This window comes from Planktothricoides raciborskii GIHE-MW2, assembly GCF_040564635.1.
Classification (GTDB): domain Bacteria; phylum Cyanobacteriota; class Cyanobacteriia; order Cyanobacteriales; family Laspinemataceae; genus Planktothricoides; species Planktothricoides raciborskii.
The window spans coordinates 57,672-288,357 of sequence record NZ_CP159837.1; the positions used below are offsets into that span (position 1 = coordinate 57,672).

The following is a 230,686-nucleotide window of genomic DNA, read 5'->3' on the forward strand; positions in this document are numbered from 1 at the left end:
CCTTCTATGGCCAAATATTGATGCCAATCCCAAAAATTATCCGCGCAATTAATAAATTAGCTTGAAGCATTTGCGGCCAAATACAGCGGTTATTGTCCTAATTACAGAGGTTTTATGGATTCCCGCCGGAGTTTACCCCCGCGAAGGCGTGGGGCGGGAATGACAGTTGTTTTGTAATTCATAAATATGACAATTGCTATATTGATGCCAATCCCAAAAATTATCCGCGCAATTAATAAATTAGGGCGAAGCATTTGCGGCTAAATATTGATGCCAATCCCAAAAATTATCCGCGCAAATGCTTCGCCCCTACGGATAATCTCATTTATGTTTCTGCCAAACCCACCCCCTGTTGTTGCAAATAATACGCCACTCTTTCCCGCAATTGATCCACGGTTAAATTTTTTGTCCAATATTCCACTAAACCATGACCAAATGCCCAAGCATTCCGGTCAGGAGAGGCAGGATTTTCTAATAACAATGGCCAAATTGCCAGTAATTCAAAATTGACCTGATTATTGTCGTTACTTAATAACGTAAACAAGTCATAAGCCATTTGTAATTTACCAATTACCATCGGCAACTGTTCAATGGGAATTTTTTCTGCTAATAAATAGGCTAAGGTGGGATTTCCGGTAGTTAATGTCGAAATAAATTGCAATACCGGACTTTTTAATAAAGCGGTTAGCCCTTGGGTGGTGGACATTTGAAATGTGTAGCGATCGATGATTTTGGCGGCGGCAATGGTACGAGTTTCTAAGTCTCGGAAAAACCGGGCTAACCGTAATTGTTTGACCGGCGCGATCGCCTCTATCAAACTTAAAGATAGGCTGTCAATATTCCACCCTTGCCGATCGCTTTTCGGGTCAAAACTGACCACCGGCAACACCCGATCGCAGAATTCTCCTAACATTTCCGTGCGATATTCTGTGGCTTCTCGGATCGATTTTTCCTTCGGGCGATCGCCCCAAACCCAATCATAAGGGGGTTGCCATTCGCGAATTGGACGCAGGCGATCGACCTGAGTGACAATTGCGATCGCGGGTAAATCTTGCACCTCTTTTTTAATATCCTTAAGAAAATCCACATCCATTTGCAAAGCGGGATCTAATGCCGGAGTCACCAGTAATAATAAATCCGCATTATTAGCATATTCTAATACTTGGTCACGCAAGTCGGATTTATTCACTTGTTCATAACCGGGACTATCCCAAAGAGTCAGAGTTTCTCCGGTGTCCGTTTGCCAATGGTAACTTTGAATGCGATCGGTACTCGGCAACACATCCACTGCGGCTAATTCTGCCTGAAATATGGTATTAATTAGACTACTTTTCCCCGCCCCAGTTCTGCCTACTAATAAAATATTCACCGGCTTTTGCTCCACTTTTTCCGGGGGATCTGCTGCCGCCAAAATTTCTTGTAAAGTCTGCGTTTTTGCTTTCGGCAAACTAGGAGTAGATACCGCCAAATTTTCCCCTGGAAGTTGGTTGCCTCCGTAGAGTGCGATCGCCTGCCGACACAGGTTTCGCAGGGCTGCTTCCCGCACCATAAAACTCAAGTTTGCCAATAATTGCTGATTAGCTTGTTCGCTATATTTCTTACTAGCTACTCGCGCTGCCGCTGCTGCTGGGTTCACCAACCATTGTACCCACCCCCACGCTTGCATTAATTTGCGTGCCGAAGGTTCTAATTTGCGATAAATTTCATAAGCTTGATAAGCTTGCCCCACAGTGACTTGATTCAGTACCGGGGATAATTGCTGCATCCACCGATCCATATCATCCACCGTCCCCCGAATTAAACCATAAGCTTGAGGCACATAAATATTCAGCAACGGGTATTTTACTGTTGGGTGATAAATATGGGCAACTGCTATCACCATGTCTTGACATTCTTGCCAAAAATTTTGCCAATCATCCCATATCGGGCGATCGCTTTGAGACTCTTTTAATATTTTTTGTAATGCCACTTCTGCTTTTTTGGCAGCATCATCCGCCCCTAGTTTTTGTTTAGTTTCCTCATTGATTATTTCTATTTTTTCATTCATAGAAGCGATCGCTGCTTCTACCTCGTCAATTTGCGATCGCGTCCAGCGAACTATAAGCGATCGCCACCCCACTAAAACCAGAGTGACAACCCCCCAAATCCAATTAATCCCCCATTCGCTAATTTGGGTTCCTGCTGCTACTAGGAGAAACGTAATAATGAGGGCGATCGGGAGGGCTAAAACCACCCACTGCCAAAGTTTTAAACGTACCATTGTTTAATAAACCGGGTTTGTGTAATAACTTTGCCATTATAACGAATTACGGTTTTTGATTTAGGGGCAATATTGTATGATATACTGGATACAAAAGCTACCATATCTGAAGAATACATGATCATTTCGCGTTCGGGTGGAAGATGAATAAATTGGAAAATATATCAGTAAAGGGTTTTCGCCGTCTTCACAATATTGACCTTGAGATGAGAAATCTCACCGTGATGATTGGCGCGAATGGATCCGGAAAAACTTCTTTTTTAGATGTTTTTTCCATCCTAGCTGCTTCCGCCAGTGGAAATTTACATCAACAATTACAACTAAAAGGCGGATTTCATGAAATTTTGACCAGAGGGAAAGCGCGAGAATTAGAAATTTCCCTGGCAATGAACGTACCAGACAGAGAACCTTTAAAGTATCGTTTAGCCTTATCTCCGAAAGGTTTATCCTATGAAATTAGAGAAGAAACTCTAACCCAACAGAGCGACATCTACGCCCCTGAACCTTTTAAATATATTCAATCCGATGGTTTAGACATTAAATATTTTAGTCAGGAAGATTCCCGAATCTTAAGACCAACTTGGGAACACAATCCCCTGGAAACTTCTCTTTCTCAAGTTCCAAAAATGTATCGCGAACCGGAAAATTTGCGAAAGAGTCTTGCTTCTTGTACCTATTATGGCGCACTGGATGTTTCCGAAAAAAGTCCGATTCGTTTACCTCAAGCAATGCGCCCTGCAAAATTGCCTGGTGCCAAAGGTGAAGACTTGGTTTCCTGTCTTTATGACCTGCGAGAAAGCGATCGCGATCGCTTCGAGTTTCTGGAAAATATTCTATCTGCTGCCTTTCCCGATTTTGAGCGATTAAACTTTCCTCCGGTTGCCGCTGGAACTATTTCTATGACTTGGACAGATAGAAATTTTTCTCAACCAATTTATCTCCATGAATTATCAGAAGGAACCTTACGTTTTTTGTGGTTGGCAACGCTTATACAAAGTCAAAATTTAACTACAATCACCTTAATCGATGAACCAGAGGTGAGTTTGCATCCCGACCTTTTAAGACATTTAGTCTATTTAATGAGAGAAGCGGCAAAACACACACAACTAATCGTAGCTACCCACTCCGATCGACTGATTGGATTTCTAGAACCCCACGAAGTTTTGATTTGCGATCTCGAAGAAGGAGAAGCAAAAATGAACTGGGCTGATACACTTAATTTAAGTAAATGGTTAGAAGATTACAGCCTTGACCAAGTTTGGGCAATGAATATCATGGGAGGTCGTCCATGAAAATTGCTATAAAAATTGCTATTTTGGTTGAAGGAGATACTGAAGTTGCATTTCGGGAAAAATTTCGGGATTTTCTGACAAGTCATTTAGGGCAAAATATGCCCAAGCTGAAATTTATTCCCCAGCATGGTCGTATTCCCAAGGAAGGGAAAGCGTATGGTAGAAAATCTTTTAGACAATGATGACTATGATGCTGTCATTGCCCTGACAGATGTTTACACAGGAACAAATGATTTTCAAAATGCGGCTGATGCTAAAGCTAAAATTACTAATTGGGTGGGAAACAACCCAAGATTTTATCCCCATACAGCATTACATGATTTTGAAGCATGGCTAATTCCTTACTGGGATACGATCCAAAAATTGGCCAAACATAATCTTTCTGCTCCCAGTGGTTCCCCTGAAAGGGTGAATCACAATAACCCTCCTGCTGAGAGAATTAAAGATATTTTTAGAAGGGGAAAATGTAGCAGACACTATAATAAACCCATTGATGGCAAAGCGATTTTAAAGAACAACGATTTAATGGATGCGATTCAAGCTTGTCCAGAGCTAAAAGCTTTTGTGAATCGAATTATTTTTCTGTGCGATGAAACTAAAGTAATTCCTTGAAGAAATCAATAAACCGGGTTTCTGAGATAATTGTTGGATTGTCACCAAAATCTTTCAGAACAAACCCGGTCTCTGATTGTATGAAGTACAGTCTAATTCTCAAAACGCCCGCATCCCTCCCTTCCCTGTTCCCCGTTCCCCGTTCCCAGGACGCGAAGCGAAGCGCTGTAAATTAATCCAGAAATTAATCCAGCAATTAATCCAGGAATTAATCCAAAGGCCCAAAATACTCCGAGGTAAAATTGCCGTGCAATCCGTAAGGAATATGATAATTCAAATGCAAGCGGGCTACAGGTTCTTTATGCAAATTCCGCGCATCCAAAATCACTAAATCGGAACGATGATGGGCGGCATCATAGACTAATACTAACAGCCAGCCATCATCTTCTTTACTGCTGCCAGGACGGGGGACAAATACAGGTTCACCGACAAACCCACGGGGGGCAGCACTCCAAACTTGCTGTTCTCCGGTTTTTTGGTCAAGTTTCAGAATTGCTTGAAATGGGGCATTGCCACTATGATTGTGAGTGGTGCCAATATACAGATACCGATAGGAACGTCCCACATTATTAGGATTAATTTGCGGAAATTCACAGGCGCGAGTGGTTAAGATTTGATGCTCTACTTGATGCTCTACTTGGCTAGTTTCTAAGTTGGCTTGGAAACGCCATAACTGTCCTGGAGGATATTGCTCAAAATCCACTTCCCGAAAATCAATATCCGGGTCTAAGGATGGGTAAGAGTCATAACAAATCGAGTCAATAAATAGCCGCTCGCCTTCTTCCCAAGCATTGCCATGATGGAAGACAAAACAAGGCTCGGTTTCCAGTATTTTCACTTCTCCTTGGCCATTGCGGGGAATTAAAATCACTTTGGTTTTGGCTTCCCGGTTAAATTGAATACATTCCCCTGCACTCGACCAGCCTAAGATAAATTTTAGGGGATTGAAGCTAACTGGATTTTGGAAAAAGATACAGTAATTTTCCGTAATCGCCATATCATGCAAAAAGGCAAATCCAGGCAGAGAATGAGCTTGACGGCGGAGTAATTTTCCGTTCGGATTAAATTCATAAATGGTAATCGTGGTGGATGGCCCTGCTTTGACGGAGAAATTCACCAAACAAGGGGCGCCGCCATCCATTGCACAACTGGGGTCAAACCGAGGATGGGCGGCAAAAGGTTCCCCTGGTTGTAAAATTCCCCCTAGGTCATCAATGCCCAAGGTTTCTAACGTATTTGGATCGAGGCGATGGGGTCCTTCTGCTTCCCATAAGGCTAACAGTTTGTTGCCCCAATAAATAATATTGGTGTTGGCAATATTTTTCAGTTTTAAGTCAAATAAATTCGCCAGCCAGCCCCCTGGTTTTTGGGTGCCAAATACGCCGCGATAGAGAATTTTTCCGGCGGCTTGTTCTTTGACAAATCCTTCAGTGCGAACAAAGCGATTGCTAAAATAGGCTCGCCCATTTTTAAAGGCAATTTTGACAATCATGCCATCCCCATCAAAGGGGTGGGCAATAGGCTGACCGTTGACATCACTTAATCCTGGGCCATTTCTAAATAATGTGCCGTTGAGTTCTGGGGGAATTTGTCCCTCAATATTTTCAATCCAATAGTCGGTTTCTTGGGTTTGGGATTCGTAGCCTCTTTTCCAGTCTTGGCGATTATAGGGTTTAATTTCTGTTTTGATGTTTTGGCTGGTGGTTAAACGGTCTTGAGTTTGCATGGTTGTGAGTTATGTTGTGTAAAAATAATCAAGGTGTAACGGTTTTTCCTCGTTCCCATAATTAAGCTAGGAACGAGGAGTTGGGGATTAGGTAGAGACAGGAATTTTTGCTTCGATCGCTGATTCATCGATCGCCGATTCAGAGGAATTTTCTCCAGGTTTACCGATTGGTAGATCGATACTTTGACTGTGAGTTTCTGGTAGCCAATTGATCAAAGGTAAGGGTAAAAGAGTGCTGAGGTTGGTGACGATGACTAATAACCAGAGGCGATCGAAGTTGCTTTCGGTGACGCCAAACCAATGGGTGAGTAAGGCGCCGAATTGATAAGACAACATTCCGGCTAAGTTGTTGACGGACATGAGTAAGGCAAATAAGGTGGCTTCGACTCCTGGGGGGCAAAGTCGGGCGGCGAGAATGAGTACGGGCATATAGGCAATTTGTCCCATGACCGTGAGGATTAAGCTGTCCCCCAGGCTGAACCACTGGTCATCAATGCCGATCGCCCGGTTGGCATGAGTCACCAGTAGCAAGGTGGTCAGACCGAGGGCGGTGGAAAGAATGGTAGACCAGATAAAAATTTTCCGAAAGGGAATGGTGCGGAAAAAGCGCTGAAATAACCAAATTCCCGCGAGAGAGGCAAGGCTGGTGACTAGGCGAACTCTACCCAAGAATTCTGGTTGAAATCCCAGTTCGTTGGTGGTGAAAAAGAAAAAGGCGGAGTCACTGGAAGGGGTGGCTTGCCATAGGAAGATGAAAGCAGTGGGCATCCAGATGGCTTTTTGCCCGATCGCACTTTTGAGTTGGCTGACTTGTTGCTGAATATTTTGCAGTCCAGAACCGCTGGTAACTTTTTCTTCGGCAATTAACCAAGCCACCGCTGAAACCAATAAAGGAAAAGAGGCGGTGATGAAAAATACGGTTTGGACGCTGAAGTGTTCTAACAAAGACCCGCTAAAATACGCGGTGATTAAACCGCCCAGGGCAGAAATTCCCCAGGATAATGATTGCAAAGAACCGGCATTTTGTGCGGTTTCCTGGCGCGATCGCTCGACCACCAGAGAGTCCACAATCACGTCACTAACCGCCACAGACAAGGAACTGAGTAACATTACCGCCGTCGCAGCCCAAGGGGTATGTACCACCGTAGCCAGTGTGACCCAGGCAGCGCTTCCCATCAATCCCGACAAAATGATGTAGGGTCGGCGCCGATAGCCGAATATCGGTAAGCCGTCGGACATAAACCCAAATAAGGGCTTGATCACCCAAGGTAAGGCGGCAATGCCGGTTAAGGCCGAAACCTCCGCTGGACCCAAGCCCAGTTCATCTTTGAGGAAGAAGCTGACCGCCAAACGCGCTAGACCCAGGATGCCTTGGACGAAATACACCAACAAGATGGCGATGACTTCCGGGCTGGGTTCGTTGCCAAACAAGAGTTTTTGCTTAACTGATTGTTTTACGGATTGTTTCAACTTGTCTATATAACTCGGTGCGATGAACATCGTTAATATTTCTTAACATTTTTACATAACTTATATCATATCGTAACGAACTGTATTGTGATAGGATAGTAAAAACCGTGTAATTATTGCTACATAAGCGTTTTAGCCCGTAACTTATGGCAATTTTTGCCAATAAGTACCTTCGGTGATCGCCCACTCACGAGGGGAAAAAAGCCCGTAGGCAGCGATCGCTGCCTGAATTTTTTGGGTAAATTAAAAGCTGAAATCCACTAAACGCAAGACTTTTCGCGAATTAATCCTGCCTCGGAGTTGAGCTTGCAGGGGAGGAAATGTGGCGATCGCGATAGTGCTTGACAGACCAAGTAGCTTTTGCTACATTAGTGATTAATAAGAATCAAATCTTTCAACTGCAACATTTTTATTAATAGACACACTGTAGCATCCGTTATTTGATTTTATCTTTTGTTAATACCAGTTTACTGAGAGTGAATCTAGAACTTCAATGCTTCAGTGAACCGCAGATTTACTTCTGCGGTTTTTTTATTGCTTAAACCAGAAATTAGCCCTATTTTAATATCGCCATGTCGTCCCTTCTTGTTAGGGCAAAATTTTCTCATCCGCAGGGTTCAACTAATCGAGTGGACTGTTCGGTGATGGCGAATCAAAGTCTGTAAAACTTGGCGATCGCCTGAATTAAAAAAACGCCATATTCTCTTGTGTAAAAATTGACTTTTCCATCAAATTCACCTCGATGGACATCATATAGTCGATTTTAGAATAGTCAAAAATCGACTATTTCCCCGGATAAAATTAACTAAGAGAAAAACTTATTGTGACTGAGATGACCAACTGCCAATCTGTTCGCACAGTTGTTACCGATCGGCATCAGAAGCGATCGCACAGTAGTTTCCCCTCTCCAGGGGAAGTGCCGACAATAGCGATCGGTTTAATCCAAATTGAGATGGCTGACGCGATCGCCCGCTATGCATTATGGCCTTCCCCCACAGTAATTATTTCTGATGGGGCTTATGGATTAGGTCTTTTTCCTGGAGATCCACCCACAGCCACCCATCTGGCAGACTGGTATGCCCCTCATATTGAGGCTTGGTCGCGCTATGCTTTACCAGAAACAACCTTATGGTTTTGGTGTAGCGAAATTGGCTGGGCAACAGTACATCCAATTTTGGCCAAAAACGGATGGGAATATCGTTCTGTGAATGTTTGGGATAAAGGAGTTGCCCATATTGCCGGAAATGTTAATAGTAAAACGATTCGTCGTTTTCCAATTGTCACAGAAATCTGCGTGCAATATATCCGCAATGTGACATTAGCCAATGGGGATGGTCAATGCTTACCGATGCAACAATGGCTACGTTATGAATGGCAAAGAACTGGATTACCTTTTTCTAAAACTAATGAAGCTTGTGGGGTGAAAAACGCCGCAACTCGCAAATATTTTACCAAAGATCATCTGTGGGATTTTCCCCCACCAGAAATGATGGAACGTATTGCAATTTATGCAAATGAACATGGTCAGCCAACAAAATGGCCGTATTTTTCTTTAGATGGTAATTCATTTGTCACCGCCCAAGAATGGTCACGAATGCGAGCAAAATGGAACCACATCCACGGGGTGACAAATGTTTGGTCAGTTCCCGCAGTTCGGGGAACAGAACGTCTTAAGAATACCCAAGCCAAGTGTGTCCATGCTAACCAGAAGCCACTGAGTTTAATTGAGCAAATTATTGTGGCTTCTAGCGATCCGATGGATGTAGTCTGGGAACCTTTTGGGGGTTTATGTTCTGCGGCGATCGCTTCTCAGAAAAAGAACCGTCGCTGCTATTGCTATAGTGCAGAAATTAACCCAGATTATTATGAACTGGCAAAAATGCGGATTCAACAAGAGTACGATTTACGCGCATCAGCTTTATTTCCTGAGTTTTTCTAAGCACTTTTGACCGCGATCGCATCTATCTTAATTGTGCCATCATCCCATCATCATCCCAGTATGCGGATAGCTTTAGCTTTTGAATTTTACCGTCCTGGTTAAATTCAAAAATACTAATGCCTTCCGCTTGGGCAGTTTTGCCATTTTTTGCTAATACCTGTCCATTTTACTGCTGCCTGATTTGCCGCGATCGCCACATAATCTTGAGTAATTGTCATCTGGGCAAAAAAGTTAGACAATAACCCGAAAAACTTCTCATAAGTTTCATGCACTGGGTTTCCAGGTTTACCCACTGGATCTTAAGTAATGGCATCTGCGGCTTTTCTAACCAAGCTGGGGGATTGGGGGATTCATGGCTGCTAAGTTGGTAAAATAAGAAGCGATCGCGGCGGCAATGGCGGTTTTAGACATTATGATTAACCTCTATTTATCTAACTCTAGATTCTCACAAAAATAAAAAAAATTAAAAATAATTAAACTAATTAAAAGCAATATATTGTTAGATATATTTCAGATATTTTTATGAAAAATTTTTTTTATATGCAATAATCTGTATAGTCATAGACGAAATGCGATAGATAATTTATGCTTAAATATTTTTATTTTGACCGTATTTTCTGGTCTAAGCTAGATTTTACCTAGAGGTAGACCTATCCTACTCGTCAGGCTAAAATTACCTTCTAAACTGCTTTTATGGTAAAAATTAACCACAGAGGTCAGAGAGAGAAAAATCCTTATCATAATCACAAATACGCAATAACTAACTAAAACTAACAACCAATACCAATGCTCCAACAAATTAAAGACTTAGCCAAAAAACTCGCACCAAGATTAATCGAGATTCGCCGACATTTTCACAGTCATCCAGAGTTAAGTGGCCAAGAGTATGAAACGGCGGCCTATATTGCCGGGGTGCTGTCTTCTTGCGGGTTGTCTGTGCAGGAGGGGGTGGGGAAAACCGGAGTGGTCGGAGAACTGATCGGCACTGGTGCGGACGATCGCATCCTAGCCATCAGAACCGATATGGACGCGCTGCCCATTAACGAACGCACGGGGTTAGAATATGCTTCTGTAAAACCTGGGGTGATGCACGCTTGTGGCCATGATTTGCATTCCACTTTGGGACTGGGGACGGCGATGATTTTGTCCCAACTGGAAAAACCGTTGCCAGGAACGGTGCGGTTTTTGTTTCAACCTGCCGAAGAAATTGCTCAAGGAGCAGGATGGATGGTCAAAGATGGGGCGATCGCCAATGTGAGTGGGATTTTGGGGGTTCATGTTTTCCCCAGTATTCAGGCGGGTAAAATTGGCATTCGGCATGGGGCATTAACCGCTGCTGCGGATGACTTGGAAATTGTGATTACCGGAGAGTCGGGACATGGCGCCCGTCCCCATGAGGCGATCGATGCGATTTGGATTGCCGCCCAGGTGATTACCACCCTACAACAAGCCATTAGCCGAACTCACAACCCCCTGCGTCCGGTAGTGCTGACCATTGGACAAATTGGCGGTGGACGGGCACCGAACGTGATCGCCGATCGGGTGCAGTTGCTGGGAACGGTGCGATCGCTGCATCCAGAAACCCATGCGGAACTGCCTAACTGGATTGAAAATATTGTGGCCAATGTTTGCCAAACCTACGGGGCCAAATATCAAGTCAACTACAAACGGCTAGTGCCATCAGTATTTAATGACCCAAATTTGACCCAGTTAGTACAAAGTGCCACCGAAGAAGCGTGGGGCAATTCTTGCATTGAGATATTACCAGAAGCATCTTTAGGAGCAGAAGATTTTTCCGTATATCTGCAACATACACCGGGAATGATGTTCCGCTTGGGAGTAGGTCATCCAGAGCGATCCAATCATCCCCTACATCACCCCCAATTTAATCTCGATCCTATTGATGAATCCGCGATCGTCACGGGAATTGTCACCCTAGCTTATGCCGCGTATAAATATTGGCATTGGGCGCAAAAATAATCATCCTCATAAAATTATATGAAATCGTAATATGGGATAAAAAAAAGCCGACTGCTGATAAAAAACAATCGGCTTTTTTCTTAACAATGGTGATTTTTAATTTAGACTAGAAACCGCTGAACGCTTAACAGATTAAGTCGCCCAAAGTTTCTCGGACAAACATTAAGCCTTTTTCGGCTCCATTCACCAAGAATGTGATATATTTAGAGGCTTGATTCAGCTTCTTGGCATCAATAAACAGTTCTTGAGCGGGATATTTTTCAATCACCTCCAACAAAGAAACTTGGCGATCGTCTAGAACCGATAAACCAATGGAAGAACGCAACGCCTCAATTACATTTTTCCGAGAAGGTGTATGAATCACCTGGCCAATTTCAAAAAGAAACAACTCTCCCACAATGAAGTCCATTGCTTGATTCAAAAACATAGGACTGGGAGCGGTCACTTTCTGAGTCAGTGCCGTTCTAAACATCTCTGTATCATCACTAACAAAGCCAGAGATAAATCGAATCACCTTCGAGGCTTCGCCAGTTTCAGCAAAAGTCTCTAACTCAGACATGGGGATGGTCAATTTTTGTGGTCCATAAGTCAAAGTTACTTGTTGCACCACAGTTTGAGCAACAGTCTGGGGACTTTGAATAAACACCAAAGAAGTTGTAACTAAACAGACTGCCATTCCGAGAGCAACGAATTTATAGAGTCTTTGCGGTAAATTTCTCAACTTGTTCGCCACCCTTTTAAGAAAACTAAAAGGAAACTTCATGAATAGACTCCTGATACTAAATTCAGCGAAGTTTTCACTGATTTAAAAGTCGGGAGTTTGGGTTCTCCCATATCCCGACTTTTGAGATTTCAAATGCCTGACTTATTTGAGCCAACTAAACTTATCAGCACGAGAGCCAGCGAGAATATCGGGGATTTGAGTATCAGGTTGATAGCCAAACAAGTCATCGGTACATACGATGTCGTACATATAACCTCTGACCACTTCCGCCAGGGGAATCACTGTATCGGCAATCAAACGAACTCGGTTAACCGCATCGCTCACAAGCTCTCCTTGAACGGAAATCTGGCTGGCGGGATAAAACTCAAAAAGTTCTAACAAATTGATTTGGTCATTTCCGGCAGCATTCAAGAAACCGTCGGCCAAGTTTTCTACACTGTTCATCGTGCCGTCACCAATCACGGGATCGATGCGAGAAAGGATAAATTGTCCGATAGAACTGCTGAGAAATTTTTCAACAAATTTCTTCGGCAGAGGAATTTCTTGGCCTAAAGCTTCACGGAGAATGCTAATCTCATCACCACTGAGTTTTAAGCGATTTAAGGCATCAGGAAGTGAACCTCTGCGGACGAAATTTTCGAGGTCTTGTAATGTGATAACTTCACGGACTCCTCGATAAATCAGATTGATTTCGTTAGCCGCAAGAGCGTTTTGAGTATTAAAGGAAAAAGTGGCAACGATCGCAACCACAAAAGCCAGAAACAAAGATAAACATCTTTTTCCGACTGTTTGAAAAAATTGGGTATTGGGACGAAGCTTTTGCATGAAGTCGCTCCGATATTTTATGTTCATGGGTAGACTCCTGAGAGTTTATTGCAAATTGTTTGCCAGTTTTACTTGCCAGTTTTACCGAGAGTTTATGCAAATTTTCCGTTGACCACAAAATTAGGTTAATATCTCGTGTGATACGGATTAAGGTCACTCATCTCAGTTCTGGCTCAGGTTGTCTGTGAATCCAAATAGTAGGACAATAAATTTCCTCTATCCCAGCTATACAGTTTATCTTGCTATTGTGCCACGAAACATTCTAGAGTCAACTTTTTTTCATAAAATTTCAAAAAATTTCAAAAAAAGTTGCTGGACACAGATAATTTTTTTGTGCGGTTCTAGAATAGCGTTCTAGAATCCCAATTTTCTGATGGGAAAACTCTTACACAAAATGCTGCAATTCGCCATAAATCTTTAGATAACGATAAATCAAGACGCCTAGGTCTATCTAGTTGTTCCCTGCATTAGTTTGACTACATCAAATTCAGGGGGTTAATTTTTAGGGAAGGGTTAAGGAAAGCGGCGACGCGGAGACAATACCATGAAAATATCGGATTGGGTACTGATATTTGTTGAAGAAGTGCTTAAGGTAATACTTCTAATATTTGCTAAAATGCTTGTGCCTAAATTAAGCAGCATATCGTTATTAATTTGTTGCGAATCTAAAAAATTGTTAACTAATGACAATAAAGAGCCAATATTTAGATATAAATAACCATGATTCGGACGAGGCAGTGGGCTGGTAGCGGTGGTAAAGTTAAAGGCTCGATCCAGACTTAAATATGGTTGGGGATGTAGTTCTTTTAAAGGGGTTAATCCCGTGGCGACCAGCAATGTTTGTTGATTTAACCAAGTATAGGAGAATAAGCTCTCCATTGCTTGTCTTTGGGGGTTAAAAACTTGCCATTCTGTAACCGTCTGACCATTGATAATTTCCTGTTTGAGGGTAATATTTTGCTCAGACGATCGCACCACCAATTGATCTAATCTTTGTAACGCTGTTTGGGCAGCGGCTGGATCTTTTGTTTCTAAAATTATCCCCAGGGCAAGCTGAAGTCGGGGATCAAAGGCGGGAAATAATCCTCCGGTTGAGGGAAATAAAAAGATCGCATATTCCCCATCTAACCAAGGAATCATATTTCCTTCCATATTTGTGGCCATCGAGTCACTTGTATTTCTCAGGGTTGACCAAACTTCAGCGATCGCTGGTTGATTTAATAAGCCACGAAAGAACCTTAAAAAGAGTTGGTTTAAGTTATTTCCCGATAAAGAAAAATAGGTTGCTGCGGGGATTTGACCATAAATATCATCGCCGACGGAATTCATCTCACTGGTGGCAATGGGGTTTTGATAATAAACCCGATATTGAGCCCGAAATCCTTCCGGTTGGAACCAAGCCAGAACTTCAGCACTACTATAAGTTTCTTCGAGTAATCCTAGGGTATTTTGTAAGTCTTGGATATTGGGGATTGCTACAGGAAAAGGTAAGCCGGTGGGGTCAAAGGTTTGATCCCAAAAACTTTTTGCTAATCCAGAGATTTCCCCATAACCAACAAAGAGCGATCGGTTAAAATCAGGATTTTCTAAAGTTCTTTGGAAATTGGGACTTTCCGCTAATTTCATTCCCCGATCGCGACTGTCCAACCACTGTTTAATCGCCTCTGGACTTGCCGCTGCTGCCAAATATCCAGGCACCACGGCGATCGCCAAGCCCGGAGTCACTTGTGGTGGAATCGCTTCTGGCAGGCTATTTTCCTGATTAGCCATCCAGGGGGCGATCGGCAGACTCTTGCTCCCGGTTTGCGGGGCTAAACCCTGACCAAGAATTGACTGAGACTGAGATTTGAGCAATTTTTCCCAAGACGGCCATTGAGAGAACATGGGGTGAGACAAAATGGGGCCAACTTTATTCATCTTTGGCCCTAAACTCCGAGAAAAAATCTGACCCGCAGAGTGACCCGGAGAGTTCGATTCATTCGATTCAGAAGATGCTGAGGATTCTGAGGGCAACGGCCACCTAGTTTGCTGGGCAGGAATCACTGTTTCTGGCCAGACCAAAATCTTCACCCCCTGGTATTCTTGCTCGATTGGGGGTGCCGATCGCTGCTGCTTGACTTGCTCGATAAATTGCGGCAAGGGGCTCGCATCAGTCACCGGCGCCAAGGTCAAAGTGCGATGACTGGCTGGACTGTCAGCCCGACTATCGGCGCCACTCTGGGAGGCGCTACTCTGGGAATTGGGCATCAAAACCTGAGCCGTCCAATCTCCTAACCAGGGCTTAATCTGTGTCGTAAAGTTAATTTCCGGCGGGAGATGCGGGACAAAGCCAGGAGGGGCAAAGTCTGCGGGGAGGGGTAAAAACCGACTCACATTTTCCCAGGCTTGGGGCTGGTTATTGAACAGCATCACCCCAGTAACGTTCGCGGGCAAAACTTGAGTCACCGACGGCGGGACTGGCACTGCCCCTGGTGCCTCAGTGGGTTGGGCTTGGGCGATCGCATATCCCGATTGTATTCCTAAAATACAAACCAATGGCATTGCTACACGATTGATCACCCGATGACTCTCCCTTGTAATTCAAATTGTCAGACTAGCATATTTGTCAGACTAGCATCCGTTTTCCGGTTTCGCAATCAATTCCTGAAAACCCAGGCTCTTATGTAATCATTTCTTAATATAAACGGTGATTTTCTGCGAGAATCGTCCCCTGGAAGCCATATGTTAATTTAAAGGATTCATTAACCGACCGATAAATAAAATACTGTCCGATTCATTATCTTGAATTAAAAAAATAAATGGATGGTCAGCACGAAAAGTGGTTGTCGGAGCCGTGCTCCGACTAGCGGCAATCACCCCTGATGCACCTCCTGCTTCTGTCCCCACTTCATTAACATTTAGGAAAGCTTTGTGAACAACTGTAGACAAATAAAGGTCGCCAGGGTTGCCATTCATCCCAGCAAAATTCGCTGCTTCTGGGTTAAAAGCAGTTGCCATTCCCATTTGGAAAAGAGTTTGTTTCAGATCAAATTCAGCAGTCATTTTGAACTTGGGTAGCCATAACTCTACCATGTACTCTTGATCCGCACAGTTAATAAACGGCTGTAACGTTTCTACACTGAGATTTTGTTCTAATTGCCCCAATCTTTCTAGGCTATTTGGTAACAAAATCAACATTGATAATCCATAGTCTACATAAAACAATCGTAAAACTTCTACTCCATCATAACTCCCATACCAAAAGCGATTTTTTTGATACATCATCGGCACAATAACCTGTTGACCAGATTCGGTTGTAAATAAATTTTCTTCAGTGTATTGGCTCTGAAAAGGTGACAGCCAATTGCCCTCAAAATAGATAGCATTGGTTAACACTAAGCGAGTAGAATTATTCAAGACCCCTTCCGGGATTAAATCTTTAATATTTTCTTCAGTTTTTTGAGCAATCCACTCATTAATCGTATCGCGAGCCAGGTCTGGCTGATGTTGAAAATCTACTTCAGCAAAAGGTGATCCATAATATTCTTGGGTCAAGTTCATAAAACTTGCTAAAAAACCATAATTTTGTTGCCCCCAAAGTCGATTAGCAATTTGCAGTTTATATCCGGCTGATTTGTCCAAAGCAATCAGGTTTGCCAATTGACTGAAAGCAGAATGAATCGCCGGTGATGGCAAACGAAAATGTAGCAAATCTGCCATTTCTTCGGCGGTTTGTCCGGCAGCGCCTGCGTAAGTCATGGCCAAAGCTGTAGACAAACTATAAGGGGAAAAAAATAAGTTTCCTTGGGTTTGAGATAAGTGCTGATAGAGGTCAAGAGCAAAGCGATTATTGCCATCAGCAATTGTAGTCACATCAGGATCGATCATTTTGATTTCTGAAGCAATTTCTTCACTACTGGTTACAGAAAAACTCAGAAAACTATCCCTTGAACCGGGTTGATAAGTCAAGGTGAGTAAACCAGCGACAATTGTCGCTAACCTAGTGATTAAATATTTCATAGTGCTGAATATTTGCTGAATATTTGCTGAATATTTGCTGAATATTTGCTGAATATTTGCTGAATATTTTGTTTGGGATTTGTTAAAGGAAAGTGTCCGGGCAATCTCCGCTTGTCCTTGATTCAATTTACACCCTGTTTTTGAGGCAAATGTCAGCGGTCTTTCCCGGCTGAAAAGTCTGAGCTTAAAACCGGGGGCGATGACGATGAAAAGTTTGAGCATCAGCGAGAGTGCCGAAAGGCTAATCTGCCGATCGCAACGGAGCGATCGCCGTCAAAATCAGCCACTTCATCTATATTGTCCATTGATCAGAAGCGACTTTCCCCCAACTAAACACCCTATCCGATTCTAACCAACTGGCTGCTTGCAACGGCTCAACAGAATCAACTGTAGCATTTTCCAACTGATAACGCTAAAGGAAAAGGAATTGTTTCCAAGTCTATGGGACTCCTCAACTCTCTATCAGTCATGGGGCAGACTTCTTGCCCTCAATCCAGCAAACCGGATCAACGATCGATTCTCAAACCAATCTCAGACTAATCTCAGACCAATCTCAGACCAATCTCAGACCAATCTCAGACCAATCTCAGACTAATCTCAGACTGAATATTGCCAAACATTGCCAAACAATCTAACGGAGAGTTTTTCACAATATATATCAAATATAAAAAGCAGCTTTTTTGTGATAATTTACCATTAATTAAATGTATAGTTAAACTCCAAATATATTTTTTTATATCTAAAAAATCAATAGCCATAATAGCCATATTTTTAAATCTAGTTATTTTTTATATAATTATTTTTATCCTGTTATATGGGTAAATAATTACCTCAAAAAAACTTGCTTCATATTTAAAACAAAGCCAGATAAAATATTATCGCCAGATAAAAAATCCGGCATTTGCTTTCTTTGAATTGAGTTACCCTGGGCATAAATTTCAATATTTTTCAGCATTGGATCGATTAACCAGCCTAACTTAACCCCCTGATTTTGGTACTCCTGCATTTTTAGCTGAAGTCTAGCCCAATTAGCATCAGAGTCCAGTAACTCTAAGACAAAATCAGGACATAATTGAATCAGCTTTTCCCGGTTTGTTCTAGGGAACTGAGAAAATCTTTCGGCGCTGATCCACGCTAAATTAGGACTACGAATCGAGCCATTTGGCAATTTAAAAGCCGTCACTTCGTCGAAAATGACGCCGTACTGAGTTTGTTGATTCCAAGTCCAAATTTGACTGGCGATCGCCCAACTCCACTGTTGAGTTTGATGGTCTGGTTGATTAAAAATCAATAAGCTTCCTTCAACGGTGCGCTCAAATTTATAATTTGGGTTCGTTCGGCAAATCTCCAGAAATTCCCTATCGTTTAAATCAATCAGATTTGTTAAGTTTAATTGCATGAATCTCATATCATGGATGAAAATTTGAGGACTGTTAGGCAATCTATTTAGATTAATTTAGTTTATCTAAAAATTTACGGTTTTGCATCTACCAGTCCCCAAAGATACCAGATTCTGGTGCAAAACCGAAGAATGTCATGTTGCGGGGTCAGACCCACAATCAAGGCGAATACATCTGATCTGGTTTCGGATCCCAGGTTTTCCGGGGGGCGATCGCGGTTGGTAAAGGCTGAAACTATTAACCGGATAGGATTTTAGGCGATTGAAAAAAAATTAAAAAATTTTTGGCAAAACTCTAGACATTTAGAAAAAATGTGCTAGTATAGTTAAGGTTCTAAAAAACAAGGCTCAGTAGCTCAGTGGTAGAGCAGGGGACTCATAAGCCCTTGGTCGCGTGTTCAAATCACGCCTGAGCCATTATGAAACCAGGGGATTTGGGCGATTCCCTGGTTTATTATTTGAATCGCAAATGAGTACAAACAGATACAAATAAGTACAAATTTAGGCAATCATTTAGGTAACGTAAATTTTTGCGGCCAATGGCTAAATTAACCATCGAATCAATCAACGCCCAGCTTAAGGCAGCCAACATTAGAGTCAAGATTAATACGCTGCCCGGTAAAAATACTTTGTTCCTTCGCGCTACTCTACCGCCCAAGCCTGGGTGTAATCGAGATAGTCCCTATCAGCAGCGCATAGCTCTAGGGGTGTACAACAATGACGTGGGACTGCGCTATGCCAAAGGAGAAGCAATCAAATTGGCAGGGCTTCTGGATACTTATCAATTTAGTTGGGAAACCTATAAGCCGGAACTGTCTAAGCAGCCAAGTCAAAAGACTTGCAAAGACTGGATTCAAGAATTTGAGGACGATTTCTGGGCAAGAGGCGATCGCACTGCTACAACCTGGAAAGATTACCGTAAAGTTTTCAAAAAACTTCCTGGCGATAAACCTCTAACTTTTGAATTGGGGAAAGAAATTATTTTGGCTACCGAGGCCAACACTAAAAACAGAGAACGAACGACTGACAAGATTGCCAGCTTGTGTGAATTTGCCAAAATTGAGAATGCTAAGGATTTGAGGAAATATCGAGGCATCTATTCTCAGAAGGGGAAAGACACACCGTTGATTATTCCTTCTGATGAAGAAATTTTTAATTGTTTGTCTGGTTTCCATACCGAACAGTGGCGAAATGCTTTTTGTTTACAGGCCGCGTTTGGATTACGAAACCATGAAATCTATCATGTCAGGCTCGAAAAGATTGATAAGGGACTGTTAGAGGTGGGCGATCGCACTAAAACCGGCTACCGCGTTGTGCCCACCTGTCATCCAGACTGGATAGATATGTGGAATATTAAAGAAATTCTGCCGCAAGACCTACCCCAAAGCACTGCCACTGAAAATGAGGAGTTAGGGCGATTAGTCTGGAAAGCCTATGACCGAGCCGGTGTTCCATTTCCCCCATATTCGTTAAGACATCGTTTTGCTTGCGATTGCGCTTGCCAAGGTAAACCACTTGCTCTTGCTGCTAAGGTCATGGGTCATAGTGTAGACGTTCATACAAAAATTTATCACGCATTTTTAGGGGAGAAAGACCTCTTAAATGCGTGGTATAGGAAAGATGTTAATTTTTAGGTTTTCGTTTAGCTATTGGGGTATTTAAATATGCCTCAATAGCTTCCAGCTTGAATTCTAACCAGCCTCCAGGAGTAACGCGATAGTGGATTCCCTCAATCCATTTTTTGCACCGCCATCTGTGGATTGTTCGAGGATGTTTCTTCAAATGATTGGCTAGTTCTTTTGTGGTCAAATACATAATTCACCTTTTTATTTATTGGAAGGGTTTGGGAAACTATTTGCTCTTGTTTTAGTTGAAATCCACGAAGTCTTATCTGGAGACACTTTCAAGCATTATCGGGATTCCGATAACGGGATTAGTTTCCCGAAAAAACAATCTATTCCAGAGCCCACTCCTGTGGTTGAAATTTGGCACCCGTGCGAAGCCAATACGTTAAGAAGTCGATGAAATCCTGAAGTTGGCCGATATTCATCTGACTCCGAACTTTTACCCCATAGCGAGCCTGAAACAGATTTCGGAAGCGATCGCGATACTCATCTTTGGTCATAAATGGATAGCAAAGTCGCTGCAATTCTTTAACCAAGTCACTGCTTTTTTGTACAAGGGTTTTTTTGGCTTCTTTTTCGGAATCGTCAGCAATGTCAGCAGTTGGCTGAATCTCTTGTGTAGTAAAGCTTCTAGCTGCTGATAATTTGTCAGCATTTTCGTCAGCGCTGACGAAAATGCTGACAGAAGCAGAACTGAAGGTTGCGCCCCTCACCCTGTATTTCCCCCAACCCCATATCAGCCAGCGTCACGAAATGCTGGCGAACTTGGTCTGCACTCGGTCGTTGTTTTTTGGTAAAAGTTGGCTGGACATCCCGTGCTTTAATCCACTCTCCTTTTGACTCTGCTAAGTTCAGAATTTTCATCAAGTGCGGTGCCAATGAATCGTCATCGAACTGGCCATAGAGGGATTTAATCTGCTGAATCGCAAAGTTGGCCAATTTGATAGCAGGCAACAACGAATCCATCCCAATTTCATGGCTGATGGGTTGAGTGCGATCGCCCATTGCCCACCGGATGACGTGCAGATTCAGCGCTATTTTTCCAATCCGACCAGCGGTTTTGCCATAGACAGCCCGCAAACTCTGGTTGGGTTCTTTAACTCGAAGTTGTTCCACCCGGTCATAAGCTTGCTTGAACCGAAGCTGGGCTGCGGAGTCAAACTGATATTCTATTGCTGGCAACGCACTGATAGAGCGATAAAGTCCTGCCAACATTTCAGTCAGGTTCAATCCGCCGCTGATAGGCAAAGTAGATGCCGTATTTGGTTGATGGACAAAAAAGAAGCGTGCCCATTTCCCGTTTCCGTCATCTTTACCACCTATCAATTTTTCCAAAATTTCTGGTTGAATCGCGCCTAAAATTCCCAGGCAAGTTTTGTCCGTATCGTCGCGCAGACCTTCCGCTCGAAGAGTTTTAGCTCCCGACCCGTCATAAAGTTCTAATAAGTCTTCTTCATCAGAGCCGCGTCCGCCACGGTAGGAATTGAGACTGCCAAATAACGCTTTCAATTCATCAGACAAATAGAGCATCCCATGCTGTTGGCGACCGGCTTGCCGTAAGAGCGCTTCACCAGTAGTTCGTTGCAACCAATGAACTCGTTTCTGTGGTTCTGGGGGCATTTCGGCGTATTTATCTTCTGACTGGATTCGCTTGCAAGCTTCTTTCCATGTCGCCATTTCTTGTTCGTAGCGATCGCATTCATCGCGATGTAATAGACCGAGTGGCTTGGTAGCGATCGCTTTAAGAATCGGAGATTTCTTCTGGGAGCTTTCAGCCACCAAACCAATGAACAGATTAGGAGAAAGCCGATAGTCAGTGGCCGTAGCAGCCAACAATTCAGTATCAGTCCGATGCAGGCTTGACACCGTTCCCAACAAAGACACTAAGCAGACTTCAGGTTGCAAATTCATCCATTTGGCTAACTGAGTTAAAGGCCGCGCAAGATTTTCGGGCAAAACTTCACTCAAGTTAATTGACGACTGATTAGCTTGGAGAATCTGTTCAATTTTCGCTTTTGTAGTCTGTTGACTATCGCGTTCGTCTAACTCAGCAACGATGTCTGCATAAATACTGTTGAGTTGACTGACAGGCCATCGCGATTCTTGTGCTAATTGAGAAATGGTCAGCTTGCGATCACTCTCTGAAAAATTCTGGTGAGCAATTTTTTCTAACTCTTCGCGGATTACCGATGCAGTCCATTTCTGACTTTCTGAGTTGGTTTTCCCTTCTGAACACAAGAATGCATCATAAGCCCGGTCAAATCCCTTGCCAAATATCTGATATGCTTTTTCGATTTCCGCTCGGAGTTGGGTTTTCTCAAGTAAATCTGCTTCATGGTGATAGAGCAGTAACTCCAGTCGGAGCTTGTGAGTTTCGGTCATGCCGGGAACATTCAGAGCGCTTAGTCGGCCTTTCCAGCGGAGTTCACGAATAGCCATTACCAAAATTTCAGTAGCGAGCGGAAATTCTCGGTTAAGTTCTATAGAGCCTAAGTATTGCCCAACCACCTGAACATACATCTGGATTTCGGCTTCAAACTGCTCCTTAGACCGTTGGGCTTCGCAAGCTTCAGATATTTGACGGGCTAGTAAATTACTTTCAATATTTTTTTGAGCCGTTGCACTATTTTGCTGAGTTTGTGCTATATTATTAGTAGTCATGTGTTCACTCCTGTAAGTGGATACTCCCCCTGGGTGCTCTAACACCGCGAGGGGGTTTTTCATTTATCCCAAATGCTGATGTAATTGAAATTTGGGTCAGCTTGCCTAATATTATCACTAAAAATTAGCCAATAATCAACATTTTTTGTCCCAAATACTGAAACTATTGCTGTATTAGGGTTTCCAGGGTTTCCGTCATTTAAACATACGGTATTTTTCATCATTTTTTTAAGTTTCATTAAAACACGAATATCCAGTAATGAGTAATGAGTAAAACTGAAATTACTACTACAATAATAATTTTCTAAATTTTACTACAGTAATAATTTTCTGAATTTAACTTCTGATTCCAGTAACCGTGATTCCGGGTAGTGACACAGTTTAATTTGTATAGGTAAAGTGACATAAGAATGACATAAGAATGACATAACTAAGATTTCAGCGTTCGTACAATGATGGCTGGGTACAAGCAATAAGCAATGATTGTCTCGACTAGACGACGATGAAAAGGATATCATTTTAAATGATACCCCTGGCGGAAAACAAGACTTTGTACCCATCAATCCCTAGCAATAACTAACTCTCCTGAATTGACTTAAATTCTTCTACAGCTTTGTAATATTTTGGATTGCCGCCTTTACTGATGCCCCAAAGTAAGGCAATAATTTGAGCCTGATTTTGCCTCTCATTTTTGAGATTCTGAATCATCGGTGCAAGTTGGTGCAGAGGTAGCAATGCTGCCGGAAAACCTTCTTTTGCGACTTCTGAGATGCCGGTGCGCCCCTTGGATTCAGATGGCTGTGATTCAGACACATCAATGGGTGCGTCGTTTGCACCGGGCGGTGCATCGGGTGATGAATCTTGCACTGGGTCAGATGTGCGGTCGTTCGGCTCATATCCCGGCAACTGATAGATATCTTCTAAGTATTTGGCAATGGCAGAATGATTATCTTTGGTGGAGTTACTAACAGCTTCTAAACTTTTCATTGGGGACAAAGGTACTGGGAGAAATGCTGGCATCTTGTCCACCAGAATAGGATAGTCTTGAGATGTTACCCAAATCTTTAAATTTTCATCTTTGAGGCCACTGGCATAAGATGCAGCAAATTCACCAAGACGAGCCCATCTAAGCGATTTTCTCGCGGCACCTTGACCCTCCCATTTAAAATCTTTTAATAGGTCAGACTGAACAATTAAGATTAGCCTCAAGCCAACTTTTCTGGCTTCACGAATTAGACTCAAGACCTCACTACCAGAACATTTTGGATGCACACCAGCAAACGTGGTGTACTCGTCCAAAATAAATGTGTAGCGATCGCCCACCGGCGCACCCTTTTTTAATAGCTTGTAACGTCTGTCCATCTCTTGATGAATAGTTGCGATCGCCTCGGTATAACTGCAATCTTCTTTGCCACTTACCAAATTATCAAAAGGAATTGGTGCCGCTGGATATTCTCCATAATTTCTGCCTTTAGCCACAGTGGGCAGACCTGGATAATTCCCAGGCTTCCAGTGCGGGTCAATTGCTATTGACTTCTCATCCAGGAATTGCAGCAATGATTCAGTAAGAGTTGTCTTTCCATCGCCAGTGCCACCAACAATAGCGAGGTGAGCGTATTTGTCTGGGTTGGTTTGAATCAAGTCCCAATTAAACACAATAGGCTCTTGTGCCGGTGGCAATGCCTGAACTTCCACAGCCGCTTCATAAGCTTGGTGGCACCGACGGTCTAACAGTTGCTCAAACAAGTCTAGCCGCGCCGCCTGAATCATTCGCAGCATCTGGTCGGGTTCTTCTGATTTTTTCTCAGCCCACGCCGATATCAGTGCCAGTGCCGTGCCCCCAAATAGGGATGCAAATTGAGCATCGTCTTTCCCCTGGAAGTTGAAGCCGATGGCGGCGGCTCCGAGAATGGTGGCGATCGCAAAAGTAGACCATTGCAGAACCTTCATCTCACACCCCCATCGCGATTGCGATCGCTAATCCAACAATGGCACCCAAACTTAAAGGATGCTGGTTAGAACGATGGCACCAAACAATAATCGCCACCGCCTCTATCACCAAAGCAGCCAGAACAGCAGGCTGAAACAATGGCAAAAGTTTGGCGATCGCAACCACCAAACTGTGAACAAAAATTACTGCTAAAATTAAGCTGAATTTCATACTATCCTTCCTAAGCTAAAAACCCCTAAGATGCAATCCTAGGGGCTTCGTTTTTAACTACCTTTAATCAATCGGCCCCGCATTGAGCGATATCCCTGTCGTCGTTGTTGTACCTGTTCTAGGACTTTGATACCCTCAGTGTTCGCCGCAAGCTTGGCGGATTCAATGTCACCTAAGCCTTGGTAAATCTCACCAGCTAACTTACCTCGGACTTGGGCTTCTTTGGCCATAGTTACCACCTCCTTATGTTCGGCCTGTACTTGTTCCAGTGGCGCTGAAAAGTAGCGCTCTGTTTGCGATTCAATCCAGTCGATGTTTCGCAATATTTTGTGTTGTCGGTAGGGTTTGAAAAGCCAGTCAAACATCGTTTTAATTCCCCAAATCAGGTTGCTTGTATCCGCATTCCTGGTTCTGCAAACTTGTAATCTACAGAATCTAAAAACTCGCAAATATCACGCCACGAACGCATTTGAGAGTAGGTGGGAAAAATCATTAGAAAATATCCTCAACTGTCAAGAGGGAGTCTCGAAGCCATAAGCGATGGTCTTGATATTCAATCCAGTTAGGGTTATTTAACCGAAATTTAATCTCTAGGATTGGGGTACTGCACCAAAATTCAAAAACAATCCAAGGACAGTAGGGTTGCCAACTAAAGCCAATATTGCTGTTTTTCATAGTTCTAAGGGTGGTAAATCTGTGTCAATTAATAATGGTTTTGCCGGTTCTAGCGTAGGTGATAATGTTGGCTGTGTTGCTTGCTGCATAAGCAATCCGTGCTCTGCAATAGTTCCCACAGGGGTAGCCATAAAGGTTTCAAAAGCAGATAAGTAACGAGACAAAATCAAGTTCACCACTTCTGCTTTCGGTATGCCTAGCTTCTCAGCCAAAGCTTCTATTCTCTGGTCAAATTTAGCATTGGTACTTAACCGCATAGCAAGCCTTCGCAGTTAGCCATTTGGCCTGACTCAACCACTTTAATTCGGTCGGATTTCCAACTGTTTAGAAGGCAGGCAGAACCACCGATAATGGCGATTTCGCCAATAGTCGGCAAATAATTTGTCCAGGCGGTTGAAAGTTGCTTTTTCAGTTGGGTAGAAAAATCGGGCAGACAATCATCAATTGCCCTGGAAATATTGCGAACAACTCCGTAACTTCCATCCCCTGCGATCGCATCCAAAATTAGGTCTAACCGGGGGGACAATCCCTTAGCTTCTATTCCGATTAAGTCGCGGTGTTGGGCAACCATCTTGGCTAATTCAATCGTGCCTAGCCCAGTAAACTGACTCTCCCAGATTGGTTGCCCGTTAGGAGTCAGAATGATGCCCGTGGCATTGCCACCGCCAATGTCCAAAACACCATTATTACGAGCGTATTTGAAGACTCCAGAACTGAGTAAGTAAGGGAACGCTGCTGCCCCTTCGGACAGAACTTCCACAGAACCAATTCGATAGGTATTGTCATTGATAGTATGAACGCCTTTTAGGGCGGTGATTAACTGCTTTTTAGCCTCGCCAAAGACATCGGGCAAACATAGCCGTAAATTGGCAATATTGACGGTTCCTGTGAGGTTGAGTTGTGGCAAAACTCCCAGCACCATCAACGGCATAATTTCAGCTTTCTCGGAGTAAAAAGTCGCGGCACCCTCCCGATACTTGGCATCGTCTCCGATTAGCCAGCGTTCCCCAGTCAAATCTTTGCGATCGCCCGCTTGATATTCCACAGCTTCGGAATCTCGAAAGTTGGCTTTAGAGTAGTAAGCTGGTAACACTTTGCGGAAACCCGGTGCTGCAATTTTGATAAAACGGTTCCCGGCATCGATTGCCAGACGTGGCATTTGATGGCAGGAAATGGCAGATATTTTTGTTTGGTACATGGTAAAAATCTCAAAAAGTATGGTTACAACTGGTAATAAATGGCACTAAATGTCAGACGTGGCATTTATTGGCATCTAACGGGAATCTTTGACACCTTCTTGGTAGCCCCGATATTCGAGTTGGGTTTGTTCCAGTTCGCGGCTGATTTGCAAGTATTGAGTCAAGCTAAAGGTGGCGATACAGGCAAGGGCGATCGCACACAAAACACCGATGATTCCTTCTGTATTTCCGCTCATGTTTTGGCTTCCTAAATTCACAAATGAAAATGTCCCCCATAACCCGAAAGCTATGGGGAATATGAGGTTTAGTCGTTGTTGTTGGTAATCAACGCCTGCCAAACTTCATGGATATCCGCTTTGTCGTAAGGCGTCCGCTGATACTCTGGGAAAAATTCCTCAATGGTGATTGCCTCAGCCGCGTTGCGGGCGGCGCTTGGATTTGCCCCCGCTTTTATGAATTCTTGGTAGCGGGCTTGGGCAATCAAGCGTTGTTCCTGGGTGAGCTTGTAACCAAACATTACGCCACCTCCATTTCTGCAAAGGTGGACGCCATAGCTTCAACTAAATCTGAGTCAGCATCTGGGTTGTTCTTCTCCCAGTTCTGTACTCGGATGTTTGCGTTGTGCAGGATTTGGGCAGCTTGAAATAGACGATCGCAACAAGAGTGCAATTCTTCTGGAAGTGCTTCGAGCGCTTGTTGAATGGCAGATTCAGCATCCGCCAGTCCGCAGATAAACTCACGGCGGTCAGCCGAGTCGTCAAACCCGGACAAAATTTCTGATATATTCATGGAGAATCTCCAATTTGGAAGGTTCAGAGATGCCCGTGTCAGTGTGTGTCGCCAAACTCAGCACTGATGCGGGTCTTAAAGTTTTTATGGCTTACATCAACGCGACCATCAGGGTCAGCCTCTACCCATTCGCGGGTGGGCTTGTTTTTGCTTGCCTGGGTTTATTATAACATCAATAGTTGTATTAGTCAATTTTTAGTTTGTATTTATCCATACATTGTGTTATCTAATTAGGCTATTATATATGTGACGTTTTAAGAGTTACACTGATGATGTACATTAATAAACTGCCAAGTGTGATTGACTGGAGACTAAATGAACTGATGGCAAAATATGACATCAAAGGGGTCGATTTAGCCGCCAAGCTTCAAATTTCTACTAATGCTGTATCTAGAATGCGGAGAGCAAAAGATATGCCTGGGTTCTCAGGGAAAAGACTAGGGCAACTCTGTGATGCTCTAAATGATTTGATAAAAGAGTCTGGTCAAAATGCCATCATTACCCCGGCTGAACTGCTTAATTACACTTACAGCGATGCGGCGTAACCCCCCCAAATTCAAGAGATGCGATCGCTTTCGCGGCGCGGATGCGCTATCCCCCCTAAGTCAGGGGGTTTTTTGTTGAGGTATGTTAACAGTGATAACAGCGTTATGTTAACAGTGATAACAGCGTTATGTTAACAGTGATAACAGTCAGTAGCTACCGGGATTCCGGTACTAGATTTGGTTCAGGCAAAAATGGGAAATACAACAACAGATATACCAACACAACAATGTTAACAGCGTTACCAGGTATGTTAACAGCGTTACCAGTTATGTCAACAGTGATAACAGCGTTATGTCAACAGTGATAACAGTGAAAACAGGTATGTTAGGATAACACTGTCAACACTGTCAACATTGTTAATGGCTAATCCTATTTTTGCTTGCCGGATTCCTGACGATGACTTGCAAGCTTTCCGCGAGATATGCAAACGGTACAACTTAGACCCGGGTGAAGTGGTCAAGCGGTTTATATCGGATTCTGTCCGTGAGGGGGTTTTACCAGACAGAATCCTAGATACATCAAGTGAATCTCTGACACTGCATGAGCGAGTAGCACGGCTTGAGGCGCGGATTGACGCCCTAGAAACTGAAAAAAAGCAATTCCCCCCGCTTGCGGCATAAGCCCCCCGGCTTGTCTCTCTGACCAAGATTTTCGCATCCGTTACCCCGGCTATCCGCCAAAAGGGTGGGGCGATCGCATGAATCCCTTGACCACCCCCGACGGTTGCCAGTGGGAATCTCGTACCCAAGGCCGGATAAGAGAGTGGCATCAACTATAAAATCTTTGCCCCCTACTTTGGGGGTTTTTTGTTGGGAGCCGAGGCCGGTGGCTTGATATAGCTGTGTTACGGTAACTTCCACCAAACGGTGGTAGTGAGGTAGTTCCATTATTGGAATTCCAATAATGCCTGAAAGTGGACAACTTCAAATTCCCTGAGACGGCGGCGTTTCGGGTGCGAAATACGTTTCAGGATTATCTGAAATAAAGTTCACACTGGATTAATACGGGGATTCCCGTATTGAGGGTGTGCTTAGTCAGCACACCCCTGGTGGAACTCCGAAGTGAGAATCTACATTAAATCCATTGCCGGGATTTGTAAACGATTTGCTGACGATTTGCTGACGATTTGCTGACGATTATTGTCAGCAGCTAAAAAGCTTACTACGCAAGGAATCTAGAGAATTACTAGGGTGTTGCTGACATTGCTGACGATTTTCACTGTTTTGTCCGCCGAAAGCACGGTTGGATAAATCAGATAGGCAACATTTAGGCTCCGCTTAACTTTAAGCTTTAAAACCCTTATATATCAAGAGTTTAGCAACGTCCCAAGCTTCTTATAAGCCCTTGGTCGCGTGTTCAAATCACGCCTGAGCCATATACACCGCAAGGGTTTCAGCCCTTGCGGTATTTTTTTGTCCCGCACCATGCTACGATTTTGTTACGGTTTTTATACTTTTAAAAAGTGAAACTCCCTATCTGCAAGGCTTAGGGAGATTTTGTTACGATTTTGCTACAATTTTGCTATATTTTGGCTCTAAACGCAGCAAGCACATCGTCGAATGGCAATAGACTGGCGGCTTATTTTCTTTGATTGGTCATCAGTTTATGGGCAAGGTGCTGAGAGAAAAGTGGATGAATGAAGCGATAAGCAAAATGGTTATAACTCCGCTGACGACCGCTGGGGATTCCTTTAATTTGTTGGAGAAATAAACAGGTTTTGCCATCGTTGAGCAATTGCCGATATTGCCAAGGAATGCGCCGGTTAAACCAAAGAATTAGATGTAGGGAAAATTGGTGAATTTCTGCGATTCCCCCAAAGGCGATCGCTAATAAAATACCGATGACCATACCACCAATGCACAGTTGCCACCCTTGAAAGTTTTTCCCTTGTAATATCCATAGAATCCATAACCAAAATATGCCCATTGGCAGAGTAATTGTGCCGTATGGCAGTAAATTTTTTAGCCATTGTTTTGCGGGGCGATCGCCGCCTCTAATTTGGTAAAGTAGCTGTGATTCGGTTGATGAAAATCCTCCGGTAAACAAGCTTACAAGGGCAAAAATTAACCCACCATTGACGGCAAATAGCAATCCATAAATTAGTCCCGAATCTTTGCCTAAAATTTGCCCAAATATATTCCCGGAAATTACGCCACAAATTACCGCAGATACCAGGGTTCCTACTGCGGCTATGATGCAGTTTTGTTGAGTAAAAGAAAAAGCCGGTTTTGGGGGAATTAAATATTGCCTAAAAATCCCGGCAATGACTCCCATGATGCCTCCCAGACTTGCCCCAAAGACAAATCCAAAGGTGCGATCGAAGATTACCCAAAAAATTACCCCGGCAATTCCCCCAGCAATTAACGCCATAATTAAGATACTGAGAATTTTTTCTAACGGGTTTTCTAGCCAGCTATCTTCTAAATGATAAAATTCCGGTTGCTTTTGGTTAAGAGATTTTTGCGCTAACCAAGAAAGCGATCGAAATATATCTTTTTTTGATAACTTTTCCTCGGTGTGATTATCACTTTTATGCATAATTTTTAGACCTGTTCTTACATAAGCATCCCAAAGATAGCTAAGTCTTTCTGACTGATTTTTACCCGCTTGCCATTCTGGGAGATTAATTTCTCTAGCGGCGATAATGATTAAATTTAAAAATAGTGGTATTTCGGCAATTTGAGTTAAATTAGGATTTGGGTGAATGCCATTCCATAAATATTCACAGTCACTTTGGACTAAATAATGATAAACCGAGTTTAGGGTGAGGGGCTGTAAGTCGATGCAACGATCAATATTAACAATAGATAGCTGAGTTTGCTGCGGGTTTAGTCCCGCACAAATCACTAAGCTTCCTGACCAATGATGGCATAAAAAGTGATTTATTTGTTGGATAAATTTATCCGCTGCATGGTCGTCTAGTTCATCTAATCCATCAAATAAAATAATCACTTGATCCGGTTTAAGTAAATTTTTGGCCGTTTGCCGATTTAGGTGATATTTTAGTTTGAGCATAGACAGAATCCAAGAGGCGATCGCCGGTTGGTTATTTTGCCAAGAGGAAATATCCAGTAAAATTGGCAATGGTACACCTGAATTGTTCATTGCCCGGTTGAGCAATTCCTTGGCTAACTGTAAAAGTAACGTAGTTTTACCCGAACCCTGCACCCCCCGAATCAAAATTTTTTCGGGAATTGACGAATCAACCAAAATTTCGGCAATATTGGCTGATTTTAACAGCGGTGCTTCTGATTTATTTCCCCGATATCGGTAAATTTTTCCAGGAATATCTAGAGGACAAGGTTTGGTTTTTGGGTCGATATTTCTTTGATAAATTCGCTGATGTAAAGCTTGGTGAAGTCGCGATTCAACTTCTAGATGAATGGCTTTTAGCAGAATTTCTAGCAGGCGATCGCTGCTCATAATTATTTCTCCAATATAATTTGATTAATTTACCTTCATTTTAAAATAACTTGAGCGATCAGGGCAACCTCAAGGGTCAGAAATTGCCCGATTTTTCCAGGGAATAGCAAATTGGGATATCTAATGGATATAAATAATATAAATAATATAAATATACATATAAATATACCCGTCCTGGCGAAGCATTCGCGGATATACCTCTACGACAAATACAACGGTTTTATGCTGTATATAAATATACCCGTCCTGGCGAAGCATTCGCGGATATACCTCTACGACAAATACAATCGTTTTCGTTCCGGTAAGCTTTCGCCATGCCAAAGGCTATATGCTTTGCCTCTACATATACGCAAATACAACGGTTTTATGCTGTATATAAATATAGTCCGAAGGGCGAAGCATTCGCGGATATATTTCTACGAAAAATACAATGGTTTTCGGCGCGAATGCTTTGCCCCTACTACATCTAGGCAAATACAACGATTTTAACGGCAATTGGTTAAATTGCTCGATCAAACGCTATAATAAATTATACCAATTTCCTGTAATCCAGAAACAAATCTCTAAGCTTATCAAGCGATCGGGAGGTTTGGGGAGATATAAAAACGAATCCTATGTCTAATTCTGAACCACTTTCTGATAGTGCAATTAATGGCCAAACAAATCCAGAAGACCGGGAACTGGAAGAAGCCATTTTAACTTTTGCGGATATTCAAGCCGACCTGAACTATAAACAAGCGAAAGACTCCCTAAGAGAATTAGTCATTCATCTTGATTTAACCCCCAAAGAACGGGAGGGGTTAGAGTCAGAAATTAGCGGCTTAGAAACCATGCTGGATAAATTAGAACGCACCGTAGTTCAGATTGCAGTATTTGGCATGGTGGGACGGGGAAAATCTTCTTTACTGAATGCTTTAGTCGGGGAAAATATCTTTGAAACAGGGCCAATTCATGGGGTGACACGCACTATTCAAGGAGTGAATTGGCGACTAGATCGATTTTCTGGCGATCGCGGCAATATTACTCAATTAACCCTTTCTGGCGTGGGGAATTCTCAAATAGAATTGATTGATACTCCGGGAATTGATGAAGTAGACGGAGAAACTCGCGAAACTTTAGCACGGAACTTAGCCGCGAAAGCAGATTTAATTTTATTTGCTTGTGCGGGGGATATTACCAAAGTCGAATATCGCGCCCTTTCCCAACTCAGAGATGCGGGAAAACCGATGTTATTAGTCTTTAATAAAATCGACCAATACCCGGAAGCTGACCGATTAGCGATTTATGAAACTATTCGCGATCGCCGAGTCCGCGAAATCTTATCTCCCGATGAAATTGTCATGGCTGCCGCCGCACCTTTAGTCGCCACGGCGGTTAAAAGACCCGATGGCACTTTTGGGGTAAAAATGGAACGGGGACAGCCACAAATTGAGGAATTAAAGTTAAAAATATTAGAAATATTAGACCGAGAAGGTAAATCTTTGGTCGCCTTAAATACCATGCTGTATGCGGGAGAAGTGAATGAGCAATTAGTCGAAAGAAAAATGAAAATTCGGGAAACCGCCGCCAACCGAGTTATCTGGAATGCCGCGATCGCCAAAGCCCTAGCCGTAGCCCTCAACCCCGTCACCATCATCGATCTTCTCAGTGGGGCGGCGATCGATGTCACCACCATCCTCACCTTATCCCGACTTTACGGCATTCCCATGACCCAACAGGGCGCCATCAACCTGCTGCAAAAAATCGCCCTCAGCATGGGTGGCATCACCGCCAGCGAACTCCTAGCCAACCTGGGACTATCCTCCCTCAAAGGCTTATTGGGCATTGCTGCCCCCGCCACAGGTGGCGCCTCCTTAGCCCCCTATCTTTCCGTGGCCATCACCCAAGCCGGAGTAGCTGGGGTGTCCTCCTACGGTATCGGTCAAGTCACAAAAGCCTATCTCGCGAATGGGGCATCCTGGGGGCCTGATGGACCAAAAGCGGTGGTGAGTCGGATTATTGAATCCCTCGATGAAACCTCAATTATGGGTCGAATCAAAGCCGAATTACAAGATAAATTATTTGGGCAGAAATTAGAGCTAGATTAAAGTAAATCAGAAACCAGAAATTCAGAAACCGGGTTTCTTTAATAAACCTTGGCTAACCAGCAAAAATTATCGCAAAAACCCGGTTTATTCCTAAACTCCTTTGTGTCCTCTGTGTCTTTGTGGTGAATTATTCATTAATGCCAATGGGCAAATTTATCCAGATGATGTAAGAATCTTTATATTTTAGTCGCAGGGAATCTGCCTTAATTATGTCTCTCAAACCCGATCGCATCCTAGTCATTGACATTGAAGCAACTTGTTGGTCAGGAAAAATTCCCCCAGGACAAGAAAGTGAAATCATAGAAATTGGCATTGCCACCCTAGAAATTACTTCCGGTCAACCTTTAGAAAAAGATAGCATCTTAGTCCAACCCACTCGCTCAACGGTCAGTGAATTTTGCACCCAATTAACCACCATAACTCCAGCCCAAGTCAACCAAGGAATCCCCTTTGCGGAAGCTTGCCAAATTCTCCAGAAAAAATATCATGCCCCTGACCGGATTTGGGCTAGTTACGGCGAATACGATCGCACCCAATTCACCAAACAATGTCAAGCCTTTGGGGTTAAATATCCCTTTAACCCGCGACATATCAATGTCAAAAACTTATTCGCCATTATTTATGATTTGCCCAAAGAGGTAGGCATGAGTCAAGCCCTAGAAATGCTCAATATCCCCTTAGAAGGAACCCACCACCGAGGCATTGATGATGCTTGGAATATTGCCAAAATCTTATCTCATTTAATTCTCAAAGCCAGAAATCAAAACTTTCATTAAATGTAGGTGTAATTGTACAGCGGTTTTCAGATTACTAAACCACGATCAGGCCTGCGCCCAAGCGTAGGGGCGAATGGCCATTCGCCCCTACAGTTAATATTCTAAGTCATAATTTGTCTGCCGGAATGCTTCGCCCCTACAGGTGTTTGTGGTTTATTCAATAGAAAAGCGCTGTAAACCCGACACCTCTTACCCTGAGCCTGCCGAAGGGCGACACCTCTTACCCTGAGCCTGCCGAAGGGCGACACCCTACACAAATACCTCAAAATAAATATCTAAAAAAAATCTCGCAGAGGCGATCGCTGATGAATGTACCATAAACTCATAAATCAGCCAGCCCCAGAAACAACTATGGCAAAAAAGAAACAACCAACCATGAAAGCTGTGGTAATGACCGAAGCGGGGGGGCCAGAAGTGCTGCAACTGCAAGAAGTGCCCCGCCCCACAATAGAAAAAGACACCGACCTATTAGTGCGCCTCTATGCCGCCGGAATCAACCCCATTGACACCAAACTCCGCAAACGCGGCACCTTTTACCCCGACCAAACCCCAACTATTCTAGGCTGTGACGGGGCCGGAGTCGTCGAAGCCGTTGGGGAAGCGGTGGAACGGTTCCAAGTCGGGGACGAAATCTACTTCTGCCAAGGTGGACTCGGTGGGTCAAAAGGTAACTATGCCGAATATGCCGTAGTCGATGAACGGTTTGTCGCCAAAAAACCGACCACCGTCAGCTTTGCCCAAGCTGCCGCTGCGCCCTTAGTCCTAATCACCGCCTGGGAATCCCTCTACGATCGCGCCCGAATCGATGCCGGTCAAAAAGTCTTAATTCATGCCGGGGCAGGGGGCGTCGGTCACGTTGCCATCCAACTCGCCAAACTCAAAGGGGCTGAAGTCTGCACCACCGTTTCCTCCGAGGAAAAAGCCGCCTTTGTCCGCAACATGGGGGCAGACCTAGCCATCAACTACAAACAGAAAGATTTTGTCGAAGCGGTCTTAGAATGGACCCACGGCGAAGGAGTAGATATCGCCTTTGACACCGTAGGTGGTGAACTATTTGAAAAAACCTTTCCCGCTGTCAAAATTTATGGCGATATCGTAACAATTTTGTCCCCGGATCCGAGCACCAACTGGACTGTTGCCAGAAATCGCAATCTGCGGATGAGCATAGAACTGATGCTGACCCCCATGTTGGAAAATAATGTTCACTACCAGCAAGATCAGGCGACCATGTTACGAGATTGTGCCCGCATGATCGACAAAGGATCGTTAAAAATTCAGTTAACCAAGACTTTCCCCTTAGCAGAAGCAGCACAGGCACATACTTTGTTAGAGCAAGGTTCCATAACGGGTAAATTGGTTTTGGTTATGGACAGTTAAACCTTTTTCGTAATTGATTATTAGTTATTGGTTATTGGTGATGCTTGATTAAATAAAAAGTAACCAATAACTAATAATCAACAACCAATCAGATAGCCACAAATATAAAGATTTTCTGAGATAACTTGCCTAAATTCTCCGTAGGATATATATCTATAGCTATAGAGTGATAAAAATTTCATTGAAAAAATCAGATTTCCGCATCCACAGAGCCTGTCAAGAGTAATTTGTGCCAAGTTGCCTCAAGATGGCAGAGCCGTTGAGCAATTCATAACTGCAAGTTATCCTGATTTTTGGGAAAATAATTGAAAATCCTAGAAATCTCAAAGAAATGCTTTTGCTGTACTTTATTTAAACTGAAAAATTAATTTGGATCTAAAAAATACACCTTGGAGTATAGATAATATGAAAAAAAATTTAGATGATTACCAGGGTTCAATTTCTCAAAGGACAAAAAAGCATCGGCGATCGCTCAACCAATAGCATCGGTTTCTCTCTCTGAAAGAAGCTTATTTATCAAATTGCGGCGTTATCATCATAATTTATTTGACAAAATAGTTGATCTTGATAAATTTGATGAATCTGCTCCAACCAAAGAATTAAAAAATGATTATAATTTACCCGAAAAAAGCATCAATTTGACATCAATTTGCTTTTTTATCAGAGGAGTATAAACAACAAATAGAGATCCAGGAAGCTTTACTAGCCAATCAGAAATAGTTAGCCGAAAGATATGAAAATTTATTTAATAAATATAACCAAAAACTGAGGGAGCCAAATCTGACCGATCGCCAGCGCAACCGATATCAGAAATTATGGACTCACCTCCCAACCCCCCCTTCAAAGGGGGGGCAATAACTAACAACCCGATGGCGGTCAAAGGGGGGCAACAACCAAAGAATCCCTGCCCAATAACTAACAACAAATAACCAAATTTACCAACCCATTGTGCCTTTGCTGCCTTTAAATGGGCCAACAATATTGCTGGTAATCCAGCCACCATAGAAATCACCGGGTTGGGGCTGAACTCGCTCACCATCCACATAACAAGCATCCATTAAACTGGCATAAAAGGCATAGCATTCTTGAATGGGTAAAAAATTAGCCGTGGGTTTAACATAGCGCCATGCGGCAGAGGGCGATCGCCGATCGCCCACCTGCACATCGCAATACACACACAAGCCTTTCCACTCACACCAACTTTGGCGATCGGTTTCCGCTAAATGCTCGATTTTAATATCTTCACGGGGGATATAATAGACCGGCGGATGACTGGTTTCCAAGACTCTTTTGGCGCGGTGGCTGTCCGCAATAACCACATCATTAAAAATCACTTGAATATGCTTATCAAAGTCTTCCCAACGAGCGGGACGCGGGTAATCCCAAACTGATTCTTGTCCGGGTCCTGGGGGAATGGGTACTGGTCGCATAAATATTAACCTCCTGATTGATTTATATTAGTTATTAGCTAATAACTAATAGCTATTAATTATTAATTAATAGCTATTAGTTATTTGGCGGTTCGCCCACCGAGCATCAATAACCAATAACTAATAGCCAATTCTTATTTTAACTGCTTTGAGTGAACATTTCGTGATCGAGAATGATTTCAAAGTCAGGGTCTTGCTGGACGATTTTGCGAATTTTGGGGTTAATATTAATGGCTCGTTGTAAGTTATCAATGACTAAATCAATGTCTTTTTTGATGGCATAACAACGAGCTTTTTCATACCAGGGTTCGGGATGCTCCGAATTGAGTTGGAGGGCTTTATTATAACAACCGATCGCGGTTTCATATTGTTTTAGTCTAGTGAAAGCAATGCCTCTTCCTAACCAAGCTTCATAGAAATCGGGATTGGTTTGCAAGGTCTTGTCATACATCTCAATTGCTTCTTCATATTCACCTTGCTGCAATAGTTCAGTAGCTTGCTTGAAATAAATGCCAAAAATTTCTTGAATTGGCTGATTAATCCGATCGTGTAATTTCCGGGATTCTTCTAAAGCGCTGCGAGTTTCTTGCAAAAGATTGTTGGTAGCAACGGCCATGGAAATGAGTTCATTAATTTGCGTGCTATTATCTATAGCTTTGGCGGGCGGTTGGGCGATCGCCAAGGCAGAACTATTCCTTTGTTGTGCCAAGTTTTCCACAAATTCTGCGGAAATTTCCGCTTTAATTTGCTCGCCAATTTCGGCCTTCAACTGGCCACTAATTTTTTGCTGGAGTTCACCAATCACAATTTTGGTTAAATTCTGACGTAATAGCCACAGAAAAAGCCAAGTGCCGCCAATCATAATCAGGATCGCCCCAAACAAAGCATAAAAAAAGCTGTTACGGCGGTCTAATGCCTGATTCACTTCCGTTCTAATTAAACTTTCTAGTTGCTGTTGTTCTGTGGTTGGGGTTGGTGCTGTTTCTGCCGCAGCCGTTTCTGGAGAAAGGGTTTGAGTGGGAACGGCTTCTGGTCCTGGTTGCGGTGAAGCCTCAGCCGCAGCAGTAGCCGAGGCAGGGTTTGCCTGGGTTGAGTGCGCCGCATTGGGAGTGACGGGGGAGGTAGAATTAGAGTTAATGAAGGGTTCAGTCATTGAACCCTTCGGGGTAGCCGGCGGCGAAGTGCTTGTACTGTTGCTGTTAAGCGGTTTTGGTGGGGGGGGTGGGGTGACCGACTCTGGGTTGGCATTGACACTGACGGTGGCAATCGAAAGGATCCCAGTGACCAACCCAAGGCTGGCGGGATACAAGAGCATTTTCACCAGATAATTTTTATGAGTCTTATGGGTCATGTTGATTTTACCTATTGAGAAATCACAGGACTTATATGGTTGTTTGTTATTGGTTGTTGGTTATTTGCTAGTTGCCTAACACGAATAACGAATAACGAATAACGAATAACGAATAACGAATAACGAACAACCAATCTATTGCAGGAAAGATGATTGCTCATTGTGTTGTATTATCCGCTGAAAACGCGGGTCTTGGCGAATGGGGTCAAAATCTGCGTCAGCTTTGGCGAGGTCTAAGTAGGTTGCTTGATGGCGGCAAATGGCCTGTTGCAGGTTTTCGATCGCCCGATCCACATCTCCTTGAATACCATAACAACAGGCTTTGTTATACCAAATAGCCGGTTGATCCGGTTCCAGGGCGATCGCCCGATCGCAAGCGGCGATCGCCTCGGAATAACGCTGTAGTTTCATCAACATAGCCGCCCGATTATTTTGTACTATTGACTGCACCATTGGCCAATTGGGTTTTAATGTCAAAGCTTGATTATATGCGGCTAAGGCTTCGGGGTAGTTTCCCAGGTTGCCCAGGGCAATGCCGAGATAATTCCAAACCATCGCATCATCGGGACTTAGTTTGAGGGCGCGATCGTAGGCGGCGACGGCCTCGGAGTGCCGTTGCATCGCCGCGAGGACACAGCCAAATTGCACCCAAGCCGGGGTATAGTCGGGCTGGAGGTGAATCGCTTGTTCATAAGCGGCGATCGCCTCTGGATATTCACCGAGTTTGCTAAACGCCTGACCTAGGTGAACCCGAAATTCTGGGGAATTGGGTTTTAACTGAATCCCCAGCTTAAAACAAGTTAACGCCTCGGAGTAGCGTTGCAAACTCATTAATATCAAACCTCGGTCATGCCACGCGGCTAAATAGTTGGGATTTATTTGAGTAGCCCGTTCATAGCTGGCGATCGCCTCAGTGTATTGCTGTAATTGCACCAACGCCCCAGCCCGGTTATACCAAGCATCGGGGCAGTCTCCCCCTTGATGCAAAGCTTGGTCATAAGAAGCGATCGCCATCTCATATTCTTTCAGATAAAATAGCGCACAGCCTCGGTTCAACCACGCTTGACCCGACCCAGGATTCAGGGTAATACTTTGTTCAATTTTGGCGATCGCCTGGGCATAAAGACCTTTTACCAGCAGCGCATTGGCTTGTTCCAACAACTCCCCAGCCCGCATAGAATTAGAAATCGACTGACTTTCGGAGTTGATCAGCGAGTCTTCTGTTTGATTTTGAGTCAATAAACTGGGGCTTGTATCCGGTTCAAAAACCTGTGAATCTCGGATACTGCGGGAAAAACTACTCCAACCTGTTTCCGTGAGCCTGCCGGAGGCATAAGACTCACGACTTTGACTGGCTTTGTTCGTCTCATTTTCCAAATAGTCTTGTAGCCAGAATAAGCTATTTTGAGTTTCCACCAACAAATTTTTTAATTCGGTTAACGTTTCCAAAGTCAGTGGATCGATCGCTATTCTTTGATGGTTTTTCAGTCGGCTTAATCTAGCTAATATTAACAATATTCCCAGATTCACACAAGTAAATAATATAATCATATAAACTATAAACAAATATAAATTATTCTGATTATTACTTAACCATCTAATAATTCTATCCCCTGGACTTGCATCAATTGAATCCTCGATATCCGCTGAAGCCTCGCTGAAATCAGATTCTGATTCTGATTCGGATATTGATTCTGATATTGATAACGATGGTTCCAGGGATTCCGGTGCGGACGCCAATGCTGCTTGGGAAAAATTGACAGAATTACTTTGTAACCATAATATAACGTTTCCCTGGTTGGCATACACTGAATTAATCTGGGGATGTTTTTTCATAATTAAGCCCCCAAAATAAATTAACCCTATCACTATGCCTGAACCAGTGGTACTCTGGATTTTTTGAAGATTTATCCGATGCCGATTCCAATGTTTATTTTTCATAAATAACCTCCTTAAACAGCTAATTTTTTTTCTTTCATATTGAGCAATTGAGCAATTGTGAGCAATTAAATAGCAACGGGCTGGTGGCATCGGTTAGCACCGATGGAAGCAGAAATAGAGCCTGGAGAATATCGGATTTAAGCAACCATCCTCCCGAAATGGTGTATGCCCTAGTCTCCAGGGATAATACTGGAACCCCCCTATGGGAATCAGAGGAAACAATTATGGTTTTACTAGAGTTTTATTTAAGTTTGACTAGAGTTTGACTAGACTTTTACTAGAGTTTTATAAGGATCTTACGAGGGTTTTACGAGGGTTGTCCTAGGCTTGTCCTAGGTTTTGACCCAGAGGAGACGCTGGCGATGCTTCTCCTGATTAGGGTTCAGTAGCTTGGTACTGTAAGTTTTAGAGAGCGGTCGTGTACCTCAAAAGAAAATCTAGACTCTAAAATATTATTAATATGGCAACAGAAAAGAACAATCACCCAATTGTGAATAACAAGAAAAATAAGATATCTGTATTAATTGGACTAGGAGTTGGCGCTCTATTACTGGGCGCAGCGATGCCTACGGTTAAATGGACAGGATTTGGGCAGCATAAAGTTGAGAGTTTGAAAATCCATGATGCAGACTCGGCGGTGCTGAAACTAGCCCTGTGGTCGCCCCAAGACAGATCGCCAGAACTCGCCAGCATCGCGGCTAATGGCCACTCACTCGATCGCAGTCGGGCTAGGTATTTACTTGCCGTTGACCAGATCCAACTGGGTCAAGGAGAAGCGGCACTCAAATATCTGGATGAACTAGAAAAAAGTTACCAAATTTTAGCCCCCTATATTTTGAAGCAACGAGCCATTGCTTATGAAATGATCGGCAACAGTCAGTCAGCCCAGAAAACTTGGCAAACCCTAGTCAAAGATTATCCTAATTCGCCGGTTGTGGCCGAAGCCTTGTATAAACTAGGTCAGACTAATCCCGAATATTGGCAACAAGCGATCGCCGAGTTTCCCAGTCACCCGCGCACCGTAGAAATGGCGGTTCAGTTATTAAAACAGCCATCCTTATCCCCGGAACTGGATAAAAGCTTACGACTTTTGATTGCTCAATATGGTCTGCACTTGCCGGATATTGTCAATTATCTGGATCAATTAACCAGCAAATATGCCTCCAGGCTCACCCCCGAAGAGTGGGAAGTGATTGGATTTGCCTATTGGGAAAAACAAGAATATGGCAAAGGTGGCGCCGCCTATCGCCAAGCCACGCGCACCCCGCAAAATGCTTACCGGGCAGCGCGGGGACTGTGGCTGGGAAATAAAGAAAAAGAGGCGATCGCCGAATATAAAAAATTAAACGCCGAATTCCCCGACAGTGAAGACAACGCCCTAGGGCTATTGCGACTGGCTAGACTCCTGGAGCCCAAAGAAGCCATTCCTTATTTAGATCAAGTCATTGCTAAATTTCCCCAACGGGCAGCGGAAGCCTTGTTAGACCGAGCCAACCGACTAGAGCAACTGGGCAGCAGTCAATCGGCGGAACAAGCGCGAGAATCGGTGTTAACCCAATATAGCAACTCCAACCAAGCGGCAGAATTGCGTTGGCAAAAAGCCCAAAACCTGGCCAAAGCCGGTGACTATGCCGGTGCTTGGAAATGGGGTGTGGCTTTGGGCAAAGAAAACCCAAACAGCGAACTCGCGCCCAAAGCGAGCTTCTGGGTGGGAAAATGGGCGCAGCGCCTGGGCAAAGCCCAAGAAGCGAAAACCGCTTTTGAATATGTCTTAGCCAAATATCCAGATTCTTACTATGCCTGGAGATCGGCGGTGAATTTGGGTTGGGATGTGGGAGATTTTACCAATGTGCGATCGCACAACCCCGAAGTGGTCAAACCCCATCAGCGATCGATTTTACCTGCGGGGTCTAAAGTCTTACATGAACTCTATCAACTCGGTCTGGATCAAGACGCCTGGACTTTGTGGCAAAAAGAATTTAAGAACCGCATCAACCCCACTGTTCCCGAACAATTTACCGATGGCGTAATCCGGATCGGCATCGGCGACAACTTAGATGGGATGTTCATGCTTTCTAGTTTATCGCAGCGAACTAAACCGGAAGAAATTGCCCAATATCAGGAACTCAGAAAAACCACCCTCTATGGAGAAGCCCTTTATCCATTTCCCTATCAGGATATAATTCTCAACTGGTCAAACCAGCGACAACTCAACCCCCTACTGGTGACAGCCTTAATCCGCCAAGAATCTCGATTTATGCCCAAAATTAAATCCTGGGTTGGGGCGACCGGACTAATGCAAGTGATGCCCGAAACTGGGGAATGGATTGCCAGCAAAATCAACGTTAAAGAATATAACCTAGAAAAACCAGAAGACAACATTAAATTCGGGACTTGGTACTTAGACTATACCCATCGAGAATATCAAAATAACTCTATGTTGGCAGTCGCCAGTTACAATGCTGGTCCCGGTAGTGTTGCCGACTGGTTAAAGCGATTTGGCTGGAACGATCCCGATGAATTTCACGAAAAAATCCCTTTTCCAGAAACTAAAGGGTATGTCGAGCACGTCTTTGGCAATTACTGGAATTATCTGAGACTTTATAATCCAGAAGTAGCTAAACGCTTAAATCCTTAATTGTTCTGCGATCGCCCAAAAAATCTCCTCATCTTTTCCGCAGCGAGGGGCGCTTGGACGTAGCGCCCCTACATAATCTGTTGATTTGCTTCTTTGGGCGCAATGCTTGCGCTCCTAGATAAGTTATATTAATCTAAAAAATATTACCAATTTCAAAATAATCCAGAGTCGGTTTTAACCGACTTGCGCTATTAGCCGGGGGTTTTAACCCCTGGGGATTTATCTACCCCCGCAATTAACCGACGATTGCGGGGATTAAAATCCCCGTAGGGGTCAACGGCCGTTGACCCCTACAGTCGGTTAAAGGGGTTTTAACCCCCGGGGATTTATGTACCCCCGCAATTAACCGACGATTGCGGGGATTAAAATCCCCGTAGGGGTCAACGGCCGTTGACCCCTACAGTCGGTTAAAGGGGTTTTAACCCCCGGGGATTTATCTACCCCCTTTACCGATCTTCATTCTCTGCTATTCTGCTTCACCAATTAAAGTAAACGCCGCCCAAAAAGAAGGATTGGGATATTGATTTTTCATCGTTAACATCGCCTGTCGTAACGCTTGGGCTTTGTTCGGTGTCGTCTGTAAGTTCTGATAAAATTGTACCATCAATTGAGAGGTTGTTCGATCATCTACAGCCCATAACGACATCACTAAACTCGGAACTCCTGCATTCAAAAACGAACGAGATAACCCAATCATCCCATCCCCGGTTAACTGTCCAAGTCCAGTGTCACAGGCACTTAAAACCACTAATTCTGCATTTAATTTTAAGTCAAAAATTTCATCCGCCGTTAATAATCCATCCTCCGAACCCCCAGGAGTTAACGCTACGCCACTATTTAAAGGTTGAATATTATCAACAAATCCGTGAGTAGCAAAATGAATAATTCGAGCAGTTTTCAAGCGTTCAACTACCGTTGATTCTGTTGCATTGGCTCCAATTAAAGCCGAAGTATTGAACATTTTAGCAATCTCAATCGCTTCTTTTTCAGCATAGTGAAGGGGGGCTAACGGTTTAGGTTCTTCCCCTGGACTCGGTGCAAGTTTCGGCATTTGCGGATTACCCACAATCACAATATCTTGGGCAGAAGAAGATAAATTTTGCCGTTGTTTGTGAGTCGTTTCTAACACAGTAATGGCAGGAGACATTACAATTGTATGTTTTTCAATTAAGAATTTTCCTTCTTCATCTACCAAAGCAGCAAAAGGTAGATAAAATAAAGCATCTGTGGGAACAAAAATCACTCGTTCATCTGGGTTAGTCGGTAATAAATCTTCAATGGGTTTAATTAACAGTTTATGGAGTTCTTTTAACTCTCGATATTGATGCGGATTAATATCGATATTCTGTGCTTCTCTTAGAGCATCAGCTTGGGAATTAAATAGAGGACTGCTTGTCAAATTAGAACGAGTTACATTAGAACTAGCTGAAGCGTTAATAAAATCACTTTTACAGGCATCATTACCAAAGCAACGCGCTGCGAAAATGAGATGACCTAGAGAGGTGTTTTGTTCTTGCCAAAGAAGTTTAAGATCGGCTTGTCTAAACTCAACTTCTCCAGTGGGCTTAATTACCCAAATATATAATTCTGATTCTCGGTTTTGTTGTTTACGTGAAAATTCATCGCCAATCCTAGAATATTGAGCAATTGTTGCATTTTGTTGTCGAGCAATGGCTTGGATTTGGGCTAAAGAAACAACCGGAGAAAAGGGTTCTGAATTGGGGTTGAATCGTTGAGTTAATAACTCGACTAACGCTCTCCCCCGACCTCGTTCAGAAACTTCTAAAGCTGGCTCAGTTTTATTTTGAGCAATTAAAACTTGTTGAAGCAGATTATAGGAATTGCGTTGAGTGTCGGAAAGAGATACTTTATCGAGGTCGTCTTGAATTCCTTGTCGCAGAGATTCCTTAACTTCGAGACTAGAAAACAGATATTTTTCATGTTCAGGAAAATTCTTCAATTTAAACAAAGCAAGACCCAAATTATTGAGAGCACTTCCTTCTATATTGCGATCGCCGATTTCACGGGCAATAGTTAAAGACGGTTGATAAAACTCAATTGCTTTTTGATATTGTCCTAAGTTATCGTAAGCATTACCCAAATTACCGAGAGAATTTCCTTCTCCATTGCGATCGCCGATTTCACGGGCAATAGTTAAAGACTGTTGATAAAACTCAATTGCTTTTTGATATTGTCCTAAGCTATTGTAAGCATTACCCAAACCTATGAGAGCTTTTCCTTCTCCATTGCGATCGCCGATTTCACGGGCAAGAGTTAAAGACTGTTGATAAAACTCTTCTGCTGCTTTTTGATATTGTTCTAAGCTATAGTAAGCATTACCCAAATTACCGAGAGAATTTCCTTCTCCATTGCGATCGCCGATTTCACGGGCAAGAGTTAAAGACTGTTGATAAAACTCAATTGCTTTTTGATATTGTTCTAAGCTATAGTAAGCATTACCCAAATTACCGAGAGAATTTCCTTCGCCATTGCGATCGCCGATTTCACGGGCAATAGTTAAAGACTGTTGATAAAACTCAATTGCTTTTTGATATTGTCCTAAGCTATCGTAAACATTACCCAAATTATTGAGAGCAGTTCCTTCTATATTGCGATCGCCGATTTCACGATAAATGTTTAATGCAGTTTCTAAAGACTGAATTGCGGCTTGGTATTGGCTAGTTGTATATTGTTGTCTTCCCTGCTCTAATAATCGGTCTGCTTCGGCTTTTCGTTCTGTAACTGTTTGGGCGAATACTCCATTACCCATCTCAAATTTTTTCCCCAATAGGAGTGGGGAGGGAATTGTTAGGGTTAAACTTGCTAATAAAGTGAATAAAGTTGTTAATCCTAGACGCGGGTTAATGGTACTGGGGTAGATACTTCAGGTATTAGTATCAATTTAACCTCGTTTTTGGCGAGCGGCAAGATTATTAAAAAATTGTTATTAAAGTTATTAAAATTTTACATTTTTTTTACCTATCTGCCAGGGAGGGCGGGTTGCTACCTCTTCGCACTTGCGCCCTGCCTTCCCTGAAACTTTTGTGAATTGGGCATGGCATCTTATTAATGTATGGCGGTAGTCTCGTGGTATAGGACACTTACCAAGCCAAAAGAACTAATACCAATTTCAAAAATTATTGCTACAATTTCGGGGTTAATTGGGGCGCTTGCGCTCCTGCCCATTGCGCGGTGGGCGCTTGGACGTAGCCCCCTACCCACTACCAATAACTACAGCGATCGCTTATTTGATTGTCCCGGATGTGGTGGGTTACGGCGGAGGAAGCTAAATATTGAAATGTTTTCCGCCAAATTTTCACCGCCTAACCCACCCTATTAATAACTGCTATAGCAAAATAAAGATGTCGATCCCCCCAACCCCCTCCCCCCTGCCCGTTCGCGAAGCGTGCCGGAGGCATTTGGCGGTCAAACGGGGGTGAGGGGCTTTGCACGAATTTTGCAAGAAGTCTAATATCTTTTGCAGAAGAAGATAAATTTTGCCGTTGTTTGTGAGTTGTTTCTAACACAGTAATGGCAGGAGACATTAAAATTGTATGTTTTTCAATTAAAAATTGTCCTTCTTCATCTACCAAGGCAGCAAAAGGTAGATAAAATAAAGAATCTGTGGAAACAAAAATCACTCGTTCATCCGGGTTAGTGGGTAATAAATTTTCAACTGGTTTAATTAACAGTTGATTTCTTGTAATTCTCGATATTGAGGCGGATTAATATGGACATATCGACATTTTGTCTGGCTTGTTCCCGCTCATCAGCCCTGGAATTAAATAAATAACTGCCTTCCAAATTAGAGGAGAGAGGAGAGAGGAGAGAGGAGAGAGAATATCTTTCCTATTTACTCTTTCCTATGCCTCCTCTTTCCTCTTTCCTATAATGAAGTCTGTAGTGAATTTATTTATATCGGTTTATAAGATCGTCTTCAAACTTTCCGCTTGTTTATTCAAAGTTTCTACTCCCTGCTTAGTATAACTGATAGCTTTCACACTTTCCGCCGATTTTTGGTTCAGATCGACCATAATATGCACCAGTTCTTCCATAGAAACTGCTTGTTTTTTCGCATTAAAAGACATTTGTTGATTACTAATAAACACCTCATTGGCTGCCTGCCGCACGCCACTAAAAGCTTGAGCCGCTTGTTCCGCAATAGTCATCCCAGTTTCCAGGGTTTTTGCCCCCGCTTGGGTGGCTTGAACCGTAGCCGCGATCGCCCCTTGAAGTTCTGGCACGATCGCATTAATATTTTCTGCTGCCTTCCGACTTTCATCGGAAAGTTTGCGAATTTCGGCGGCCACCACCCCAAAACCCTGCCCATGTTCACCAGCGCGGACTGCTTCCACCGAAGCATTCAAAGCTAACATATTCGTTTGCTTGGCCAAATCGCTCACCACGCGAGCTAAATTGGTAATATTACCAATCTGAGAGGTTTGACTTCCTAATCGTTGCGCTTGCTGAGAAATAACTGCCACTTTTTCTTGCACCGAAAGCAGCCCCTTCAGAGTTTCTTTTACCAAGCTATCTCCCCGATCTGCTAAAGTTAATGACTGCTGGGCATTTTTCGCCACGTTTTCCGCTTCTTGGGCGGTTTGTTGGGCAAATTTTCCCAAATCCTCCAGAGTATTGCTAGTATCATTAACCGTTGAAGACTGATGGTATAAAAGGATCTCTTGTTGATTTAACGTTGTCAAAACTTCCAAAGAAAAATTTGAAATATTATTAATTAAAATTTTTAAGCGATTAATTAATTTACGAATTTGTATAACCGAAAATGGTAAAACAATCGCCAAAGTAATCAAGACAATAGAAACATTAAACTTCTTCAAGTCGTCAACTGGTTTAGTAATTTGTTTTCGGTCAGTTTTGAAAATTAATTTTAAATAAGAGTTTTCGTCTTTATTTAAAGGAATACCATAAGAGTTAAAAAAAGTATTGTTAAGCGTCAAACCATCAACATCCTGGTTGATGGAGATTAATTTACTGGCTAAATCTGATTGATAATCTTTAAAGATTGTTTCATTATGATTTAAATCAAAGCCCCATTGCTTTTCCGGATCTTTATGATATAAATAATATCCATCTTGATTTACTAATATCACTTCAGATGTTTGATTAAGGTGGAAATTTTTAATCATATCAAATACAGGTTCAGCGGACACCTTACTCATCAGCATTCCTTTTCTTTGACCCATGACATCAAAAATTGGCATCCCATAATAAATCACTGGCTGATAAGGAGTAGCGATCGCGCCCCGCTCCTTATTTAATTGTAAGGATGAAGTATAAATTTCGCGAGAATTTAATTTGCTCGTTTCCTGAAAAAATACTCCATCCGACTTATTTTCTAGCTGATTGGGCGGAGTCGCGGTGATCTTTGTCCCATCTGAATCCACTCTGACCATTTCGTCTCCTTTTTCATTTAAATAGCGAAGCTCCATATAAGCAGAATTATTTTTCATCGTCGCTTCAAAAATCCCATTCAGTCGTTTTACCCAAATCTCATAAGAAGAGTTTTGTTGGCGATCGATGCCGCCCGCTTCTCTAGCGCGGATAATTCCTTGAACCGGGGGTACTTCACTTAAAAATAAAAGGTCTTTTTGAAAAATTTGTATAAAGTTAACGATTTTTTCCGTATTTTGCACTCCTTGGTTATTCGTCTGCTGTAAATATAAGTCCGTTAAAGCATTGGAGTAAACCGAAATGCTATAACCTCCCAGAACGAATACCGGAAATAAAATACTACAAATGAGCAGAGACACCAATTGATTTTGGATTTTTTTGAAGAAAGCGTTCATAACTATTGATTAAGTTCCCTCTTTAAACCAGGTTTCAGCAATAAGTAGGTGAAGATAATTAATTGCACTTTTCGTTCCCCGCCGATAGGCTTTGAATTCCCGCCTGTAGGAAGGAGAGAGAATAGAGAATAGAGAATAGAGAATAGAGAATTTTCCTCTTTCCTATGCATCCTCTTTCCTATGCATCCTCTTTCCTCTTTCCTATGCATCCTCTTTCCTATGCATCCTCTTTCCTCTAATGGGGTCTGTGGTGCATTTATTTCTGCCCGTAAACTTATTAGACAATATTATACAATATTAGACAATACCTTGCAGGGTTTGAGCCGCTTGGCTGAGTTCTTGGGTGCGGGTTTTCACTTGACTAATTCCCTGAACATTTTCCTGTGCCGATGAGTTCAAGCTATTCATCGCATCGACCACTTGTTGAATGGCCGTCACCTGCTGTTCTGCGTTCAAGGAAATTTGCTGGCAACTTAGGACCATATCATTAATCGCATTGCTGACCCCAGAAAAAGCTTTCTCTGTCTCTTGGGCAATTTTTACTCCGTCTTCTACAGTTTTTGTCCCTTCATCAGTCACCATTACCGTGAGGTCAATAGAATTTTGGATATCTGCTACTAATGTATTAATTTTTTCAGCGGAATTTTTGCTTTGGTCGGCGAGTTTACGAATTTCACTGGCCACCACCCCAAATCCCTTACCATGTTCGCCAGCCCGAACTGCTTCCACGGAAGCATTCAGGGCTAACATATTGGTTTGGTTGGCTAGGTCAGCCACAATGGTGGAAATATTGCCAATTTGATTGGTTTGTTGGCTGAGTCGCATAATTTGTTGCGCGATCGCCCCAACCTTTTCCCGGAGAGTATTCATCCCTTCGAGGGTATCTTCTACCGCATTACTGCCTTGCTTGGACAAATTTAACGCCTGACGAGCTCCGTGAGCGGATCCTTCCGCTTGCTCTGCGGACTGTCGAGCGGAATTATTCAACTCATTCATAGTGCTAGTTGTTTGATTCACCGCCATCGCTTGTTGGCTGGTACTGCGTTCTTGCTGTTCCATTGTGCTGGCAATTTCTACCGATGATTCGGCGATGACATTGGCAATTTCCGTAATCGTGCGGGTAGTGCGATTGGCAAATAAAGCCGCAATAATGCTCACCACTACAGAGGTGATTATCACCACCACAGTCAATACCCAAAACAACTGTTTTTCTGTAGCAAAAACTTCTTTCGTATCGTGAGTGACAACCACACTCCAGTTAAGGTTAGCTACTTCGGCGATCGCGGGTATAGGGATATAAGTGATCAGTATATTTTCCTTGGTGGCAGGATTAAACAATTCTTGACTGATGCTTTGCTTATTTTGGGATAACTGGCGAAATTCGGGAATCTGATTCTCAATTTTTTGCCCCACTAGACTCTGGTTACTAGAGAGAAATATACTCCCTTCCCCATCAATGAGATGATAATTTTCACTCTGAAATTTTTCCGAGGCTTCCGCTAATCGTTCCGCAGCGAAGCTCAAGACTTTTGTCAACTCTTTTACCGGCATAAGTGTACGCACCACGCCCATCGGCTGTGAACTGTTGATATTCCGTAAAGGTGCGGCCATAAGAATGACATACTCACCTCCTTGTTCTCTGCGTTTGACAACGGTGATTTGATTGGTGCGTTGGACTTGCTGAAAATAGTCTTCGTTGCTAATGTTAGAGACAGCAGATCCCTGGGTTTGTAACATGACTTTGCCGGTGAGGTCAGAGACCAAGATGCTTTGATACATCCCATAAGATTGGCGAAAGTTTTCCATCAGCGCATTCAGTGGATTATATGTTCTCCCGGAAACGACTTTTTGATCGTTGAAAATACCCAAACCAGAGATAACTTTCAGATCGTTGACCCGTTCGCTGGTCAGTTGATGGATGCGATTGCTGATGCCAATTGCCAGAGTTTTTTGATAGCGAATAACTCCAGTTTTAATCGTTGGGTTGGTGATCCAATAAGCGATCATTCCGGTGGCGATTACCGGGATAGTTCCCAGGGCGATGGCAAAGATAATTGATTGATTTCTTAGAGACATTTTATAAGACATTACTCTAGATTACATTGATTTATAGCCAGCGGAGCCTGCGGATTTATTTGGTGAAATTTTTTGCCCAAAAAAAATCCAAGCCCGCAACTACCACACCGCAGATATGTATTAATCTTCAGTGTTTATGATAGTCTATAATCTTAGCATATTTAGTTATGAATCGTTAAGTTTTATAAAATAATTATCAAAAAACTTAAATTATGTTACCTGAGATAAAAGCAAAGCCACTGAGCAGACTAATTTTGGTAAATGGCCGGCTAATTGGGTGACTATCGCCCTGGCTTTAGAGCCTAAAATTTAAAATTAGACCATAAAAATATAACGGACAAATCTCGCCTTTCTCGGAGGGAGAGTCTGGGGAATATCTGGGGTCTGGGGAATATCTGGGGAATAGATTAAACTGCCCGATCGCCCAAAAAAGACTTTAAGTGCCAAGCTAATTGGTGCAGTTTTTGGATTTGAATCGTTGTTTCAGCGATGCCACAAGCCATAGTCATACCGATTTCCTCTAATTGCTCTTTAGAATCCAACAGTTGCTCGCTATTAGCCGCTTGCTGTTGGCTAGACAACGCCAATTGTGAAATCTGAATTTTAATTTGTTCACACAGAATCAACAGGCGATCGCTCAATTCACTAGGACTGGTGAATCCATCATGGCTGATTAAATCCGGGCTGATTGGGTATTGATTGTTTCCCCCCCAACTGGGGGCATAAAAAGAGATATTCGAGGCCAGATTCGCCGATTCACCGACAATTTGATTCAGTGTGCGATCCAGTTTTTGCGCGTAATTGGTTATATTTTTAAGTTCGGTATTTAAAAACAAAAACATTCGATAATTTTCTGTATATTTATGGCCAATTTTCAGGCTAATATTAAGGGAAAGTTTTTTGCTGTAATCCACTAGGCGATCGCTAATTTCCCGGAGAGATTTAATCTGCTGAAGCTGAGAACGAACTTCGCTCAAATGTATGGAAAGTTCGGCAAAATCTCGATCGATGGATGTGGAATTTTCCCTGGATAACTGGCAAAATTCACGTAATTCTTGCAGTTGAGGCGTGGTGAGACTCAATATCTGGGCTTGATTTTGGCCACTCTGTTGGTGATCGTTCATTTCTTGGACGATCGCCCCTGAAGATTTTACTATGGGTTCAAGCAACTGCTTCGCCTTGCCCAAAATGCGATCGGCCATCACCAAACCCAGGGCGATCGCCAACAGGGAAAAAATCAAAGTCGCCAAAGCCCCCAGGAACACTAACTGCCGCATTGAAGTATTAACTGCTTGGATTTTTAGCGACTCTGCGTGAATTTCGGCCATTCTCACCCGCTCAATTTCTGCGGTTAATGCTAACCAAATTTGCCGACTTTCATCCGCACCAATAGCCCGAATCGCCTGGTCAGTTTTTCCGGATGCGATCGAAGCTAAAATATATTGATTTAAATCATTTAATTCTTTAGCCAGGAGCAAAATTTTTTGTCCCGAATTTGCCGATTCGAGCGGCATATCTGTTTTCCGTTGCTCCCAAACAGCGATCGCATTGTTCAATTGCCGCAAATTGACATCATAAGACTCAAGAAAAACCTGGTCTTTTGTACTAACATAGCCCAAGATAGATTCTTGGAGTTTAATTTTAGCCTCAGACAGTTGATTTGCCAGTAAGTTTTGGCTAATTTCTGGGGTTTGGTGGGCAAATTTTTGAGCATTCAGGTAAAAGTAAGCAGGGGCGATCGCTCCAGGAATACTTAAAAACACCAGATAAACTAAATAAGACAAAAAAATGCGGGATTTCAGCGTTAAATTAGCCAACATGATTCTCCTAGAAATGGCACATTAGCCCTTGTGAACTGAGTAAGCATTGCCAGTCAATTCCTTTATTCGAGGATAATCCGCCATTATCCGTATTCTGGTCTAGATTTAATTTTGTTGTTGGTTGTTGGTTGTTGGGTAGGGATTCTTTGTTGGTTGGGGAACGGGGAACAGTTATCGGGGAACGGGGAAAGTGAAAAGTTAAAAGTGAAAAGTGATGCATTGAAAAGTCGTAGGGGCTTTCTGGCCATATAGCCTGACGGATTATGCTTCGCAAGGACGCCCGTACAAGTGAAAAGTTAAAAGTGAAAATTCGTAGGGGCTTTCTGGCCATATAGCCTGACGGATTATGCTTCGCAAGGAAGCCCGTACAAAAGAAGTATCACTATTCACTATCTACTATTGACTATTAATTATTAACTATTTATTATTTAATATTCGTTATTTACTATTTATTATTCACTATTCCCTGTTCCCTGTTCCCTGTTCCCTGTTCCCTATTCCCTGTTCCCTATTCCCTGTTCCCTATTCCCTGTTCCCTGTTCCCTGTTCCCTATTCCCTGTTCCCTATTCCCTGTTCCCTATTCCCTGTTCCCTGTTCCCTATTCCCTGTTCCCTATTCCCTGTTCCCTATTCCCTGTTCCCTGTTCCCTATTCCCTGTTGTTAGTTGTTGTTTGGGTAGGGATTCTTTGGTTATTTGCTATTTGCTATTTTTTATGGGCGGTTGGTTATTTGCATTCACCTGGCGATCGGCAATATTTTAGGGGCGAAGCATTCGCGCAGATATCTTGTCACTTCAACCCTGATGTCTATGCGCGAATGCTTCGCCCTTAATTAAAATAAAGCCAGAATCGCGTTGGCCATATTTTCCAGTGTCACCACGCGATCGCTTAACCCAGCTTCCACCACCGACCGAGGCATACCATAGACCACACAACTAGATTCTGCTTCAGTAAAAATCATGCCCCCTTGGGATTTAATCCAGGCAGCACCTTGTTTGCCATCATTACCCATTCCGGTCATCACAATGCCCAAAACACGGTCGCGATAGACTTCAGCCGCCGATTCAAACATCACATCCACACTAGGACGATGCAAAGTATCAAAAGGACGAGTATCCAAATGAGTCATCACCGTATTTGTCACCGGCCTGCGAATAAACGTTAAATGTCGGCCTGCGGGTGCGATCATCACCATTCCAGGTTTCAAATCTTCTCCTTCCACCGCCTCAACCACGGTCAGCGCAGAAATGTTATTCAGTCGTTCGGCATAAAGTTTTGTATAACCCACGGGCATATGCAACACAATCGCCACTGGGACGGGCAAATTCCTAGGCAACTGGGGAATCAAATAGGTGAGGGCTTGTGGACCGCCAGTAGAAATCCCAATTGCAATTAAATCGAGGGATTTAGATGTCATTGTTTTGACAATGGGCTGCTGAACTTCTGGGAGGAACTTTTTCGCTGGCATCCCCTTGGGATGGACTTTCGCCGCCGCTTTGACTTTCTCGATCAACTCCTCAGTCAGATCAAATATCTTTTCATTAGCCAGTGCAGTAGGTTTTTGCACAAAATCAACAGCCCCCTCATTCAGAGCCGCTAAAGCCATTTCCCCCGCCTCATCAGCAATGCTAACAATCACCACCGGAATAGGAAACTTGGACATTTGCGCTTTGAGAAACTGCACCCCATCCATATTGGGCATAATTAAGTCTAATGTAATCACATCCGGTTGGAGTTCTTCGACTTTGTTTAACGCTTCTTCTCCATCGGTTGCAGCTCCCACCACTTCAATGAACGGACTGCGTAAGAGCATTTGCTTCACGACTTTCCGTACATAAGCTGAATCATCCACCACTAAAACTTTGACCACCCGATCCATAAAAATTACCTATAGAAGAATATATTTTGACTCACCATTAAAAATCTATGATTATACTTTTTTTTGATACACAAATGCTCCATTAATCTGCTCCAAATCAAAGTCATTCGTTAACCTTAATAAAGATTCGGAAGCACTCACAAATAAATAACCAGGCACTGGCATCATTTGAGCAAATATCTGCAAGGTTTTTTTGATGGCTTCCTGCGAAAAATAAATAAACACATTGCGGCAAAAAATAAACGGCGCTGTGGCCATAGGACGGACATCATGTTCACTCATCAAATTCCTATTAGACCATTGGACTCGTTGATGAATTTCTGGAAGAATTTTCCAGGCGTTTTGATCCTGCTGCTGAAAATATTTTTTTTGCAAATATAAAGGGAAACTGCGAAAAGAACGTTCTCGGTATAAACCTCGTTTGGCCATTTCAATCGATCTAGCACTGCCATCACTAGCATAAATCTCGATCGGTAAACCTTGATGAAACCAACCTTTTTCATTCAAAGCCATCGCAATGGTTAACGGTTCTTCTCCCGTGGCACAGGCCGCACTCCAAATTCTTAAAGGTTCTTGATTTCCCTGGGCAAAATATTGGGGGACTAAGACATCAACCATTGATTTAATTTGATCAAACTCCCGCCAAAAAAATGTTTCTGGCACGGAAATAATATTCATCAACTGTATCCACTCCTCTTTCGCTCCAGCATCATATTTTAGCAAATAATAGTAGTCCAAAAACGAGTCTAATCCCAAGGTGAAAATCCGAGGAGCTAATTTATCTTGTAGTATTTGGCATTGGCTTTGATCGTAATGAACTCCTGTATGTGTTTCAATTAAATCTCGTAGTAGTTGAAAAGTTGTCCCGGACAAGTGTAAAGAGTCTGAATTAAATTCCATATCAAACTAATCAGTCATCATAAGTGGTTGTTGTTGGCTTAACCAGCAAGTTAGCCAAGGAGTCGGAGGGCTTTCGGCGCCCGCCATCGGCTTTCGGAGCTTCGGGAGCTTCGGGAGCTTCGGGAGCTTCGGGAGCTTCGGGTGCTTCGGGAGCTTCGGGAGCGAAAGCCCCTCATCTTCCCTGCCGACGGCGGTCTCCTCTGCCCCTGATCTCCTCTGCTCCGAAAGCCCCTGAGCCGATCGCAGGCTGATCGCAGGTTAATCCTGGAGCAATTTTTGGGCTGCCCGACGGACTCTGGCATTGGGATCGTTACGAGTCATCATTTGCAGTTTTTCCTCGATACCACGATGACCTAGGTGTGCCAGGGCTCGGATACAGGATAAGCGAACGGAGGCATCGGTATCATCCAAGGCTTGCACTAATAGTCTGGAAGCGAGAGGATGTTTAAATCGGGTCAGCACTTCCACCAATCCCGATCGCACCATTGGATCTGGGTGAGTCAACCCTTTAGCCAGCCATTCGATTTGTTCTTCAGTGGTAGGAGCAGAACCTGATATGCTTTGATGCCGGGGTAGAGCATTGGCGGTGAGGGCGGAAATTGCCGCTTCCCGATATTGTGAATGACATAAAAGCTCAATTAAAGTGGTTGTGGCTGATGCCGATCTCAATTCACCCAGGGTTTGAATGGCCACATTCACCACTCTGGTTTCACTTTCCTCATTGAGTAATTCTTCGATCGGCTCAACCACACTCTCGTTGCCACAGGTTCCCAGCATTTCTAAGGCATCAATCCGTCTGGTAGGCAAGGGAGATTTGAGGAGATCTAACAACGGTGTTAAAGCATCAGCATGACCAATGCTTCCCAAGGCAGCGATCGCCGTCCGCGCCACATCTTCCTCACTATTTCCTGAAGTGGCGAGGGGAGCTAAGGTTTGAACCAAAGTCGCTTTAATCTGATTCTGAAGCTCTAAAGACTCGGTTTTCTGAGCGAGAGACTTACCAATTTGTCCCAGGGCTTCGATCGCCGCCGCCCGAACATGAGTAGCGGGATCATTCTGGCTTAAGCGAGACAAAGGATCTAAGGCTTGAATATCCGCGTGCCATCCCAAAGACCGCGCACTATAATATCGTACCCAGGGTTCGATATCGTTTAAAGCCTGGAGCAGATGGGGGAGGGCTGTCTCTGGGTCTATTTGACCGAAAGCGCGGGCAGCGGAGGCTCGAACATTGGGCTGTTCATTGTGGATGGCTTCGACTAATGCCGCAATCACCCGATCGCTTTCTAAATAAGGCAGATGTTCGATCGCCGCCCGACGGACGCGATTATTAGGGTCGTGACATAACTGCAAAAGCAAATCGACACAATTTGGCCAAGCAAAGTAACCAGCAATTTTCACCGCTGATTCCCGGACTTTGGGGTTTTCATCCTGTAAGCGCTGGAAAATTTGCCCGGACATATCGGGATGACCGAGAGAATTTAAAGCGGCGATCGCTGCTTGACGGACGCCTGCGTCCCCATTACCCAACAAGGACATCAGGGCTTCAAACGACCGGCGATCGCCTATTTTGGCCAAAGCCTCAGCCGCAACAATAATTAATTCTGGATCTGTGGGCAAATGAGCCAAACGCTCCAAAATAATCCACAGCCGTCTTTGCTCTTGTTCAGCCAGGGATAATTCTAATGAGGACTCAGAGGCAAAAGTTGAATCAATAGCACTTTGGGGGGAATCAAGGGGGGGATTGATCCGCTGACTGTCAATATCCCCCAACACAACCGTCAGGGCTGGCACGGCCAAGGGATCGCCAATTTGTCCCAAAATCACCACCGCGCAGCGACGAGTTTCTAACTGCTCGGCGGTCAGTTGTTCAATTAACAGATTGCAGACCCGCGAGCGAATGTCTTTTCCTTGTCGGCCATAGTTAACCAAGGTTTCCATCACCATTGAGCGGACGATGGGTTCGCCCAAGAGTTGCGTTAAAGCTTGTTCCACTGCCAGACCGGAACGCCAAGTTAACAGTAGGGTGACAGCGACGAGTTCTTCCCCCTTCGCTTCCGATAAAGCAGCAATGAGATTAGATTCCCCTTGCTGCTTGATGCCACGATTAGCTAAATCGGCAATATGCTGTCCTTCCCCATAAACTTTTTCATATCGTTCATAGAGGGTGGCAATGGCTCGAGAAATGGCGATCGTTGGGCCATCTGGACTATTCAACAACTGGGCTAAAGGCTCGACGACTTGTTTATCCCCCAGTTTTCCCAAAGCCCCAGCAGCGGGTTCGCACAGCATTTCATCTTCCAGCAGGGGGACGAGGCGATCGGCCCCTAGGGGATCGCCAATCCGCATCAAAGCTTCCAAAGCCGGAAACGCTAAAAAGAAATCCCGAGATTCGGCAATTTCCGCCAAGGTTTCCACCGCTTCCACCGCCCTTAAGTTCCCCAAAGCCTCGATCGCGTGGTAGCGGACATTGATATCCTCATCTTTTAAAACTGCAATCAGGGGGGGAATGGCGCGGGGGTCTTTTTGTTCTCCCAACAACAAAGCGGTATAAATCCGCAGATCCGGATCTTCGCTTTGGGTCAGCCAATCGATCAGCGTCGGCAAAGTATCAATATTACTCAGGGCTAAGACCTGCAAGGCACTATTGAGCGCACTTAGATTCGTATGTTCTTCGCGCAAGATGCTCAAGATGCGATTAATGGTGGTTTCTTGCGCTTGCACCACCAAGGTATTCACGGCGGTCTGACGTACCCGCCAACTTTCATCGCCCATCGCGGATACTAAAGGATTATCCGGTAAATCAGTGCTTTGATTGGCCAAAGCTTGCGCGGCTTGCAGGCGAATGGTTTCATCGGGATTGGCCAATTTTTCGGCCATTTCTCGTTCTAGATCCATCAGCGGGGTGACATCCTCGATACTGATAGTTGTGCCGCGAATCCGATCGCCTTCTCGCCAGGGGGAAATCGTCACCCGCTGCTGCATTTGTTGAAAATAGGCGGATGACTTGGTGGGGACACAAGGAATTAAGGGCTGATCGAAGTGAGGGGTGTTGGTTTGAATTTCCCCTTCATCTAACACCCGTTGAAATCGGGCTAACCAGTCCCCTAAATCCATATTGGGCGCGATCACATTCAAGGGTTTGCCGCACACAGTGGTAGATGACAGCCCGGTAATCTGTTCTAACAGCGGATCCCAAGAAGTCACCGTCAGATTTCTGTCTGTTTTTAGAATATAGATTTGAGAGTTAAACGAATACATAAGGCCTAAAAAATCAGAATTAAATTAATTACACTTCATTTTTTCAGATTTCTTTTCAGATTTCTTTTCAGATTTTTTCAGATTTTTATTTCTTGTTTATTTGTGAAACATAGAAATTTTGACCTAGGTCAAAATTTCTATGTTTTATCCCATTGGGTATTTTTACCCCCATATGTTCAAAATTTTTCACAAACAACCTGAAAAAATCTAATATTTTTTGACCATTAATTTTCTAACATTAGAAAACCTTGTCTAACATTAGAAAACCTTGTCTAACATTGTCTATTTTGATTGGGTGATGTCTTTTATATAAAAATACCAATATGGTTAAATTTTGTGATTGTTGAATCATTGGATTAAATCCATTGCTAAGGGGTGTGGGGTAATGTCTACCCCAATCATTAATTACAAAGGAGCGATGCCGCGCAGCGGATCCCGAAGCTTGCCCCCGCGAATGCGGGGGGGGAATCGCCCCTTTGCCGAAAGGTTCAGAAGCCTTAAACTTCCTCCTCAAAAGCCTAAATCGGTAATCAGCGATCGGTGGTTTCCCAGAAGAACCTAATCTGAGATTTTTCCACGATTTTTCGACTTTGCCATCCAAAAAGATCAAATCCGGTGAATGTGTGACAATAAATTATCCGGTCATCCCTGCCCACGGATCTTGCCGATTAAATATCGGTTGCTCTTGCGTTCAACCGACTGGCGGTTCTCAGGGGATGTGAGGAAAATCAAAATTATCGCTCGCTATTTCACCGGACTGAACCTGACCAATTGACTTTATTTTATCCGATTGTGATATCCGATTGTGAGTCCTCGTGTGAGTCGTCGTGTGAGTCGTCGTGTGAGTCGTCAAACTTAGGTAAATTGCCAGGGTAAGCTCATCAAGCCTAGTCTCACCTTTGATTCCTGTCTTTGATTCCTGTCAAATATCACCAATCAATCACTTAAGCGATCCATAATCATCGCCAATTGATTCGATCGTTCTAGCAAAGAAGAGGCGGCTTTTTGGGTCGTTTTCACCCCTTGAGCATTCCGTTCGGCAATGGTGGTGATTTCCTGAATCGCTTCCAGTTGGGCTGCTGCAAGCTGGGAATGATCCCGATTAGACTTGGTAATCTGACTAATCTGTTTATTCACGTTTTGGGCGGCAATGGTCATGTCCTTAATCGTGCGAGATTGTTCGGTCATCGCTTTGGACAGTTGCTCCGACTGCTGCCGCATACTTTCCACCGCTTGGGTAATTTGACCTGCGGCAACGGATTGACTACTCATGGACTTGTTCACATTGCCAATCATCCGAGTCAGTCGGTCTACCTCCTGAGAAATTTGTTCGCTGGCGGTGGCTTGTTCTGACAAAGCCCGGGCTGTAGTCGAAGCACTTCGGCGCATGGATTCCACTGCTTGCATAATTTGCTGCGAACCTTTCACCTGTTCCGCCGCTGCTTTACGGACTTGGGTGGTCAAGGAATTGGTATTTTGTGCCGCTTTTAAAACATCTCGAGCCGCACGAGCTTGCTCGTTCATCGCCTGGGTCACTTGCTGAGTGATTTTCCGCATTTGCAAGGTGGCGTCCACAATCGTTTGGGTGGATTTAGCTTGTTCTTTGGTGGCTTGAGCCACTTCTTTAGCTTGAATCACCGTAGTGTCGATCGCCTTTACCACATTTTGACCGGCGATCAGTTGTTCTTCTGTGGCTCGCATAATTTGTCCGACCACCTGGGTGGTTTCTTGAATCCCATTCAGAATGGTTTTTAACCCTTTAGCTCCTTCTTCCGCTTGAGTCGAACTCTGTTCTGCCACTCGTACCGCATCCGTGGACGCATTAATCGCTTCTTGAACCACCCCCTGTAACGTTTTAATAATAGAAGCAATCTCCGTAGTTGCCTGAGCCGCGCGATCTGCTAAATTACGGATTTCTTCCGCCACCACCGCGAACCCTCGTCCCGCCTCCCCAGCCCGGGCTGCTTCAATGGAGGCATTCAGGGAGAGTAAATTCGTCCGTTCAGAAATCAAATTAATCGTATCCACAATCGAACTAATTTCACTGGTGCGCTTGCCCATATCATTAATCACATCAGCAGATTGCACCATCGCATCCCGCACCCGGCCCATACCTTGAATCGCTTTTTGGATGGTTTCCCCACCATTTTGGGCATCGCGGGTGACTCTGGTGGTCAATTCCGAGGCTTGTTTCGTCAGATTATTTACACTGCGGATCGATCGCTCTAATTCTTGGGAACTCACTGCTGCGGTATTGGCTACATCGGTAATGCGTTCCGCATTTTGGGCTACCCCCTGAACCGATCGCCCCATTTCTTCCATTGACGTGGAGACATCTTGGACACTGGTGGCCAGATTTTCGATCGTCGCCGAGACTTGTTCAATGGAAGTCCCCATTTCATTCATGGAGGCGGTAGTTTCTTCTGCGGCTGCGGTGACATCATCGGCATTTTGGGACACACTTTGAATCGAGCGGGTCATTTCCTCAATGGTCGCCGCAGTTTCATTAATGGAACTAGACAGACTATCCGTATCCCGACTCACACTTTTAATCGATGCGGCAATTTCATTCACTGAGCCACTGACTTCATTGGCAGAAGTCGCCATGCTATCAGTATTTTCCGCCACATTTTTAATGGAAATATTGGTTTCTTGAATCGAGCTAGAGACTTGGCGGATCGCCGCCGTCAACTGTAATGAATTCCCAGAGACTTGCTCGCTGGATGCGGCCATTTCATTGATCGAGGAGACTAATTCTTCACTGGAATTAAACAAAGACTCCGCTTGTTGAGCGGTTTCTGCCAAGGTGACAGCGATCGACCGAGTTTGACTACGGGTTTCTTCCAGGGATTTCAACTGAGCCGTTGCGCCTTGTTGCACGTCCTCAGAAATCTGATAAATTTCATTAGCCGACGCCGTGACTTGATTGCCTTGATCCCGGACGCGGGCAATTTCTGCCGCTAACGCAAAATTATTGTCAGCTTGTTGAGGGGCTGCGGAAGATGAATTTCTATTATATTGGGGTTTAGGTTTGCGAGCCATAAGATAATTCTCCTAAGTTTGATTTCAATTACAGATCCAATTACAGATCCAATTACAGATCCAATTACAGATCCAATTACAGATCCAATTACAGATGAATCACCGAGCGAGATTTCCGGAGGTTTCCGGCGTCAAGAGCGAACCGTCGGCAAGTCGGTGATTTCATCTGCGATCGTTAAGAGTTGCTCCACATTCAGTAACAGAATGATTCTTTCTCCGAGACGGATAATTCCGGAAATATATTTGCTCGAAGCGCCGATCGCGTCTGGTGGGGGTTGAATCGCATTTGTGGGAATAGAAACAAATTCTCTGGCACTATCCGCGATCGCCCCCACAGTGCGGGTGCCAGTTTGAATCACAATCAGGCGAGTCCGCAGATTATATTCAGCTTTTTTTAAGCCTAACCGAGTGCGTAAATTGATCACCGGAATCACTTGTCCCCGGGAAAATACCACCCCCTCTACAAAATTTGGCGCATTGGGCACCGGAGTAATCGTTTCAATCATTTCCATTTGCTGGACTAACTTGGCCTGAATCGCATAATTTGTCTGAGCAATTTCAAACAAAATAAAAGGCTCTGATGATTGCTGATCTAAATTCATAATTTATCAGTTATTAAATCTCTCTAGATTTACTAAATGTGTACTCACACCGGATATTTTTGCTGAATTAATTCTAGGATTGCCTGAAACAGTGAAAATATTCAGTATGGAATCCCTAGTATCCTTAATCTCCCGAATATGCCTAGTATTCCTAGTATCCCTGGGGAATATCCCTGGGGAAATATTAGGTTTCCCTAGGAAAACTTAGGTTTGGCTCCATTTTTCACTATCTTTACTTAATCTAATTAAGGCCGACACATCCAGAATTAACACCACCCGACCATCCCCTAATTCTGTGGCTCCGGCTAAACCGGGAACTTGAATTAAGGGATCGCTCAGAGGTTGAACCACGATTTCCCGGCGACCAATAATCCGATCCACAATAATGCCGACAGTATTTAAATCTTTGCCAATAATCACCGCATGGAAACGATCTTGATCTATTTGACTTAAGCCAAACAGGTGAGCTAACCGTCGGAGAGGCAAAACATCTTGGCGAAAAGAAAGCAGTTCGGTATAGCGATGCTGGACTTCCGAGAGTCCTTGATTTCCGCCTAAGCCGGCATTACAAGCAGCATTATGCTCCCAATTGTCCAGGGTGGTAATCTTGTGGGATTCCACTTCAATCACTTCCCGCACGGAAGACTCCGGCACGGCAAAAGTTTGCCCCCCTACGGAAACAATCAAGGCATCGGCGATCGCCAAGGTTAAAGGCAGTTCAATAGTAAACTTGGTTCCGCGTCCTGGGGCGGTGGTCAACGACAAAACCCCGCCTAGTTCCTGCACCGTATTTTTGACCACTGCCAAGCCCACCCCTCGACCGCTGGTCAGATCCGCCTGCTCTTTCGTGGAAAAGCCCGATAAACATAAAATATCCAATAAAGATATCAGGTCAACCTGGGTCTCAGAATCGAGTACGCTCATCTTTCTAGCCCTTTCTGTCACCTGGTTAACATCCACCCCGCGTCCATCATCTTCAATTTCCAGGATTACCATTTCCCCGGAAGTGGCCGCTCGCAGGGCTAAATTCCCCTGAGCCGGTTTTCCCGATTGTAATCGGTCTGATTCCGATTCCAGCCCATGACTAATGGCATTGCGGACAATATGTAACAGCGGATCCATCAATCGTTCGACGACATACTTATCAATTTCTGTCTCCTCTCCCTTAATCTCCAGGTAAACTTTCTTGTGAGTCTCTCTGGCCACATCTCGCACCACAAACTGCATCCGCGAAAAGATTTGACCAATCGGCACTAAGCGCACTCGCATCACGCCCTGGCGCAAATCTCGCAATTGTCGCTCTAAAGTTTGGCTGGTTTCGCGAATGGGGCGTAAATGCTTCGTAGGGACGGTATTGCCCAGGCGAACTAATTGATCTTCCAGGCGAGCTCGACTAATCACCAGTTCTCCCAGCATCCGCATCAGATCGTCAAGTCGGGCTAAGTCCACCCGCACCACATTGGATGGCATCACGGAGACTCCGGGCGATCGCTTAGAAGGCGTCCCTTCCGGTCGGGGCGTCGGCACTGCTTCGGTAACTTCTTCTTCCCCGACTTCGGGAGATGTGACTGGCGTTTCTTCGGTAGGTTTTCCGGTCGGTTCTAGGGGTTTTGCTTGCTGAGTCATTGGTGCCTGAGTCATCGGTGGGGGAGCCTGGGTTTCTGCCTCGGTGGTGACCGATTCTGTCGCCTCGGCGGGGGCGATCGCTTCCGGCTCAGGAGGGTAAAAGCGACGATAGCCGATCCCATCCTGTTCTGGATGGGGAAACAAGTTTTCATCGGCGCTGGTGGTAGCGACCACAAAATCAAACAGAGTTTTCCCCCCTGGCGCCAGCCGAGGCGAGGCATGAATTAAGTCGCCAATTTCTTGCAACCGACTGCGAATATAGTTGACATTAATCCCCCGTTCGGCTCGCTCGCGATCAGGGAAAAACTCAATATGCCACGCTTGAGCGCCTTTTGTAATCGCCGTTTGTAACCGTTGCAACTCCTCTGGTTTTAATTGAACCGGGGACTCCTCTGGGGCGGGCGGCGGGGATGCAGGGGGGCTTGCCGTCGGCAGAGGAGCACAGGGGCCTGCCGACGGCAGAGGGGAAATATCTCCTCCGGCTCTCCCGCTCCCTTCCCCGCTCCCCCGCTCCTGGGCGACCAGGGGTGAATCGCCCCTAAAGCCGTTCCTGGGCAACTGGGCGGCAATTTGTCCCATGATGGCGCTGATATTTGGGGGCTCGGTTTTGGTGCGACGAGCGGCGATCGTCTCTTCTAACACTTTCACCCCAGCAATCACCGCTTCCATCGCTGACCGAGAAAGACTAACTTGTTCCTCTCGTAAAGCCCGAAGACAACTCTCTAGTTGGTGAGCCAAGGCTTCAGCCTCTTTGATGCCCACCATCCCGGACAAACCTTTAAGAGTATGAAAACTCCGCAATAGTTCATCCACTAAAGACTTCATCTCTAGTTTTATTTCTGAAGTTAATTGTTCATTAATGATGTGATCCAGCAACGATTCTAAGGAAAGTAAATTACTCCGAATACTCGTGAGGTGGGTGTCACTTTCAGCAAAGTAATCGTCTAAGAATTCATCAAAAAATGGAGATTGTCCTTCATTCTCAGACATCTTATCCCTCTTGATAATTCAACAAAACGTTGGCTTGTGCCGATAGCACTTGCGGTTCAAATGGTTTAGTGATATATCTTGAAGCTCCAGCCGCTAAAGCGGCGACACAACTGGCGTCGTCGTTGCGGGTTGTTAAAACAATTACCGGGATTTCTCGGTAGCTTTCGTGGTTCCGCACAAATTTAAGGACTTCTAAACCATGCATATCCGGCATATTTAAGTCTAATACCATTAAATCAACCGGACCAAAGACTAAACGCTCGATCGCTTCCAGGCCACTGCTGGCTTCATCGAACTTAACATTTTCTATTTTTTCTAAGGATTTTTTGACCATCCGTCGCATGGTAGAAGAATCATCAATTACCAAAATCTTTTTCATACAATTTACCTCTAAGGTTGTACAAATAAAATCAAGCTTTATGGGACTAAGTTTGGATGGAGTTATCAATGTTACTCCAATTTTAGGTGGCTGGGTTGATGAGTTCCCTGGGCTTGTTTGGTTATACCATGTCCTGAAAATCTTGGACTACGAAGTTTAACTCTTTAGTTGTATTTTTGGCTTGGGAAATGCCGATCGCAATCTGTGCCGCCAAGCGGTTAATTTCGTTCATCGCTAAAACAATCTGTTGCAGGGCAGTTTGCTGCTGTTTGGCGCTCATAGAGATTTGCTGATTACTCAGGGCTACTTCATTAATCGCTGACACAATTTTGTTCACCGTTTGGTTCGCTTGTTCCGTGACGGTGACGGAAGACTCCATCGACCGTTGGATCTGGCCGACGATCTCGCGAATTTTTTTAGCAGATTGTTTACTTTGCTCCGCCAATTTGCGAATTTCCGCCGCCACGACCGCAAACCCCTTCCCATGATCTCCGGCTCTGGCTGCTTCCACAGCCGCATTCAGGGATAGCATATTAGTCTGACTGGCAATGTCCCCGACCAAATCAGAAATATTGGCAATCTGATTGCTCTGTTCGCTCAAGCGCAAAATTTGCTGAGAAATCCCATTCATAATTTGTTTGAGAGTTGGGTCTTGAGCAACCAGGAATTCTGGGTATTGCTCCACCAGTGCCAAAACTTCTCGCACTCGGTTAGCAGCAATTTCTGCTTGTTTGGTGGTTTGTTGAGAAGAGACATTTAACTGCTCAATAGTCACCGTGGTTTTATTCACCGAATTGGATTGACCCACGGTGGTGCGTTCTTGTTGTTCTACGGTAGTGGCAATCTGACTCGCTGAGGCCGCAATGATATTCATTGACTCGGTAATTCTGCCAGAAATCCGAGCGTGTTAGCCATGTACTGAGTCCGATCGCTACGATCCCAAAGATAAAAGTACCGCCAACGATGATCCAACGCAACTGAGCGATCGCTCTTGAAGCCGTCATCTCTTGCACCGATTGAATTTGATCCGCTTGAAAAATCAAGGGATCTAGGGCATTGGTGAGTTGGTTGGACTGGGTAAACGTTGTATTGTAAAACATGAGCCACCAGATTACTTTTTGGCATTTTTGGATTAGCTTCGGAAGTCTCTTGGGTCAACTGTTGTGTAGTTTGCTGAATAATTTCACCCAACTGTTTCTGATTAGAGAGCGGTGTAGCGAATTTTTAACGGAGATGATCGCGAAATCGTTTAGCCTTCTTGATTCACTACTAATTCATGCTCTGTAATCATTTTATTAAAATCAATCAATCCAAGGATTTTGTCTCGGTAGGGAGCCGTTCCCCGTAGATATTCATTATTGCCGGAATGTCCAGAAGTCGGTGCGGCCTTAATCTCATATGGCTGGAGGTAAATCACATCACAGACTTCATCAATCGTAATTCCCGCCACAATATCTTTCAGATGCACAACCATCGCTTTGGCTACGTCATTCACGCCGTCCCCAGAGAGGTTTAAAAACTGGCGAATATCTACTAAGGTGACAATTTCACCTCGCAGGTTCATATTACCCAGAATAAAATCTGCACAACAAGGAACTGGAGTGATTTGTCGGATCTCCGTAAACTCCCGGACTAAGTTGAGATCCAAGCCAAAGTATTCTCCATTTAACATCACCACGGCTAAAGACATTAAACCAGCAATATCTTGGCGATCGCTGGCTAAAATTAAATTAGCCGCCCGCTCCCGAAAAATCGCTCGTTCTTCCAGAGTGGCTTCGGGACAAAAATACTCATAACCATCAACCCGAGGATCGCCGCGATCGGGCAACTCGGTGCTTTTGTCCCGGGAAGCCCCTGACATTGTTTCAGCCCCAGGTATTGCTTTGGGGGCTTCGCGAAGCGCCCCGAAGCGATACTTTTTTTGGGGGTCCGAGGTTCCAGCAATAGGAGTCATCTCTGCTTCTGGGTCAAATCGATCCACCAACTCTGGATCTTCAGAACCACTTTGCCTCAGAGAAGGATTCTTTTTGCCTGGAAAGGGAATCAGGGGATTCACCACTTCAGAATACTCGATCAGATTTTGAGGATTGAGTAAGGTGACAATATCCGTATTGAGTTTGGCAAAACCCGCGACAAAATGGTGTGCTTCCGTGGTAATTTTGCGTCCGTAAGAAATTTGCGTCTGGATCAGGGCTGTTTCAATTTCTTTCACTTCTTCAACGGCGTTAACAATTATGCCCACACTGAAGCCTTGCCACTGGATCACAATCACGCTATCCGTAATCTGGTATTCCATCGAGCGATGGCCAAACCGCAACGCCAAATCCATCACGGGCAAAATATTTCCCCGCAAATTCAATACACCCACAATATCCCGTGGAGCCTCTTCAACCGGAGTCAACTCTGGCAAGAAGAAAATTTCTTGCACCACAGATGTTTCCAAACCATAACGATGTTGATTAAGTTTAAAGATTAAATAAGATTTATGTTCCATTGTAACAATTCTGAGTCATTGATTAAACCGGCTTGTAAAAGCTTCTGTTTAAATATATCATTATTGGAGGTATTTGAAAGCCAGTTATAGTAAAAATTCAGGGGGCGGAAGTTGGCCTGAATTATCCCCCAGTCAAGCCGGTTTTTCTCAAGACAAATTTGCCCAAAAATTTAACAAAAATTTAACAAAAATTTAACACTTAATCCAAGTATAATCGGCGGGTATATCAAGGATGTAATGGGCGTAAAAACCCTAGTTATTCCTCGCCTCTGCCCCCAGCTTAGGGGGCTTTCCCCGATTTTTACCGGACTGAGAGCCTCCTCTCAGCCCAAAGCATCACAAAGCATCAGACCATTAGCCGCGAAAAAACCTTAATCTACTAATAGTTTTTTCATATACTTTAATAAATCTTCGACTTTGATTTGATCATCTTCCCGGCCAATCCAGGTATTAATCGGCATTTTTTCTAACAAAAAAATTACATTAATTCTCATTTTCTTGGCTCTAGTAAAATCCCCTTCTTTTTCGTAAAGTTCTGCAATTTGCAAATAAGCATCAATTGAAGAAGGAAATAAATAGATAATTTTTCTTAAAATAGACTTAGCCGTATCCACATCTCCTTTTTCTTCCGCGATGCCTGCCATCAGATAATAAGGTTCAATCCAGTTATAGTTTAGTTTAATTGCCTGATGACAATATTTTTCGGCTTCTAGATAGTTCCCTAAATTGGCAAAAGTTTTCGCCAGCAGATAATAAGCTTCACAATTGTTCGGATCTACACTAATTATTTTTTTGGCGATTTTAATGACTTCAGAATATTGATGGGTTTTAAACAGTAAATTGAGTTCTTCCAGTTTGACATCCACGGATGTTTCCGCTGACGAGAGGCTGACCTCTGATTCTAAAGCCCCTAATTCCAAGGGTTCCGCAATGGGCGGCACGATACTCAAGGATAAAGAATCGTGAGGGCTGCCCGAAGCAATTGGCGTCATATTTGCATCCAGCTTGGGATTGATTAAATGATGTTTCAACCGAGAGTTGTGGGCTTTCGGGTGATGGGTGGGATGTAAGTAAGATGAAGATAACGAGTTAGAAAAATCAGCCGATCGCCCATTAGGGAGATCCACTGCGATCTGACCTTTGTGTGGCAGTTGTAGTTCTCCGGTATGTCCCGGATGGGTGTCTACAAAGTCTGACACTAAGGGTCGTTGATAAACCACCGATTCCGGAAAAACTTTCGTCGAAAACCCATCAAGTTGCTGACCATAAAGTTCTGCATGGGCAGTGAACAAATAGCCCCCCGGTCTTAAGGTCTGATAAAATTTTCTCAGCACATGGGCGATCGCCTCCGCTTCAAAATAGACAAAAACATTGCGGCAGACAATCAAATCTATATTAGCGATATCGGCGCTAAAATCTGGGAAATTATCCTTGACTAAATTACCATATTCAAACTTGACTAACTGCTTAATTGAATCTTTGATTTGCCAGCCACTTTTTCCCGGAATAAAATAAGAATTTTTTTTCTGCTCATCCACGGTGCGAAATGACCAAGAACCATATAGTCCTTTTTTGGCTTTTTTGATCGAATCGCTATTAATATCCGTGCCTACAATATGCAGATGCCAAAATTGCCAATCGGGAATTATTTCTGTGAGTAAAATCGCCAAAGAATAAGGTTCTTCACCCGTTGAGCAGCCCGCACTCCAGATTCGCAAGGTAGGCCGATCTTTTCCCTGTTGCTGCCAGACTTTTCTTTGCTCGGCAATTAATTCGGGCAAAATGATATTCTTTAACAATAAAAATTGACCAGAATCTCTAAAAAAATAACTTTCTCCAGTGGTCAACAGTTGCAGCAGTTCTTTCCATTCCTTTTGACCGCCCATTTCTGATGATAGCCCATTATCACCATTGTCCATCGCCGGTTTCAAAGGATAAGAAAAAGGAGAAGAAAGCTGTAATTGGATTCGATTTTGGTAAGTATCTTTGCTTAAAAGCTGATAATACTCTTCTAAAGAAGATAATTTTAAGGCGTTGACACGCACCAAAAGCTTTCTCTGTAAAGTGTGCCAATCTTGGGGGCGAATGAATAACCCCGTATTATGGGCAATGATTTTAACAAAATGCTCGATTAAAAATTGATTCATTAGAATAGTTTTTTAATGGCGTTTAATAAAGGTAAGCTTCTGGCTTTTTTATACCAACTCATCCAAAAAAAATTGTGCGACAGCGATCAAATTAAGAATTCAAATTAAGAATTCAAATTAAGAATTCAAATTAAGAATTCAAATTAAGAATTCAAATTAAGAATTCAAACTAAAAACCAAGAGTTAGGTATTCTATCAGAGGCAACATAGCGGCCATAATCTAGGATACTCAAACGACACCGCGCATCAGCCCTCTGAGGTTCGCACACCCCTTTGAGGTCTAATTGGCCTAATTATTTAGGCACTGCCTTGAGATCCTACCAAGGATTGCATTCAATGTTTCTCATTCCCGATCGCACTCTTTGACTATTTATAACAAAAAATGGCGATGTTTTAGCCAAGATGTTTTAGCCAAGATGTCTTAGCCAAGATGTCTTAGCCAAGATGTCTTAGCCAAGATGTCTTAGCCAAGATGTCTTAGCCAAGATGTCTTAGCCAAGATGTCTTAGCCAAGATGTTTTAGCCAAGATGTTTTAGCCAAGATGTTTTAGCCAAGATGTTGACGGCGATCTTCGAGACAATCGAGGGTAAGGTGCTGGGGATGTTTGAAGCCAGAGTATTTTAGCTGCTCCACTTGGGGAAACCCCAAGACCGCACAGGCTCCCCAAGTCAGCATACTTCTGACTGTTTTAGACCTAATTTTTCTTCTTGACTTGGCTACCATAAGGGAAGACTCAAAGCGAGGTAGAAAAATTAATCCATAGTTATTAGTCAGGTAATGGGCTGCTTTTTTATGCACTTCGTCAATTAAGTTTTGGATCTTTTCTCGAATCCGATTAGCCGCTTTTCTCATGGAACGGCGTCGTTTGGCATTCACTTTAGTCGAGCGACTAATTAAATCATATTCGTGTTGACATCATCGAGTAATTCGACCCATGTCGCCGTTGCCAATTTCAATGACTCGATCGCCGTCATACCCAGTCAAAAAAGTTCTGACCCCAGGGTCTAAGGCAATTATTTTCCTTGAAGATGTATGACTTTTAATTACAGGTTCAGGAAAAACAGCGAACCATTTACCACGCCGATAAGTCAATTGAGTGCCATAATCCCATTTATCTGGTATAGGTTCACTTGCCTTAAACTTAAGCGTATTTGTTAACCTGCTATACCATGTTCCTTTGGTGAAATTGTCATCATTGAATTTGATGGTCTGTCGGGGGTTACGGACACTTCGGAATCGGGCATCACGGCTCGCTTTATAGGCTTGATGTGCGTCAAAGATAGCATTTTGTCTGATATGGCAAGGCGTTTCTTTAACCCACTGAGGTAAATCCGATTGCATGACCAGATTTCGCAATTTTAGCTTACCAATCCGAGTCGTTGATTGACGCTGCATGGCGATCGCTTGGTTAAAACAATAACGGCAAGCCGCCCGCCATTTTTTCCAAATTTTTTCCAGTTCAGGACTGGGATAAATCCGGATCTTCTTTGATTGCAGACTTATATTTTGTAAGTCTGTAGAGTTGGCGACTGAAGATGTGAACAATGGCAAGGATGTCCTCAACCAATTCTCGTTCTGGGGATAAACTGTCTTGGTTGAGAACCAAGATTTTTGTGCCGTCAAGTTCACACAACCAGGAAATGAGATCAAACCCGAAACGGACAAGTCTGTCTCTGTGGGCAACCACAATAAATCCGACATCGCCTTGACGGACTCGCTCCAAAATGGCTCTAAGTCCTTTTCTTTTGAAATTAAGACCACTGGCGATATCAGTGACGAGCTCGGCGTTAGGGTAGAGTTCGAGTAATTTTGCAGCTTGGCGATCGAGGTCTGCTTTTTGTCCACGGCTTGAAACGCGGGCGTAAGCGATAATTGCCCGTTGCGTTCTCTCGTTTGAAATTCCCGTGTAAGACGCAATATCATATCGCCTCTGCCCTGATGGTGTTCTTATGGCTTGAATCTTGCCGTCTCTTTCCCATCTTCTTAGGGTATGTAAGCATACACCAAAGTATTGAGAGGTTTCACTTGGTGATGTATATTTCGGCATTTAGCTCGCTTGTTGTGTACTCGTCTAGCTTAACGCAATTGTTCAGCTTTGTCAATCGTTGTTCAGTGAATTGGCGCGCCAGGAAGAGACTCTATGATTGATCCTGCATCCGGGCTTTAGGCGATTGCTGGGGAACCGACGGGCAAGTTTTCTGTCGAACTTTGTTGCAAGTATTTTTTAACAATTTCCAGAACTTGATGGAGGTCGGGTGGTTTGGATAAAAAGTCCGACGCCCCATTCAATTTAGCTTTGGTTCGATCCATTAATCCATTTTGGCTGGTTAGAATAATAATCGGCGTGTCCCTAAACAAAGAACTCTGCCGTAAAACAGCTACATACATTATAACCGCTGGTTTGCGGCATGACCACATCTAGAAAAATCAAATCCGGTTTTTCTTCGGCCAGCTTGGCAAATCCCTGCATTGGGTTATTAATTTTTAGGACTCTAAACCCGGCGGGTTGCAAAATTTGCTCCAATCTTTCGGCAGTTATCGGGCTATCATCAATACAGGCAATTAAAGGTTTTTTCCTGGGTAGTTTTAAGGCTGAACGCACCAATAAGAATTGTTCTATAGGAGAGGGAATATCGGCGGGAGTCGTCAGGGATATTTTACCAGCTTTAATGAAATAATCTAGGGCTGGAGACAGGGTTTAAATTTCTGACTAAAGTTGGTTAAACTTACTCGTTTTTTTTGCTATCATAAGGTTATGAGTAAGTTTAGTATTTACGAAGCAGCAAAAATTATGCAGAGTATCACCATCTACATTAAGACGTTGGGAATCAGAAGGGAAATTAATCCCTGAGCGTAGAGGGTCTGGTCATCGGAGACACTCTATGTCTCAATTACTGGCTGTTGAATCTCATAGAGCCTATACAATCGGTTATGCACGAGTCAGTAGTCACGACCAGAAACAAGACCTAGAACGTCAAAAGGAAATTATTGAATTGTTCTGCGCTCAAAATGGCTGGGAGCATGAAATTATCCAAGATTAACAACTTACTTAGCCAAGAATCACGGTGAAGTCAAAATCGAAGACTTAAATGTGTCAGGGATGCTAAAAAATCACAAGCTGGCTGGTGCTATTGCTGATGGTGGGTTTTATGAGTTTCGTCGTCAGCTTGAGTATAAATGCGAGTGGTATGGGAGCAAATTAACGCTGATTGACCCCTGGTATCCCAGTTCACAGATATGTTGCAATTGCGGACACCGACAAAAAATGCCACTAGATCAAAGACAGTATGATTGTCCGAACTTTCACATCTCACTCTTATCGTGACTTAAATGCGGCAATTAAATTAATTTAGAAAACGCGGATAGTTCAGCCGTGTAAGCAAGCGTGATGGAAAGGCATCAGTATAGACACCGGACAAAGCCCAAACGTTACGACAAGCGATGTTAACGATGAAAAATCAAAATCCCAATCCTTATTTTTGGGCGGCATTTGCTTTAATGGGTCAAGCAGAATAATATCTCCCCAATCCCAGGTAGGTTTTCTTTTACTACTATCAACATAGAGGTAGCAACCCGCCCTCCCTGGCAGATAGGTAAAAAAAATGTAAAATTTTAATAAATTTAATAACAATTTTTTAATAATATTGCCGCTCGCCAAAAACGAGGTTAAATTGATACTAATACCTGAAGTATCTACCCCAGTACCATGAACCCACGTCTAGGATTAATCGCTTTATTCACTTTATTAACCAGTTTAACCCTAACAATTCCCTCTCCACTCCTATTGGGGAAAAAATTTGAGATGGGTAATGGAGTATTCGCCCAAACAGTTACAGAACGAAAAGCCGAAGCAGACCGATTATTAAATCAGGGAAGACAACAATATACAACTAGCCAATACCAAGCCGCAATTCAGTCTTTAGAAACTGCATTAAACATTTTCCGTGAAATCGGCGATCGCAATGAAGAAGGAAATGCTCTCATAGGTTTGGGTAATGCTTACAATAGCTTAGGACAATATCAAAAAGCAGCAGAAGAGTTTTATCAACAGTCTTTAACTATTAAACGTGAAATCGGCGATCGCAATGGAGAAGGAAATGCTCTCATAGGTTTGGGTCTTGCTTACAGTGACTTAGGACAATATCAAAAAGCAATTGAGTTTTATCAACAGTCTTTAACCATTGCCCGTGAAATCGGCGATCGCAATGGAGAAGGAACTGCTCTCTATAATTTGGGTCTTGCTTTGTTTAAATTGAAGAATTTTCCTGAACATGAAAAATATCTGTTTTCTAGTCTCGAAGTTAAGGAATCTCTGCGACAAGGAATTCAAGACGACCTCGATAAAGTATCTCTTTCCGACACTCAACGCAATTCCTATAATCTGCTTCAACAAGTTTTAATTGCTCAAAATAAAACTGAGCCAGCTTTAGAAGTTTCTGAACGAGGTCGGGGGAGAGCGTTAGTCTAGTTATTAACTCAACGATTCAACCCCAATTCAGAACCCTTTTCTCCGGTTGTTTCTTTAGCCCAACTCTAAGCAATTGCTCGACAACAAAATGCAACAATTGTTCAATATTCTAGGATTTCCGATGAATTTTCACGTAAACAACAAAACCTAGAATCAGAATTATATATTTGGGTAATTAAGCCCACAGGAGAAGTTGAGTTTAGACAAGCCGATCTTAAACCCCTTTGGCAAGAACAAAACACCTCTCTAGGTCATCTCATTTTCGCAGCGCGTTGCTTTGGTAATGATGCCTGTAGAAGTGATTTTATTACCGCTTCACCTAGTTCTAATGTAACTCGTTCTAATTTGACAAGCAGTCCTCTATTTAATTCCCAAGCTTATGCTCTAAGAGAAGCACAGAATATCGATATTAATCCGCATCAATATCGAGAGTTAAAAAAACTCCATAAACTGTTAATTAAACCCATTGAAGATTTATTACCGACTAACCCAGATGAACGAGTGATTTTTGTTCCCACAGATGCTTTATTTTATCTACCTTTTGCTGCTTTGGTAGATGAAGAAGGAAAATTCTTAATTGAAAAACATACAATTTTAATGTCTCCTGCCATTACTGTGTTAGAAACAAGTCACAAAAAACGGCAAAATTTATCTTCTTCTGCCCAAGATATTGTGATTGTGGGTAATCCGCAAATGCCGAAACTTGCACCGAGTCCAGGGGAAGAACCTAAACCGTTAGCCCCCCTTCACTATGCTGAAAAAGAAGCGATTGAGATTGCTAAAATGTTCAATACTTCGGCTTTAATTGGAGCCAATGCAACAGAATCAACGGTAGTTGAACGCTTGAAAACTGCTCGAATTATTCATTTTGCTACTCACGGATTTGTTGATAATATTCAACCTTTAAATAGTGGCGTAGCGTTAACTCCTGGGGGTTCGGAGGATGGATTATTAACGGCGGATGAAATTTTTGACTTAAAATTAAATGCAGAATTAGTGGTTTTAAGTGCCTGTGACACTGGACTTGGACAGTTAACCGGGGATGGGATGATTGGGTTATCTCGTTCGTTTTTGAATGCAGGAGTTCCGAGTTTAGTGATGTCGTTATGGGCTGTAGATGATCGAACAACCTCTCAATTGATGGTACAATTTTATCAGAACTTACAGACGACACCCAACAAAGCCCAAGCGTTACGACAAGCGATGTTAACGATGAAAAATCAATATCCTGATCCTTATTATTGGGCGGCGTTTACTTTAATAGGTGAAGCAGAATAGCAGAGAATGAAGATCGGTAAAGGGGGTAGATAAATCCCCGGGGGTTAAAACCCCTTTAACCGACTGTAGGGGTCAACGGCCGTTGACCCCTACGGGGATTTTAATCCCCGCAATCGTCGGTTAATTGCGGGGGTACATAAATCCCCGGGGGTTAAAACCCCTTTAACCGACTGTAGGGGTCAACGGCCGTTGACCCCTACGGGGATTTTAATCCCCGCAATCGTCGGTTAATTGCGGGGGTACATAAATCCCCGGGGGTTAAAACCCCTTTAACCGCCTGTAGGGGTCAACGGCCGTTGACCCCTACGGGGATTTTAATCCCCGCAATCGTCGGTTAATTGCGGGGGTACATAAATCCCCGGGGGTTAAAACCCCTTTAACCGCCTGTAGGGGTCAACGGCCGTTGACCCCTACGGGGATTTTAATCCCCGCAATCGTCGGTTAATTGCGGGGGTACATAAATCCCCGGGGGTTAAAACCCCCGGCTAATAGCGCAAGTCGGTTAAAACCGACTCTGGATTATTTTGAAATTGGTAATATTATTTACAAAAATTCATACAACAGTAGGGGAGCAATGCTTGCGCCCAAATAGACCAGTACATAAATCGCCGGGGGTTAAAACCCCCGGCTAATAGCGCAAGTCGGTTAAAACCGACTCTGGATTATTTTGAAATTGGTAATATTATTTACAAAAATTCATACAACAGTAGGGGAGCAATGCTTGCGCCCAAATAGACCTGGGGTTAAAACCCCCGGCTAATAGCGCAAGTCGGTTAAAACCGACTCTGGATTATTTTGAAATTGGTAATATTTTTGAAATTGGTAATATTATTTACAAAAATTCATACAACAGTAGGGGAGCAATGCTTGCGCCCAAATAGACCTGGGAATTGTATAGTTTCTAAAATTGGTATTAATTATGTTCACCTACTTAACAAGTTTAACCGTAACAATTCCCTTTCCATTAGTATTGGGGAAAAAATTTGAGATGGGCGATCTCGGGTATTCGCCCAAACTGTTACAGAACGAACAGCAGAAGTCGCCCGGTAAGCTTTCGCTATGCCGCTAGGCTATATGCGTGAGCCTGTACAGACGGTCATGGCCCGCGCATTCGGATCAAGAGTTTTCTGTTTACTCCATACAGGAAGTGATTGTCTGAGGAAAAAGTCCACGATTGACAATTGACAATGGATAATTGACAACTATTTATTATCAACCATAGAATCCCTACCTATCAACCATAGAATCCCTAACCATTAACTATCGATTATTAACTATTAATTATCGACTATCAAGCATCAATTTCCTCTATTATCCATTATCCATTAAAGTTTAGTTGGACATTGCGTCCCTGCCTTGTGGGTTTTTTGTTGCCCAGGTGACAGGGCGATCGCGGTAGAGTTGCGGAGCAATATCGCGATAGCAGTGCGGAGCACTTTCGCCTAATTCCGACAATTCACACAAATTCACTCTTAATTATCAGTCACACCACAAATTTGCTATGAGCAAGATTAATACTTTAAGGAATAAACTGTACTTAGGATTTTTTATTATCCCAGCAGTGATTCTCTCAACAGTCAGTGGTTACTCGTTATATTCATTTTACCGCATGGATCGACAAGTGGGAAAAATTTTTGACGATCATGTAGTTACTTTAAGAGAAGTGAATGCTTTACTGGATCATTATGCTGTGGTGATTGTTGATGCCACCAATAAAGCTAGGGTGGGGATTATTACAACTGATGAAGCTTTAAATTTAATTTCTCGATCTCAGACAGAAATTCGGCAAAGCTTAGATAGATATTCATTGACAGAACAAACTGAGGAAGAACAATCGATTATGCAGAAATTATATGGTTTATTTATCAAAGCAGATCGAGAAATTGAAAGAGAAAAAATATTATTAAAAGCAGGAAATATTGCTCAATTAAACCAAGGTCAAAATGCCATGTATTTAGCCATTGATCCGATTAGCAATTATTTAAGAAAACTTAGAGACTTGCAACTGGAAAATGCCGCTAAAGAACGGGAAAAAGCTCAACATATTTTTTCCCAAACCCTCTGGATTTTTGGGTTTTTAGTCTTTTTAACTGTAGTCGGTGCTTCGCCTTTTGGCTATCTGATTAGTCAAGCGATTATCGGTAAACTGAAAAATACGGTGAGTGATATTAGTGAGAGTGCGAGGCGGATTTTGATCGCGAGTGAAGAACAAGAGCGGATTGCTTCTAGCCAAGCTAGTTCGGTGAATGAAACAACTACTACAATGGATGAACTTAAAGCTTCTTCTCAGAAATCAGCAGAGCAAGCGGAAGCGGCACTGAATGGAGCAAGACAAGTGTTATTATTAGTTAGAGGAAATGAACAAAAATCAGAAGATGAAGCATGGCATAACAACTACAATTCTAGCTTAAGTGAAAAAGTTGCAGAAATTGCCGATCAAATTAAAAATCTTAATAACCAAGTACAGCAAATTAATACCATTGCTGTACTGGTGAGTAGTTTAGCCGACCAAACCAATATGCTGGCTATTAATGCGGCAGTAGAAGCGGTGCGGGCTGGGGAGCAAGGGAAAGGATTTGGGGTGGTGGCGACAGAAATTCGTAAACTGGCCGATCGCAGCCGAGAATCAGCGGTGCAAATTAATCATTTGGTTCGGGATATTCAAACGGCTACGGTAGCCACGGTTTCTGCCACGCAAGAAGGCAAAACAACAGCCTCCATAATTGTTGATGCGGTCAATAATATTGTGTTAAATTCACAAAAAATCTCTCTGACTGCACAGCAACAAGCAACGGCCATTCAACAAGTGGTTGGGGCGATGAATATTTTAAACAGCAGCGCCCAACAAACGGCGATCGGGATTGCCGAAACCAAAAACAGTACCGAGCAACTAAAATCCGCTGCGGAAAATTTGGATATTATGCTTTAACGGTGAACCTGTTCAACCGGGCTGTAGCAACGGTAAGTTAAGTCAGGGGAGACGGGGTAAACCCTGCCGTTGATATGGTGATTTTATACCTGCTCAGAAGGTGCGAATAATTCAGGGAGTAGATATAATTGATTTCAAGGAATCATTTCAAGCCATTTGTAGGGTGGGCAAATTTTGCCCACTTTACTGACTACTACTGATTACTATATTGATAATCGTTGATGATTAATTTATAAAAATTTTGCCCAATCCGTTGAAGGACACAAACCGATGATGATAGAAGATGATGAACTCCGCACTACCTTTCAGTTTGCCAGTGAAGAACATTTGCAGAAATTAGATGAAGGGTTGTTATATTTAGAAAAACATCCCGAAGACCAGGAAAAGCTGGCAGAAATGATGCGAGAAGCTCATAGTCTAAAAGGGGATGCCGGGATGTTGGGGGTGAAAGATGTGGCAACTTTAGCCCACCAATGGGAGCATTTGTTGGGGACATTAAAGGATGGCGAAGCTTCTTTGCGCGAGGGGATTTACGATCGCCTCTATTCTGGTTTAGACGCTATTCGTAAATTAGTGCAGGAAGCGATTACTGGAGAACCGAGTGGAGTTAATACCTTTTATGCCTTGGCTGAATTAATGGGAGCGAAATCTCACTCGGAATCCCCAGAAAGCCGCGCTAACCTGGAAGCATCATCGTCGGTGCCATCATCTGTCCCACCATCTGTCAGTGATGAAGTACCACCACCAGCCCCAATCCCATCAGAAACGTCGCCTGTCAGCCCGGAAGTACCAGAAATTATTCCCCCACCTGTGAGCCTTGAACCCGGAAGTACCAGTTCTCTGCTGATTGATGATGAAGAACTGCGGATGACTTTCAAATTTGCCAGTGAAGATCATCTACAAAAGTTAGATGAAGGTTTGCTGTATTTAGAGACCCATCCCCAAAACCAGGAAAAATTGGCGGAAATGCTCCGAGAAGCCCATAGTCTCAAAGGGGATGCGGGGATGTTGGGGGTGAAAGATGTGGCGACTTTAGCCCATGAATGGGAGCATTTGTTAGGCAGTTTAAAGGAAGAAACGACTTTCCTAACCGGGGAATTGTGCGATCGCCTCTATTTCGGCTTAAACGCCATCCGTCAACTGGTGCATGAAGCAATTACCGGGGAACCCAGTGGGATTAATGTGCCGGATGTCCTCGCTCAGTTAACCGCTCAAGTGGCAACGGGCAACGGGCAAGTGGCAACGGGCAACAGGCAAGTGGCAGAGGAGATGAGGAGCAGAGGAGATGAGGAGCTTTCCCTCCCCGGCTCCCCTGCACCACCGCTCCCCGGCTTCTCCGGCTCCCCGGCAGCCGATGGCGGCGATGGCGGTTCCCCCGTTCCCAGTTCCCTGGACAACAACATTGCCGACTCATCATATGAGAGGAAAACCTCGGACTTAGAACCCTTCACCAGCACACAGTCGAGCACATCGAGCAGAACCGGGGCTTATCGGATTGAGTCCATTCGGGTGGAAACGCGAAATCTGGATGAACTGATGACTCAAGCGGGTGAATTGACCGTGACCAAGAGTCGGATTAACCATCGACTCGCGGAAGTAGAAGAAATTGTCAGCCTGTGGGAAGAGTGGAACCGCGATGTCTTTGTCAATCGCTTCTGTATTGATGAAGTAGTCAAAGGCAATCGTAATGGGTCTGTGGAGCAGTTAAAAAACTTTCATCATCGCACAGAAGACCGTCTGCAAAAGTTCGGTGAGTTGATTAGCAGTCTAAGAAGTTCTATTTATGAAGATACGGCGCGATTGGATCTGATCGTAGATGAGCTAGAAGAAGGAATTCGGACTTTGCGGCTGTTACCAATGTCCACGATAGTGAATTTATTCCCCCGCATGGTAAGGGAACTAGCTAAAGAGTACGGTAAACAAGTAAACCTGATTTTAGAAGGAGCCGAAACCAGAGCCGATAAGCTGATTCTAGAAGAAATGAAAGACCCCTTGATTCATATTATTCGGAATGCGGTGGATCATGGGATTGAAACCCCAAAAGAACGGATACAGCAGGGCAAACCGGAGACGGCAACGATTCGGATTAAATGCTACCAAACCACTAACAATATTATTATTGAAGTGAGTGATGATGGTCAGGGATTGGATCTTGAAAAAATTAAGCAAACAGCCCTGAAACGCGGCATTTGTCGTCCTGATGAACTGGCGAATATGACCACCAATCAGATTCAAGCATTAATTTTTGCCCCCGGTTTTTCTACCCGCACCTTTGTCACGGAAGTTTCCGGCAGAGGTGTGGGTTTGGATGTGGTGCGGACGAATGTAGAACGACTCAAAGGCGCGATCGCGGTTCACTCCACTCCGGGCAAAGGTTGCACCTTACGACTCCAATTAGGCACCACCTTAGCCACCGCCCATGTTTTGTTGGTGCAGGTGGATCAACTGGTCTATGCTTTGCCCGTCGAAGCCGTTCAAATGGCCAAGTTTATCTCCAAAGATGAGATTTTTTCTTTGGAAGGGCGGAAAACCATGATTATAGAAGGGCAACCTATTTCCGTGGCCAGATTGAGCGATTTACTGCCGATTAATTCAAAGATTCCAGAACATCTGCGAATCAGTCGGAATCATACTAGGTTTGAGACAAAAAGTCATCAAGAAGACAACACCAATTCTCAGGAGCATAAAATACCTTGTATTATTCTACAAATCGGCGAAGAACGATTAGGATTATTAGTAGATGCCCTGATCGATGAGCAAGATGTAGTCCTGAAACCTCAAAGTAAACTGCTCAAGCGAGTCCGCAATATTTCCGGTGCGACAATATTAGGTACTGGGGAAGTTTGTATGGTACTAAACCCCCAAGACTTGATCAAATCTGTCCGCCAACAAGCTATTATTATTAGCGATGCTCAACCTCTGGAAGAGAAAATTACCGAACAACGCAAAAAGGTCATTTTGTTGGTAGAAGATTCTATCGCTACCCGCACCCAAGAAAAGCGGATTCTCCAAAGTGCTGGCTATGAAGTGGTGACAGCAGTGGATGGTTTGGATGGTTGGAATAAGCTGAAAACTCGTCAATTTGATGCGGTGGTTTCCGATATTCAAATGCCTAATCTTGATGGGCTAGGACTCACAACAAAAATTCGTCAACATAAAGAATATAGTGAGTTGCCGATTATTTTGGTGACATCTCTGGCCAAAGATGATGATAAGCGACGCGGGGCAGAAGCGGGGGCAAATGCCTATATTACTAAGAGTAGTTTTAATCAACAAATGCTCTTAGAAACTATCGAAAGATTAATTTAAGCAACCTAAAAACCGGGTTTCTTGCCGAAACCCGGTTTTGGCGATGATAGGCGATGATAATTTATTTTTGTTTTGGTGTTATGGTTGGTGTACATTGGTTGGTAAACATGGTTGGTAAACTTTGCCCTCTAAAATTTTGCACATTTGGCGCGTTCGCGATAGCGGTGCGGAGCGCGATCGCGATAGGAATTTTTTTCAGAATTATTTGTCTGGGTAGGCGAGAGTTTTGGTACGATGAAGTGCTATCTTTACTTTTGAGTAATGGCCAAAAAATTGCCTACCAAACCCCAGGAGATTTGCCGGTAAAATTGGCAGACTATTCTGCTTTGTTAAGCTTACCTCGTACCTCTGGGGTGAGCGACTTTCTGACTAATTTGGTGAATTTACTCAAAGGAATTGCCGGAGGTGAACCTCATCCCCCACTATTTTATCTGAGTCAACATTTTTGGCTGTATCTGTTTGGCAATAGCGAGGCAGGAATGCGGAGTTTGGGGGTGGTTCTCAGTATTGCCGCGATCGCTGCTGCCTATTTTTTGGGCAAACTACTTTTGGGACATCGTGGCGGACTTTTACTCGCCGCTTTATTGGCCATAAATCCATTTTATCTGTTTCATTCCCTAAATTTGCGAATGTATGGCCCCCTAGTTCTTTGGGTGACATTGACTACCTTATCTCTGCTACAACTGATTCGCCTAGAAATAAATGCCCCAGAAATAAATTCCCCAGAAATAAATTCCCCAGAAATAAATTCCCCAGAAATAAATTCCCCAGAAATAAATTCCCCAGAAATAAATTCCCCAGAAATAAATGCCCTAGAAATTAATTCATCTAAACTCCTGTGGACATTATTACTAATCGGTTCCGTAACTGCGGGTTGTCTCACTTTTTACTTATTTGCCTATTGGATGATTACCCTGGGAGTCGTGGTACTTTTTTTAGATCGGCAACATTGGTGGCAACATGGATTACGGTTAATCGCCGGAGTTTTACTCACAATTCCTTGGGCACTTTGGGGCACCTTGCAGCAACTTAGAAATGCTGATTTTGGCCGATTTAATGCCAGTAATGGATTTTTCGCGAGTATGCTGCAACATTTACAAGATTTAGCCAGCACTCTGGGGATTCATTTACTAATCGGCGATTGGGCTACTAGCCTACCGAATTCTATGCAGGCGATCGCGGGTTTTCTGGTTATGGGATTACTCACCGCAGGGATAATCTATGGGTGGCAGAATCCTCATAAACCGGGTTTCTTGAAGAAACCCGGTTTCTCGGAATCATTCATCAAGTCTCCGCGCCGTCTCCTGATATTAGGCTTTTTATTGAGTCTTTTTCCCCTATTAATAGCCTTAGCAGTGGATATAATCACCGGCAAATTTACCCTAGGCTTTGGGTGGGGCAGAAGCATGATTTTTATTCTTCCGGGCTGCTTACTATTACTCACTATTTTAATCATGCAATTAATCAGGGTATCAAACAAAATATCCGCTTCTACCCCTGAATCCCCTCAGCCGCGCCCATTAAATCCCCGTTGGCCTCAAATATTCGCCGTAATTCTTCTCTTATTATATTTAGGAATTAACGTGGGAGATTTTACCCTTCGACCCCGCTGGATGTTTCATCAAATTGCCGATATTCTTCAGGGCGAACCGAATAGTCCCACCTTAATTGCCATGAACTCAAAAGCCTGGGGTCATGTCATGCGGTTAGCGTATTATATTCCCGCAAACTTGCCGGTCATGCTATTAGCGGAACCCGCCCCAGAATTAGCGATATCCTTAGAAAAAAGCTTAGAAAAAAGCCAGGAAAAAACCTCTAGTCAATATCAGCGAATTATCTGGATAGATAGTCATACCCCCATTTGGTCAAATCCAACCACAGAAACCGAAAAAGAAGCTATCACAAAAGTTTTAGAATCTCAATTTCAATTAGAAAAAACTTGGCAAGTTTCTGGCACCATGAATAGTGATGAATTTACGCTCAAACTTTATCATCTATCTGCTCAATTGATAATTAATAATTGATAATTATTAATTATCAATTATTAATTATCAATTATTAATTATCAGAGCAACTATCGATCGCTCATATTTGCTAAACGCAAATACAGTTGAGGATCTTCTGCCACCCAACCGAGATCGGAATTTGATCGCACCTCAAAATGCAAATGGGGTTCGTGAACATCCGGGCTTCCCGTGGTGCCTACAGTGCCAATTTGTTGTCCCTTTTTCACCTGTTGACCTGGTTGCACCGACATTAACTCCAAATGGGCATAACGAGTTTGCTTACCGCTGGCATGGTTAATCACCACCAAATTGCCATAAGCCCCACGGGAGTCAGCAAAAGCCACCACCCCATCCCCCACAGTCAACACGGGAGTACCCACTGCTGCTTGGAGGTCAACGCCACTGTGAAAAGCCACTTCACTGCTGGTCGGTCGTAAGCGCCAGCCATAGCCCAGTAATTCTACTGACTGCCCTGGTAAGGGGAAACCGCCCAAAACTCCTTGTCGCACTACTTGACTAGCAGATGCTGCGGAATTAATCGGCGACCAATTGACTCCAGGAACAAATACCACTCGCGGGTTAGCTTGACAACCATTCACCTCAAACAAAACATCGGGCCGCAAGTTATACTTTTGGGCTACGTCTTGCCAAGTTTCACCTGCCGGAACCTCGACGCGGATGCCGTTGTAGGGGGGAATCAAAATCTCTGCACCGACCGGCGCATTCCCTTGCTGTAATATGGGATTCATTCCCATCAGGGTGGCAGGAATCAGATTATATTCTGCGGCAATAGTTTCCAGGGTTTCACCGGCAGCAATGCGATGCTTTTGCAGCCGGGATAAGGCCGGTAACGGACAACCTGATTCCTGTGAAATTTGCCGATTTTCTGTTTGGGCAATTTGATTGGCCGTGGCATTTAACCCGGGCATAAGTAAATATATAACTGTAGAGAGCAAACACAGCCTCAACGGTGAATTCATATTAATAATAGATGTGAGAAATTTCTAAGTTATTAGTTATTAGTTATTGGTTATTTAACAAACAACTTGCCAACAAATAACTAATAACTAATAACAATTTATCTGTGCGATCGCCTGAAGCAACCATACCTCAATGCTACCCAACTGACTTCAGCGATCGCCACTCCATACCCGGACAGGGGGAGCGGAGGGGCTGGGGTGCAGGGGAGCGGGGGAGAATTTTTGCCCTCACCCCCCCTGCCCCTCATCCCCCCTGCTCCTTATCCCCGTTCCCCGCTCCCTGATAACTGTTCCCCTTTCCCCAACCACCAACCAACAACAACTAAATTTTATTTCTGGCAGGGATTAACCTACGGCGATCGCTCATATTACAATATGTAAAGAAAGTAAAAAAATTCAGTAGGAAAGGGCAGAGAATGCGAGTTGCGATCGCCGGTGCGGGACTAGCAGGTATGGCCACCGCAATAGACTTAGTAGACGCGGGACACGAAGTAGAAATCTTTGAATCCCGTCCGTTTGTCGGTGGCAAAGTAGGCAGTTGGGTAGACCCCGACGGCAATCATATTGAAATGGGGTTGCACGTCTTTTTTGGCTGCTACTACAACCTCTTCGACTTAATGAACAAAGTGGGGGCAGGAAATAACCTCCGACTCAAAGAGCATACCCACACCTTTGTCAATCACGGGGGCAAAATCGGCGAATTAGATTTTCGGTTTTTTACCGGCGCCCCGTTCAATGGGTTAAAAGCCTTCTTCACCACCTCTCAGCTATCAGTCCAGGATAAACTCCAAAATGCGATCGCCCTGGGAACCAGCCCGATCGTCCGTGGATTAGTGGACTTCGACGGCGCCATGAGAAATATCCGCGACCTAGATAAAATCAGCTTTGCGGACTGGTTCCGCAAACATGGGGGCAGCGACGGCAGCATCAAAAGAATGTGGAACCCGATCGCCTACGCCTTGGGGTTCATCGACTGTGAAAACATCTCAGCCCGGTGTATGCTGACCATCTTCCAATTCTTTGCGGTCAAAACGGAAGCCTCAGTCCTGCGAATGCTAGAAGGTTCCCCCCATGAATACTTGCATAAACCCATCGTCAAGTATCTCGAAGACCGGGGCACCAAAATCCACACCCGACGGCAAGTCCGGCAAATCTTATTTGAAGATCGCCCCATTACAACCGTCACAGGTCTACGGGTTGCCAACGGGGAAAGCGAAGAAACCATCACCGCTGACGCCTATCTTTTCGCCTGTGATATCCCCGGCATTCAGAAAGTGTTGCCCCAGGAATGGCGGAAATGGCCGGAATTTGACAATATCTATAAACTCGAAGCGGTCCCCGTCGCCACCGTACAACTGCGCTTTGATGGCTGGGTGACAGAACTCCATGACGCGGAAAAACGCAAACAATTACAGGAAGCAGCAGGATTAGATAATCTGCTTTATACCCCAGACGCGGACTTTTCTTGTTTTGCAGATTTAGCCTTAACCTCTCCCGCTGATTACTATCGCCAGGGACAAGGTTCTCTAATGCAGTTGGTGTTAACTCCAGGAGATCCATTTATTAAACAGAGTAACCAGGAGATCGCCGACCATGTACTCAAACAAGTGCGGGACTTATTCCCCTCAGCCCGCGACCTCAACATGACCTGGTATAGTGTGGTCAAACTGGCCCAATCCCTCTATCGGGAAGCCCCTGGCATGGATCCTTATCGTCCCGCCCAAAAAACCCCCATTCCCAACTTCTTCCTCGCGGGTGCCTATACCCAACAGGATTATATCGACAGTATGGAAGGGGCGACCATTTCTGGACGACAAGCGGCCAAAGTGATTCTGGAATTTGCCGGTAAATAGTTGATTTTTATCCCTTCAAACAGAAAAAACACGAGGATTTCTCTTCGTGTTTTTTCTGTAGAAATTCGTCCGATCCAGAAGTAAAGGTTTAATCGATATTTTCGATATTTTAATCCAAATTTTTAATCCAAATTTTGGCGTTGCCACGATGGGGTTGCTTCAGTCGATCCATTATTTTCCATCATCCAAGGAATGTGATTAGAAACTGGCTTAGGGGAGAACGGAATTGATAAAGGTGATATTCCTTGACCAAGTTGTTTGGTTTCTCCTAAAGTCTCTAATCCTTCTAAAAGCGCTTCCCGAACCAAAGGTTCAGGTTCTCGACTCCACATTAAATGAAAATAGTCGGCGATCGCCTCTTGTTGTTCTCGCTGACCATAATTTTTTCTGATTAAACTGGTTAGCTGACGCACAGAAATTAACCGTTTCAGGGGATCGGCATCGGTTAAATTGACAATTAACTGATTCAGGCTCAGTTCTGCTTCACTGGATTTATGGGTCAAAAAATGCCAAACTAATAAGCACAAAGTGGCAAAAATCCCCATTGTTTGCAGTGCAATAATCCCCTGGGTCGCCCCGGTAGCTATCCAGTGGTCTTCCGTTGACAACCAGATAGACACAGCCAGATAAGTCAACAAGCTAGTCATGCCACCTGTAGCCACGGAGATCGCCACCGCTTGATTTGTCCCCCGGAAAAACCGATGCCACTGCTGAAAAATTCGCCGCCAATCCCATTGTTGCATAAAATACATCGCCAGCATCGCGACGATGCCAGCCCCGGTTGCCAACAACAGTTGCCAATTCCACAATAGAATTGCCACCGCCATCCCTAATACCACCAAATGGCCGGTCTGTTTGCGCCATCTCAACCGAGTCAACGGCTTGAGAAATTGCTGCACCTCTTTTGGATCCCACAACTCCGAAATCAGATTAACCAGTTGTTGCCATTGCGACGAAGCTTGTGCCACGTTAATTTACCTAGTTATTGCCCAGCAAAGAAAATCACCTAGTTTAGGACTTTATCACTGAAACCAGGTTTTTATCATAGCTTTTTTTTCTCCAGTCTCTATCACCAGGGTCTTGGTCAGCCCCCAGGTCGATGATTCAGGATTCATTGAGCGTCGATCGCTCATAAGCGATCGCCACTTGCTTATTTCCTAAAACTAATCGCATCCAAAGTCAGTTGGCCATCAAATGCGTAGAAAGTGACTTTATGGATATTCCGTGCTTGGACAAACAATAACTCATTGGGCGAAATCGCTGCATTACTGCCTGCTAAATTGGCGCTGGGGAGTTTTTTCCGCATCAGTTCTTGGCCTAGAGAATTATAGGCGGTAAAAATCGTGGGGCGAGAACTGGTGACTCGGCCACTGACATAAGAAACGGGTTGGGCAAACGTCATAGAAATGAACCCATTGTCAGGAGATGCTAACAATAGCATTTGTCCTGAGTAGGTGGGAAAAGCGGGATTGGAGGGTTTCAGGGCGATCGCATTGTTAAAAGTAATGCCTAATGACTCAAATTGGTGATCGATCGCTTCAAAAGGTGTCAACGTTTCCAAATTCAAGCAGTGTAACTCAGAAGTTTCCCCTTTGACCCTCAACCGAGCGTCCTCAGACTCACCGGCAAATAAGCGCGATCGGTGAAACGGCGGCAAAGTTGGCTCGAAAGCTTCGATGATGCTACGGGTGGTAAAACTAGATGACTGAAACATAAGACCCTATTGACCTATTGCGTGCTGTTTGCTTGTCGTGGGATGACAAACCAATCCTTTCACGGGCTTGATGAGGGGTCTGACCCCTCACTAAACTATTATGTATGATTTCTTCAGATTTGGCATCTGAGAACAGGATTCACCCACTCCGATGCTTTATCCGGAAAGAAAAAAATTCCCGCAAAAATTTTTTAAGCTCATCAGGTATAATCAGAATAATTCCGTTAATCTAATCAGCGAATATGCTTTAAATTAGTCATTCAGAAATATTTGAATTCAAACAACCAAAAAATCAATGCCTCCCTGGTTGCTTAATAATTTTTCAAAATCCTTCAAAATCATTTAACAATAATTGCCTAATCAGCAATGATTGGGGTTCAGATTCCTAGGAATATAAATGAGTCAATGATATCAATAAACTGGCGGAACAAATCTTAAAATAAGCTGAGGAATTCACCAAAGATAAATGATTTAAAGCGAGGGAAAACAGAAATCAGTGACATCAACGGAGGGGGCGCGATTCGCCCCTAAGCGCGATAGCTTCGCTTCACGCTCGCATCACTCGCATACTTAGATAGAGGCTATACAATAGAAGATAAGTGACTAGAATGTTCCATGTTTATGGTTATGGAGTTTTACTATGGCACAAGCGGTAGGTGAGAAACCCACAAAAGGGTTTGATTTCTCACAACTGGAAGAAAGGTTCAACATGATGATGTCGAGTATCACGGTGAAGGATAAAGCCGTGTTCTCCCGTCAGTTAGCCATGATGTTCGCTTCTGGGATTGCCTTGATGAAAGCGATCGACATCTTGGGCAGTCAAGCAGAAAATGCCAAAATGAAGTACGCCCTCAAAAGGATCAAGGCAGACCTGGAAACCGGGGTGCCTTTGTCCGTGTCAATGGGCAAATTTCCCGATGTGTTTGATGACCTCTATTGCGCGATGGTAGAGTCCGGTGAAATTGGGGGGGTTTTGGATACGGTGCTGAACCGGCTGGCGATCGCCCTGGAAAAGTCCGCGAAAATGGAAAACGAAATTAAATCAGCTTCGTCTTATCCCAAAGCCGTGGGATCGATCGCGGTGATTGTGTTTTTCGCCATGACCACCTTTCTTCTGCCCACATTTGCGAAGATTTTTGAAGACCTAGGCGCTAAATTACCGTTTATCACCGTTGCGCTGCTGGAAATTAGTAAATTTTCCCGAGATCCCATGAGAATGGGGCCGGCGATCGGCGTGTTGTGGTTTGTAATCTTCTTGATCAAGACCTATTACAAAACCCCGGTAGGTCGTCTGATGATCGATCGGGGGATGCTTTACTTGCCCATTATTGGAGAACTGCTGAAACTGATTGCCGTGGCTCGTTTTTGTAACACCTTTGCCATGTTAACCGCTGCGGGGGTGCCCATGCTGACCTGCTTTGATATTGTGGGCAGAACCGCTGGCAACCAGGCAATCTGTAATGCGATTACCAGTGCCAAAAGCGAAGTCCAACAGGGTGGCAGTTTAACGGAAGCCTTTGAACGAGAAAAAATATTTCCCAACATGGCTATTTCCATGATGAGAATTGGGGAAGAAACCGGGGAACTGGATAAAATGCTTTCTAAAGTGGGCGAATTCTACGAAGATGAAGTGGAACAAGCCATCAAAGGTCTGACCAGTACCTTGGAACCAATTATGATGGTGGGGATTGCGGCGTTGGTAGGTTCCATTCTGATGTCGATGTATTTGCCCATGTTTGCTGTGTTTGACAAATTAGGTTAATCCCAATTTGTGTCCATGAATCCAGCCATGAATTATTTCAAGGGCGATCGCAAATCTTGTCACATTAAATTGAGTCGGTGCAGTGCATCTAACTTGATAATTAGACCGCTGGCCAAACCGCAACTCATCTCTTAAGCATATGCGACGGGCTGGATTCTTCAGACAGCAATATTCTCATAAAAATGATGATTTTCTGAACGGTAAAAATTTGTCCATACCTAAAATACTGGAGAGGGAAATTAGCAAAAATATGCCTATTCAACAATCTCATTACGAAGAGCTACTTTCTGACTATAGCGACTCCACTAAAGTAGTGGAACTGTTGAAAAAATATCGACCTTACATGGAAATGATTCCCAGTATGCGTCGGCCAAAAGAAAGTGTGATTCCTATTCCTTTGCCCACAGTGCGAGTCCGTGAACCGATATCACCGTCTAAACCCGGTGGCTTTAGTGCATCGGCACAAGAAGTGATTAGCCTTCCTTGCGATCTGGGGATTATTATGTGCGATCCAGAATGGCAAATTAAAGTAGGAGTAGAAATTTTTGTCTTTATTTATCGTCCCCATGAAGAATTTTCTGAGTTACTGATGCGTTGGCGGAATACTCAGGTCTGGTTGAGTCACGGGTATGAATGGTTAATGCCCCTACAACATAAATATATTCTCGGTGAAGCGGCTGAATCCATTTATCCACTTTTTGTCATTTTTGAGGAAACCCCTGAGCGAATTAAAAAAGGCTTAAAAGGAGCATCTCTTCCCTTTGTTGTGGAAACTATCAGACAACCTTATGAATATCAACCAGAAGAAAGTATAGAAGAAGTGATTACGCCTGCGGAGTAAATAATTAAGCATATTTGAGCATATTTGCTCTGCGGGCAATTGAGCGTCTACTGATTCAGCTAAGTCTCCGTTAATATTTCCCTAGCCATACTGCATACACATAATCAATAATGAATTTAGATGATTTCGCTAGATGAAGTGAAAGCGGCTTTTGATGCCGGTGACTATCGAGAAGCCACAAAATTACTGAAAATTTTACTTAAGGATTCCCCAGATAATCCTTGGGTGCAATTTTATGTGGGAAAGTTGTATGAAGTCACTGATAAGCTAGAAGCGGCAGAAAAAGTTTACCGCAAATTGCTCAGTCAGGGGAGAAATCCCAAGGTGGTTTCACTGGCAAGGGAAGGTTTGAAGCGGGTGGAAATGATTCCCAAAGAACGCCGCCAAGCCGCGATCGCCCGTGCCAAAGAAGACCCCAGTCAGCTTTTGCCCGGACTACTGGTACTCGAACCCATTGACCCAGAGTTGAAAACCCAAGCGGCTCAAAGCTTTGCCCGAATTATGCAGTTGGATCCATACTCAGCCCGACTGCTACTGCCAACCCGCAGTTGGCGGATGTATCGGACTGGGGTGATCGGTGAATTGCGGGTATTTGTCGATGAGCTTCGCAAGGCGAACATCCCTGCGTTTTGTGCCACAATAGAGCAAATTAATCGGATTCGCGTCTTTCGCACCAGCTATTTTCAGTCGATTTCCCCTCAAGCCACGGTGGTTTGTCAGAATGAAATGAATCAGGTCGGGCAAATTTCTTTTAACTGGTCAGAAGTCACACAACTTGTATCGGGATTACTGCCTATTTTTGAAGAAGTGGGAGTACAAAATCATCGGCGGACTCGGACAAACTATAAGCAGAAAATTAGTAATTATGTGGGGGTTTGCGATTTACATCTACCCCAGCGGGGCTGTATTTTACGTTTGTGCCAAGATAGTTATGAATTTCAGCAAGGCTTTGATTTCACTCCAGAAGCCAATCAGCCTGCTAAAGGGTTGACGCCAAAAATTGAAAAGTTCAGTACACAACTCAAATGGCAAAATATGTTAAAAATTCTGAAAGAAAAATTACCCCTGATTGCCTGTTGGTCTGATTTTACTGCTTTTGCTGAAACCACTTTACAAGAATTAGATATGCTCGATCGCATTACTTCTCATATCGATTTATTGCGCGAAGTACCGACAAATTGGGATCCAGCATTTCAAGTTTATAGTGGCTTAGTGTTTCTCAGGCCAAATTTGTAAAAAATTTGTCAGCAAACTTGTAAAATTTGCTTGATTTTAAATCCGGCGATCGCTATACGATCGCTCTATGATACCTCTATGATCCCTCTATGTTGAAAGATGGTGATGACAATGTTGGGTAATAAATGTTGGGTAATAAATGTTATCGACGGCCTCTAACATGGATCGGGTCTTTTTCTCCAGCATCACTGACTTGGCCATTTAGGGCTGCATAAGCTTTAGCTGTTTGATGCTCAACTGGAAATGACTTAATGGTGATTCCCACACTGAGAAGAAGTAAGAATATCATCGATGTGTAAAAGCGCATATTAAATCTCCTGTTTTTTAGGCTGCTACTCCTGATTACGCAAGTTCGATTCTGGAATCAGGACAAAACACCCTAAAATGTGAATTTTTTTAGAGAAAGCTTTATTTTATGATGCTGAAATATTTTTTTTGAGAGATTTTCCCTAATTTCCGTAAATTTGGATTAAGATAGTTACAGATAAGTATATCGATGTCTCTTGAATTCCTCTTGGCAAGTCCAGGAGGTATTTTTTGCGGGTATTTTTTGCGGGTATTTTTTGCGGGTATTTTTTGCGGGTATTTTTTGCGGGTATTTTTTGCGGGTATTTTTTGCGGGTATTTTTTGCGGGTATTTTTGGCTAGGCCCGATCGCGGTCTTGTCGAGTGTTAACCAATTGATTTTTTTCTAAGTATTAATACTGGTTATTAAACAACTCAGATCATTTTTTGCTGATCCCCGATGATTTTTATGTCAAATCTCCGGTGAATCATCAAAGGTGAATTTTTCTCATAATGTAAAGTTTTGTAAAAAAAACGCGCAACTTTGTTCAACTATGCTAAATTAACAATAGACACCAAGTTAAAGAAAACAAGTCCGTTGAGCTTCCGTGAGGTGTCGCCGACTGGAAGCTAACTCGCAGCCAACTGCGATACTTGTAAACCCTAGTTGTTGACCTTTTCTTATAGGAACGTCGTTTTATTTGTTCCTTTTAAATTTTTGAGGGCGTAGGATAAGCTCCATAGACAGTGAGAAGCACGAAGTCTCACCCAAATAAAGTCTTTTTGAGACGATACAGACGGATAGCTAACCCGTCTAATGCCTGTGGAGAGTTAGAAAAACCAGTAGCTTAGGTTATTGGGAATCTATGAAGCAGGAACAGAACAGATAATTCTAGATTTTTCTAGAAAATCGTAAGTTTCTGATAGCGGTAATTTGTTCTCATTTAATCCAGACCTAGCCAGCGTTGGCTAGGTCTCTTGTTTTTGAGTAAAAACAGGGAGATTTCCAGAGATGTAAATGCGTAAGTCCTGATAGAGATTTAAAATTGACTATGAACGATCGATCGATCGCTTTCCGGGTTGATTCACTGAGTCATCTACGCGAACCAATGGTTTAGAATACTGACAGGGAAACCCCATGTCATAATATTTATGCAATTGCAAGTAAAAATCTGTCCAATCTTAATCGGCTTAAGCTGGCTGCTGTGGGGTTCGGTATCGACAGTGCAGGCTAGTGAAGTGCTCTCTAGTGAAACTTCGCCGATATTATATGCTCAGTTTAATCAGCAAGACCAGGCGATCCAGTGGATGACTCGCGGACTGGAATTGGTTCAGGCAGGCAATTTAACTGAAGCGATCGCAGCTTTTCGGCAAGCGATCGCGATCGATCGGTCTCTGGCACCGGCTTATTATAATTTGGGATTAGCCCTGCGACAGTCTGGGGATTTACAGGCAGCAGCGGATGCCTTTTATCAAGCCATTCAAAATGATCCGGGGTTTGCCTTAGCTTACGCCAACTTAGGCGCCGCCCTCCTCGAAGGCAACAACCTACAACAAGCTAATGATTACTTGCAACGGGCGATCGCCCTTGACCCGAAAATGGGCATTGCTTACTACAACCTGGGACTGGTACAACAACAGCAGGGAAAAATTTCCGAGGCGATCGGGTCATATCGGCAAGCCATGCGACATAGCCCCAACGTCCCAGAACCCTCCTACTATCTCGGACTGCTTTATTTACAACAAAACCAACTGCGGGAAGCGGAAAACTCCTTCAAAAAAGCGCTAGAAATTGCCCCAAATCACGCCCCATCTCACTATCATCTTGGCTTTATCTTCTTTAGCAGCGATCGACTTGATGACGCTTTAGATGAATTCCGCCGCGCTGCCGAATCAAACCCCAACTATGCCAATGCCTACTATGGTGCTGGTTTGGTCTTTTTACGGCAAAACCTATATAGTGATGCGGTTCGGGTCTTGGAATACGCCAGGGATCTCTACAGTCAGCAAGGCGCCCGCGAATGGGTGAGAAAAGCCGAAGAATTGATTCAACAAGCCCGGAGTCAACAATAAAATTGTCATTTGTCATTGGTTATTTGCGTAAGAAACGGGGCTTCTTTCGTGAAAGAAACCCGGTTTCTGGGTTATCTCCAGGAAGTTGGAGTTCACCTCTAATAATCAGGAATTTAGTTATGACTAAAATAGCCCTAACTAATTACTTTGGTTGTGAGCTAATCCACTCCAGAATTTGATCGACCTTCTGTTGTAAAGTGGCAACATCAACAATGACCTTACCAATCCCCACATTTTCATCTTGAACCTTAAACTGACGCACATCCCGACCAAAGCCCATGAGTGCTGGACGTTCCACATAAGTGACACGGTGCAACACCCGCCAAGTTTTGTTAGGTTTTCCGGCTTGCGTTTGACGTAAAGCCCGTGCTTCTTCGTCATTGCTTTGCAACCATTCGGGGTCAACCACATAGTTAAAGAAGTCTTGGAAATGTTGGGTACTTGCTTCCAGATAGAAACTCATAAACCGATAACGGTCAACTTTTTCCCCTGGCAGGATGGGGTTATCTTTATAGTCCGTCACCCCCTTATTTTCCATGCCACTCAAGTCGATATTCAACTCCAAACCCTTACTACGAGTTTCGGTTTTACTCATGGTTTGAGTCATGTTAACAGTAGCTTGAGCGGTTAGTTCTACATCCACACCTCCCACGGCAAATTCAGTTTCAACCCCTAACCCGGCACTAAGGGAAAAAGAGCCTCCAATGGTATGCTCTACAGTATTAGCAAAGCTTTGGGCTTCAGTTCGCAGTCCACCGTCAGCATCCCAGACGTAGGTGTTGACGATATTGCGCTTGCCTGCTTTGATTTGGATATCTTCCATCCGTTTCTGCCAGCCAGCAAAACTTTCCACGGCGTGTATTTGTTTCTCTTGGTCAGTAATTTTACTTTGGATTTCCGCCTGTTTAGCCTTGGTAGCAGCATTTGTTTTCTTAGAAGCCTCCTCCGTTTCTGCTTCAAATTGTTTAGCCTTGTCCTGTTCGGATGCCGCTTGTTCCTCCGCAGTCATCTCGGTGCTGGGTTTATCTTCTTCCCGTTGCACTCCAATGGTAGTGGGTACATCGCCACTCTCAATGTTGCGGTCTAAAGACATTTCATCGATCATCCGCACATTAAAGTTATTGAAGTAAGATTGCCGTTGTTGATCCTGCTTTTCGATTTGCCGTTTGAGTTCGTAGGCTTCTTGCAAGCGATAATAGCTGGCGGGATAGAGAGAGCCGTATTGACTACGCATTTCGGGAACGTGCTTGAAGAAGCGATCGCTAGTGGCACTGCTTCCGGTCATCCCATCCAAACTACCATTCATGGTGTAAGCCGGATTCATCAAGAAAGTGATGGTGTTGACATCTGGGGGAATACTATCCACAGGCTGTACTTGGTAGCCCACCATTTTCTTACTACGGGCTAACCGGGTGACAAACACATCTGCTATAGCCGAGACCACCAAAGCATAGCCGATATTTTTGGGAATAAATCGGTTGCCTAAATGGGGGAATTTAGGATCAGCTTCCGGTGTACCGCGCAATTCCAGTTTATCGGTCATACTCAGGGATGAACTAGAGGTGATGCTACTCTCATTCTGGAATTGGTAGGTGAAGTCCAAGTTACCTTTGAAACCAACCTTGGCACTTGTCTCTATTGAGGCTCCGATACCCAGAGGTGCAGCCATTACAGACATTGCTCCTCCCGCACCAATGAAGGTCTCAGCAGTCGCCCCTAAGCCACTATCTTGCGATCGCGTCCAATTAAACTCCACATCCTCAGACATGACTAATTCCACGGAAGTCGCACCGTTATAATCGTCCGCTAAAGTGAGATTTTCACTCGGTACAGGGGGTGGTCCTTCAATGTAACCGAGCAAAGTGGGAGCAAATTGGGAATTACCAATCCATTTTAGTTCTAAGGTTTCGATCCGCTTGTCCGGTAATAGGTTCACACCGTTGAGAGCAGGAGACGCAAGCAACCGCCGCATCAGCGCCGCTTTTTTGCCGGTCGCGGGATCTAAGCTAATCGTGCTATATTCTGCACTCACCAAAGAACTGCCAATCACCATCAAGGGACTAGAATTATCTTGGGCGATCGCCGCTTCGGTGATAGTGCCATGATTAGTCCCAACCAAATCAAAGACTTTTTTGGTCGAGCCTTCAAATTTAATTTCATCTAAAGGCAAATAAATTGCCAAACCCGACTCTTTACCCGTCAGCCGTTGATTCAAATCAGCCTTAATTTCTGCTTCAGTACGCACTCGATTCCACAAACGGAATTCAGCCATTTGCCCGTCAAAATAAGCATCAGGCCAGTTACTCCGTCCGATATAATTCAGCGTGCGGTTCACGCTATTGGGGAGTTGAGAAGTTCCCGACTGAATTAGCTGACCGTTCTTGTAAACTTTGCAACTACCAGAAGGCTCAAGGGTGACGGCAATGTGCATCCATTTTTGCAGTTCTAGGAAATTAGCAACTTCTACACCCAAAGAAGCTGTTCCCCGATAGACGTGGAATCCCAGTGTATTAGTCGTGCCTTTATTGGCCAAGAGAATGTTCTCTACACCAGCACCATTCCCGAAATCGAAGATTCTCGACCAACTTTTCAAGCTGTTGTAACGCACCCAGACTTCTAGGCTAAATCCTTGGGAGTAATTAATGTTCATCGCCGGAAAGGTGATGTGATCGTTGACCCCATCAAACTTCATTACCTTATTACCCGGTTTGTCCTGACTCCCAATGGGTGCAGCACAAGCCCACCAAACCGGATTAGTCATCGTCCCCTGGTTGCCCTTACCCGTATGGTCACGGACTTCAGTGCCGGTGGCTTCATTCATAGGATAGTAAGCCAACAAACCGGATTCATTACCAGTAATCAGGGTTTTGCTATTAACTTCAACTTCCTCATTACTGAGGGCAACTCCCCAAATGCGAACTTCTACGACTTTGCCAAATTGCTCGCCTTGGATCACAGGAGTCAGAGATAGGGCTTGATCCGTCACGTTCGTGGCTTCAAACACAGTGCCATGATTATTAGCCACTAGGTCTAAAACTTTGCCGCCTTCCAGCTTATTCAGGGGATAGTAAGCCACTAAATTTGCTTCTTTGCCAGTCAGTCGCTTACGCATATCCGCCTGAATTTCTGCTTCGGTACGGACGACTTTCCAGATCCGAGCATCGGCGATTTGACCCTTGAAACAACAAAAGCTTGCATTATCTAAACAACCCATGTACAGAGGTGTTTTATCCACAATCAAACTACCACCTGTTGCCCCTTGTGCGATCATTTTGCCATTAATGTAGGTTTTGGCCGTGGTGCCATCGTTGGTAATGGCGACGTGATTCCATTGATTCCAAACGATCGAACCATTCGGTGTATCAGGGGCTCCGGCATTGGTTGATGATGGAGTGTGGAAACGATGGTGAATGAATCCATTACGGTTTAACCAAATATTAAAATTACGACCGGGTTTGCCGATGATTCCTTGCCAGTCAGCAACCGGATTCTCAGGTTTAATCCAAACTTCCACACTGTAGGTGCTAATCTGCAAATTAGGATTATCCGTGACAGTTATACAATCATTCACCCCATCAAACTTCATCACCCCATAGTCAACGGGTTTGTTAGCAGCGAGATGATTATTCCCGATCGCATAAACATCGTTAGAGACTTTCAAGTTTGCTTTCTTGATATCTTCCACCTTTTGTTTGGCAGCAGCATCGGTGGGGTTTAGATTCAGACTCGCTTCGGCATCCTTTACGGCTTTCGCTTTAATATCACCCACTTGCTTGCCGTCAATGTAAAAGCGGGTGGTATCTCCTTCCCCTACGGCAGTCAGATGATGCCAGCCGGTCGATAACGACTCCATATTGAAGCCACAATCGTAAAAGTATTGTGTCAGTGGATCATTAGTCAGGTAAATCCCTAACTTTTGGTCACGACTGACGATAATATTATGATCTGCATTTTGCCCCCGAATCAGAGTATTCCATTGTGCTGTTTCTGGTAACGGATAGCAGAACCAAGCCTCGATACTCCAGTCCGTAGAAAGGTAAACTTGTTGACTCAATTTAACAACACTATTAGCATTGCTAAAGTTTAAGCAGGCGCGTTGAGCATCGGGAAGCCATTGCTCAAAAGCAGTATTACTACTGTCGGAAGTGGCATCATAATTGGTTAGCCGCATCCGCCCTTGGCTGTCGAAATAACTGAGTTGTACGTTACCTTCGCAGGTTTCAATGGCATTCAAGCGACTGGCGGGATTCACAAAACCAAGCCAAGCCCCTTGGGTAATTAAACCCTTGTCATCTTTGGCAATTTGAGGCATCGCTTGGGGCGGTAGTTGGGTGCTTTTTACTCCATTAATGAAGTTAGTATTTAAGGTGTTTAACTCAGTCTGAATTGTGACTATTTCTGCTTTGACCACATCCAAACGACTTAAAAGTGCCGCTTTTTTCGCAGATTGATCTCCACTGGCTAATTGTAAGAGGCTCAGTTCATTTTGCAGCTTGGTCAACAGTTGTTTGGCAGATGCCAACTCGCTCTGTTTACTATTCCAAGCTGAGTAAGCGTTGCTAATATTACTATTGCTTTCTCCGCCAATGGGAATAATTTTCCACTGTTGATTTACCCCTGTATGTAGATCCCAAATACAAACGCCATAGTCACCACCGCCGCGATCTAATGCTCCTCCGCTTTGGTGAAGAATTAAATAATAGTCCCCTGAAATTTTTTGGGGTTTCCACTCGAAAAATCCACCACCATTCGTGCTATATACTTGGGTCTTTAATCCTCCATAGAGTGCTCGGTTTTCATACATTGAGACAATCTGATAATAGCCGTTACCTGTTGCCACAAACTTGAAGTAATTATTCGAGTAGTAAGGATTGCCATTAGCCCCCACATCAGCATAAAGAAGTTCCGAGGTTTGTGTATAAATACGAGCAATCCAACCCTCATTAACTCGGCAAACCAGTTTACACCAGTAGTTTAATGGACTCTGTTTTTCGGCTTCATAAGTCGTTTGACATTGAGTTACTTCAGTTTGCAGATTGTTAATGATTGTCTGTTGTTTGCTAATTTCAGTATTTTTAGCGGTTATGGCTGCTTGTTTGTCCGTGTCAGAAAGACTCAAACTAGCAATCTCTAGTTCTAGCTTCCGTTTTTCAATCAGTAGAAGTGCTTCCTGTGGCTCCTTCAATTCTATCTGCTTCAGGGCTACAGCTAACTGTGCATGATTGTCCGCTAAAGTTGCCAAGTTTACGGTGTCGGTATATTTAGCCTCAGTAATACTGTCAGACACTAAGCAAATTAGCTGTTTGCGAATTTCCAAATTTGTCCAACTGCCTTTAATATTACCAATCCCAAAAGATCGGACTAAAGACACCCCATCGGGTACATTAAAGCGGCATTTCGCTTTATACCATCCCCCACCAAGATTAGTAAATTCGGTGGCATTTGCTGGAATATTCAGCCAATCTATAGCACTACGGTTGTTTTTGCCTTTATAGATTATCTGAAAAATCTTGCCACCCTGCCCATCTACATTATTCGGATCGACAGCCGGATTCACTTTGAACTCAAATTCTTCTTCGTAGGTCGCATTTTCTGAGACAGCAAAAAGTTCCTCATTTTCGTATTTAATTGCCGGAGTAGTTGTACCAGGAAGGTTGCGAGATAGAGTAGCTGCGCTCACATAAGCACCGCCATAAACTACGCCATCATTGCCATTGACGGAAAAATCGATAACTTTTCGCTCTTTTCCTTCTTCCGCCACTGCACCGAGTCGCCAGTAACCCACTAAACCTAATTCTTTGCCAGTAAGTTGCAGATACATAGAATTTCTGATCTGTTCTTCTGTGCGGGCGACTTTCCAGAGACGAACATCGGCTATAGATCCTTTGAAGAAACTACTCGGAGGATTGGCAAATGCTCCAATGAAAATGTTGCGATCTGTGGTACTAACAAGAGGAACACTTGTTGCTGACTTGATTAGTTGACCATTCTTATAAAGTTTCATCGTTTGAGTGGAACTATCATAAGTCAGAGCAACATGAATCCAAGTATTTGCCGTGAGAGGAACTGTGTCTTGAACATAAGACCAATTACCATTATGTCCGGCTGATAAGATGCCATTAGGTAGGTAAAAAGCATGGCTACTATAACCAGAGATAATGTTGTTGTAAGGAGCCCCAGATTCCCATTTAATCCAAGCTTCTTTGGTGTAGGAATCAGCTAGAATACCACTTCCACAATCAACATAATCATTCACCCCATCAAACACCAAACCCCGCCGTTTCTGGGATTCCAGTTTTAGATTAACTGCGGTTCCGGCTTGCCATTTAATATCATCAAGGGTGAAGGTTTTATCGTCAATTTTCTTAACGGTGTAAGTCCCGTTATAATCTCTGGTGTCAAGAATCTGGAGAGATTCCCCATCATTTAACCCGTGATTTTTGGCGGTAATTTTGATGTTGCCTGTGTCCGTGATTTCATAAGCGGTGATCATACCGTTAAATACTAACCCGCTTTCTTGTTCTGGTATTACTTCCCAGTTTCCTAATCCGGTGGTAGGAGAGGCAATTTCAAAGCTATCATCATCAATTTTGGTGATGGACTGTTGAAAAATGTTGTAATTTTGCGTCCCACTAATCTTAACTTGGTTAGTGGTCTCAAGATTAGTATCAGTTGACGAAACGACATTCACGCCATCATCTTCTCCCTGTTGTAAGGCAGTAATTTGTCCTTGGGGAGGTGGGTTGGTTGTGCCGATCGCTTTGACGTTATCTAAGGTATTTAACGGCAGCAAGATTTGACGAATGGTATTACGCCAAATTTTTGAGGTGGGATTCTCTGAAATTTGCGATAATATCCCATCACCGGCGATCGCAAAACTAAAGGCAGCCACATTACCATTGCTAGTAGGAATGGCTAACATCACTTTGGTACTCTCGCGCAGTAGTTGCATCCCGTCGTCGGTTTGCTTTTCCCGTTGCACGTCGTATTTAGTGGCGGTTAACCCGTTGACTACACTCACATTCCCTAAATCTAAGGTGCGTTTGATAATCCCCGCAATGCTACGGGGAATCAGATTATCGTTAGATTCTTCAAAAATGGTGTAATCTTGAACATCAAACAGCCCTTCGTCAGAGACGCGCATTGTCGTTAATTCGACTTTCTGGGTTTGGCTGTTGTAGGCAAAAATATGCCAGCGATAGACATCATTTTCAATCGTGGGAACTAAAACAACAGAAAACCAACCCTTTTGCAGGTTATTAATTAAACATAATTCGGTGGTGGGTTCGTAGAAAAAGTTACCGTTGGCATCACGAAAGTCCAGGGTGTCTATATTAGTGAGTCCACTGGCTCCTTTTTTCATGTTTTTGCTGGCTTCGTGTTTCTGGCGACTACGCTTAAACCGCACTTCTAGTTTACGATTGAGCTTATTAGTCATCCCATCTAACACAAAGCGATCTACCAGCAGGGTGTTAGTTTTGGACTGACGGAATACATAAATGTGCCCCAAGGCAGAAATCAGTTGTACTGGGGCAACGGCAGTTTGGTCAAAGGTTTTGTAGCAAGAACGCAGGACAAAACTATTGGGATTGTTTCCATCGGTCAATTCTGCGGTTTCTTGGTCGATGACCGACTGATCATCATCTTCATTCGGAAATTCTAACTCTTGCCACTTTTCCCAGCCGGTTCTTTGATCGGCGGGTGTGTTGAGATAGCTGTCTTCAAATCCGTCTTGTTTGACGCTGTACCAAATTTTCCCATCCGCATCGGTAGCAACGATTACTACTTTGCCTTCGTGGGCGATGGTATTAATATGTTGGAGCTTTTCTTTTGTTAGGTACATAGATTCTGGTTTTGTGGAATATCGGCTAATGCCGCATATCTAACTTTTCTAACCAAACCTGCCTCGCCCAAGGTGGTCTTGGGTTTGTGCGTGAAGCGAAGCGATCGCGCCACAGAATCGCTAAAACTATCCCTGGTTGCGTGCGATTCCGGGAAGCGGATCCCGATCACTGCCTCGTGAGCAATTCTGGATACATCATATTTGCGTCTGATATCGCTTCGCGCTGGTATCTTTGCAAAAATACTTAATATATACTCTGAAAAATATCCAGATTTTTTTTATTCACCCTTTTTGGTTCCCTGTCTCTCGTTCCCTGTTTCTCGTTCCCTGGGTTAATTCTTACGAAGATAGCCTTAAATTTATCAAATGCCTAAATTATTTAGATTTTCTTAATAATTTAGGCAAAACTGAGAATTTAGGTAGCCTTGCAGTTTTGATAAATAAAACCGTATTTTTGTCAAAATCATAAATTAAATATTTTTACCCACGAAAATTTTACTGGGCATGACATAACGATTTTTCCCATCCAGGCAAAAACCTCTACAAGATTAGTCCAACACGGGAGAGGGCGAAATCGTATATTCCATCACAGTGGAATGCAAGAACAACTGGGTCACTCCGAGGCGATTATTATTGATCCGATTGAACCAGAACCTTTTGCGTGGGATTCCGCGAAGCGGAATCCCTTGCGGGAATCGCGACTATGTAATTCTGCTTTCAGACTGGACTTTTGAAAATCCCCATCAGATTATGAAAAATCTGAAAAAAATGGCGGCTTACTACAACTATCAAAGGCGAACTCTCAGCACTTTCTTTGAAGATATCCATTGGCGACAAATGCGAAAGTGCTCTGTTGTGAAGTGCTCTCTATGAAACTGCGCCCTTGACCCGAAAATGGGCATTGCTTACTACAACCTGGGACTGGTACAACAACAGCAGGGAAAAATTTCCGAGGCGATCGGGTCATACCGCCAAGCCATGCGACATAGCCCAGATGCCCCAGAACCCGGTTACTATCTCGCACTACTTTATTTACAACAAAACCAACTCCGCGAAGCCGAAGATGCATTGAAAAAAGTGCTGCAAATAGCGCCCAACTACGCCGAAGCACATTATCATCTTGGTTTCGTTTTTTTTAGTCGAGGCAAACTCGAAGATGCTTTAAACGCCTTCCGGCGTGCGGCGGAGTCCAACCCCAACTATGCCAATGCATACTATGGTGCTGGTTTAGTGTTTTTACGGCAAAACCTATACAGTGATGCAGTCCGGGTCTTAGAATACGCGAGGGATCTCTACAGTCAGCAAGGCGCCCGGGAATGGGCTAGAAAAGCCGAAGAACTGATTCAACAAGCCCGGAGTCAACAATAAACAACAATAAAATTGTTGTTTATTGTTTGTTGTGGGTTATTCGTTATTTGTGATTAGAGCCAAATAACGAATCACAAATAACCTATAACATTAAAACGGCCAAACTTTTCTCCACCAGGAGTCTGAATTTTTGGGAATATCCATTTTTTCGCGGATTTCATTAATATCCCAATTGGTCAACTGGGCTAAAGTTTGCGCCTCTTGTTCATACCGTTGGGGTAAATAGCGTTGATATTCTCGTGCTTCCTGACATTCCGCTTTTCCCGTAAAAGGATGACGCAGAATATAACGACCTTGGAACCATTCTTGATTTCCGGTTTCCTGAAACATCAAATCTTCGGGAAACTTATTGCGACTATACCGCACATGAATTCGGCTGATAAATACATTGCTTTGGTTGGGATTGTCCAGCCAAAATACTCCCGCTTGCCGGAGTTCTTCTGGACTCAGCGGATCGGCAGAACAAGGGTCACAACTGGCCATGTCCCAAGCATATTCCAAAAAGGCTACTTTTCTGTCTTCCCGCTGATAAGCAGTTTGAAACATATCCTGATAAAATTCGCCAAATTCATTTTTGACAAATAGAGGAATTTCTGCATCAGAAGGAATCTTCACAGTCCGATAGTTTGTCACCTCGGCTTGCCCCCGTGGGGACAGAACATAAATGATTAAATCTTGCTCACTGGTGGCATTCATCATCCCTAGACGAATTGGCAACATGAATCGAGAAGATTCATAAGCAATTTGCAAGGGTCGCAGTAGTTTATAACCGGATTGGGCAAATTCTTCTAAATTGACTTTGGCGACAAAGAATTTCATATTTTGCCGAATATAAGGTTGCAGTAATTGTGCGGCACCTTGGGGCAATTGATACCCATTTTGTCGTAACCAAGTTTCTAATCCATTAGATTCAGTGGCGCTCAGAATTAAAATGTCATATTCTCCCGCAGTAAATTGGGCTTCGATGGTGACTCCTAAAGCGTCTTCTCTATATCTACTTTCTGCTTGAGATATCCCCCCTGAAGGAGCCCGTAATATATCTTCTTCGAGATACCTCATGCAAGGATCTGAGTCAAAATATTCCACTAATCGTGGCGCACTAAACCCATCAAGTCTTTCAATAATTGCGGGATTACCAACATTGACTTGTTCCGGTTTTAATACTACTGGAACTGGCACAACTAGGGCAAAGTCTTTGACTTCTCCTTGATAGTCATTGGCCATTGTCAGAATGTTGCGATCGCCATCTCTGGTAATAATCACTTGCGAGGCTTGGTTATACAGTTTAGTATCCGCTTTGGCCACATAAAAGCCACAAAATGCCTGGGCAGGATTCGCCCAAGCAAAAAGAGCGATCGCTACTAAGATTAACCCGATAAAATTCCTGAGTAATTTCATAAATCCTCTTGATCCTAAACTCATCTTCACAATTATAATTTGGTATAATTTGGTAGGGGCGAAGCATTCGGGCGAATAATTGATTTCTCCCAACCGATAATTTCCGCCCCGAATGCTTCGCCCTAAGCATTCGGGCGAATAATTGATTTCTCCCAACCGATAATTTCCGCCCCGAATGCTTCGCCCTAAGCATTCGGGCGAATAATTGATTTCTCCCAACCGATAATTTCCGCCCCGAATGCTTCGCCCTAAGCATTCGGGCGAATAATTGATTTCTCCCAACCGATAATTTCCGCCCCGAATGCTTCGCCCTTACGAGTAAATTTCTCCCATCGGGCTATGCCTAATTTTCCACCAATTAAATCGCGGAGCATTCCACAGATAATCTAACACAAGCGTTAACGGAGACAGGGTAAACAATGCCCAAAATACAGCATCAGACATGAAAAAGTAATTTCTCAAAACAAAAGTTAATATCGCAAGACTCACCGCCCAGATAATCCGACTAATTCGAGCATTCGGAATTGAGCGCGGATCGGTGATCATAAACAGAGCAAACAATAATAATGATCCGCTCATTAAGCGATGACACAGCACATCAAGAGTCCAGCCTAACCAAAAATTGCGCCCCACTTCTAACAGGGCATAAACTCCCAGGAAAGTTGCCGTAGTGTCCCAGCGTCCCACCCGTTTTAAGACCAGTCCTCCGGCACCGACAAATAAGAATAAATACCACCAATCTTCTCCCCATTGTCCGGGAGAAACCCAAGCATCTTTGGTTAACAGCAATGCGGCAATAATGCCAAAATTAGCGGGATTAAAAAAATGCTTGTGATTGAATTGGAAAATAAATTTACTGGCAATAGCCAAAAAAGCCGCGATCGCAATTGTAGTGTAATTGTCTGCCCGTAACAGCAAAGATAAGCCTAAACCCGTGATTAGCGCACTTTTCAGGGAGGCTAACACTGAGAAATTATCAGTAAAGTGGTTATAGCGTTTCCCAGATTGATGATTTGTAGAGTCAAGACCTGTCATTCCCGCGAATCGACCTGTCATTCCCGCGAATGCGGGAATCCATGACTTTTGCGCCAGAAAAAATGACCCATAACCCATGACTAACTGAGTAGCCAAGCAAGTGGCGATCGCCACCAAAATAAACTCAGGTCGAATCGTCCAGTCTCGCGTTCCAATGCCTAAAACCAAAAATAACGATAGAAACAGAATTTGATAATCTCGGGCATCTTTGAAAATCATAATTTAATTGTCATCGGGGTAATTTTTGATTACAGATTGACTCAGACCTCCAACGGTTCCTTTGTAACAAAAATGTTACATGAATCACCATTTGTCCCAATCCTCGTCAAAATCATCAAGAACAAATTGAATCCATTACCCATTTCATCCTGATTTCATATTTGGATGGCACCATAGATAATATCTGGCACATCCAAACCCTAACCAGTCACCAATCATCGTTATAGCGGTTTTTATTGGATGAAGTACAGAGGTTTTCTGGATTCCCGCGCGGGAATGACAGGTTTTTTTTGTAATTCATAACTCCAAAAATTGCTATAAATACCAGTTATTCTCAATAGTCACTCATCAAATATGATCAACAGACGTAAATTCCTTTATTTTACTACTGGGTTGGGCATGGCATTAGGATGCAAACAACTGATTCCTGTATATGGGCAACAACCCGGTGATATTCAGCCATCATCCGCAACCCATGAATATCCTGATCTGATTGAACTTTTTATTCAAGAAACACCCTTCACCATTGGCAGAAAAACCGGGACAGCGGTAACGGTTAATAACGTATTACCCGCACCAATTATCCGCTGGAAAGAAGGACAAACCGCCACCATTAAAGTCACCAATAATCTAAAAGAAGACACTTCAATTCACTGGCACGGTATTATCCTCCCAGCAAATATGGATGGGGTGCCAGGGATTAGCTTTGCGGGAATTAAACCAGGACAAACTTTTACTTATCAATTTCCAATTAATCAAAGTGGGACATATTGGTATCACAGTCACAGCGGAATGCAAGAACAACTGGGTCACTACGGGGCGATTATTATTGATCCGATTCAACCAGACCCTTTTGCGTGCAATCGCGACTATGTAATTCTGATCTCAGATTGGACTTTTGAAAATCCCCATCAGATTATGAAAAATCTGAAAAAAATGGGGGCTTACTACAACTATCAAAGACGAACTGTTAGCACTTTCTTTGAAGATATCCATTGGCGACAAATGCGAATGGATCCGACAGATATTGCGGATGTTACAGGTGCAACCTATACCTATTTAATGAATGGTTTAGCACCCGAATCAAACTGGACAGGACTATTTAAACCCGGTGAAAAAGTGCGACTCAGATTTATTAATGCTTCAGCGATGACCTTTTTTGACATTCGCATTCCTGGTTTAAAAATGACGGTCATCCAAGGAGATGGTCAAAATGTCCAACCTGTCACCGTAGATGAGTTTCGTATTGGTGTAGCAGAAACTTATGATGTAATTGTTGAACCCCAAGATGAGCAAGCCTACACTATTTTTGCTGAAACAATGGATCGCAGTGGTTATGCTCGCGGAACTTTAGCCATTCGTCAAGGGTTGAGTGCAGCCATTCCCGATCGCCGCGAACGTCCTCTGAGAACAATGGCAGATATGGGAATGGATCATTCCGAACATTCCGAACATTCGGGACATAATATGTCTGGAAATTCCGAACATTCGGGACATTCGGGACATTCGGGACATGATATGTCCAGTCATAGCGAACATTCGGGACATTCGGGACATGATATGTCCAGTCATAGCGAACATTCGGGACATGATATGTCTAGCGAAGATATGCCCAATTTTGACTGGCAAATAAATGAATCCAGGAATCATGGTCGGGGTCAAGCTGGTACACCAATGATGGTAAAAAATCGGTTGAATGAGCCGGGAATTGGCTTAGAAAATACCGGAACTCGCGTATTAGTTTATACTGACCTCCGCAGCGTAGCGCCCCGTGAAGACCAACGCAAGCCGGAACGAGAAATTGAGCTACATTTGACCGGGAATATGGAACGGTATATGTGGTCATTTAATGGCAAAAAATATTCAGAAGAAAAAGAAATTACTTTTTATTACGGGGAACGACTCCGTTTAACCTTTGTAAATCAAACAATGATGGAGCATCCGATTCATTTACATGGAATGTGGATGGAATTAGATAATGGGGCGGGAGAATATAAGCCTCGCAAACATACGGTGATTGTTAAACCTGCGGAAAAAATGTCTGTGGAAGTGAATGTGGATGCGCGAGGAAAATGGGCATTTCACTGCCATCTAATGTATCACATGGAAATGGGAATGTTTAGAACGATCGCAGTTGTTGACCGTGCGGCGGAGGTAGGCTAAGTGAAGGGAAAACAAATCAGTATTTGTTTGAATGTAATCTTAAATCTAATCGGCATAACCGGCACTTTAACTTTAGCCAATATTTTGGCTTATCCTCTGTCAAGTTACGGTGAACCAGCTAAAGAATTGGATAATTTTTATCCAACTTTAGAGTCATTGGAGTCAACGGAGTGGCAGTTTTCCCAGTCCCACGATCACTCAGATCATCACTCAGATCATAACTCATATCATCACTCTAATAATCACTCCGATCATAACTCTAATCATCACTCAGATCATCACTCAGGAGAACATGATTGGCCCGAACCCATCCATGATAATCACACCTATTCGTTAATATTGCTTGAGCAATTGGAATATCGAGCCAATGAAGGGGAAGATTCATTAAATTGGGATGCGGTCAGTTGGGTGGGTGGAGACTATGAAAGACTGTGGATTAAAACCGAAGGAGAAGTCGGTTTAGAAGATGGCAATGGTGAAGCTGAACTTCAACTGCTTTACGGTCAATTAATCACCCCCTTTTTTGATGGACAAGTGGGTTTAGCCTATCAGCAATTGTATGGCGATACTTCCAAAGGACGTGCTTTTGGCGTGGTTGGAGTCCAAGGAATGCTGCCTTATATGGTTGAAACCGATGCCGCTATTTTTATTAGTCACAAAGGGGATATTTCCGCGAAATTATCCGCCGAAAAACAATTGCTTCTTTCCCAACGGTTAATTTTAGAACCAAAATTAGAAACTCATTTGGCAATTCAAGACGTAGAAGAGTTTGGGGTCGGTTCAGGAATTAATGACCTGGAATTGGGCTTACGCTTGCGCTATGAAATTAATCGGGAGTTGGCGCCGTATATGGGCATTAACTGGACGCGCAAATTTGGCAAAACAGCGGATTTTGCCAAAGAAGAAGGGGAGGCGGTGGATAATTTTGCTGTAGTTGGGGGACTGCGGTTAATGTTTTAAATAAAATGTGATTAATGAAATGTGATTAATAAAATGTTATTAGCTGACTTTCTGTTTTCTTGATCTAATAATTTCCTGGCGTTAGACGTAGGGGCGGTTCGCTTTCCCGCCCCTACAAGCATCTGGTGGTTTGGCATATGTAGTGGCGCAAGCATTGCGCCTCCTGATAATTGTATCAACCTTAATTTAAATCAATATAAATCTAGGTTTTTTTATAAAAAAATAATATATTTAATAATTAGATTTATTACGGCGATGTTCTTTATATAAATGAAATAAAGAAGTGCTACAAGATGTGGTGATAATTAATAAAATAATCGGCAATAAATATTTATCGATATCTTCACCAATTAAATTTCCTAAAGAATATCCGAGTAACGGCATTCCAAAGCCCCAAACGACTCCCCCACCCACGTTATAAATTAAAAACGTCCGGTAGTTCATTTCCGCAATGCCCGCGACAATACAGCCAAAAGTCCTAATAATGGGCAGAAATCTGGCCATTAAAATAGTTTGTTTGCCGTGCCTTTCATAGAAGTTATGGGCGGTGATTAAATGCTTTTTATGAAAAAACCAAGAATCCTCTTTGGTAAATAAGCGGCGACCAAAGCGATGACCCGTGGCATATCCCACATTATTCCCCAGTACCGCACAAACAAATACTCCCATTGTCAGGACGCCAATATTAAATAACCCTTGGGAGGCAAAAACCCCAGCGGTAAATAACATACTATTTCCAGGCAATAATACCCCAAAAAATAATCCGGTTTCGACAAAAACAATCGTCCAAACTCCGAACAAGCCAAAGGTTTTAATCACTGCTGGCAAGTCACTTAAAAGACGGATTAAATCTCCTAGTTCAGATAGCATAATTGGGTTTCCCTGGTAATTAATTGGGGCTGGTTGTAGAGACGCAAAATTTCCTGTTTATCCCGTTTCTATATAATTCAATTGCGTCTCTACCGAGCATAGTATCTGATACCTGATAGCTGTTAGCTAAAAGTGATGGGTGATTATCTGCCCAGCCATGCTTTAATGATGTCGAGCAGACTGGATCCACCAAACCAAAGGGCAAACAGGATCGAGGAAGTCAGAGTCAGTCCCATCAGACAAACGACTAAACCTGCCAGGGTAATAGCGCCATCGTCATCCATGAGGCCAAAGCCGGTGAGAAATATTCCCATTGCTGGTAGGGTGTTGGTGCCGGGGATGGGTATCATCATGGAAATGGCCATGAGGGAAATTCCCAAACCCATGATAATTCGCCCGCTTAACCCCTTGCAAATAAAAGTTAATCGAGGACGACAAATGATCTCAAGTTTTTGCAACCAAGGCATTCCTGCTTTGACAAAACCTTGTACGGTCTTGAGATCCAAGGAACGAAGCATAATTTTGTTCGGCAGCCAAGGGGATTTGCGACCGCTGATTAATTGTACGGCCAGTAAAAATAGCACTAATCCAAAGGGAGTGGAATAACCGGCGGCAGGGAGTGGCAATGCAGAAGGCAAAGACAGCAGCACAAACAAAAACCCAAAAGTTCTTTCCCCAGCAAGCTGCAAAATATCTGCGAGGGTGACTTGGGGCGATCGCTCTTCTTCAAAAAAATACCGTTGTAATTCAGTGGAAAGTTTAGCCACAGGTGACAGAAACCTAAAAGTTTAAAGGTAAAAGTTTAAGGCATTTTCAGGCATTTTCAGGCAAACATCAGTAATATAAACAATGGGTGAGCGATCGCCCACCCATTGTTTATTTCTGGCGGCGTTTCTTAGGTGCCAGCAGTCCAGGAGTTCATATAAGAAATCTGTTCAGGGGTCAAAGTATCAATGGTAATGCCCATTGCCTTCAACTTCAGACTGGCGATTTCTTGATCCAATTCTGTAGGAATGGAGTGCAAACCCGGTTCTAACTTGCCCTTGTTCTTCACCAGATATTCGCAAGCTAAGGCTTGGTTAGCAAAACTCATATCCATCACGGCGCTGGGGTGGCCTTCGGCGGCGGCCAAGTTAATCAAGCGACCTTCCCCTAAGACGACGATGGATTTACCGGATTTCAGCACATATTCTTCGGTGAAAGGACGCACCGTCCGCACTTCAGAGGACTTGCCTTTCAACGCTTCTAGGTCAATTTCAATGTCAAAGTGACCAGAGTTGCAAACGATCGCCCCATCTTTCATCACGTCGAAATGTTCGCCACGAATCACGTGCTTGTTGCCGGTGACAGTGATGAACATATCCCCATAAGTGGCGGCTTCGGCCATTGGCATCACTTGGAAACCGTCCATCGCTGCTTCGATCGCCTTCACCGGATTGATTTCCGTGACAATCACATTGGCGCCCATGCCTTTAGCCCGCATAGCGGTGCCTTTACCACACCAACCATATCCGACCACGACGATAGTTTTACCCGCCAGGAGGATATTGGTTGCCCGGATAATTCCATCGAGAGTAGACTGACCTGTACCGTAACGATTATCAAAGAAATGCTTGGTGTCCGCATCATTCACGTTCATCGCCGGGAAAGAAAGCACCCCGTCTTTGAACATGGCTTGTAAACGGACGATCCCGGTAGTAGTTTCTTCCGTGGTGCCGATCAGATCCGCGATTTGATGTTGCCGTTCTTGGATCAAGGTAGCGGTCACGTCACTGCCATCATCAATAATAATGTTGGGTTTGTGATCCAGGGCGATATGCACGTGACGGTGATAGGTGGCGTTATCTTCCCCTTTGATCGCAAATACGGGAATCCCTTCATCTACCACTAAGCTGGCGGCTACGTCATCTTGGGTGCTCAGGGGGTTGCTGGCAATGAGGACGGCATCAGCACCACCGGCTTTGAGGGCGATCGCTAAATTAGCGGTTTCCGTGGTGACATGGCAACAAGCCACTAAGCGGATACCGGCAAAAGGCTTTTCTTGGGCAAAACGTTCTTTAATCAGTTTAAGAACAGGCATTTCCCTGCCTGCCCAAGAAATCCGCTGTTTCCCCAGAGGCGCCAAGGAAAGGTCTTTAACTTCGTGGTTTAATTTCGTTGCGGTTGCGATCATCGATTGGTTGTCCTTTACAACTGAAATTTAATTAGTCAACCTTTCTAGTTTAATTCATTAAATCAGAATCTTGTTTTGTTGTTAATTATATTCTGTTGCGTATCTGTTATATTTTATGCAACTGATTCTCCGCTTTTTGGCGGCGACCCGCATTAATAATTAATAATTATTAATTATTAATTGCTTCAAATAACGAACAACAAATAACCAATAACAAATAACCAATAACTATTTTTTGTTAAATTTCGTAAAAATTAGGTTGGCAATAACTTTTAAAGATTTATGATCGACAGCGATGGCTCGATCGCCAAAAACCAGAGAAGCGATCGCTCTTCTTCGGGGATCTAGTTCAAGGACTGGAGTTCTCCTCAGATCCCTGTGGTAGAAGAAAAGCTTTCGGTTAAAAAAACTCATCACAACTAAAGGATCGATCATGGAACAAACAAATGCTGCTAAATTATATACAGCCGTGCAAGAACAACAAGCGTTAAGCGAACAAAAAGAAGCGGCAGAAAACATCCAGGCTTTTATAGAAATGGCTGAACAGCGCGGCTATCATTATACGGAAGAAGAAATTAAGAGCGAACTCAGTCATTTATCAGAAGAAGAATTAGCTTCTTTGCAAAATCCTGGTGTTGGCCCCAGACACCACCTGTTACCCCGATAAATGCCCGATAAATGCCCGATAAATGCCCGATAAATGCCCGATAAATGCCCGATAAATGATTGCTTTGCCGATCTGCGTCAGCAGTTAGCTATCAGCTTGTAAAACTTTTTTAGGAAACGGCGATCGCTCATATTACAGCAGTGAAGCCGTGAGCGATCGGGCAATATTTGCCTGAATTACGGGCAACTGATACCCACCACCGTCTTCACGGGGGCAGGCTTCAAAATAACCAAAAATATCGGTTTTTTTCAGGATATTTTTTTTGATATATTAATCTTGAAAGCAAAACCTATTTTTAGAATATAAATTTATTTTAGGTATAAAAAATTAGCTTTTTAGCTTCCTATTTTTCAAATATTATACGCATCTAATTTTAAAATTTAGCCTCAAGGCATAACCAGGCATTCAGCCAAAGTTACGGGACTGGCAACCCCAATCAAAAAACCATTTTCAATCTGGGTAAAAATCGGGCTAACCAGAGGTAAAAAATATGGGTTTTCCTCCACGAAATAGACAACGGGTGCTGTATCCAAAAATAGCCGCGATACCCCTAATAAAGCTTGGTTAATTCTCATTCTTCTCCTCGGAGTAATTTTTCCCGATGTTCATCTCCTTCACGCCGAGTTCGTGTCACCCATTCCTGGGCATCTTCTCCGAAAAAGGGATACTGCACCATCCCCCGAAACTCACTAATTTTATGTTTCCGCTTCGGTTCTGCGGGGGCAGACTTCATCTGTTCTGCCACCTGTTGAATTAACTCCAACCGCTCATCATTAGAAAGCTGTTCTACTTGTTTTAAGATTGCTTCGAGTAAAGGACTCATTGCCGTCATCTCCTGAATTTTGCCTGGTTATTTTTATGATATAATTTAGATCGGTTTTATGGTTAGCGTGTATTGCCCTAAAACCCTAAAAAAACGGGTTTATTAATTACAGCGGTTTTCAGATTACTAAACCACGATCGGGCGAAGCATGACCGTATTTATATTAATATTTTCAGCAATAATTTGTCTGCGGTCATGCTTCGCCCCTACAAATTATTGTGGTAGATTTAATAAAAAACCGCTGTAAGAGTTTGCTGGAGAAGTCAACTTAACGCATAAAGCCGGTTTTTTATACGCGCAAATCAGTGATTTTTTTTATTTAGAAATCATTTCAGAATCCCTAGCATCCGCTTGAATATTTTGTAAGCGCTTTAAGTCGGCATAGCTAATAATTGCAGCTATAGGTTGACCGAATTTTTCAATTAAAATTTGCTCGCCATTGTCACCAACCAGGGCAATGAGTTCGCCAAAGCGTTCTTGAGCCTGAGTTAAATCTAGTTTATTCATATTTTTTGAACATATAAAAGTCTCGTTATTTTAATATAGCGTCTCGTCTATAGCAGTCCTAAATGATTTATACCTCACCCCCATCCCCTCTCCCTTTCTGGGCCGCCGACGGTTAGGGGTGAGGGCTTATTTCACGATTGATTTAGGATTGCTATAGTCCACGTCACCCAGTCTCGGAAAAGCGCCCCTAACCACTTCTGGCCCAAGAGGGCGCAAGAGGGCGCAAGCATTGCAGGCGCTTTTCCGTACAGCCCCTACATAAAATAACGATTTTTCCCATCCAGGCAAAAACCCCTACAAGATTAGCTTAAAAAGAGGGGTTGGGGCGATCGCGCCGGTTGGCTGCAATCTCTTGAATCGTCATTTCATTGCTAAAATCAACTAAAATAAATTCGTTCCTCTACTTGCCTCAAAGAGATGTCCAGTTTCCATGACCCCAAATTTCTCGACGAACTCTACAACGTCTTTGAACCTTTTAATCCATTATCACCGGGAGACCCGCAATATGTAGACTGTCGCGAAGTCCGGGGGGATGGGGATATTTTAGAGGAATTGGGTAATAAAATTCGTCGATCGCAGCGCATGACTTGTCAACTCTATGCGGGACATCGTGGGGCGGGGAAATCCACGGAACTGCTACGTCTCAAGCAATATTTGGAACAAAATCAATTTTTAGTAGTATATTTTGCCGCCGACGAAGCGGATATTGATCCGGAAGATGCCGAATATGCGGATATTTTACTCGCTTGTACTCGCCATATTCTGGAAGACCTGAAAGATATTGCTAGACCAGATCCATTGACAGAATGGTTGCGGGGTCGGTGGCAAGAATTAAAAGACTTAGCCCTCACCGAGGTCAAGTTTGAAACCTTATCGGTGGAGGGACAAATTGCCCAGTTTGCCAAACTCACCGCTAATTTACGGGCAGTTCCTTCTCTACGGCGCCAAATTCGCGACAAAATAAATCCTTATACGGTCACGTTGACTCAAGCATTAAATGAGTTTATTGCCGAGGCGAAAAATAACCTGCCCAACGGCTGTGAAAAACTCGCGGTGATTGTGGATAACTTAGACCGGATGGTTCTCATACCCCAGGACAATGGACGGACTAACCATGAGGAAATTTTTATTGACCGCAGCGAACAACTGCGATCGCTAGATTGCCATTTAGTTTATACGGTGCCCATTTCTTTGGTGTATTCCCGTCGGTCAACAGATTTACGCGATATTTATAGCGACCCCCAAGTATTGCCGATGATTATGGTGCAAAATCCTGATGAGACAACTCATCAACCAGGGGTGGATAAATTAACGGAAATTATTACTAAACGAGTCGAAAGAGTGGCTAAAGCTGCTTTAGAATCAGAAGTTTTGACGACCGAGATTTTTGAAAGTGCCGAAGTAGTGCAACGGTTATGTTTAATGAGTGGCGGTCATGTTCGCAATTTACTCCTATTAATTCAAGCAGCAATTAATCGCACGCATCAGCTACCGATTTCTAAGAAAGAAGTCCAACGGGCGATTACCGAAGCGCGAGATACTTATCGCCGTACTGTGGAACATGATGAATGGCAACTTTTAGCCCAGGTTCACCGCAGTAAGCAAATTATCAACGAAGACCAAACCCGCAATTTATTATTTAATCGCTGTTTGTTGGAATATCGTTATTTAGATAATGATGGAGAGTTGCAACGATGGTCTGATGTTCACCCGTTAATTAAAAATTTGCCCGAATTTAAAGCAGCAGTGGCAGCGTTGGAAAAATCGTAAAACTATATCTTGTAGGGTGGGCAATAAACCATAATTAGGAGATAAAATTATCCGGTTGATAAAATTTGCCCACCATACACTGTGTTCTCTGTGCCTCCGTGGTTCATATTTAATGTAATTCACAACCATGAATCCTGAAAACATCGATTGGGAAGAAAATTTACCACCCCCAACCCCAGAAGAAGAAACACAAGCATTAATTAACGCGATTAGAAGATCGCGAGGATTTCGGCTGCTATTTGTCCAATGTTCTCCCCAAGCAGGGCAAAAAGTGATTGAGAAAGTTAAACAAGAATTACCCCAGAAAAAAATAGCGGTTTTGTCTTTGGATGAAACGCGAGATAAATTATATCCCTTGGTGGAAGCGTATCAAGACCAAGAAGTGTTATTCATTCGGGGATTAGAACATTCTTTATTAGCTTATGAAACGGAAAAAAGAACCGAAGGCTGGAATACTGAGGAAATTTATTCTTATAGTTGGCATGGAGTGCCCCGAATTCTGAGTCACTTAAACCAACAACGGGAACAGTTTAGAGATAATTTTCCCCTCTGCTTCGTTTTTTTGCTGCCTCGGTTTGCCATTGACTATTTTATTCATCGCTGCCCCGATTTTTATGATTGGCGATCGGGCTGTTTTCAGATATCTTCAGATGATGCGGATTTAAGAGAAACTTCATCCAATTTATATAATTGGGTATTCAGTTTAAAGCCTCAAGCACGACAACAAGAAATCTTAAATATCCAAGCCCAACTCAAGCATCAGTCTTTACCTTTACCAAACCAAGCTAATTTATCTCTTCAACAAGCCCTATTACTTCACCTGGAAGACCGCTACAGTGAGGCGATCGAATCTTACGACAAAGCCCTACAAATTAAACCCGATGACCAGGCAGCTTGGCACAACCGGGGCATTGCTTTGGGTAAATTACAACGCTACAGTGAAGCCATAGAATCTTACGAGAAAGCCCTAGAAATTCAACCCGATTACCATCAAGCTTGGCACAACCGGGGCATTGCTTTGGGTAATTTACAACGCTACAGTGAAGCCATAGAATCTTACGACAAAGCCCTACAAATTAAACCCGATGACCAGGCAGCTTGGCACAACCGGGGCATTGCTTTGGGTAAATTACAACGCTACAGTGAAGCCATAGAATCTTACGAGAAAGCCCTAGAAATTCAACCCGATTACCATCAAGCTTGGAACAACCGGGGCCTTGCTTTGGCTAATTTACAACGCTACAGTGAGGCCATAGAATCTTACGATAAAGCCCTAGAAATTCAACCTGATGACCATGAAGCTTGGTACAACAGGGGCCTTGCTTTGGATGATTTACAACGCTACAGTGAGGCAATAGAATCTTTCGACAAAGCCCTAGAAATTCAACCGGATGACCATCAAGCTTGGTACAACCGGGGCAATGCTTTTTATAATTTACAACGCTACAGTGAAGAGATCGAATCTTACGACAAAGCCCTAGAAATTCAACCCGATTACCATCAAGCTTGGTACAACCGGGGCAATGCTTTGGATAATTTACAACGCTACAGTGAGGCCATAGAATCTTACGACAAAGCCCTAGAAATTCAACCCGATTTACATCAAGCTTGGAACAACCGGGGCAATGCTTTGGATGAATTACAACGCTACAGTGAGGCGATCGAATCTTACGAGAAAGCCCTAGAAATTCAACCCGATTACCATCAAGCTTGGTACAACCGGGGCATTGCTTTGGGTAATTTACAACGCTACAGTGAGGCGATAGAATCTTACGACAAAGCCCTAGAAATTCAACCCAATTTCCATGAATCTTGGCACAACCGGGGCTATGCTTTGGGTAATTTACAACGCTACAGTGAGGCCATAGAATCTTACGACAAAGCCCTAGAAATTCAACCCGATTACCATCAAGCTTGGAACAACCGGGGCATTGCTTTGGGTAATTTACAACGCTACAGTGAAGCCATAGAATCTTACGACAAAGCCCTAGAAATTCAACCCGATTACCATCAAGCTTGGTACAACCGGGGCATTGCTTTGGGTAATTTACAACGCTACAGTGAAGCCATAGAATCTTACGACAAAGCCCTAGAAATTCAACCCGATTACCATCAAGCTTGGTACAACCGGGGCATTGCTTTGGGTAATTTACAACGCTACAGTGAGGCCATAGAATCTTATGACAAAGCCCTAGAAATTCTACCCGATGACTATGAAGCTTGGTACAACCGGGGCATTGCTTTGTTTAATTTACAACGCTACAGTGAGGCCATAGAATCTTACGACAAAGCCCTAGAAATTCAACCCGATTTCCATGAAGATTGGTACAACCGGGGCATTGCTTTGGGTAATTTACAACGCTACAGTGAGGCCATAGAATCTTACGACAAAGCCCTAGAAATTAAACCCGATAAGCATGAAGCTTGGTACAATAAAGCTTGTGCTTATGCTTTGCAAGAGAAGCTTGAGTTGGCAATTAAAAATCTAGAAAAAGCCATTGAATTAAGTCCTGAAGAATATCGAGAAATGGCTCAAAATGACGCAGATTTTGATCGGATTCGGTCTGATGCCTGGTTTCAGGCATTGTTAATGGGAAATCATTAATTCTCTACGGACAAAATCCCTCTTTGTGTCCTCTGTGTCTCTGTGGTGAATTATCCAATCAATTTTATTTTCCCATAGCGGGAAGATTCACCACAGAGACACAGAGGACACAAAGAATGTCTGTAGTCTGTAGGGGCCAAGCATTCGGGCAAGAATTTTCGGTTTTGACAATTGATTATATGTCCGAATGCTTTGCCCAGGGACATTCTGGGTGTTGACCAATAAATTCTTTGCCCTAATTTAAGTAGGTGAACATAATTAATTGCACTTTTCGTTCCCCAGGGTAAATCCTTGGATTCCCGCCTGCGCGGGAATGACAGTTTTTCTTCTGATCTGGTCTGTGGTGCATTTATTTCTGCCCGTCTACTTAGGGCGAAGCATTGGGGCCGTTAATTCTGGGTGTTGACCAATAAATTCTTTGCCGTGAATTAAGTAGGTGAACATAATTAATTGCACTTTTTGTTCCCCGCCGATAGGCTGTGGATTCCCGCCTTCGCGGGAATGACAGTTTTTCTTCTGATCTGGTCTGTGGTGCATTTATTTCTGCCCACCTACTTAGGGCTTTCGCATTCGGGCAGTTAATTCTGGGTGTTGACCAATAAATTTTTTGCCCGAATGCTTCGCCCCTACAAGATCCTACAGCCGCTATCATTAATAAGGAATCCAAACGAAGACCTAAACCATGACCATGCAAACGCCCGTAGATTTTCAAGACGCTTTTGATGTCGTAGTGGTGGGGGCGGGACATTCCGGTTGTGAAGCGGCCTTAGCCACCGCCCGTCTGGGGTGTCGCACCCTGCTGCTGACCTTAAATTTAGATAAAATCGCTTGGCAACCCTGCAACCCGGCAGTGGGTGGCCCAGCTAAGTCCCAGTTGACCCATGAGGTTGATGCCCTCGGTGGGGAAATTGGCAAAATGACCGATCGCACCTATTTGCAAAAGCGCGTCCTCAATGCTTCTCGTGGCCCTGCGGTTTGGGCATTACGGGCTCAAACCGACAAACGGGAATATGCCGCCGTGATGAGAAAAATCGTAGAAAACCAAGAAAACTTATCTCTGCGCGAAGGCATGGTCACGGACTTAGTGCTGAATAATCACGATGAAATTATCGGCGTAAAAACCTATTTTGGTGTCGCCTTTGCCTGCAAAGCCGTAATCTTAACCACCGGCACTTTTTTAGGTGGAATAATTTGGGTAGGAAATAAATCAATGGCCGCTGGTCGGGCCGGAGAATTTGCTGCCGTGGGTCTAACCGAAACTTTGAACAAATTAGGCTTTGAAACCGATCGCCTAAAAACCGGAACTCCTGCCCGCGTCGATAAGCGATCGGTGGACTATAGCAAAATGGAACCGCAACCGGGAGATGAAGATGTGCGGTGGTTTAGTTTTGACCCGGAAGTGTGGGTCGAACGGGAACAAATGAACTGTTATCTAACTCGAACCACGGCGGAAACTCATCGGTTAATTAAAGAAAATATCCACTTATCTCCGGTTTATGGCGGTTGGGTGGATGCCAAAGGGCCGCGCTATTGTCCCAGCATTGAAGATAAAATAGTCCGCTTTGCGGATAAAGAAAGTCATCAAATCTTTATTGAACCGGAAGGGAGAGATATTCCCGAACTTTATATCCAAGGATTTTCTACGGGATTACCGGAAAATTTGCAACTACAAATGTTGCGGAGTTTGCCCGGATTAGAAAAATGTGTCATGTTGCGTCCAGCTTATGCGGTGGAATATGATTATTTACCCGCCACCCAATGTTATCCCACCTTGATGACCAAGAAAGTTTCGGGATTATTTTGTGCCGGACAAATTAATGGCACGACGGGTTATGAAGAAGCCGCCGCCCAAGGACTTGTAGCGGGCATTAATGCCGCCCGGTTAGTGCGCGGTCAGGAAATGATTATTTTCCCTCGCGAACAAAGTTATATTGGCACATTAATTGACGATCTCTGCACCAAAGAATTACGCGAACCGTATCGAATGTTAACCAGTCGGTCGGAATATCGGTTATTATTGCGTTCCGATAATGCCGATCGCCGCTTAACCCCGTTAGGTCGAGAAATTGGCTTAATCTGCGATCGCCGCTATCGTTTATTTACGGAAAAATATGCTAAAATAGCCGCAGAGAAAGAAAGGCTAGAAACGACCCGAATCAAAGAACATGAAGCAATAGGAAAAGCAATCTTTGCAGACACAAATCAGAAAATTAAAGGGTCAATTACCTTATCTGAACTGCTGCTGCGTCCGGGATTTCATTATAGTAAATTTGAAAATTATGGACTGGCGAACCTAGAACTAAATCAAGCGGAAAAAGAAGGAGTAGAAATTGACATTAAATACTCTGGTTATATTGAAAGGCAGCAACACCAAATCGACCAAATTAGTCGGAATGCTAACCGCAAATTACCCGCAGATTTAGACTATGCTCAAATCAATACTTTGTCCAAAGAAGCCAGAGAAAAACTGGCCAAAGTCAAACCCTTAACCATTGGCCAAGCTTGCCGAATTGGGGGCGTAAATCCAGCGGATATTGATGCTTTGCTGATTTACTTAGAAGTGAGTAAACGTCAATTAGCGATGAGGTAAAATTTATTGGTTATTGGTTATTGGTTATTTGTTGTTTGGGGGTTGAATCGAATAACGAATAACCAGTAACAATCAACAGTCAACAGTCAACAGTCACCAAAAGCCCAGATATAATACGATAATCGATGACGCTGGTTGTAGCTGAATCAAGGTAGCAATTGTCATAGTTATGAAGTACAAAAAAACCTGTCATTCCCGCGCAGGCGGGAATCCAGAAAAACTCTGTACTTCATTAGGACAATAACCGTTGTATAGCTTATATAGCTGGCAATATCACATCACAGGTTTAGGAAATTATGTCTCAGCAAAATGTCACAACCAAACCGGCTTCTGAGGAGCCGGTGGTAGGCTTTAAGGAACCCCAGCCACGCGGCTCGTTTTCCGTAGATGCGTATGCCGATCGCCTAATGGATGAGCTATTTGACGACATGGAGCATATTTTGGACGGGGGAAGACTGCCCACCCAGACCACCCCCCCACCGGATCCAGTCTCGTTAAAATCCATTCAGGTGCCGCAAATTATTTTGCCGCAAATGCTCATCCCCCAACCGGAAACCCATCCGGTGAAAACCGCTGAAGCGGAAACCACCGAAACCCAAAAGCAAAAATCTGGGCGGTTACTAGATAAACTCTTGCTTGGTGGGGCTTGTGCGTCTTTGGTGATTTTGGTTGGTTTACTGCTGTGGAACCGAGGGGATCTCCAGCGCTTTTGGGTTCTGGTGACTGGAGAAACCCCACAACCGACCGATCGCGTCGTGCCAAAAACTCCCGAACAACTTAAAGCCGAAGCTGATATTAAGTTTATGGAGTATATGCAGCGATCGCTGGCAACCATTCAGAGAGAAGGCGCAAAAGCCACCATTGCCACACCCCCACCAGCGGCACAAAATCAAGCAAACCTACCCATTCCGATGTCACCACCGCCTGTGAATGTGACAGTTAATCCCACGATCGCCGCCCAACCAGACTCCGGGAATTTAACCGAGGTACTCAACCGCATTGCGATCGCCCTGGAAAGACTAACCCTCACCGGCGCCCCTCCCACTCAAACCGTCAAAGTCCCGGCAAATCCTCCAGGGGCGCCCACCACTGCCGCCGCGCCGAAACCCGCACCGGCTCCCGCCCCCACCCAAGCGGCGAAACCCGCCACCCAAGGGGCGAAACCCGCCGCCCCTGCCGCCCCAGCCCCCAGCCCAGCCCCCAGCCCCTCGCCTAAACCCCAAGCAGAAGCGCCCAAACCCGCACCCGCTGCGCCGCAACAACCTGTAGCATCCCTTCCCAAACCGGAAGCCGCACCACCCCTGCCGGAACAACCAGCGGAAACCGCTGCCACCGCTCAACCAGAATCAGCCCCCACTGCTGCCCCCGCTGAATCAGCCGCCGCAGCGGTTCATACTTTGGTGGGAATTATCCAAGTGGGAGAGCGATCGGTTGCCTTATTTGAAATCAATGGGGCATCCCGCCGCATCAACATTGGTGAAAGCATTGGGTCTAGTGGCTGGACACTCGGCGAAATCAAAAACAAAGAAGCGGTGATTCGCCGCAATGGTGAAGTGCGTTCCATCTATGTGGGACAAAGCATTTAGCTATTTATTTTTGTTGACCGTTGATTGTTGATGGTTGACCGTTGATTGTTGATGGTTGATGGTTGACCGTCAACGTTCAAGGGTCAAGGGTCAAGGGTCAACGGTCAACCATCAACCATTGAGTAAGGAATTATAAATAATGAGTTTGTTTGATGATGTCAGTCGTTTTTTTGAAGACAAATTAGATGAATTTCTCCGCAATCATCCTCATCTGGAATTACAAGCTATTGAGGAGCAACTGCGAGAACAAGAAGATGATACTTTGCGATTAATTCGCGATGCCCAAAATAAAGAGAAACAATTACAAGAGCAAATTTTATCCACGGCTCAAGATATTCAACGCTGGCATGAACGAGTGAATAAAGCCAAAGCATCGGGCAGACAAGATTTAGCTCAAGCGGCACAAGAACGGGAAGCGGATTTATTGCGTCAGGGCAATCAACTTTGGGGAAAAATGCAAGCCGCCAAAGAACAAATCGAAAAAGGCAAAGAGTTATATCGTAAAATTCATGGTCAACGTTTGGAAGTGCAAAAAAAAGCCACAGAAGTAAAAGCAGCAACTAGCGATACCACTTCACCAACCGTCGATACTAAGATTTGGACTCAGAATTATAAATTTAATGACAATAGTAGCGCTGACCCCTTAGAAGATACTTTTCGTCGTTGGGAAATGGATCAGGAGTTAGATCATATGAAAAGAAATATTGGCAGATAAATTAGGGTGTGGGGAGCGGGGGAAAGTGAAAAGTCGTAGGGGCGAATGGCCATTCGCCCGTACAAAAGTCGTAGGGGCGAATGGCCAAGAGAGAAAAGAGAGGAGAGAAAAGAGAGGAGAGAATATCTTTCCTCTTTCCTATGCATCCTCTTTCCTATGCATCCTCTTTCCTATGCATCCTCCCTTTCACTATTCACTCTCCCCTCATCCCCCCGCCACCCTGCTATTTTCTAATTATTCTCTGACTCCTAATCTGCCGGTCGCACCGCGTTGCATTGAGGTAATCTTTTCCGCCCCGGCAAAGACCCCTTCTCCTTGAATTTGAGAAATACTGGGTTTGATTTCTATTTTAATCACTCTAGAATTGGCGATCATTACGGTTTGATCGAAGAGATGGAAAATAAACCAAGGTTTTTGTAAAAATTTGGCGATTTGTTGTTGAAATTGTTGGGGGGGAATGGGAATTTTATAAGAATCAGATTGTCCATCCACATAATAAAAGGTGACTTCGGTGCTATTTTCCGCCTGCATGGTGGCAAAAGAACCTCGAACCATAATGATTGACTCCTAATTTTTTTTGGTGGTTATTGGTTATTGGTTATTGGTTGTTGGTTATTACTTTTTGGGTGATGTCAAGCAACCAATAAATCATGACCAATAACCAATAACAAAAAACTAATAAATGTTAACTTTTAGGCATCGCACTCATTTTTTCTAAGTCTAAAACCTTGGCTAATTCTGCTTCACTCATTAATTGTTTTTCCAGGACAATTTGTCGCAAGGATTTGCCAGTTTCTAGGGATTCTTTGGCAACAGCAGCGGCGTTGAGATAACCGATATGAGTGTTTAGTGCTGTGACTAAGGATAAACTGCCTTCGGCGTAGGCTAGACACCGATCGCGGTTGGCGGTGATTCCTGCTAGACCTCGCTGAGTTAGGGCGGCCAAGGTATTGCCCATCAGTTCAATGCTGTGAATTAGATTATAGGCAATTAAGGGCATCATTACGTTGAGTTCTAGTTGTCCAGCTTGGGAGGCTAGGGCGATCGCGCTGTCATATCCCATGACTTGAAAACAGACCATTGAAGTCATTTCCGCCATGACCGGATTATATTTTCCGGGCATAATCGAGGAACCGGGTTGTACTGGGGGCAGTTGGATTTCCTTGAGGCCGGTTTTTGGCCCGGAGTCCATTAACCGCAAATCATGGGAAATTTTAATGCAGTCGGTGGCTAAATTCCGCAAGCAACCAGAGACATTCACAAACGGGGACATACTTTGCATAGCAGCCATCATGTTTGGCGCCGGTTGCAAGGGTTTGCCGATTAGTTCGGAGAGAATTTCTGTCACCCGATAGCGATATTGGGGATGGGTATTTAATCCTGTCCCGGTGGCGCTGCCGCCAATGCCTAAGATCGTTAAATCTTCCTCAGCTTTTTTGATCCGGTTGAGGTGGTCGGTGAGAATATACGCCCAAGCCCGGAACCCTTCCCCCAGTCGGACGGGTACGGCGTCTTGGTTGTGGGTTCTGCCGGATTTGACGATATCTTGAAATTCCTCGGCTTTTTTCTCCAGGGTGGCGATCGCCTCTGCCAAAGCGGGATACAGGCTGTGTTCCAGGGCTAATAGCCCGCCAATGCGAATCGCCGTAGGGATCACATCATTGGTAGATTGACCATAATTAACATGATCGTTAGGGCTGACTCGTTGGTAGTTGCCCTTGGTATCCCCCAAAATTTCTAGGGCGCGATTGGCCAATACTTCATTAATATTCATGTGATGGGAGGTTCCGGCGCCTGCTTGGTAAACATCCACCACAAATTGATCCCGCAGTTTTCCTTGGAGAATTTCGTCCACGGCTTGAATAATTGCTGTGGCAATTTCCGGGGAGATACAGTTAAGTTCTCCATTGGCTTTAGCGGTTGCTTTTTTAATCAGTAAGCAGGCATCTACATAAGTGGATAAGGGCTTGAGTCCACTGATGGGAAAATTTTCAATCGCCCGGAGTGTTTGAATGCCATAATAGACATGGGCGGGAATTTCTCTAGACCCCATTGAGTCTCTTTCGAGCCGATATTCAGAATCTTTTGTCATCAAAATTTTACATTTTAGTTTACAAATTTTTACGCTTTAACTTTGCCGAACCACGATCTTTGATCCCCGATTCTTGAATCAAGATTTTGGGGCATAAATAGTTAAAATATATGTATTTAGCGATCGAGTTTAGACAAAAGCGATCGAGGCGATAACCTTTAGTCACAAAAGAAAAGGGATAAATTTCAGATGGTCAACAATGGTGTTTTTAGCATTTAACTTGCTGACTCATCTGAGCGGTTACTAGATAAAAACTGAACAGTCACCGCAGGTTGGTCTGGATTTTGTGACAAAAAAGCCGCAATCACAGCTTGCATAGTATCACTTAGAGGATGTAATCCGGTGTTGAATTTACATTTTTGGCCTGAAAATCAAGGAAATTTGACAGTAATAAACGAGATTATCAGGAGTATGCTTATGTAGAAGGATTCAAAATCAAAAACTTTCTGGGAGATATTTTTATGAGAGCAAATAAATTTTCTATCTACCATAAAACCTTTGAGTGCAGACCTGATAGTTATTGGCAGTGGTATCAGCAAGGCAATGCTTTGCGGGATCTGGGGAAATACTGGGAAGCTTTGGATAGTTACAATAAAGCCCTGGAGTACCAACCGAACGATTATTGGGCTTGGTATCAACGGGGTCAGGTGTTTGATACTTTGGGCTGCTATGCAGAGGCGATCGCTTGTTTTGAGAATGCCCTGAAGACTAGACCTGGGGACTACTGGTGTTGGTATCAAAAAGCTTGTGTGATGCAACAGCAGGGGTTTTACTCGGAGGCGATCGCCTGTTTTGATCGAGCCTTGGAAGCGAAACCCGATGACTATTGGGCGTGGTATCGTCGGGCAGAAACCTTGAGAGAGTGCGATCGCTATGATGAGGCCGCCGAAAACTATCGCCAAGCCCTGAACTGCCGAAATAACCGAGATTATTGGGCGTTGTATCGCCTAGGACAAACCCTCTATCAGGCGGGTTCATACCCAGAAGCCCAGCAATACTTAGAACAGGCGATCGCCCTCAAACCCGGAGATGCTGAATGTTGGCACCTTCTGGGGAAATTGCTGGATATCCTCGGTGAAAGCCATGAAGCCCTCGCTTGTTACGATCGCTCCTTGGAAATCAATTGCCTCGATCCGATCTGCTGGTATGACCGAGGGTTGACTTTGGTGGATCTGGAAGATTACGAAGCGGCGGCAGAATGTTATGAACATTCAATTGAACTCAACCCAGATAATTACTGGACTTGGTATCAATTGGCAAATGTGCTCAAGGATATGGGCTGCTATGAAGATGCCCTGTCGATTTATAACAAAGCAATTAGTTTGCAACCGGATTGGTATCAGTGGCCAGAATTACAATCTTTGGCCAGTTGGATCTGGGAAGAACGGGGGGAGGTTCTCCAGCAATTAGGTCGTGAGGAAGAAGCCCAGTTAAGTTTTGCTCAAGCCAGCGAAATTCAATCGGTGAAATTGAGCGACCGTGAAGCCAACAAATGAATTGCGGTAATTGAGTATCTGCTCATTAAGAACTAAATGAACTTTGATGTCAGTTCTATACTCAGTTTAAAAATATCCTCCATGTTTTGGGAGGTTGAGTATGAACCTAAATCCAGCAGGATCATCATTAAAAAGTGAAGCAACTGAGCGATTAGAATTGACCCAAACCGCTCACGATTATTTAGACTGGTATCAACGGGCTACAGTGCTGCGTCATGGGAGACGATACTCAGAAGCCCTTGCCAGTTATGACCGGGCTTTAGAGTTACGACCGAATGATTATTGGGCTTGGTATTATCGCGGCAATGTGTTGGCAGATTTAAAGCGCTACTCAGAGGCGATCGCCAGTTATGATCGGGCTTTAGAGTTACGACCGAATGATTACTGGGCTTGGTATCATCGCGGCAATGCCTTGAGCGATCTGAAACGGAGTCACGAGGCGATCGCCAGTTATGATCGGGCTTTAGAGTTACGACCGAATGATTATTGGGCTTGGTATCAGCGGGGTAACGTTTTAGACGACCTGAGTTGTCCCGAAGAAGCGATCGCCAGCTATGACAAAGCGTTGGACATTAAACCCGATGATTATTGGGCTTGGTATCGTCGCGCCGAAGTGCTCCGCCACGCTAAACGTTATCAAGAAGCCACTAAGAGCTACCGTAAAGCGTTAGATATTAGGGGGGATGATTACTGGGCATGGTATCGTCTCGGTTTAACTTGGCAAGAGATCCAGGACTACCCCCAGGCGATCGCCTGCTTGAAAAAAGCCAGCGGGATCAAACCTCACGATCCCAAAGTTCACTATCAAATTGCCTGCTGTTACGCTAGTGACGAAAGTATTGCCGATTATATCGATCACGTGGTGGAATTTTTACAAAATAGTCTATCTCTTGACTTTGATTTCTACCAAACTCAGGCGGCGAAAGAACCCAAATTTGCCAAAATTCGGGACGATCGCAGGTTTCATGCTTTAATGAATTCAAATAACGATTAATCCCATCGCTCTAGACATAACAAACCCCCGGCTTTTTTAAGCAAGCCAGGGGTTGATTTATGGGGGCTAAAAAAGCCTTTCAGTTATAAGAAATACCATAAGATTGCTGTGCCAAGAAACCAGATAGCGATCGCCAGGAAACTTTGTTGCAGTCTTTTTAATATCGGCTGAATCTGATAACTCACAATCAACTGATCGCGAGTCAAAATTTCTGAAGTTTTCGTCCAAGATTGACCATCATACCAACCGGATTCCTCATAGGTGATGGTGGCACTTTGCAGGCGATCGCTCACATATTTCCAGCCTAAATAAAGCCGCAGCAGCACCAAAGCCACAAAGAACATCGCCCCAGCGGCGCCACCGAGGAAAAATGGCACCGGATATTTGCCGGGAGGGAAACTCGCCGCCGACACAGGCCCGGTGACGAACCAGCTAATCCCCCAAACCCAGGCTAGTTTCCGCAGATAAACCAGCCAACCTTGAGCCGTCCAGCCAAAAAACCATGACTCTTTTAGCTGTTCATATTCATTAATCGGCTGCTGTTCCAGTGGCACTGGACAGGTAGACAACCCTGCATCCCTCATGGTGCGATCGCTCCCGTGGCAAAAGGAACTCGTTCCGCGTGACTCCAGAACGCCTCTAAATTGTAGTATTCTCGTTCTTTGGGCATAAAAATATGCACGATCACATCCCCGTAATCCTGCACTAGCCAATTGCCGCTATCTTGTCCTTCTTGACGCAACGGTTCACGGACGCATTCTTCAGCGGCGCTGTGTTTAATCGCGTCGGCGATCGCCCGGACTTGGACTCGGGAAAACCCGGTGACAATCACAAAATACTCAGCCAGATAAGAAACATCGGCGACGTGCAATAAGACAATATCACCGCCTTTGCGATCGTCCGCAGCGCGGGCAATGGTTTCAGCCAATAAGCGACTTTGCTCCTGTCTCCCGCCACGCCAACCTTTATTTTGCTCGGAGTGGATGGGAGAAACTTGCGTTTGGGGATATTCTGTCATGAAATCTTCCATTAATAATGTTACACAGGTTTACAGAAATGTTTTCAATCGTGCTGCTACGCCTTGATGTCGTTTTGTTTGTGAGAGTTTTAGGCAACTTCAAACCTAAATCTGCCGGAACACTGAAAAGTTTTACACACTATCGTAACAAATTCTTAGGCAGTCTCGGCGATCGCCCTTTAATCGCCCCTTAATTGCCTCTTTTGGTTCAATAATTAGGGCGTGACTGTTTTTCCGTGGCCATTAACAGCGCCCAATTTCTAGTCATAATGGTTCATCGATTTCAATTCCTTCCGCATTGAGGGATAAGCTGCCCTGAGTCACCAGCTTTTCCCCAACCGACAACCCTTGAGTCACCGAAATCAACTCCCCTTGGGTTGCACCCGTTGTCACTTCCAACGGCTCATAAAAATTCTCATATTGGACAAAAACAAACTGCTTGCCGTCCGCATCAACTAAGGCAGTAAAGGTAATCATCACTCCAGAGCCCTAAGCAGTCGTAGCGTTGATCGGTGTAACAACAATGCCCAACATTTGAGCGGTTTTCGGGTTAACCTGCACTCGCTCAATTCCCCCGGTTGCCTGAAACTCATCCCCATGACCGATATGGCACATCGCCCGCCTGGGGAACAGATAACAAGAAAGAAGATTGTGATCGGGAAAGCCTCCACAAAAGCTTTTTGGTTGTAACCCATGGTTCACTGACTCCAGGTTGATATCGGTCTTAGTCTGCCAGAGCACAGATGAAATCCCGGTGAAAAAGCCTTGGTGTGAGTAAAATCAATCTCGTAGTTAATATCTCTGGCGTGATGTGAATTTTGTCTTTTCCACAAATCAACCTTTATGCTAGAGGCATTCATTTATTGATTTTAGATAGCTCACCATGTCTTCGATCGCCTTTGAAATTCTACTAATTGTGATGCTAACCATTGCCAATGGGATTTTTTCAGGCTCAGAGATTGCAGTCGTTTCTGCCCGCAAAGTCCGCTTAGAGCAATTAGCAGACCGAGGCAACCGTAAGGCACAAGTTGCCCTGAAACTGGCCAATTCCCCCAATGATTTTCTCTCAACGGTGCAAATTGGGATTACTTTGATTGGCATTCTAAGTGGCGCGGTGGGCGGTGCCACGATCGCTCAACGCTTAAAACCCCTATTTGAGAGCATTCCTATTTTGCAACCATACAGCGAGGGAATCAGCGTTGTCATCGTGGTGACAATTATCACTTATCTTTCGCTGGTAATTGGGGAATTGGTGCCAAAACGGATTTCCCTCAATAATCCAGAACAAATTGCCTGTATGGTTGCCCCACCGATGCGGCTTCTTTCCCGTTTGACCGCACCGCTTGTGCATATTTTGGGTGTTTCAACGGATGCCTTGCTCAACCTACTGGGGATTAAAGCTTCAGACGAGCCCAATATTACCGAGGAAGAAATTAAAGTATTGATTCGCCAAGGTGCCGACTCTGGGGTATTTGAGCCAGCAGAGCATGAGATGGTGGAGCGAGTTTTTCGCCTGGGCGATCGCCCCATCAAAGCAATAATGACGCCTCGAACTGAAATTGACTGGTTAGATATTGAATCCTCTTTAGAGGAAAATTTACAAGAAGTAATCGCCAGCAACCACTCTCGCTTTCCCGTTGGGCGGGGTAGTTTAGATGAATGTATTGGAGTCATCCGTGGCAGTCATTTGTTAACTGCCCAATTATCTGGTCAAGCCCTCAGCCTGGAAGAGATCATTCAACCACCTCTATATGTGACAGAAAGCGCCCGTGCGCTTTCTGTCATAGAACAGTTCAAGAAAACCGGGGTTCATATTGCGATGGTGACAGATGAATATGGTGGAGTTGAAGGCTTGGTGACTCTAAATGATTTGATGGAAGCGATCGTTGGTGATTTGCCTTCCCTAGAAGACCAAGAAGAACCTCTGATTATTCAACGGGAGGATGGTTCCTGGTTACTCGATGGTTCTCTTGACATCCATGATTTGAAAGACCTGCTGGAAAAAGAGTCATTGCCCGACGAAACAACGGGCAGTTTCCACACCCTTGGTGGGTTTGTGATGCATTTCCTGGGATATATTCCCCAATCCGGTGAATATTTTCAGTGGAGTGGACTCCGCTTTGAAGTGGTGGATATGGACGGTACAAGGGTGGATAAGGTTTTAGTGATGCGATGTGTTTCGGAGAATGCGATTCCAGAAAATCATTCTGATTAAATGGATTTCGGCGAATTGTCGGTGTGGCTGAAATGAAATTCAGATGAAATGGCCAATGTTTGGATAAAATCAACCCCGTGGTTGATTTCCGTGAATCGATGCGAATTTTACTGGTGGAAGATGAGACAGATTTAGGACTGGCAATTAAGCAAGTTCTGATGGAGGAGAAATATGTGGTGGATTGGCTGACCGATGGTGCTCGGGCATGGGACTGCATCGAAAGCCAATGAACAGATTACACCGTGGCGATATTGCATCCGCAACGCTTCGCGAACGTGGATTGGCTGCTTCCAGGGTTATCGGGTATTGAGTTGTGTCAAAGACTCAGATTGCATAAAAATCCTTTACCCGTGCTGATGTTGACCGCATTGGGACAGCCGGAAAATCGGGTAGCGGGGTTAGATGCGGGAGCCGATGACTATTTAGTCAAACCCTTTGTGATCGAAGAATTGCTGGCACGATTGCGGCCACGATTGCGGCGATTCCCTCGCCTGAGCAACGCGCGATCGCCCCAGCTACAACCTCTAACCTTGACGGTGGGATGGTTTACCCTCGATCATGGGAACAATCAGTTATTGGTTCAACGAGGCGAACGACCGCTCGCGATCGTTCCTTTAACCATCAAAGAATTTCAGGTACTTGCCTATTTGATGCAAAATCCCAGTCGAATTATTTCCGGCAGCAAAATTCGCCAGCAACTTTGAGATATCGATGAAGAACCCATTAGTAATGTTGTCGCCGCCCAAATGCGACTGTTGCGGCGGAAATTCGCCAGCTATCATTGTGATTGCCCGATCGCGCGAAAGCTCAGGCGAGGGAATCGAAACCGTTGCCGGTCAAGGCTATCGCTTTACTTTGAAACCATGAAAACCATGAGTAGCCATTAGATCAACAAAGCCGGATTTTTGAGCGGTTTTATCGCGTCGATAGCGATCGCGCGAAAGCTCAGGCGAGGGAATCGCTCTCGCCAAACTGGTGGCACTGGATAGGGTTAGCCATTGCCCAGGCGATACAGCACTTGGCGATATTATGAGGTCCAATCAAGAGGAAGTGAAAAACAGATAATCGTGAAATCTGATGAAATCGTATTCCGTTGACCTCCGCTCAAAAATAGTAGAAGCGCACTTGACCCAAAAAATATCAATCAGAAAAGTAGCCCAAATATTTGCTTAGTATTTTGTGCAAAAAATAGTTAAGCAACAACGAACCGAAGGAAATGTGCTTCCCAAAAAAAGGGGTAAACCTCGATTCAGTCAGTTGAGTGATGCGGAAGAAACAGTCCGAGCATTAATCGCTGAATATCCCGATGCGACTTTAGCAGAATTACAGCACTTTTCGATATTATGAGGTACGTTATATCCCCCCTAGCCCCCTTCGATCGCCTGCAGCTTTCGGCCCGCCATCGGCTTTGTCCCCCCCCCTTTTAAGCTATGCCTTACTCACATATTTCTTAACAATCGAGAAAGCATAGCCTGCCTGGGGTTGAGCGTGGTTACGAAACTTAACACATATTTAGGGTGGTGAGAATCCCGCGCTCAACCAAATCTGGCTAAACTATAAGTCCAAAGCGGGGATAAATCTCTACCACTCGCGCTTCAATTCCGGCAATTGTGCCGGAATTGAAGCTCTGAAAAATTGAGGATAAAGTATGGATTCTTGGGCAAAAGAGGAACTTCAATATGCGGACTTGGGTGATGCCCGTCGGAATCGGCGATTGGTCAAGATTGTGTCCGATTTAGTCGCCCAACCGAATAGCAGCGTCCCACAAGCCTCGGGAAATTGGGCAGCCACTCAAGGAGCATACGATTTTTGGGGGAATCCCAGAGTGAAAGCAGATGATATTAGAAAAGCACATCAATGTAGTACCATCTACCGAGTCGAACAACAGCAGGTTGTTTTAGCGGTTCAAGATACTACAGAACTCAACTTCACCCATCATCCGGGCAAAAAAGGAATGGGCTATTTGGACTCATCCAAGAGTCGGGGGTTAAAAGTACATTCTACATCAGCTGTGTCAGCAGTTCGGGAGTGCCATTAGGTCTATTAAACCAGCAAGTTTGGGTGAGAGAGGATCAAGATTTAGGCAAAAAACATCTTCGACACAAAAAAAATATTCAAGAAAAAGAAAGCCAACGATGGATTACCGCCTTGGCTGAAACCCAGACGGCGATCCCCCTTGCAACTACAGTGGTGACTGTGGCCGACCGCGAAGCCGACATCTATGATTTATTGATTACCCCGAGAAGCGTCAATTCTCATCTACTGATTAGGGCGTCCCATAATCGCGCCGTGTCATCCCTGGAACCTAGTGCGCCGAAGGGTCAGCGATTGTTAGACCGGCTGCATCAGTGTCCGGAAATGGGACAAATAACCATTGAAATTCACCCCCAGGCAGACAAAGAGCCTCGTCAGGCCATTTTGACCATTCGGGCTACTTCTGTAGAAATTCAGCCCCCTTTAGGACACCCTAACTATCAACAATTATCACCGATGACAATCCAAGTCATTCAGGCCAGGGAAGAAAATCCCCCAACTGGTGTCAAGCCAGTCAGTTGGTTATTATTAACCACTTTGCCCATTACTGGTTTGACGGATGCCTTGCAGTGTTTGCGCTGGTACTCTGATCGATGGTTAATTGAACGATATCATTATGTCCTCAAAAGCGGCTGTCGTCTTGAGCAACTACAGCTAGAAACTGCTGACCGAATTGAACGAGCCTTGGCCACTTATAGCATAGTGGCTTGGCGCTTGTTGTGGCTAACATTAGAAGCTCGTTACAATCAGTCGGCTCTGGCTGACACAGTGTTTCAGAGCTATGAGTGGAAAGCTCTGTACTGTTATGTAAACTCAACCCCTATACCCCCTGAAACCCCGCCCACTTTGAATCAATGTGTTCGTTGGATTGCGAAGTTGGGTGGTTTTTTAGGACGCAAGGACGATGGTGAACCGGGCGTTAAAACGATTTGGTTGGGTCTACGACGACTTGATGACATTGCGAGTACATGGAAGCTACTTTATGGGATTACTTAAGCGGATGTCAAGCATAATTATGTTAAGAAATATGTGAGTAAGGATAAGCCCTTTTAAGGGGGGCTAGGGGGTATCCCCCGCTGGCGCGGGGGCAGGCTTAATGTACCTTATTACATCGCCAAGCGCTGTATGAGATCGCCCCTCTCCAGAGCCTCCATTTTTAAGGGGGAGTTGGGGGTATTGAATAACATTGGTAATCGTAACTCCCCAATAAAAATATGCGATCGCTGTATAACAAATAGGGAATCGCTGTGCCACGGGCGATTGGCACCCGGACTTTACTCAGCAAGAGATATTCTTACACATTCACAGACAGCTTTCCAATCACGTTCTCAAATATGACCAATCAGGATTAAATTCGCAGCAGGAGGTAATGTGACAATGACGCTAAGAAATACAGATGGAATCAGTAAACTGCTGACCAATCTTGAATGACATCATCAGTGACACCCAGTCCCTTGGTTTGAGTTGCGATCGTTTCCACTATGGAGAGTTGCATGATAGGTGCTAGAGGATAAAACCACAGCAGGACGACGTTTAATTTCTTGGACTCCAGGAAATTCCACTGTGACGACATCACCAGGATTAAAAGACACTGTTAAATCTCCTCATTATCGGCAAATAAATTAGCGGCATATTGTAAGGAAAATGCGGTTATGTCAAGCTGATATTGTTCAGTCCAAGTATTACTTTCATCAAGTACCGCCATGTTTTGGTGACTGAGATATTTTAAAATCATAGGGGCGAAACGCAGGCGATCGCTAACTGATAGCGTTCCTTCCAACGATATTATGGTAAATATTTGTAATTTTTTCACGGCATTTAGCAGATATATTTCCCGATCGCCATCATCCTAAAAACCATCCGTTATCTATTAACCATCCGTTATCTATTAACCATCCGCTGCCCACCATTATTCAATTAAACCAAATAAATTTGCCAAAAATAAAACTAGATTATATGGGCAAAGATATTATATCAATCAACAAAATTATCGGATTATATAATATAATTTGCCCATTTTTGCCGTATGCTGGTTTGTTGAATAAGTAGACAAAATTATCAACTCATAGATATAATTTGACCAGCCTAACAGATACCGATTAAAATCGTTTGGGACAAAAATACTTGGCATCGATGATATAGCCGTTTTCTTTTCGTTGAGGTACTATTTCTGGATTCCCGTTTTCAACTGACAGGTTGTCGGATGTACCTCATATATTCGAGCGACGCTATATATACTATTATTTTGGCGGACGGACTTTTTTTGGTCGCCATCCGCCTTTAAATCCAGTCCACCCAATTGTTAAATAACAACTGGCTAAGAGTAAACAACTAATTCCCACTCGCCATAGAGATTTTAAAGTCCCAACTTTTGATCGCTCTTCTGAGGCTTTTTTTCGGTCTTCTATCTGTTTTTCTAAATTAGCTCGAACTGTAGCCATTTGGATTTTAAAGGCATTAGGATCATCTTTAAACTTTTGTAATCTGGCTAATTCATCAGCACTTAAATTGCCTTGCTTGACATAATTATCTAAGTCCGGCTGAGTGGCTAATAAATCTCGCAGTTGAGTGGCCTGTTCTGCCAGCCTAATTTCTAATTGTTGTTTGGCATCTTTGGCTTCTTTGTTGATTTGCTCAATAGTTTGATTTCTGGCTTTAACTACATTACTCATATGAATGGGAGCAATTGCCAGAAACACCAACCCTAAAATAGTAGAAATTAAAAATACCCAAAATTTTAAATCAATACCCGGTTTGGGCTTTATCTCGCTACTACTCCCTAGATTTTCAAAGGCATAGCCGCTAAAAACTAAAGCCATTCCCAACATGGGGACAATTCCTCGATCGACCATTTCGGTGGTGATCTTGAGTGACCACTCAACCCCAGAACTTATCGGAATTGGCAATAATATAAAGTCCAGCAAAGAAATAAGAATCATGGCCATCCCTGCCAATTTGAGAAATCGGGCGGCTTGTAGGGTAATCGGAAGAGGTGTTCTTGCTTTCATCAGTAATAGACTCTGAGGTATTGATGGTCTAAAATATCTCTCAGTATATCTTCTGCGTGTCAGCCGCCCATCAGCCATCAGCCATCAACCATCAGCCATCAACCATCAGCCATCAGCCATCAGCCATCAGCCATCAGCCATCAGCCATCAGCCATCAGCCATCAGCCATCAGCCATCAGCCATCAGCCATCAGCCATCAGCCATCAACCATCAACCATCAACCATCAGCCATCAGCCATCAGCCATCAACCATCAACCGAATAGTAGACCGACACAGCTAAAATGGTCGATTATGGATTCTCGCCTTCGCGGGAATGACATTCAGAGATTGGACAAATTCTAATACACCAAATTAGATGTGTCGGTCTACTAGGCTGACGGAGTAGGGTCGATACAAATTCCGATTTAGTATCTCTGTATATTTACAGAGAAGTTGAACCGAATTTTGTAAAAATTGACTAAATTAAGAAAAATTTCTACGAAATTTTACGGATTTTGCATCAAAATCTGCTCAAAGAAAAATGCTTCAGAAAAAACAATCAAATATGAGAATGCCCAGTCATAGTAAGTAATCAGACTATTGACAAATCTCAAATAGGTGGTTAGGATCGAAGATGAAAGGAAACTTTCAGCAATTATTTAGGAGCCATTCCATCATAGTTGATATCTGTATCCAAAACATTCAGGAAGCTATCTAAATCTTTATTTCTTCAGGAGATCCGGTTCTACAGCCAACATTCAATTTTGTCCTATACCAAAAGAGATGATTATGAAAAAATTACTATCAGCGATCGCCGGGGCAGGTATTTTGGCTATGGCGATCCTAGCGTCGGCTCCAGCACAGGCTCAAATCGGCGGAAACACTGGCTCCGCTGGGGAAGATCTCACATCAGTTTTTAATGATGACTCCTATGAAGTCAGCGACGAGCTTGAACAACTCGTGACTGAACTCCCAACCATTCTGGAAGATATTGACAGTGCAGGTTTGCTGAGTGATCCAGGCCAATTAGATGAATTGTACAATGCCTACGCCAGCGACAGTAGCAGTGGCTACAATGCCGATGCCTGGGTGATTTCCAAGGGTGGCTGTTCGGTGGATGTTAACTGTACCATCAGTAAAATTGGCGTCGTCACCGCATTGCAATGCTATGCCTCAGCCGGTCTAGAGCCAGAAGCCGTGGCGAATTGCCTCCAAGAAAAGGATCAACAGAAATATCTGGCGGCAGCATCCTGTACTTATGGCAATTGTCCGGCATTTGCAGGGCTGCCTGGTCAGTTGTTCGCCGCTTCCACTTGCCAAAATGCGAAACATCCCAGCTTGGCTGGCCATTTGTTGTTGAATGCACCGGCTAACTTTGAGGAAAATACCGCTCAACCGCTACCCGTGGATTTACTGTTCAAAGGTTAATCAACAGCAATGCTCAGAATGATCTACAGCTTTTTTCTACGGACTGAACCACCCCCCCCCTACAGCAATTTTCTATTGGTTGAACCACAAATATTGGTAGGGGCGAAGCATGATTGCCAGTTAATTCTGGGTTCTCGCAGTAGTTGTCACTCATCATGCTTCGCCCCTACATTCCCATGATTGCCAGTTAATTCTGGGTTCTCGCAGTAGTTGTCACCCATCATACTTCGCCCCTACAGAGGTGTTCTATAAAGGCTGAAAAACGCTCTAGAATTACCTAGAATAATTGTCACCATCACCCCATGACTTAGCAAGGCTTTTTTGCCTTTAATCCTTAGTGTCATCGTGGGCAAAACGGTTATAGAGGAAATCTAGGGCATAGTTACGCAAATCGTAATATAAGGGGTCTTCCATAATGCGATCGCGATCGCGAGGACGGGAGAAAGGAATTTCCATAATTTCCCCTACTTTTGCTTCGGGGCCATTGGTCATCATCACCAATTTATCCGCCAAGAATAATGCCTCATCGATATCGTGAGTAATCATTAACACCGTGCAGCGATGATCGTTCCAAATCTGCAATAATTCCTCTTGTAATTCCTCCTTGGTAATCGCATCTAATGCCCCAAAAGGTTCGTCTAAAATCAGCACTTTCGGACGAATTGCCAAAGCGCGGGCAATAGAAACCCGTTGACGCATCCCCCCAGAAATTTGCTTAGGTTTTTTATCAGCCGCTTCGGTTAAACCGACCATTGCTAAATGATCGCGGACGATCGCCCGTTTTTCCAATTCTGACTTATTCTTATAAACCTCATTAACGGCTAAATAGACATTTTCAAAAGCACTTAACCAAGGAAGCAGGGCATAGTTTTGGAAGACAACCATGCGATCAGGGCCTGGTTTGGTGACAGGTTCTCCACCCACCGTCACCGAACCTGTAGACGGGGTATTAAACCCGGACACCATATTTAACAAAGTGGATTTTCCACAGCCAGAGTGACCGATCACACAGATAAATTCGCCCCGATTAATCGTCAAATTGACATCTTTTAAAACCGTGTAAGGGCCTCGCGAGGTCTTATAGGTTTTAGAAACATTGTCAAAAACCACAAAAGGCTTTTTAGCCGATGATTGAGTGACTTTATTCGCTTGAATTTTTTTGTAAACGGTTGGTTGCATCGCTAATTCCTTCTATTTGATCGATGAGCTTTTTCTTGATACCAATTTTACTAAACATTGCCACAGATATACGCTCCCCTTAAATCCCAGCCAGGTGCTGTAGGGAGACCCCTTTCGGCACACTGGCTCCCCTTAAAAAGGTCGCTTTGCTTTGATTTGATTTTTGGTTCCCCCCTTTTGAAGGGGGGCTAGGGGGGGTCTAGGTTTCTGTGGCATGATTTCCTGAATTTGGTATTATTCCCAGACAATTATCATCCTTGCGCTTTAGGCAAAAACCTACTATCAAGCTGAAAGCGGATCTCTTTCTCTGGTATCGAGAATAATTTCTGCCATCGTAATATTGCGTTTAATCTTCAATTTATTCAGATAATCAAGCGGGTTTTCATCATTAAATTTTACCCCATCAAAGAGATTAATTCCCGTGCGTTTGTACTGAACATCAATCCCTAACTCACGAGCCGCCGTGCTGAATACGTTCACGCGACAAACCCGCTCTAAAATTTCCACCCAATTACGCGGGAAAGGAATATCGCCCCAACGAGCCATTTGGGTCATCATCCACAAATGTTCAGTCCGAATTGGCCGGTTAATTCCGGCTCCGAAAAACTCGTGATGAGCATATTCTCGCATCGGATGATCTAAACTGCAACTCATCTCATTGGGAGTGCCTAAATGAATGTAGTCAATATCGGTACTTAAATATTTGCGAGTGGCTAACAATTTGCGAATTTCTGGATGGTTCTTTTCATCTGCACAATAGGCACAAGCTTCTAATAAAGCTTTGACCAAAGCAATGTGGGTATTCGGATATTTATTCGCCCAATCTTCTCGGACTCCTAAAACTTTACCGGGGTGTCCTTGCCAAATTTCTAAATCAGTGGCCACGGTAAAGCCTGCCCCTTCCATTGCAGCCCGGAAATTCCAAGGTTCACCGACACAGTAGCCGTCAATGGTATTGGCTTTCAAATCCACCACCATTTGAGCCGGGGGAATTGTTTTTAATTCCACATCTCGATCCGGATCAATTCCCCCTTCTGCCAGCCAATATCGCAATAAAATATTGTGCATTGAGGAAGGATGAACCATGCCCAAACGATGTTTTTCATCGCTACTTTTCCGAATGGCTTCTTTTAAATCTTTGGCCGTTTGAATTCCTTGCTGATAGAATTTTTTCGCCAATGTAATCGCATTCCCATTGCGAGTCATGGTCAAGGCTGTCACCACAGGTAAGGGGGTATCTTCATGTCCCGCATTGGTGAACCACATGGGCATTCCTGCGGGCATTTGGGCTGCATCTAAATAGTTTCCGGCAATGCCATCGACAATCCCACGCCAACTGGTTTCTCGGACTAAATTAACTTCCTCTAATCCATGTTTGACAAAAAAGCCTTTTTCTTGGGCAACTACCAAAGGAGCACAAGCGGTGAGGGGGACAAAACCAATCTCTAAGTTGATTTTTTCTAAGCCATGACGGGAGACAACATCAACTTTGCGGGCGCGGATTTTCTTGACTCGTTTTTGTTGATTTAAGAAGTAGATCATTTCACTTCTTAAAATATAGTAGCTGGGGTGATTCACCACTTCCATGCGTTTCCGAGGGCGGGGAATATCTACTTCTAAAATTCCACCGATTTTGGAGGATGGTCCGTTGGTTAACATGACAATGCGATCGGACAGTAATACCGCTTCATCCACATCGTGAGTCACCATGACTGATGTGACTTGGTATTCTTCACAAATTCGCATCAGTTGCTCTTGTAAATTGCCGCGAGTTAAGGCATCTAAGGCGCCGAAAGGTTCATCTAATAGTAACAATTTGGGACGGATGGCTAGGGCACGAGCGATCGCGACTCGTTGTTTCATCCCACCGGATAATTCCTTGGGTAATTTATCTACCGCATGACGTAAACCCACCAAGTCAATATGGTTTTCAATAATTTCCTTTCTTTCACCTTCGGGCAATCCTGCCATGACTTCATTGACAGCGAGGGCAATATTTTGCCGCACCGTTAACCAAGGCAAAAGGGAATAGTTTTGGAAGACGACCATGCGATCGGGGCCGGGTTTTTGAATCCGTTGTCCTTCCAGGGCAACCACTCCATCGGTGGGTAAATCCAAACCCGCAATCATGTTTAACAGGGTTGACTTGCCACAACCAGAGTGACCAATTAAAGAGATAAATTCACCTTTTTTAATCTGTAAATTGATGCCTTTGAGCGCAATATATTGTCCACCATTGCTTAACTCAAATACCTTATCAATTTGATCCACTGCCACAAAGACGCTCATAATTCATTCCCTCATTGATTTTTATTGGATTTTTCTTGGATTATTGAGATGTAGTTGGGTTTGGATTTGGGTTGACCAAACCCAGACAACATGATGGATTCAGGATTATTCCCCAGGGGCGATCACGGTTTGTAACCAAGCCATAAAGCGGTCAAGCATTAAGCCCACTGCACCGATATAAACCAGCGCCAAAATAATGTCGGAAATATAGTTATTTTGGTAAGCATCCCAGATGAAGAAGCCAATGCCCACAATCCCTGACATCACAATTTCGGCGGCGATAATCGCTAACCAAGCTAGACCGATCGCGATCCGTAATCCCGTGAAAATGTAAGGCAAAGCTGACGGAATCAAAATCTTGAAAAAGAACTTTTGAGGAGAAAGCTGTAACACCTGACGAACGTTAATGTAATCCTGGGGAATTTGTTGGACTCCGACGGTAGTGTTAATTAAAATTGGCCAAACAGCGGTAATAAAAATCACGAATAAAGCCGCCGGTTGGTTTTGTTGCAAAGCCGCCAGAGAAAGGGGAACCCAGGCCAAGGGTGGCACGGTTCGCAGGAATTGAAACAAGGGGTCGAGGGCTTTATTTAGAAACGGATTTAAGCCAATCAGAATCCCGGTGCCAATGCCCACAATTGCCGCCATAGAATAACCAATTAAAACCCGTTTTAGACTTTCCAGAGTTTGCCAGAATAATCCTTTATCCAGTCCGCCCCGGTCAAACCAAGGATACATTAAATAAATGCGAGTTCGTTGATTGGTGATGATATCCGACGGGGGGGGCAGTTTGATTAAGCCGACCATCGATACCAGTTGCCAAACAATTAAAAATCCCAGAAATCCCATTAACGGCGGGAGAATATTGTGGGAGTTTTTATTCCAAAAATCCAGAATGGGATTTCCGGTTTTTTGCCGATTGTTTCTCACGATATTTGCCATTGTGTATCCTCCTGTTTTTTTCTGTATTTGCGGTGAAATATTATCAAAGATTAAACTTTCTTGATCGCGAGACTGTCTAAATAAGCCTGGGGATTTTGCGGATCAAAAATCTTGCCATCAAAAAATTGCTCAATCCCTCGCGATGTGCTGGTGGGAATATCAGTGGCCGCGATTCCAGCTTCCGCTGCTGCGGCTTTCCAGATATCTTCTCGATTGACTTTATCAATCAATTGTTGGGCATTTGCTAAAGTTTCCGGTGGTAAGTAACCCCAGCGAACACTTTCCGTTAAAAACCATAAATCATGGCTCTTGTAGGGATAGGAAACACTGCCTTTCTCATCCTTCCAATATTTGGTGGCTTTTTTCGGATCATTGATGGGTGCTAAGTTATCTCCTAATTTATAGTTTCCAGAGAAAGAACCTTGTAAAACTGATGCTGGAACGTTGAAGTAATTGGCCGTCGATAAAATCGCCGCCAGTTCCCCATGATTTTCGGGTCGATCGCACCATTGTTGGGCTTCCATCAGTCCTTTTAATAATGCTTTAGTGGCCTTGGGATGTTGATCCACCCAATCGGCCCGAATTGCCAGGTATTCTTCTGGATGACAAGGCCAAATATCAGCAGTTAATGCGGCCAGAAAACCAATCCCATCTTGGGCAATGCGATCGGGCCAAGGATCGCCGGTACTGAACCCATCCATCGAGCCAGTTTTCATGTTGGCAACGGTTTGGGCTGCCGGAACCACCAGCAAACTCACATCCAAATCAGGATCGATTCCCCCAGCCGCTAACCAATATCTCACCCAAAAATCTTGATTCGCTTTCGGGAAGGTATAGGCTAATTTAAACGGAGTGCCTGCGGTATGTAAATCGATAAAATAATTCTTAGCAAGGCTTAAATCCAAGCCAATATTGTGGCCTTTATGTTTATTGGCGATCGCAATCCCATTGCCCTGAGTATTGAGTTGAGCCAGGACATACATAGGGATTTTGACATTATTTTTGGTAATTAAACCTTCGGAAATTAAATAAGGCATGGGCATTTGCCACTGCCCGCCATCAATGCCTCCCGCTTTGGAGCCAATTTCCACATTATCTCTTGCTGATCCCCAGTTGGCCTGTTTGGAGACTTCCACATCAGTCATCCCATATTTGGCGAAAAAGCCTTTTTGTTTACCCACGATTAATGGGGCGGATTCAACAATTGGCAGATAACCTAATTTAATTCCGGTGATTTCCGGGGTGGTTTCCGGTGTCAAATTAACCGGACTAACTTGTGGGGTAGAGCTACTGCTGCCCGCTGGTTCCGGTGGGTTGCCTAAACAGCCTTTTAATAAGACTGAACCTGCTGCACTGGCGCTGAGTGTGAATAAAAATCTGCGTCGTGAAATTTGACTCATGGTGGTTTCCTCAGATAGATAAGAGCGATTGAATAAGTAAGATAATTCGGCTTAATCAACACGGGGATCAAAGAGACTTCTCAGAGAAAATAAAACAATCAACAGAAATAACCGCTAAAAATGCTCCCGATTAACTATTCCATAAAGTTTTCCTTACGTTGTTGGCATTTATCATAAGGTTAAATCTTTTATTAGTAAAGACGTATTTTCTTATGTTTTTAATAAAAAAAAATTATATAAAGAGCTTTTGGACTTCAAAAGATAGAAAAGACCCAGATTCATAAATTACACACTATATGCAGTGCTATATATTATTAATTGCTCTACATATAGTTAAAGATTTCATATATGTTCATCGGGTCAGGTCAAGCAATAGGAGAAAGTATTGGTTACATCTCTGCAACCTCATTAGAGTTGGCAACGGATAACGGGTGGGCAACGGATGAGTTGCCTGTTTTTGTCACAGGTAAGTTATTCGCTGCCAAATATCTTTCCCCAGCAGTCATCTCATCCGCTGCCAAATCCCCTGCCAAATATTTAATGATGAGTTATTTGGCTGAATTATTTGGCTAAATTTTGGTGAATATTTAGGGATTAAGGAAAAACTGCCGGAAACTAGGCAGATACCCCTGTAATTTCATCATAACCAGGGCTGGAACCAGGGCAGACACTCGTTTTATCTAGGGGCAGAGTTAAATCTGTCGTTGATAGGAGATAATTATGACGAAAAGCTTAAATTTACAACAATTTTTTCAGGCGACCAACCCCGCAAAAACCTTATTTGTGGATAGTATTGAACAAGACCAAAAGTATTATATTGATTTTTCCTCTGTGCGCGGCGGTCAGATTATTGATGAGTTGAAGGATAATATTGCTCTATGGTCGCCGGATGAAGCCACTTGTCAATTGTTTACGGGTCATATTGGTTGCGGTAAGTCCACGGAGTTGTTGCGGTTGAAACAACAGTTGGAAGCAGAGGATTTTCATGTGGTATATTTTGAGTCTTCTCAAGATTTGGAAATGGGAGATGTGGATGTAGGGGATATTTTATTGGCGATCGCCCATCGGATTACCGAAAGTCTCGATCGCTTGCAACTGAACAAATCTACAAAAATGCAAAGTCTCCTCCAAGGGGCTGCAAAACTGTTGCAAACGGAAATTGAAATTTCTGGAGAATGGACAACCCCATTTGGTAAAATTAGTGCCAATACAGACGGGCAAGTTTCTTTAGATATGGGAATTGATAAAATTTCTGCCAAAGCGAAAGCATCTCCCGAATCTCGCAGTAAATTAAGAGACTATTTGGAACCGCGAACCAATAGCAGTTTAGAAGCAATTAATAGTGAACTAATCGAACCAGCGATCGCCAAATTACAGCAGCATGAAAAGCGAGGCTTAGTCGTAATTGTCGATAGCTTAGATAAACTACATAATTCTCGCAAACCTGGTCAAAGTCCCCAGCATGAATATTTGTTTGTGGAACGGGCTGAACAACTGCGAAGCCTTCATTGTCATGTAATTTATACTATGCCTTTGGGTTTGCGATTTTGCAATGTTTTTGCTAATCTATGCGCCAAGTTTATGTATGAACCGAAGGTGTTGCCAATGGTGCCGACTCAAACACGCGATTTGATTTTTGCTTAAAGAAGGGCAAACCCTAGCCAAAGAAGAGAAGTTAGCGGAGGCTATAGATAAATTTAAGCAAGTAGAAAATCTCGGCGGTTCGTTAGACATCGACCCAGAAGTAGGAAAATTAGTTGTGGATTTTTTGCTTGAACAAGGAGATACCCTAGGCAAAGAAGGTGAGTTAAAAGAGTCTTTACAAAATTACAATTTAGCCAAAAAAATAAATCCTGAATTGCCTGCTTTTGACGCGGATGCTTGGGCGCAAGGTTGAGATCCAAATCATAATTAAACATAAAGATACACAAAACATAATTTATTTAATTAACTATGTTTTTTTTTGTTTTTGTGCTGAATAAATTTATAGCTAATTGGGTTTGCTTAATTAATTTAAAGATGATTTACTTAAAAAGTAATAATTTATTAAATTCCATGACTTTTGCCAATCACCCAATGGCGTCGGAAAAATCGAGCTAAGTCGGTTTCTTCTAAGGATAAATAAATCGGTCTGCCGTGAGGACAAGTGCGGGGATTTTGCGTGCGTTGCCATTGATCTAAAATCGATTGCATTTCTGATAAACTTAGCGGCGTACCGTTTCTAATGGCGCTACGGCAAGCGGTGGCAACTTGGGCAGTTTGTAAGTCTCCCCCTAAACTTAATTCCCACAAAGCATCCGCACAATCATCCCGTTTTGCCAGCATTTCTGGGGCATTGCGGACTGCCCACAGTTCGTTGCCAAATTCGCTGACATCTAATCCTAACCTTTCCATTTGTTCTCGTTGGGCAATGGTTAAATTGCTGAGAATTATCGGCGGTTCTAATGGGACTAATTCCCAGCGATCGCGCAACTGTTCATATATAATTCTTTCATGGGCAATATGTTGTTCTACTAACCAAACGCCGTTGGGATGTTCTGCTACAATATAGGTATTTCTGAGTTGAGCAACGGCGGTTAATGGTATTAAGTTGCTGCTAGGTTCCGGGCGGTCTTCCATGTTAATTTTTCGACTAAGTTCATAGCCACCTTTATTTTCTGAGTTCGTCAATAATTGGCTGACTCGCTGTTGATTGGCCGGACTGTCGGTGATATTCAACCGCAATGCTTGCCCGATCGCGCTATTAAGTTGTTGCTGCCACCAAGCAATATTTTGTAAGTAAATCTCAGACTTACTCGGTTGTCGATTCCAATCAATTTGCTTTGGATTTAGTTGCAAGTCCACAAAACAAATCGGATAGCGATTTCTGGGTAAGGTTCGCCCAAAAGCACTAATAATTGCTTGTTCTAATTCCGGCGATCGCACCATACGATGATTGACTGCCACCTTCACCCAATCCGGTTTACGGCGTGAAGCGCGATCGGGCAAGCCCAAAACCACCTGAATCCGTTGTTCAGCGGTAATCACCACCGTCACATATTGCAAATCACTCACCACCACCCCGCGCACTAACTGGGGCAAAATCTCCTGGGCGGTGGTTCCCGGATGAATGGCAAACCAGGGGCGATTATTTTTATTCACCTGCCAGCTTACCTGGGGATGACACAGGGCAATGTGTTCAATGGTTTGTTGTACCGCCCGCAACTGTTGGGCGATCGGCGGCAGTCCCTGTCGCCGGGCTTGCCAGCAACCAAACAAGTCAGAAACCGTGACAATGGTTCCCGGGGCGATCGCCACAGGTTCAATTTGCATCGGTTCTCCTTGTTCCGTGTAAACCAGACGCCATGCTTCCGCTGACTCTTGGCAACGACTTCTGATTTCTAGTCGGGATAATTGAGCCAAACTATGCAGGGCTTCCCCGCGAAATCCCAAACTGTTAATTTTCCACAAATCCTCGCGATCGCGGATTTTGCTGGTACTGTGGGGGGTCGCACAACGTTGTAAGTTCGCCAAATCCATCCCCGCGCCATTATCCGTCACCCGGATCCGCCAGGACTCCGGCCAAATGGACACGGTAATTCGACTCGCCCCAGCATCTAGGGCATTCTCCACTAACTCTCGCAACACAGCAGCGATCGAATCGATCACCTCACCGGCAGCGATCAGGTTAACAACTTCTGGGGGTAGGGTTTGGATCGTAGGAGTCATAAGTAGGGGGTAGGGGGGCAGAGGGGGGCGCCCCGCCGTCGGCGGGGGAGCGGGGGAGCAGAGGGGAGAGTGAATAGTGAAAGGGAGGATGCATAGGAAAGAGGATGCATAGGAAAGAGGAAAGAGGATGCATAGGAAAGAGGAAAGATATTCTCTCCTCTCTTTTCTCTCCTCTCTTTTCTCTCTTGGCCATTCGCCCCTACGACTTTCCCCAACAACCAACAACCAACAAACAACAAACAACAAACAACAAACAACAAACAACAACCAACAATCAACAATCACTACAAAATACTAGACCTAACTTGGTAAATTGCCAATAAATCATTTTTAATATCCACCCAAACTTCTAAGGATTTCAAATAAGCTTTTGTCGCGGCAATTTGCTGGGATAAATCATAATATTCTTGCTGAGATTTGGCTGAATTAAGCTGTAAATGGGTTTCTAACTCCCAGACAAATAACTGAGCTTGGACAGGTTCAATATTTTTCGTGTCCAACAAGCCACTAATGAGATAATCCATCCATAAATATACTTGTTCCGGGTTGAGTTTACCCGATCGCGTTTGAATCATGGCAATAACATCACTCACTGGTCGAAAATCCCGGTTTTCCAATCTTTGTTTAATCTGGCGGTTTTCGGCGGCCAATTTTTCCTGACATTGCCGTTTAAACTCTGGTTTTTTTTTCACTTGATCGGTATCTGCCTTAATTTGCTGAATTTGCTGCTTAATGGCATCTATTCTTGTTTTTGCGGCGGATTTGCCCTGATTTGGAGGCGAATCTTGCCCTTGTTGTTGCCAATACTTTTCGCGTCGTTTTGCTTCTCCCATGATTTTAATTATCCTATGCTACTACAATAACGATCATACCTAATTATGTCAAATTTTACTTTTTATTCAAAAAAATATTTTATCAAAAAAAAGTAAATTATTTTTATTGATAAACAAACAACAATAACGTATTTTTATGTTATTAATTAACCTTGGGTAGATTAATCGATTTTTTTGTTTGACGAATCCGGGCTAATCATGTCTAGGTTTTAAACATCCTAGGCATGGTGAATACTAACCATAAATTATCCAGATAGAAATATTTGTTAACTTTTGTTACAGTGGTATGCAGTCAAACAAAAAAACGCTTTTTTACTGATTTATGGTTTATCCGGCTTATACCCCCCCTTGGTTTCTCAAGAACGGACTGTTAATGACACTATATAGCTTTTTTTACGCCAGTCAAGTGTGGGAAAAGTTTACCGTTGACCCTCAACCCCCTTATGAAGAAAAAATTTTTATGGGTGCAGAGGATGTGCCCATTTTTGGCTGGGTAGCTATTCCCGAAAACCCACGGGGGACGATCGTTGGTACTTACGGTATTACGGGAAATTTAGAAGACCAATGGTTTTTGCAAGTGCTGGGACGTAAGGCATTTGCCCGGGGATATGCGGTGGTTTTATTTGATTGGAGAGCCCACGGCAAAACTGCCGAACTTTCCCCAACTTTAACGTCCGATGGTTTATATGAAGGCGAAGATTTTGTCAGAATTGCCGCCCAAGCTAAGGCAATTGGTTGTCCCGGAAAGTTTTGGTTTACGGGCTATTCTTTGGGTGGACATTTGGCACTTTGGGGTCTGAAAGCAGGGCAATTTTTGTCAAAAGCAGCGCGAAATTTGGGACTGCGATCGCGTGATATTGGGGGTGGGGCGGTGATTTGCCCTAATTTAGATTCTAATCGTTCTCTTGCTTATTTAGTTAATCACCCTTTGGGGCGATATTTAGAACAAGAAGTTGCCAAAAATTTGAAAACAATGGCCTGGGAAATTTACGGTTATCATCCTAATGATATAGATCCGGCAGCAATTGAACGGGCTAATAGTATTTGGGGCTTTGATCGCGAATTGGTGATTCCCCGTTTAGGGTTTAATTCCGTTGAGGAGTATTATGATGCTAGTTGTCCTTTGGTTCACGTTTTACCGGAGTTAAATAAGCCCACGTTAATTATTTACGCGGAAGATGATCCGATGTTTTATCCCGGTTTAGTTTCCGAGTTAAAGGCTATTTCAGAGAAAAATTCAGCGATTGATTTAATTTCTACGGAATTTGGCGGTCATTTGGGATATTTTAGTAGTAAAAATTGCCAAAAACAAGCCGGTGATGTTGACCATTGGTGGGCTTGGAATCGGATGTTAGATTGGTGCGATTCGCGTAGCGATCCCTCTGGGAATCGCCAAACTTTGACTATTCCCGAAAAGTCATCGGAGTTGGTGGCTATGCAGGGGCGATAGTCTCGGCATAATATCCCTAATATTGCTTAATATTGCTTAATCTTGAGATAGATTAGCAGCGATATTAGCAGCGATATATTTATCGTGGGGTAAGGGCAAACCATTCGCGGCGTAAATTCTGCGAGAATACGATATGTTTAGCGCAGGTTAAGGGCGAAGCATTCGCGGCGTAAATTCTCCTAAAAATCAATATATTATATGCGCGAATGCTTCGCCCCTACAGTGATTTTGGTTAATTGTAGCTATGATAGCGGCGTCAAAAATAACCATGATGCGTCATTCCTATATAATTATCTAGATTCCATTAGATTGTTTTCCAGCTTATGTTAAAGCTATATGGCGGTGCTCGCAGTCGGGCTTCAATTGTGCAGTGGTATCTAGAGGAACTTGGGGTTCCTTATGAATTTGTGCTGCTGGATATGCAAGCAAAAGAACATTTGCAACCAGAGTATTTGGCGATTAATCCCATTGGCAAAGTCCCCGCGATCGTAGATGGAGACTTTAAACTCTGGGAGTCTGGGGCAATTTTATTGTATTTAGCCCAAAAATACGGCAATCTGTCCACCCCAGAAGATTTGGCCGTGATGAACCAGTGGATCTCTTTTGCTAATGCCACTTTCGGCCCTGGGGTGTTTGTGGAAGCCAGCCGCGATCGCGAACTGCCCCGGTTAATGAGTGGCCTCAACCAAATCTTTGAAACACAGCAGTTTTTGGTTGGGGATGACTTTACCGTAGCAGATGTGGCCGTGGGCGCTATGTTAGCCTACACCCTTATGATGATTAAACCAGACTTAAGCCCATATCCCGCCGTCCTCGCTTATGTTGGCCGGATCCAGCAACGGTCTGGGTTCCAGAAGACAATCGGCAATCGCGGTTAATCTCTGACACTTATATATTCATTTCAATTGCGATTGAGACGAAACATCAGGGGCGCAAGCCGCCGCGCCCCTACATAATCTGCTGATTTGCTTCTTTGGGCGCGGCGGCTTGCGCCCCTACATAATTGTACTAATTTTAATTGAAATAGCTATATATAGACGTAGCCGCACATATATAGACGACAAAAAAAGGGTGCCTATTTTTAGGCACCCCGATCGATATTAAACAGACTAGGAATTTATTTGAAACCAACGGCGGCTTGCCAAACGAAAGCCAGCAAGAGGAAAAATACGGGGATAATCGGTAATACATCAACCAGTGGGTCAAAGATTTGATACGCTTCTGGCAGTTTCGCCAACAGCATTGCTGCTTCCATTTAGATACCTACCTCTTGAACAAGATTTTAATAATTGAGATAGATTTTAACATGATGTTGCCCGTTTCTCCGTTTCCGTCATTTCAGCCAATGACCAAATTCCTCGACAAAGCGATCGCCTATAATCGCTTCCCGAATGCGTCGAGTAAAGCGCATCAGTTCGGTGATGTTATGGATCGACAGCAGAGTTAAACCCAGCACTTCCCGCGATCGCCACAAATGACCCAAATAAGCGCGGCTAAAATTTTGGCAAGTATAACAAGGACAGGTTTCATCGAGGGGAGTGAAATCTTCCCGAAACTGAGCATTTTTAATATTCCAACGCTCACCGCGTACCATCACCGCGCCATGTCGAGCCCAGCGGGTGGGAATTACGCAGTCAAACAAATCCACCCCAGAGGCGATCGCCCTAGCCATTTCCTGATAAGTCCCCACCCCCATCAGATAACGGGGTTTCTCCTCCGGCAAATGGGGCGCCGTCACCTGCACAATCTGAGTAATTAAATCAGCGGGTTCTCCCACACTCACCCCACCAATGGCATATCCGGGTAAATCCAACTCACGCAAAGATTCTGCCGCTTGTTGGCGCAAATCCGCATAAATACCCCCTTGAACAATGCCAAACAACGCTTGATCTGAGCGCTTGTGGGCGGTGATGCAGCGTTCTAACCAGCGATAAGTTCGCCCCATAGCTAACTCCACCGCTTCCCTAGTAGCAGGATAGGGAGGACATTCATCAAACGCCATAATCACATCAGCCCCCAAAGCATTTTGAATTTGAATCGAACGCTCAGGGGTTAAATGGATCATCCTTCCATCCCTGGGGGACTTGAAAGTGACACCTTCTTCATTAATTGTTCTAAACTGACTTAAACTAAACACTTGAAACCCACCAGAGTCGGTGAGAATTGGGCCATCCCACACCATAAAACGGTGCAAACCACCGGCTTGTTCAACGATTTTTTCCCCGGGTTGCAGGTGCAAATGATAAGTATTAGCTAAAATCATTTGAGCGCCGGTATCAACTAATTGATCCGGGGTCAATGTTTTTACCGTAGCTAATGTCCCCACAGGCATAAAACAAGGAGTTTCAACGCAGCCATGAGGTGTGTAAAAGACTCCAGCCCTTGCTTGAGTCTGGCCGCAGCAAGCTTGACGTTGAAATGTAAAGTTATTGGCTAAATTATTGGCTAAATTATTGGCTAAATTATTGGCTAAATTATTGGCTAAATTATTGCCTAAATTATTGCCTAAATTATTGCCCAAATTATTGCCTAAATTATTGCCCAAATCTTCGCGTAAATCTTCGCCCACAATAATTGTCTCATTGAAATACAGTCACGAAACAATCAATTATAGCCGATACTTGGGCTTAAAATGGCAAAAATTCATCATCATCTTGTTCGGCATCCAGCTTGGCTGTGAGCAGTTCCGCTACCATTGTTTCCAGGTCTAGGTTATCTTCAGCCCTAGAGCATTCTTGTTTCAGGGGGTTGGATAAAGGAGTCAGGCGCAGCAGCAGTCCCTCTTGCACCAAATCAAAATAAGCTTCCGCCTTAGCAGACTGTTTTAGTTCCAAATAATCAAAACTATAAACATTGATATACACCGCATGATTGGCGATTAAGGTCGATCGCTGCGGGTCGGCAAACACATCCAGGATATATCCTTCTCCTTGACTTTTTAGTTCGCCATCTTGCCAATGAATATATTGGACATGAGTCAAGTCCGACAAAAGTCTGATGATATCCTGCTTGTTAACTAAGATGCCAGTGTCGATTAAACACGGTGCAGGCACCGTATCATTGGATCGGTTGTAAATCATGGATATATTACCTATTAATCTTCAACAAGATTTCCGGTGGCGCATTTAAGGACAGTTTACAGGCTGCCTGCGCGTCATCGTCTGCATAGTCTTCTCGATAGATACAATTCTGGCATAAACGAGAATTTTAGACATCAGTAAAATAGCTGATCGAGCATAATTTATATGAAAGATTATCCACAAATAGCTAAAACCCTTGAATTCGTGCGTCATCAAGGCTCAATTGTGGCGGCGGCGATCGCCTTTTATACTTGCTTACCCGTCCCCATGTCCTGGACTCTCGAATTTCGCGGCATTGCCCGGTTTGCCCCTTTAATCGGCGTGGCGATCGGGGCGATCGTTGGCCTACTTGACGCCTGGTTGCAATTATTAGAAATGCCCGTATTAACACGGAGTGCTTTAGTAGTTATCTGTTGGATTTGGATTACGGGAGGTTTACATTTAGATGGGGTGATGGATATGGCTGATGGCTTGGCGGTGTCTGACCCCAAACGACGCCTGGAAGTGATGGCCGATAGTCTGACTGGGGCTTTTGGGGTGATGGCCGCGATCGCCGTTGTCCTCTTAAAAACCGCCGCCCTCTCCGAATTGTCAGAATATCGGGGTCTCGCAATTATGGCCGCTGCCGGTTGGGGTCGTTGGGGGCAACTGGTCGCCATTGTTCGCTACCCCTACATCAAAGCCACCGGCAAAGGCGCCATTCACAAAGAAGAAATTTATCGCCCCATCGATTTGCTGCCCGGATTTTTGCTCCTGCTAAGTTTAAGCCTCGTGCAACTCATGGTCGATCCGAGCCACTGGATCCTGGCGATCGGTATGGCTATGGGCGGCAGTGCGATCGCCATCCTCAAAGGCGCCTGGATTAACCATAAAATTGGCGGTCACACCGGAGACACCTACGGCGCCGTAGTCGAATGGACTGAAGCCCTACTACTTTGTGTCTTGACCAGCTTATAAACTTGGGGTGTGGGGTGTAGGGTGTGGGGTGTGGGGAAGAGTGAATAGTGAATAGTGAATAGTGAATAGTGAATAGTCAATAGTGACAATTCTTTTGTACGGACGTCCTTGCGGAGGCCATGCCGTCAGGCTATATGGCCATTCGCCCCTACGACTTTTGTACGGGCGAATGGCCAGAAAGCCCCTACGACTTTTAACTTCTCCCCCGCACCGGAAGCCCCGGAAGCCCCGGAAGCCCCGGAAGCCCCGGAAGCCCCACCACATACCGTCACTCAAAAAATTGCTGTACAATTACTTCTAATAGGTAAACTGGTTATTAATCTCCTTATTGGGTTGCATCTAACGGACGCAAACAAATCGTAACTTAAACCTAACTTAGACCTAACTAATCTTTCTCCAATGGAGAATAAAACGATGATAAACATTCCTGGATACCAAATTCTTGCTCGCATTTATGAAAGCGCAAACTCATTAGTCTATCGAGGGCGTCGGCAAGAAGACAATCAACCTGTGATTGTTAAAGTTCTTAAGCAAGAATACCCCACAGAAGAACAGGTACAGCGATATCAACAAGAATATGAAATTATTCGCCAACTGAATCTTGAGGGAATTGTTCGCGCCTACGAGTTACAACAATATCAAAATCAATGGGTAATGATTCTGGAAGATTTTGGTGGAGAATCTTTAAGAATTTTAATGGAATCCCAACAATTGACCTTAGTCGGTTTTCTCACCTTAGCTATTAAAATTATTAAAAATCTAGGTATAATTCACGCCAAAAACATTATTCATAAAGATATAAATCCCGCTAATATTGTCTTAAATCCCGTCACGGGACAAGTCAAAATTATTGACTTTACCATCGCCACCACGGTAAACCACGAAATTCACCCCACAAAAAAATCGGCTTTAGAAGGAACATTTGCTTATATTTCTCCCGAACAAACAGGTCGAATTAACTCTCTGATTGACTATCGCACGGACTTTTATTCCCTGGGAGTAACTTTATATGAACTCCTCACCAAAACCCTGCCTTTTGATGCCACGGATCCAATGGAATTAATCCATTGTCATTTGGCGAAAGAACCCATCCCTCCCCACGCTAAAAAACCGGAAATTCCGGAAATTATTTCAGAAATTATTCTCAAATTACTAGCCAAAACTCCTGAAGACCGATATCAAAGTGCTTGGGGTTTACAAGCAGACTTAGAAAATTGTTTAACCCAACTCCAAGAAACGGGAAAAATTGCGCCATTTAAATTGGGCAGTGAAGATATTTCTGATCGCTTTAAAATTCCCGAAAAACTTTATGGCCGCGACCAAGATATTGCCGACTTACTCGCCGCATTTAAACGAGTGAGTCAGGGGGCGACAGAAATGATTTTAGTGGCCGGATATTCAGGAATTGGCAAGTCTGCCTTAATTCGGGAAATTCATCAGCCCGTTGTTCAATTAGGCGGATATTTTATTTCCGGGAAATTTGATCAATTCCAGCGCGGCACTCCTTACTCGGCAGTAGTATCAGCTTTTTCTGAGTTGGTCAGCTTGTTGTTAAGTCAAAGCGAGGAAGTCCTGGAAAAATGGCGAGAAAAACTCTTAGGGGTATTGGGAAATAATGCTCAAATTATTATTGATGTAATTCCCGAAATTGAGTTTATTATCGGCCCACAGCCTGCGGTGCCAGTTCTCAAACCCGCCGAAGCCCAAAATCGCTTTAATTTAGTGTTTCAAAACTTTATTCATGTCTTTTGCTCAAAAGAGCATCCCTTGGTAATTTTTTGGGATGATTTACAATGGGCTGACTCCGCGAGTTTGAAGTTAATTAAGCTGATGATGAGCGACGATCGCACCAAATATCTCTGCTTGATTGGGGCCTATCGGGATAATGAAGTCAGTTCGACTCATCCTTTAATGATGACTATTGATATGTTGCGTCACGAACAGGCGATCATTATTCAGCATCATTTATCTCCCTTAAACCTAGAACAAATTACTCAATTCATTGCAGACACTTTACATAAACAGCCTGAATTACTCGAATCTTTAGCCCAGTTGGTCTTACGCAAAACCCAGGGCAACCCATTTTTTGTGGCGGAATTCCTCAAAACCTTATATCAAGAAAAATTGCTCACCTTTAAACCTCTTTACGCCGACGATAAAGGGGGTTGGCAATGGAATATCCGGGAAATTGAAGCGGTGGGAATTACGGATAATGTAGTGGAGTTAATGATTCAAAAACTCCAAAAACTGCCTGAAGGTACTCAACAAGTTTTACGCCTGGGGGCTTGTCTAGGCAACCAATTTGATTTAAACACCATATCTTTAATTCATGGCAAAGAAGCCGTGGGGACTTTCCATGACCTTTGGCCTGGGATTAAAGAAGATTTAATTCAGCCAATTTCTGATTTACAGTTTACTCAAGAACAACTGTTTAATTTTCCTTTGTTAGTGCTCAATTATCAGTTTTTGCACGACCGGGTGCAGCAAGCGGCTTATGCCTTAATTGATGATTCCCAGAAAAAAGCGGTGCATCTACAAATTGGCCGAATGTTTTTGATGAATACTCCCGTAGAATATCGCCTCGATCGCGCCTTTGAACTGGTGGATCATCTGAATGTGGGTCGCGAGTTAATCACCGCAACAGAGGAAAAACTGGAATTAGCGGCTTTAAATTTAACAGCGGCGAAAAAAGCCAAAGATGCCACCGCTTACCAAGCGGCAAAAGATTACTTAAGTGCCGGGGTTGAGTTATTGCCAGGAAATACCTGGCACGAACACTATGATTTAACTTTTGCTTTATATAAGAACTTAGCAGAAATTGAGTATTTAAGCGGGGATTTTATCACATCAGAACACTATATTAACCAAACCTTAGCCCAAGCTAAGTCAGTGATGGAAAAGGCTGAGGTATATAATCTCCTAGTGGTACAATACAGCTTACAGGCTAAGTATCAACAAGCGGTAGATGCGGGGATAGAAGCCCTGAAATTGTTGGGGGTGGAACTGCCTCAAGAGAATTTTCCAGAGGCGATCGCCGCTGAATTTGCCGCCGCCAAACAACAGTGGGAAAATCGGCAAATTAGCTCGATTCTCCATGAACCAGAAATGACCAGTACAGAGAAAAAAATTGCCTTAAAAGTATTAACAAATTTGGGCGCACCAACCTATTTAACTAACCTGCAACTCTGGACAATTATTTTTGTCCGAGGAGTGAATATATCCCTAGCTTATGGCAGCACCCCAGAATCTTGTATCTGTCTGACCAACTATGGCATTATGCTCGTTTCTGTGTTTGGAGATTATCAATCGGCATACCAGTTTGGTCAACTTGCTATGGGCTTAATTGATAAATGGGATGCGCGAGATTTAAAATGTAAAGCAGCGACAGGGTTAGCCAATAGTGTCTTGTATTGGTTTAATCATATTAAAGAGTGTAATTTGATGAACTATGAAGCCTATCAAGCTGCCCTAGAATGTGGGGACTTAGAATATGCTGGCTATGCCCTACATAATACCGCCTGCAATGCGTTTTTTCAAGGAAAAAATCTCAATCATTTGCTGGCAGAAGTTCCCCGGTATTTAGAACTGACGAAAAAGACCCAAAATCAGCTATCTACCGATTTACTCCAAGGACTGGATCTATGTTTGTGGAATCTAACCAAACTGACTCCAGAGTTCTTATCCTTTGCCACCAATCAACTGAATGAAGCTGACTACATAGCCACTTGTGAGGCGCATCAAAATATTTATGCTCTCTGTATTTATCAGATTAGAAAATTACAAATTTTCTACCTTTATGGCGATTTAAATGCTGCCTGGGATTGCGCCAATTCTATCGAACCATTGCTACCTTATGTTCAGGGACTATTACCCTTCGCTGATTATACGTTTTACTCGGCGATGACTTGGGCTGGTTTGTATTGCCAATTATCCCCAAATGATCGGCCAGAATATTTAGCCAAGTTACAAGACGCTTTGGCAAATCTACAACTGTGGCAAACCAATTGTGCCGAAAATTTCCAGCATCAATATTTGCTGTTGCAAGCCGAAATATATCGGATTACCGCCAAACACCTGGAGGCGATCGCAGCTTACGATAGCGCGATTAAATCTGCCCAAGAAAATGAGTTTATTCAACATCAAGCTTTAGCCAACGAATTGGCAGCGAAATTCTGGTTAAATCAGGGATATAAAAAATATGCTCAAAGTCATTTAGTTGAAGCTTACTATGGTTATCAACGTTGGGGGGCAAAACGTAAAGTTGAACAGTTAGAACAAACTTATCCCCAGTTACCCAGTTTAACTCAAGTGGATAATCCTTTTAGTCCCTTGGTGACAACGGCGACTTTTACCTCTGGGAGTCGGGGTTCGGGAATTTTAGATTTAGCTTCAGTGATTAAAGCTTATCAAGCGATTTCTAGTGAAATTGTCTTAGATAAGTTATTGGCGAATTTAATGAAAATTTTGATTGAAAACGCGGGAGCACAAAAAGGCTGTTTGATTTTACATTCCCCCACAGAAGCAAGTCAAGTCAAATTTGCGATCGCCGTTGAAGCTTCCATTAGCCACGAAGAAGTCATCCTCGAAAATTATCCGACTAAATTATCACATATGCGGCGGATTTCCGAAGATACTTTACCGATCGCTGTAATCAACTACGTCGATCGCACTCGTTCTGATGTAGTCTTAAGCAATGCGGTCAAAGACAACCGATTTGCCACTGACAATTATATCATGGAGCATCAGATCAAATCTCTCCTCTGCACGCCGATTGTTAATGCTGGTCAATTGTTGGCGATTCTTTATTTAGAAAATAACTTAACTTCTGGGGCGTTTACTGCCGATCGCTTAGAACTTTTGCGACTGCTGTCTTCCCAAGCAGCGATTTCTTTGGAGAATGCTTTGTTATATGCTTCCGTAGAACAAAAAGTTCGGGAACGCACTCAAGAACTCAATGAAAAAAATCTCCACCTCAAAGAAACTCTGACTGAGTTGAGAAAAACCCAAGCCCACCTGATTCAAAGTGAAAAAATGTCCAGCCTGGGGCAATTAGTCGCGGGAGTTGCCCACGAAATTAATAACCCAGTTAACTTTATTTACGGCAATCTTAATCCCACCCAAGAATATGTTGAAAATTTATTAAATTTAATCTCTCTTTATGAGGAACATTATCCCGAACCAGTACCAGAAATTGCCGATGAAATCGAGGCAATAGATTTAGAGTTTATCCGAGAGGATTTACAGAAGATTATCACGTCGATGAAAATTGGCGCTGAACGCATCCGGCAAATCGTCTTATCCCTGCGGAATTTCTCCCGCTTAGATGAAGCTGAGATGAAACCCGTAAATATTCACGAAGGCATCGAGTCTACTTTAATGATTTTACGACCTTTGTTGAAAGGAAAACCGGGCAGCTTTGAGGAAATTCAGGTAGGGAAAGAATATGGACAATTGCCCAAAGTTTCCTGTTACCCATCTCAGCTTAATCAGGTGTTTATGAATATACTAAGTAATGCTTGTGATGCGTTGAGAATGAATCCCGGCCAAAATCAATCTGACTATATCCCGACGATTAGAATTCGCACAGAGGTGACAGATACCAACTTGGTGACAATTAGAATTGCTGATAATGGCAGTGGGATAGACAACAAAATCGTCAAAAAAATCTTCGATCCCTTTTTTACCACGAAACCCGTTGGGTCTGGGACGGGTTTAGGTCTGTCTATTAGTTATCAGATTATCGTGGAAGCACACCGAGGTAAAATTAACTGTGATTCGACTCTCGGCAAAGGCACAGAGTTTATCATAGAAATTCCTATTGCCCATAAAAAAGGAATTTAGAATCATGGATATTGCATTTATGATGTTTTTACCGATATGGTGACTATGGGTAAACTTTTGTTTTTCTTCCAGTTTTATCCCTCCAGTTTTATCCATTAAAGTGATTGATATGTTAAATCATCTTCAGCTAGTCATGTTAAGCGGCAAAGGTGGGGTAGGAAAAACCACCGTTGCGGCATCTCTGGGTTGGGGTTTATCTCAACGTTATCCAGATAAAAAGATTAGAATTATTTCCATGCGGCATAAAGGTTATCCGTTTTATGCCAAAACTATCGCCGCGTCTCGTCCCACCCTACGAATGCTTATTCGGGCAGTTAATTCTCGATGAATTTTCACCACCAAGACACAAAGGATTTTTAGAGGTATTTTTTAGGTAAATGGCGCAAATTAGCGGCGGAAATAATAACTAATACTGGTTATAAAAATAGTCCCTAATACCAGAATCCCGATCGCCCCTGAGTACGGAGGAAATAGCATTGAGGTTGATGGTGGCTTTTCTGGGCTTACTTCTATGCTTAAGTTAATCGCTTTAAATGTATTACCGTCGAGACTGACAGAGATAGTTTGATTTTCCGGGGAATTAGCTTGATTTATCTGGCAATTAGCCGTGGTTTCACCCTTATTTTCGATTAAAGTAACGCAATTAACCGACTGATTAGCATTTCCAACTTTCAAGCGGAAAGTCTCTGGTAAAATTCGGCCTAATGGCAAGTTAACTAGAGTTATTTTATCCGGTATTTGGGGGTTAAAAATAGCTTTAAGTTTTGCTAAGTCTGGTTCGGTAATTAAGGCACCAGGAAGGAAGTAATTAGCGCCGACAATGGGATTTGCGGCATCACTTATTTGTACCGAAGCCTGAGTAAATGGCAGAAAAACCTCCCCAGAATCAAGTACGGGCAAAAACTTGCTGGGCAGAGATTTTACCCTAGGCAATTTAGCATCTATTGGGGCAAAATTATTTTCTACTCGGTTTAAAAATAAGTTATATTCTACGGTTGTGCCATCAGGAATTTTCGGCTTAGATGTGGTGACTAATTCATGTTTTACCGCCAGGTTATTTCGCACAATAGTTCCCGCGTGCGATCGCCCATCCGCATCAAATAGGAGAATGCTATTATCTAATGTATTATTAGAGACATCAATCTGGGCATTTCCATAATTAGGGTTACCAGGGGTTAAACCCCAAATGGCGATACTATTTCTAGTGGAAGTATTAAAAACAATATTATCATGGATTTTATAATTAGAATTACCCAACGGACTGCCCCCGGAATCTAAACGAATTCCTGCCCCCCCATTATGTTGGGTATTATCCAAATAAGCCCAAACATCGTGGACTAGGTTATAGGCAATTTCTGTCCCTTCTGCGTCTCCCCCATTCCAACTATTAATCCCCGCTGTATCGGTTTTTTGCCGACCGATATTCCAAACATGATTATAGATAATCTGAGAATTTTTCAACGTTGCCGAAATACCGACGCCACCGCTGTTAAAAACCGTATTATTGCTAAATAAAATATCCCTGGCATCGCCATAAAATTGAATGCCATCAGAAATAGCAGAGTTATAACCACTGTCGTGAAAAACGTTATTATAGATTTTATGGTTTTTGCCTCGGACTTGTAATGCTTCTGCGGCGGTTTTGCCCACCTGTGAGTTAATTAGTTTATGGTTATTTCCCTCAATTTTAATTGCTGGGTAAACTCTGCCAAAACCGTGACCATGACCGGCATATTGCGAAGTAATTACCTCTAAGATATTATAGTAACTGTTGGCATTCATGGTAATCGAACCGCCAAAAAAATCGATATTTTTGATATGGATATGAGAGCGATCGCCTAGTTGAAAAATTTCTGCCTTATTCTTTAATTCAATAGTGTGATTTTCTATAGTCCCCCCAGGGGGTTTAAAATATAAAGTATAGGGTTCTCCCTGAGTGCCTTTGGTATCAAAAAACCATTCTTGTTCGGCATCCAAGGCTTGGTAGTTTCCCCAGATATAAAAAGGATCGTCACCAGAGGGTTGATGATAATTTAGCCAGGACATGGGAAAATCAAATTCAAACTCTACTCGTCCCGGAGTTGATTGGGTAATAGTTCCCACATTTCCCCACCATTCGTGACCGGGGATAAAGCTAATATAAGCATCATTCCAAAAGCCGGAAGCAAATTGTTTTAATTCCGAGGATTTATAATAAGCTGATGCTTCATAATGATCTTTTTTTGTAGAGGCGATCGCCTCTCCCAGAAAATTACCCCCAGAAGAAATAATATGGCGATCGCGGGTTAAATCAACAGCGCGGTTAATATTAGGCCAACGCGCTTCAATCATCATTAAATCATCAAAAAATAGTTGATTTTGACCAACCCCTAAATCCCAACTTGCATCTAACTTTATTTTATAAATCCCATTTTCATGTTCTTGCCATTGCCCTTCCAGCTTTCTTGCAGCGGAAATCACCACTTTTTCGCCGTTGTAAGCTTGAAAAATAATTGGTGCATTGGGCAAACCGGAATTTTTGGGTTGCACCAATTCTCGATAGATCCCTTTTCTAATGAAACAAGTATCTCCCGGTTTAGCAACATCAGCGCATTTTTGGATAGTTTGAAACGGTTGTGCGATGGAACCAGGGTTATTATTATTCCCATCAGGGGATACAAAATATGTTTTCATTGCTTCTATCAGAGAATTATGGGCATATTTTACCACAAAGACACAAAGGGACACAAAGGAATTGACTTGTAGGGGCGAAGCATTCGGGCAGTTAATTCTCGGTTTTCACCGTTAACATAATTACCCGAATGCTTCGCCCTTATTCGGGCAGTTAATTCTCGGTTTTCACCGTTAACGTAATTACCCGAATGCTTCGCCCTGATCGGCAAAACGTAGCAAAATGTAGGGTGTGTTAGGCTGGCAACTAATTTTGACATAAACAATTAACCTCTATTCCAGCCGTAACGCACCATGCGGAGGGTGTGGGGCCGCCATCGGTGTTGGGACACAGGGGCAGAGGAGCAGGAAACGAAACGAGAATAATTAACAAACAACAATCAACAAACAACAAACAACAAACAACAAACAACAAACAACCAGCAACAATCAACAATCAACAATCAACCACCAAATCGCTTTTATGCCAAAATCATCGCCGCGTCTAACCCACCCTACGAAGGCTGCTGAGTTGCGTTTTTATCGCCACTGGGCTTAAGTATCTGTGCTGGATTTGCCAGAACCAGGACTACATTAGATGAATCGTTGTATTGTGGGTGATCTTTATCAAAAATTTTGACCGCAGCATTGTACGCTCGCTCGGACAAAACTGGTGACTGGTGAGCAAGAGATGTAAAAGTCTTACTAATTTCTTCTAACTCCTCTAATGCTTGTTTCCTAGTAACATCCCCAGCCTCAAGACACAAACAAAGTACATCTATTTTCCGTCTTAGACTTCCATAGTCTGCTCCAGCATCATGGTGTTCTTTAGCTTTCTCAGCAAATTTTGAACCGCCTTGAAGAGCACTTGATACCGCCGCTAAAATCGAGGCAATACTAAGCACAATTCGGTTCTTTTGCGGCAAATCGGCAAAAATTGAAGTACCCACCACTGCACTAAGTGCTGCGGCGATCAAAGTCAACCCATAATGCCACCGTTCATTAACAGTAGCGGCTCTATAGTGACCTAACTGTATGCGTCCTGCACCTTTGCCATGCTTTTTAGCTCGTTTAATCAGATCATCAATTTTTTCTACCATAATTTGTTCTACCTTTACCATTTTTGTAGGTGTTGTAGATACATACTGATAAGTAGAATTGTTGGAATAGGGGAGGACAAGCATTGCCCTCCCCTATGGGTCAGTCAGAAAGCGATCGCCTATTCTACGCCTATTTTGCGATCGCCGTTGCCATTCGGTGTCGATTTGAAAGTAAAGTTACCTTTGAAGCGTTCCTCCTACGCTTTACAGGACTGTTTGTAGCGATCGACACCAATGGCTCGTTCAACTTCACAACTTTGTCAGCTATCCTCACTCAAGTTGTAATGATGTTCCAGAGATGTTCCTGCCGTGCTAGATCGCGGACTTCAGGGGTGCGGATGGAGGTGGATGTATCAGTTAGAATGCACTTGACCTGCCACATCCCAGGTGAGAGTGTAGTTTTGAAATCGGCCTCAACTTGAGTTGATAAGGAAGTGAGTTTTTGAATTAGATATTTGTCATCCACGACGTTTTCCTACAATTGAAATTTCTCCTGTTTGGTAATGCTTTTGAAAAACCCTAAAAAAACTTGACTTCTTCAGGCTTGAATTCGTGTTAAACCTGCTAGTTTTATTGGAATTTACATGAGGGATAAAGGCTTGAATATTGCCAAGTTTTATGATTCAATCTTTACCTAAATTAGATCCAGTGAAAATACGACAATCTCCGTATCCCTCTTTTGTCAACTTTGCCAGAAAATAATCTGGTATGCTTGCAACATAACACTGTTCTCAAAAATCTTGATGTCAGCCATTCGGGCGAGAAAATAAACGCGCAAATGATCGCTCTATCGACAGTTGAACATTTTGCCCTGATTTTTCTTGTTCCAGAGTGAAATAAGAGGGATAAGGTAAAGATTCCTGGGAAAAAAACCTGGTTTCTATGTAAGTCCTACCTTAGTTGCGCGAGGGGCTGAGGTTGTGGAAGTCTTAGCGAGATCGCGGCCTTAGCGAGTTCCATGCGACCGTCACCGCTAAAATCGCCGCTAAAGAAGCGAATGGCATCGCGTGTGAGGGACCCAAACCCAACGGTATTGCCCGCAAACCCCCAGTTGAGACGCTGGCCATCGCTGCGACCGAGCCACCAGTTGCCGTCGCTGGCGCAGTAGAACAGCACGTCGGTGCGACCGTCACCACTAAAGTCGCCGCTAAAAAACCGAATCTCATCGCGTGTGAGGTTGCCAAACCCAGCGGTATTGCCGGCAAACCCCCAGTTGAGACGCTGGCCGTCGCTGCGACCGAGCCACCAGTTGCCGTCGCTGGCGCAGTAGAACAGCACGTCGGTGCGACCGTCACCACTAAAGTCGCCGCTAAAAAACCGAATCTCATCGCGTGTGAGGGACCCAAACCCAACGGTATTGCCCGCAAACCCCCAGTTCAGACGCTGGCCGTCGCTGCGACCGAGCCACCAGTTGCCGTCGCTGGCGCAGTAGAACAGCACGTCGGTGCGACCGTCACCACTAAAGTCGCCGCTAAAAAACCGAATCTCATCGCGTGTGAGGTTGCCAAACCCAGCGGTATTGCCGGCAAACCCCCAGTTGAGACGCTGGCCGTCGCTGCGACCGAGCCACCAGTTGCCGTCGCTGGCGCAGTAGAACAGCACGTCGGTGCGACCGTTACCACTAAATTCGCCGGTAAAGAAGCGAATTCCATCGCGTGTGAGGTTGCCAAACCCAGCGGTATTGCCGGCAAACCCCCAGTTCAGACGCTGGCCGTCGCTGCGACCGAGCCACCAGTTGCCGTCGCTGGCGCAGTAGAACAGCACGTCGGTGCGACCGTCACCACTAAATTCGCCGGTAAAGAAGCGAATTCCATCGCGTGTGAGGTTGCCAAACCCAGCGGTATTGCCGGCAAAACCCCAGTTCAGACGCTGGCCGTCGCTGCGACCGAGCCACCAGTTGCTGTCGCTGGCGCAGTAGAACAGCACGTCGGTGCGATCGTCACCACTAAAGTCGCCGCTAAAAAACCGAATCTCATCGCGTGTGAGGTTGCCAAACCCAGCGGTATTGCCCGCAAACCACCAGTTGAGATACTGGCCGTCGCTGCGACCGAGCCACCAGTTGCTGTCGCTGGCGCAGTAGAACAGCACGTCGGTGCGATCGTCACCACTAAAGTCGTCGCTAAGGAAAGTCATGGTGGAACCAGATGCAGAAATTTGGGCGATCTTCAAACCAGAGTTGCTACCGTCCCACCATTTGCTGCTGGGACTTGTGGTATCAGAGAACTCAGTCTTATACGGGGCAAGGAACAGATCTGTGCTATCGCCCCCATTAACACCTTTCTCCAGATCGAAGCGGTTATCGGCCTGTTCCAAAGAACATTCGTAGTGTTCGCTGGGAGTCATCTGTTCATTGTTATTGCTCCCCTGTTCGTCAACGTGCCAGATAGCCAGTCCCGCATGAGGTAACGAAGTATCTCGACCTGTCTTTTGCCGGTTCTCGATGATGAAATACTCCGTCGCGTTTTTGGCATAGACGTAAAAGTCATTGTTGGCAGCAGAGAGGCTCGCCGTCATACCTGGAGTTATGGACACCACCTTTGTCGCCCAGCCCGCCTCATTTTTTAAGTAGGCACAGACTTGCACTGGGTTTTTATCATCTCCGCCATAAGCCATGAGGCAATAATTACCTACTCCATAAGATTCGTAGCCATAATCGTAGAAATCAGGAAAATCGCAGATCATGTGGCCATTTTCATGACAGAAGGTTCCCAAAGTCAGTTCACTACCGATATTGGTGATTTGGTAGTCATACAACTTCTTCCCTCCGACATCGTAGGGTGAAGCTAAACTCCAGGAGTGTGGCCAAAGCCCTTTAGCCCAATTATTAACCCTCTGTCCGACGTAAAACACGTTCAAGGCATAGACATAGCCGCTACTGTCGCTGGTAAGCTGACTGAAGTTAAAACCTTGGGATTTGAGGTAATTGAGTGCTTCAACGATCAGTTCCCTGGCTCGAATACCATAGGAAATCGTCTCGTCGGTGTAGTATGAGCGGTTATGGGCAGCCGTATAATATTGGGTCACGACATTGGTGTAAGTTAATTTACCCCGCGAATTGTCGTAGAAATAATCGCGTACTGACCCATTATTTCCAAACCCGTTGTAGCCCGGTAGGTTACAGAAGTTGCTTACCTCTTGCTGGGAAATGGTTGCGGAAACGTCGGGGAACTTGATCAAGATACATAACCCGACATAGTTACCAGTGGTGACAGTTGCGAGTGGCAACGCATCAGGCCCCGTCGTCGGCATTATTCCCCGTAACTGAGCCTTTTTTTGCCGACGACGGACTTGCCAGCGGCTTGCCTCTCCTTGCTGCATAGGTGCGCTCAGAGCTTTTTGTTTGGCACTATCCCGTCGGATGCGGATGTGTGGCTGAAGCCCTAAGCTTTGTGGGTCTAGCTCACCCACTTTGGCATCCGTTGGCAAAAGCTCATTTTTGTCATCGGAAAGCTGCGCGTACTTGTAGAAACCCGTGTCAGGGTCTTTAACCACGGTAAAACCATCAAGGGTTTCAAAGACCGCGTAATACTGGTTACCCGAACCCCTGACTTGGATGGTGCTGCCGTCGGGATTGGTAAAAGTAAATTCCTCGTTATTGAATGGCGTAGGCATAGATTATGTTCTCCTTCGGACAAACATTTTTGATCCATCAATGAGAAGTAATGTTAAACAGTTTGTCTAAGCAGCTTTTCAAAAGCTGGATGACCGCCTTTGATCTAATTCTGCCCAAAATAAACTGGGGAGGCAATACGACGATCTGCGTATAGGATTATGAAGATATTGCAACAAACTACCCTTTGATCAGCCCCAACTTTTCCAGTGCCACCATCACAGCACCCGTTCGAGTTTGCACACCCAACTTTGCGTAAAGATGCTCCAAATGTTTTCGCACCGTTCCCTCAGTGCAACCCAGCACTCTAGCAATTGAGGCATTGCTTTTATCCTTGGCAATCCAAAACAGTACCTCCGCCTCGCGTTTGGTGAGTCCTAGCAATTCCAGAGCCGAAATCGAGAAGGATGGCAGTTCTCGTTCTTCCACGAGGATAAGATACTGCTCCCTGATCGGGTGGGGAATCAGACGGACGCTCAACTGTCGTCCTGCTTGCTCCATCTGCAAGGGTAAACAGGAGGATACATTTTCATTGAATGTGAGTTGTGCAATCTGATGCTTGAACCAATGGTGTAAGGGTTCTGGCAATGAGTGTGGGCCACGCGCTAAAAAATACTGGCTTAACAGTTTTTCTGCCCGTTGAGTCATGAACTGCACCTGCTCATCGATCACCACAATAATTGCCCCCATACGATCCAAGATTTGCTTGAATTGTGTTAGGGTGTGCTGATTTTGGCTGAATGCATGGTTATTCTCCTCTGCCTGCATCAGGTGGGGGTGCAGGCGGTTCTCTACGCCGCGATCGCCTTCTGGGAAATTCATTCGGGCGAACGACTTAGCCGTCGCCGCGCCAAGAGCTTCGCGACTCAAGGAAATCCCTTGATTTGTTACCATAAATTCCTTCGCGATTCAAAAATGACAAAGCCCGCGCCGCAACGGTGACAAATACCGCCTCCGGCAAGCTAAAGCAAACCCCATCATTGGGCACTGAAATGGGGCGCTGGTATTAGCGACCCTGACGCAGCACGATATTTGGCCTGCGGATGTCTAGGACTTTAGCCAGTCCTCCGAAATTGTCCTAACCCTCTTGGCGAGTGCTATATGTCAAAAGTCCCCCTTCATCAAGCTGTCCGCCCTTTTTTAAGACTAGGGGGAACTGCGGATTTAGGGGGATTGCGCTACGCGAGAAAACGCGAAAGATCAAGTGTTGCATTATTTTGGTAAATTTTTCTGAATCAAGTATTTTTTTATACATAGAGTCAAAATGTTTTGCCGAGATTTTGGCGGAATATACGGATAAAAACGAGATACAAGGTATAAAAACATACCCATATCAGGAAAAGAGAAAGAGATTGGCGCAGCCTGCGCGTAGTGCCGCGTCGCCGCAGCCCAGGAGAATCACTCCTCCCATAGCTGGCGGAATTTCTCGCGATCGCTGACAACAGTTATAAATGCCACCTGAAATTCTGATATTTGACCGCTTCAAACTTCAGATAGCGGTCAGTTGGTGAAAACTTGACTTTTACATCTCGATCGCAGCAATAATGCTGCACCTACAACCTTTGATGCAAACCTGAAACCGCCAGAATTAGCCTGAACGGACTTGCCGATCCGATTAATATGAGACATCCCCTGACATCGTGGATCCATGCTAATCCAGCACAAAAAACGGTAACTTCTGGGGGTTACAAATAAGTTAACAGATCATCCTAGAAATGTGTTGCCATTTTGGCAGATTTTTCATTAAAGTAAGACTTTTTTTTTGCTTTTTACAGAAAAAATTATGGCATCCTTGAAAGTGGTTAATTAGTAAGGCTTTGAGTCTTAAATCTTGATCGCAGCCAGAAGACCGCACCCACAACCCTTGATGTAACACAGAATGAGTCCGACTTAGCTTTGATATACCGCCGCGTCTCGTCCCACCCTACGGCTTGTAGGGGCAAAGCATAAAGCCTGACGGCATAGCGAAAGCTTACCGGGCAGTTAATTCTCGGTTTTCACCGTTAACATAATTACCCGAATGCTTCGCCAGAACCCGGCAGTTAATTCTCGATGAATTTTCACCACAAAGACACAAAGGGACACAAAGGAATTGACTTGTAGGGGCGAAGCATTCGGGCAGTTAACTATCGGTTTTCACCGTTAACATAATTACCCGAATGCTTCGCCCTTATTCGGGCAGTTAACTATCGGTTTTCACCGTTAACATAATTACCCGAATGCTTCGCCAGAACCCGGCAGTTAATTCTCGATGAATTTTCACCACAAAGACACAAAGGGACACAAAGGAATTGACTTGTAGGGGCGAAGCATTCGGGCAGTTAACTATCGGTTTTCACCGTTAACATAATTACCCAAAAAACCAACCCATCCGCTGCCAACGGATTAATTACCCAAACAACCAACCCATCCGCTGCCAATCCGCTGCCAAGGTAGGGCGAAGCATTCCGTAGGGGCGAAGCATTCCGGTAGTTAATTTAATATTTTCAGCATCAAACTTCTGCCGGAATGCTTCGCCCTTACAATATTTTCAGCCATAATTTGTCTGCCGGAATGCTTCGCCCCTACAGGTATTTGTGGTTTACTCGCGGAGAAAATCGCTGTAATTACCCAAACAACCAACCCATCCGCTGCCAATCCGCTGCCAAATTTTTTCACCACAGAAACACAGATAATTAACAACAATAAGGACACGGCAATGCCGTGTCCCTACCCTAAAAAGCCCCCCTTTTTAAGGGGGGTTGGGGGGATCAATCCATTATTTTGTACTCTTGTCTAATTAACAACCGTAGGGACACGGCAATGCCGTGTCCCTACCCGCCCCATCATTCTAACAACGGCAAATTATTCACAATATCCACCGTCTCTAAACTAACCGTAATTACTTGACCAATTAACCGGACAATATATTGTTCATCATCTAAGCGGTTAGGGTCATTTTCAATGCCACTCCTTTTATCAACGGTTACTTGATAGCGGTCAATAATCCAATCTAAAGCGGAACGGTTGCCCAGACGATATTCAAAGACTTTCGGGGGAATACCCGCTAAAGTGAGAAACTCGTTATAAATTAACTGGGTTTTATCTTTACTCAGCTTCATCTTTTCCACCCGCCAATTTAAGGGAACCTCATTATTTTCGATAAATTTTAGGGGATATTCCGGTTGTTGTTCATAGTTGAGATGAATTTCCCCCAGGCGTTTTCCCGCATTGGCGAAACTATCAAAGTCTGGGGCGTAGGGAATGCGAGGTAATTCCCGTTTTAGGTTATCGGCGTATTTTTCCCGATAGGTGGGATGGTGTAAAAGGGCATATATATAATAGAAGATATCCCATTTACTGATAGCGGGGTTTTGGTATTCTTGACGAAAAGCATCTAAAGCCCAATCAGTGATATTTTCTTGGCGGTTGGTTCCGTCTTCATCGTAGGTATAGAAGGGGAAACATTGGGTTTTTTCTAAAATATCTAAGCAAGGTATTATTGGAGTCATCAGACAATGAAAAGGCTTACTACTACCGATACCACTTAAGCAAATAACTCGATTCTCTTTCTCAGTCTCCGGGGTAGGGAATATGTAGGGAAATTTACCGCGTACATCATTTAAGTAAGCAGCAAAGTATAGAAAAGAAGAGGTAAAAGGACGATAGAGAGATTTTCTGATATAATCTGGGTCATATTCTGCGATAATCCCTTGCTTTAAATATTTTTTTAAGTCGCGAGACCAGCTAATTTTAGTATCATCATAGGTGACAAAATTATCAACTCCAATAGATTTATCTTTGCAATCCTGCCATTTTCTCACTTGTTCATTATAAGTTGCGATCGCCCGTTGAATATTGGCAGCCAATTCATCGGCATTAAAATTATAAGCCCAAACATCGCGATTAGTTGCAACTCCTAAACTAAATATCTTAAAAATAGTATCGGTTGCTTCTCCCTTTGCTGCTTTGGTTTCCTTAGTTCCCATTGGGATAAAAGTTTCAAAATCAGCCTGCAACCCTGCGGTTAACCAGGTATTTTTTTTGTCTGGTTTAATTTCTTGCCAGTCAACCCCAGCTAAATGCTGAGATTTTTCTAAATAGGTATATTTTTCCTCTTTGCGCCAAAACTCACCCACGGCTGCATAGTAAATTTGACATTGAGATTTTTGACCTTCTTTCTTTTTAATCAACAGGTTAATACTCACCCCTACTTGAATCCCAAAAACATTATGAGTCGTTCCTGATAACTTGGGATTAGTTCGCACATTACCCCCCAAATCTAAAACATAAATCGCGTCAAAATCTTGGGCTAAATGTTGCCGCATCCCATCAAAAGCAATATTATCAATAAAACTGTTATTGCTGACAAATGCCACAATTCCCTCATCTTTAATTCTATCCGATGCCCAGCGAAATGCTTTCACATAAGGATCGGAAAGCTTATTTTTTAAAGTCGCTTTCGAGTCCTTAGCATAAGTCTCCGCTACCCGTCGATCAACCCCTCCCTTTTGGTCATATTTCCGGTTTTTATTATTATCATTCTCATTTTCCTGCCCTACATTATAAGGAGGATTGCCAATAACCACAAAAATCGGCGAATTTTGCTGCCGTTTCACCCGTTGGGTATTTTCGGGAGTAAACAAATCCAATTGCAACGACTCTTGATCCGAGAAAGTATCCACCAAACAAATCCCTTCAAACGGCTGATATTGCCCCGTTGCCGTCAAATATTCATGCTCAATATTCATCGAAGCAATATAATAAGGTAACAACATCACCTCATTGCAGTGCAACTCATGCTCATATTTATAAGATAAAGCAGTTTTTCTAATTTCCCGCATCACCCGCATCAGAAAATTACCCGTGCCCACAAACGGATCCAGAATATGCACCACTTTGTCGCTGAGAGATTTATTAAACTCTTTTCGCAGAATCTCATCAACACTTTTCACCATAAAATCTACAATCGGCTGCGGAGTATAAACAATCCCGTGAGTATCCGCTACCTTAACCGCAAACCCTTGGAAAAACTTCTCATAAACCGTGTTTAAAAAATGCTGTTTCTCGCTATACTCGTTAATTGTCGCGGCGGCTTCTTCTAATGCCCGATAAAAATAATCTACCTCCGCTAAAAAATGGGCGCGGCTAAAAGACTTAGAGGTTAAAGCCGAAATCACCTTCTCAATTTCCACCGCGATAATATTGCGGTTAGTAAAATCAGGGTTATTAAAAATCTGGCGAAAAATCCGTTCCGTGAGTAAATGCTGAATCAGCATCTCTTCTACTGCCGCATCAGAAATATTAGGATTAATCGACTGACGGCAAAGATTACTAAACCCATCAAAAGCATCAATAAATTTTTTATTGGTTTTCCGTTGCCCCTCAATTAACTCAACCAGTTTTTCCCCTAAGCTGCGAACTCTGTCCCCAAATTCTGCGGCGGCTTTTTCCCAATTTTCGATCTGGGGTGGGCGATATTCAAAAAATAGCTTAAGACTTTCTACCAGGACTTCCGGTTTAGTGATATCCCCATCATAAACTTGCTGTCCCCCTTGCCAAATAATCACCCGTTCAGGAGACTGAAAAATAATGTTATCTTTGGGATAGCCTTTGGCAAATTTCTTTTGCACTTCCTTGGCTAAATCATCTTCCGTATCTTTGGCTTCCCAGACCCCATGTTTGAGGGTATCTTGCCGAACTAATAACCCATCAACTTGGATGCGCTTTTTCTCGGTTAATTTTAGGCTATTTTCCTGTAGCAATATCCAGTTAAATTGCTGACAACAAGCGGTGAGCAAATCAGCAAAAGCTACTTTTACTGCCCCTTCATTAGCTGCCCCCAACTTAGCAAAGTTTTGTAATGTTTCGTAATATAACTTTACTGGTTTGTGGGTAGGTTTGAGGTTGAGAATAGCCATAAGCTTAATCCGATTTTTGTATAGGCGAAATTAGCTATATGTTACCACAGAGGTGGGGCGGAGGGGCAGAGGTGCAGAGGTGCCCGCCATCGGTGTGGGGTGCCCGCCATCGGCAGAGGTGCGGAAGGGCAGAGTCAACAATCAACAATCAACCACCAACAAACAACCACGAACAATATATATATGTCGGCACGTTTTCCCACTTTAACATTTTCTCTATGATATAATATACTTTCGGAGTTGTCAATAGTTTTTGAGAAAAAAGTTGGCGGAATTTTTACCACAGAGACACGGAGAAACACAGAGGACTCTGTGGTAGCAATTTAGGCGTTATTTGACCTTATAATTGGGTCTTAGAATTCGGCCAAGGAATTAAAGGATCTTGGGATAAGCGGTCAGAAACCCTTTGAGCACCGAGGGCATTTAAGTGACTGGGGTCGGAAAAATATTGATGCTCGTTCGGCCATTCTTGACTAAAATCTCGGAAGATAAATCCATGTTGCAATGCCAGCCCTAACATATACTTTTGAAAGGCGCTTTCATGTTTCATGCGAATCGGATCTAAATAATCTTCGGTTAGGGGAGTGTTAACAAAAACCAGTGAGACTTGATGCTTGTTGAGAAAGTCAAGTAAGTTAATGGTTGCTGTAGTTTGTTGACCCGTAAGGCTAAAGGATTCATAGTCAGCGTCATAGTCCCCAGAAACGAAAGCATATTGCTCATAATAACTCTTCGGGTCGAACTGAATGCTGATGGGCAGGAAACCATTAAAGTGACTGATAGATTTACCGTCGGTAATTGTGATTGCATCTAAAGGATTTACGGTGCCGTCTGAGGCCGAGTCGCAAACCAAAGATGTGTCCCCAGTTTTATCGGTACTTTGGCAAGAAAGAGACTTGGTTGAATCAGCGGATTTCTGTCGATCGCTAATAGAATTGCGGAGACTATAGGCAAACCAATTGTGCAATTCTTGGCGTTGAGAATAGGTAGCAGAAAGCGAGCCGACTTGTTCATTAAGCCATCGGTCAAGTTGCTGGTAGGCATCAGAGAAAGAGATGCCTTTTTTGGCTCGTTCGGCGAGGGTGGAGGTTAAGGAAGCCAAAGAATTTCCTGATTTAGATTCTGGGGGCAAAATTGCCGGGGGTGAACCGAATTGTAATTCTTTGTAGCCTGCGGAGGCGGTAATCATTTGAAAAGTGCGATCGCTTCTACCACTATTAAAAGCGCGTGCCCCATCGGCCCAAATAATTAAACGAGGCAACTGTTTAGCCCCAAGGAGTTGACGCACGAGCAAATCCACTACTTGAGCCGTTGCACCATTCACCCCAAAATTAAAAATGCGGAGATTAGGATAGCGATCGCTAAGTTGACGATGCATATGCCCTGGATCGACACCCCGTAGAGCGCGGGAACTGCCCACAATCAGCACATCGGGCACCCCATACTCAGCCACATACTGAGCATAAATCGCCAATTGGTCGTCCAGTTGCTGACTATTAAACGAAGGATATTTAAACTTTTCCGCGAGTCGGGGGCTAAAAAATTCAGCATCTCCGGTCATAGCTTGAGTAAAACCAGAAGCGTTAAACACTTCAGAGTTGTCCTCGGCCTTTGACCAATTCATATTGCCTAAATCGGAGTCACTGGCTCCGGTAAAATCCATCAACTCTTGATTGTCGATTTGGGTTGAAGCGGGCAGCAGGGCTGAAGATTCAGAGACTGCAGTGGTTGCTTGCCACTGCGCTTGATTAGTTTTGAACTGCTGGATTTGTAGCAGTTCCGCCAATAACCAATCCGCTTGCAGGGTAAACAATAAACCCAAAAGTCCCCAAATCATGGTTACTTTTGCCGAAGTTAAGTTGGTAGTGGGGGAAGTGGTAATGGGAACAAAAAGCCCAGAGAGGAGTAACCCTTGCTGGAGAGGATTGGGAGATGCTTCTTTCTTTTTCCGAAGTTTGACGGTGAGTGGCTTAGTCAGACAAGATTGTAAATCGTCTGAGTTGAGATCGGGATGCATCACCAAATTGCCCGGTTGGGGCAACAAGTCGGCAGTCGTCACCAAAGATGCGGGTTCGGTAACGGTAAATTCTGGGATGGTTTCCGTGCGAGACGAGCGGGACTGAAAATCCAGGCCATAGCGCCATTGCCCCTGGGCTTTTTGAAGCTGTTTTTGTCCCGCTCGCCTGCCGTAGACGCGCACTCCCAGGGTTTGCGGCAGATTCAGAGTAGCGACAAACTTGGCAACTTTCGCTCCGATCGCTCGCGGGGGGCAGGTGGGGGCTTCCACCAGAATATGCAGCAGGTCTGCTTTTTGACGGAGGGAAACCCGTATTCCCCCGGTATTGAGTTTTTCTTCCAAATCCGGGTGGAGTAGGCGATCGATCAAAAAAGTCAGGGCGGACAAATCTCCATTCTGGGCTAACTCCATCGTCGTGGGGGCAAGATGGCTAAACCGAGAAGCGGGCAAATCGATCCAATCTACCCACAGGGGGGTAGCATCCATATCCAGGGAACTGGTAGATTTATCACCTCTGAGACCATAGATAGTGACGCCATAGATATTCTGGGGGGCAATAGTTTCTAGGAGGGGAGCGATCGCTGCCTTAACTGCTTCCTTGTGAAAAGTCGTCGAATCCGTCCCATAAGCCGCTGAATCGATGGCAAAACCTGGGTCGCTCAAAAAGATATGTAGGGTCGATTCTTTCAGCACCCCAGAAATCTGTAAATCTTCAGCAAAACTACCCGGTAAAGCTTCCCGTAACCGTTGATGCAACAGTTGGGTAATTGCTTCCACATCTCCCCACCTGGCCCAATCTTTGAGCATCAGTTTTGCGGGGGTCAAATCGACCCGGAGAATCCATTCCGGCTGTTTTTCTCCGCTCACCTGACCGAGAATCACCGCATCTTTAAAGCCCTGTAAATCCAATTCTCGTAAGCGGGCGCCGAGGGAAGGGGCAATAGACAAGGGTTCTGGACTATAAGCAGACTGGCAAACCACCCAAAGACGCTTTTGGGGTTGAGAGTTGACCGCCTCCACCTTAGTATGCAGATAAACAGCCGACCAAGGATTAGGGGCAGCCGATGCAGGATTTGGCTCGGCTGCCTCTGTCCCTGCCGAGGGTGATGGGGAAGCGAGTGATGATTCCAGGGTTTGAACTTTCACAATCACCTTAACCCCTAAACCCCAAGACTTCAGGGCGTGACTCAGGTAATCGGCGATCGCCTTGGGATTTCCTTCGCGGGCAGCGTGCCAATCCTCGGACGGAGGGGGCAAAACTGGAGAAATTTTTTGCCTAGTTGGTCGCTGAGTGGTTTCCAAATCTGGAGGAGGTGCGACCCTCTCAGGGTCTTGAGGATTGAGTCGGACAGTCCAATTGGGGCGCTTTTGGCCGAAACTCCGACCGTGAACACAAATCACCAACACAGGTGGAGAACCTGAAGGCAAAAAATTCTGGAGATTGATTTGCTTAAGACCAAGAGTTAACTGGTCAACCACAATCGACACTTCTGGACAAGCTTCCCCTTCGCAGAGAATATCCAACAGATTCTGGCGTTGCCAGCATTGCACCTGAACGCCGGGAAGATTGACACAGCGAGTAGCCCAGTCATTGAGAGATAAATGACTGGTGGCGGTTTTCGGTGATTGGGTTAAATGCGGGGAGGGTGACATAACTGCTTATCCAATGAGTGCCTTCAGAGATACCATAATAACCACGAAATTTTGGCATAGTTGTATGCTGAAACTATCCCCAAAATTTCAGGAGGAATCAATGCCTAAGTTTCAGCCTGATTCTCAACCAGAGATGACTGCTAATGCAGCGGAAATGTTTAAGCAACTCAACATTGCTTCAGAGTCCCTGATTGCCTGTATAACCGTACCCATGTTACTGGGACTGGTTGGCGGAAAAGCGATCGCTGATGGCTTACAAAGCCTCGGTCAAGCCAGTGAAGAAATCTTTCGAGGCGATCGCCTCCCAGTTCTCCACTTTCCGGTGGCAGCGGACGCGAATCCTGAACAATAGTCAGAGAACATTAATTCCAGCTTAACCGAGGGAGAATAGATAATTGACCTTGCCTTCTGGGAGATTTCGACCCAGCCGAAGCATCTCCCAGGGGCAACAGCCGACGGCGCGGATATCGACTTTGTGATTTGTGATAGTAAACAATTATAAAGCCGCACAATTATATCAGTTATAAACGATTTACCCAGAGTAAGTGGTGGGTTGTGTTGAATTGCTCGTAAAATTATGGCGTAAGCTCCATCAACCCGGTCTATGATTACCCAAACATCAGACACCCAAGTCAACGTAGGGGCGCTTGGCGAAGCGCCCACGGAAATTCTGCTGCGGCATCGCCTCAAAATTGTAGAAGATATTTGGGAATTTGTTCTTTCTCAGGAGTGCGGTGCAGAATTTGTGGAGCAACTGAATCAAATGCGTTCGATGTGTTCTCCCGCGAGACAAGCGACCCAATTTTCAGCGTTTCCGATTCTCAAAATCGTGGAACAAATGGAAATTGAGCAAGCGATTCGTTTTTCTCGGGCTTTTGCTCTGTACTTTCAGATCATTAACATCGTTGAACAGCACTACGATCAGCGCTCTCAACTGGCTTACCGGACTTCAGGCGATCGCAATTTTCCCAATAGTCTGCAACGGGCTAAACCAACGAGTTCCCGCTTTAGTCAATCAGCCCCGCATCTCAATGGAGAGACTCAGGTAGCCAACAAAAAGCTCAAATCATCTGAAACCACACCCCGTGTGGTGCCGGTGGAGAACGACTTATCTCAGGGAGATACACCGAAAACCTCTCCAGAGTTGCCAGAAAAGCTGACAATTTCCCATCAGTGCTTATCGGAGCTGAGCATTTTTGCCACCAACCCAGTCCAACGGCGAGATTTAGGCACCTTTAACCAACTCTTTAGCAATTTATTGCGTTTGAATGTGCCGCCGCAGCAAATCCAGAAATTGCTAGATGAACTAGATGTCCGGTTGGTGTTTACGGCTCACCCCACGGAAATCGTGCGCCATACCTTGCGGACAAAGCAACGGCGCATTGCCAAACTGCTGCAAAAGCTAGACCGACTGGCGGATGCCCAAATGTTGCTAGACTTTGAGGATTCGGAGGACGAAGACACGCTTCTGGATCAGCTAACGGAAGAAATCCGTCTCTGGTGGCGGACTGACGAGTTGCATCAGTTCAAACCCACAGTGATGGATGAAGTGGACTATACGTTGCACTACTTTGAGGAAGTCCTGTTTGACGTATTGCCCTTACTGCATGAACGACTCAAACGTTCCTTGCAAAGTTGTTTCCCTTACCTCAAACCGCCGCAGTATAATTTCTGTAAATTTGGCTCCTGGGTGGGGGCAGATCGCGATGGCAACCCATTTTGTACCCCAGATGTCACCTGGAAAACCGCTTGCTACCAACGGCGCCTAGTCCTGGATAAATACATTGAATCCATTGAGCAGTTAGTAGAAATTCTGAGTGTCTCCCTCCACTGGAGTGAAGTTTCCCAGGAACTTTTAGACTCCTTAGAACAAGACCGACTGAACTTTCCAGACATTTATGAGGAATCAGCGATTCGCTATCGCCAAGAACCCTATCGGCTGAAACTGACTTATATTCTGCGGCGGCTGAAAAATACCCGCGATCGCAACTCCCGTTTATATGAACAAAACATCTTGGATTTGCGATCCTTCAAGGAAAAAATCAACCTCCCCATGTACCATTCTGGGGCAGAATTTCTGGCCGAACTCAATTTAATCAAACGCAACCTAGACACCACAGGTCTAACCTGTCGGGGGATCGAAACCCTAATTGCTCAAGTAGAAATTTATGGCTTCCACCTCGCGGCTTTAGATATCCGGCAAGAATCAACCCGTCACTCGGAGAGCATGAATGAAATTCTCGAATACTTGCAAATCTTGCCGCAATCTTACAACGAGATGCCCGAAGAACAGCGGATTTCTTGGCTGATTCGCGAACTGCAAACTCGCCGACCATTGATTCCTGACTCCCTGCCCTTTTCTGAATCAACCAGCGAAATTATTGAAACATTTCGCATTGTCCGCAAGTTGCAACAGGAATTTGGCCAAGAAATTTGCCAGACCTATATTATCAGCATGACCAAATCTGTCAGCAACTTACTGGAAGTCTTGCTGCTGGCTAAAGAAGCCGGGTTATACGATCCCGCCACGGGCATTAGCACCCTCCATGTCATCCCCTTATTTGAAACCGTAGAAGACCTAAAAAATGCCCCAGGAGTGATGAAACAGTTGTTTGATTTGCCCCTGTATCGGGCAATACTCAGCGGGGGTTATCGGGGCTTATCCGGGGAGCAGCGATCGGGGTCTGAGTCAATCCCTGGGTCGGTTGGTAAAAATTCCCATCAGACCGGGACATCCGAATCATTGCAAGAAATTATGTTAGGCTACTCCGACAGTAACAAAGATTCGGGTTTTCTTAGCAGTAATTGGGAGATTCATAAAGCTCAAAAACAACTGCAAAAAGTAGCCGAACCTTATAACATTGTCTTACGCATTTTTCACGGACGGGGCGGCTCCGTGGGACGCGGTGGCGGGCCTGCTTATGAGGCAATTTTAGCTCAACCAAATCGCACGGTGAATGGCCGGATTAAAATTACGGAACAAGGGGAAGTTTTAGGCAGTAAATATACATTGCCAGAGTTAGCGCTTTATAACTTAGAAAGCATTTCAACCGCAGTAATTCAAGCCAGTTTATTAGGGTCTGGCTTTGATGATATTGAACCGTGGAATGACATTGTAGAAGAGTTATCGGCGCGATCGCGGGCTTGTTACCGGGCGTTGATTTATGAACAACCTGACTTTGTGGATTTCTTCATGGAAGTCACCCCAATTCAAGAAATCAGTCAACTGCAAATTTCTTCTCGTCCGGCTCGTCGTCGTACTGGCAAAAAAGACCTCAGCACCTTGCGAGCAATTCCCTGGGTATTTAGCTGGACGCAAACTCGTTTTCTGGTGCCTGCCTGGTATGGAGTCGGCACCGCTTTAAACGAATTTTTACAACAGGAACCCGTAGAACACCTGAAACTCCTCCGCTATTTTTACCTAAAATGGCCATTCTTTAAAATGGTGATTAGTAAGGTAGAAATGACCCTCTCTAAAGTAGACCTAGAAATTAGCCATCACTACGTTAACGAACTCTCAACCCCAGAAAAACGTGAGGCATTTCAACAACTATTTGCCCAAATTAGCAATGAATACAACCTCACCCGTGATTTAGTCCTGAAAGTGACTGGCCATGAACGCTTATTAGATGGCGATCGCGCCCTCCAGCGTTCAGTCCAGCTACGCAACCAAACCATTGTCCCCTTGAGTTTATTGCAAGTTTCTTTGCTCAAACGACTCCGGGAACACAATACCCTAATGCCTTCAGGAGTCATCCACTCTCGCTATAATAAAAATGAATTATTGCGTGGTGCATTACTCACGATTAATGGCATTGCCGCTGGCATGAGAAACACCGGCTGATGGTTATTGGTTATTGGTTATTCGTTTTTTGTGGCTGGTGAGCGAAGCCGAACCAGTGATTGACCGTTGACCGTTGTAGGGGCGTTCTCGCATTCGCCCCTACCCCTCCGCCCCCCGCTCCCCTGCCCCCCCTGCCGATGGCGGGTCGGTGAGCACCGCTGCCCCCTATTCTCTGTTCCCCCCAAAATGCTTGGCAAACTTTTTTCAGAAAAACGTATATTAATTTGTACCTTTGTCGCGCTGACATCAGGCTTTTTTGGCTCTTATCTAGGCGGCCAAATCAATTGGTTCGCTCGGACGGCTCAGTGTCAAAACCAGCCCGAAGGATTAAATCATCTTTGTCGGGCATGGCAAACTCCCGGAGCCCTGTGGAAAGGTACTTTAGTCGGTGCTTGGATGGGGACAATTCTCGGTGCATTTATAGCCGGTTTAGCCACCAGAGAGGTTGAAAAGCACGATGGTGACGCCGAGTTGATTCAGAAGCAGGCGATCGCCGAATCGGGCTCACTCCCGTTAGAAGGACTAACAGCGGATGAAATTGCCACCCTACGGAGGGTATGGCGATCGCTCCTGGAAGCGGAAAAAAAAATCCCCCTCAAATCCTCAGCGGGTGATGACAGAGAGCAAAAGCCCTCAGAACCCATCAACAGTCCGCTATCATTGGCACAGTTTCTGGATTGGGCTGATGCGGTAGCAAAATCTACCCCAAATCCCCCTAAAATGAGTCGAAACCAGGGGCGAGAAATTTTAATTTATCTAGGTTTTCCCGAAAGCAGCATCGATACAGTGTGGCAAAACTTAAACCGATCAAATAAGTAGTAATTGCCTGTTTTTCAAAATTTATATAAACAATTAATAGTTAACAAGTTTTAATGATTAATTATGAACAAAAAATTAACCATGACTGATAATTACTCAATAAATTGATTTTTGCTAAAATCTATCGTCAAACCGTCAACATCACCGAACCAGAGGATATGTATAAAGCTACTGAACTGCTGATTGATGATTTTGTCAAAAAATTGCGATCGGCTTATCATCGCACTTATGGCAGACTGAAGCCAGACTATCCCGATATCTTGGCTTGGGCTGGAGCAATGGCCTTAGAAAACATTGCCAATAGTGATGCTCTTTATCACAATATTGAACATACCATCATTGTCACCTTAGTAGGCTTGGAAATTTTGCGTGGCAAACATATCCAAGAAGGGGGAGTTTCTTGTGAGGATTGGTTACATTTTACGATTTCTTTATTATACCATGATATTGGCTATGTCAAGGGAGTTTGTCTTCAAGATCGACCCGGATGCTATGCCACGGGAATTAATAACACGATGGTAGAATTACCTGCGGGAAAAACTGACGCTAGTCTCGCTCCTTATCGTGTCGATCGCGGTAAGCTATTTGTTCAAGAAAGATTTGGTGGTCATAAGCTGATTAATGCCAAAGAAATTCAGAAAAATATTGAATTTACTCGTTTTGCTTTAGCCTCAGCTTTGGCTCCTGAAGAAACCAAGACATACCCAGGATTAGTCCGGGCGGCAGATTTAATTGGGGAATTAAGCGAGGAGCGCTATTTTTTGAAATTACCGGCATTATTTTATGAATTTGAAGAAACGGGATATAATCAACAACTAGGGTGTAAAGGACTCGGAGATTTACGTCGGCACTATACGGAATTTTACTGGAATACGGTCTATCCGTTTATTGCCGATGCGATGACTTATTTAGAGTTGACCCAGGAAGGAAAACGAGTGCTAACAATTCTTTATAGCAATCTGTTTGCCATAAAGAATTCATCAATTGATAAAAGCAGTAATAAAATCATTAATAAAATCATTGACCCTGGGTAAACAGAGAAAAGAGATGCCTAGAAAAGAGATGCCTAGAAAAGAGATGCCTAGAAAAGAGATGCTAATATGAACCATGAAAATTCTCCCTCCTCTCCCCCTCTCTCCTCTGTGCGCTGTACTCTCCCCTCTCTCCTATCCCCTCTCTCATCTCTCCTCTGATGTCAATTGATGTCAATTGATGTCAATTATGGACTCAAGAGAATTAAACGGTTCCAGAACTGAGGTAAATTCTTTCAGCGACTTGCTTAAATCGTCGCAGTTGAGCCTGCATATCTTGTCGCGTCCAATTCGCCGCAAACCGATTGAACCCAAACTCAACGATCGGATTGGGAATCGAAAACTCAAAGCGATTCACTAATCGAGTGCCTTTGCCTTCAGGCTGACATTCCCAGCGATCGCGCCCGGTAAAAAAACCCTGAAATTGCCAGACGATCAACCCGGGTTCTCGTTCGACCACCACACTATTGAGAGTGGGTTGCCACAAGGGAGTCAAGATTCTAAATCGACTTCGACTGCCTAGTTCTGTACTCCACTCGCCCACCGGATCGCACCGTAAAGCGGGATTGAGCCAAAGATGCATTAATTCTAAATCAGTGATACAGCGTTCTACTGTGGTAGCGGATGCGCGAATTTGAATTGACTGCTCAAAAGTTTGACGAGAGACCATTTTTATGCTATAGGGAAGTGATAGACGGTAAGGGGAAAAAATACTCGGGAAGGATTAACTCCTCTAATCGAATAACATAGTAAAAAAACTCAGAATTATCAAAATCTTAGAAAATTAATTAAAAATTAATTTTTGAACAGCTTGAATAATCTGAGTTAGATATATGGCAAGCTATATGGCCAGCTATATCGCCAGCTACATCATAAAGCTTCCAGGAATTGCCGAGATTGTCAACAAGTAGCAATTCTTAACCAACAACAAGGCAACCAAATCAGCATCAGTCTTGTAAGATAGTGCCAAGTGCTGTACAAATTCTGAACAACGAGACAAGATCGAGACAAGATATTTTTGGTTTGTCCGCACCGTAGAGAAGTTTAGGATAAAATCACTATGAATGAAATTTTGCAAATCACTAGGATCCCAGAATCGGGTTTAAGACTGGGGTCAAATCTGTTATTAGCTCAGGAAAATGCAGTCAGTTCTGCCCTGAGTCCTGTCACTTCGTTTTTCCAAAAAATGGGGGAACAAGTGGGTAGCTTTTTACCGAGTTTAATTGGCGCGATCGCCATCCTGCTGGTGGGTTGGATGTTGGCAAATGCTCTCGCCCTGGGAACAAAAAAACTCCTTGACGCCACGGAAATTGACAACTGGATCGCAGCTAAAGTGCTGGGTCGGCAACCAAATGACCCCAAAGTTCCTATCGAAAAATGGGTGTCCCAATTGGTGTTCTGGGTGATTATGATTTTCGCCCTGGTTGCGTTTTTCAATGTTTTAAATTTAGATATTGTTTCCCAGCCACTGAATAGTTTTTTACAACAGATATTTAACTACCTGCCCAAAATCGGCGGTGCCGTGGTAATCCTCGGAGTCGCTTGGATTGTGGCGACGATGACTAAAGCCATCGTTACCCACGGGTTGCAAAGCTTCCACTTGGACGATCGCCTAGCAGAACAAACAGGTGGCGAACAAAGCCCCTTTTCTTTGAACGAAACCCTAGCCAATGCGATGTATTGGTTCGTGTTTTTGTTCTTCCTGCCTTTGGTATTGGATGCCTTGCAGTTGCAAGGGCCACTGCAACCAGTCCAAAATCTGCTTGATACGATTCTTTCCGCATTGCCGAAGATTCTCACCGCTGTGATTATTGGGGCGATCGGTTGGTTTATTGCTTGGATTGTTCGCCGCATTATCACTAATGTTTTGGCGGCAATGGGGACGGATCAAATCGCTTCTAAGATGGGACTGACCCAAACCGATGGGGGAATGTCTCTGTCTGGGCTGATCGGCACTTTGGTCTATGTGTTGATTTTGATTCCTACGGCGATCGCGGCTCTCAATGCTCTGCAAATTGAGGCCATTTCCGCTCCAGCGGTGTCGATGCTGCAACAAATCCTGAATACTATCCCGCAGATTTTTACGGCAGCTTTAATTTTTGCCGTGTTCTATGCGATCGGCCAATTTATTTCTGAGTTGGTCGCCAAAATCTTGGCTAGTCTTGGGTTTAATAATATTTTCCAATGGCTCGGTTTGCCCACGGTTTCCCCGTCGGACAATGCAAGCAATTCTGAAACCATCTCCGTCAACAAAACTCCTTCAGAAATTGCCGGAATTGTGGTGCAAGTTGGCATTATGCTCTTTGCCGCAGTAGCCGCGAGCGAAGTGCTGGGGATGCCTGCGCTGACCCAAATTGCTCAAGGGATTCTCCAAGGTTCTGGCAACGTTTTGGTTGGTCTGCTGGTCTTTGGAATCGGTTTATATCTGGCGAATTTAGCCTTTACCCTGATTTCTGGGGCCGGTGGTGCCAACGCGAAAATTTTAGGCAATAGTGCGCGGATTTCGATTATTGCCCTATCCGGTGCAATGGCTTTACAACAAATGGGCATTGCTACGGATATTGTTAATTTAGCCTTTGGACTGCTCCTGGGCGCGATCGCCGTGGCGGTGGCGATCGCCTTTGGCTTAGGAGGTCGCGATGTGGCGGCTGAACAGTTGAGACAATGGTTATCTACCTTTAAAGATAACGACAAATAGAGAATTGATTCTGAACGGTTAACCACTCTTAGTTGACCGCTAACTGTGAGATGAAGCCACATTATTTTCTATTTTCAGTCAAAATAATGTGGCTTTGTCCGATATTTTTATATTTTTTTACTTTAAATTAACAAAAATTACTTTAAATTAACAAAAATTTAGGTGAAATGCGAACAAATAAATCAAAATAAATTAAAATAAATCAACATAAATTGGCGATCGCCCTATCCCCTAACCTGCCTAGCCAAATGTTATCAAAATTTGAAATTAGGCAGGGGTTTCCTGTGAAACCATAGCAAACAGCGAAATTTAGACAAAGGCTAATCTTTTTGATAAAATTTGATAAAATTTGAATTAACTATAATCAAAATTTGAGTGCGATTCGTTCACGCGGAAAGTGGATGGTAATTAATACCTGAAACTTGCGCTTTGTAATGGTTTCGGAAGACAGAGTACACACAGGCATCAGCCTAAATCGTAGTCACGAACCCATTAGCGCGACCTGAACTGGTCGTTTGGTAAGTAGGGTCGGCCCTACTAGGGGAGTCACACCCCCTACCCTCGCGGAAAATACCATAAAAGGTATGGTCACGCCCTAGTAGGTAACGAAACAGGCGGAATGCAGACCCCGAACGTAGCCGAAGCCAGCAGCCTAAGCCGGTTAGGAGCAAGAGGGACTCTCTCAATGGTGAATGAAAATGAATTGCCATTCAAACTGCGTCATCGTGAAACGAGCCAAATAAGGCTGACAGGCTCGAACCAAAAGGTAAAGTGGGTGGCCTTGGTGCTCAATGGTCATCAAGGCGTGTGGCCAAACTCTCACCGCAGAAGAGGCAGCACCTAACGAGAGGACGGACAATCAAACGACACAACAGGGTAAGCCCTACAGAGTCTATGGGAAGGTCGAATCCCATAGTAAGCAGACCGCAAGGAAGGCAGAACTCTCTGGAGGGTAGAGGATGAGGCAAAAAGCGAAAGCATCCCTGTAATGGGGAGATAGGGGTTCAAAATTTGCCCCTGACCGAAAGGAACAGCAGACTTGCCTTGGGTCTTATGAGAAAGAGACCAGACAGTAAAAACCATATCTGAGGACAAGTTAGATGTCGCAGCTAAAAGCAACAAACGGACCAAAGAAGCCACTGGAAGATTGGAGCCAAATTAACTGGCAAAAAGTCAACAAGCTGGTTAGGAACTTACGTCAAAGAATCTTTCTCGCGAGAAAACTTGGTAACTTTCGCAAACTAAGAAGTTTGCAAAAGTTGATGTTAAGAAGCCACGCCAACTTACTATTGTCAGTGAGGAAAATCACCCAAACCAATAAAGGAAAAGCAACGGCAGGAATTGACAAGGAAATAGTCAATACCCCAGAACAAAGGGTGAAGCTGGTAAACAACTGGAATGGCGGAACTCAAAGCCCAACCAAACGGGTAATGATACCAAAGCCAAACGGAAAGATACGACCGCTAGGAATCCCAACCGTGCGTGACAGAATCGAACAGGCAATAGTAATGAATGCATTAGAACCCGAATGGGAACCCGTGTTTGAGCCAAACTCCTACGGATTCAGACCCGGAAGAAGCTGTCAAGATGCCATTGGACTTTTATGCGACTTCAAAAAGGCAGAGACACTTGGGTTCTAGAAGCTGACATCAAAGGATTTTTCGATAATATTGCCCATGAATCCATCTTGAAACAATTAGGAAACCTACCTAAACGGGATTTAATCCAAAGATGGTTAAAAGCTGGCTATGTTCTCAAAGGGGATATCAACCCCACAAAGACGGGAACACCGCAAGGTGGGGTAATCTCACCCCTACTGGCCAACATTGGACTGCATGGTTTGGAACAATTCATTAAAACCACCAATTCAAAATTAGGCATCGTGCGGTATGCAGACGACTTTATAGTCACTGCTAAAGACAAAGGAAGTCTTGAAAAAGCCCAGACCAGAATCCAGCAATGGTTATCAGAAAGAGGACTTGAATTAAGCACGGAGAAAACGGTTATTACATCAATAGAAAAGGGCTTTGACTTTCTCGGTTTCAACCACCGCCACTATAACGGCAAACTGCTTATCAAGCCATCCAAAAAGAAGGTTTTAGCCTTCTGTAAAAGGATAGGCGAAGAAATAAAGGCAATGAATGGTTGTGAACAGGAAGTAGTCATTAAAAAGCTAAATCCGATTCTCCGAGGTTTTGCTAACTACTACAAAGGGGTAGTGAGCAAAGTAACCTTCAGCTACATCTCATCAAGAGTGTGGTACTACCTTTGGAGTTGGGCGAAGCGTCGGCATCCCAACAAAAACACAAAATGGATTCGGAAACGTTACTTTAAGACCATAAAAGGCAATAAGTGGACGTTCGCCTGTACAGGTACAGACAAACGGCGAGGGAAAGAGGTTGAAATAATTCTCTACCCAATAACTTACACTCCAATCGAGCGCCATGTAAAGGTCAAAGGGGAAGCGTCACCGGACGATCCGAGCCTCAAGGAATACTGGAAAAAACGTCACCAGAAATATGGTAAGAGCTACTGGGAGAAAAATTCCCGGAATTATAAAATCGCCCAAAACCAAAACTGGAAATGCCCTATCTGTGGCGAACCTTTATTCAACGGTGAGGAAATTGAAACCCATCATATAACACCTGTTGCAGAAGGCGGACAAAACGACATTGAAAACCTTGTGCATCTACACCAAGCGTGTCATAAGCAGGTACACAGCAAATCCAAGTCCAATCGCTTGAAATAAGGCTTGAGCCGGATGATACGAAAGTGTCAAGTCCGGTTCTTAGGGGAGGGGAGGGGAGTAATCCCTGAACCTTACCCGACTATAGCAGTCGCCAGTCCAGTTAGGACGTAGAATAAAAGAAGTTGCCAAAATTCGAGATAAATCTACCCATGTCTAATTCTTACAGCTACAACTTACGGAAAAAGGTCATAGAGGCCATTGAAATCAACGGGATGAAGAAGAGTGAAGCCAGTGAACTCTTTGGAATTAGCCGCTTTTGCGATCAATCTGTGGCTCAAGCGTAAAGAAGAAACTGGAGACTTCCATGCTAAGACATACAGACCCCCGGGTCATAGTCATAGCATAACGGACTGGGATAAGTTTCGAGCTTTTGTTGAAGAGAATGCGCTCATTAACCCAAGCTCATCTGGCTGAATTATGGGACGGTGAAATTAGTGAAAGAACCATCAGTAGGGGACTCAAAAAAATCGGCTTCACTCGCAAAAAAAAAACTTATGGATACCGGGAACGGGATGAAATAAAACGGGCAGAATTTATGGAAAAACTCGCTTCAGTCAAGCCTGAAGACATTGTATATGGCGATGAAGCTGGTATGGATAGCCGCGATGACTACAGCTATGGTGACAGTAGAAAAGGCGAACGTCTCCATGCTCTGAAGTCAGGACGACGCCTGGGGCGCCTTAATATGATTGCCGCTTTTTGTCAAGGGGAATTACGCGCTCCTTTCACCCTTGAAGGAGCCTGCAATCGGAACGTATTTGAACTCTGGTTAGAAATCTGTCTCATTCCCACCTTGAAACCGGGGCAAAAATTGGTGATTGACAACGCCACGTTTCATAGGGGAAGACGTATTGAACAACTGGTGCAAGAGGCCGGATGCGAAATTTGGTATTTACCGCCCTATTCCCCAGACTTAAATAAAATTGAGCGGTGTTGGTCTTGGCTTAAAAGCCGTATTCGACACCAACTTAAACAGTTTAACACCAGATTACGAGAGGCTATGGAGCAGGTTCTTCGGTTAGCCGGTGCTTAATTTCCTAACTGGAGTGGCGACTGCTATACCCGAAGCGAACTGCTATACAAGCCACGGGTAAACCAAAGATTCGGGTTGGCATTGGGATGCACACAGGAGTTTTGATGGCTGGCAGTGTCGGCGGCAAAAAAGGTCAAATTTTTCCGTGATTGGGGATACGGTTAATGTTGCCGCCAGACTAGAACCCATGAATAATTTACCAAAAATAATCCGTATCATTTACTGATGACTGCGGATACTTATAATTTAGTTTGCGATCGCTATTTGGGTGAGCAAGTTGATCGCATTCAACTCCGAGGCAAAGAAGAAACTACCACGATTTATGCTATTTTAGGAGAGCGATCGCCGGAAAAACCGGGTTAATTTTCCGGATTAATTTTCCGGGTTAATTTTCCGGGTTAATTTTTAGGGTTAATTTTTAGGGTTAATTTTTAGGGTTAATTTTTAGGGTTAATTTTCCAGATTACCAGATTAATTTTCTCTAATCCGGTCTAAAAAGAATTCTTTTTAGAATTCTAAAAAAATTTCTAAATTCTAAAAAGAATATTTTAAAACTTTAATCACTGGCCCTGTTTCTGGTAACTGATTCGCTTGGAGAGCGATCGCATCTCCATTCACCTCTTCCACGGGCGTATCTCCCATCACCGAAAGAAACTGATCCAGCGCCACCAAATCGCAGAGATTTGCATCTGCGGCAGCGGTCCGATATTGCGTCGGAATCACCACTTTCGGATTCAGCAATGCGATCGCTGCCTTCGCTTCTTCGGGATTATAAACTTTTGGCCCACCGCCCACTGGCAACAACAACAGATCCGGACGACCCATCAAAATTTGTTGATTAGTAGTAATCGGGGCTGCCGCACCACCGAGATGCAAAATCTTAATATCTGCTTGCGTCCACCGCCAAACCACATTTGTCCCAAAGCGGCGACCCCCGTGGCGATCGTGGTCAGTACGGACTCCCTGGATCTGTTTGTCGCGAAACTGATAAGCCCCCGGTTCTGACAATATCTGAGGTTGACCCAGCAACTCATCGATCGCCCCTTCATCCAACAACCGACTGCTAATTAAAACCAAATTAGCTTCCACTCGTGGCAAGCGATACCCAGCAGTACAACCAATACTACGGAAAGGATTCACCAAAACCCTCAGATTATCCCCCGTAAACGAAAAACAACTATGTCCCAACCATTTAATAGAAAGTTGATTTTGGGTCGTCGAAGCTTCGGGAGGTGTTGTTGGGGGGGTGGGTGAGGGGGTCGTGGATGGTGGGGGAGAAGTTTGAGATTGAACTTGGGCTTGAACAGCTTGCCATTGACCCGCGAGGCTGCTTCCCAGGGCGGCGAATAAACTGATTTGTCCGTAGCGGAGAAACTTGCGACGATTAATCATTGAATCTTGGTTACTGGGTCTTGGTTACTAAGTGTTAGATAGGGAGGAAGCTTGGTGGAGAAAATTTCTCAGGAGTTGCTTGCCAGAAATGGTCAAAATACTTTCTGGGTGGAACTGGACGCCCTGAATATGTGGATAGTTCCGATGCTGCACCCCCATAATCGTGCCATCGCTAACCCAGGCGGTAATTTCCAAGTCTTTCGGGCAGCTTTCCCGGTCAATCACCAGACTGTGATATCGAGTGGCGACAAATGGGTTAGACAATCCGGCAAAAACACCGACCCCAGTATGATAAACCTCAGAGGTTTTGCCGTGCATCAGTTCTGGCGCGGAGACAATATTGCCGCCAAATACTTGACCGATCGCTTGATGACCGAGACAAACTCCTAAAATCGGTAAAGTTGGGCCGAGTTCTCGGATCAAATCTACGGAAATTCCCGCATCTTCTGGTCTTCCAGGACCTGGGGAAATCAGCACCGCATCCGCACCAGATTGGCGAATTTCACTGAGAGTGATTTGATCGTTGCGATATACCCGGAGGTCTGCGGCTATGGAAAACTCAGGCGCAAGTTCTCCTAAATACTGAACCAGGTTATAGGTGAAGCTGTCGTAATTATCAATAACAATGATCAAGGCTATGACTCCTTATCAATTTGGTAGATGGTCTCCGACTAATTAGGAGAGAGGGGCTCCCGGGGCTTTTGGGGCCTGGGGTGTGGGGCCTGGGGTGTGGGGTGTGGGGTGTGGGGTGTGGGGGAGAAGAAAGGGCCGCCATCGGTGTAGGGTGTGGGGGGAAGAGAGAAAAGAGAATAGAGAAAAGAGAATAGAGAATAGAGAATTTTCCTATGCATCCTCTTTACTCTTTCCTATGCATCCTATGCATCCTCTTCCCCTACACCCTACACCCTACACCCTACACCCTACACCCTCTCAAACCCCTACACCCTACACCCTCTCAAACCCCTACACCCTACACCCTACACCCTACACCCCTGCCCCTCTCCTTAACCCAAGAATGATTTTACCAGCAGATACAAAGGCGGTAACAGCAAACATCCCGCCACCGTAATCGCCGCAAAAGATGAAATCAGCACTGCTGCTGCTGCACAATCTTTGGCAATTTTAGCGAGTTGGTGGTACGTTTGCTCAACGGTGAGATCGACTAATGACTCAATGGCAGTATTCAAAAGTTCCATTGCCAACACCGCCCCAATAGTCAGAGTAATAATAGAAATTTCCACCAAACTCACTTGCAAAAAAACACCCAGGGCAATTGCCGTGGAACCAATAATCACATGGATCCGAAAATTGCGTTGGGTGTTAAAGGCATACTGTACGCCTTCCCAGGCATATTTAAAACTAACAAAAAGGTTACTGGCTACTTTCCAGGAAAATTCCCGTTTCATTTTGGCTGTATCAGGCGATCGCCCCCAAGAAGTATTGAATTGTGGCTGTGAGTCTTGCCGTAGTTCTGGTCGTGAGTCGTGATGTTTTGCGGCTGCTTCAACAGATGGCGCCGGGGAAAATCGCGATGTAGGGGTGATACGCGCATCACCCCTACTGTTTCCATTGTTGCTGGCAGACGACTTATCGCGTTGATCTAGGGTCATGGCTTTAAAAGCATCTCTATAGGCTATTGGGTCTATCTTAATTAACCCAGTCTATATGCTGCTATCAGTAATATAAGTGTCCTGGGGACCGAAAACTGTCAAACCAACCGCCTGAAGCAAAATTTCTTGTTGCTCCAGCATCTCGGTTAAACTTTCTTCATCCGGGTGATCCCAGCCCAACAGGTGCAACAAGCCATGAGCTGCTAACCAAGCCAATTCGGTGGTTAAAGAATGCCCTTGTTTTTCCGCTTGTCGCTGGGCAGTTTCCACGGAAATCACAATATCACCCAGATAAAGAGGAATCTCCGATATTAACTCATCCGGCTGAGGGCAATTTACCTCTAAAGCCGCAAACGATAACACATCAGTGGGTTTATCTTGCTGACGGTACTGGCAATTTAGATGTTGAATTTCCTCATCGTCACTCAGACGTAACGTTAACTCATATCCCGATGCTTGGGGCAAGTCCGCTTCAAGGCGATCGCACCAAATTTCTAACCAATTTTGCCAAGTTTCCAGATCGATAGTTTTGTCAGGAATTCTTGAAATTTCGGTTTCCCAGAAATTGTCCTGCACATTAATTTCTAAATTCATCGAGGGTTTTGTTACTCCTGCATCCGTTACCAGTACCGTCATGTCACCGACCTAAATCATCGACCTAAATAGGCAACCCCAACCAGAAATGCTAACAGACCAATGGTTGTTAGCGCAAAATGCTTTAAAGAGGTTCTGCCTTTTCGCACCATATTTCGCATCGCGAGTTTGACATAACTCGGTGGCGGTTCTTGGGTTGCGGGGTTTGCCTCTGTCCCAGGGGCAACGGTTTGATTTTCTACGGTGATTTCTTCAGAAGAAGATGGTTGACTCATTGATTGATCTCGATCGGGATAAAGGATAATTTGGTTGTTTGTTGATTGTTGTTTGTTGATTGTTGTTTGTTGTTGGTTGATTGTTGTTTGTTGATTGTTGGTGGGTAGGGATTCTATTGTTGGTGGTTGACAAACAACAAACAACAAACAACAAAGAACAAACAACAATCAACCAAAGAATCCCTACCCAACAAACAACAAATAACAAACAACAATCAACTAATTATTTACAGCGATTTGATTTTCCTGACGGAGATAGGCTTCAATAAAATCATCGATTTCCCCATTCATCACATCAGTAATCGCGGTGGTTTCTACGCTAGTGCGTAAGTCTTTTACCAGTTGATAGGGATGAAAGACATAGTTACGAATTTGGTTGCCCCAAGCTGCTTCTACCATATCGCCGCGAATTTCGGCAATTTCCGCTGCTCGTTGTTCTTGGGCAATCACCAATAATTTAGCTTTCAAGAGGGTGAGGGCTTTTTCTTTGTTTTGCAACTGCGATCGCTCCTGGGAACAACGCACCGCCAAACCTGTGGGTAAATGAACTACCCGCACGGCGGTTTCTACCTTGTTCACATTTTGCCCGCCTTTGCCCCCAGACCGCGAGGTAGTAATCTCCAAATCCTTATCGGGAATGTCCAATTGCACCGAGTGATCCAGAATGGGCATCACTTCCACCCCGGCAAAGCTAGTCTGTCTTTTGCCGTTGGCATTAAATGGCGAAATTCTCACCAATCGATGAGTGCCTTTTTCTGCTTTCAGATAGCCATAAGCATAGCGCCCTTCTATTTCCAAAGTGGCGGATTTAAGTCCCGCTTCATCTCCTTCGGAAATTTCCATCAAATGCACTTTATAGCCTTGGTTTTCACCCCAACGGGTGTACATTCGCAGCAACATTTCTGCCCAATCCTGAGCATCGGTGCCCCCAGCGCCTGCATTAATCGTCAAAACAGCCCCACTTTCGTCATAAAGACCAGAGAGTAACTGTTCCAACTCCCAGCGATCGAGTTCGTGATTTAGCTGAGTAATATTGGTGTGGGCTTCACTCGCTAACGATTCATCATTTTCTAGTTCCAGAAGTTCAAAAATCGCTTTTGTATCTTCTAAGCGATTTTTCCAGCGGTAATACTGCTCTAGATGTGACTTGAGGTCATTGAGTTCTTGCATCAACTGTTGAGCATTGGCTTGGTCATCCCAGAAGTCGGATTGGGCTGCCAGTTGCTCTAAGTCGTGAATTTTTGCGTTTAAGGCGGGAATGTCAAAGATAGTCCTGGGTTTTCCCCAGGCGATTCGACAGGGTTTCGACTTCGCGTTTAATGTCTACCAATTCCATAAGCTTCAAGAAATCTAATGAACCTCTTTTGTCTTTATTATAAGGAATTTACCATGAGCGATCGCACCTAATTGATTCAATGACAAGAAAAAATTCTCTCCAACGCGATCTTATTTTTGCCCGCTAGTGAGCGGGACGCCGGGGAGCCAGGGCGCCGGGGAGCAGAGGCGAAAGAATTTGGCTAATGCGATCGCTCCCGGTGGTGAAGCTTTGTCAATAAAAAGGACAAGGCCAAAACCTTGTCCCGCGATCGCTAATGGGCGATTAATTACGGATTAATTGCGCGAATTAATTCCGACGATTCAACGCAATCAACAACCGCAGAATAAACACAAACAGGTTGATATAGGTCAAATACATCGACAACGCCGCACTGAGATACTGGCTATTCCGGTAAGTGCGAGGGAGAACATAAAAATCCACCACGGCACAACCACAAAACAGCAACACCCCAGTCCCAGAAATACCAATTTCTAGCCAGGTGGGGGTATTGTAAAGTTTCAATAAAAATCTAGCCAGATCTAGTCATGTATGGTTATATATAGACATAAGATTGGGCATCTCTCACTTAAATCACTGGCGATGTCACCTTAATCATAAACCAGTCATGCAACTTGTAGAAAAACATATAATTAGCAAAAATCACTATTTGTTCAAAGAGGCAGACTATTTGTGCTTTCTGTCTAAAAATTTGTTCAACTATGCTAATTATATGATTCGTCAACAATTCTTTGCCACTGGAGAATACCTGAACTACTACTCCATCCAAAAAAGATGCCAAGGGACTCCAGATTATATCGCCTTACCTGCCAAGGTGGCGCAGCAAGTGTTATTACGATTGCATGAAAGTTGGCAATCTTTTTTAAGCGCTAACCAAGAATACAAAAAATATCCAGAAAAGTTTCAATCTCGGCCTCAAATTCCCAAGTATAAACATAAAACCCTGGGGCGAAACGTCGTCACTTATACGGCTCAAGCTGTCAGTCAAACGGCATTAAAGAGAGGCTTGATTCATCTGTCTAAAACTCAAATAGTCTTGACAACTCAGGTCAAAGATGTTTGTCAAGTAAGAATCGTCCCCGGCTTGGCACATTATAAAATAGAAGTCGTTTACTCAGCCCCGGAAAACCCTGTAAAGACTAAATCAGGGGGCATTGCGGGGCTTGATATCGGCTTAAATAATCTGGCCACAGTTACGGCAAATAAACAAGATTTTCAACCATTAATCATCAATGGAAAACCCCTAAAATCAATCAATGCTTATTTTCATAAGAAGCGGGCGGCTCTACAATCATTATTAGCCCCCAAACAGAAAACATCTCATCAAATAAGTCGGCTTACCCATAAAAGAAACTGTAAAATAGATAATTATCTACATAATGCGAGTCGTTGGCTAATCGATCATCTTGTCGCTAACTCAATCGAGACCTTGGTGATTGGTAAAAATGACCATTGGAAAACTGGCATCAACTTGGGCAAAAGAACCAATCAAAATATGGTGTCAATTCCTCATGCCCGATTTATTCAGATGTTGACTTATAAAGCTCAATTAGTCGGCATTAAGGTCGTATTGATTACGGAAGAATACACCTCGAAGTGTTCGTTTCTTGACCAAGAACCTTTGTGCAAACTAGAAGTGTATCAAGGCAGAAGAATCCATCGAGGACTGTTTCGGTCAGGAAATGGGACTTTAATTAATGCTGACGTGAATGGTTCGTTAAATATCATCCGAAAAGCATTCCCCAACGCTTTTTCTGAGGGGATACAGGGGGTAGTAGTACCTCCCGTAAGGGTGACACCTTACAAAATGGTTGGATAGGGCAAGTGTCATATTTGTCTATAAAATCTGTAACTATTGCTCATATCCGTTTTTGATGGTTAATTGACATCTATGTATATTTTATATATTAGACAATTCTGACAAATTCTTATGCATCCCCCCTTGGCTAGGGGGGTTGGGGGGATCGATCCGGTTTTGGGAAAGCAAGAAGTCTATTTTTTATTCCCTGAACCAGAAATATCCGCAAGGGCGAACCATGACCGTAAGCAATTTCTGTTTTTAACCATATTATTATTATCCCTGTTTTGGAGATGATTGTTGATGGCTTGAAAAAAACTGAGTAAAAAAATTTAAGCAAAAGATACCGGAGATGGAGGAATAAGCGGTTTTGGCACAATCAAATATAAATCAACCTGAATTAGTCGGCGATCGCCCCTCGGAGGCTGTACCGAAACTAGCAGCGATCGCCCTAAGCAAAAAATTTGCTCAATTGTCAGTATTAGAAAACATTAATTTTCAAGTTGATGCCAATGAATTTGTCTGTATTGTCGGGGCATCCGGTTGTGGAAAATCGACTTTACTGAATATTATTGCTGGATTGATGTCGCCCACTTCTGGACAAGTGTTATTAGATGGCGAAATAGTTTTCGGGCCGGGGTCAGACCGAGGGATGATTTTTCAAAATTATTCCCTATTTCCTTGGTTAACCGTGGCGGATAATATCGGCTTTGGTTTAGAACTTAGAAAAATATCTTCGGCAGAAAAAAAAGACCGAATTAATTATTTTTTAGAGGTGGTAGGTTTAAGCAAATTTGCCCAAGCTTATCCCAAAGAACTGTCTGGAGGGATGAAACAAAGAGTGGCGATCGCTCGGTCTTTAGCCAATCAACCAGAAGTATTGCTGATGGATGAACCTTTTGGGGCATTGGATGCCCAAACCAAAGAACAAATGCAGCAATTTCTCTTGCAACTTTGGCAGCAAACCCACACCACCATTTTAATGATTACTCACGATGTTGAGGAAGCCATATTTCTGTCCCAAAGAATTTATGTAATGACCGCCAATCCCGGTAAAATTAAACAAGAAATTCCCATCACCTTGTCTGGGGAGCGAGATTTAGAGATGAAACTTTCCCCGGATTTTCTGGAAATCAAGAAAACAGTGATTCACTCATTGCGCGGGGTATCTCCGTGAAAAAATGAATCTATTAATTTTGGTAAAAAATTTAATGAATGGTATAATTAACTCATCACAAATTAAATAATTAATAATCAAGATGACTCAGATAAAATATCCAGTAAAAAAGGCAGTAATTCCAGCGGCTGGGTTTGGCACCCGACTCTTTCCCGCTACCAAGGCAGTGAAAAAAGAACTGTTTCCCATTATAGACCGGCAAGGGCAAGCCAAACCCGTAATTTTAGCCCTGGTTGAAGAAATGATTGATGCCGGAATTGAAGAAATTGGGATTGTAGTTCAACCCGGCGATCGCGCCATATTTGCGGATTTTTTTCACCAAACCCCAGAATATTTTGCTAAACTATCTCAGGAAAATCAAGCATATAGCCAATTAATCCAAGAAATAGGCGATCGCATCACCTTTTTGACCCAAGAAACCCAAGATGGATTTGGTCATTGTGTGTATTGTGCCAAAGACTGGGTAAATAACCAGCCGTTTTTGCTTTCTTTGGGGGATCATGTTTATCTCTCAGACACAGATATTTCTTGTGCGCGGCAACTCTTAAATATTTATGAACAAACCGGGACAAGTGTAGTGGGATTAACGGTGACTGCCGCTGAAGAAATTCATCACTGTGGTTGTGTGGCTGGAACCTGGCAAGAGTCGAACACTTTATTATCCGTGACTGAACTTGCTGAAAAGCCAGATTTAGAATATGCCAGAAAACATTTATCTATAGAAGGTATCCCTCAAGATTCATTTCTCACCATATTCGGCCTTTATGTGTTAAACCCCAGAATTTTTGACTATTTAGAAGCGAATATTACCCAGAATATTCGGGAACGGGGTGAATTTCAACTCACCTCTTGTTTAGAACAATTACGTCAAGCAGAAGGAATGCTCGGATATCTGGTAAAAGGACGGTCTTTTGATATCGGTAGACCAGATGCTTATAGACAAACTCTGATTGATTTTCGTGATTGATTTTCTGGCTGGTTAAACTACCTAGAAACCAGAGCCGAGAAACCGGGTTTCTACGAGCGCTTTCACAGTAGGGGCGACGAGCGCATTCGCCCCTACATATCCACAACAGAAACCCGGTTATTTCGGGGACAAAAAAGCGCGATCGCCTACCCTGAACCCAGAAACGGGGTTTCTTTTTTGGTTTCTAGGGGCGACGAGCGCATTCGCCCCTACATATTCACCACAGAAACCCGGTTTCTTTGCTTGGGGGAAATGAGCGATCGCCTGTAACTCAGAAACCAAATTTTTACCCCTGATTTAGGTCAATAGCCCAAAATGAAATGATCCGAAAACCCGGTTTTTTAGGTTTGTGTTTAATGAATCAATTAACTCCTGCTAGTTCTGCGGCTTGAATTTTTAAAACATTCTGCAAAATATCAAAAAATGTCTGTTTGACCTTCAAGAGTAAGGTGCAATTTTCAGCATCCAGGGTTAGGGATTTAAACCACAACTCACAGGTTTCTCTGAGGGTTTCGAGGTGTTGACAGAGGAGATGGGGAGCCAATTCTTTGGCACTCTGTTCTAGGATTTGGGGAGTAGATTGGAGTTGATGGGTGAGGGTGAGGGTGTGAGGATTGTCTCCTGGGTTTTCAGATGAGGATGGGGGGATGGCAGTGATTTGCCATTGGTCGTTGGTGTCCAGTTCAATAATGCCCTGTTGAGCGGCACGTTTTAGGAGGGCGCAACAACGAGCATGGGTGGCTTGAACACGATAAAGGCTATCAGCCGGAGTGGGTTGTCCGGCGGTGCTAATATTAATCGGAGCAACGCCGGTTAAAGGAACGCGGAAACTGTGCCAACGCAGCGCATCCATACCGATCTCTTTGATGAGTTCATCCGTGGCGATGTCGGGAATAGGATGGATTTTTTGGCTGGGTTTGTGAAAGGCGTAGAGTTTGATCGGTTGAACGATGATGAATTGAAATTGCTCTTTGGTGTAGCCCAAGCATTGCATCGCGGCATTGATAAGAACATCATATTTGCCATAGTTAGAGGGACGTAAAACGATGATTTTGTCGCAATGTTCTTGCAGAATTTGATCATAAATAGCAAGGTCTTTTAGGAGTTGGGTATATTCGCCGTTACGGTGTTGGAGAACTCTGTCGCAGTCGTCCCTAAAGTCGGCTGTTTTGATAAACCAGTCTTTGGGTTCGTCTTTGAGGGTGGTTTGTTCGATATCGGGGGGTAAGTCGGCGGCGAACTGGCGCGACATCGAGGCTTGGTAGATTTTGGAATGGGTTTTGAGGGTTTTAAGGAAGGTTTCGGGGTTGGGGGTTGGTTTGGGAGGGGCGATCGGGGTGTGGTTGGTTTGTTGGAGTAGGCTTTTGAAGGTGCCGGTGAAGGTAAAGCGCAGATCGGCTGATGAGGTGAGTTGCTCTGGGCGGATGGGTATCGAGAGAGTGTAGGTTAGGTGTGGTTTGGTCATAGCGAAGTTTTGGGGTGATGAGGGTTAGGTCGGATCAACTTTCTATTTTTTTGTTTGGTGAGCCTCTTGCCTGTGGCCTATTTTGCCTTGATTTAAGATATAACTGGACTAGACCAGTCGTACAATTTTGTCAGGAGGTTGATTGATGAATAAAATTACCGTAGAAGAAATTACTCAAGATTTGAACTACTATCTTCAACGGGCAAAAGCTGGAGAAAGTTTTGTGATTTTTCAAGCAGACCAACCTATTGCTAAAATTATTTCGGCTAAATCTGAGGGTGTTTTAGAGGCTTTTGATGATTTTCGCTCCAGAATTATTTCAGAAGGAATTGATTTAGATGGCGATGAAATCTTTGCTGATGTTCGGGACTACACCCCGACTACTGAAAAACCTTGCTGGTGATGAGCGTGAAATTTCTGCTGGATACCAACATCATTTCGGAAAGTATCAAACTACAGCCTAATGATATTTTTCTGGAGCATTTTCGACAGAATCTTGAAGAATCAGCGATCGCATCGGTGACATGGCATGAGCTTCTTTATGGGTTATACCGATTACCGGAGTCTCGGCGAAAAAAGAATTTGTCTGATTACTTAACCCAGGTGATCCAAGCAAAAATGATCATACTGCCGTACTGTGATGCTGCCGCCGGATGGTTTGCGGCTGAACGTGCCAGACTGACTGCTTTGGGTCGAATGCCGTCATACCCGGATGGGCAGATCGCTGCGATCACTAGGGTCAATCATTTGATTCTTGTGACTCGTAATGTTTCAGACTTTGCGGACTTTGAAGGACTGACTATTGAAAATTGGTTTGTTTAGAGAGAATTGAAGACATAGCGCAGATCCGTAAATGTGGTAATTTACGCGGGGTGGATGGGTGGGCGATCGAGGTAGGTTTGTTGGGGTTTGGTTCATGGTGTTGTTTTGGGGTAACGAGGGTTGGGGGGCGATCGCTTTTTTAGTGCGCGATCGCCCCCCAAAAAAGCGATCGCCTTCCTGTAAAAAAAGCAGGGGACTCAGAAACCGGGTTTCTTTTCTTGGTTCCACAGTTAACTTTGGTATTCATAAAAGAAACCCGGTTTCTTTGCTGGGATACTCAGCGGGTCCGGGTTTCTTTTCTCGCTGCCACAGTTAACTGTGATATTCACAGCCGAAACCCGGTTTCTTTGCTTGGGGGTTCAGAAACCCGGTTTCTTTGCCTTTATTTCTCCGATCCAGAATTGATCGGACTAATTAAACCACTGGCAGTGCCAAAGAGATTAATCGGGTTTTTCCCATCAGTAATTAACACACTTTGAATCCCCAGGGCTTCCAAAAGTCGCGCCTGCATTTCTGGGCCGGCTTGGGCCATTGCCCGTAAAGTATCTGCCCCAATTGCTTGCACTTTTTGGGCAAATTCTGTGCTGTTAATTTCCGCCATCCGCTGGGCTTTGGCAATTTCCAGATTTACTAAGGCTTGTTTGTGGGTTAATTCGGCCTCCTGACGCGCTTTTAATTGGGCTAATTCCACCTCAGCCCGAATTTGTGCTGCTTGCGCTTCTTGCTGGGCTAAACTAACTGCGAGTTGCCCTTCAATTTGGGCGGCTTCTGCTTTTGCTCGTGCCTCAGCGATCGCCTGCCCTGTGGATTCAATGGCCGCATTTTCTGCTTCCAATGCTAACAGATTTTTCCGTTCAACTTCGGCGGCTGCTTTATCAATAATTTGCTGTCTTTCTAAGCGTGCTTCTGCTTCTTGTTCAATGCGGGCGGCATCATGGCGAGCGGCGGCTTCTTGGGCATCGGTGGTAATTTGAATGGCAATTTGTACCGACTTTTGCAGACTTTTTAATGTTTCTTCATCTACTGGTTCAACAGATTGAATGTCCACATTAAAAATAACTAGATTATTCGTTCTAAATCGTAATTCATCCCGAATATGCCCTTGATCATCAATGCCAAATACCGCTTGGCGAATAATTCGCGCCGAATTGCGGTGGAATTCATCAAAAGGCACCCCAGCAACCGCACCCCGAACCCGCGAGGCGATCGCCTTACAAGCGGTATCCACAAAATCAGGGGCTTGAAATAGTTTTGCGGCAGCATCTTGATTATTTTTATCCACCTCAAAATACCAGTTATAAGATAAGCGCAATTGCAAGCGAGCATGATCGGAAGTTTCCACCGTAAACAAATCGGTCATAAAATCTGGCCCTAATAATAAAGCCAGGGATTTGATCACATGAGGACGCTTGGGAACACTGCCCGATAAACTTAAGACCGTAAAAGCTTCATCAGGGCCAAGCATCACCAATTCTGGGCCAAAAACAGTCCGGGCAGTTCGTTCTTTATAATCATGGATTTGTACCGCAGCATTTTGGGGGACATGAAACACCACAGCGCGGGTTTTATCTCGTTGAGAAAACCCAAAATCATTCTCGCCATTTTCTGATTTTTTACCCCGATATCGTCCTCGTTCAGAAACCGGATCATTTTTAATCGCCAGCAGTTCTTCCACAATGGGGGGCAATTCTTTTTCCCAGAGTTCTTCATAGGGAGAAAGCATATATGCTTGTGGCCCACTGACTAATTTTAATTCCCCGGTTTGAATGTTGCGGACATAAATCCCTTCATTTTTATCTAAGGGAATGGCTTGACGTTTTTCGATTACTTCTACTTCCACCAAGGGAATATAATCTCGTGGCCCTGGTATCATCCATAAATCACCGGGTTGATGGTGAATAATATTGTCCCCGGAACCTTCGCTAAAAGCTTCTGTTGCTCGTAATAATAATGCCTCTTGTTCACCGAGTACATAAACGGTTTGAATGCCGTCTTCCAAAGATTCACCAGGATGTAAAAAGAAAGAGGCGCGTCCTTGACGAACTTCGCGCATTCCTAACTGCGGTTTACCCTGTGAATCGATGGGGTCTACTACGATACACCATTCGCGATCGCTTAGGGTGGTAATTTCCACTTCTCCCACCACTTCTTCATAGACATCTGGAATATGAATCTCCGCCTGTTCTATGGTGACTAACCACTCATCACCGGCTTTACGATTGCGGCCAAAAATGTCGGTAAAAGTGCGTTTTGCTCGCAGATGTAATGCTTTGCGCTCGGTCAACACATAAGCATCAAAAATGCCGATTAGTTCTTCATCAACTCCGGGTAAATAAGCCCCCTCTTCTCGGACTAGCCATTCTTCCCCTGCGCGACGACGGTTTCCCAGGCGATCGATGCAATTTTTGCGGGCCATTAACCGTAACGCTTGATTGGGTTTAATCACGATCGCACTCACGGTTTTGAGCACTTCCACTTCGACGCGAGGAATATAAGTTCCCGACCCTTCAAACAGCCATTCATCCCCCGCAACCCGCTGAATTGTTTGACTGTCTCCGTTAATTGTGACGGTTTCGGTGAAATCCCGAATCGCTTTTAATCGCAGGGCATAATTAGTTTCTACTACCTGCAATTGGGTGACTTTTTGTTCTAGGATTTCCCCAGGATATAAGGGAAATGGGGGTTGATCTAAACGAATTTCGCGATCGCCATAACGGAGTTGAATTTGACCATATTGATCCGCGATCGGTTGACCCGTTTCATCCCGCAAAACCGGATTAGAAACAATACAATAATAACGGGGGGGCACCACAATCATCGGCGAGGGTTTTAAAATTAACCGTTCGTGGTCACGCAGGGTAATCGTTTGTGGGCCAACTTCTAAGCGGGTGACGCCAGTATTATTATCTAAAACGTGAATAAACTGTTGTGGTTTTAGCCGAATAATGCCATTCACCACTTCTGAAGTGATTTCCGGGGTATTTTCCATTGCCTGAATTTTACTCATTTGAGAAACTTATTTATGGAATAGGGAAATTTGCGATCGCGGCGCGATCGATATATTTGCACCCTTCATCTATAGAAATACAGCTTTTTTGTGAGGAAAAGCTAAGGCTAGATTCCCCTCAATATGAGCCATGAGAAACCCAAACAGAGAGACTTCGGTTTTAGTCTTTTTCCCATTGCTCTCATCTATACTCTTTTATTATAAATCGCCTAAAATGAATTGTGGGGAATTTGCCGATATTTTTTTAGGGATTATTTAGAAATCCAGGGAAAGCAGATGATTAAGGGATGTGACATCGGGTTCTTTCCCAGAATCCCCTATTTCCCTATGCCAAAATTATTATTCAGCATCAGCAAAATAACTAAAAATTATCAAATTTTAGCTGCCTGACTCACTTGCTTATTTTTCTGCCATCTGGCGGCAATTTTTTTCATCTCTTCTATTTCCTCAAAATCGACTCGAACAACTGCGTTGGCAAATTTTACGCCCAAAACAGTGCTCACTTCAAGGATTTCTACAAAACTGGCACATTGATAATCTGTATTTTCATATTCTTGAACTCTTTTTTCATCAATACCCAAAATTTTCGCTAGTTCTTTTTGACTCATTTTGGCAGCAATTCTTGCTTTAATTAAAGCATCTGGAAGCTTATTAATACAGTCAACTTTGATTTCAATCTGCTGGCTGTATTGGCAATTAATCAACCGTTCATATTCATCAACTTCTGCTTGAATTCCCATGAGATGATATTGCAACACATCTCGATTCATTTTCCATCGTTCTGGGTCATTCTTTTGGGCGGCTTCATCTTTGTCCATTGCGGCGATGGATTTTTGAAATTTTTCCACTAATTCTCGGCTATAGTTGTACTCTAATTCATTTTTAATCATAATTCAAATGTTGTTAAATCTATGGCTATAATTCCTTTTACATTTTGCTGGCGATCGCGCTGGAATAATTCAAAAGAATTAATTCCGTAATTCCCGATCGCTTGCTGTGAGGGAAATATTTCTCCCCGGTATTTCGCTTTCTGTCCAGCCCGATCATAATGATTTAGTAATCGAGGGGCATTTATTCTCAGATAGTCAATGTCCACTGTTTCATTATCATAACACGCACCAAAATCTTGTGGGTTTGGTTTAATGGTGACAAAGCTGCCATTGATATAAATCGTTCGACAACCCGCTGCTGTTAATTGAGTCATTGCCAGTTGTAAACCCGCTATCATTCTCCTCCTCGTATCATTTGTACCAAATCGTTCCACAAACTCTTGCCAGTCACAAAAATGCACCCCAGGGGGTAAGTTGCCGTTTTCATCAAATTCTGGAATCATAGACTAAAGTCATCGTCGAAAATAATAGACAAGAAAGCAAAATCAATATTTCGATCCCCCCAAACCCCCTTAAAAAGGGGGGATGCATAATAATTTTGCAACAGGTCTAATTATTATAATAAATTTTCGGGAAAATTTATTATGTTTATGTTAAAATTTAACCCGTGATTAGGAGGAACACTAATGAAAAAAATCTGCTTCGTTATTTTACTTTGCTTAACCTTAATTAACCTAACCTTTACCGCCCCGGCTTTGGCGATGGATTCTGCCAACGGCGCTCAAATTTTTGCCCAAAATTGTGCCGCTTGTCATGCCAATGGGGGAAATATTATCCGCAGAGGTAAAAATCTGAAAAAGCGGGCATTACAACGACATCAAAAAGATTCGATTGAAGCCATTAGTCTGTTGGTAAAAGAAGGAAAATATGCTATGCCTGCGTATGGAGATCGCCTCTCGGAAGAAGAGATAACAGAGGTAGCGGCTTATGTGTTGGCAAAAGCAGAAAATGACTGGAAATAAATCGATAAATCATAGAGAATTAAGCGCTATCATAGACGATTTTCTATTGTCTATCTTAGATTTTCCATATTATTTTTCAGATTAAGTCGAGGCTTGGGGCAGGGGCGTACTGCCCCTACGGTTTTCTCACCTCTGAGTTTATAAAAAATTAAAAAGAAATTCCCGTATCATTCATGTGACGCAGCCGTTCGGCTAAGACCTGCATCACCTCGATCGCGAAATAGGGATTTTGTTGCACCAAAAAGGTAAAGCGTTTTTGATCGATAGGGACTAATTTACAATCAGTTTTGGCGATCGCCGTGGCGCTGCGGAGATGGTGGTCTATCAATGCCATTTCCCCAAAAATGTGACCCGCGTCGGCAGTTTCTACCACTTGTTTACCGACAATAATATCAACACTGCCGGATTGGATCACATACATTAAATTACCGGATTCTCCCGCTTGAAAAATGGTTTCACCCGCTGGAACAATTTGGGGATTCGGTTCTTTCAAAAATAAACTAAATTTTTTCCGATTCTCTAAATAGGTCATAGTGTTTTAGCATCCTTTGAGTATTGGCCTCAAGGATTGATATCATAGCAAAATCATAGCAAAAATTTAACCAAAGCCGGAATCAGCGACTTAATTTTCCAAGGTTAAGAGTTTTTGCCAATCAGTGATCGCCGAATCTGGCCACATCCAATTGTTAGCTAAAGCATTCGGTTGAAAATCACTTGCCGCTAATTTCATCACCATCTTTCTTTGCTTGGTCGCTTTACTTAATAAAACGTTTTTTTCCTCTGGGGAAACTCCCTCGCTAGATTTCATCATCACTAATGCTAAACCGGCATAAGCGGTCAAGGCTTCAGGATGATCTAAGGCTTGGGTGGGTTCGAGTAATGTCACCACTTTTAACCACATATCCGAAGCTAAATCGAGATTGCCTTCCGCGTAATAAGCAAAGGCTAAGGCATTGGCATAAAAGGTAGAATTGGAGTCACTTTTTACGGAGGATTCCCAAAACCGTCGAGCATCACTCACACTATAATCTTTGTTGCCAGTTTGCACAAATTGCCAAGCTAACCGACCAGAAAGAAAGTTAATTTCTGGAGTATTTTTTTTCTGGTTAGGCACCGCTTCTAAGGTGGCTTTTGCTTGTGGCAATGCCCCGCGATCCAGTAATAAATTTACGGCAATAACTCCCTCGGATAATTTCCCTTGGGCAAAATTTTCAATGGCGATCGCGGATAACTCTGGAGTGCTGGCTTTCTGCAACGGATTCGGTTTTTCCTTAGTGGGTTCAGAAGTGGCTAAACCCCGATCTTCCGTGACCGAACTGGTGGATAAAGATGTGCTGGTTTGAGGACGCGATCGCCAAAACCCGATCGCCCCAGCGAATAGGGCGATCGCCAGAAAACTGATGACCCCAAACCTCCACCTAAAAGCTTTGTGACTTTTTGCCGGTTTTGCTAAGGCATCAGAATTGAATGCTGATGATTTCGCTTTCGGTGATGATATTGTTGATTTCGTCTGGGAGTTTTTCTCAGTCAATTGACTTTCCCCGGCAACTGCTTTAAAAATTTCTTCCACGTCGTCAACTTCACTTTCATATCCGAGAATATGGGGCAAAAATTCATCTTTTGCAGATAGTTTCCCCGGTTTAGCTTCAGCAGATCCGAGTTTGCCAAGTCCTAACTCACTAAAAATATCAGAAACTAAAGATTCGGCGTCATTATCCGCTGCTTCTCCTAAGTCATAATCTAAAAATTCATGCTCGTCCTCATCTTCTATTTCCTCATCGAGGAATTCATCCTCACCCTCTAGTAATTCCTCATCCGAGAGTCGGAAAAAATGATCATCATCATCGTCCCTATCATATCCTAAATCATCTTCTAAATCATCTGGGTCAGAGGGAGAAAATCGCCACAAAAAAGCGTCGCTATTACTATTGGGTTTTCGGGGAATATCCCTCAACTGCAATCGCGAATTGGGCATCGGTCGGGGGGGAATAAACAACTCCGTATCATTGCTGGGTTGCTGAGTCAAATACCCTTGATATTTCTCATGTAAATAAAGCACAGGTAGCGCCCAATACAACTGATCGGAACCGTAGGTAGACATCAATCCTTGTCTCGCCCGATTTAAACTCAAATCTACAGGATAACCTTGTTTCAAGTTGTAGTAAAATAAGCGAGTTAAGGTCAAAGCCACCTGATCGGGAATGCGTTCGGCCATTGCCAAAACCGCCGGAATCCCTCGATTGACCAGCACTTCGGCTAAATTACGGTGATTATTTGTTTCCGGCGTTTCCACTTTGGCGCTATGGGTACTCCGACAAGAGTTAAACACTGCTAGGTGAATGCCATTATTGACTAATAATCCGGCTAAATCATCGCCATTTAAAACTTCACCTAATCCCGTTTGTTGATTGACTAAATACAGTTCGCCCCCTCTAGAACCCAGGTTACTATGACCGGCGTAATGTAATACATGATAAGAATTTTGTTCGAGAACTTGGGTCAGCTTTTTTCGGTCGGGATGTTCGAGAATGTCTAATTCAATTTGGGGCAAAGGTGTATTTCCCCAAGTGCCATTAGTTGTCGGTTTTTTTAGTTCGGCTTTGAGGGCGTTTGCTTCTTGTTTTAAGGCTAAATTTGCTTGATCTGTTGGTGCCGCTACGACCATTAAAATTTTCAACGGGCTGCTCGGTGGCGGGGGTAAAATTAATGATGATAAACTAGGTTGATAACGAGAAAAAATTACATCTTTGCCCGTGGCAATGGGGCGACTGTCTTCGTGGATCACTTCCCAAGGAAGACGGGGCAAAATACTGTCTTTTAGTCCTAAACGTAAGCGTAATACGGCCCCTTGGTTATGAGCGATCGCCTGTGCGGAGGTAAGGCGATCGCGCAGATCCCCTTGAAACAATGCCTCATACATTTCTCGACCCAGATCCACCAGAGTGCGAATGTGAAAACGACTAGAAATCACCGCCACATCCCCATCTCCTGGCACAGTTTCCTCGTCCGTATCCCCGTGAGTATCATAAAGAACATCATCTTCCAGAGACGCCGATAAACCATACCCGTGCCACAAACCGGCCACCGAGTCATCCATCAAGCGGCTGGCTTGTTCCAGCCATTCTTCCACCGGGAAAATCACCTGCTCTTCCGCAGGCAATACTCCTTTGGGTGACTCTTCGGTTCGCACCAGATAATGATTTTTTTCCCGGTTAATCGGGGTAATGGACAGATGTAACTCTTCAAATTTTTGGCTCACAATTTTACTGCACTCCTGTCGATCGCCTGGTTTTTTCTAAAGTTGTTCTAAGGTCTTGTCCACTTGGCTCGGTGTTCAAGATCGATCGTATTCTTCTTTACTCTAGTGAAATATTCCGGAAGTGACTACATTGATACCTATTGTTAATTGTTCTTGGTTATTGGTTATTGGTTGTGTCAGTCAAATAACTAATAACCAATAACCAACAATAATTGTTAATTGTTATTGGTTATTGGTTATTGGTTGTGTCAGCCAAATAACCATCAACCATCAACCATCAGCGATAAACTTTTGCACCACTTGATTTAGTTGGACGGAATGAGAGGCTTTAAAGAGAATGCGATCGCCTGATAGGACGAATTCTTTTAAGCGTTGAGCCAGGAAATCTAAGGCATTGGGTTGGCTGGTATCTAAAATTTCCATAAAAGGTAAATCCCCCGCGCCAACGGCCATAGCCTCCGCTTCGGCCAGGTCAGCAAAAATAAATAGAGCATCGACCCCTAAGTCATGGGCGATCGCCCCCACTTGCTGATGGAATTCCAGCGATCGCTCTCCCAACTCCTTCATGGTTCCCAAAACGGCGATATGACGATTGCCGGGAGTTTCCATCAACAGATGCAACGCAGCGGTCATCGATTCTAACCCAGCATTATAAGTTTCATCCAAAACCACAATATCATTGGCCAACTGATAACGCTTGGATCTGCCTTCGGGAAGATTCACCGCCAAACCCTCAGTCAGCGGTTGCCAACTGATACCGAGAACCCGGGCTACCGCTAAAGCCGCCAGGTAATTCAGAGCATTATGACGCCCAACCAGGGGTAGGGGCAACTCAAACCCTTGCACTTGCAAGATTTCTGAATTGAGCAGTTCGCCCCGTAGTTCCCCGGATTCTAATCCATAAGTGAGGGTTTTGCCTTCCCAGACCGTAGCCGCAGTCTTGATTAAGCGGGAGTTATCGTGATTGAGAATTGCCCAACCATCCGCCATCGTCATCTTTTCTAAGAGTTCGCATTTGGCGGCTGCGATCGCTGCTTCAGAACCGAGTAATTCAATATGGGCTGTTCCCACATTGGTAATCACCCCAATGGTCGGATTAGCAATTTCCGTCAGTTCGGCAATTTGTCCGGCACCACGCATGGCCATTTCGATCACCGCGTACTGATGCTCGGAAGTTAAGCCCAAGAGGGTTTTGGGCACGCCGATTTCGTTGTTGTAATTTTTTTCCGTTTTCAGCACCTTGCCTTGGGTGCCTAATACCGCAGCAATCAACTCCTTGGTGGTGGTTTTGCCCACGGAACCCGTCACCCCAATCACGGGAATCTCAAATTGCTCCCGCCACCAATGGGCGATCGCCTGATAAGCTTTCAGGGTATCGCGCACCACCAACAGTGGCATCGTCGGATCTGTCGCGTCATAGTCCCGATCCACAATAGCCGCGATCGCGCCCTTCTGCAAAGCCGCAGCCACAAACTGATGCCCATCAAACTGAGTGCCGCGAAATGCCAGGAACACCTCCTCTGGCTGTAATATCCGGGTATCTGTACAAACCCCGGTAGCGGGAAGAAGCCTGATATCTTCGGAGACATTGACCGCATCCGCATCCAACAGAGCAATTAATCGATCTATCGTGACAGAAAAAGACATGATCATTCGGTAAGAGATTGGCTAAGATGATGTCATTATGCCAAGGGGTTGCCCCATATCAGCAATTATGATTCACCGATGATGGGTGAAACAGAAGATCACCATGAACGACACTATCACCCCGATAAAAGTTCAAAAAAAGCTACGAAAAATCAACGGTTTTAGCCTTGTAACCGATGAGTTACAAGGCTTTTAATTTTATTAGGTGGCGGTGCAAGTGGCGGTGTAGGTGGCGGTGTAGGTGGCGGTGATTATGCCCGTGCAAAATCCCCGGCCCCGGCCCCGGAATTTTCCTGAGACTTGCTATCTCGGTCAAACCAGAAATCAAAAATCTGATCCACGTCTATGCCGTCAAACTTGGGCACGGCACAATAGTGGCGGATAGCATCGGCCCCCGTTCCCACCCGGCACGCATATTTTTTCTGGTAGCCAATGAGATCCAAAATGACATTGATGCGATCGCCCGTCTTAACCGGGAGCCCCCGGCCAAATGTCTCTACAAACTCATCTGGGTTTAACCTGGCAACGGTATCGGTGAGGAACGGATCGTTATAGGCGAAATTTTCACCCGTCAAAAACCGGGATAAGCCCTTGTCAAAAAGCACCGATAAGTATGCTTGTCTGAGACTGACTGCATACTTGCTGATTTCATGGTCAAGGCACTGAGTTTTAGAGGTAAAAGTCTGGACTTGTTTAGCATCGTGAGACACGGCAAAAGCTTTACCAATGGTCAGGTAATACAGCAGTTGTAACGGTCGGAAACAACCGTGATCATCAGCCATGATTAAAGCCTTAGAACAATAGCCATAAGTTCTAACTAAATTCCCCGTTGTTTATACCGTTGATGCTTAGTTTTTGCCACGGCATTATTAAGGGTTTTTAATTCATCATCAGAGGGATTCTCAGTGGTATCAATCTCGCTGACTTCAGTATCATAAGCCGCATTTCTAATCTCTCTGATTTCAGTATCATGCACCTTTACAGGGTCAACATAGTGGCACCGATGACCGTCGGAAGTCAGCAACCATTCTAAATTTTCCCGGTAAGCACTTAACCCTAAATTGCTAAGGGCTACAGACTCACAGTAAGCATAAAATAACCCATTATCTAAAGCGGTAAAATCTTTGAGAAAAGATTGCATTCTCTTTTTGTTGGTTTGTAAGCAATGCTTAACCTGATCCGATGATAACGCACCACCAAATTTCATATATGTAGCGTTACCTGATTTTGGGAGCCAGATATGCCGGTCAACGGGCCAGCGATACCGTGCCACAAATTGAGCGACTGACTGAACATATTCAACGCTATAAACCACATAACAACCGTGATAAACAAGTCATTATTAATACTAAAATTTGTCTATAAAACACTGGAATAGATGACTAATGTTTATTCGCTTAACTTGCCTAGTTTAATTGATATAGAGCAAGCTTTATAATCAGGTTACTTAACTTAATTAACATTATTAAAGTCAATTAATCAAACTTAAATTTGACAATAAAGTGATAATATAGTGGCATTTTTTTTGCCATAATACAACGACTTAATCTTCTGGATACCGCAGAATAAAAATACGCAATTACCTTTTGATAAGCGAGGTTTACACTCTGCTAACAGTCTGTATGGGTTGTTTTATTGGTAAATAAAAAAATCCATAATTCAGCCTTATCAAACTTCTAATTATTTTGGATTAATTAACGCTACATCTGACTTGCCTACTTCAGCCATTTTTATAAAAAACTAAATGGAAAAATCAGATAAGTCAGCGTCAGCCAAATAAATTTTTGAAGCGTTTTGACTATCTTAAGCTGAGTCATAATTTCAGCCCGTTTTTTTCTAAGATACTTAGTATCAGCGTGTAATAAGTGATTTAAAACTTGTTCAGACTCATCAACAACCAAAAGACAACCGTCAAGGTAATTATCAACCGTCAGGTCAATTTTAGCTTTAGAATTAGGATGTAAAGAATCAATACACAGTCCTAAGCCAAAATATAAAGCCTCTAACCAATCTTTTTTAGAGGTCATCTCATTGAGAAATTGAATCCCGAAACGGTCACATAAGTGGGACATTAATTGCACTCTGTGTCCTAGCACAATCACTTTATGACCTGCTTTTATGGCGTCACTGACCATCTGGGAAAGTGTCCAAGTTTTACCCGTGTTTTTAGGGAATTTAATTGCTACAATTTTTGCATAAAGTTTAGGAAGTTTATCTAAATGTCTCCGATTAAAGTCTAAGACGGGATAGCTTAAGTTTATAGACTTTCTGAACTTAGAAACTTGCAATGGTAAGGCAGAATTTAAAACCGTCTCAAGTGTTTCAATGCCATTCTGGACAAAGATATCATCAACACCTTTACCTAACTCAGGATGCCACTGAGCAATTTTAACAACTGCTTTTCTGTTAACCAGCCAAGTGATTTTATTGGCTAGTCTGGACGCGGCATTGTAAACATCTAAGGCAGTTGAGACTCTGCTATCAGCGTCAAAAGCGATCGTGATTTCGAGTTGTTGAAACCGGCTAAAGAATGATTGCAGCCACGGGTTTAAAGGTGCTTTAAATGCCGCGATACTTCTATCACTGGTATCAGAAAAGTTCCATATCCCTGGTAGCCCAATAGCAACGTAACCAGCACAAAGCAGACACGCGGTTTTCTTTGCCCCTTCAGTGATGACGACGGGCAAGTTATTGGCGATCGCCCATTCCCAAAATTGCTTACCATAACAGGTTTCATGCAAAAAAGGATGTTTGGGTTGATCAAGGTCTACTCGGTGCTCTAACACCGGGTTTTTTTGTCTCTAAACTTGGTGTGTGAAGTCCAGAGACGGGATAAAATCACACCCTTTTAAATATTTATCCCTCATAGAATAGCACAAATTTCTAGTGGTAAACAGCAATCTTTAAAATCCTAGTGCTTTTATCCCTTGCATCATGGAAATAATGAGTGCAATGTGTGCTAATCGCTAGATATGGTGGCTTTGTTGTAGGTCAATAGCTAAACACGGTGTGTTTGGCAGATGTAATATGCCACAATCGAATTTGATTGTTAAGTAAATATTAATCGCTGAAAGTTTTGTGCCACATAGTTTTTTATCACTATTGATTAATGTCAATACTTTTATCAAAAGTATTAGTAATAAAGCCACATCAAGCCACGGTATAAAAGTGCTATGCAAAGTGCTATGTAAGGAATGGCTAATTGCTGAATATTGATACAAAACTTAAATATTTACCATAACAGATATAGAGTTTACAACCGAGTATCTGTTATCTGTGATTAACTTGCCTTTCTGTTTAGACCGTTGGCACTGGGATAACTAGCAAAGTTATTCCAGTTAACCAGTGAATCACTAACAGTTTGACTCAGCTTTTCTAGGGATTCTGTCTGGGTAGTTGACTGACTGAATTGCTGGTCTAACTGTAAGAAAACGTCAGGGATATATACTGCTTTTTCCCCTATATCGTTACTGATATTCATCAAGTCGTTAATCATGGTTTATAGGATTTTGGCTGACTCGCTTGATAGGCTTGAGTGACCGGCATTAATGTCAGATACAGCATTATCAATGTCTAGAGTTGCACTTGCCAGAATAGAGCGGGCTAAGGTCAACTTAGCTATAATCTAAACCCATTGATTATTAGACAGTTTAATAACCTTTAAACTTGCTATGAAAATGTTTGGACTAACACAAAACTGGACTGCACTCGGTTCAAGATTCTGCACTCGGTGCGATCGCGTCGCGGGTGGGTGAACTTTTGGGAAAATGGGTGAACCCTAGTCAGATCAAGGGTGAACCTAGGTGATCGTTGGGTGACTTTTTGGGTTCACATTCACCCCTGAGTCACCCCTGAGTCACCCTCGGTTCACCGCGAAAGTCACCCCTAACTGAACGGAAACGGGATGACATTTCAAACATTAACTCTGCATACTTTTGCTTGATTTGTTCCAAAAACTCAGCCACGTCAAAACGACGCTGAGAGACATAGATATAGAGTTCTTTGCCTATCCCAGCAACTACCAGAAAACACTCTGGGTTATCCCAGATGTCCATTTGGTAACGGGGTGGGTAAACTTTCCGAAAATGAACGTAATACAAGGGAATCACAGAGTCACTCAACTCATCTATCTTTTTGGCCGATTCTATTAATCGCCATTGCTGACCTGACTCACTGCGTAATTTAGGCAACACACTGAGAAAATTGTCTTGACTTGTTACCTGAAAACGGTAATCACTTAGGTTTTTGCTAAGTCAGGCACTAAAGAACCATAGTAATAATCTAAAACTCGGATGATTTCAGCCTTAGTCAACCGTGACCAGTCCCGCTTGACGATACCTAGTCTGGACTGGAAAAAGTTGCGAGTGACTTTGAAGGCAGTCCGACTGAGACGGGACACCTTAGCCTTTAACTGACGGATCGTGAGGGTCACATACAGTCTTTTCATACCGCGTGCCCCCCGTGGTTTTGTGCTATTCTCATAAAAGAACCCTTGTTTTAAGGTGTTTGAATAACCCGTGTCAGCGATTCTGCCAAGAACTAGCGTTGACGCGGGTTTTAACGTTTTTAGGGTCAAAACTAAAATAACCCTATTAATAGAGTAGTCGAAATGGCGACATAAGTCAATACAAATATTAAAAAAAATCGTTAAAACTGCTACAGTGTATAGATAATGAATTTAAATGCTACACTGAATATGTCAAGAACCTTGCTTAATATGCCGATGAAATGGCGACTAGCGGTTGTCATGGCTGAAAAAGACATGGGGGTTAACGATTTGGCTGCAATAACTGGGTTGCACCGTGCTACCATCAGCAACTTAAAAAACAACCTGCCTAGTCATATCAGAATGAAAACCTTGCAAAAAATATGTACGGCCCTCGAATGTCAACCCGGTGAGTTACTTCAGTGGACCCCAGACAATGACGCGGTATAACCGCAACGCTCGATCGCTGACCAATTACCTACCCCTAACCGGGTAGGTTTTTTGTTGGGAACCGAGGCCGCTGGCAGCCCGTGTAGCGGGGCCGCGTTACCTCGTGTGATGTGGGAAAAATGTCATTATGCCCATCTCTAGTGTTTTAACTAATCCTTCTGCCCATCCCTAGTGTGTTTGTAACTTTGCTGTGACCCCGTGTGTCATGCTGGGAGCCAAAAACCTTATCTGGCAAGCATCACAAGCTTTTTAACAATATTTTCAATAAGCTTAAAACTTAGACGCTGCACTGGTTTCAAGCTTTGTATAGCCACGGGGTGATGTAAGGCTTGTCACCCCGTGTGGCGGTGGCGGTGTGACTGGTTACCGTAACCGGAATAACCCGGAATGAATCCGCATAGTGCATTGATGATAAAAATTTCTCTGAACATGGCTTGACATGGCACTTAGTGGCACTAAGTGGCACTAAGTAGCCACGTTAAGCCACAAATAGCCCAAAATAGCCCTAGTCAACCCTAAAAAACGGGTTTTTTCCTCAAAATCGTGACCCAAAATAACCCAAAATAACCCAAAATGGCACTAAGTAGCCACGTCAAGTCCACTTAGTGCCATTACAACTTTTCTCACTAAAAAACTCTGGTATGGCCGGTCAACCTACTACCAGAGTTTTTTTGAGAGTTAAACTAAAAGCTAAAAGAAAATGAATACAATGTTTTCCGCACATACAGCATAGCACATATCTAGCCACCTAGTGCCATTACAACTCTGTAATTTTGCCCGCAAATTGCGTGTATCTCTGGCAGGGGATTAATCCCCTGCTCAACCTCGCTAGACTTAACTCACCGCAAAAACTTAATCCCCTAATTCTGGCAAGGTGATATTTTGGGCTAAATTTTCGTAATCAAGACGGTCATCTCGGTAATGCTTGCGGATCCTTGTCGGTGATGTATCGAGTAACGCGGCGATCGCTTCTTCCGACATCCCAGACTCTAGCCAACGATTCTGGGTAGTGTGACGGGCGTGGTACGTCGGAAGATACTCGGTGACTTTTCCCATCTCTACCAGTGCCTTAACCACTTGAGTCAGTCGAAACCGGATAAGTATCGATCCAGATTTCTAGGCTTAGGGGTGATTTTAGGAATCATATATTATTTATTAGGGAACAATGGATCTGACTCCGATAATACCCCAAGTGGCTATGAAGGTGGCGGTAACGGGGAAACAAACAGCTTACAACCTATATATAACAAGACTTGTAAAGAACTGTTTGAAAGACACTCAAATTTCTGAGGATAGCCAAATAGGCGATCGCAGGCGGTTGGTCTGGGAAATCGTCAATCAGCAAGCCGAAGGCGCTAACTTAGAAGGAGTCAACCTCGCAGGAGCAAATCTAAAAGGGGCTAACTTAGAAGCTGCTTATCTCAAGAATGCCACTCTGGACAATGCCAAGCTAGAAAATGCCAACCTCACTGGGGCCAACCTAATGAATGCGAACCTTCAACGAGCCACACTCAAGCAAGCCAAGCTGATTAGCGCTACTTTAAAAGGGGCGAATTTGGCCAATGCCGACTTAGAAGCCGCAAACTTATATATAGCAAATCTCCGAGATGCCCAGCTTCAAGGAATTAACCTCAAAGATGCCAATGTCCAAGGAGCCATATTGCCCGGTGGGGAATTAAAAGAGGCATTCGATGAATCCGATGAATCCGATGAATCCGATGAATCCACATCTAATTGATTTCAACCAAGAAACCGGAGCATAAATCCCCCGCCTCACAAACCGGCGGGGATTAAAATCCCCGCCTCATAGCTAAAGTCCGATGAATCGGACTGAAATCAAATCAGGTAATTGTAGAGAGTCGGTTTTAACCGACTTGCGCTGTGAGACGGGGATTTTAATCCCCGGCGGTTTTTGGGCGGATTTCAAATAGTGCAAGATTTCGGTTTTAACTGACTTGAACTATGAGACGGGGAATTGATTCCCCGACGGCTGTGGTCTATTCAGGAGAAAACCCCTGTAAGAAACCTGGTTTCTATCACCCAATTAGCCCATTGCTTCCATCACGGGATGGAAGAAAAAGGCTAATCCCAAAACCGTATAAGCGGCGAGTAACAGGGTGCCTTCTAACCAGTCCGATCGCCCATCAGAACTGACAGAGTTAGCAATCAACACTGCCACGGCCACGGCGACTAACTCAAAGGGGTTAAAGTTCAAATCCATTGGTTGTCCCAGAATCAACCCAGCCAACACCAACACTGGGGCGACAAACAAAGCAATTTGCAAACTGGAACCCACCGCCACGGACACGGACAAATCCATTTTATTTTTCATCGCCACGGTGACAGCAGTGGCGTGTTCGGCGGCGTTGCCAATAATCGGCACCAAAATCACCCCGGTAAATAGGGCGGTCAGACCTAAACTGGCAGTGGCTTCTTCCAGAGAATCCACTAATAATTCTGATTCGATCGCCACCAAAAGAGTACAAACCAGCAGCACCACAGTCCACAAAAGACCATTGGGTTTTTCTGAATGTCCCTCTGAAGAGGACTCATTTTCCGCCTCCCCCACATCACAGAGATAGGCATGAGTTTTCATGGAAAACAGCAGAGTTAATCCGTAGACCAAAATTAAGACCACCGCCACCCAACCAGAAAGGGTTTGCATGGTGCTTTCTTCAATTCCTTGGGAGGTATAGTTCACCGCCGTGGGTAACAGAATCGCAATCACCGCCAGATTCATGGCCGAAGCATTACTTCGGGCAACCACCGGCTGAAAGGTTTGTTCTTTGAATCGCAACCCCCCCAGAAACATAGACAAACCCATAACCAGGAGTAAGTTGCCGATAATCGATCCGGTCAAACTGGCTTTCACCACTTCCACCAGTCCCGCATTCAGGGCAACCAAGGCGATAATTAATTCTGTGGCGTTGCCAAAGGTGGCATTCAGCAATCCGCCAATGGTCGGGCCGACCAAAACCGCAATTTCCTCCGTAGCGGTTCCCATCCAAGCCGCCAGGGGAATGATCGCCAAACAAGCGGTAATAAACACAGTCACGGATCCCCATTCCAGGAAATGAGCGGCAATGGAAACCGGGACAAACAGCAGCAAAACAATAAAAATCAGGTTTTTCGGAGACATTAAGGTATTTCTTGAGGTTGCTACGGGTTGATCTTAAGAAACCGGGTTTCTTTTTGGCCATCCACGGTTAACTCTGGTATCTCACCACAGAAACCCGGTTTCTCATCGCTTTATTTTAAAGAAACCCGATTCGTTGGCGCATGGGAATATTGGCATCTACGATATTTTTGCCGATGCCTAAGTCAGGATTTCTTGATATAGAGGCGGTTTGATTTTTTTCTAAGTAATTTTACTGAAAATGTTGTTTAAAAAACTTAATAAAAATTTAATAATTTTTGTAGCAAAATTTGCCATAAGTTTGTTATTGAAGGCAGACAAAAAGAATTGTTAGCCAGCGATATGCCATCCGGCACGCTTCGCGATCGCAATTTTGTTAACAAACATTTTATATTTACGCCAAATCCAGTAAATTGCTAGAAAAATCAAGCATTTTCCCATGAGACGCGACTGGCTATTTTCAGATTCCAGATTTTGCCCGATCTGCATTGTCAAAAAATCTGTCATCAAATATACATATTTTGTCACATATTTTTGTAAAGAATTGAAAAGATTAAAGTTTTATGTTCAACTGTTAATTTATCAGTTAAATTAGATAAAATACTCTGAGAAATCAGTTATATTGCTCAGGTAGTCATCGGCCATAACCCAACCATAAGACTTGATTAGGGAAAACCGCAGAATTTGATGAGTGTAAATTGACGCAAAGATTGGCAAAGATTTCCGGTCATTTTTTCGGGAAATCTGTAGCTCATGTTAGATGATTTTATTAAGGTGATTAATTATGTCCCCAAATCCTCAAACTACAGACCAGTTTGTATCTCAATTGCCTGAACTCTGGGCAGAAGATTTAGAGTCGATGGAAGATGAAGTAGAAGCTGCCCCCAATCCCTTGCAAACCGCTCATGGGATTTACATTACGGTTCATGGGCATTTTTATCAACCGCCACGGGAAAACCCTTATTTAGATGCGATTGAACGGCAACCCGGTGCAGAACCTTATCACGATTGGAATGAGCGGATTAATCACGAATGTTATCGACCTAATGCTTTTGCCCGCGTCTATAACGATCGCGGAGAAGTGGTCGATATTGTTAATAATTACGAGTATCTCAGTTTTAATATTGGCCCAACTTTAATGAGTTGGTTGGAACGGTACGATCCACAAGTTTATCAGCGGATTTTAGAAGCAGATCGCAAAAGTGCAGAACGTCTGAATGGTCACGGAAATGCGATCGCCCAAGTTTACAATCACATCATCATGCCGTTAGCGAATAAACGGGACAAATATACTCAAATTCGCTGGGGCAAAGCGGACTTTCGCCAACGGTTTGGCCGAGAACCGGAAGGGATGTGGTTGGCAGAAACAGCGGTAGACTATCCTACTTTGGAAGTATTGCACGAGGAAGGGATTAAATTTATTATCTTGGCCCCGTCCCAAGCAGAACGTTGCCGTCTATTGCCCACGGAAGATCAGCCAAAACCGGAATGGAATGCGGTGGGTGGCGGTCAAATTGACCCGACTCGTCCCTATCGATGTTTTCTCCCCAGTCGTGACAAGTTGCCCGAAGCCGTTTCAGAAGCAGAGAGCGAACGCAAATACATCGATATTTTCTTTTATGATGGCCCGATTTCTCGCGACATGGGCTTTAACGATGTGCTGAAAAGTTCCCACCATTTAGCCGGACGCTTATCATTAGCCATTCACGGGGATCATCGTCCCAGTCAACTGATTTCCGTAGCCACCGACGGGGAAACCTTCGGACACCATAAACGGGATGCGGAAAAATGCCTGACCTACGCTTTTATTGCGGAATTTCCCCGTCGCGGCTGGACTTTGACCAATTTTGCTCATTACCTGAGTATCTGTCAACCAACTTGGGAAGTGGAACTAAAGCCCGTCACCGCTTGGAGTTGTTCTCATGGGGTTGACCGTTGGCAAGACAACTGCGGTTGTGGTGGGGGTGGGGAATGGCACCAACTGTGGCGCCGTCCCCTGCGAAATGCCCTCAACTGGTTGCGGGATCAACTGATTTCGATTTATCAAGAAGAGGGTGGCCGCTTGTTGCTCGATCCTTGGCAAGCCCGGGATGAGTATATTCAGGTGATCCGCGATCGCTCCCCAGAAAATGTGGCGAAGTTTTTCCTGCGGCAGCAAAAACACAGCCTCACCCCCTCGGAACAAGTGGACGCCCTGCGGTTATTGGAAATGCAGCGTCATGCCCTATTAATGTTTACCAGTTGTGGTTGGTTTTTTGAAGAACTGTCTCGACCGGAAGGGACGCAGATTTTGCGTTATGCAGCCCGGGCGATCGAATTAGCGGGTGATGTGGCGGGAATTCAACTGGAAAAAGAATTTATCGATCGCCTCTCCCAGGCACAGAGTAACGTTGACTTCTTCCAAGACGGGGCGGGAGTTTATCAACATCAAGTGATTCCCTCGCAAATTAACCTGGAACAAGTCGCCGCCCACTATGCCATCAGCGGCCTATTTACCACCTATTCCACCGAACAGCGCATCTATTGCTACACGGTTTATCAGCGGGATTATCAGTTGCAGCGCATGGGGCCATTGACTTTGGCGGTGGGACAAGTGCAGCTTGCCTCAGGAATTACCCGCGAAAATTTGGAATTAGTCTTTGCGGTGCTTCATTTGGGCGGTTGGGATTTCCACTGCTGCATTCAACCCTTCTCCGGTCGTCGGGCTTACACCCAGATGAAAGAACATCTGATGGGGATTTTACAACAAGGCAGCGCCGCCCAAGCGATTCTGGGGATGAACCAGTATTTTGATGGCAAGTCTTTCAGTTTGCGTGACTTATTTGCCGAAGAACGGCATCGGATTATGCGCTTGCTGAGTCAAGAAACCTTGTTGCGCTTGGATCAACTTTATACCCAAGTATATCGGGATAATTATGGGGTAGTGATGGCTTTCCACCGGGATGAGTTGCCGGTGCCGAAAGAATTACAAGTGGCGGCAGAAATTGCTTTAGGAAATCGCTGTTTGGCGGCGGCAAAAGCCTTGGAAGCGGAAATCGGCGACGATCCAGAAAATGTTCTTAATGCTACAGGAGATAGTTTTTTGGGCTTGACTCAGTTGGTGGAGTTAGAAACTTGTGCCACAGAAGCGGGACATTTACGCTGCCATTTGGATATTCCCGAAGTTAAGCAAATTTTGGAAAAACTGATTGTGCGATCGCTCTCTCACCTGCTTTATCAAGCCAACCCGGAAACCGCCGAACCTCAGCTAGAACGCTTAGAACGAATGATTGCCGTGGGCAAACAACTGAATCTGCATTTGGCTACGGATCAAATCCAAGAATTGTACTTCTACTGGCTGCATGGGGACATCGGGGATCAATGCTTTTATGCCGCTTATGGGAATCAAAACGGCGATCAAAATCGCGATCGCAGCGGTGATGATGCCAACAATACCTCGATTTGCTGGACGGTTTCTCAATTCCGTCGTCTCTTGCAACTGGGCAAAAAACTCTCGGTCAATGTCAGCACTCACTTAGAATCCCTCTAAATCGGAGGTTTTCTGTTGAGTAAATCACAAATATCCGTAGGGGCGATGTAGGGGCGATGTAGTGGCGATGTAGGGGCGAATCGCCCCTACATACATCTTTTGTCTGTGGTCGATCGGAAAGAAAATATCAACAACCCTCACCGGGTGGTAATTGGGCGTTATTTCCCCCGGATGTGTACGAGTATTTTTGCTTACTCATATGTCCGTCTATTTACTTAAGTGTAATATCCGTAAATACACGGAGAAAAAAATCCTGGTTACCACTGATGTGAAATTTCAATTTCACGATTACTATCGTGAATAGAAAAATGTCAACATAAAAATCTAGTAAAGTCTCTAAATTAGAATTTTCTATAAACAAAAGATAAATAATTTATTGAACTTACATTCAGAATCAATTCGGGGGTAAATTGCAACCATGACACAAGCTACTTCAATTAAGACTCAAGCGATAGAATCTGCGAAATCAAATCAAGCACAAAAAAATTTAATCTCTCCAGGGCAAATTCTGCAAAATATTGTCACAAAAAAAATTACTGGCAAATTAACCATCAGCGACCCAAACGATGAGTCAATTTTTTGGCGCGTGTATGTAGGCAATGGACAAATTCATTTTGCAACCAGTGCAATGGGGCAAAAAGAACGTTTGGAATACTTCCTACAATGGTATTACCCGGAATTAGAATTTAATGGTAAGGAATTTAAGTCCGACTATCAGCAAATTTGCCACTACTGGAAATCCGGTAATTTGTCAGTTCAACAAGTTAGAAAATTGCTATTCTGGTTAACCCAGGATGCGTTAATTCAATTGCTGGCTTTGCCCAAAGGCGTGGTTCAATTTGAAAAAACCGTAGGGTTAGATCCGATATTGTTATCGGTTTCCCTGAAAGAATTGGTATGGCCCATGCGCGGGGTGATCGGTCAATGGCAAAAATTGCAACCAGAAATTACTTCACCGTTTCAACGGGTGATGATTAAAAATATCAAAGAACTGCCCAAGCTGTTGTGGGAAAAAGTCAGAGATATCGATTTTATCAAAGCTTTGTGCCAAGTTTTGAGTCAAAATCCTTCTTTGTATGAAGCCGCCAAATATTTAAAAGCGGATGCTTTAGGATTAGCGGCTTTATTACAACCCTTAGTCCGGGCTGGAGTTATAGAAATTCAGCCTTATTACTCACCCAAAACCCAGGAAAAACCAATTATTGCTTGCATTGATGATAGTAAAACCGTGCAACGCAATGTGAAAATGGTTTTAGAAGCCAGTGGGTATCGGGTGCTGAGTATTACCGAACCGGCAAAAGCTCTGAGTACAATGGTGAGATATAAGCCAGCTTTGGTGCTGATGGATATCAATATGCCAGAGATTAATGGCTATGAATTATCGCGGATGCTGCGTCAGTCTAAGCAATTCCATACCCTGCCGATTGTGATGTTGACTGGGCGGGATGGTTTAATTGATAAGATGCGATCGCAAATGGTGGGGGCAAATGACTATATTACTAAGCCTGTCCCACCCCTGATGCTGCTCAGTACCATTGAAAAAAATCTGCAATCAGCGCAAACCGTGACCCAGCCAAAAAAATCTTTGGCTCAAGAAAACGCGATGCTACAAATGGCCTAATTTTTCACCATTCATCTTCCTAGACTATATCAGTTTTGACTGGTTTTTGACTCGTCGATGGCTTTCCAGAGAATTCTGAGAACACGCTCGCATTTGGATCGCATTTACCTAAACGCCGATCGCTCATATATCTCTGATATATCGCTGATATACTTCTGATATACCTTATATATTTTGGTATTTTTTTGATATCTTGGAGAAGATCGGCAGCGTAAATGGGATAGATGCGGATAAAGTGAAAGATTACTTAGGCTTTCAGGTAAAAAATTCTGTGCGCTTGGTAGTGCCTGCGGATTGGGTGGTGGAAGCGATCGCCTTGAATTGCCATGAAATTTGTCCCATTCCCGGTGTCACCGATGGGATTTTGGGAGTGATTGATTACCAAGGACAGTTAGTTTGGGTGATTGACTTAGGGGAATACTTGACTCATGTACTCGGTTTAGCCTCTGCCCCTTTGCTCGATGAAAATTATCCGATAGAAAATAAATCAGCCAATCAATTAACCAATCAATTAACCAATAAATCAACCAATCAATCAACCAATCAATCAACCAATCAATTAACCAATCAATTAACCGGGGTGGCGATCGCATTGCCTCGTTCCCAGTCCCAGAAACCAATTAACTCGCAACCATTAATCTGGGTTTTCTCGGAACTACACGGCATCGTCTCCTTAAATCCCGCCAAGTTCAGACCCTTGCCTAGTCAGTTTACCTCCTTACTCGGTGCTTATTTCAGCGGTTTAACGGAAATTTTCTCCACTTCAGCGACCACAAACTCCACAACTGTGGCAATTTTAAATATGAATAGTTTATTCTCTGCTTTAGAATATCAAAGAGGCTATCAGCTATCAGCGATTAGCGATTAGGGATCGGCTTTTAGGGATCCGGGAACTTTAAGGGCAGGGAATTTCTGAAAAGTCGGCAGTCAGTAGGGTTGATAAAGCGAATCACCCCTACTGGTAATAGCTGATGGCGAATAGCTAATGACGAATAGCTGATAGCCGATTAATTGACACTTGAGGCATAGTAAAGGGGATGAATGGTTTGCTGGCACCACTCGATTTAGAGGCGATCGCCCAAGAATCGCGCAATTGTTTTTTATACGAAGAAGCGCCAGATTATTTGGTGATTTTAGAGCAAGGGATTGCTCAGTTAGGCAATCCCAAAGGGACGATTAATCTGGATGAGCAATATCAAAAATTAATTCGGGTGGCGCATTCCCTGAAAGGAGGCGCAAGTTTAGCGGAAATGCCAGCCCTTTCTCAGTTGTCTCATAAGTTAGAAGATTTACTGATTGCTATCCAAGAAAAGCGGGTTAGCTTGCATGAACAAGTTTCAAGCAATCGCACTTCCGTTAAATCTGAAGTCACATCTGGTGGAGCCGATCGCACCACTTCCGCGTATCAATTATTGTTGATGAGTCTGGATCGAGTGAGTGCGTTACTATTTGAAGCCCTAAATCAGCCAGAATTACCCAATGAAACTGCCCCACAAATGGCCGATCTGCTGTGTGATGCGATCGATCAGTTTTTAGCTTCTCAGGGTTGTGCTAAGTCTGAGGAATTGGCGGATTTGGAGAATGTAACTCCTTTAGATCGTCATCCCCAAGTGAGTAGTTTTATTAAAACTTCTCTGGAAGTGGATTTAGAAGATTGTTTGCAAAGAATTGAATCTAGCTTGAGGGAAAATCAAGCCAGTGACAGTATTTCTACAGAGGCTACCAAAGAGGCTACCAGAGAAGCGATCGCGACTTTTGCTGAAGAATGCACATTGCTCGGAGACGCATTAGGGGTGAATTGGTTAAGTGAAATCGGTTCTCAGCTTGAACAATCGTCACAAAATACTGATATTTCTTTGCAACAGGTGACAGAGGCGATCGCCCAAATTCGGCAGCAAAGAAATCAAACCCTTTATGGTTCGGAAACCGAATCATTGAACTCAGACGAGGAGGAAAATTCTGCGGTCAGTGCGGAAACCGAGTGGCAATCTCCAGAAGAATTTTCTGATTTAGATTCTGATTTAGATTCTGATTTGCCAGAACCGCCACCACTATCTTCCCCGGTGCCCCAGCGATTTCTAAAGTATTTGATTCGTCAACCAGAGAAGGCGCGATCGCCAGAAAATATTAATCTGCGAGTTTCCTTATCCCGCATTGACCGGATGACCAATACCGTAGGCGAACTGCTGATTAATTATGAACAACTAGAACAATGCGAACAACAATTAAAAGATGCCATTCTCGGCCAAAATTTATTACCCAAAAGTGCAAATGGCACCGCCGCACATAATCTAAAATCATCCCCAGAAGCTACCGACTTGCTAAAAACTGTTTTTCAAATTAATCAGCGATTCGATCAAAATCGGATTGACATGGTTTTGGGGGCGCGTAACCTGCGGAACACCCTGGCAAATATGCGCTCATCCTTAGAACAGTTGTACCGGGATTTAACCGCAGCGCGAATGGTGCCTTTTCGGGAAATGACCGAACGCTTTTTTGTGTTAATTGAAGACTTAAAAAAACAGTACCAAAAATCTGTTAATTTAGTAGTTTCTGGGCAAGATGTTTTAATCGATCGCTGGATTGTAGAACAATTACAAACCCCCTTAACTCACTTATTACGCAATGCCTTTGACCACGGCATTGAATTGCCCGGAGAACGATCTAACCACGGCAAATCTAATCAGGCAACTATTCATTTGTCTGCGGTCTCTAACGGCACTTATGTGGTGATTTCGATTGCCGATGATGGTCGAGGCATTAATCCAGAAAAAATTTACCAAAAAGCCTTGGAAAAAGGACTGATTTCTCCAGACCAAAAAACCTGGTCAGCGGATGAAATTTTGAAATTTTTGTTTACTCCTGGGTTTTCCACAGCGGAGCGGTTGACAGATATTTCCGGTCGGGGTGTGGGATTAGATATTGTGGTGCAAGAAGTGGCGAAATTAGGCGGTTCGCTCGCGGTAAAGACCACATTAGGAATCGGCACCCAATTTACTATAACTATTCCTTTAACCCTGAGTATTTTACCCATGCATATTTTTCGCTGTCAAGGGCAAACTTTTGCCATACCTGCGGCTAACGTTTTGGAGACGATCCGTTTAGCCGATAGTTTAGCCGAAGTTACAGGCAATCGGGTCAACAATGCGGCAGAAAATCAGTCAAATATTCAGTGGCAAAATCAATTTATTCCAGTATTTCATTTAAATGAATTGTTGCCTGTTCGGTCATGCTGTCCCAGTGAGCGATCGGCCAATTCCTCAGAAGCATCTAATTTAGGTAGTTTAGGGAGTTTAGGATTGGTGGTTAAAGTCAAAGAAAATCCCATTATTTTAGTTGTTGATGCTTTATTAGGTGAACGGCGATTAGTTCTAAAGCCCTTAGATTACCGGGTTCCAGTTCCGCCTTATGTCGCCGGGTGTACCGTCCTAGGAAATCGTCAGATTGTTCCGGTGCTTTCACCGGATCATTTTGTCAGTTTAATCAAAAATTTGTCCCATAACAATTCGTCAAAAATCACCCCAGAAAATATAAGCCCAGAAAATATAAGCCCAGAAAATATAAGCCCAGAAAATATAAGCCCAAAAAATCTAGATCAAATAGAGCCAAAAAACGGCGCGATCGCACATCATCCATCAGGGCGAATTTTAATTGTCGATGATTCGCGCACCGTGCGTTGTTTGTTGCAACAAACTTTGTCTCAAGCCGGTTTTTTGGTGGAAGAAGCGAGTGATGGTGCAGCGGGTTTTGCTAAGGTAGCAGAAGCCCAGGGTGAATTTGATTTAGTGATTTCCGATTTGGAAATGCCGCATCTGGATGGGTTGGGATTTTTGCAGAAAATTCGGGCATCTCAATGGTCAGATTTGCCTGTAGGGATGTTAACTTCGCAGGCCAAGGAAATTTATGTGAAAACCGCGAAAAAGTTGGGGGTCAAATTTTATTTGACTAAGCCATTTAAACCAGCAGAAATTATTAAGTTAATTGAAAAAAATGTATCAAAAAATTCATAAGTTTTACCTATTTATCGCTGGTTTACCTGTTGGTTTCGCATCTGGTTTCGGCTAAAACTTGTCTCACCCAAGCCCGAAAAGAACGCAATAAAGTTGTTTCTCCTAAAGTTTGGCTTTGGCTGAAAAATTTCGTTAGTTCTGTCACCGATAACAGGGGAAAAGCAAGCGATCGCTCCACCATGATATATTTTCCCGCTTCTAACTGTAAGAACTTGACCACCCCGCGATCGCATCGCCAAATTTCTGGCACCCCCATTGCCGCATAAATCCCTTCTCGATCCACAGAACTACTGGAAACATCAATTTCAATTACCAAATCCGGGGGCGGATCGGTAGTTAAATCAATCCGGGATTTTCCCTTAACCAATCGTTCATTTTGAATATAAAAACTTGAATCCGGTTCAGCCCCTTTTGCTAAATCTGGGCGCTTCAAAGTTGTCGAACCGACACTTAAAATTTCTATATTTCCTTCTTCTGCTAAAGCATCAACAAATTTTTCTAAAATTCGTTTTGGGTTTTCGTGGTCTAACAGCGGCGTCATAATTTCTAATAATTCTCGGTCATAGCATAAGCGAACAGTCCGATTATCTCCCATTTCCGCTAACAGTTGTTCATAGGTATGCCAGCTAATATGATGGAGGACAACTCTACCGATCGCAGTCGGAGTTAAAGTCGGTGCAGTTATGGTCATAAAAAATCTGCTTCAATTTAAATTATTTTTTTAACCAAAAGTCAGTCCGTAGGTTGGGTTGAGGCACGAAACCCAACGGAGGAGAGAGAATAGAGAAGAGACAATAGAGAATAGAGGTTCGTAGGAGAGGAAAAATTGAAATCTCCACTTTTCACTCTTTCATCAGCATCTATTTCCTAGGCATCTCTGTTGGGTTTTGCTTCGCTCAACCCAACCTACAAATACTATGTCATATTATGTAATATAATATATGTAATAGATATTGCCATCTAATTGCTGGTTTCGCTGTTGCTTTCCGCTAAAACTTGTCTCACCCAAGCCCGAAAAGAACGCAATAAAGTTGTTTCTCCTAAAGTTTGGCTTTGGCTGAAAAATTTCGTTAGTTCTGTCACCGATAACAGGGGAAAAGCAAGCGATCGCTCCACCATGATATATTTTCCTGCTTCTAACTGTAAGAACTTGACCACCCCGCGATCGCAGCGCCAAATTTCTGGCACCCCCATTGCCGCATAAATCCCTTCTCGATCCACAGAACTACTGGAAACATAAATTTCAATTACCAAATCCGGGGGCGGATCGGTAGTTAAATCAATTCGGGATTTTCCCTTAACCAATCGTTCATTTTGAATATAAAAACTTGAATCCGGTTCAGCCCCTTTTGCTAAATCTGGGCGCTTCAAAGTTGTCGAACCCGCTCGCATTATTTCTATATTTAACTCTTCGGCTAATACCCCCACCAAAGCCGTTAAAATTTCTTTTGGGTTTTCGTGGTCTAACAGCGGCGTCATAATTTCTAGTAATCCTCGGTCATAGCATAAGCGAATCGTCCGATTATCTTCCATTTCCGCTAACAGTTGTTCATAGGTATGCCAGCTAATCTGATTGAGGACTACTCTTCCGGGTACAGTCGGGGTTAAAGTCGGCGCAGTTATGGTCATAAAAAATCTGCTCCAATTTAAATTATTTTTTTAACCAGAAGTCAGTCACATCATAACCTAAATCAGTAATCATCTGCCGCAGCAACGGTAAACTTAACCCAATCACGTTAGTATGACAGCCCTCAAGTTTTTCCACAAACAGTCCCCCTTGACCATCAATAGCAAAACAACCGGCACAGTTTAGGGGTTCTCCCGTTGCCACATAAGAAACAATTTGTCGATCGCTCATGGGGGCAAAATAAACTTTGGTCACTTGGCAACGAACTAAAGTATTGCCTTTAGTTAAATCTATCAGTGCATGACCTGTGTAAAGTTCGCCCACAGAACTCCGCATTTTTTGCCAACGAGCGATCGCCACTTCGGGAGTTTCTGGTTTCCCATGAATTTCCCCATCTAATACCAACACTGAATCACATCCTAATACTAACATCGGGGAATGGTTCGGATCGTGCGGGGTAAATTCTTGGGCGACCACTTCTGCCTTACAGCGGGCTAAAGTCTCAACTAATTCACTGGGTTCATCAATCTGAACTTGTGACTCATCAAAATTACTCCGACAAACAATTGGTTCAAATCCCGCTTGTTTTAATAACATTAAGCGAGCGGGAGAAGTTGAAGCTAAAATCAACGCTGGATTCTTCATAATCAGTATAATCAGTTAATCGTTAATTCTGTTACAGCGGATAGGGTGGGATTTTGCCCACCCTAATTAATCTACTATTGATTTTCTTTACTTTCTTTAATCGGTCGCATAGTTGGGAACATAATCGCATCGCGAATACTCAGGGTATTCGTGAGTAACATAATCACCCGGTCAATACCAATTCCCCAGCCCGCACAATTGGGCATTCCTAATGATAAAGCTTGGATAAAATCTTCATCCATTGGATGCGCTTCATCATCCCCCGCTTCTCTTTGTTGCCGTTGTTGTTCAAACCGTTTGCGCTGTTCTTGGGGGTCATTCAACTCAGAAAAGCCGTTAGCAAATTCTGTGCCATTAATAAACAGTTCAAACCGTTCCACAAATCCCGGTTTGCTGCGATGAGATTTCGCCAGTGGGCTAATTTCAATGGGGAAATCAATGATAAAGGTGGGTTCAATTAAGGTGGATTCCACTAATTTATCAAAGACCCCATAGAGAACATAGCCTAAACTCTGTTTTTCTAGTCCTGATAAGTGGATTCCCAGGCTTTCCGCTTTGGCGATCGCATCCTCTAATTCTAAACAATCAAAATCTAGACCAGTTTGGTCTTTGACCGCTTCCACCATTGTTTTAATTTGCCAATGTTTGCCGGTCAAATTGGGATATTTGGCACTATAGTCGTATGGGCGATCGAGATTAATGGTTTGACCTTGATATTCCACTGCGGTGCGATCGCCCAAAACTTGCTGTACCGTATAGGTAATCACATCTTCAATCGTCCCCATAATATCAAAATAATCCGCATAAGCCTGATAAACTTCCAGGGAAGTAAATTCTGGGTTATGGGTGCTATCAATCCCTTCGTTTCTAAATACCCGACCTAACTCATAAACCCGCTCAAAACCGCCACAAATAGCCCGTTTTAAGAATAATTCTGGAGCAATCCGTAAAAACAAATCCACATCTAAAGCATTATGATGGG

180 protein-coding genes, 1 tRNA gene and 6 pseudogenes (1 of these 187 running past the window's edge) are annotated in these 230,686 nt (G+C 43.9%); 74 read left to right on the forward strand and 113 right to left on the reverse strand.

The window, feature by feature from the left end; all coding sequences use genetic code 11:
* Positions 1 to 325: 325 nt before the first annotated feature.
* On the reverse strand, positions 326 to 2,260 hold the full coding sequence (locus ABWT76_RS00160) for a GTPase family protein (RefSeq protein ID WP_354635445.1): 1,935 nt from the start codon (positions 2,258 to 2,260) through the stop codon (positions 326 to 328).
* A gap of 143 nt (positions 2,261 to 2,403) precedes the next feature.
* Between ABWT76_RS00160 and ABWT76_RS00165 the strand changes: the two genes are divergently transcribed.
* The 3 genes from ABWT76_RS00165 to ABWT76_RS00175 are packed head-to-tail and all read left to right on the forward strand — an operon-like array spanning position 2,404 to position 4,164.
* Positions 2,404 to 3,552, forward strand: a complete 1,149-nt coding sequence (locus ABWT76_RS00165) for an AAA family ATPase (RefSeq protein ID WP_354635446.1) — start codon at positions 2,404 to 2,406, stop codon at positions 3,550 to 3,552.
* Positions 3,549 to 3,734, forward strand: a complete 186-nt coding sequence (locus ABWT76_RS00170; RefSeq protein WP_354635447.1) for a hypothetical protein — start codon at positions 3,549 to 3,551, stop codon at positions 3,732 to 3,734. The genes ABWT76_RS00165 and ABWT76_RS00170 overlap by 4 nt, the downstream gene beginning before the upstream one ends.
* The gene (locus ABWT76_RS00175; RefSeq protein WP_354635448.1) at positions 3,709 to 4,164 is read left to right on the forward strand and encodes a DUF4276 family protein; all 456 of its coding nucleotides are present in this window, start codon (positions 3,709 to 3,711) and stop codon (positions 4,162 to 4,164) included. Before ABWT76_RS00170 ends, ABWT76_RS00175 begins: the two co-directional genes overlap by 26 nt.
* A gap of 208 nt (positions 4,165 to 4,372) precedes the next feature.
* On the opposite strand, the gene ABWT76_RS00180 is transcribed toward ABWT76_RS00175, so the two are convergent.
* Both ABWT76_RS00180 and ABWT76_RS00185 read right to left on the reverse strand, forming a co-directional pair.
* Positions 4,373 to 5,890 (reverse strand): carotenoid oxygenase family protein, encoded by a 1,518-nt coding sequence (locus ABWT76_RS00180; protein ID WP_054467116.1) that lies wholly within the window; start codon positions 5,888 to 5,890, stop codon positions 4,373 to 4,375.
* 87 nt (positions 5,891 to 5,977) lie between these two features.
* Complete coding sequence (locus ABWT76_RS00185) at positions 5,978 to 7,390, reverse strand: folate/biopterin family MFS transporter (RefSeq protein ID WP_054467117.1); 1,413 nt, start codon at positions 7,388 to 7,390, stop codon at positions 5,978 to 5,980.
* A gap of 802 nt (positions 7,391 to 8,192) precedes the next feature.
* Here ABWT76_RS00185 and ABWT76_RS00190 point away from each other — a divergent pair.
* Positions 8,193 to 9,299, forward strand: a complete 1,107-nt coding sequence (locus ABWT76_RS00190) for a DNA methyltransferase (RefSeq protein WP_197285317.1) — start codon at positions 8,193 to 8,195, stop codon at positions 9,297 to 9,299.
* Between the two features lie 113 nt (positions 9,300 to 9,412).
* On the opposite strand, the gene ABWT76_RS00195 is transcribed toward ABWT76_RS00190, so the two are convergent.
* Positions 9,413 to 9,592 (reverse strand): hypothetical protein, encoded by a 180-nt coding sequence (locus tag ABWT76_RS00195; protein WP_231636825.1) that lies wholly within the window; start codon positions 9,590 to 9,592, stop codon positions 9,413 to 9,415.
* 493 nt (positions 9,593 to 10,085) lie between these two features.
* On the opposite strand from ABWT76_RS00195, the gene ABWT76_RS00200 reads away from it, so the two are divergent.
* Complete coding sequence (locus tag ABWT76_RS00200) at positions 10,086 to 11,279, forward strand: M20 family metallopeptidase (RefSeq protein ID WP_054467118.1); 1,194 nt, start codon at positions 10,086 to 10,088, stop codon at positions 11,277 to 11,279.
* 124 nt (positions 11,280 to 11,403) lie between these two features.
* On the opposite strand, the gene ABWT76_RS00205 is transcribed toward ABWT76_RS00200, so the two are convergent.
* The 5 genes from ABWT76_RS00205 to ABWT76_RS00225 all read right to left on the reverse strand — a co-directional run bounded on the left by ABWT76_RS00205 (position 11,404) and on the right by ABWT76_RS00225 (position 18,226).
* A complete protein-coding gene (locus ABWT76_RS00205) occupies positions 11,404 to 11,955 on the reverse strand; it encodes an alpha/beta hydrolase (RefSeq protein ID WP_054467119.1) in 552 nt (183 codons plus the stop codon).
* 189 nt (positions 11,956 to 12,144) lie between these two features.
* Positions 12,145 to 12,855: an alpha/beta hydrolase gene (locus ABWT76_RS00210; RefSeq protein WP_082348913.1), complete on the reverse strand. Its 711-nt coding sequence runs from the start codon at positions 12,853 to 12,855 to the stop codon at positions 12,145 to 12,147.
* Positions 12,856 to 13,341: 486 nt separating this feature from the next.
* Entirely contained in the window at positions 13,342 to 15,387 is a 2,046-nt protein-coding gene (locus ABWT76_RS00215; RefSeq protein WP_190878174.1) for a DUF3352 domain-containing protein, read from the reverse strand.
* A 165-nt stretch (positions 15,388 to 15,552) separates the two neighbouring features.
* The gene (locus ABWT76_RS00220) at positions 15,553 to 16,827 is read right to left on the reverse strand and encodes a serpin family protein (RefSeq protein ID WP_072160798.1); all 1,275 of its coding nucleotides are present in this window, start codon (positions 16,825 to 16,827) and stop codon (positions 15,553 to 15,555) included.
* A gap of 826 nt (positions 16,828 to 17,653) precedes the next feature.
* Complete coding sequence (locus tag ABWT76_RS00225) at positions 17,654 to 18,226, reverse strand: Uma2 family endonuclease (RefSeq protein WP_054467123.1); 573 nt, start codon at positions 18,224 to 18,226, stop codon at positions 17,654 to 17,656.
* A gap of 345 nt (positions 18,227 to 18,571) precedes the next feature.
* Here ABWT76_RS00225 and ABWT76_RS00230 point away from each other — a divergent pair.
* Both ABWT76_RS00230 and ABWT76_RS00235 read left to right on the forward strand, forming a co-directional pair.
* Positions 18,572 to 18,643: transfer RNA gene (locus tag ABWT76_RS00230), tRNA-Met, on the forward strand.
* Between the two features lie 122 nt (positions 18,644 to 18,765).
* Positions 18,766 to 19,860 carry a hypothetical protein gene (locus tag ABWT76_RS00235; protein ID WP_354635449.1) on the forward strand — a complete coding sequence of 365 codons (1,095 nt, stop codon included), beginning with the start codon at positions 18,766 to 18,768 and terminating at the stop codon, positions 19,858 to 19,860.
* On the opposite strand, the gene ABWT76_RS00240 is transcribed toward ABWT76_RS00235, so the two are convergent.
* The 12 genes from ABWT76_RS00240 to ABWT76_RS00295 form a co-directional block, all read right to left on the reverse strand.
* A complete protein-coding gene (locus ABWT76_RS00240; protein ID WP_354635450.1) occupies positions 19,850 to 20,041 on the reverse strand; it encodes a helix-turn-helix domain-containing protein in 192 nt (63 codons plus the stop codon). The two genes, ABWT76_RS00235 and ABWT76_RS00240, sit on opposite strands and share 11 nt — an antisense overlap.
* Positions 20,042 to 20,180: 139 nt before the next feature.
* On the reverse strand, positions 20,181 to 20,564 hold the full coding sequence (locus ABWT76_RS00245) for a hypothetical protein (RefSeq protein WP_354635451.1): 384 nt from the start codon (positions 20,562 to 20,564) through the stop codon (positions 20,181 to 20,183).
* The gene (locus tag ABWT76_RS00250) at positions 20,512 to 22,512 is read right to left on the reverse strand and encodes a DUF3987 domain-containing protein (RefSeq protein ID WP_354635452.1); all 2,001 of its coding nucleotides are present in this window, start codon (positions 22,510 to 22,512) and stop codon (positions 20,512 to 20,514) included. Before ABWT76_RS00250 ends, ABWT76_RS00245 begins: the two co-directional genes overlap by 53 nt.
* A gap of 576 nt (positions 22,513 to 23,088) precedes the next feature.
* Complete coding sequence (locus tag ABWT76_RS00255) at positions 23,089 to 24,462, reverse strand: hypothetical protein (RefSeq protein WP_354635453.1); 1,374 nt, start codon at positions 24,460 to 24,462, stop codon at positions 23,089 to 23,091.
* A 1-nt stretch (position 24,463) separates the two neighbouring features.
* On the reverse strand, positions 24,464 to 24,673 hold the full coding sequence (locus ABWT76_RS00260) for a hypothetical protein (RefSeq protein ID WP_190878184.1): 210 nt from the start codon (positions 24,671 to 24,673) through the stop codon (positions 24,464 to 24,466).
* A gap of 53 nt (positions 24,674 to 24,726) precedes the next feature.
* Complete coding sequence (locus ABWT76_RS00265) at positions 24,727 to 25,038, reverse strand: hypothetical protein (protein WP_354635454.1); 312 nt, start codon at positions 25,036 to 25,038, stop codon at positions 24,727 to 24,729.
* 127 nt (positions 25,039 to 25,165) lie between these two features.
* Positions 25,166 to 25,348, reverse strand: coding sequence for a hypothetical protein (locus ABWT76_RS00270; RefSeq protein WP_354635455.1), 183 nt, complete (start codon positions 25,346 to 25,348; stop codon positions 25,166 to 25,168).
* A complete protein-coding gene (locus tag ABWT76_RS00275) occupies positions 25,345 to 25,605 on the reverse strand; it encodes a hypothetical protein (protein WP_354635456.1) in 261 nt (86 codons plus the stop codon). Before ABWT76_RS00275 ends, ABWT76_RS00270 begins: the two co-directional genes overlap by 4 nt.
* Positions 25,596 to 26,546 (reverse strand): ParM/StbA family protein, encoded by a 951-nt coding sequence (locus ABWT76_RS00280; protein ID WP_354635457.1) that lies wholly within the window; start codon positions 26,544 to 26,546, stop codon positions 25,596 to 25,598. The genes ABWT76_RS00275 and ABWT76_RS00280 overlap by 10 nt, the downstream gene beginning before the upstream one ends.
* A gap of 75 nt (positions 26,547 to 26,621) precedes the next feature.
* Entirely contained in the window at positions 26,622 to 26,783 is a 162-nt protein-coding gene (locus ABWT76_RS00285) for a hypothetical protein (protein ID WP_190878191.1), read from the reverse strand.
* A gap of 68 nt (positions 26,784 to 26,851) precedes the next feature.
* On the reverse strand, positions 26,852 to 27,064 hold the full coding sequence (locus ABWT76_RS00290; RefSeq protein WP_354635458.1) for a hypothetical protein: 213 nt from the start codon (positions 27,062 to 27,064) through the stop codon (positions 26,852 to 26,854).
* On the reverse strand, positions 27,064 to 27,336 hold the full coding sequence (locus tag ABWT76_RS00295; protein ID WP_354635459.1) for a hypothetical protein: 273 nt from the start codon (positions 27,334 to 27,336) through the stop codon (positions 27,064 to 27,066). Before ABWT76_RS00295 ends, ABWT76_RS00290 begins: the two co-directional genes overlap by 1 nt.
* Before the next feature lie 269 nt (positions 27,337 to 27,605).
* Between ABWT76_RS00295 and ABWT76_RS00300 the strand changes: the two genes are divergently transcribed.
* Both ABWT76_RS00300 and ABWT76_RS00305 read left to right on the forward strand, forming a co-directional pair.
* The gene (locus ABWT76_RS00300; protein ID WP_354635460.1) at positions 27,606 to 27,881 is read left to right on the forward strand and encodes a helix-turn-helix transcriptional regulator; all 276 of its coding nucleotides are present in this window, start codon (positions 27,606 to 27,608) and stop codon (positions 27,879 to 27,881) included.
* Between the two features lie 360 nt (positions 27,882 to 28,241).
* Complete coding sequence (locus ABWT76_RS00305) at positions 28,242 to 28,502, forward strand: hypothetical protein (protein ID WP_354635461.1); 261 nt, start codon at positions 28,242 to 28,244, stop codon at positions 28,500 to 28,502.
* 958 nt (positions 28,503 to 29,460) lie between these two features.
* On the opposite strand, the gene ABWT76_RS00310 is transcribed toward ABWT76_RS00305, so the two are convergent.
* On the reverse strand, positions 29,461 to 31,305 hold the full coding sequence (locus ABWT76_RS00310; protein WP_354635462.1) for an NACHT domain-containing protein: 1,845 nt from the start codon (positions 31,303 to 31,305) through the stop codon (positions 29,461 to 29,463).
* Positions 31,306 to 31,919: 614 nt separating this feature from the next.
* Between ABWT76_RS00310 and ABWT76_RS00315 the strand changes: the two genes are divergently transcribed.
* The 3 genes from ABWT76_RS00315 to ABWT76_RS00325 all read left to right on the forward strand — a co-directional run bounded on the left by ABWT76_RS00315 (position 31,920) and on the right by ABWT76_RS00325 (position 35,545).
* Positions 31,920 to 33,392 carry a GTP-binding protein gene (locus tag ABWT76_RS00315; RefSeq protein ID WP_054467126.1) on the forward strand — a complete coding sequence of 491 codons (1,473 nt, stop codon included), beginning with the start codon at positions 31,920 to 31,922 and terminating at the stop codon, positions 33,390 to 33,392.
* 209 nt (positions 33,393 to 33,601) lie between these two features.
* Positions 33,602 to 34,168 carry a 3'-5' exonuclease gene (locus tag ABWT76_RS00320; protein ID WP_354635463.1) on the forward strand — a complete coding sequence of 189 codons (567 nt, stop codon included), beginning with the start codon at positions 33,602 to 33,604 and terminating at the stop codon, positions 34,166 to 34,168.
* A gap of 375 nt (positions 34,169 to 34,543) precedes the next feature.
* A complete protein-coding gene (locus tag ABWT76_RS00325; RefSeq protein WP_054467137.1) occupies positions 34,544 to 35,545 on the forward strand; it encodes a zinc-dependent alcohol dehydrogenase family protein in 1,002 nt (333 codons plus the stop codon).
* Between the two features lie 935 nt (positions 35,546 to 36,480).
* On the opposite strand, the gene ABWT76_RS00330 is transcribed toward ABWT76_RS00325, so the two are convergent.
* The 3 genes from ABWT76_RS00330 to ABWT76_RS00340 all read right to left on the reverse strand — a co-directional run bounded on the left by ABWT76_RS00330 (position 36,481) and on the right by ABWT76_RS00340 (position 40,162).
* Positions 36,481 to 36,975 (reverse strand): DUF427 domain-containing protein, encoded by a 495-nt coding sequence (locus ABWT76_RS00330; RefSeq protein WP_054467130.1) that lies wholly within the window; start codon positions 36,973 to 36,975, stop codon positions 36,481 to 36,483.
* 139 nt (positions 36,976 to 37,114) lie between these two features.
* Entirely contained in the window at positions 37,115 to 38,326 is a 1,212-nt protein-coding gene (locus tag ABWT76_RS00335) for a TPR end-of-group domain-containing protein (RefSeq protein WP_054467131.1), read from the reverse strand.
* Positions 38,327 to 38,461: 135 nt separating this feature from the next.
* Positions 38,462 to 40,162: a tetratricopeptide repeat protein gene (locus ABWT76_RS00340; protein WP_354635464.1), complete on the reverse strand. Its 1,701-nt coding sequence runs from the start codon at positions 40,160 to 40,162 to the stop codon at positions 38,462 to 38,464.
* Positions 40,163 to 40,754: 592 nt separating this feature from the next.
* Between ABWT76_RS00340 and ABWT76_RS00345 the strand changes: the two genes are divergently transcribed.
* Positions 40,755 to 42,905: a transglycosylase SLT domain-containing protein gene (locus ABWT76_RS00345; RefSeq protein WP_054467138.1), complete on the forward strand. Its 2,151-nt coding sequence runs from the start codon at positions 40,755 to 40,757 to the stop codon at positions 42,903 to 42,905.
* Positions 42,906 to 43,371: 466 nt separating this feature from the next.
* On the opposite strand, the gene ABWT76_RS00350 is transcribed toward ABWT76_RS00345, so the two are convergent.
* From ABWT76_RS00350 to ABWT76_RS00450, 21 genes are all read right to left on the reverse strand, one after another.
* The gene (locus tag ABWT76_RS00350; protein ID WP_354635465.1) at positions 43,372 to 45,675 is read right to left on the reverse strand and encodes a CHAT domain-containing protein; all 2,304 of its coding nucleotides are present in this window, start codon (positions 45,673 to 45,675) and stop codon (positions 43,372 to 43,374) included.
* 553 nt (positions 45,676 to 46,228) lie between these two features.
* Positions 46,229 to 46,621, reverse strand: a complete 393-nt coding sequence (locus ABWT76_RS00355) for a CHAT domain-containing protein (protein WP_354636452.1) — start codon at positions 46,619 to 46,621, stop codon at positions 46,229 to 46,231.
* Positions 46,622 to 46,828: 207 nt separating this feature from the next.
* Positions 46,829 to 48,712: a methyl-accepting chemotaxis protein gene (locus ABWT76_RS00360; RefSeq protein WP_054469739.1), complete on the reverse strand. Its 1,884-nt coding sequence runs from the start codon at positions 48,710 to 48,712 to the stop codon at positions 46,829 to 46,831.
* Positions 48,713 to 49,009: 297 nt separating this feature from the next.
* Positions 49,010 to 50,800 carry a methyl-accepting chemotaxis protein gene (locus ABWT76_RS00365; RefSeq protein WP_354635466.1) on the reverse strand — a complete coding sequence of 597 codons (1,791 nt, stop codon included), beginning with the start codon at positions 50,798 to 50,800 and terminating at the stop codon, positions 49,010 to 49,012.
* A gap of 395 nt (positions 50,801 to 51,195) precedes the next feature.
* A complete protein-coding gene (locus ABWT76_RS00370) occupies positions 51,196 to 52,608 on the reverse strand; it encodes a hypothetical protein (protein WP_054469742.1) in 1,413 nt (470 codons plus the stop codon).
* Between the two features lie 832 nt (positions 52,609 to 53,440).
* Positions 53,441 to 54,487, reverse strand: coding sequence for a chemotaxis response regulator protein-glutamate methylesterase (locus ABWT76_RS00375; RefSeq protein ID WP_054469743.1), 1,047 nt, complete (start codon positions 54,485 to 54,487; stop codon positions 53,441 to 53,443).
* A 51-nt stretch (positions 54,488 to 54,538) separates the two neighbouring features.
* Positions 54,539 to 55,387 (reverse strand): protein-glutamate O-methyltransferase CheR, encoded by an 849-nt coding sequence (locus tag ABWT76_RS00380; RefSeq protein ID WP_054469744.1) that lies wholly within the window; start codon positions 55,385 to 55,387, stop codon positions 54,539 to 54,541.
* 258 nt (positions 55,388 to 55,645) lie between these two features.
* On the reverse strand, positions 55,646 to 58,645 hold the full coding sequence (locus tag ABWT76_RS00385) for a HEAT repeat domain-containing protein (RefSeq protein ID WP_054469746.1): 3,000 nt from the start codon (positions 58,643 to 58,645) through the stop codon (positions 55,646 to 55,648).
* Between the two features lie 936 nt (positions 58,646 to 59,581).
* On the reverse strand, positions 59,582 to 61,687 hold the full coding sequence (locus ABWT76_RS00390) for a methyl-accepting chemotaxis protein (RefSeq protein ID WP_054469747.1): 2,106 nt from the start codon (positions 61,685 to 61,687) through the stop codon (positions 59,582 to 59,584).
* 131 nt (positions 61,688 to 61,818) lie between these two features.
* On the reverse strand, positions 61,819 to 62,289 hold the full coding sequence (locus tag ABWT76_RS00395; protein ID WP_054469748.1) for a chemotaxis protein CheW: 471 nt from the start codon (positions 62,287 to 62,289) through the stop codon (positions 61,819 to 61,821).
* A gap of 204 nt (positions 62,290 to 62,493) precedes the next feature.
* The gene (locus ABWT76_RS00400) at positions 62,494 to 64,905 is read right to left on the reverse strand and encodes a chemotaxis protein CheA (RefSeq protein WP_354635467.1); all 2,412 of its coding nucleotides are present in this window, start codon (positions 64,903 to 64,905) and stop codon (positions 62,494 to 62,496) included.
* Position 64,906: 1 nt separating this feature from the next.
* Positions 64,907 to 65,284 carry a PleD family two-component system response regulator gene (locus ABWT76_RS00405; RefSeq protein WP_054469750.1) on the reverse strand — a complete coding sequence of 126 codons (378 nt, stop codon included), beginning with the start codon at positions 65,282 to 65,284 and terminating at the stop codon, positions 64,907 to 64,909.
* Positions 65,285 to 65,405: 121 nt separating this feature from the next.
* On the reverse strand, positions 65,406 to 66,158 hold the full coding sequence (locus ABWT76_RS00410) for a methyl-accepting chemotaxis protein (RefSeq protein ID WP_354635468.1): 753 nt from the start codon (positions 66,156 to 66,158) through the stop codon (positions 65,406 to 65,408).
* On the reverse strand, positions 66,067 to 66,384 hold the full coding sequence (locus ABWT76_RS00415) for a hypothetical protein (protein WP_190880545.1): 318 nt from the start codon (positions 66,382 to 66,384) through the stop codon (positions 66,067 to 66,069). The genes ABWT76_RS00410 and ABWT76_RS00415 overlap by 92 nt, the downstream gene beginning before the upstream one ends.
* A 149-nt stretch (positions 66,385 to 66,533) precedes the next feature.
* Positions 66,534 to 67,778, reverse strand: a complete 1,245-nt coding sequence (locus ABWT76_RS00420; RefSeq protein ID WP_054469753.1) for a chemotaxis protein CheW — start codon at positions 67,776 to 67,778, stop codon at positions 66,534 to 66,536.
* Positions 67,779 to 68,149: 371 nt separating this feature from the next.
* On the reverse strand, positions 68,150 to 69,925 hold the full coding sequence (locus tag ABWT76_RS00425) for a protein-glutamate O-methyltransferase CheR (protein WP_054469754.1): 1,776 nt from the start codon (positions 69,923 to 69,925) through the stop codon (positions 68,150 to 68,152).
* A 547-nt stretch (positions 69,926 to 70,472) separates the two neighbouring features.
* Entirely contained in the window at positions 70,473 to 70,802 is a 330-nt protein-coding gene (locus ABWT76_RS00430; protein WP_197285417.1) for a hypothetical protein, read from the reverse strand.
* 39 nt (positions 70,803 to 70,841) lie between these two features.
* On the reverse strand, positions 70,842 to 71,471 hold the full coding sequence (locus ABWT76_RS00435) for a transposase (protein ID WP_354635469.1): 630 nt from the start codon (positions 71,469 to 71,471) through the stop codon (positions 70,842 to 70,844).
* Positions 71,386 to 71,973, reverse strand: a complete 588-nt coding sequence (locus tag ABWT76_RS00440; protein WP_054469755.1) for an IS607 family transposase — start codon at positions 71,971 to 71,973, stop codon at positions 71,386 to 71,388. Before ABWT76_RS00440 ends, ABWT76_RS00435 begins: the two co-directional genes overlap by 86 nt.
* A 116-nt stretch (positions 71,974 to 72,089) precedes the next feature.
* The gene (locus ABWT76_RS00445) at positions 72,090 to 72,236 is read right to left on the reverse strand and encodes a hypothetical protein (RefSeq protein WP_354635470.1); all 147 of its coding nucleotides are present in this window, start codon (positions 72,234 to 72,236) and stop codon (positions 72,090 to 72,092) included.
* 40 nt (positions 72,237 to 72,276) lie between these two features.
* Positions 72,277 to 72,528, reverse strand: a complete 252-nt coding sequence (locus ABWT76_RS00450) for a PleD family two-component system response regulator (RefSeq protein ID WP_054469757.1) — start codon at positions 72,526 to 72,528, stop codon at positions 72,277 to 72,279.
* A 241-nt stretch (positions 72,529 to 72,769) separates the two neighbouring features.
* Between ABWT76_RS00450 and ABWT76_RS00455 the strand changes: the two genes are divergently transcribed.
* The 8 genes and pseudogenes from ABWT76_RS00455 to ABWT76_RS00490 all read left to right on the forward strand — a co-directional run bounded on the left by ABWT76_RS00455 (position 72,770) and on the right by ABWT76_RS00490 (position 83,934).
* A complete protein-coding gene (locus ABWT76_RS00455) occupies positions 72,770 to 72,967 on the forward strand; it encodes a recombinase family protein (RefSeq protein ID WP_354636453.1) in 198 nt (65 codons plus the stop codon).
* Positions 72,961 to 73,279 (forward strand): annotated as a pseudogene (locus tag ABWT76_RS00460) (RNA-guided endonuclease InsQ/TnpB family protein); the annotation flags it as partial. The gene ABWT76_RS00455 and the pseudogene ABWT76_RS00460, both read left to right, overlap by 7 nt.
* A gap of 73 nt (positions 73,280 to 73,352) precedes the next feature.
* Positions 73,353 to 73,442, forward strand: a pseudogene (locus tag ABWT76_RS00465) (CHAT domain-containing protein); the annotation flags it as partial.
* Between the two features lie 190 nt (positions 73,443 to 73,632).
* On the forward strand, positions 73,633 to 74,394 hold the full coding sequence (locus tag ABWT76_RS00470; RefSeq protein WP_354635471.1) for a tetratricopeptide repeat protein: 762 nt from the start codon (positions 73,633 to 73,635) through the stop codon (positions 74,392 to 74,394).
* A gap of 345 nt (positions 74,395 to 74,739) precedes the next feature.
* Entirely contained in the window at positions 74,740 to 75,672 is a 933-nt protein-coding gene (locus ABWT76_RS00475; RefSeq protein ID WP_354635472.1) for a CHAT domain-containing protein, read from the forward strand.
* 1,501 nt (positions 75,673 to 77,173) lie between these two features.
* Entirely contained in the window at positions 77,174 to 78,601 is a 1,428-nt protein-coding gene (locus ABWT76_RS00480; RefSeq protein ID WP_190879017.1) for a methyl-accepting chemotaxis protein, read from the forward strand.
* Between the two features lie 273 nt (positions 78,602 to 78,874).
* Positions 78,875 to 81,910, forward strand: a complete 3,036-nt coding sequence (locus ABWT76_RS00485; RefSeq protein WP_231636854.1) for a hybrid sensor histidine kinase/response regulator — start codon at positions 78,875 to 78,877, stop codon at positions 81,908 to 81,910.
* A 239-nt stretch (positions 81,911 to 82,149) separates the two neighbouring features.
* Complete coding sequence (locus ABWT76_RS00490; protein WP_354635473.1) at positions 82,150 to 83,934, forward strand: glycosyltransferase family 39 protein; 1,785 nt, start codon at positions 82,150 to 82,152, stop codon at positions 83,932 to 83,934.
* 50 nt (positions 83,935 to 83,984) lie between these two features.
* Here ABWT76_RS00490 and ABWT76_RS00495 read toward each other — a convergent pair whose 3' ends face one another.
* Positions 83,985 to 84,845, reverse strand: coding sequence for a M23 family metallopeptidase (locus tag ABWT76_RS00495; RefSeq protein ID WP_197285340.1), 861 nt, complete (start codon positions 84,843 to 84,845; stop codon positions 83,985 to 83,987).
* A gap of 467 nt (positions 84,846 to 85,312) precedes the next feature.
* Here ABWT76_RS00495 and zds point away from each other — a divergent pair, with 467 nt between their 5' ends.
* Complete coding sequence (gene zds / locus ABWT76_RS00500; RefSeq protein WP_054467852.1) at positions 85,313 to 86,749, forward strand: 9,9'-di-cis-zeta-carotene desaturase; 1,437 nt, start codon at positions 85,313 to 85,315, stop codon at positions 86,747 to 86,749.
* Positions 86,750 to 86,871: 122 nt separating this feature from the next.
* On the opposite strand, the gene ABWT76_RS00505 is transcribed toward zds, so the two are convergent.
* On the reverse strand, positions 86,872 to 87,717 hold the full coding sequence (locus ABWT76_RS00505) for a hypothetical protein (RefSeq protein WP_054467851.1): 846 nt from the start codon (positions 87,715 to 87,717) through the stop codon (positions 86,872 to 86,874).
* Between the two features lie 182 nt (positions 87,718 to 87,899).
* Positions 87,900 to 88,463, reverse strand: coding sequence for a hypothetical protein (locus ABWT76_RS00510; protein ID WP_054467848.1), 564 nt, complete (start codon positions 88,461 to 88,463; stop codon positions 87,900 to 87,902).
* A gap of 640 nt (positions 88,464 to 89,103) precedes the next feature.
* On the opposite strand from ABWT76_RS00510, the gene ABWT76_RS00515 reads away from it, so the two are divergent.
* The 3 genes from ABWT76_RS00515 (at position 89,104) to ABWT76_RS00525 (ending at position 92,302) form a co-directional block, all read left to right on the forward strand.
* Positions 89,104 to 90,225 carry a type II secretion system F family protein gene (locus ABWT76_RS00515; protein ID WP_054467846.1) on the forward strand — a complete coding sequence of 374 codons (1,122 nt, stop codon included), beginning with the start codon at positions 89,104 to 89,106 and terminating at the stop codon, positions 90,223 to 90,225.
* A 250-nt stretch (positions 90,226 to 90,475) separates the two neighbouring features.
* Positions 90,476 to 91,066, forward strand: coding sequence for a hypothetical protein (locus tag ABWT76_RS00520; RefSeq protein WP_054467845.1), 591 nt, complete (start codon positions 90,476 to 90,478; stop codon positions 91,064 to 91,066).
* A 120-nt stretch (positions 91,067 to 91,186) separates the two neighbouring features.
* Positions 91,187 to 92,302, forward strand: a complete 1,116-nt coding sequence (locus ABWT76_RS00525) for a tetratricopeptide repeat protein (RefSeq protein WP_054467843.1) — start codon at positions 91,187 to 91,189, stop codon at positions 92,300 to 92,302.
* Positions 92,303 to 92,444: 142 nt separating this feature from the next.
* On the opposite strand, the gene ABWT76_RS00530 is transcribed toward ABWT76_RS00525, so the two are convergent.
* Positions 92,445 to 92,609 (reverse strand): hypothetical protein, encoded by a 165-nt coding sequence (locus tag ABWT76_RS00530; RefSeq protein ID WP_156331881.1) that lies wholly within the window; start codon positions 92,607 to 92,609, stop codon positions 92,445 to 92,447.
* A gap of 1,130 nt (positions 92,610 to 93,739) precedes the next feature.
* On the opposite strand from ABWT76_RS00530, the gene ABWT76_RS00535 reads away from it, so the two are divergent.
* Positions 93,740 to 94,660 carry a lipopolysaccharide assembly protein LapB gene (locus tag ABWT76_RS00535; protein WP_190879013.1) on the forward strand — a complete coding sequence of 307 codons (921 nt, stop codon included), beginning with the start codon at positions 93,740 to 93,742 and terminating at the stop codon, positions 94,658 to 94,660.
* A 142-nt stretch (positions 94,661 to 94,802) separates the two neighbouring features.
* Here ABWT76_RS00535 and ABWT76_RS00540 read toward each other — a convergent pair whose 3' ends face one another.
* The gene (locus ABWT76_RS00540) at positions 94,803 to 102,503 is read right to left on the reverse strand and encodes a LamG domain-containing protein (RefSeq protein ID WP_190879011.1); all 7,701 of its coding nucleotides are present in this window, start codon (positions 102,501 to 102,503) and stop codon (positions 94,803 to 94,805) included.
* Between the two features lie 894 nt (positions 102,504 to 103,397).
* On the opposite strand from ABWT76_RS00540, the gene ABWT76_RS00545 reads away from it, so the two are divergent.
* Positions 103,398 to 103,871 carry a tetratricopeptide repeat protein gene (locus ABWT76_RS00545; RefSeq protein ID WP_354635474.1) on the forward strand — a complete coding sequence of 158 codons (474 nt, stop codon included), beginning with the start codon at positions 103,398 to 103,400 and terminating at the stop codon, positions 103,869 to 103,871.
* Positions 103,872 to 103,961: 90 nt separating this feature from the next.
* Here ABWT76_RS00545 and ABWT76_RS00550 read toward each other — a convergent pair whose 3' ends face one another.
* Both ABWT76_RS00550 and ABWT76_RS00555 read right to left on the reverse strand, forming a co-directional pair.
* Positions 103,962 to 105,269, reverse strand: a complete 1,308-nt coding sequence (locus tag ABWT76_RS00550) for a DUF2330 domain-containing protein (protein WP_354635475.1) — start codon at positions 105,267 to 105,269, stop codon at positions 103,962 to 103,964.
* 312 nt (positions 105,270 to 105,581) lie between these two features.
* Entirely contained in the window at positions 105,582 to 106,523 is a 942-nt protein-coding gene (locus tag ABWT76_RS00555; protein ID WP_354635476.1) for an RnfABCDGE type electron transport complex subunit D, read from the reverse strand.
* Positions 106,524 to 106,877: 354 nt separating this feature from the next.
* On the opposite strand from ABWT76_RS00555, the gene ABWT76_RS00560 reads away from it, so the two are divergent.
* Together ABWT76_RS00560 and ABWT76_RS00565 are read left to right on the forward strand one after the other, a co-directional pair.
* Complete coding sequence (locus ABWT76_RS00560) at positions 106,878 to 108,686, forward strand: copper resistance system multicopper oxidase (RefSeq protein WP_190879001.1); 1,809 nt, start codon at positions 106,878 to 106,880, stop codon at positions 108,684 to 108,686.
* Entirely contained in the window at positions 108,687 to 109,646 is a 960-nt protein-coding gene (locus tag ABWT76_RS00565; protein WP_199317385.1) for a copper resistance protein B, read from the forward strand. It begins immediately after the preceding gene.
* Between the two features lie 231 nt (positions 109,647 to 109,877).
* On the opposite strand, the gene ABWT76_RS00570 is transcribed toward ABWT76_RS00565, so the two are convergent.
* From ABWT76_RS00570 to ahcY, 3 genes are all read right to left on the reverse strand, one after another.
* Positions 109,878 to 110,516 carry a DedA family protein gene (locus tag ABWT76_RS00570; RefSeq protein WP_054467830.1) on the reverse strand — a complete coding sequence of 213 codons (639 nt, stop codon included), beginning with the start codon at positions 110,514 to 110,516 and terminating at the stop codon, positions 109,878 to 109,880.
* A 143-nt stretch (positions 110,517 to 110,659) separates the two neighbouring features.
* The gene (locus ABWT76_RS00575) at positions 110,660 to 111,283 is read right to left on the reverse strand and encodes an exopolysaccharide biosynthesis protein (protein ID WP_054467828.1); all 624 of its coding nucleotides are present in this window, start codon (positions 111,281 to 111,283) and stop codon (positions 110,660 to 110,662) included.
* Between the two features lie 128 nt (positions 111,284 to 111,411).
* Positions 111,412 to 112,689 carry an adenosylhomocysteinase gene (ahcY, locus tag ABWT76_RS00580; RefSeq protein WP_054467826.1) on the reverse strand — a complete coding sequence of 426 codons (1,278 nt, stop codon included), beginning with the start codon at positions 112,687 to 112,689 and terminating at the stop codon, positions 111,412 to 111,414.
* 433 nt (positions 112,690 to 113,122) lie between these two features.
* Here ahcY and ABWT76_RS00585 point away from each other — a divergent pair, with 433 nt between their 5' ends.
* Positions 113,123 to 113,356: a Nif11-like leader peptide family natural product precursor gene (locus tag ABWT76_RS00585; protein WP_054467820.1), complete on the forward strand. Its 234-nt coding sequence runs from the start codon at positions 113,123 to 113,125 to the stop codon at positions 113,354 to 113,356.
* Between the two features lie 571 nt (positions 113,357 to 113,927).
* On the opposite strand, the gene ABWT76_RS00590 is transcribed toward ABWT76_RS00585, so the two are convergent.
* Together ABWT76_RS00590 and ABWT76_RS00595 are read right to left on the reverse strand one after the other, a co-directional pair.
* Positions 113,928 to 114,179 (reverse strand): hypothetical protein, encoded by a 252-nt coding sequence (locus tag ABWT76_RS00590; RefSeq protein ID WP_354635477.1) that lies wholly within the window; start codon positions 114,177 to 114,179, stop codon positions 113,928 to 113,930.
* A 315-nt stretch (positions 114,180 to 114,494) separates the two neighbouring features.
* On the reverse strand, positions 114,495 to 114,686 hold the full coding sequence (locus tag ABWT76_RS00595; protein WP_354635478.1) for a type II toxin-antitoxin system prevent-host-death family antitoxin: 192 nt from the start codon (positions 114,684 to 114,686) through the stop codon (positions 114,495 to 114,497).
* A 417-nt stretch (positions 114,687 to 115,103) separates the two neighbouring features.
* On the opposite strand from ABWT76_RS00595, the gene ABWT76_RS00600 reads away from it, so the two are divergent.
* The 5 genes from ABWT76_RS00600 (at position 115,104) to ABWT76_RS00620 (ending at position 123,952) form a co-directional block, all read left to right on the forward strand.
* Positions 115,104 to 116,456: an ATP-binding protein gene (locus ABWT76_RS00600; RefSeq protein WP_354635479.1), complete on the forward strand. Its 1,353-nt coding sequence runs from the start codon at positions 115,104 to 115,106 to the stop codon at positions 116,454 to 116,456.
* Positions 116,457 to 116,583: 127 nt separating this feature from the next.
* Complete coding sequence (locus tag ABWT76_RS00605) at positions 116,584 to 119,061, forward strand: tetratricopeptide repeat protein (RefSeq protein ID WP_354635480.1); 2,478 nt, start codon at positions 116,584 to 116,586, stop codon at positions 119,059 to 119,061.
* 682 nt (positions 119,062 to 119,743) lie between these two features.
* Positions 119,744 to 121,651 carry a tRNA uridine-5-carboxymethylaminomethyl(34) synthesis enzyme MnmG gene (gene mnmG, locus ABWT76_RS00610; protein ID WP_054467806.1) on the forward strand — a complete coding sequence of 636 codons (1,908 nt, stop codon included), beginning with the start codon at positions 119,744 to 119,746 and terminating at the stop codon, positions 121,649 to 121,651.
* Positions 121,652 to 121,947: 296 nt separating this feature from the next.
* Positions 121,948 to 123,237 (forward strand): hypothetical protein, encoded by a 1,290-nt coding sequence (locus ABWT76_RS00615; RefSeq protein ID WP_054467804.1) that lies wholly within the window; start codon positions 121,948 to 121,950, stop codon positions 123,235 to 123,237.
* A gap of 139 nt (positions 123,238 to 123,376) precedes the next feature.
* Positions 123,377 to 123,952 (forward strand): TIGR04376 family protein, encoded by a 576-nt coding sequence (locus ABWT76_RS00620; RefSeq protein ID WP_054467802.1) that lies wholly within the window; start codon positions 123,377 to 123,379, stop codon positions 123,950 to 123,952.
* Between the two features lie 234 nt (positions 123,953 to 124,186).
* On the opposite strand, the gene ABWT76_RS00625 is transcribed toward ABWT76_RS00620, so the two are convergent.
* Together ABWT76_RS00625 and ABWT76_RS00630 are read right to left on the reverse strand one after the other, a co-directional pair.
* On the reverse strand, positions 124,187 to 124,507 hold the full coding sequence (locus ABWT76_RS00625) for a hypothetical protein (protein WP_054467800.1): 321 nt from the start codon (positions 124,505 to 124,507) through the stop codon (positions 124,187 to 124,189).
* Positions 124,508 to 124,637: 130 nt separating this feature from the next.
* Positions 124,638 to 126,044 carry an aspartate ammonia-lyase gene (locus ABWT76_RS00630; RefSeq protein ID WP_054467799.1) on the reverse strand — a complete coding sequence of 469 codons (1,407 nt, stop codon included), beginning with the start codon at positions 126,042 to 126,044 and terminating at the stop codon, positions 124,638 to 124,640.
* A 461-nt stretch (positions 126,045 to 126,505) separates the two neighbouring features.
* On the opposite strand from ABWT76_RS00630, the gene ABWT76_RS00635 reads away from it, so the two are divergent.
* Positions 126,506 to 127,540, forward strand: coding sequence for a tetratricopeptide repeat protein (locus ABWT76_RS00635; protein WP_054467797.1), 1,035 nt, complete (start codon positions 126,506 to 126,508; stop codon positions 127,538 to 127,540).
* 100 nt (positions 127,541 to 127,640) lie between these two features.
* Complete coding sequence (locus ABWT76_RS00640; protein WP_054467795.1) at positions 127,641 to 128,534, forward strand: tetratricopeptide repeat protein; 894 nt, start codon at positions 127,641 to 127,643, stop codon at positions 128,532 to 128,534.
* Positions 128,535 to 128,617: 83 nt separating this feature from the next.
* Here the strand turns inward: ABWT76_RS00640 and ABWT76_RS00645 are convergent, their stop codons facing one another.
* From ABWT76_RS00645 to ABWT76_RS00660, 4 genes are all read right to left on the reverse strand, one after another.
* Entirely contained in the window at positions 128,618 to 129,118 is a 501-nt protein-coding gene (locus ABWT76_RS00645) for a CGLD27 family protein (RefSeq protein WP_054467793.1), read from the reverse strand.
* A complete protein-coding gene (gene rsfS / locus ABWT76_RS00650) occupies positions 129,115 to 129,552 on the reverse strand; it encodes a ribosome silencing factor (protein ID WP_082348940.1) in 438 nt (145 codons plus the stop codon). The genes ABWT76_RS00645 and rsfS overlap by 4 nt, the downstream gene beginning before the upstream one ends.
* A 264-nt stretch (positions 129,553 to 129,816) precedes the next feature.
* Positions 129,817 to 130,029, reverse strand: a complete 213-nt coding sequence (locus ABWT76_RS00655; RefSeq protein WP_231636850.1) for a hypothetical protein — start codon at positions 130,027 to 130,029, stop codon at positions 129,817 to 129,819.
* Between the two features lie 12 nt (positions 130,030 to 130,041).
* Complete coding sequence (locus ABWT76_RS00660) at positions 130,042 to 130,293, reverse strand: hypothetical protein (protein ID WP_242049948.1); 252 nt, start codon at positions 130,291 to 130,293, stop codon at positions 130,042 to 130,044.
* A 142-nt stretch (positions 130,294 to 130,435) separates the two neighbouring features.
* Between ABWT76_RS00660 and ABWT76_RS00665 the strand changes: the two genes are divergently transcribed.
* The 4 genes and pseudogenes from ABWT76_RS00665 to ABWT76_RS00680 all read left to right on the forward strand — a co-directional run bounded on the left by ABWT76_RS00665 (position 130,436) and on the right by ABWT76_RS00680 (position 134,797).
* The gene (locus ABWT76_RS00665; RefSeq protein ID WP_054467791.1) at positions 130,436 to 131,767 is read left to right on the forward strand and encodes a hemolysin family protein; all 1,332 of its coding nucleotides are present in this window, start codon (positions 130,436 to 130,438) and stop codon (positions 131,765 to 131,767) included.
* A gap of 98 nt (positions 131,768 to 131,865) precedes the next feature.
* Positions 131,866 to 132,634, forward strand: a pseudogene (rppA, locus tag ABWT76_RS00670) (two-component system response regulator RppA).
* Between the two features lie 312 nt (positions 132,635 to 132,946).
* Positions 132,947 to 133,114: a hypothetical protein gene (locus tag ABWT76_RS00675; protein WP_156331879.1), complete on the forward strand. Its 168-nt coding sequence runs from the start codon at positions 132,947 to 132,949 to the stop codon at positions 133,112 to 133,114.
* Between the two features lie 301 nt (positions 133,115 to 133,415).
* Positions 133,416 to 134,797: pseudogene (locus ABWT76_RS00680) on the forward strand (IS4 family transposase).
* A 440-nt stretch (positions 134,798 to 135,237) separates the two neighbouring features.
* On the opposite strand, the gene ABWT76_RS00685 reads toward ABWT76_RS00680, so the two are convergent.
* The 3 genes from ABWT76_RS00685 to ABWT76_RS00695 form a co-directional block, all read right to left on the reverse strand.
* Entirely contained in the window at positions 135,238 to 135,393 is a 156-nt protein-coding gene (locus tag ABWT76_RS00685; RefSeq protein WP_354635481.1) for a hypothetical protein, read from the reverse strand.
* Positions 135,394 to 135,395: 2 nt separating this feature from the next.
* Positions 135,396 to 135,614 (reverse strand): hypothetical protein, encoded by a 219-nt coding sequence (locus ABWT76_RS00690; RefSeq protein ID WP_054467789.1) that lies wholly within the window; start codon positions 135,612 to 135,614, stop codon positions 135,396 to 135,398.
* Positions 135,615 to 136,041: 427 nt separating this feature from the next.
* Positions 136,042 to 136,809 carry an HpsJ family protein gene (locus tag ABWT76_RS00695; protein WP_054467787.1) on the reverse strand — a complete coding sequence of 256 codons (768 nt, stop codon included), beginning with the start codon at positions 136,807 to 136,809 and terminating at the stop codon, positions 136,042 to 136,044.
* Between the two features lie 56 nt (positions 136,810 to 136,865).
* Between ABWT76_RS00695 and ABWT76_RS00700 the strand changes: the two genes are divergently transcribed.
* Together ABWT76_RS00700 and ABWT76_RS00705 are read left to right on the forward strand one after the other, a co-directional pair.
* Positions 136,866 to 137,090 carry a hypothetical protein gene (locus ABWT76_RS00700; protein ID WP_190883002.1) on the forward strand — a complete coding sequence of 75 codons (225 nt, stop codon included), beginning with the start codon at positions 136,866 to 136,868 and terminating at the stop codon, positions 137,088 to 137,090.
* A gap of 488 nt (positions 137,091 to 137,578) precedes the next feature.
* Positions 137,579 to 138,217: a hypothetical protein gene (locus ABWT76_RS00705; RefSeq protein WP_156331878.1), complete on the forward strand. Its 639-nt coding sequence runs from the start codon at positions 137,579 to 137,581 to the stop codon at positions 138,215 to 138,217.
* A 327-nt stretch (positions 138,218 to 138,544) separates the two neighbouring features.
* On the opposite strand, the gene ABWT76_RS00710 is transcribed toward ABWT76_RS00705, so the two are convergent.
* The 4 genes from ABWT76_RS00710 to ABWT76_RS00725 all read right to left on the reverse strand — a co-directional run bounded on the left by ABWT76_RS00710 (position 138,545) and on the right by ABWT76_RS00725 (position 144,027).
* Positions 138,545 to 139,396, reverse strand: coding sequence for a nitrate ABC transporter ATP-binding protein (locus tag ABWT76_RS00710; RefSeq protein ID WP_082348937.1), 852 nt, complete (start codon positions 139,394 to 139,396; stop codon positions 138,545 to 138,547).
* A 282-nt stretch (positions 139,397 to 139,678) separates the two neighbouring features.
* Positions 139,679 to 141,685, reverse strand: a complete 2,007-nt coding sequence (locus ABWT76_RS00715; protein WP_190878979.1) for a nitrate ABC transporter ATP-binding protein — start codon at positions 141,683 to 141,685, stop codon at positions 139,679 to 139,681.
* 105 nt (positions 141,686 to 141,790) lie between these two features.
* The gene (gene ntrB / locus ABWT76_RS00720; RefSeq protein ID WP_054467782.1) at positions 141,791 to 142,627 is read right to left on the reverse strand and encodes a nitrate ABC transporter permease; all 837 of its coding nucleotides are present in this window, start codon (positions 142,625 to 142,627) and stop codon (positions 141,791 to 141,793) included.
* Between the two features lie 50 nt (positions 142,628 to 142,677).
* The gene (locus ABWT76_RS00725; RefSeq protein WP_054467780.1) at positions 142,678 to 144,027 is read right to left on the reverse strand and encodes a CmpA/NrtA family ABC transporter substrate-binding protein; all 1,350 of its coding nucleotides are present in this window, start codon (positions 144,025 to 144,027) and stop codon (positions 142,678 to 142,680) included.
* Between the two features lie 348 nt (positions 144,028 to 144,375).
* On the opposite strand from ABWT76_RS00725, the gene ABWT76_RS00730 reads away from it, so the two are divergent.
* The 3 genes from ABWT76_RS00730 to ABWT76_RS00740 all read left to right on the forward strand — a co-directional run bounded on the left by ABWT76_RS00730 (position 144,376) and on the right by ABWT76_RS00740 (position 145,924).
* Positions 144,376 to 144,600 (forward strand): hypothetical protein, encoded by a 225-nt coding sequence (locus ABWT76_RS00730; protein ID WP_054467778.1) that lies wholly within the window; start codon positions 144,376 to 144,378, stop codon positions 144,598 to 144,600.
* 147 nt (positions 144,601 to 144,747) lie between these two features.
* Complete coding sequence (locus tag ABWT76_RS00735; RefSeq protein WP_054467775.1) at positions 144,748 to 145,671, forward strand: AAA family ATPase; 924 nt, start codon at positions 144,748 to 144,750, stop codon at positions 145,669 to 145,671.
* Positions 145,664 to 145,924: a hypothetical protein gene (locus tag ABWT76_RS00740; protein WP_354635482.1), complete on the forward strand. Its 261-nt coding sequence runs from the start codon at positions 145,664 to 145,666 to the stop codon at positions 145,922 to 145,924. The genes ABWT76_RS00735 and ABWT76_RS00740 overlap by 8 nt, the downstream gene beginning before the upstream one ends.
* 149 nt (positions 145,925 to 146,073) lie before the next feature.
* Here ABWT76_RS00740 and mutL read toward each other — a convergent pair whose 3' ends face one another.
* Together mutL and ABWT76_RS00750 are read right to left on the reverse strand one after the other, a co-directional pair.
* Positions 146,074 to 147,735, reverse strand: a complete 1,662-nt coding sequence (mutL, locus tag ABWT76_RS00745) for a DNA mismatch repair endonuclease MutL (protein WP_054467769.1) — start codon at positions 147,733 to 147,735, stop codon at positions 146,074 to 146,076.
* 284 nt (positions 147,736 to 148,019) lie between these two features.
* Positions 148,020 to 148,568: a hypothetical protein gene (locus ABWT76_RS00750; RefSeq protein ID WP_190878977.1), complete on the reverse strand. Its 549-nt coding sequence runs from the start codon at positions 148,566 to 148,568 to the stop codon at positions 148,020 to 148,022.
* 373 nt (positions 148,569 to 148,941) lie between these two features.
* Here ABWT76_RS00750 and ABWT76_RS00755 point away from each other — a divergent pair, with 373 nt between their 5' ends.
* Positions 148,942 to 150,018, forward strand: a complete 1,077-nt coding sequence (locus ABWT76_RS00755) for a YheT family hydrolase (protein ID WP_375339294.1) — start codon at positions 148,942 to 148,944, stop codon at positions 150,016 to 150,018.
* Positions 150,019 to 150,341: 323 nt separating this feature from the next.
* The gene (locus ABWT76_RS00760) at positions 150,342 to 150,896 is read left to right on the forward strand and encodes a glutathione S-transferase family protein (protein ID WP_054467763.1); all 555 of its coding nucleotides are present in this window, start codon (positions 150,342 to 150,344) and stop codon (positions 150,894 to 150,896) included.
* A gap of 239 nt (positions 150,897 to 151,135) precedes the next feature.
* Here ABWT76_RS00760 and ABWT76_RS00765 read toward each other — a convergent pair whose 3' ends face one another.
* From ABWT76_RS00765 to ABWT76_RS00775, 3 genes are all read right to left on the reverse strand, one after another.
* Positions 151,136 to 151,273: a photosystem II reaction center protein K gene (locus ABWT76_RS00765; protein ID WP_054467761.1), complete on the reverse strand. Its 138-nt coding sequence runs from the start codon at positions 151,271 to 151,273 to the stop codon at positions 151,136 to 151,138.
* A gap of 78 nt (positions 151,274 to 151,351) precedes the next feature.
* Positions 151,352 to 152,587: a tRNA guanosine(34) transglycosylase Tgt gene (gene tgt / locus ABWT76_RS00770; RefSeq protein ID WP_231636847.1), complete on the reverse strand. Its 1,236-nt coding sequence runs from the start codon at positions 152,585 to 152,587 to the stop codon at positions 151,352 to 151,354.
* 58 nt (positions 152,588 to 152,645) lie between these two features.
* Positions 152,646 to 153,098, reverse strand: coding sequence for a hypothetical protein (locus ABWT76_RS00775; RefSeq protein ID WP_054467760.1), 453 nt, complete (start codon positions 153,096 to 153,098; stop codon positions 152,646 to 152,648).
* Between the two features lie 165 nt (positions 153,099 to 153,263).
* On the opposite strand from ABWT76_RS00775, the gene cobS reads away from it, so the two are divergent.
* Positions 153,264 to 154,055, forward strand: a complete 792-nt coding sequence (cobS, locus tag ABWT76_RS00780; RefSeq protein ID WP_054467758.1) for an adenosylcobinamide-GDP ribazoletransferase — start codon at positions 153,264 to 153,266, stop codon at positions 154,053 to 154,055.
* Between the two features lie 125 nt (positions 154,056 to 154,180).
* On the opposite strand, the gene ABWT76_RS00785 is transcribed toward cobS, so the two are convergent.
* On the reverse strand, positions 154,181 to 154,327 hold the full coding sequence (locus ABWT76_RS00785; RefSeq protein ID WP_190878973.1) for a hypothetical protein: 147 nt from the start codon (positions 154,325 to 154,327) through the stop codon (positions 154,181 to 154,183).
* A 142-nt stretch (positions 154,328 to 154,469) separates the two neighbouring features.
* Here ABWT76_RS00785 and ABWT76_RS00790 point away from each other — a divergent pair, with 142 nt between their 5' ends.
* Entirely contained in the window at positions 154,470 to 159,896 is a 5,427-nt protein-coding gene (locus ABWT76_RS00790) for an ATP-binding sensor histidine kinase (protein WP_054467754.1), read from the forward strand.
* A 109-nt stretch (positions 159,897 to 160,005) separates the two neighbouring features.
* On the forward strand, positions 160,006 to 160,224 hold the full coding sequence (locus tag ABWT76_RS00795; protein ID WP_082348936.1) for an ArsA-related P-loop ATPase: 219 nt from the start codon (positions 160,006 to 160,008) through the stop codon (positions 160,222 to 160,224).
* A gap of 59 nt (positions 160,225 to 160,283) precedes the next feature.
* On the opposite strand, the gene ABWT76_RS00800 is transcribed toward ABWT76_RS00795, so the two are convergent.
* From ABWT76_RS00800 to ABWT76_RS00810, 3 genes are all read right to left on the reverse strand, one after another.
* A complete protein-coding gene (locus ABWT76_RS00800) occupies positions 160,284 to 162,569 on the reverse strand; it encodes a right-handed parallel beta-helix repeat-containing protein (protein WP_054467750.1) in 2,286 nt (761 codons plus the stop codon).
* Between the two features lie 29 nt (positions 162,570 to 162,598).
* Positions 162,599 to 162,826 carry a hypothetical protein gene (locus ABWT76_RS00805; protein WP_156331877.1) on the reverse strand — a complete coding sequence of 76 codons (228 nt, stop codon included), beginning with the start codon at positions 162,824 to 162,826 and terminating at the stop codon, positions 162,599 to 162,601.
* 234 nt (positions 162,827 to 163,060) lie between these two features.
* Positions 163,061 to 163,666 (reverse strand): SLATT domain-containing protein, encoded by a 606-nt coding sequence (locus ABWT76_RS00810; RefSeq protein WP_054467748.1) that lies wholly within the window; start codon positions 163,664 to 163,666, stop codon positions 163,061 to 163,063.
* A 62-nt stretch (positions 163,667 to 163,728) separates the two neighbouring features.
* Here ABWT76_RS00810 and ABWT76_RS00815 point away from each other — a divergent pair, with 62 nt between their 5' ends.
* Positions 163,729 to 164,067 (forward strand): hypothetical protein, encoded by a 339-nt coding sequence (locus ABWT76_RS00815; protein WP_156331875.1) that lies wholly within the window; start codon positions 163,729 to 163,731, stop codon positions 164,065 to 164,067.
* Positions 164,068 to 164,536: 469 nt separating this feature from the next.
* Here the strand turns inward: ABWT76_RS00815 and ABWT76_RS00820 are convergent, their stop codons facing one another.
* The 5 genes from ABWT76_RS00820 to ABWT76_RS00840 form a co-directional block, all read right to left on the reverse strand.
* Entirely contained in the window at positions 164,537 to 167,257 is a 2,721-nt protein-coding gene (locus ABWT76_RS00820; RefSeq protein ID WP_354635483.1) for a M6 family metalloprotease domain-containing protein, read from the reverse strand.
* A 178-nt stretch (positions 167,258 to 167,435) separates the two neighbouring features.
* The gene (locus ABWT76_RS00825) at positions 167,436 to 168,149 is read right to left on the reverse strand and encodes a response regulator transcription factor (protein WP_231636964.1); all 714 of its coding nucleotides are present in this window, start codon (positions 168,147 to 168,149) and stop codon (positions 167,436 to 167,438) included.
* Positions 168,150 to 169,727: 1,578 nt separating this feature from the next.
* Positions 169,728 to 169,949, reverse strand: a complete 222-nt coding sequence (locus ABWT76_RS00830) for a hypothetical protein (RefSeq protein WP_190878966.1) — start codon at positions 169,947 to 169,949, stop codon at positions 169,728 to 169,730.
* Positions 169,950 to 170,080: 131 nt separating this feature from the next.
* Positions 170,081 to 173,155 (reverse strand): type ISP restriction/modification enzyme, encoded by a 3,075-nt coding sequence (locus ABWT76_RS00835; protein WP_354635484.1) that lies wholly within the window; start codon positions 173,153 to 173,155, stop codon positions 170,081 to 170,083.
* A gap of 340 nt (positions 173,156 to 173,495) precedes the next feature.
* Positions 173,496 to 176,825, reverse strand: coding sequence for a hypothetical protein (locus ABWT76_RS00840; protein WP_354635485.1), 3,330 nt, complete (start codon positions 176,823 to 176,825; stop codon positions 173,496 to 173,498).
* A 100-nt stretch (positions 176,826 to 176,925) separates the two neighbouring features.
* Between ABWT76_RS00840 and ABWT76_RS00845 the strand changes: the two genes are divergently transcribed.
* The 4 genes from ABWT76_RS00845 (at position 176,926) to ABWT76_RS00860 (ending at position 182,522) form a co-directional block, all read left to right on the forward strand.
* A complete protein-coding gene (locus ABWT76_RS00845) occupies positions 176,926 to 177,177 on the forward strand; it encodes a hypothetical protein (RefSeq protein WP_354635486.1) in 252 nt (83 codons plus the stop codon).
* A gap of 252 nt (positions 177,178 to 177,429) precedes the next feature.
* Positions 177,430 to 180,669 carry a phosphoenolpyruvate carboxylase gene (locus tag ABWT76_RS00850; protein WP_054470028.1) on the forward strand — a complete coding sequence of 1,080 codons (3,240 nt, stop codon included), beginning with the start codon at positions 177,430 to 177,432 and terminating at the stop codon, positions 180,667 to 180,669.
* 186 nt (positions 180,670 to 180,855) lie between these two features.
* The gene (locus ABWT76_RS00855; RefSeq protein ID WP_072160946.1) at positions 180,856 to 181,488 is read left to right on the forward strand and encodes a hypothetical protein; all 633 of its coding nucleotides are present in this window, start codon (positions 180,856 to 180,858) and stop codon (positions 181,486 to 181,488) included.
* 158 nt (positions 181,489 to 181,646) lie between these two features.
* Positions 181,647 to 182,522, forward strand: coding sequence for an Npun_R2479 family HD domain-containing metalloprotein (locus ABWT76_RS00860; protein ID WP_054470027.1), 876 nt, complete (start codon positions 181,647 to 181,649; stop codon positions 182,520 to 182,522).
* Positions 182,523 to 182,724: 202 nt separating this feature from the next.
* On the opposite strand, the gene ABWT76_RS00865 is transcribed toward ABWT76_RS00860, so the two are convergent.
* A complete protein-coding gene (locus ABWT76_RS00865) occupies positions 182,725 to 183,189 on the reverse strand; it encodes an SRPBCC family protein (protein WP_054470026.1) in 465 nt (154 codons plus the stop codon).
* A 390-nt stretch (positions 183,190 to 183,579) separates the two neighbouring features.
* On the opposite strand from ABWT76_RS00865, the gene ABWT76_RS00870 reads away from it, so the two are divergent.
* From ABWT76_RS00870 to ABWT76_RS00890, 5 genes and pseudogenes are all read left to right on the forward strand, one after another.
* The gene (locus tag ABWT76_RS00870) at positions 183,580 to 185,217 is read left to right on the forward strand and encodes a mechanosensitive ion channel (RefSeq protein ID WP_054470025.1); all 1,638 of its coding nucleotides are present in this window, start codon (positions 183,580 to 183,582) and stop codon (positions 185,215 to 185,217) included.
* Between the two features lie 1,100 nt (positions 185,218 to 186,317).
* Positions 186,318 to 186,857: a reverse transcriptase N-terminal domain-containing protein gene (locus ABWT76_RS00875; RefSeq protein ID WP_255353291.1), complete on the forward strand. Its 540-nt coding sequence runs from the start codon at positions 186,318 to 186,320 to the stop codon at positions 186,855 to 186,857.
* Positions 186,821 to 187,966, forward strand: coding sequence for a reverse transcriptase domain-containing protein (locus ABWT76_RS00880; protein ID WP_354635487.1), 1,146 nt, complete (start codon positions 186,821 to 186,823; stop codon positions 187,964 to 187,966). The genes ABWT76_RS00875 and ABWT76_RS00880 overlap by 37 nt, the downstream gene beginning before the upstream one ends.
* Before the next feature lie 149 nt (positions 187,967 to 188,115).
* Positions 188,116 to 188,999, forward strand: a pseudogene (locus ABWT76_RS00885) (IS630 family transposase).
* Between the two features lie 225 nt (positions 189,000 to 189,224).
* On the forward strand, positions 189,225 to 189,362 hold the full coding sequence (locus tag ABWT76_RS00890; protein ID WP_190880655.1) for a hypothetical protein: 138 nt from the start codon (positions 189,225 to 189,227) through the stop codon (positions 189,360 to 189,362).
* Between the two features lie 171 nt (positions 189,363 to 189,533).
* On the opposite strand, the gene ABWT76_RS00895 is transcribed toward ABWT76_RS00890, so the two are convergent.
* The 7 genes and pseudogenes from ABWT76_RS00895 to ABWT76_RS00925 all read right to left on the reverse strand — a co-directional run.
* Positions 189,534 to 190,388, reverse strand: coding sequence for an MBL fold metallo-hydrolase (locus ABWT76_RS00895; RefSeq protein WP_375341530.1), 855 nt, complete (start codon positions 190,386 to 190,388; stop codon positions 189,534 to 189,536).
* Positions 190,389 to 190,418: 30 nt separating this feature from the next.
* Positions 190,419 to 191,024 carry an aminodeoxychorismate/anthranilate synthase component II gene (locus ABWT76_RS00900; RefSeq protein WP_054469910.1) on the reverse strand — a complete coding sequence of 202 codons (606 nt, stop codon included), beginning with the start codon at positions 191,022 to 191,024 and terminating at the stop codon, positions 190,419 to 190,421.
* Positions 191,025 to 191,395: 371 nt separating this feature from the next.
* The gene (locus ABWT76_RS00905; RefSeq protein ID WP_054469931.1) at positions 191,396 to 191,797 is read right to left on the reverse strand and encodes a diacylglycerol kinase family protein; all 402 of its coding nucleotides are present in this window, start codon (positions 191,795 to 191,797) and stop codon (positions 191,396 to 191,398) included.
* Positions 191,798 to 192,052: 255 nt separating this feature from the next.
* Positions 192,053 to 192,595: an rRNA maturation RNase YbeY gene (gene ybeY / locus ABWT76_RS00910; RefSeq protein ID WP_054469911.1), complete on the reverse strand. Its 543-nt coding sequence runs from the start codon at positions 192,593 to 192,595 to the stop codon at positions 192,053 to 192,055.
* A 56-nt stretch (positions 192,596 to 192,651) separates the two neighbouring features.
* Complete coding sequence (locus ABWT76_RS00915) at positions 192,652 to 192,870, reverse strand: DUF3285 domain-containing protein (protein ID WP_082349144.1); 219 nt, start codon at positions 192,868 to 192,870, stop codon at positions 192,652 to 192,654.
* Positions 192,871 to 193,089: 219 nt separating this feature from the next.
* Positions 193,090 to 194,206, reverse strand: a protein-coding gene (prfB, locus tag ABWT76_RS00920) for a peptide chain release factor 2 (RefSeq protein WP_190880649.1) whose coding sequence is annotated in 2 segments (ribosomal slippage) — positions 193,090 to 194,133 and positions 194,135 to 194,206 — 1,116 coding nt in all. Because the reading frame shifts where the segments join, the coding sequence is not laid out codon by codon here.
* Positions 194,207 to 194,494: 288 nt separating this feature from the next.
* A pseudogene (locus ABWT76_RS00925) lies at positions 194,495 to 194,695 on the reverse strand (Bax inhibitor-1 family protein); the annotation flags it as partial.
* A gap of 118 nt (positions 194,696 to 194,813) precedes the next feature.
* Here ABWT76_RS00925 and ABWT76_RS00930 point away from each other — a divergent pair.
* The 3 genes from ABWT76_RS00930 (at position 194,814) to ABWT76_RS00940 (ending at position 198,148) form a co-directional block, all read left to right on the forward strand.
* On the forward strand, positions 194,814 to 196,025 hold the full coding sequence (locus ABWT76_RS00930) for an RNA-guided endonuclease TnpB family protein (protein ID WP_190880647.1): 1,212 nt from the start codon (positions 194,814 to 194,816) through the stop codon (positions 196,023 to 196,025).
* Between the two features lie 349 nt (positions 196,026 to 196,374).
* Complete coding sequence (locus tag ABWT76_RS00935) at positions 196,375 to 197,181, forward strand: ABC transporter ATP-binding protein (RefSeq protein ID WP_190880645.1); 807 nt, start codon at positions 196,375 to 196,377, stop codon at positions 197,179 to 197,181.
* Positions 197,182 to 197,263: 82 nt separating this feature from the next.
* Positions 197,264 to 198,148: a sugar phosphate nucleotidyltransferase gene (locus tag ABWT76_RS00940; RefSeq protein ID WP_054469915.1), complete on the forward strand. Its 885-nt coding sequence runs from the start codon at positions 197,264 to 197,266 to the stop codon at positions 198,146 to 198,148.
* A gap of 117 nt (positions 198,149 to 198,265) precedes the next feature.
* Here ABWT76_RS00940 and ABWT76_RS00945 read toward each other — a convergent pair whose 3' ends face one another.
* The gene (locus ABWT76_RS00945; protein WP_190880642.1) at positions 198,266 to 198,430 is read right to left on the reverse strand and encodes a hypothetical protein; all 165 of its coding nucleotides are present in this window, start codon (positions 198,428 to 198,430) and stop codon (positions 198,266 to 198,268) included.
* 79 nt (positions 198,431 to 198,509) lie between these two features.
* Complete coding sequence (locus tag ABWT76_RS00950; RefSeq protein ID WP_190880640.1) at positions 198,510 to 199,613, reverse strand: DALR anticodon-binding domain-containing protein; 1,104 nt, start codon at positions 199,611 to 199,613, stop codon at positions 198,510 to 198,512.
* 145 nt (positions 199,614 to 199,758) lie between these two features.
* Here ABWT76_RS00950 and ABWT76_RS00955 point away from each other — a divergent pair, with 145 nt between their 5' ends.
* The 3 genes from ABWT76_RS00955 (at position 199,759) to ABWT76_RS00965 (ending at position 200,751) form a co-directional block, all read left to right on the forward strand.
* Positions 199,759 to 200,016 (forward strand): type II toxin-antitoxin system Phd/YefM family antitoxin, encoded by a 258-nt coding sequence (locus ABWT76_RS00955; protein ID WP_054469916.1) that lies wholly within the window; start codon positions 199,759 to 199,761, stop codon positions 200,014 to 200,016.
* A complete protein-coding gene (locus tag ABWT76_RS00960) occupies positions 200,016 to 200,435 on the forward strand; it encodes a type II toxin-antitoxin system VapC family toxin (RefSeq protein WP_054469917.1) in 420 nt (139 codons plus the stop codon). Before ABWT76_RS00955 ends, ABWT76_RS00960 begins: the two co-directional genes overlap by 1 nt.
* A 94-nt stretch (positions 200,436 to 200,529) precedes the next feature.
* The gene (locus tag ABWT76_RS00965) at positions 200,530 to 200,751 is read left to right on the forward strand and encodes a hypothetical protein (protein WP_054469918.1); all 222 of its coding nucleotides are present in this window, start codon (positions 200,530 to 200,532) and stop codon (positions 200,749 to 200,751) included.
* Positions 200,752 to 200,817: 66 nt separating this feature from the next.
* On the opposite strand, the gene ABWT76_RS00970 is transcribed toward ABWT76_RS00965, so the two are convergent.
* The 3 genes from ABWT76_RS00970 to ABWT76_RS00980 form a co-directional block, all read right to left on the reverse strand.
* On the reverse strand, positions 200,818 to 203,442 hold the full coding sequence (locus tag ABWT76_RS00970; protein ID WP_354635489.1) for a colicin uptake protein: 2,625 nt from the start codon (positions 203,440 to 203,442) through the stop codon (positions 200,818 to 200,820).
* 371 nt (positions 203,443 to 203,813) lie between these two features.
* Complete coding sequence (locus ABWT76_RS00975; RefSeq protein WP_354635490.1) at positions 203,814 to 204,290, reverse strand: helix-turn-helix transcriptional regulator; 477 nt, start codon at positions 204,288 to 204,290, stop codon at positions 203,814 to 203,816.
* A 38-nt stretch (positions 204,291 to 204,328) separates the two neighbouring features.
* Positions 204,329 to 204,775, reverse strand: coding sequence for a DUF6932 family protein (locus ABWT76_RS00980; protein ID WP_354635491.1), 447 nt, complete (start codon positions 204,773 to 204,775; stop codon positions 204,329 to 204,331).
* 183 nt (positions 204,776 to 204,958) lie between these two features.
* On the opposite strand from ABWT76_RS00980, the gene petJ reads away from it, so the two are divergent.
* Positions 204,959 to 205,294 (forward strand): cytochrome c6 PetJ, encoded by a 336-nt coding sequence (petJ, locus tag ABWT76_RS00985; RefSeq protein ID WP_054469922.1) that lies wholly within the window; start codon positions 204,959 to 204,961, stop codon positions 205,292 to 205,294.
* A gap of 148 nt (positions 205,295 to 205,442) precedes the next feature.
* Here petJ and ABWT76_RS00990 read toward each other — a convergent pair whose 3' ends face one another.
* The 9 genes from ABWT76_RS00990 to ABWT76_RS01030 all read right to left on the reverse strand — a co-directional run bounded on the left by ABWT76_RS00990 (position 205,443) and on the right by ABWT76_RS01030 (position 214,647).
* A complete protein-coding gene (locus ABWT76_RS00990) occupies positions 205,443 to 205,826 on the reverse strand; it encodes a cyclic nucleotide-binding domain-containing protein (protein WP_054469923.1) in 384 nt (127 codons plus the stop codon).
* A 90-nt stretch (positions 205,827 to 205,916) separates the two neighbouring features.
* Positions 205,917 to 208,553, reverse strand: a complete 2,637-nt coding sequence (locus ABWT76_RS00995) for a CHAT domain-containing protein (RefSeq protein WP_354635492.1) — start codon at positions 208,551 to 208,553, stop codon at positions 205,917 to 205,919.
* 270 nt (positions 208,554 to 208,823) lie between these two features.
* Entirely contained in the window at positions 208,824 to 210,200 is a 1,377-nt protein-coding gene (gene murF / locus ABWT76_RS01000; RefSeq protein WP_054469925.1) for a UDP-N-acetylmuramoyl-tripeptide--D-alanyl-D-alanine ligase, read from the reverse strand.
* A gap of 251 nt (positions 210,201 to 210,451) precedes the next feature.
* Positions 210,452 to 210,982: a hypothetical protein gene (locus ABWT76_RS01005; RefSeq protein ID WP_354635493.1), complete on the reverse strand. Its 531-nt coding sequence runs from the start codon at positions 210,980 to 210,982 to the stop codon at positions 210,452 to 210,454.
* A 35-nt stretch (positions 210,983 to 211,017) separates the two neighbouring features.
* Complete coding sequence (locus tag ABWT76_RS01010) at positions 211,018 to 211,341, reverse strand: hypothetical protein (RefSeq protein WP_354634968.1); 324 nt, start codon at positions 211,339 to 211,341, stop codon at positions 211,018 to 211,020.
* 589 nt (positions 211,342 to 211,930) lie between these two features.
* Positions 211,931 to 212,986, reverse strand: coding sequence for a DUF3854 domain-containing protein (locus ABWT76_RS01015; RefSeq protein WP_354635494.1), 1,056 nt, complete (start codon positions 212,984 to 212,986; stop codon positions 211,931 to 211,933).
* A 494-nt stretch (positions 212,987 to 213,480) separates the two neighbouring features.
* On the reverse strand, positions 213,481 to 213,696 hold the full coding sequence (locus ABWT76_RS01020; RefSeq protein ID WP_354634966.1) for a hypothetical protein: 216 nt from the start codon (positions 213,694 to 213,696) through the stop codon (positions 213,481 to 213,483).
* A 349-nt stretch (positions 213,697 to 214,045) separates the two neighbouring features.
* Entirely contained in the window at positions 214,046 to 214,393 is a 348-nt protein-coding gene (locus tag ABWT76_RS01025) for a hypothetical protein (RefSeq protein ID WP_354634965.1), read from the reverse strand.
* Positions 214,394 to 214,437: 44 nt separating this feature from the next.
* Complete coding sequence (locus ABWT76_RS01030; RefSeq protein ID WP_190877325.1) at positions 214,438 to 214,647, reverse strand: hypothetical protein; 210 nt, start codon at positions 214,645 to 214,647, stop codon at positions 214,438 to 214,440.
* Between the two features lie 249 nt (positions 214,648 to 214,896).
* On the opposite strand from ABWT76_RS01030, the gene ABWT76_RS01035 reads away from it, so the two are divergent.
* On the forward strand, positions 214,897 to 215,136 hold the full coding sequence (locus ABWT76_RS01035; protein ID WP_054465493.1) for a helix-turn-helix transcriptional regulator: 240 nt from the start codon (positions 214,897 to 214,899) through the stop codon (positions 215,134 to 215,136).
* Between the two features lie 852 nt (positions 215,137 to 215,988).
* Here the strand turns inward: ABWT76_RS01035 and ABWT76_RS01040 are convergent.
* Positions 215,989 to 216,213 (reverse strand): hypothetical protein, encoded by a 225-nt coding sequence (locus ABWT76_RS01040; RefSeq protein WP_354635495.1) that lies wholly within the window; start codon positions 216,211 to 216,213, stop codon positions 215,989 to 215,991.
* Positions 216,214 to 216,403: 190 nt separating this feature from the next.
* On the opposite strand from ABWT76_RS01040, the gene ABWT76_RS01045 reads away from it, so the two are divergent.
* Positions 216,404 to 216,874, forward strand: a complete 471-nt coding sequence (locus tag ABWT76_RS01045) for a pentapeptide repeat-containing protein (protein WP_354635496.1) — start codon at positions 216,404 to 216,406, stop codon at positions 216,872 to 216,874.
* 306 nt (positions 216,875 to 217,180) lie between these two features.
* Here ABWT76_RS01045 and cax read toward each other — a convergent pair whose 3' ends face one another.
* Positions 217,181 to 218,275 carry a calcium/proton exchanger gene (gene cax, locus ABWT76_RS01050; protein ID WP_354635497.1) on the reverse strand — a complete coding sequence of 365 codons (1,095 nt, stop codon included), beginning with the start codon at positions 218,273 to 218,275 and terminating at the stop codon, positions 217,181 to 217,183.
* Between the two features lie 856 nt (positions 218,276 to 219,131).
* Between cax and ABWT76_RS01055 the strand changes: the two genes are divergently transcribed.
* The 4 genes from ABWT76_RS01055 (at position 219,132) to ABWT76_RS01070 (ending at position 227,432) form a co-directional block, all read left to right on the forward strand.
* Positions 219,132 to 221,801 carry a DUF3536 domain-containing protein gene (locus ABWT76_RS01055; RefSeq protein ID WP_156331571.1) on the forward strand — a complete coding sequence of 890 codons (2,670 nt, stop codon included), beginning with the start codon at positions 219,132 to 219,134 and terminating at the stop codon, positions 221,799 to 221,801.
* Between the two features lie 418 nt (positions 221,802 to 222,219).
* Positions 222,220 to 223,422 carry a response regulator gene (locus ABWT76_RS01060; protein WP_156331566.1) on the forward strand — a complete coding sequence of 401 codons (1,203 nt, stop codon included), beginning with the start codon at positions 222,220 to 222,222 and terminating at the stop codon, positions 223,420 to 223,422.
* Between the two features lie 235 nt (positions 223,423 to 223,657).
* Positions 223,658 to 224,290 (forward strand): chemotaxis protein CheW, encoded by a 633-nt coding sequence (locus ABWT76_RS01065; RefSeq protein WP_054465196.1) that lies wholly within the window; start codon positions 223,658 to 223,660, stop codon positions 224,288 to 224,290.
* A gap of 178 nt (positions 224,291 to 224,468) precedes the next feature.
* A complete protein-coding gene (locus ABWT76_RS01070; protein ID WP_354635498.1) occupies positions 224,469 to 227,432 on the forward strand; it encodes a hybrid sensor histidine kinase/response regulator in 2,964 nt (987 codons plus the stop codon).
* A 22-nt stretch (positions 227,433 to 227,454) separates the two neighbouring features.
* Here ABWT76_RS01070 and ABWT76_RS01075 read toward each other — a convergent pair whose 3' ends face one another.
* The 4 genes from ABWT76_RS01075 to lysS all read right to left on the reverse strand — a co-directional run.
* Positions 227,455 to 228,123, reverse strand: a complete 669-nt coding sequence (locus ABWT76_RS01075) for a Uma2 family endonuclease (RefSeq protein WP_054465194.1) — start codon at positions 228,121 to 228,123, stop codon at positions 227,455 to 227,457.
* A gap of 269 nt (positions 228,124 to 228,392) precedes the next feature.
* A complete protein-coding gene (locus ABWT76_RS01080; RefSeq protein WP_354635499.1) occupies positions 228,393 to 229,061 on the reverse strand; it encodes a Uma2 family endonuclease in 669 nt (222 codons plus the stop codon).
* 22 nt (positions 229,062 to 229,083) lie between these two features.
* Complete coding sequence (locus tag ABWT76_RS01085; protein ID WP_054465192.1) at positions 229,084 to 229,704, reverse strand: nucleoside triphosphate pyrophosphatase; 621 nt, start codon at positions 229,702 to 229,704, stop codon at positions 229,084 to 229,086.
* A 74-nt stretch (positions 229,705 to 229,778) separates the two neighbouring features.
* On the reverse strand, positions 229,779 to 230,686 hold the 3' portion of the coding sequence (gene lysS, locus ABWT76_RS01090) for a lysine--tRNA ligase (RefSeq protein WP_054465191.1). It continues 670 nt past the right edge of the window; 908 of the gene's 1,578 nt are visible here — the last part of the coding sequence; the start codon falls outside the window, past its right edge; it ends in the stop codon at positions 229,779 to 229,781.

Bases quoted from the DNA above. Each gene is read 5' to 3' on its own strand.
- cobS (WP_054467758.1), top strand. From the start codon at position 153,264: ATGAAAGATTATCCACAAATAGCTAAAACCCTTGAATTCGTGCGTCAT.
- ABWT76_RS00420 (WP_054469753.1), bottom strand. From the start codon at position 67,778: ATGGAACATAAATCTTATTTAATCTTTAAACTTAATCAACATCGTTAT.
- ABWT76_RS00860 (WP_054470027.1), top strand. From the start codon at position 181,647: ATGTATAAAGCTACTGAACTGCTGATTGATGATTTTGTCAAAAAATTG.
- ABWT76_RS01080 (WP_354635499.1), bottom strand. From the start codon at position 229,061: ATGACCATAACTGCGCCGACTTTAACCCCGACTGTACCCGGAAGAGTA.
- ABWT76_RS00615 (WP_054467804.1), top strand. From the start codon at position 121,948: ATGTCTCAGCAAAATGTCACAACCAAACCGGCTTCTGAGGAGCCGGTG.
- ABWT76_RS00590 (WP_354635477.1), bottom strand. From the start codon at position 114,179: ATGAGTCCTTTACTCGAAGCAATCTTAAAACAAGTAGAACAGCTTTCT.
- ABWT76_RS00520 (WP_054467845.1), top strand. From the start codon at position 90,476: ATGCCTATTCAACAATCTCATTACGAAGAGCTACTTTCTGACTATAGC.
- zds (WP_054467852.1), top strand. From the start codon at position 85,313: ATGCGAGTTGCGATCGCCGGTGCGGGACTAGCAGGTATGGCCACCGCA.
- ABWT76_RS00835 (WP_354635484.1), bottom strand. From the start codon at position 173,155: ATGGCTATTCTCAACCTCAAACCTACCCACAAACCAGTAAAGTTATAT.
- ABWT76_RS00385 (WP_054469746.1), bottom strand. From the start codon at position 58,645: ATGTATTCGTTTAACTCTCAAATCTATATTCTAAAAACAGACAGAAAT.
- ABWT76_RS00270 (WP_354635455.1), bottom strand. From the start codon at position 25,348: ATGAAAAACAGCAATATTGGCTTTAGTTGGCAACCCTACTGTCCTTGG.
- ABWT76_RS00915 (WP_082349144.1), bottom strand. From the start codon at position 192,870: ATGAGTCAACCATCTTCTTCTGAAGAAATCACCGTAGAAAATCAAACC.
- ABWT76_RS00715 (WP_190878979.1), bottom strand. From the start codon at position 141,685: ATGAGCGTCTTTGTGGCAGTGGATCAAATTGATAAGGTATTTGAGTTA.
- ABWT76_RS00705 (WP_156331878.1), top strand. From the start codon at position 137,579: ATGAAAAAATTACTATCAGCGATCGCCGGGGCAGGTATTTTGGCTATG.
- ABWT76_RS00695 (WP_054467787.1), bottom strand. From the start codon at position 136,809: ATGAAAGCAAGAACACCTCTTCCGATTACCCTACAAGCCGCCCGATTT.
- ABWT76_RS00310 (WP_354635462.1), bottom strand. From the start codon at position 31,305: ATGAGCAGCGATCGCCTGCTAGAAATTCTGCTAAAAGCCATTCATCTA.
- ABWT76_RS01085 (WP_054465192.1), bottom strand. From the start codon at position 229,704: ATGAAGAATCCAGCGTTGATTTTAGCTTCAACTTCTCCCGCTCGCTTA.
- ABWT76_RS00205 (WP_054467119.1), bottom strand. From the start codon at position 11,955: ATGGCAGTCTGTTTAGTTACAACTTCTTTGGTGTTTATTCAAAGTCCC.
- ABWT76_RS00825 (WP_231636964.1), bottom strand. From the start codon at position 168,149: ATGGTAACAAATCAAGGGATTTCCTTGAGTCGCGAAGCTCTTGGCGCG.
- ABWT76_RS00880 (WP_354635487.1), top strand. From the start codon at position 186,821: ATGCGACTTCAAAAAGGCAGAGACACTTGGGTTCTAGAAGCTGACATC.
- ABWT76_RS00170 (WP_354635447.1), top strand. From the start codon at position 3,549: ATGAAAATTGCTATAAAAATTGCTATTTTGGTTGAAGGAGATACTGAA.
- ABWT76_RS00775 (WP_054467760.1), bottom strand. From the start codon at position 153,098: ATGATTTACAACCGATCCAATGATACGGTGCCTGCACCGTGTTTAATC.
- ABWT76_RS00510 (WP_054467848.1), bottom strand. From the start codon at position 88,463: ATGTTTCAGTCATCTAGTTTTACCACCCGTAGCATCATCGAAGCTTTC.
- ABWT76_RS00750 (WP_190878977.1), bottom strand. From the start codon at position 148,568: ATGGGAGAAGCAAAACGACGCGAAAAGTATTGGCAACAACAAGGGCAA.
- ABWT76_RS00425 (WP_054469754.1), bottom strand. From the start codon at position 69,925: ATGAATCAATTTTTAATCGAGCATTTTGTTAAAATCATTGCCCATAAT.
- rsfS (WP_082348940.1), bottom strand. From the start codon at position 129,552: ATGACAGAATATCCCCAAACGCAAGTTTCTCCCATCCACTCCGAGCAA.
- ABWT76_RS00480 (WP_190879017.1), top strand. From the start codon at position 77,174: ATGAGCAAGATTAATACTTTAAGGAATAAACTGTACTTAGGATTTTTT.
- ABWT76_RS01030 (WP_190877325.1), bottom strand. From the start codon at position 214,647: ATGAAAAGACTGTATGTGACCCTCACGATCCGTCAGTTAAAGGCTAAG.
- ABWT76_RS00655 (WP_231636850.1), bottom strand. From the start codon at position 130,029: ATGATTACCTTTACTGCCTTAGTTGATGCGGACGGCAAGCAGTTTGTT.
- ABWT76_RS00845 (WP_354635486.1), top strand. From the start codon at position 176,926: ATGCCTAAGTTTCAGCCTGATTCTCAACCAGAGATGACTGCTAATGCA.
- ABWT76_RS00290 (WP_354635458.1), bottom strand. From the start codon at position 27,064: ATGTTTGGTTACAAGCTCACCCAGGAACAACGCTTGATTGCCCAAGCC.
- ABWT76_RS00595 (WP_354635478.1), bottom strand. From the start codon at position 114,686: ATGAATAAACTAGATTTAACTCAGGCTCAAGAACGCTTTGGCGAACTC.
- ABWT76_RS00350 (WP_354635465.1), bottom strand. From the start codon at position 45,675: ATGGGTAATGGAGTATTCGCCCAAACAGTTACAGAACGAAAAGCCGAA.
- ABWT76_RS00185 (WP_054467117.1), bottom strand. From the start codon at position 7,390: ATGTTCATCGCACCGAGTTATATAGACAAGTTGAAACAATCCGTAAAA.
- murF (WP_054469925.1), bottom strand. From the start codon at position 210,200: ATGTCTTTTTCTGTCACGATAGATCGATTAATTGCTCTGTTGGATGCG.
- ABWT76_RS00625 (WP_054467800.1), bottom strand. From the start codon at position 124,507: ATGGTTCGAGGTTCTTTTGCCACCATGCAGGCGGAAAATAGCACCGAA.
- cax (WP_354635497.1), bottom strand. From the start codon at position 218,275: ATGTCTCCGAAAAACCTGATTTTTATTGTTTTGCTGCTGTTTGTCCCG.
- ABWT76_RS00600 (WP_354635479.1), top strand. From the start codon at position 115,104: ATGTCCAGTTTCCATGACCCCAAATTTCTCGACGAACTCTACAACGTC.
- ABWT76_RS01035 (WP_054465493.1), top strand. From the start codon at position 214,897: ATGTCAAGAACCTTGCTTAATATGCCGATGAAATGGCGACTAGCGGTT.
- ABWT76_RS00405 (WP_054469750.1), bottom strand. From the start codon at position 65,284: ATGAAAAAGATTTTGGTAATTGATGATTCTTCTACCATGCGACGGATG.
- ABWT76_RS00260 (WP_190878184.1), bottom strand. From the start codon at position 24,673: ATGAAATTCAGCTTAATTTTAGCAGTAATTTTTGTTCACAGTTTGGTG.
- ABWT76_RS00440 (WP_054469755.1), bottom strand. From the start codon at position 71,973: ATGCCGAAATATACATCACCAAGTGAAACCTCTCAATACTTTGGTGTA.
- ABWT76_RS00550 (WP_354635475.1), bottom strand. From the start codon at position 105,269: ATGAAATTACTCAGGAATTTTATCGGGTTAATCTTAGTAGCGATCGCT.
- ABWT76_RS00445 (WP_354635470.1), bottom strand. From the start codon at position 72,236: ATGGATCGAACCAAAGCTAAATTGAATGGGGCGTCGGACTTTTTATCC.
- ABWT76_RS01060 (WP_156331566.1), top strand. From the start codon at position 222,220: ATGACACAAGCTACTTCAATTAAGACTCAAGCGATAGAATCTGCGAAA.
- ABWT76_RS00905 (WP_054469931.1), bottom strand. From the start codon at position 191,797: ATGAAACGGGAATTTTCCTGGAAAGTAGCCAGTAACCTTTTTGTTAGT.
- ABWT76_RS00325 (WP_054467137.1), top strand. From the start codon at position 34,544: ATGAAAGCTGTGGTAATGACCGAAGCGGGGGGGCCAGAAGTGCTGCAA.
- ABWT76_RS00240 (WP_354635450.1), bottom strand. From the start codon at position 20,041: ATGTATTTGACCACAAAAGAACTAGCCAATCATTTGAAGAAACATCCT.
- ABWT76_RS00545 (WP_354635474.1), top strand. From the start codon at position 103,398: ATGGGCATTGCTTACTACAACCTGGGACTGGTACAACAACAGCAGGGA.
- ABWT76_RS00810 (WP_054467748.1), bottom strand. From the start codon at position 163,666: ATGGTAAAGGTAGAACAAATTATGGTAGAAAAAATTGATGATCTGATT.
- ABWT76_RS00335 (WP_054467131.1), bottom strand. From the start codon at position 38,326: ATGACCCATAAGACTCATAAAAATTATCTGGTGAAAATGCTCTTGTAT.
- ABWT76_RS00930 (WP_190880647.1), top strand. From the start codon at position 194,814: ATGCAACTTGTAGAAAAACATATAATTAGCAAAAATCACTATTTGTTC.
- ABWT76_RS00395 (WP_054469748.1), bottom strand. From the start codon at position 62,289: ATGAATTTAGATCAGCAATCATCAGAGCCTTTTATTTTGTTTGAAATT.
- ABWT76_RS00370 (WP_054469742.1), bottom strand. From the start codon at position 52,608: ATGTTGGCTAATTTAACGCTGAAATCCCGCATTTTTTTGTCTTATTTA.
- ABWT76_RS00285 (WP_190878191.1), bottom strand. From the start codon at position 26,783: ATGAGCGGAAATACAGAAGGAATCATCGGTGTTTTGTGTGCGATCGCC.
- ABWT76_RS00200 (WP_054467118.1), top strand. From the start codon at position 10,086: ATGCTCCAACAAATTAAAGACTTAGCCAAAAAACTCGCACCAAGATTA.
- ABWT76_RS00415 (WP_190880545.1), bottom strand. From the start codon at position 66,384: ATGTTTTACAATACAACGTTTACCCAGTCCAACCAACTCACCAATGCC.
- ABWT76_RS00640 (WP_054467795.1), top strand. From the start codon at position 127,641: ATGAACCTAAATCCAGCAGGATCATCATTAAAAAGTGAAGCAACTGAG.
- ABWT76_RS00960 (WP_054469917.1), top strand. From the start codon at position 200,016: ATGAGCGTGAAATTTCTGCTGGATACCAACATCATTTCGGAAAGTATC.
- ybeY (WP_054469911.1), bottom strand. From the start codon at position 192,595: ATGAATTTAGAAATTAATGTGCAGGACAATTTCTGGGAAACCGAAATT.
- ABWT76_RS00620 (WP_054467802.1), top strand. From the start codon at position 123,377: ATGAGTTTGTTTGATGATGTCAGTCGTTTTTTTGAAGACAAATTAGAT.
- ABWT76_RS00710 (WP_082348937.1), bottom strand. From the start codon at position 139,396: ATGCAACCAACCGTTTACAAAAAAATTCAAGCGAATAAAGTCACTCAA.
- ABWT76_RS00605 (WP_354635480.1), top strand. From the start codon at position 116,584: ATGAATCCTGAAAACATCGATTGGGAAGAAAATTTACCACCCCCAACC.
- ABWT76_RS00990 (WP_054469923.1), bottom strand. From the start codon at position 205,826: ATGACCTATTTAGAGAATCGGAAAAAATTTAGTTTATTTTTGAAAGAA.
- ABWT76_RS00820 (WP_354635483.1), bottom strand. From the start codon at position 167,257: ATGCCTACGCCATTCAATAACGAGGAATTTACTTTTACCAATCCCGAC.
- ahcY (WP_054467826.1), bottom strand. From the start codon at position 112,689: ATGATCGCAACCGCAACGAAATTAAACCACGAAGTTAAAGACCTTTCC.
- ABWT76_RS00865 (WP_054470026.1), bottom strand. From the start codon at position 183,189: ATGGTCTCTCGTCAAACTTTTGAGCAGTCAATTCAAATTCGCGCATCC.
- ABWT76_RS00980 (WP_354635491.1), bottom strand. From the start codon at position 204,775: ATGATTCCAGAATTTGATGAAAACGGCAACTTACCCCCTGGGGTGCAT.
- ABWT76_RS00890 (WP_190880655.1), top strand. From the start codon at position 189,225: ATGACTGCGGATACTTATAATTTAGTTTGCGATCGCTATTTGGGTGAG.
- ABWT76_RS00530 (WP_156331881.1), bottom strand. From the start codon at position 92,609: ATGCGCTTTTACACATCGATGATATTCTTACTTCTTCTCAGTGTGGGA.
- ABWT76_RS00965 (WP_054469918.1), top strand. From the start codon at position 200,530: ATGGTGTTGTTTTGGGGTAACGAGGGTTGGGGGGCGATCGCTTTTTTA.
- mutL (WP_054467769.1), bottom strand. From the start codon at position 147,735: ATGACTCCTACGATCCAAACCCTACCCCCAGAAGTTGTTAACCTGATC.
- ABWT76_RS00735 (WP_054467775.1), top strand. From the start codon at position 144,748: ATGACGAAAAGCTTAAATTTACAACAATTTTTTCAGGCGACCAACCCC.
- ABWT76_RS00380 (WP_054469744.1), bottom strand. From the start codon at position 55,387: ATGGAATTTAATTCAGACTCTTTACACTTGTCCGGGACAACTTTTCAA.
- ABWT76_RS00970 (WP_354635489.1), bottom strand. From the start codon at position 203,442: ATGAGTAAAATTCAGGCAATGGAAAATACCCCGGAAATCACTTCAGAA.
- ABWT76_RS00850 (WP_054470028.1), top strand. From the start codon at position 177,430: ATGATTACCCAAACATCAGACACCCAAGTCAACGTAGGGGCGCTTGGC.
- ABWT76_RS00765 (WP_054467761.1), bottom strand. From the start codon at position 151,273: ATGGAAGCAGCAATGCTGTTGGCGAAACTGCCAGAAGCGTATCAAATC.
- ABWT76_RS00250 (WP_354635452.1), bottom strand. From the start codon at position 22,512: ATGACTACTAATAATATAGCACAAACTCAGCAAAATAGTGCAACGGCT.
- mnmG (WP_054467806.1), top strand. From the start codon at position 119,744: ATGACCATGCAAACGCCCGTAGATTTTCAAGACGCTTTTGATGTCGTA.
- ABWT76_RS00365 (WP_354635466.1), bottom strand. From the start codon at position 50,800: ATGTCTTATAAAATGTCTCTAAGAAATCAATCAATTATCTTTGCCATC.
- ABWT76_RS00330 (WP_054467130.1), bottom strand. From the start codon at position 36,975: ATGCGACCAGTACCCATTCCCCCAGGACCCGGACAAGAATCAGTTTGG.
- ABWT76_RS00375 (WP_054469743.1), bottom strand. From the start codon at position 54,487: ATGGATCGGGTGGTCAAAGTTTTAGTGGTGGATGATTCAGCTTATGTA.
- ABWT76_RS00400 (WP_354635467.1), bottom strand. From the start codon at position 64,905: ATGTCTGAGAATGAAGGACAATCTCCATTTTTTGATGAATTCTTAGAC.
- ABWT76_RS00165 (WP_354635446.1), top strand. From the start codon at position 2,404: ATGAATAAATTGGAAAATATATCAGTAAAGGGTTTTCGCCGTCTTCAC.
- ABWT76_RS00305 (WP_354635461.1), top strand. From the start codon at position 28,242: ATGGCTAATCCTATTTTTGCTTGCCGGATTCCTGACGATGACTTGCAA.
- ABWT76_RS00955 (WP_054469916.1), top strand. From the start codon at position 199,759: ATGAATAAAATTACCGTAGAAGAAATTACTCAAGATTTGAACTACTAT.
- ABWT76_RS00410 (WP_354635468.1), bottom strand. From the start codon at position 66,158: ATGAATATCATTGCGGCCTCAGCGAGTCAGATTGCCACTACCGTAGAA.
- ABWT76_RS00560 (WP_190879001.1), top strand. From the start codon at position 106,878: ATGATCAACAGACGTAAATTCCTTTATTTTACTACTGGGTTGGGCATG.
- ABWT76_RS01020 (WP_354634966.1), bottom strand. From the start codon at position 213,696: ATGATTAACGACTTGATGAATATCAGTAACGATATAGGGGAAAAAGCA.
- ABWT76_RS00800 (WP_054467750.1), bottom strand. From the start codon at position 162,569: ATGAAAACATATTTTGTATCCCCTGATGGGAATAATAATAACCCTGGT.
- ABWT76_RS00630 (WP_054467799.1), bottom strand. From the start codon at position 126,044: ATGACAAAAGATTCTGAATATCGGCTCGAAAGAGACTCAATGGGGTCT.
- ABWT76_RS00730 (WP_054467778.1), top strand. From the start codon at position 144,376: ATGTTCATCGGGTCAGGTCAAGCAATAGGAGAAAGTATTGGTTACATC.
- ABWT76_RS00235 (WP_354635449.1), top strand. From the start codon at position 18,766: ATGGCTAAATTAACCATCGAATCAATCAACGCCCAGCTTAAGGCAGCC.
- ABWT76_RS00485 (WP_231636854.1), top strand. From the start codon at position 78,875: ATGATAGAAGATGATGAACTCCGCACTACCTTTCAGTTTGCCAGTGAA.
- ABWT76_RS00300 (WP_354635460.1), top strand. From the start codon at position 27,606: ATGATGTACATTAATAAACTGCCAAGTGTGATTGACTGGAGACTAAAT.
- ABWT76_RS00315 (WP_054467126.1), top strand. From the start codon at position 31,920: ATGTCTAATTCTGAACCACTTTCTGATAGTGCAATTAATGGCCAAACA.
- ABWT76_RS00255 (WP_354635453.1), bottom strand. From the start codon at position 24,462: ATGAAGGTTCTGCAATGGTCTACTTTTGCGATCGCCACCATTCTCGGA.
- ABWT76_RS00790 (WP_054467754.1), top strand. From the start codon at position 154,470: ATGATAAACATTCCTGGATACCAAATTCTTGCTCGCATTTATGAAAGC.
- ABWT76_RS00535 (WP_190879013.1), top strand. From the start codon at position 93,740: ATGCAATTGCAAGTAAAAATCTGTCCAATCTTAATCGGCTTAAGCTGG.
- ABWT76_RS00515 (WP_054467846.1), top strand. From the start codon at position 89,104: ATGGCACAAGCGGTAGGTGAGAAACCCACAAAAGGGTTTGATTTCTCA.
- ABWT76_RS00540 (WP_190879011.1), bottom strand. From the start codon at position 102,503: ATGTACCTAACAAAAGAAAAGCTCCAACATATTAATACCATCGCCCAC.
- ABWT76_RS00875 (WP_255353291.1), top strand. From the start codon at position 186,318: ATGTCGCAGCTAAAAGCAACAAACGGACCAAAGAAGCCACTGGAAGAT.
- ABWT76_RS00870 (WP_054470025.1), top strand. From the start codon at position 183,580: ATGAATGAAATTTTGCAAATCACTAGGATCCCAGAATCGGGTTTAAGA.
- ABWT76_RS00340 (WP_354635464.1), bottom strand. From the start codon at position 40,162: ATGAAAAAACATCCCCAGATTAATTCAGTGTATGCCAACCAGGGAAAC.
- ntrB (WP_054467782.1), bottom strand. From the start codon at position 142,627: ATGGCAAATATCGTGAGAAACAATCGGCAAAAAACCGGAAATCCCATT.
- ABWT76_RS00320 (WP_354635463.1), top strand. From the start codon at position 33,602: ATGTCTCTCAAACCCGATCGCATCCTAGTCATTGACATTGAAGCAACT.
- ABWT76_RS00175 (WP_354635448.1), top strand. From the start codon at position 3,709: ATGGTAGAAAATCTTTTAGACAATGATGACTATGATGCTGTCATTGCC.
- ABWT76_RS00160 (WP_354635445.1), bottom strand. From the start codon at position 2,260: ATGGTACGTTTAAAACTTTGGCAGTGGGTGGTTTTAGCCCTCCCGATC.
- ABWT76_RS00840 (WP_354635485.1), bottom strand. From the start codon at position 176,825: ATGTCACCCTCCCCGCATTTAACCCAATCACCGAAAACCGCCACCAGT.
- ABWT76_RS00795 (WP_082348936.1), top strand. From the start codon at position 160,006: ATGTTAAATCATCTTCAGCTAGTCATGTTAAGCGGCAAAGGTGGGGTA.
- ABWT76_RS00855 (WP_072160946.1), top strand. From the start codon at position 180,856: ATGCTTGGCAAACTTTTTTCAGAAAAACGTATATTAATTTGTACCTTT.
- ABWT76_RS00180 (WP_054467116.1), bottom strand. From the start codon at position 5,890: ATGCAAACTCAAGACCGTTTAACCACCAGCCAAAACATCAAAACAGAA.
- ABWT76_RS00665 (WP_054467791.1), top strand. From the start codon at position 130,436: ATGTCTTCGATCGCCTTTGAAATTCTACTAATTGTGATGCTAACCATT.
- ABWT76_RS01075 (WP_054465194.1), bottom strand. From the start codon at position 228,123: ATGACCATAACTGCACCGACTTTAACTCCGACTGCGATCGGTAGAGTT.
- ABWT76_RS00470 (WP_354635471.1), top strand. From the start codon at position 73,633: ATGAACCCACGTCTAGGATTAATCGCTTTATTCACTTTATTAACCAGT.
- ABWT76_RS00645 (WP_054467793.1), bottom strand. From the start codon at position 129,118: ATGAGGGATGCAGGGTTGTCTACCTGTCCAGTGCCACTGGAACAGCAG.
- ABWT76_RS00950 (WP_190880640.1), bottom strand. From the start codon at position 199,613: ATGACCAAACCACACCTAACCTACACTCTCTCGATACCCATCCGCCCA.
- ABWT76_RS00265 (WP_354635454.1), bottom strand. From the start codon at position 25,038: ATGTTTGACTGGCTTTTCAAACCCTACCGACAACACAAAATATTGCGA.
- ABWT76_RS00275 (WP_354635456.1), bottom strand. From the start codon at position 25,605: ATGCGGTTAAGTACCAATGCTAAATTTGACCAGAGAATAGAAGCTTTG.
- ABWT76_RS00220 (WP_072160798.1), bottom strand. From the start codon at position 16,827: ATGAAATATTTAATCACTAGGTTAGCGACAATTGTCGCTGGTTTACTC.
- ABWT76_RS00635 (WP_054467797.1), top strand. From the start codon at position 126,506: ATGAGAGCAAATAAATTTTCTATCTACCATAAAACCTTTGAGTGCAGA.
- ABWT76_RS00495 (WP_197285340.1), bottom strand. From the start codon at position 84,845: ATGCCCGGGTTAAATGCCACGGCCAATCAAATTGCCCAAACAGAAAAT.
- ABWT76_RS00555 (WP_354635476.1), bottom strand. From the start codon at position 106,523: ATGATTTTCAAAGATGCCCGAGATTATCAAATTCTGTTTCTATCGTTA.
- ABWT76_RS00585 (WP_054467820.1), top strand. From the start codon at position 113,123: ATGGAACAAACAAATGCTGCTAAATTATATACAGCCGTGCAAGAACAA.
- ABWT76_RS00190 (WP_197285317.1), top strand. From the start codon at position 8,193: ATGACCAACTGCCAATCTGTTCGCACAGTTGTTACCGATCGGCATCAG.
- ABWT76_RS01010 (WP_354634968.1), bottom strand. From the start codon at position 211,341: ATGCAATCTTTTCTCAAAGATTTTACCGCTTTAGATAATGGGTTATTT.
- ABWT76_RS00940 (WP_054469915.1), top strand. From the start codon at position 197,264: ATGACTCAGATAAAATATCCAGTAAAAAAGGCAGTAATTCCAGCGGCT.
- ABWT76_RS01005 (WP_354635493.1), bottom strand. From the start codon at position 210,982: ATGGCTGATGATCACGGTTGTTTCCGACCGTTACAACTGCTGTATTAC.
- ABWT76_RS00390 (WP_054469747.1), bottom strand. From the start codon at position 61,687: ATGGCTCGCAAACCTAAACCCCAATATAATAGAAATTCATCTTCCGCA.
- ABWT76_RS00570 (WP_054467830.1), bottom strand. From the start codon at position 110,516: ATGCTATCTGAACTAGGAGATTTAATCCGTCTTTTAAGTGACTTGCCA.
- ABWT76_RS00525 (WP_054467843.1), top strand. From the start codon at position 91,187: ATGATTTCGCTAGATGAAGTGAAAGCGGCTTTTGATGCCGGTGACTAT.
- ABWT76_RS00725 (WP_054467780.1), bottom strand. From the start codon at position 144,027: ATGAGTCAAATTTCACGACGCAGATTTTTATTCACACTCAGCGCCAGT.
- petJ (WP_054469922.1), top strand. From the start codon at position 204,959: ATGAAAAAAATCTGCTTCGTTATTTTACTTTGCTTAACCTTAATTAAC.
- ABWT76_RS00805 (WP_156331877.1), bottom strand. From the start codon at position 162,826: ATGTCAAAATTAGTTGCCAGCCTAACACACCCTACATTTTGCTACGTT.
- ABWT76_RS00295 (WP_354635459.1), bottom strand. From the start codon at position 27,336: ATGAATATATCAGAAATTTTGTCCGGGTTTGACGACTCGGCTGACCGC.
- ABWT76_RS00225 (WP_054467123.1), bottom strand. From the start codon at position 18,226: ATGCAATTAAACTTAACAAATCTGATTGATTTAAACGATAGGGAATTT.
- ABWT76_RS00760 (WP_054467763.1), top strand. From the start codon at position 150,342: ATGTTAAAGCTATATGGCGGTGCTCGCAGTCGGGCTTCAATTGTGCAG.
- ABWT76_RS00210 (WP_082348913.1), bottom strand. From the start codon at position 12,855: ATGAACATAAAATATCGGAGCGACTTCATGCAAAAGCTTCGTCCCAAT.
- ABWT76_RS00360 (WP_054469739.1), bottom strand. From the start codon at position 48,712: ATGAACGCTTTCTTCAAAAAAATCCAAAATCAATTGGTGTCTCTGCTC.
- ABWT76_RS00755 (WP_375339294.1), top strand. From the start codon at position 148,942: ATGACACTATATAGCTTTTTTTACGCCAGTCAAGTGTGGGAAAAGTTT.
- ABWT76_RS01055 (WP_156331571.1), top strand. From the start codon at position 219,132: ATGGAAGATGAAGTAGAAGCTGCCCCCAATCCCTTGCAAACCGCTCAT.
- ABWT76_RS00280 (WP_354635457.1), bottom strand. From the start codon at position 26,546: ATGTACCAAACAAAAATATCTGCCATTTCCTGCCATCAAATGCCACGT.